Below are 230,686 nucleotides of genomic sequence, written 5' to 3'. Positions count from 1 at the left end.
GTCGGCTATTTCAAGTGGAGACCCGAGATTTTCACAGTCGGTAATATCCATATAGCCTTCGTCAATCGATACTGGCTGGATTATGTCTGTTACATCTGCTAAGATTTTGAACATTTCTTTGGAAGCCGTACGATACCTATCAAAATTCGGCCGCATGACGATCAAGTCTGGACAATGCCGTTTCGCTTCCCACAGAGGCATTGTTGTTTTTACCCCGTGTTTTCTTGCTTCATAACTGCTCGTTACGACAATGCCCTTCCGCTCTTCGGGATTACCCGCAATCGCTAACGGTTTCCCTTTCAAACCAGGGTCGAATGCCATTTCAACTGAGGCATAGAAGCTATTCATATCCACATGAAAAATGACCCTGCCATTTTTCGGGTACCATTTTGACATGGCAATCCTTCCTTTACGAACTTTTGTTCTTCCATTATATCATGGGAATGCAAATAACTTCGACTCCTACCCCAGGCCCTCCAGAATCTGGATGTCCCGGGGTATAAAACCAAAAAATCGACCATGCTGTGTTGGCATGATCGATTCATTGCATTATGCTTTTGCCGCTTCCTGAATGATTGCAGTCACAAACTCTGCGACTTTCTCGAGCTCAGCGACTGGCATGCGTTCATTGGTTGTATGGATTTCTTCATATCCTACTGCCAGGTTAACTGTCGGTATCCCGTGACCAGCGATGATATTCGCATCACTGCCGCCACCACTCTGAAGCAATTCACTGTTCCGTCCGATGTTATTGGCAGCACTTCGAGCCACTTCCACTACCCTGTCCCCTGCCTGATGTTTAAAGCCAGGATACATAACGGTCACGTCCACGTCTACTTCGCCGCCCATTTCTTTAGCTGTATCATGAAAAGCCTGTTTCATCTTTTCTACTTGAGTTTCCATTTTTTCAGGAACAAGAGAACGGGCTTCTGCTAATATTTCCACGTGGTCGCATACGATGTTCGTCTGCTTTCCGCCTTCAAAACGTCCAATATTAGCGGTTGTTTCATCATCGATTCGTCCAAGTGGCATCTTTGCGATCGCCTTAGCAGCAAGTGTAATTGCGGATACACCTTTTTCCGGCGCTACACCCGCGTGAGCTGTCTTCCCTTTTACGATGGCATTCACTTTTGCCTGTGTCGGTGCGGCTACAATAATATTACCAACCTGCCCGTCACTGTCGATCGCATAACCATATTTTGCTTTCAGCAAGGAAGCATCAAGTGCTTTTGCACCGACAAGACCGCTTTCTTCTCCTACTGTAATGACAAACTGGATGTCCCCATGTTCGATGTCATTTTCTTTCAACACACGGATAGCTTCAAGCATGGCTGCTAGTCCAGCTTTATCATCCGCCCCAAGAATTGTAGTCCCATCGGTTACGATGTAACCATCCTCAACCGATGGGGTGACACCGTTACCTGGAACGACAGTATCCATATGGGATGTGAAATAAATCGTATCGACGCCGTCCTTGGTCCCTTTAAGGTTACAGACCAGGTTGTTGGCATCGTGGTCGGTTTGGTTACGAGCATCATCCTCAAGCACTTCCAAACCAAGATCAGAAAACTTTTTTTTCAGTACCTTAGCGATTTTCGCTTCGTCTTTTGTCTCGGAATCGACCTGGACCAATTCCAGGAATTCTTCAAGCAGACGTTCTTTATTTACAGTTACCATTCGTATGTCCTCCTTTATGTACGATCCTATTAGTACGTTAGCGAAACAGCCCGAAACTGTCAACGGAAGCAGTTTCAGGCTGCCTTAACTTTACAGTGGAATATTGCCGTGTTTCTTCTTCGGCCGTTCTTCCTTTTTATTTTTGAGCATATCAAGCGCCTGGATCAAGGTAGTACGGGTTTCACGAGGATCGATCACATCATCGACCATACCAAGCGATGCAGCGACATAAGGGTTGGCGAAACGCTCCCGGTATTCACTGATTTTTTTCTGTCTTGTTTCTTCCGGATTTTCGCTTTCCTTGATTTCTTTGGCAAAAATGATATTCGCTGCACCTTCAGGTCCCATAACCGCGATTTCCGCGTTTGGCCATGCATACACTAAATCGGCACCGATCGACTTACTGTTCAAAGCAACATAAGCACCACCGTATGCTTTCCGTGTAATCACCGTAAGTTTAGGTACAGTCGCTTCTGAATAGGCGTATAAAATCTTCGCTCCGTGTCTTATTATTCCGCCATGCTCCTGTTTAATCCCCGGGAAGAATCCGGTTACATCCTCGAAAGTTATGAGTGGAATATTGAATGAGTCACAGAAACGGATGAATCGTGCCGCTTTGTCGCTGGAATCGATATCGAGCCCTCCAGCCATATACTTCGGCTGATTACATACGAGGCCTACTGTCTGTCCTTTCAATCTCGCGAAACCGACCACGATATTTTTGGCAAAATCTTTATGGATTTCAAAGAAAGAATCAGGGTCGACAACTTCATCGATTACAACACGGACATCATAGGGACGGATCGGATCGAATGGTATTTTGTCGGTGATATCCGGACGGTAATCTTCTTTTTCCTCCAATTCCAGTACAGGCGGCTTTTGTTCATTATTGGAAGGCAGGTAGCTTACCAGCTGACGCACAGCATCCAGTGCTGTTTCTTCGTCGTGCGTTTTTAAATGGGCATTACCACTTTTTGAATTATGGACATACGCTCCCCCAAGGTCTTCTGAAGATATGTTCTCTCCGGTAACGGTCTCGATTACCTTCGGTCCGGTGATGAACATTTGAGACGTTTCTTCTACCATAATGACAAAGTCAGTAATAGCTGGAGAATAGACAGCGCCACCAGCACATGGTCCCATAATGACAGAAATCTGTGGTATGACACCAGAATAAATGGAGTTTCTATAAAAAACATGTCCGTAACCATCCAAGGAAGAAACCCCTTCCTGGATACGAGCACCGCCGGAGTCATTCAATCCTATGAAAGGGGTGCCATTTTTCACTGCCAAATCCATAACTGCAGCAATCTTTTTGGCGTGCATTTCGCCAAGTGCTCCTCCGAAGACAGTGAAGTCCTGGGCAAACAAATAAACTTCCCTTCCATCAATCTTACCGAAGCCGGTCACCACTCCTTCTCCAGGTGCAGGCTGGCCATTCATCCCAAAGCTGTCACCACGATGCTCCATGAATGGGTTCAATTCGATGAAAGTACCTTCATCAAGCATATAATCTATACGCTCTCGTGCTGTCATTTTCCCCTTCGCATGCTGTTTTTCTATCCGTTCATCCCCGCCACCAAGTTCTGTCTGTCTGCGTTTATCATAAAGTTCACTGATTTTATCATAAATATCCATCGATGCTTCACTCCTTTTCGCTGTGCTGACATAACTCATATAAGACGCCGTGTCCGGCTTTCGGGTGAAGGAACGCAATTTGGCTATCATGCGCGCCTGTTTTCGGGGTATCATGTATCAATGCTACGCCGCTCTCCTTATATTGATTTAAGCGTTCGGTAATATCATCGACCTCCAGTGCCAGATGATGGATTCCTTCCCCGCGCTTTTCAATATGCTGATGGATCGGAGAATCCTCGCTTAACGGTTCAAGCAGCTCAAGTCTTGTTTCGCCAATCTTAAGAAAAGCAACTCGAACCTGTTCTGAGGTTACCTCTTCTACATTTTCCAGTTTCAAACCAAGCACATCCTGATAAAACGGAAGTGCCGCTTCTAATTGCCTGACTGCAATTCCTATGTGAGCGATTTTCTTTGGTGCAGCAACCAGGCTCGAATTCGGATCGACCATTTTTTCGATATATTTAGCGATTTCTTCTGTCGGCGTCCCACTAGTAAATATCTTAGCTACTCCCTGGTCCTCTAAATATGGGATATCCTCAGCAGGAATAACTCCGCCCCCAATGACAGGAATATCTTCCGCACCTTTATCCTTCAATGCTTGTACAACCTTTGGAAACAATGACTTATGCGCACCTGATAAGGAAGATAAACCGACAACGTCGACATCTTCCTGAATGGCTGCCTGTGCAATCTGAATTGGCGATTGCCTTAAGCCGGTATAGATAACCTCCATTCCCTGGTCTCTCAAAGCCTGGGCAATGATCAATGCACCGCGATCGTGTCCGTCTAAACCTGGTTTAGCAATTAATGCACGTATTTGTTTTTTCATGTCAGTACTCCCCCTTTTACATCCCCGTATACTCACCGAATTCTTTTCTTAGTACGTTGGCAATTTCTCCAACGGTCGCATAAGCTTTGACAGCTTCAAGAATATACGGCATCAAATTTTCCTTCTCCTGCCTGGCTGCTTCTTTAAGGTTATCCAGGCAGTCATCGACCAGCTGCTGGTTCCTTGTTTCTCTAATATTTTTAGTCTGTTTGATTTGTTGTGCTTCCAAAGCTTCATCTACCCGGAGCAAGTCAGGATTAATTTCTTCATCGATTCGGAATTCATTCATACCTACGATGATATCTTCGCCTGATTCTATCCGTTTTTGGGCTTCATATGCAGATTGGTGTATTTCCCGCTGCATATAGCCATCTTCCACAGCTTGGACTGCTCCTCCTAATTTCTCGATTCGTTCAAGGTAATCATTGACTTCTTCCTCGATTTTATCGGTCAATGACTCAACGTAATAGGAGCCTCCCAACGGGTCAATCGTATCAGCGACACCGCTTTCATTAGCAATGATCTGCTGGGTTCTTAGCGCTATACGAGCAGAATCTTCGGTTGGAAGAGCCAAAGCTTCATCACGAGAGTTGGTATGTAGACTCTGAGTTCCTCCCATGACAGCTGCAAGCGCTTGCAAGGTAACACGTACTATATTGTTATCCGGCTGTTGAGCAGTAAGTGTTGATCCGCCAGTCTGGGTGTGGAACCTAAGCTTCCAGCTCTTAGGATTTTCCGCTTGATAACGTTCTTTCATGATTTTTGCCCAGATACGCCGTGCTGCTCTGAATTTCGCCACTTCTTCGAAAAATTGGTTATGGGCATTGAAGAAGAAAGCGAGTCTTGGCGCAAACTGGTCGACTTCAAGTCCGGACTCGATGGCAGCATCAACGTATGCCATGCCATTGGCAATCGTAAATGCGACTTCCTGGACTGCTGTAGAACCAGCTTCCCTTATATGATAGCCAGAAATACTGATGGTATTGAATTTCGGCACATGCGTCTGGCAATATCCGAAAATATTCGTAATTAAACGCATGGATGGTTTTGGCGGGTAAATATATGTCCCTCTCGCAATATATTCTTTAAGGATGTCGTTCTGAATCGTCCCTGTAAGCTTTTCCATCGGTACGCCTTGCTTTTCTCCCACAGCTATGTACATACAAAGCAAAATCGAGGCAGGTGCGTTGATGGTCATAGATGTACTGACTTTATCGAGTGGAATCTGATCAAACAGCTGTTCCATGTCCTTTAAACTGTCGATGGCGACTCCGACTTTACCGACTTCCCCTTCCGCCATCGGATCATCGGAATCATATCCGATTTGAGTGGGAAGATCGAATGCGACGGATAACCCCGTCTGTCCTTGTTCTAATAAATACCTGAATCGTTTATTGGTTTCTTCAGCAGAGCCGAATCCTGCATACTGCCGCATTGTCCAGTACCTGCTTCGATACATGGTCGGTTGTATCCCGCGGGTATAGGGATATTGACCAGGGAACCCTAATTTGTCTTCATAAGTTTCGGAAGAAGCCTCCTCCGGTGTATACAGGCGATCTATAGATATTTCTGAACTTGTGACGAAATCCTCTTTTCGTTCCGGAAACCGCTTGGACGTTTTCTCCACGTCCGTTTCCCACTGCTGCTTTTGTTGCTGGTATTTTGATTGATCACTCATTAAATGACCTCCTTCTCCCTAACTACTATCTTCCATACTAGCTTATCAAATTATTAAACAATTTTTCAGCAAAAAAACAAAAAGTGCTACATAATTTTTCAAATTTTTGCAAGCATTCATAATTCTATTTTGAAATACTTTCCCGCTCTTGTCCAATTTATCATTTACATGTAAAATACAGTTAACGCATGTCCGAATTATTCCGGACATCCCCAGGACGCATAAAGGAGGTAACAACCTTGGCACGTAAGCAATCAAAGCGTGAACGACGCATGAAAATCATCATTTACATCATGATTTTATCCATGGTACTTTCATCTCTATTAGCCGGAGCAGGCATGTTTCTATAAGAAAGGGATAGGCAAAAGCCTTACCCAGACCCTAACAAAAGCGCTAAAACAAAAGCGGAGCTTTGTCGAAACGAGGCAGCTCCGCTTTTTTAATGCAAACGATCCTTGATGTTCTTCTTTACATACTTTTCATACACACTTAAAAAGTCCTGGTTATCCTTCACAATCAATATTTTTGTCCCGATCGGAACCCGTTCATAAAGCTCTTCCACTTGATTATTATAGGAACGGATACATCCTTGTGACACGTTTTTTCCAATCGAGGAAGGCTGATTGGTACCATGTATCCCATAGATACGGCCATCTGTACCTTTAGCATCAAACCCGATCCACCTGGAACCTAGTGGATTTTTCGGGTCTCCGCCGGGTATATTCTTTTTCCGGTAATATGGATCTTTCGCTTTTACAGTTATAGTGAATAAACCGGTTGGTGTAAGTTCATCCGTAGCTCCGGTTGCCACAGTATAAACTTCTTCGAGCTCACCCTCATTAAAAAATGCAAGCTGATTAGACGCTTTGTTGACAATGACAAATGGGTCGACTATTTCAGGACTATATGGAGGAGAAACAGAGAGGACAAGAAACAATAGAAAGATTTTCATTTTGATTGCTCCTTTTTGTTTAGCTTCCCCTCTCTGCTCAACCTTCTATACATCACTTTTTTTAAAGGAACGTTTAATGATTAAATATTGCTCGATCTCATTCAGTAAATTGAATAAGCTGGCTCTCACTTCAAATTCTTCACGTGATTCCGGTAGATTATCTTCCCGGAATTCTTTTCTCAATGTCTGGATCTGTCGCAAGTAAATGATGGCAGTATTTCCAGGGTGCACGGCATCTGCCAGTTCCTCAAAGAATTCAGCAATTTTAACTGCATGTTTATAAGGACCGGAAATACGGCTGACCAGCGGCAGCATCCTTTCAAGCAGCTCAAATTGTTTCAGCCGCATATTAAAGTAATGATAGTGTTGGTTATGAGAACGCAGCAAATGGTTCTCTACATCACGGAACGCCATCGTTTTGGACTCTTCCAGCAGGTCAGCGGTCTCGGTCAATTCTGTCCCTGACCAGTCATTATCACCTTCACGTAAGTAAGTGGCAAGTTCTTTTAAAATCACAGTGAAGTTATGTTCAATCTTTTCCTGGTACTCATACAATTTTTTATCCATACTTGGCATATAAAGGTTCAATAACAACGCTGTCCCAATTCCTACGACAATTAACAATAATTCATTTGTTACGACTCCTGCGTCAATTCCTTTTGAACCATATAAGTGAAGAATAATGACGGAGCTTGTTACAATACCTGGAGAAATCTTCAGCTTCACGGTAGTTGGAATAAATAAGAAAAGCATGAGTCCGATCGAGATCGGGTTATAACCCAGGGTTTCGAAAAATAGAAATGAAAAAACCATTGCCACTATACATGCGGCAAAACGGTGCCAGGCAGACAAAATAGATCGTTTTCTGGTCACCTGGATACATAAAATGGTCAGGATACCAGCAGATGCGAAATTTTCCAGACTCATCAGCTGGGCAATCCATATAGCGATTGGTGTGCCTATTGCAGTTTTTATCGTGCGATAACCGATTTTCACGATAGGTGACTCCTCTTCCTAGTTGTACTGAAATAATTTAAAATCTTAACATGTCTCCATATATCCTGAAAAGGCAGCCGCTATTTTATTTAGTTCTTCAGCTGCCTCCTTTTTCAGCTGCTTGCTTATATCTTTGATAGTAAGCAGGGACATTGTTCAAAAGCAACAATTCTGTATACAGGTAACTTTTCATATTGAAGTCATTGAAATCGATATTCGTCAATTCTAGTATTTGTTTGATTCGATAATTAAGTGTATTTGGGTGGATATATAAATCATTGGCCGTCTGCTTGCCCTTTCCGTTGTTAGCAAGGTAAACTTCCAAAGTCTTCAGCAGGTCGGTCTGGCTTTCCATATCCTTTTTCATCAAGCGCAGCAAGTCCTCACTGAAATAATCTTCTGAGCTATTCTTTTCATACAGAGCTGCCAGATAGCGATACACTCCTAATTTAGAAAATTCCCGAGGCATCGTTTCCGGGCGGGGTGTGATAAAGTTAGCAGTTTCAATAACTTCCAAAGCTTCAAGAAAACTCTTCCTCATTTGAACCAGTGAAGTATATTCCTTCCCAAGACCAATTAAAAAACGATAAAACTCCTCCCCGCCGGCAATATCTTTTACTTCATTGATAAATTCGCGTGCCAGATTTCTTGAGGAGAACTCTTTGTCTGTTTCCCCTTGTACAATCAGCAACATTTGATAATCAGATTTCAACAAATATATTTTTCTCCTGAGATAAAAGCTTTCCACTACTTTTTCTAAATAATCTAACCGATAATTTTCTCCGGGGTCAGAAATAGAAAAAACTAGTACCGAAAAGCGTTCAGGCAAGTCCAGCTTCGCTAAAGACGCTTCATTCCGCAATTGATTCTCACTGCCATACTCATGCTGAAGGAGTTTCCACAATAATTCCTCACGTCGTCCTTCTTTTGCATTGACTTTAGCATAAGTGTCATAAACAAGCTTCCCTATGTGGGCATTGATTTCTTGTAAAAAATCAAGCTCTTCGTCATTAAGCAGCGTATCCGATTCTTGCACCCATATATATCCCATCGTTTGGCCCAGATGTTTGGCAGCGATGACGATTCTTTGATAAAAACCAAGCTCTTCAATCGGGTGGACTCTGATTGGCGTCGGCTGTTTCTCCAAGCGCTGGACGATCCCTTCCTTTTTCAGACGATCGATGATAAAGATCGGACATTTTTTGGAGAGGATTGTTTTTTGCTGTGTTTGATCGAATTCATCCATGGAAGCACTATAGGAAACCAGCTCAAAATTTTTATTCTCTACGATGACTGGCTTGTTCAATTTTGAGCTGATTAGTTCGGTCACCCTATGAATATCCTCGGTACGATAAATCATTTCTTTTGCATCCATAGTATCTCAAACCTTCCCCCATGCAGCCCGGAGCCTCCAGTTTTTGGAGGACTACGGGGTACGTTAAAATAAGTTACTGCTTATTATATCGAACTTCATAGGGAAACCGAAAGAAGAACTCTTATTAAGAATTTTTCTTAAGGGAATTCTACGTAAGCATAATATGTATTTCTTTTAAAAAAGCAGCACCCCAACATTTGGAGTGCTGCCTTTAAAGCGTGCTTAATACTTTTCAGATATAGTTTTTGGATTCATATGAAGGGTCAGGTAATCCGGACCACCTGCTTTGGAATCTGTACCAGACATATTGAAGCCTCCAAATGGCTGGTAACCGACAATCGCCCCTGTACAATTACGGTTGAAGTATAGGTTTCCGACATGGAAATCTACAGCAGCTTGGTCGAGATGAGCGCGATTATTAGAAATCACTGCGCCTGTCAATCCATATTCTGTGTTATTCGCAATTTCAATCGCTTCGTCGAAGTCTTTTGCTTTTGTAAAGCAGACAACAGGACCGAAGATTTCCTCCTGCTGCATGCGGGAGTTTGGATCAAGGTCAGCAAAAACAGTAGGATCGATGAAATACCCTTTAGAATCGTCTCCTTTACCGCCAGTAACCAAACGGCCTTCCTCTTTGCCGATTTCGATGTAGCTCATGATTTTGTCATAAGCTCCTTGATCGACTACCGGTCCCATGTAAACATTTTCTTCGGAAGCATTACCGACAGTAAGTTCTTCTGTACGCTTTTTCACTCGCTCAAGAACTTCATCGTAAACATCTTCATGCACGACAGCACGGGAACCGGAAGAACATTTCTGCCCGGAAAAGCCAAATGCTGACACGATGATCGCCTCTACTGCTGTATCTAGATTTGCTTCATTGTCGACAACAACTGTATCCTTTCCGCCCATTTCTGCAATCACTTGTTTCAGATGTTGCTGGCCAGGTTGGATTTCAGCTGCCCGCTTGAAGATACGCGTACCGACTTCACGTGAACCTGTAAAAGAAATCAGTGCAGTTTTTGGATGATCGACAAGATAGTCACCAACTTCTCCGCCGCTTCCTGGAACAAAGTTCAGTACACCTTTTGGCAGTCCTGCTTCTTCCAAGACCTCAACGAATTTAGCTGCAATGACAGGACTATTGCTGGCAGGCTTCAGGACAACTGTATTACCTGTAACAATCGGTGCAATCGTAGTACCTGCCATGATGGCGAATGCTAAATTCCAAGGAGGAATGACAACGGAAACACCGGTAGGAGTGTAAACATAACGGTTATGCTCTCCATCACGGCTATTGACAGGCTTTCCATCTTTCAATTCCAGCATTTGACGGCCATAATATTCCATAAAGTCTATCGCTTCTGCTGTATCCGCATCCGCTTCTTTCCATGGCTTACCTACTTCATATACGAGATAAGCAGAAAACTCGTGTTTACGCCGGCGTACAATATTAGCAGCACGGAAAAGAATCTCAGCACGGGAAGCTGCGTCCCATTTTTTCCAACTTTTGAAAGCTTCTGAAGCTGATTGAACCGCTTGCTCCGCAATATCCTGGTTTGCTTTGGAAACATTTCCGACTACCTGTTTTGTATCGGCGGGGTTTGTAGAAACGATTTTTTCCTCGGTCTGTAGACGTTCTCCATTAACCACAAGGTCATAATCTTTTCCCAGCTCTTCTTTAACTTGCTTCAATGCAGCTTCAAATGCCTGCTTATTCTCCTCAACTGTAAAATCTGTGAATGGTTCATGACGATATGCTGTTACCATTTATAAAACCCCTTTCAATAAAATAATCGTTTTATTTACTGAAAACACCTTTGATAGCAAAGGCGATATTCGCTGGTCGTTCTGCCATCCTTCTCATAAAATATCCATACCAATCATCCCCATATGGAAGATAGACTCTTACTGTATATCCCTCTTTAGCTAAATCGAGCTGCGTTTGATTCCTCATTCCATACAGCATTTGGAATTCGAATTGGTCCTTTGGAATATTCTCTTCTTCTGCTAATTTTTTTGTATAGTCGATGATTTTATCATCGTGACTCGCGATAGCAGTGTAATTACCATTCAAAAGGTTTTTCTTAATTAAATGTTTCAGGTTGTCATCTACCATTGATTTATCGGGAAATGCCACTTTCCCAGATTCTTTATATGCACCTTTTACTAATCTCAGATAAGGATTACATTCGTTAAGATCATCCAAATCGGAATCAGAACGGTATAGGTAGGATTGAATGACAGTTCCCAAGTTATGATACTGGAATTTCAGCCGCTTATATATTTCTAAGGTCTGTTTACAACGAGATGAGTCTTCCATATCAATGGTTACCACTACATTGTGTTCTTCGGCAGTTTCAAGAATTTGTTCCATATTTTCCATTACTATATCCTCATTGATGTCAAGCCCAAGAGATGTCAATTTTAATGAAACCTCTGAATTTAAACCGGTTTCAGAAATGGTTTTAATGGTGTTCTTACATTCCTGGCCGCGTTTCCTGGCTTCTTTTTCAGAGTTAACAAATTCCCCTAAATGATCTACTGTGACTTGCAGTCCTTGTTGATTCAATTGTTGAATCAACGGGACAGCTTCTTCAAAAGTCACTCCGCCTACTATTTTGTCAGCACCGAATTTCGGCCCCCATTTTTTAGCTAAATGATCCAACAGACGATTATTTGACAAAAACAAGAAAAAGTTTTTGCTAATGGCTTCCAATATCACCACATCCCTTCAGTTACATATGCGTAATGAAGATGTTCCTTCTATTTCCTGCAGTTAAACAGAATAACTAAAAGTTTTTTATCTGTTAAGAAAATTGTAACGATTTTGACGTCATTCTGACAACGTGTGCTTTACACAAACATCTCCCTATTAAATTGTGGTTTAACCACAACCCCTAACAACAAGATAAGACAGGATATGTAGAAAATAAAAAAGTCCGTTACAGAGGGAGGCCCTCGTAACGGACTTTTTTATCTTTGCTTATATTTCTTCACAATGTTCCTCAAAGATGTTTTGAAGCTTGCCAACTACTTCCATCGGCTCAAAGCCCTCAATGTCATGACGTTCGACCATGGTTACAATCTCTCCATCTTTCATAAACGCGAAAGAAGGAGAAGAAGGCGGGTAACCAACGAAGTGTTGACGGGCACGTTCTGTCGCTTCTTTATCCTGACCGGCAAAAACTGTAACAAGGTTGTCCGGTCGTTTATCATAGTGGATAGAATGTGCAGCGGCAGGACGAGCAACTCCGCCGGCACAGCCGCATACAGAATTGATCATGACCAGGGTGGTGCCTTTTTGCTTCAATGCTTCATCTACTTCTTCTGGAGTAGTAAGTTCCTTATAGCCAGCTTGTGATATCTCATTACGTGCCTGATTGACGACATCGTTCATATAAATATTAAAATCCATGTGTATATCCCCTTTTCAACTAGAATACCTTCTTAAGTTATCTTATCAATTTTCTATTATGCTTTCAATTAAACTGGCACTAAAAGCTGCGTATCAATTTAAAATAATCTGAAAATATGGTTGACACCTGCTTCTTCCCCAACTTATAATACAGGACAATTGCATAGATAACTCTTATCCAGAGTGGCAGAGGGACTAGGCCCGAAGACGCCCGGCAACCTTTCAGATATTCATCTGAAAAAGGTGCTAATTCCTACAGATTTCTTGATCTGGCAGATAAGATGAGGATTCGTTACAAAAATCTCTCTTCTTATTGGAAGAGAGTTTTTTATTTTTCAAAAATACTTCACCTGAGAGGATGGTTACATGACAAAAAGAAGTTTAGAGGAACGTTTGCAGGATGGACCAGTCATTTGCGGAGAAGGCTACCTGTTTGAATTGGAGCGTCGAGGATATTTACAGGCTGGTTCATTCGTGCCAGAAGTGGCTTTAGACAATCCTCAAGCATTAAAACAAACGTATCGGGATTATATGTTAGCGGGATCAGACGTTGTACTGGCCTTTACCTACAATGCCCACCGTGAAAAAATGAGGGTTATCGGAAAAGAAGATCTACTTGAGCCCTTAAACCGCCAAGCTATCCGCCTGGCTAAAGAAGTAGCCAAAGAACATCCCGAAGAGGAAGCACTCGTTGCTGGAAATATATCAAATACAAACCTTTTCAATCCTGATGATCCATCCTCAAAGGAAGAGGTTCGCAGCATGTTCGCTGAAATGATCTGCTGGTGTAAAGAAGAAGGGGTAGACTTTGTAAATGGAGAGACTTTCTATTATTACGAAGAAGCCAAGATAGCTTTAGAGGAGATTCAAAAGCAAGATCTTCCTGCTGTGATCACGTTTGGACTCATGGGTGAAAATGTATTACGAGATGGATATTCTGTTGAAGAAGGCTGCCGTTTATTGAAGGAGCATGGCGCATTAGTAGTAGGAATGAACTGTTTTCGTGGACCAGCAACCATGCAGCCTCATATAGAAAAAATCCGTGAAAATGTCGATGGCTATGTAGGAGCTTTACCAATTCCATACAGAACAACCGAAGAGCACCCCACCTTTTTTAACTTGCCGGACGGCGGCTGTGCTTGTAGTATACCGACGGAGACTACATTTCCAACTTCACTCGACCCGCTTTATTGTAATCGATATGAATTGGCTTCCTGGGCAAAGGAAGCACATGAGACTGGAGTAAATTACTTTGGACTATGTTGCGGGGCATCTCCAAGTATGCTTCGTGAGGTGGCAGAAACAGTTGGAAGAGAAGCTGTTAATTCTACTTACTCTCCTAATATGGAAAAGCACTTTTTATTTGGCTCAGATGAAAACCTGCAATCCCATATCACTTCCTATAAAAATAAAGCATGAAATCCAAAACTCCCGGAACCTACATCGGTTCACGGGAGTGTTTGTTTTTGGCTAGGAAATTATAAAATTTTCTTTTTGTGGATAACTTTCGGTAGTGGGTCTCATCCAGCTCCAGCGCCTACCCCCTCGAGGTCTTAAGTCAATCCTCTCTGTGATTAGAAAAACTTGGCTTATCGCCAATTTTTTATGGCGAAAGCCTTAGTTTTACTTATACTTTAAACCTTTAAAAATTTAATTGGTCTAAAAGTACAAAGAACGTCACGCCGAGGCTTGTCTTAAGCTTGTCGGGGGTGAGCAAGGCGCTTGCGCTTTTGTTCTTAATAAATTGGTGTGTTGTCTTTGTTTACATTTTCCAAAATTTCTTTGACTCGTGCCAGGAAATTGCCAGCAACGAGCCCATCCAGTACACGGTGGTCCAGAGATAAGCATAAGTTTACCATGTCACGGGCTGCAAACATGCCATCTTTGATGACAGGCTTTTTCACAATTGATTCCACTTGGAGAATTGCTGCCTGTGGATGATTAATAACTCCCATCGACTGGACGGAACCGAAGGAACCGGTATTGTTAACGGTGAATGTACCGCCTTCCATATCAGCGGAGGTCAATTTACCGTTTCTCGCCTTCATCGCGAGGTCAGTGATATCCTTCGCAATCCCTTTGATGCTCTTATCATCTGCATCCTTGATGACCGGAACGAATAGTTGATCTTCTTTAGCAACTGCGATATTCAAGTTGATCGCCTTACGCTGAATGATTTTATCACCAGCCCATGTGCTGTTCAATTGCGGGTACTCTTTCAATGCCTGGGCTACCGCTTTGACAAAGAAAGAAAAGAAAGTCAGACTATAGCCTTCTTCAGTTTTGAATTTATCTTTCAGTGAATTTCTGTACTCGACCAAGCCTGTAACATCGACCTCAACCATCATCCAGGCATGAGGAATTTCAGTCTTAGATTTGACCATGTTTTGTGCAATAGCTTTTCTCACACCAGTGACAGGAATCTCTTTATCTCCGGCTTCCGTTTTTATATTAGAAGGTGCAGGCGTTGGTTGTGCTGGAGATGGAGCCGGTTCAGAAGTTTTCGCTGGAGCTTCTTGTACCGTTTCTTGAGGCTCTTTATCTTGCGTGCCTCCAGCAGCAATCACTTTTTCTACATCTTTCCGGGTGATACGGCCACCCTTGCCTGTCCCCTCTACCTGTTCAAGATCGATGTCATTCTCCTGCGCCAACCGCATAACCGCCGGTGAATAACGCTTCTTCATTGTGTTATCTTTATTTTCGTGCTGCTCTTGCTTCTGGCTCTTTATCTTCTGTTCGTCTTTTTCCACAGCTGCCGGTTCTTCCGCTGCAGGTTCATCTTTTGCAGGTTCTTCTGCTACACCAGCCGAACCGCCGCCTTCTACTTCGATATAACACATTAATTCACCCACGGCGATTGTGTCGCCTTCCTGAGCTACTAATTCTTTGATAACGCCCGTAAACGATGAAGGTACTTCTGCGTTTACTTTATCTGTCATCACTTCAGCAATCGGATCGTACTTATTGACTTTATCTCCCACTTGGACCAGCCATGTGCTGATTGTGCCTTCGGTGACACTTTCGCCCAATTGTGGCATGTTTATTTTTTCTACGCCCACAGAGACTCCTCCTTTGGATTAAAATTCAGCAAGCTCTCTCATGGCTTTTTCTACTTTATCCGGATTGATCATAAAATACTTTTCCATTGTCGGTGAATATGGCATCGCTGGAACATCCGGACCTGCCAGACGCTGTACTGGTGCATCAAGTTCAAATAGACAGTTTTCACTGATGATGGCAGACACCTCACTGATGATCCCGCCTTCTTTGTTATCTTCTGATACGAGCAGTACTTTCCCGGTCTTTGATGCGGCTTCGATGATTGCTTCCCGATCTAATGGATAAACAGTGCGCAAGTCGAGGATATGCACATCGATTCCCTCTTCCGCCAACTTATCTGCTGCCTGTAAGGCGAAATGCACAGCTAAACCGTATGTAATCACGGTGATGTCTGAGCCTTCACGCTTTACATCCGCTTTTCCGATCGGCAAGGTATAATCTTCCTCAGGAACTTCTCCTTTAATAAGACGATAAGCTCGTTTATGTTCAAAAAATAGTACCGGATCAGGATCACGAACTGCTGCTTTCAATAGACCTTTGACATCATATGGAGTAGACGGCATAACAATCTTCAATCCTGGCTGATTGGCAAACACAGCTTCAACAGATTGAGAATGATACAATGCGCCATGAACGCCCCCGCCGTATGGTGCCCGGATGGTTATGGGACAGCTCCAGTCATTATTGGAGCGGTAGCGGATTTTTGCAGCTTCGGAAATGATCTGGTTGACAGCTGGCATGATGAAATCTGCAAATTGCATTTCAGCTACAGGTCGCATACCGTACATTGCAGCACCGATACCTACCCCAGCGATTGCTGATTCAGCGAGAGGCGTATCTAAAACACGATCGGCTCCAAATTCATCATATAACCCGTCTGTAGCACGGAATACACCACCGCGTTTTCCGACGTCTTCTCCCAAAACAAAAACTTTTTCATCACGCTGCATTTCTTCACGCAGCGCTTGTGTTACAGCTTGTATATAAGAAATTACTGGCATTGTCATTCCCCTCCTTACTCTTCATATACGTATTTTAAAGCGGATTCCGGATCAGCATATGGAGCATTTTCTGCGTAATCAGTCGCTTCATTAACCAAATCCGTGATCTCCTCATTCATTTTCTTCTCAATATCTTCTGTTAAAATGTCTAAGCTCCGAAGGTAGTTGCCAAATGTAATGATAGAATCTTTTTTACGGGCTTCGTCAACTTCTTCTTTTTCACGGTAAGTACGATCGTCATCATCACTGGAATGTGCAGTTAAACGATAAGAAACTGCTTCAATCAGTGTTGGGCCTTCTCCGTTACGTCCTCGTTCTGCCGCTTGTTTAACAACTTCGAAGACTTCAAGAGGATCATTGCCATCGACAGTATATCCTGGCATCCCATATCCAATTGCTCGATCAGAAACTTTTTCACAAGCAAGCTGCCGTTCGACTGGAATGGATATGGCGTACTTATTGTTTTCTACCATAAAGATGACTGGCAGCTTATGGACACCTGCAAAGTTGGCGCCCTCATGAAAATCACCCTGGTTAGATGAACCTTCTCCAAATGTAACTAAGGAAACAAAGTCTTTTTTCTCCATTTTACCTGCAAGGGCAATTCCCACTGCGTGAGGCACCTGAGTCGTAACTGGAGAAGAACCTGTAACGATTCTGTTTTTCTTTTGCCCAAAGTGGCCAGGCATCTGCCGGCTCCCTGAGTTCGGGTCTTCAGCTTTAGCAAACCCAGAAAGCATCAGTTCTTTGACTGTCATACCAAAAGCAATTACAACACCCATATCCCGATAGTAAGGAAGTACATAATCCTTATCTCGATCCAGCGCAAATGCCGCTCCCACTTGTGCAGCTTCCTGTCCCTGACAGGAAATGACGAATGGAATTTTCCCTGCACGATTCAACAGCCACATTCTTTCATCAACTTTTCTCGCAGTCAGCATGATCCGGTACATCTCTAATACTTGATCATCAGTCAATCCAAGTTTTTCATGGCGATTTTCAGCCATAATAATCCCTCCTTTGCATTATCCGTGAATCTGTTTTCCATCTACAGCCATCGCCGCTTCCCCAATTGCTTCTGATAAAGTCGGATGAGGGTGAATGGATTCGGCAATTTCCCACGGTGTCGCATCGAGCACCTTGGCAAGGCCTGCTTCTGAAATCATATCCGTTACATGCGGTCCTATCATATGAACCCCTAACAAGTCGTCTGTCTGTTTGTCGGCGATTATTTTGACAAATCCGTCCGACTCTCCAAATACCAATGCCTTACCGATCGCTTTGAAAGAGAACTTGCCTTTCTTCACTTCATAACCAGCTTCTTTCGCCTGCTGTTCGGTCAAACCAACACTCGCAATCTCAGGATTGGAATAAATACATGTCGGAATGTCTTCCGCTTTCAATTTGTGCGGCTTATTATCCGCCATATGCTCAACAGCTATCATACCTTCATGGGAAGCTACATGGGCAAGCTGCAATCCTCCTATGACATCACCAATTGCATAGATATGGCTCTCTTTGGTCTGGTAATAATCATTCGTTTCAATGAAGCCATTTTCGACTTTAATGTCTGTATTTTCTAAGCCGATATTCGTTACATTAGCTGCACGACCGACGGAAACCAATAATTTATCCGCTTGATACGTCTCTTGTTTTTCTTTTACTTCCGCCTGGATTTCTACCTTGCCATCTTTTTTCAAGGTTTCTGGAAGCACTTTGGCACCAGTTACTACTTTAATACCTTTCTTTTTCATCAGACGCTGCATTTCCTTAGCTACCTCTTGATCTTCTGTTGGCAGGATTTGAGGAAGGTATTCAATGACTGTTACTTCGACCCCAAAGTCCGCAAGCATAGAAGCCCATTCGATACCAATGACCCCGCCACCGACGATAATGATTGATTGAGGCAGTTCTTTCATTTCTAATGCTTCATCCGAGGTCATGATGTATTCTCCATCAACCTCCAGACCTGGGAGTGTTTTTGGTTTGGACCCAGTGGCAATCAAAACATTTTTAGGGATAAGCATCTCATTTTCTTCCCCATTGTTCATCTCCACAGAAATGGTGCCTGGCATAGGAGAAAAAATCGAAGGACCCAGTATCCGGCCAAAACCTTCAAAGATATCGATTTTCCCTTTTTTCATCAAGCCTTCTACACCTTTATGTAAGGTATCAACAATTGACTGCTTACGTTCCTGGACACGATCGAAGTTAATTGTCGGCTGCTCCGCAGTGATTCCGTACTCATCAGCTTCTTTTGTTTGCCGATATACTTCAGCGCTTCTTAATAGCGCTTTAGAAGGGATACACCCTTTGTGAAGACAAGTACCGCCCATCTTCCCTTTCTCAACAACCGCTACATTCATACCCAGCTGAGAGGCTCGTATAGCCGCTACATATCCTCCAGTACCTCCGCCAAGCACTACTAAATCATAATCATGAGCCATGCAAGACTCTCCTTTCTATTCTGTGAAATTAGGATACTGTTTTGGCAGCTCTTCCTGGTGAAGGACACGCAATGCTCCTTCATTGAGAGCCTCCAGCTCATTTTCGCCTGGATAGACCAGAATATCAGCAATCCATTTCACACGCTCTGAAATTTGTTTAACGAACTCTTTCCCGTACGCCAGACCCCCGGTCAAGACGATAGCATCTACTTTACCTTCTAAAACCGCGCTCATTGAGCCTATTTCTTTAGCGATTTGATAAGCCATTGCGTCATAGATAAGCGCCGCTTTCCTATCGCCTTGTTCAATGCGATTTTCTATTTCTACAGCATCATTGCTCTCCAGATAAGCCATCAGGCCACCTTTTCCGACCAGCTTCTTCATGATTTCATCGCGGTAATACTGCCCGGAAAAACATAAGGATACAAGGTCACCCGCAGGTACTGTTCCTGCACGTTCAGGCGAAAAAGGTCCATCCCCGTGAAGACCGTTGTTCACATCTACCACTCGGCCATTTTTATGAGCGCCTACCGTAATCCCACCGCCCATATGGGTAACGATCAGCCTGGAAGCTTTATAAGATTGTTTAAGATCTTTTGCGGCCCTTCTTGCCACAGCCTTTTGATTTAATGCGTGGAAGATGCTTTTTCTTGGTATTTCCGGAACACCAGAAACACGTGCTATCTCCTGCAATTCATCCACCACGACCGGATCTACAATAAACGCTGGGATGTTCAATCCCTGGGCAATTTCATTGGCGATGATTCCGCCTAAGTTAGAAGCATGTTCTCCGTTATAACCTGCTTTCAAATCCTCGAGCATCGCATCATTGACTTCGTAGGTGCCCCCTTCGATCGGACGCAGCAGCCCGCCACGTCCACAAACGGCACTAAGTTTACTAATATTGATTCCTTCTTCATCCAGCTCATTCAATATGACGTGCTTACGAAACTCAAACTGATCGATGATTCGTGAATAACCCGCTACTTCTTCGGAAGTATGGCGGATCGTTTTTTCAAAAATACAATCTTCCTCATCAAAGACACCGATCTTCGTAGATGTCGAACCTGGATTGATTACTAGAATTCTGTGAGTTTGCTGCACTGACTTAAACCTCCGTTCAACCGTTGCTGTTTATCTTCTGCTAAGAATGTTTTGGCCATTTTGTAAAAACTGGCTGCGAGAATGACGCATACGCTGAATACGTTCCTCAGCCATTCTGTCAGCAGCTGCATAAGTAGGAATATTATCGCGCCTGGAAATTTCAAACACTTTTGTGACATTATCGTAAATTGTTTCTACCCGTTTCATAGCGCGCTCTTTATTATATCCGTTCAATTCATCAGCTACATTGATTACTCCCCCGGCGTTAATGACATAGTCCGGTGTATAGACAATCCCTTTTTCGTGAAGGATATCGCCATGAGTTGTATCTTTCAGCTGGTTATTAGCTGCTCCGGCAATAACTTTCGCCTTTAATTGGGGAATGGTTTCATCATTGATCGTAGCACCAAGTGCACATGGTGCATAAATATCACAATCCACACCATAAATTTCTTCCGTGTCCACTGCTTTAGCTCCGAAATCATTTACTGCCCGCTGGACTGCATCTTTATTGATATCTGTGACAATCAAATTAGCTCCTTCTTCATGCAGGTGACGACACAAGTTATAAGCCACATTACCAACACCCTGAACAGCAACTGTTTTTCCTTCCAGTGAATCGGAACCGAAGCCTTCTTTAGCAGCTGCTTTCATCCCACGATAAACGCCGTAAGCAGTTACAGGAGAAGGGTTTCCGGAAGAACCGAATGCAGGGGAAATGCCCGTCACATAGTCCGTCTCCTCATGAATTAAATCCATATCCTGAACCGTGGTTCCCACATCTTCCGCCGTAATATAACGCCCGTTTAACCCCTGTATATAACGACCGAATGCGCGGAAAAGCTCTTCATTTTTATCTTTTTTTGGATCTCCGATGATAACAGTTTTTCCACCGCCAAGATTCAAGCCGGCAGCCGCATTTTTGTAGGTCATTCCTTTAGCCAGACGCAATGCATCCTCGATAGCTTCATCTTCCGTTTCATACGTCCACATTCTTGTTCCGCCAAGGGCTGGCCCTAACGTTGTATCATGGATAGCGATGATTGCCTTTAAACCTGAAGTTTCATCCTGGCAAAAGACTAATTGCTCATAATCGTATTCCTTCATATAAGTGAAAATTTTCATCTTGTATTCCTCCTATTGTTTGTCAGATGATAATAAAGCCAGAGCGAGTGAATATATTTTACTCTCCGCTGAATCAGCGCGAGAGGTGAGAACGATCGGTGCAGCAGCCCCGCTGATGATACCGGCGACCTTCGCTTCTGCAAAGTACATGAATGACTTATACAAAGCATTAGCTACTTCGATTGCTGGAACGACCAGTATATCTGCTTCTCCTGCTACAGGTGAGTCGATTCCTTTTTGTTCTGCAGCGGTCTTACTGACAGCGTTATCAAAGGCAAGCGGACCATCCACCTGGCAATGCTTGAGCTGGCCTCTCCTATTCATCTGTGTAAGCATGGCAGCATCCATTGTAGCGGGCATCGCAGGATTGACTACTTCGACTGCAGCTAATACTGCAACTTTTGGCAGCTCTACACCTAAACTCCTCGCCACAGAGACTGTATTTTCGATAATCTCTGCTTTTTCTTCAAGAGAGGGTGCTATATTCATGGCAGCATCCGTTAAAAATATAAGCCGCTCCTGATTGGGAATTTCGAATAAAGCCGTGTGGGATAAGACATTTCCGGTTCGCAAACCGTATTCTTTATGCAGTACTGCTTTTAAAATCTCTTTGGTAGAAAGAGCCCCTTTCATAACCACATGAGCTTCACCAGACTTTACAGCTTTGACAGCATACAAAGCTGCTTCATGTTTTTCTGTAGATTTTATTTCAATGAAGGGATGGTTAAGATCCAAGCCTGCTTCATTTGAAATACGTTCTATTTCTTTTGGCTCTCCAAACAGCAGAAAACGGCAAAGGTTACGTTGAATAGCGTTTTTGACTGCTTTCAATACCTCCGGATCTGCCGCTTGAGCTACGGAAACCGTTCTAAGTTCCGACTTATCCAGTTTTTCTATTAATGCTTCTAGTGTGCGCAAAGTCTCACCTCTTCACTATTCTACATGCAAATACCATGCCAACTTATTCAGCCCGTGTAAACGCTTTTTTGCAAAGAATGCAAACCTGCAAGAATTGACATATATGCAAATTATTGCATGCTATTTTTGTCTAATTTATATTTATCCAATTTATAATAAAGATTACGAATAGATATATCCAACGCCTTTGCCGTCTGTGTTTTATTGTAATTATGCGCTTGATAAGCCTCGGCAAGCAATTTCCGTTCATAAGTATCGACTGCTACCTGGAGCGTTTCACCTAACCAGGCCTGGCCATGTTCATTCGTTTTATCTTTTTGGGGTACTACATGCTTCAAAGGAGGAATATGGTCAAGCAGAATCACTTCTTCAAAGTTTTCCATGTAAATCATCGCTCTCCCGATAATATTTTCCAGTTCTCTTACATTTCCAGGCCAGTGATAATTTTTCAGTTTTTCTAATGCAGCCTCTTCAACCCGCTTTACATTACGCCCGTAATTTTCGTTCAGCTTTTGGATAAGATGGTCGATCAACAAAGGGATATCTTCCATCCTTTCCCTTAATGGCGGAATATAAATGGGAAGACGGTTGAGCCGGTAATAAAGGTCCTCACGAAAACTTTTGTTCATGATCGCCTTCTCTAAATTGACATGGGTAGCAGCAATAATTCTGACATCGACCGGCACCGGTTTCGTTCCGCCGACACGGACAATCTCTTTTTCCTGAAGCACACGAAGAAGCTTGGCTTGCATTTGCAATGTAAGTTCTCCAATTTCATCCAGGAAAATACTGCCATTATTCGCTTCTTCAAACAGACCTTTTTTACCACCTCGCTTGGCCCCTGAAAAAGCTCCCTCTTCATAACCGAACAACTCACTTTCCAGTAAGGATTCAGCAATAGCAGCACAGTTGACCCGGATGAACTTATTATGCCGTCTTCCGCTCTCATTATGGATAGCATGCGCAAAAAGTTCTTTTCCTGTCCCCGATTCCCCTCTTAACAATACGGTTGCGGGAGTTTTTGCTCCTACTTTTGCTTGCTCCAACGCTAGTGTCATTTCTTGCGAGGTACCGATAATATCATCAAATGTGTATTTTGCCTCCAATTTCCTGATGATCTGCCTCGCCCGTTTCAATTCGCTTGTCAGCGACTTGATCTCTGTTACATCATGAAGGACACCGACACTACCTTTCAATTTACCATCAACAATGACAGGGGCGACATTGACAATGACGTCCTTTTTAGCGGGCCCGACTTTCATTCTGACACCGCGCACAGGCCTTCTTGTCTGCAACACTTTCATGTGCATACTTTCACCCTCATAAATATCTACTGTGGCTGGTTTGCCCACGATGTCTTTTTCAGTCAGGCCTGTAATTCTCGTGTAGGCCGGGTTGATCATTAGACCATTCCCATTCTCATCCACCACAGAAATCGCTTCATCAGAAGATTGGATAATCGCTTCGAGCATCGTTTTGACTTCTTTCAAATCAGTTATCTCTTCCGCTAAATTGACCACTTCGGTAATATCTTTGAAAACAGCGAACGCACCCATAACATCTCCATCAGAGTTGATGATGGGAATCCGTGTGGTGATCACTTTTTTGCCATTTTCCAGAATCAGTTTCTGGTTGACCTCCTTCCGGCGTGTTTTCATTATTTGCGGCAGTCTTGTCGAGGTGATGATTTGATTGACTTTTCGGTTTAACGCTTCTTTCTTATCCATCCCTAAAATTTTCGCTGCACTTTTGTTCATGAATGTAACTTTTTCCTGCTCATCAATGACAATCATTCCATCATGGATACTGTTCAGAATTAACTCCTGATTAATTGTTTGCGTTTTCAATTCATTCAATAACGTCTCTTTTTCTTCCAAAAGTTCAGAGGTGATATAAGCCACCGAACCTGGAATGACCACGGTTTTCCCGCTCCGAGCCGAGAGAATAGCTTCGAAAGTTTTCTCATCGCCTGTCGCTTCAATAACAATATCGATCTCTTTATGTATCCATTTTTTCCAATCCGAACCTGTTGAGATTCCAAAATCAGCAGCCAAACTTAACCCTTCTGCTTGTTCGTTAATATCAACAATGGCTACAATTTCCATTCGGTTGGTTGCTTTTAATAATTTTAATAATGCCGTACCGCCTTTACCGGCACCTACAATCAGTACTCGTTTCACTGTACCACTTCCTGCAATTTTTTGCGTATCTTTATCATAATTCAACCTGCATATATTAGCAAGTTTTAATAAGTTTTCATTAAACGGCTTGTTTGCTATACTTAATAATCATTGACAAAAATTGCGCAGCTGACTATAGTATCTCAGTTTTTTTATAAAATTTTTATATAAAGGGAGTTCGAGGGCAATGCGATTGATAGCCTTACTTATCCTGGTTATTCCCGGAATCATTGCAACATTAGGAATTAAACTGATACGTGATACGTTATTTGGAATATCACACCCAATTTTCTTTCACATTTCAATACAATTTATTTTTGGTGTCCTGTTTATATTGGGAGGTATTGCGTTTATCGGAGGATTTATCCGCCACCGGGATAAAAAGCGAAAACAGACAAATGGAAGATTCTAAAGAAGAGCCGAAGGTGCTCTTTTTTTGTTGAAAAGATATTCAAAAGCTTATCAGAGCATTGCTGCGTATTGGTTTGCTATACTAAGATTACCAACATTCGTAAGTGAGGAGTTTTGTAATGGAAAGCTATCAGAAGATGTTCAAAGAACAGTATCCATTTAACTTATTGACAGCTGAAGAATTTAACGACATCTTCGGGAATGCCACCATCAATGAATATAATAAAAATGAATTCATTATCCATGAAGATCAGCAGGAAGATTCTGTAGAAGTACAATTTCTTTTATCGGGACTTGCTAAAAATATCATGCATCGCTCTAATGGACAACAATTATCTGTCAACTTTTTCTATCCTGGCGACCTGGTAGGGGTCATGATGATGCTAACCAGTGGGGAGATGAAATTTTCTGTTCAGGCATTAGAAGCAACCAAAACATTGTGCTTTGATAAAGCAAAATTTTTTGAGGTCATGTCCAATAATACTCACTTTTCAAAAGTCGTCGTCAATGAAATAAGCAATATGATGAAATCACTTTATATTGAAATAAAATATAAAAGTTCTACGACAGACGAAAATGATGAAAAAGAGTTATTTAAAAAACGAGCGGATGCTTTTATGGAGCCACCTACGTTCATTCACCCTGAAAAATCTGTAGAACAGGCGGCAAGGATAATCCAGGAAGAGAAGGTTGAAGCATTGATTGTCAGTGAAGATCGTCAAACCATGATCGGGATGCTGGGATATTCAGAAATATTAAAAGCCTATTTTGAAAATGGACATAAGAAGCCTGTGAAAGACTATGTCACCGAAGAGTCTTTTGCAATTGCTTCCCAATCATTCATCTATGATGCCTTAAGTTATTTAAAGCACCACCCAACAGAATTGATTCCTGTACTACATCGCGATACCATCGCAGGGGTACTTAGACAATCTTCTTTCTTTACGATTCAGAACTCTGTTTACTTCGATCTTACTTATCGCATATCTAATGCAACCAATATAGATGAACTGAAAAGTCTGTCCCCTTCTCATAATAAACGTTTTCAACAATTTGTCGGCAGTTTGGTCGGAGAGAATATGTATGCTTATGACATAACCGAATTAATATCTAACTATAATGAGCGGATTCATAAGCAAATCATACAAATCGCGGAAGAAGAAATGGTCAAGGAAGGCTATGGAGCACCACCGATCAACTATTGTTTTATTGTCATGGGAAGTTTAGGAAGAAAAGAACAGGCTTTCAGCACCGATCAGGATAATGGTTTGATTCTGTCTGATTATAAACACCTGCCTGCCGCAAAAAAAATTGATGAATATTTCAAGTTGTTCGGAGAAAAAATCAACCACATGCTTGCAGATTGTGGATTCCCTTTATGTACAGGGGGGATCATGGCAAAAGAGGAAAAGTGGCGTAAATCAAAAGAAGAATGGTATGAAAACGTCAAAAATTGGATTGAAAAAATGGATGGAGAAGAAATAAGAGATTTTACGATTTTCGTTGATTTCCGCCCAATCTTCGGCGATTATTCCCTCGCTTACGAACTTAGGGAATTTGTTGTAAAACGAATCCAGCGTTCCTTAAACCTCCACCAACTGCTGATGAAAGATACATTGCGATTCAGAGTTCCCATTCAACCGTTTGGGCGGATCACAGGAGTTGGTAAAAAGCGTGGATTGAATTTAAAAAAATCAGCCATCATGCAGATTGTGAACGCCATCCGGATTTATTCAATCAAGTATGGTATTGACGATGTCAATACCATCAAAAGATTGACGGCTCTCACAGAACAGGAGCGCTTTCATCCAAGAGATGCCGAAAATGCCAAGCTCGCATTACACCGCTTACTCACATTCCGGCTGCAGGAAAATTTAAGGCAGCTGGATGAAGATTTACCTTTATCGAATGAGTTGAATTTAGCCCGTTTAAAGAAAGACGAAAAAAGAATTTTACGTGATGCATTGATTATTGCTAAACGTCTCCAGCAGGTCTTGGAATTAAGCTATAACAGGAATCGGGTGGTCTGATGCTTCCTATCGACTTACAAATCCTTAAGTATTTATTTTTTGAGAAACCGATATACGCCTATAAAATCAGACCTCATTTGAAACTGGAGGCCTATCACCAACTTTACGAAATGGTGGAGAGTTATCAATATGACCGTGATCTGCTGCATCAGCCGCTGGAAGAAGCAACCTACACTATCTTTGATTTAGAAACAACTGGTTTCCTGCCAGAAATAGGTCACGAAATCATTTCAATCGGAGCTATCCAGATGGAAGGGCTTCAAGCATGTAATATCAAAAAGTTCCACCAGATCATACGGCCTATTCGACCCGTTCACCGCTATACGTTGGAGTTAACAGGTTTGACACGCTCCCAATTGCAAAGTGGATGTTCGTTTATTGATGGTTTTGAAAGATTCTTATCTTTCAGTAAGGATTCGATCCTGGTGGCTCATCCTGCTAAGTTCGATATGCGATTCCTTCAGGCTATGTTAAAACGTTGGAAACTCCCACAGTTCGATCCACCGGTAATTGATTCCCAGTTGCTTGCACAATGGCTCTTGCCTGATATCCGTCATCAGCTGGATCCTTTATTAAGATACTTTGATATCGAACAAATGGAAAGACACCACGCTTTGAACGATGCGATTATGACAGCAGAATTATTCGAACAGCTCTTAAAAGGTGCTGTCGAAACTGGAATAAGCGATTATTCTGCTTTAAAAGAACGTTTATCGAACATATCCAAATCAAACAAGAACTCTTCCTTATTGTTAAGTCGCTAAAATAATGAGGCTGTCCCAAAAGTCTTCAAAATGACTAACTGGGACAGCCTCTTTTTTTACTCGGAAAAGAATATTTTTTGCAGTGAAATAGCCTGAGGGGGCGCCTTTTCCTACTTATTCAAAAAACTCACGATACAAGTATTGGACGACTCGTTCCATCCCCTCGGCATCCACCCCGAACATCATCGACACCTCTGAAGAACCCTGGTTAATCATTTCAATATTGACGTCGGCTTCACGAAAAGCACGGGTAGCCTGGCTGGCAAGACCGATCGTACTGTTCATTCCTTCCCCTACAAGCATGACCATCGCCATATTCCGTTCGATGTTCACCATGTCCACATCCAATTCTTCTTGGATACGCGCTAATATTCGCTCCTCTTTTTCCTCCTGCAGCTCTTCTTCCCGTAAAATTACAGACATATCGTCTATACCAGAAGGAGCATGTTCGAATGAGATGCTTTCATCTTCCAGAATTTGCAGCAAACGGCGACCAAAACCGATCTCACGGTTCATCAAGTACTTACTGACATATAAGGTCAAGAAACCTTTATCACTGGCAATTCCAGTCACTTTACCGTAGCCAGCTTCATTTTCAGCGACAATCATCGTGCCAGGTGCCTGAGGGTTATTCGTATTCTTAATACAGACGGGAATCTTCGCCTTAAACGCCGGTATTAGTGCTTCATCATGGAAAACGGAAAAGCCGGCATAAGATAATTCACGCATTTCTTTATACGTTAAAGAGGTTATTTGTTTAGGATTAGATACAATATTCGGGTTTACACAATAAACCGAATCGACATCGGTAAAGTTTTCGTATAAGTCAGCTTTTACTCCGGCTGCCACGATCGATCCTGTGATATCGGATCCGCCACGAGGAAAAGTGACCAGTCTACCTTCTTTGCTATATCCAAAAAAGCCAGGAACTACCAGGATTCCTTCCCGATCGTGCAGTTTATACAACTGCTCTAAACTCTCATCAAGCACTTGCGCCTGTCCAGGTTCATCACTGACAATGATTCCGGCTTCTTTTGGATTGACATAAGCAGCTTTTACATCTTTTGATTGTAAATACGCACTGAGAATCTGCGCAGAACCATCTTCCCCACAAGATTTTAGTGCGTCCAGTGTCCATTCTGCGGACTCATGTGAGTCAATAATATATTGGATGTTTTTTTGAATCGTTTCAGTCAAATCTTCCGGCAGCTCCAATTCCTGGATGATTTCACGGAAACGATCCATAACGGCTGATAAAGCTGTGTCATAATCTTCATTGCCGATCACTTTTCCGGCAAGCTCAATCAATAAATCGGTCATTTTGACATCATCACTGAACCTTTTCCCAGGCGCTGAAACTACGACTACTTTTCGCTCCGGATCATCCAGGACAATATCCGCAACTTTTCTTAATTGGTTTGCATTTGCTACAGAACTTCCTCCGAACTTTACTACTTTCATGATTACATCTCCCTGCTACTATGTTAAAGTGTTTAATAATTTAAAATTGTAACATAGTTGTTTGCTCTTCTCCATTATTTGGAGAAAGAATTCTGATTTTTCTTGAGTTCGGATTTCAATATTATCCGAATTCCATACTCCGTAAGTTCCAAATGTCTCACAAGAGTAATGCACGATCCTACTATACCTTACGAAACCAAAATAAAAAGCTTCTCTTCTCTCTACACATCAAGTGAGAGAAAAGAGAAGCTATTTTTTATTATTTATAGTCGTTAACTTGCTTTATGTTCCAAACGCAGGCGGTCGGCTACCATAGCAATAAACTCGGAGTTAGTTGGCTTTGCCTTTGTATTGGAAATGGTATAACCAAACAAAGAAGAAATCGATTCGACATTACCACGATTCCAGGCTACCTCGATCGCATGACGGATAGCACGTTCAACGCGAGATGCGGTTGTCTGATATTTTTTAGCGATATCCGGATACAATACTTTGGTAATAGACCCCAATAATTCAATGTCATTGTACACCATCGAAATAGCTTCACGTAAATACATGTATCCTTTAATATGTGCTGGCACGCCGATTTCATGGATAATATGAGTAATACTGGTGTTAAGGTCAGGTTTCTGCCCAGACTTGGCACTTGTACCAATAGCTTTGCTGATCGGATCATTGGAACCATGGATTTGACGAATCTGATCGGTAAGGGAATCAAGGTCGAACGGCTTCAGCATGAAGTAGGATGCACCTAAATCGACTGCTTTTTTCGTTACCTCTTCTTGTCCAAAAGCTGTAAGCATGATAACGCTTGGTTTTTTCTTAAGCTCCAACTGCTTCATTTGACTTAGTACAGCAAGGCCATCCATATGTGGCATAATGATATCTAACACGAGTACATCCGGTGTGGTCTCTTTTAACATTTCCAGGCATTCTTTCCCATTATAGGATGTCCCTACAACTTCTACATCTTTAGTGTCTTCAAAATACTCTTCCAACAACTTGATCAACTCACGATTATCGTCTGCCAAACCAATTTTAATTTTTTCCACTTTATTTGATTCCTCCTTGTATTTTCCGCCTGTGTTTCCAAGTAATGTATTCGACAATCGTGCAGATAATCCTTTTAATTTAGTGAGAAAAATTTAATTATTTTTAAAATGCTTCTATTTACTTTGATTTTCTATTGTTTTCGATTATATTCTACAATTAATGCAAGGCGAATTTTCTGTTTGTCGAAAAATCTTTATATGAAATATATTAACATAAATTTTCCATAAAAGGAATTAAGTTTTTAAATTACAAAGCTTTGTTAAATCTTTTTGTTGATTTTTCATATGAGGCTTATTCAACAATAGGGCCGAAAAGTCGAAAACTTTATTTCGAGATGCTTATCTGAATAACGGTCCGGTGGGGAACGGCTCCCTTTCCGCGGGCATGCGTTGAGCCTCCTCAGACTTCGTCTTCCGGGGTCTCACCCGACATTTTCATCCCGCAGGAGTCTCGCCGTTCCCCACCGAACCTTGCTATAGGAAGTTCTCGAAATCATACTTGTGTAAACCGCCCTATGATAATTTTGAAAGAAGACCTTTGCACCCTTTATAAATGGCTCAAGATAAAGATTTCACACACGAAGGGTCCGTTTATTACAAAACGAGCTGGATGGGAAGGGAAACGGCGAGACTCCCGCGGGAGAAGGGGCTAGGCGAGATCCCGCAGGGCTTTAGCCCGAGGAAGCTTGCCAGGTCCCCCGCAGGAAAGCGAGTTGTTTCCCGAACCATCCCATTCCGCTTATGGAAACGGACCTTACTATCTCGAAACTGAGTCTTCATGTGAAGGGAGCTTAACTGTAAAATCAACACGAAGACAATAAAAAAAAGCCGTAAATGATACGGCTTCAACTTGCTTGCTGTTTATAGATGTCAATACCTGCTTCTTGAAGCATCCATTCAATATGGACACCATAACCTGAGGTAGGATCGTTTACAAAAACGTGGGTAACTGCTCCGATGACTTTGCCATCTTGAATAATCGGACTGCCGCTCATCCCTTGCACGATGCCACCTGTTTCCTTCAATAATTCTGGATCGGTGATTTTTACTACCATTCCCTTTGTGGCAGGATGCTTTTGCGGGACGGTACTAACTACCTCTACATCGAACTCCTGTACTTTTTCACCTTCAACTACGGTTAAAATTTTTGCAGGGCCTTCTTTTACTTCATGTGATAACGCAATCGGCATCGGTTTATCACTTACACCATTGGTAATTCCATTGTCCAACTTCCCAAATATACCGAAAGGGCTGTTTTTGGTGATTTCACCAATTCGGTTACGGTCAGCAGAGAATTCGGCTTTCTTTTCTCCCGGAACTCCTTCACTTCCTTTTTGAATGGAAGTAACATTGGACCTGACGATGGTACCTTCATGAATCTCAATCGGCTTTTGGGTATCCATATCAGAAATCACATGACCTAGAGCTCCATATTTTTTTGAATTAGGGTCATAAAAGGTCATTGTCCCGATACCTGCAGCTGAATCACGGATATAAAGACCGATACGGAACTTTTGGTCTTTTACATCGTAAGTCGGAGTAAGATTTGTATCAAACGTTTCTTTTCCCCGCTTGACCGTTACTTTAAGATCTTTTTCTTTTTCTCCAGCTGCTTTCACAATCGGTGCCATTTCTGACATTTTTTCTAATTCTTTGCCATTTACCTTAAGAAGTATATCGCCAACTTCAATCCCGGCCTTTTCTCCTGGAGATACCTGATTTGACTCTGTCTTCACCTGATGATGTCCCACCACTAATACACCCTTAGTGTGGAGTTTGACACCAATCGATTGACCTCCAGGTATGACTTTATAGTCACTAAGATAATCCACGTTGATTTTTTTCAACGGCAGGCCAGCAACGTTATAGAAGAACTCATCTGTTGAGGAGTTTTCTTTACTGGATTGAAGGGCATGTATCGAAGAACCTTCTGCTTCATTTATATCTTTAATAGCTGGCACACTGGTTATGCCTTGTTCTTGAAAGGTGGTCCATTCTGTCGGAATGGATAAATACTTTTGTACAGGGCTTAGAAACGGTATTACAATCATGGTGAGCAAAAGGATTAAACCTGCTGCATATCTCATCTGTTGCTTAAATTTCAAATGTTCCAACTCCTCGCCTCTAACCCACACCATCTCAATCGAATGGTTTACTTTTAATGTGGTCTAAGCAGGCGCTTTTTAAACACAGCTCGAGTCAGAAAATAGAGGGAACAATTCCTGAAACATTTCTAATGTAAAAGGATGGATAAAAAGGGCTTTTAACGTAAAAATTAATAATAAAATCACGCTATTTTTCAGCGCGATTTTATGTGCTCGTTGGACTTATGTTTGATTGCCAGTTCCAGTAATTCTTTGGCATGTTCTCTTGTCGTATCTGTCAATTCTGCACCTGTAATCATCCTGCTGATTTCATCAATTTTGTCTTTTTGTGTCAATTCCGTCAAGGAAGTGGATGTACGATCCCCGCTAACATGCTTTTCAATCTGCAAATGGGTATCAGCCATGGAAGCAACCTGGGGTAAATGAGATATACAGAGGACTTGAGAGGACTCTGAAATTCCATATATTTTTTCAGCGATAGCTTGTGCAACACGTCCGCTGACTCCAGTATCCACTTCGTCAAAAATGACGCTGGTTACTCCCTGATGCTTTGAAAAAATCTTTTTTAGGGCTAGCATTACGCGGGATAGTTCTCCGCCTGAGGCAACTTTATGAATTTCTTTTAAAGGTTCTCCAGGGTTCGTGGTTATCAAAAATTTGACCAAGTCGAACCCGCTGGACATCAATTTGACATTCCTGCCTTCAAATACCGGGTCATCCTCCTGCCCGCTTTTGGTTTGGATATCAACCGCGAAAGATGCTTTTTCCAGGTATAAACCTTTCAATTCCTGTTGAATAGCATTTGCGAGATCCTCGGAAGCCTTCACTCTGATATCCTGGATTTGCTTTGCTTCCAAAGCGGCATCTTGTCCGATTTCTTTGATATCGCTCTCAAGCTTGGCTAGATGTGAATCTTTATTTTTAATTTCTTCGATTTCCTCTTCAATTTTTGAACTGTACTCCAGAATTTCTTCAACACTTTGCCCATATTTTTTCTTAAGTCGATTGATTTCATTCAATCTGCTCTCAATTTCATTCAACCGGTCTGGATCAAATTCCAACTGTTCAAGCTGGGAGCTAAGTTGAAATGTCATTTCTTCCATCAGGTAATAATGATTGGACATTTCTTCTGACATTTTCTTAATCTGTTCATCATAATCCTTTGCTCCTTCTAACGCAGTCAGCGCATGGGAGACCCAATCCAAACCTTTTTGTTCTCCATAAAGAGCCTGATAAGCATCCTGGATGCCAGAATATATTTTTTCATAATTGACTAAGCGATTTCGTTCTTCCGTCAATACAGTATCTTCATTAGGCTCCAGCTCTGCTGCCTGCAGTTCATTCCATTGAAACTCTAATAAATCAAGTCGCTGAGCCATTTCCTGTTCATTGTCATTCAATTCCCTAAATCTTACCCGTAAAGATTGGTACTTATCATATAACTTTAGGTATTCTTCTTTTGCCTGTGTTATTTCCTTATCTGCATATAAATCCAATAACTCAATATGCCGTTCTACATCCATTAAGGATTGTGTTTCATGCTGACTATGGATATCTATAAGCGTTTTACCGAATTCCCGGAGAATAGCGAGTGTGACGAGTTTTCCGTTTACACGGCAGATACTCTTTCCTTGAGAAGTTATCGTTCGATGAAGCACGATCATACCGTCTTCTTCGATATCAACCCCGAATTCCTCTCCTTTATCATAAACAGGATGGTATCCCTCTACGGAAAACAATCCTTCTATCTCAGCTTTCTTGCTGCCATACCGGACAAACTCTACAGAACCGCGTCCACCAGCGAGTAATTGGATGGCATCAATAATGATGGATTTTCCTGCACCAGTTTCTCCGGTCAATACAGTCAATCCATCTTTAAAGTTGACAGAAATTTGATCAATGATAGCAAAATCGCGAATAGAAAGTTCCATTAACATCGTTGAGCCACCTCGACTTCCCCATTTCTTAGACATTCCTTTCGTCCAGGATGTCGTGTTCCGCTTTACAGCATTTCCAATAATTGATTCGATATCATCTGCGTCTGTTCCTCGCTCCGGCAAATAATCAAGCAAGTATCATCACCGCAAATAGTCCCCATTATTTCTTCCCAGTCTAAATTGTCAATCAATGCACCAACTGCATTAGCATTGCCGGGTAATGTTTTTAAAATGATGAAATGCCCGGCACGGTCGATACTCACAAATGCATCCATCATAAGTCGATGAAGCTTTTCCAATGGATTAAAGCGTTGGTCGGCTGGAAGACTATATTTATATCTTCCATCAATCATCGGTACTTTTACCAAATGCAATTCCTTTATGTCCCTAGACACTGTGGCCTGGGTAACATTATAGCCAAGGCTTTTCAAACGGTCGACAAGTTCATCCTGTGTTTCAATATCATTATTGGTAATCAATTCACGAATCTTAATGTGGCGCTGACCTTTATTCACAGAAATATTCCTCCAATCTAAAACAATGCCTTTCGCATAAAAAGAGGGCTACACATCAAGGCAGCCCTCTTCTTTTCTACGCATGCTTCCGATGTATTTGATGTGCTTCTTTCACAATATCACTTATTTCGACATCGGAGATACGATCACCTTCTTTATTGGGTTTCCAGCGGAAATGTGCTAAAAATTCAATATTTCCGTCTCCCCCGGTAATAGGTGAAAACGATATATTCGCAACCGAATATTTTTGCTCCTGAGCAAAGTCAATGATTCCTTTTACGACTTCTTCATGGATTTTCGGATCGCGGACGATCCCCTTTTTACCTACTTGCTCTCTACCCGCTTCGAATTGCGGCTTGATCAATGCGACGATGTCACTTTCTTCCTGTAACAGCTGTGACAACACAGGTAAAATCAACCGCAGTGATATGAAGGAGACGTCAATCGAAGCAAAATCAGGGGCTCCATGAATTAAATCATCAGTGGTAACATAACGAAAGTTTGTCCGTTCCATCACAATTACACGAGGATCATTTCTTAATTTCCAATCCAGCTGATTATAGCCTACATCTATAGCATAACTACTTTTTACCCCATTTTGTAATGCACAATCTGTAAATCCGCCGGTGGACGACCCGACATCAATCATAATTCTATCCTTCAGGTTCAGGTCAAATTCTTTTATCGCTTTTTCAAGCTTCAGACCACCGCGACTTACATAGGGTATCAGCTTCCCTTTTACATGGATGGAGATATCTTCATCCACCTTCATACCGGGTTTATCCAGACGGGCACTTTCCGAATAAACAAGACCTGCCATTATGGTCCTTTTAGCTTTTTCTCTTGTTTCTATTATACCTCTTTCGACCAGTAATATATCCAGTCTTACTTTCTTTGCCATATCTTCAAGCCCTTTTTTGTTTACTTGGTATTAGTTCTTTCAGGTTCGCAACGACAGCTTCTTTTGTCAAATCGATTTCTTTCAACAATTCGGGTACTTTACCGTGTTCAATATAACGATCCGGGATACCCATACGCTTGATAGATTGATTTCTATATAGGTTCTCTTCAGCAAACTCAAGAATACTCGAGCCGAAGCCACCTTTCAATACAGCTTCTTCAATAGTCAGAATCGGCAGTTTTTCCTGCATGATGTCATGAAGCATTTTATCGTCTAAAGGCTTTAGGAACCTGGCATTAACCACTCTAATTGAGATTCCCTGCTTCTTTAGTTCTTGACTTGCTTCCAAAGCCATGTCAATCGTAGTACCAAAGGTCAATACCACTGCGTCAGAACCTTCCTGCAACGTTTCCCAGCTGCCTATTTCTAATTGTTTAGGTTCAGGGTCGACCTCTATCCCTTTTGCATTACCACGAGGATAGCGAATAGCCATTGGCCCGTCATCATACTTCATCGCGGTATGCACCATATGCTGTGCTTCATTTTCATCTTTAGGCATCATCAGGGTTATATTCGGCAAGTTTCTTAAAAACGCTATATCAAATACACCCTGGTGCGTTTCTCCGTCAGCTCCTACCAATCCTGCCCGATCAATGCCGAAAACGACATTCAGGTTTTGGCGGCACACATCATGAACGACCTGGTCATATGCGCGCTGCAAGAATGTAGAATAAATCGCAAGAAATGGCTTCATCTCCTGGGTAGCTAATCCAGCAGCTACTGTGGTAGCGTGCTGTTCGGCTATACCAACATCATATAACCGGTCTGGGAATTCTTCCCCGAACTTCTCTAATTTTGAGCCTAAAATCATGGCTGGAGTAATAGCAACAATTCGTTTGTCTTCACGTGCTTCCCGACGCAACGCCTCGGTTATCACTGAACTCCAGGCCGGTGGAGCTGTATCAGGCTTGATTTTTTCACCAGAATCGATTTTATAAGGTCCTACCCCATGCCATTTATCTGTTTTATCCGTTTCAGCAGGATGATATCCTTTGCCTTTTTGAGTCATCACATGAACGATGACTGGCCCTTCTGTCTTCTTCGCATAATTAAGGTTTTCCAATAAATCTTGAAAATCATGTCCATCTACAGGCCCGTAGTAAGTAAAACCTAGTTCTTCAAAAAACATTCCAGGAACGACAAAATATTTCATGCTATCTTTAAGACGCTCGGCAGCTTGCGCCAGCCTGCCGCCGACTGCAGGAATTTTTTTCAACAACCATTCCAGGTCATCTTTAGCTCGATTATATTTTCCTGCGCTCCTCATCCGTCCCAATGCATTATGAAGTGCACCGACATTTTTAGCAATCGACATTTCATTGTCATTAAGTATAACCGTAATATTTTTCTTTTCATGGCCAATATGGTTGAGTGCTTCTAAGGCCATACCGCCAGTTAATGCTCCATCACCAATCACCGGAAGGATAGAATGATCTTCACCTTTTACATCACGTGCGATAGCCATCCCCATCGCTGCCGATAGTGACGTCGAACTATGACCAGTTTCCCATAAATCATGCTCGCTTTCACAACGTTTAGGAAATCCACACAGTCCTTTATACTGTCTTAACGTCCCAAACTGGCCCGCTCGACCTGTCAATATTTTATGGATATAGGATTGGTGACCCACATCGAAAATAAATCGGTCTTTCGGGCTTTGGAATACTTTATGAAGAGCAAGGGTCAACTCCACGACCCCAAGATTGGCTCCAAGATGACCGCCTGTTTTTGAAAGGTTTTCAATTAGGAATGTTCTTATTGTTGAGGCTAGCTGTTTCAAGTCTTCGTCTGAAAGATCCCTGACAAACGAAGGATCTTGAATTTTTTTTAGATCCATAAATGGACCTCCTATCTTTAACGTGTTTTTCTAGAAGCCTCGGCTGGTTTTGATATGATATTTATCTTCAACTTATTCTCTACCCATGCGATCACTCTTGCAGCAAAAAATATGATCTTTGTAGAAGAGTGAATAGCAAAAAATTTGCCGACAGCTTTACCGCCTACAGTCAACGCAGCAACTACACTTGTCATGATGACTGATATAGTAATTTGAACCGTTGATCCTTCTGTATGCCCCAGTACATTTGACAGCTGGATAACTACAATCGCAGAAGCTGTACCACTGACGATGCCGGAGATATCTCCAATGACATCGTTACAAAAACTGGCGAAGCGATCGGCATTACGGACAATGATGATCGCCTGTTTAGCACCTGGCACTTTTTCTGCGGCCATCGCATGGAATGGAGGCTCTGAAGCAGCCGTAGCCGCAATCCCTAACATATCAAATATAACACCAATCAGCACTATAATGAAAACGATAACTAACCCTATATACCAGAATACGCCGCTTAGTACCGAAGAAGAAATTACTGAAAAAATAGCCGCTAACACGAATGTGATAACGGCGATACTTATACTGAATCGTAATGATTTTTTTAGTTGATTATTCATTCGCAACCTCATTTATATATTATGTAAGAAAGGAATGGTCACCCAATAGGTAAAAATTGCGGCTTAGGTCCAGTAGGTTTTCCCATCCAGATACCGAATGTCACCATTCTGGCGGTTCCCCTTTAAACCCGGATCGACTCCGTTTCCGAAAGCCGGACTGGATTACCACTCAGTCCGCACTATAATTCCTATTGCGTGTCTTGGCAAACAGTCTAGGAGATTTCCTCAACAGCCTTTAACCGTTCCTTAGCCTCTTTTGCAGGCTTGATTTCATATGGCGAAAAAATCCGTGAAAAGGTGGCCATCCTTCCACGCATCTTTAATTCCATAATCCCCTCAAGCCCACTCAAGGCAGGCTACGCTGCTCATACAGAATTCCTCCATATAAAGCAGGTTCATACCCCATTCCATCATGATTTCCGGCTAAGAAACCATCACAGATATGGGCCTCCGCGGAAGCAGGGTCAACGCCCACATGCCTTTGTGGATCGCCCCGCTACCTTAACTCCCAGCATCGACCCAAGGCTGGGCGCCTCAAGCCAACACAAGGAACTTCATCGATATGCCCTTTGGCGGATTTTTAGGCCCGCCTTCAGGAACGGAGGGCTGACTAGAATACTGCACCATCCCTTATGTACTTATAATATACCATAAACGTCAGACTTCCTCAATTAAACTGTGTTATCAATGATCCCGGTTGCTTAAATAGTCAATAAGTGTGAAAAGCTTGGTTTCTCCTACATCAGCTTGTTTTAATGAGGATTTAGCACGAGCTACGTATTGCTCTTTCTGAGTAATTGATCCTTCGAGGCCAAGCATACTTGGATACGTGCTTTTATGGTTTGTCGTGTCACTGCCCACTGGTTTTCCCAATTTCTCTTCATTACCGCTTACATCGAGAATGTCATCCTGAATCTGAAATATGATCCCCAGCAAGTCAGCTGTTTCTTTTATGGAATTGAGCTGATGTTCTGAAGCACCACCAATATAGGCTCCAGCCATTAAAGCAAAGCTTAACAGTCTGCCTGTTTTCAAGTGATGAATTTGTTCGAGATGTTCAAGGGAAATTTTAATCCCTTCACTTTCCATATCCATTAATTGCCCTGCTACCATCCCAAGGGCACCACTTGCAGTAGAAAGCTGGTGGACAAGGTATACTTTTTGTTCAGCGGTCAGTTGTTCCGCTTCCATGATTGTCTGAAAGCTTAATGTTAATAAGGCATCCCCAGCCAATATTGCAGTCGCTTCATCAAACTTTCGGTGATTGGTCGGCTGACCTCTCCGCATATCATCATCGTCCATTGCTGGTAAATCATCATGGATGAGGGAGTACGTATGAATCATCTCCAGGGCTGCCGCTACAGGAAGAACTTTTTTTTCATTTCCACCGAATGCTTCACAAGCGGCCATCATAAGTATAGGCCGGAGGCGTTTACCACCGGCATGAATGGAATAAAGCATAGACGTCTTAAGGGTGGCAAGAATGGGCTTTTCAGTTATATAATCATCTAAGTATTCGTTCACCAGGCTTTGGCGTTGTTTTAAATAATCGGAAAGTGCCTGATCCACTATTCTTCCTCCTGCACCGAAAACGGTTCGAATTCACCATGTTCATTCAAAATTTGCTGCATTTGCTGCTCGACGCGGTTCAGCTTTTCACTACAGGTTTTGGACAATTTCATCCCTTCCTGATAATAATTGATCGCTTTTTCGAGCGGCACATCCCCTTCTTCCAGCTTTTCCACAAGGTTTTCCAATTGCTCGATCGCTTCTTCAAAGCTTAACTCCTTATGATTTTCGCTCATTTTTATCCTCCTCTATTCCCCAAACCTGACAATCCAGGCTGCCATTTTGCAATTTTACCTGGATCGCCTCTCCTGGTTGCACAGATTCTACACTTTTAATGACGTCTCCGCTCTCATTGAAAGGAATAGCATAGCCTCTTTTCATTATTTCGAGTGGATTAAGTAATGACAACTTTTCGAGTACATTATCAAATTGCTTTTCTTTTTCCCTGATCTGGATACGGAAATCACGAGTTAAGCGCTGACCCAGTACTTCCAGACGCTCACCAGTCTGCTTGATCTGCCTTTCTGGATGTTGTTGCTGCAGCCTTGTCTGTAAGTGTTTTACTTGATCTAGTTTTTGCTTCTTATGGCTTTCTACCCGCTTATTCAATGAATCGAGCAGCCTGTCCAGTTCCTGCTCTTTTTGCCGCATTAATAGTGCTGGATACTTGAATGCATAGGATCGCTGCAGACGATCCAAGCGTTTCCAGGCTGCTGTCTGCTCTGACTGCAGTGCCCGCTGAAGCCTTTGGGTTAAAACTGTGATGCGCTGATTTAACTCGATTTGTGATGGCACAGCCAATTCCGCTGCTCCGGTCGGTGTGGCTGCCCGTACATCGGCGACAAAATCACTAATGGTGTAGTCAGTTTCATGTCCCACAGCAGAAATGACAGGGATTTTGGAAGCGGCAATCGCACGGGCTACTGTTTCTTCATTGAAACTCCATAGATCTTCAATAGAGCCGCCGCCTCTCCCTACAATCAGCACATCAAAATTCCCCACCCGGTTGGCATATTCGATTGCCTTGACAATAGAATCTTTCGCTCGTTCCCCTTGCACTAAAACAGGAAGCACCGTTCGCTTTACTAATGGGTATCGCCGTTCTATTGTAGTCATAACATCGCGGATTGCCGCTCCGGTAGGTGAAGTGATGATACCGATATGGCTTGGATAGGCTGGCAGAGGCTTTTTCTCGGCAGGTGAGAACAGCCCTTCCTTTTCAAGTTTTTCCTTCAACTGTTCGAAAGCGAGATATAAAGCACCAATTCCATCTGGCTCCATTTCATGAATGTACAATTGATACTGACCCATCGGTTCATATACGCCTACTTCGCCCCTAACCAGCACATTCATCCCATTTTCAGGGATGAATTTCAAGAATCGATTATTGCCGGCAAACATGACCGCCTGGATTCGGGCTTTATCATCCTTCAAAGACAAATACATATGCCCACGACTATGGTGTTTGAAGTTGGATATCTCTCCGCGCAGCCATACCTCTTTCAAATGTGAATCCCCAGCAAATTTACGCTTGATATATTTTGTCAGCGCGGTAACGGTTAAATAACGGTCCTCCACAATCAAAAGCTCCTTTTAATTGATATCATTGATTTTTTTAGCAGCTTTTATAGTGTTATGTAATAACATAGTTATCGTCATTGGTCCGACACCCTTAGGAACTGGAGTCAAATGAGAAGCGATCGGTTCCACGGAGGCAAAATCAACGTCACCTACAAGCTTTCCGTCAACCCGGTTCACACCGACATCAATTACAACTGCTCCCTCTTTGATATGGTCTCCTTTAACAAGACCAGCTTTCCCCGCAGCTACAATAACAATATCCCCCTGTTTTGTATGAAAGGCTAAATCAGGTGTCTTCGAATGGCAATAGGTAACCGTTGCATCCTCATTTAATAAAAGCTGGCCGACAGGTTTACCGACAAGATTACTGCGCCCTACCACCACTACATGCTTGCCTTTTATTTCAATTTCAGCTTTTTTTAGCATCACAAAAATTCCATATGGGGTACAAGGATAAAATGTATCCTGCCCTGTCATCATTCTTCCCACGTTAATTGGATGGAATCCATCCACATCTTTAGCAGGATCAATTGCTTCTATGACTTTTTGTTCGGAAATATGATCGGGGAGTGGTAATTGCACAAGGATCCCATGCACTGTCTCATCTTTATTCTGTTCCGCAATCAGGTCCAGCAAATCCTGCTCAGAAGTTGTGTCTGACATCTCAATCAGCTTCGATTCCATTCCGACCTTTTCTGATGCCTTTTGCTTTCCTCTTACATAGGAAAGTGATGCCGGATCCTCTCCGAGAATTATCACAGTAAGTCCTGGTACAACGTTTTTCGCTTTTAATTCCGACACTTCCTGTCTCATTTCTTCACGAAGCTCTGTTGCCAGTTCTTTTCCATATATAATATTTGCACCCACACGAAACAACCCCTTTATTGTTATTTAGTCATTTTTGATAACACACCGTTAACGAATTTACCGGACTTTTCATCTCCAAAAACTTTAGCTAATTCAATTGCTTCATTGATTGCCACCTGGTCAGGAACATCATCCACATTATCCATTTCATAAACTGCCATACGGAGCAAAGTTTTTTCCACTAAAGGCAGTCGTTTGACGCTCCAATTCTCCAAATGGTCGGCTATTTTATCGTCTAATTCCTGTTTTTTATCAAACACTCCATGTACTAATTGTTCCATGAATGCATCGCTATCTGTCTCTTCCAGTAAATGGTCGATTGCTTCTTCCATTTCTATATCGTTGACGTCTACTTGAAATAATACTTGAAATGCTTTTTCACGAGCAAGGTGTCGTTTCATGTTTCAATCTCCTTTAGGTACTCTTTTACGTTATATCCGTAAGAATGATAACATTTTATCAATTGAAAAGCTATCTTAAACCATACCCGGCCAGTTCTTTTGGGGAGTTTAAGGACACCATTTTCTTTTAATGTGTAAATCATCCGTTTTTTAAAAAATAATCTAATAAAAGTTTTTGTAGATAATTCATTTAGCTTTATTCAACAAAATGGCCGAAAAGTCGAAGACTTGATTTCGAGATATTGTTGGAGTTTAGGGGCTCCGGGAAACGATTCGCTTTCCAGTTCCATCGCCTAGACACTCGCGACATAAGCAGTCCATCAACGGGAAGACAAAGCACTTCCCTTTTGATGTTCTGCTTATGCGTGTCATGTCTACCAAGGCGATTACACATTAATTTCTTTCCGTGGGCGTGTGCTGAGTCTCCTCAGGCTTCGCCTTGCGGGGCCTCAGCGATCCCGCATTTCCCACAGGAGTCTCACCTTTTCCCTACACCCCTAGTCATGGGAAGTTCTCGAAATCACGCTTATGGAATCGCCCTATGATGAAAAAAGATGTTGACCTCTTTATACCTTTTATTAATGCGTCATATTGAGTTTTTAGTTGTGCATAATTTTCTTTTTGAAGGGTCCGTTTAGTACAAAACTGGCTGGATGGGAAGGGAAACGGCGAGACTCCCGCGGGAGAAGGGGCTAGGCGAGATCCCGCAGGGCTTTAGCCCGAGGAAGCTTGCCAGGTCCCCCGCAGGAAAGCGAGTCGTTTCACAGACCATCCCATTCCTCTTAAGGTAACGGGCCCCACTATCTTGAAACTGACTGTTCAAGTAAAGGGAGCTTTAACTGTAGAATTAATATTTAGTTATAACAGTGCAGCAAAAAAGGTCATAGGAGCTTATGCCCTATGACCCTTTCTTGTTATTCTTCTTCTAAGTCGTCTTCTTCTTTCAATTCCATCTGGACGCCGACCACATGGATATTGATTTCACTGATTTCAAGAGCTGTCATATTCATCAATGCCTGACGGATATTGTCTTGAATTTTCTGAGCAGCCCCAGGAATAGAGATGCCATAATCCATTACAACATACACATCAATGCTGATGCCATCTTCTTCAAGCTCTACCTTGACACCTTTGCCATGGTTTTTCTTTCCTAATCGTTCAACAACACCAGAAGCAAAGTTTCCTCGCATCGCTGCTACACCTGCCACTTCAGATGCCGCAATTCCCGCTATGACTTCAATAACTTCCGGGGCAATCTCAACATTACCAAGTGAAGAATCACTACTTACGTTTAATAAGCGTTGTTCACTCATTCCGTTCACTCCTTCCCCACTACTCTTCATCCATTATAGGATATTTCTCTAAAAACTTCGTGTTGAAGTCTCCGCCAACGAAAACAGGATGTTTCATCATTCGCTGATGAAATGGGATAGTGGTCTTAATACCATCTACCACAAATTCATCCAATGCCCGGCTCATACGGTCGACCGCTTCTTCTCTGGTACGACCATAAGTAATCAATTTGGCTATCATGGAATCGTAATATGGAGGAATCATGTACCCTTGATAAGCAGCAGAATCTATACGGACGCCTAAACCGCCTGGTGGAAGGTACATTTGAATTCTACCAGGTGAAGGCATGAAGTCTTTGAATGGATCTTCCGCGTTGATCCGGCATTCCATCGCCCATCCTTCAAATGTAATATCCTCCTGGGCATAGCTTAGTTTCTCATCAGAGGCAACTTTGATCTGTTCCTTGATCAAATCTACTCCTGTAACCATCTCCGTAACTGGATGCTCTACTTGGATACGGGTATTCATTTCCATGAAATAATAGCTGTTCTGCTGCTGATCGAAAATGAACTCTACTGTACCAGCGCCAGAATAGTCGACAGCTAATGCCGCTTTAACTGCTGCCTCTCCCATATCCGCACGCATTTCCGGACTGATGGCTGGTGATGGTGTTTCCTCGATCAATTTTTGCAGTCGACGCTGAATGGAACAATCCCGCTCACCTAAGTGAATGGCGTTGCCGAAATTATCAGCCAATACCTGGATCTCGACATGTCGGAAGTCTTCAATGAACTTCTCAATATACACACCCGGATTTCCAAAGGCTTTTTCTGCTTCATTTTGGGTGACGCGGATTCCTTTGACCAAATCCTCTTCGTCCCTAGCCACACGAATTCCTTTTCCGCCACCGCCTGCTGTAGCTTTAATAATGACAGGATAACCTATTTCCTCGGCTACTTTGATTCCTTCTTTTTCGTCAGCTATGATACCTTCAGACCCTGGCACAACAGGTACGCCTGCCTCTTTCATTGTTTCACGAGCTACGTCTTTGGTGCCCATTTTTGAGATAGCATATGCAGAAGGACCAATAAAGGTCACATTGCACTCGTTGCACATTTCCGCGAATTCAGCATTCTCAGAAAGAAAGCCATACCCTGGATGGATAGCATCTACGTCTGTCAGTTTTGCCAGACTCATGATATTTGTATAGTTCAAATAGCTGTCTTTACTTAATGTCGGGCCAATACAGTAGGCTTCATCAGCTAATTGGACATGCAGCGCTTCTTTATCCGCTTCGGAATAAATTGCTACCGTTTCAATATTCATTTCTTTACAAGCCCTGATAATACGGACAGCAATTTCTCCTCTATTAGCAATCAATATTTTTTTAATCATACAGCCACCCCCATTAAACCTTCTTTACCCGGAAAAGCGGCTGTCCATATTCAACTAATTCTCCATCCTCTACTAATATCTCTACAATCTCACCGGCTACTTCCGCTTCAATTTCATTAAATAATTTCATCGCTTCAACAATACAAACGACAGAATCAGGTTTTACTTTATCACCAACTTGTACAAATGGATCACTTTCCGGTGAGGAAGCTGCATAGAAGGTTCCCACCATTGGTGAGGTAACTTCTGAATCATAATCAGACGGCGCTGATGCTGGAGTTTCTTGTTTGCTCTCTTCCGACGCAGGTTTATCAGCTGTTTTTTCTGGCGCTTGCTCAGCTGGAGCCTGCTTCTCTACCGGCGCTGGAGCAGCAGTTTGTACTTGCTCTTCCACTTGTTGGCTGACAACTCGTCCGCCTTGTTTTTTCATGGTTACTTTCGTTCCGTTCGTTTCATAACAGAATTCATCGATTTTTGAATCATCGATCAACTTTATCAATTCTCTGATTTCTTGAACCTTTAACATAGATGGCACCCCTTGTTTTTTTATTGCGTATTTAATAACAGGTATTAATAACTCCTTCTAACATTCTACGATAAATACAGTATAAACTTCAACTTTGCTCTAAAAGCGTTTTCTAAAAAGGTACCTTGGTCCTTGTTAATGAAAAAACAAAACAAAAAAGCTGTCGAGATTTTCTCGACAGCGTAAAGGATCCCTCTATGAGAGATCCTTTTATTATCAACTGGATGGCTGGAATTTTACCCGGACTGGTTTTTCTCCGAATTCATCCACGGCCATTTTAATGATGTTGTTCGTTTCTTTCTTAGAAAGTTCATTAGCTTTGACAGTAACGTTTATGACATCGTCTTCTACTCTGACTAGTACATCATCATATTGAGCATTGGCCTGGATGGTGGTTTCTAAAATGGATTCCTTGGTCTGCAGCTCTTGCAGCTGCTGCATTTCCTGAAGTGCATCATTCTTTTCTTCCGTGCTATAGTCACTGGAAGCTACGATATCAGATAATTGCTCATGGTGCTTATCTCTCGCATCTTGTTTCTCCATTCGAATTGCTGCAAACAATTCCTCCGTAGACATCTGAGAGATGGTTGTCCCCTCACCATTTGCATCAGCCGGCATCTCTTCCCCATTTTCGTTCTCGCTCACATCTCCATCATTGATAAAGGCCATCTCATCGCCTTCTGGTGCAGTCATGTAGTATACACTTAATACAATCATCAAACTCAACATTGTCAATAACCAAACGGTTTGCTTTTTAACCATTCCTCTTCCCCCTTATTAATTTTTCGGCATAACCGATACCCTGTGGCTCGGTACATCCATTACTCGTGAAACCGCTTCTACTACCCATTGTTTGACTTGCATGTGATCCACACCCTTCGCTACCACCAACACCCCTTTAACATTTGGTTTTTTTGTTTGTATCAATAACGGAAGCTCTTGATCGCCCTGCCTAACTAGTACCAGTTGCTGCTCCCGAGAGTAATCCTCAATATTTCTTTCTCCACCATTTTTATCTGACTCTTCGGTTGTTTGTTTGCCAATGATGAGGTTTTTATCATATAGTTTTTCTTTTGTCGCCCCCAGGTTGACCATAACTTCAACCTCACTCACTCCCTTGATATTTTCTAACAAGGGCGTAAGTTCTTTTTCATAACTATCTTCCAATTCCTTGATCCCCTCATTCGTGTCAGCGTTATTAATGGAGGTTTCTGCAGCGGCTCCTGATTCAGTAGGGGCTGCCAAATCTATGGGATCCGGGGAAGGTTTCTGGAAGATGTTCCCTACCATCAAGAGCAACAGTCCAATCAAACCGATTAGCACGATATACCCTCGCTTATTCAGCTTTTTCCCATCCTCTTTTTTAAGGAAAGAAAAAATATCCTGCCATTTACTCATTTGCACCCTCCCATTGAATCGTTATTTGATTTTGCTCCAACTGCCAAAGCTGTGCTAAATAGGATGTAATGGCTTCATCCATTTGCTTGTCTCTTTTTTCCTCAGAAGCTTCTAAGTCAATCTCGACCTGGTCTATGGCATCAATCATTTCTTCTTCAGCTAATGTAACAACCACCGATTCGAGATGTTCTAAATCCTTCTGCTCCTGAGTAAAGAGAAAATTGATATCCATAATCTCCACCTGATAGTCTTGAGCCAGCGTTTCTTCAGCTTGTGATTTCATTTGGACAACCATTTGTTCTAATATATATGCATCCTGGGACGCTTGTATTTCATTTTTCTTTGATTCTACTGATTTTTTTAATGTTTCTTCTTCCATGGTCTGATTCGCGAAGGTTTGAGCCTGTGTTTGTATCAACTGGTTAATATCTGTATTGAATAACCTGAACAAGGGGTTTAAAAAAATCAAAACAAGGATTAACGAAATAGCCAGTCTGGCATACTTTTGCATTTTCCCGGAAGGGAGCAGGAAATCTATAACCATTGCCAAGAGTAGAAATATTACGATCTCCGTCACCCATTGAATAATGAACGACACTGTTTTCCCTCCTTACCGAACCATCATTGTCAAATTACTTGCTGCTACCAAAATGGCAATTAACAGGAAGAACATGAAGGTAACTGTTAGTAAACAGGCAAATATATACAGGATATGTTTACTGATGATAGAGATGCTTGTTACGACGGGACCATTTCCGATTGGCTGTAGTACAGCAGCTGCGACTTTGAAGGTAAGTGCAATTGCCAACACTTTTAGTGCGGGAAATAAAGCCAGTCCAATTACAATGATTACTCCAGCCAATCCAATTGTATTTTTTAGTAATAACGAAGCTCCAAGTACTGTATCGGTAGCATCTGTAAATAGCCTTCCGATTACAGGGACGAAGTTTCCAGTGACAAAACGTGCTGTTTTCATCGCCACCCCATCCTGTATAGCGGTAGCAGCACCTTGGACAGATATGACTCCCAGGAAAATTGTCAGGAAAGTCCCTAACAAACCGAGGCCTACATTACGCAACAGCTGCGCCAGTTGATCGACTTTATATTTATCGGTCAATGAACTAGTCATCAACAATAGAGCGGATAAATAAAATAGCGGCAGAATCACTTTGGAAATCAGAACACCGCTCACTTGAATAAGGAAAATAATAATTGGATGAAAAAATGATAAAGACACCATATGACCAAAGGTAGCCATGATACCCAGCAATAATGGAAGCAAGCCGATAATAAAAGCGCTCATCGCATCGATAGCATCACTCGTATAAGAAACGGCTAAATGAAAACTGTTGAGAGCCAGCATAATCAATACCAGGTAGACGATCATATATGCGACCTTGCTTACTGCGGTCTGCTCAAATGCACTTTGTAACGTTTGCAGCACCGTGATGAACAAAGTTAAAAAAATCAAACTTCCCAACAGTTTGCCATTTGCAATCAATTCATGAAAAAAGTATTTAAGAAAACCTGTCAGCCAATCGGTTACCGTAACCTCCGAGGTCTGCTCGGCCATCTCTTTGATATTCATCTGTTTCAATTCAGGTAAATAACCACCATATTCACGAACGATCGAACTCCAGTATTCATTTAATTCACGAAAATCGATGTTTTCCATTAAAGGTTCAGGTCCTGTCGGGTGACTTACTTCAGCGAAGGTTTGTTCTGCAGGGATTAACAAGAAGAATAAGATTAATAATAGCGAGACTAAGGAGGGCTTTATCATTTCTGCCCATCCCCCTTCTTTCATCATTATCCAGGAAAGAAACCTAAAATCGCTTCGATCAGTGCGGTGAGAATTGGTATAGATAGAAGAAGAATGAATACCTTACCTGCCAATTCGATTTTCGAAGCGATGGAAGATAACCCTGCATCTTTAGTTAAATGAGCTCCAAATTCTGCGATATAAGCTATCCCGATAATTTTTAAAATCGTTTCTACGTACATACCATGAATGTTCGCTTTTCCGGCCATATAATCAATCAATAAGAAAATATGAGAAATCTGCTGAATCAAGGTCAAAAATATAATCAAGCCTGTAAAGATAGCAAGCATGAACGCAAGTGAGGACTTCTGTTCTTTCAATAACAGAATCAATATACTGGAGACAATACTGATCGCAACGATTTGTAAGATATCCATACAAGGCTATCCCTGGAATAAAAATACCGATTTGATTTGCTGAAATAGATCAGCAAGACTATTCAGAACAATGAAGAGTACAATGATAAACCCGACCAGGGTAACCACTTGTGCAATTTCTTCTTTTCCCATCTGCTTCAATATGCTATGGATCATTGCTACGATAATTCCAATTCCTGCAATTTGAAATAATACAGTGGCATCTTGAATCACAGTCTTCGGCCTCCTCCTTAGATGAGTAACAACACGATAAGTAAACCAGTCAGGAATCCTAATCCTTTTACGGTTTTGTTGTATTGATGGTAAATGCCCAGAGCTTCTTCCAGTTCTCTATCTAAATGACTTAAAGCTAATTGGACCTGTTTTTTTTGATGCAGGAGATCCTGTTGTCCCAGTGTTTGCCCAAATTGCTTCAATATCTCTTTTTCATTTTCTCCCAGGGATGTATATCCCCAGTGACGCTCTAATTCTTTCTCCCATAATTGACTGAAGTCTAAACCGGACGCGTTTTTTGCTGAAGCCAAGTCACGAAAGAACCACGAAATCGGCTCCTGCAACTGTTTAGATAGGTATTTACATGCTTCCAAAAGTGGTGTCTGCCCAAATACCATTTCAGCTTCGAGCATCTGCAATGCATGCTTCCATTGCTTAATTTGTCTTGGGCGCTGTTTGAACTTACGAGCAACCTCAAACCCGACCCAAGTTGTGGCGGCTAGTAATAACAGGGCTCCGATCCACTTCATTCGCACTCCCTCCTGCAGTCACATCCATGATGTTTTCCATTTCATTTAAGATCACGGCTTTGCTTGCCGGTCTGTTGAATTCCTTACGCAAAATAATGAACCTCTTAAATACCCGCTGATCCAGAAGCTGTTTGATAGATGGACGTTTTCTCAATTCATCTAAACTGTTTCCATGAACGGTGCAATATAATGTCACGCCAGCATTAATCGCCTCCTGGATAGCATCCACATCTCTTTGATGGCCTATCTCATCAACCACCAGCACTTCCGGTGACATGGACCTGATCATCATCATCATGCCTTCTGATTTAGGACAGGCATCCATGATGTCCGTACGCCTCCCTAAATCCAGCTGGGGAACACCATGAATACTTGCACCAAGTTCTGACCTTTCATCAATGACAGCGACCTTTTTAGCCCCCACTCCCTTCCATCCAGTACTGATGTGGTAAGTGATATCTCTCAGGAGTGTTGTTTTTCCTGTTTGTGGTGCTCCTATTATCAACGTATTGCAGTAATTTCCTTGATGAATAAGGCGCTCCATCAATGACCGGGCTGCTCCACGACTTTCCCTTGCCACTCTTATGTTGAAAGAAGAGATATAACGGATGGCTTGGACAGTTCCATTGGTTGTATTAACTTTGCCAGCCAGTCCAATACGGTGTCCCCCTTCTATGGTAATAAACCCTTCTCGTAATTCATCCTCAAGCCGGTACAAAGAAAATTGACTAACCTGATTAAGAATATGGTTCTTTTCTGCCTCTGTAGGTATCAATCTGTCTATCCATTCATAGCGTTGATGGTAGACCAGTTCGACTGGTTGTCCAACACGAATTCTAATTTCCTGAACAGAACTCCATTCCACTGCGTTTTTAAGGACCGGCTGCATTACTTCAGGAAATAACCCTATAATTTCTCTCAACAAAACCACACCCCATCCACCAACTCTTTAATGTAAATGTATGCATTACAAAAATGTATATGACCATCAAAAGCGGAAGTGAACGTTAAGCGACGAATGGACTGGACTGAACCGCAGGAGATTATCTTAACTTGAGTTGCTGCCTATCCTGATAATGTTAATGCCCATAAAAAAACACGCCACGATTCAGAGAATCGTGACGTGCTGCGTTATTTCTATTTAATTATCCGCGGGAAACATATTTCCCATCCGATGTATTGATGATAAGTGTATCTCCTTCATTGACGAAGAAAGGAACCTGAACAACTAAACCAGTTTCAACTGTAGCAGGTTTAGTTCCGCCACTGGCAGTATCACCTTTAACACCTGGCTCTGTTTCCGTAACTTTAAGCTCTACGTTATTCGGTAATTCAACACCAATAACTTCGCCCTGATACGTTTGGATACTGACTTCCATATTTTCCTTCAAAAATTTCAATTCGTATTCAATTTGATTTGTTTGAAGTTCCAACTGTTCATACGTATTGTTATCCATAAATGTATGAGCATCTCCGGAGGAATATAAATATTGCATTTTATTTGTTTCGATATGTGCCCGTTCTACTTTTTCGCCACCACGGAATGTTTTCTCCTGGATATTACCATTTCTCAGGTTTCGCAGCTTGGATCTCACAAATGCTGCTCCTTTTCCAGGTTTAACATGCTGGAATTCTACTACAGACCAGATTTCCCCATCTACTTCGATAGTTAATCCAGTCTTAAAATCATTTACTGAAATCATTTAAATTCTCTCCTTTTCACAGGTTTAACCTATAAAGTAATTAATTCTTTCGGGGATTTGCTCAGTCGTTCATTACCCGTATCGGTAATCAATGCATCGTCTTCAATTCTGCAACCGCCAACTCCTGGAACATAAATCCCAGGTTCTACGGTTACCACCATACCTGCTTCTAATACTTTGTCGCTGCGATGTGATAATCCTGGTCCCTCGTGGACATCAAGTCCTATACCATGACCGGTAGAGTGACCGAAATATTCTCCATATCCTTTTTCCTTAATATAATCCCTCGTCAATGCATCAGCTTCTTTACCTGTAATTCCTGAAGCGAGACCATCCATTCCACGTAATTGAGCTTCTAAAACTGTGTCGTATATCTTCTTCAGTTCATCGCTAATTTCCCCTACAGCGACTGTACGTGTTATATCGGAACAATACCCCTTATATAAGGCTCCAAAATCTAATGTGACAAGCTCTCCAGTCTGAATTTCTTTTTCCGATGCTACGCCATGTGGATAAGCAGATCGTTCTCCTGAAGCTACAATAATATCAAAACTCGATGAAGTAGCTCCCTGTTTACGCATGAAGAATTCAAGCTCATTTGCCACATCGATTTCTCTTATTCCAGGTTTGATATAGGTCAAAATGTGTTCAAAAGCATCATCAGCTATTTTGACAGCATCCTTTAATATACTAATCTCTTCCTCTGTCTTTATCAACCTTAATTTCTCAACCAAGCCTGATGTAGGCACCAATTCTGCCCCGAATTTCTGTTCATATTGACGATGGTTACCGTATGTAAGAAGATCTTGTTCAAAACCTACTGTTTTTGCACCCAATCGATCTATTTGATCAGCAATCTCCTCTACCAAAGCTTTTTTATGCTCGACAATTTTATAACCTTTTGCCTGCTCTTCTGCTTGTTGAGTATAACGGAAATCAGTGATGAAAAGAGCATCCTTCGCAGTAATCAAAACAGCTCCAGCACTACCGGTGAAACCAGTAAGATAACGACGGTTCTTGTCACTCGTTACTAACAGTGCATCTATATCCATATCCTGAATGCTTTGTCTAATTCCCCTAATTTTATCCATATTATCTTCTCCTTTCAAAACTTTCCAAAAGAGCTAATGCAGCCAGACGGTACCCTATCAACCCTAGTCCCACTACCTGTCCTTTACAGACCGGCGCAACCATGGAGTGCTGCCGGAACGACTCCCGTTGATGAACATTGGAGATATGCACCTCTACTACCGGAACATCGACTGCGCTGATGGCGTCTCTAAGTGCAATACTTGTATGTGTATAAGCAGCTGGGTTAAATATGATGCCATCGTACTTCCCTTCAGCTTGTTGGATGGCATCCACTAAATCCCCTTCATGATTCGACTGGTAATCATCAGCCTCAGCGTCATGTTCCTTAGCGGTTTCTTTCACTTGATCCACTGCATCTTTCAAGGTACCTTGGCCGTAAATACCTGGCTCCCGTTTCCCTAATAAATTCAGATTGGGTCCATTCAAAACCAGTAAGCGCGTCATTACGATCTCTCCATTACCTCATAGAATATTCACACAAATCAATCTTATCATAATCATTGTGCTTTTAATAATTATTTCCCTGAGGAAGTATCACTAGAAGGCTGATTCAAATCATGGTACTCATATGAAATGGAATACCCGACAAACGTTCCGTATAAAACAAATAAACAAATAGTAGTTACAATCGTATCACTTGTCAGGTCCGGGAGCGCCGGGACTGCAGCAAATATCGGGTTCAGCAAATAAAATATGACTCCCCAAATTGCCAATCCATAGAGTATGCCAGGCATGATGCCATTTGTCTTTTTTAACACTAAATAGTAGACAAGAGCACCTATAATGGCAACCAAACTTACTCCTATAATTCCCAGCACTTCTCCAAGAAAGGCACTAGACCAGCTTGTTTGCCAGAATGAACGAATGACAAAGGATGCTGGAGAAACCTCCGTAAAACTGAAATAATAAGAAAGGGCTCCGAATATACTCCAAATCATCCCCCCTACAAATCCCGTCAACAATGATTTGTTTACAATGCTTACTGGTTTTTCTTGTTGATTTTGCTCTAATTGTTTATCTTCCATATCCATACACCTCCTTCGGTTAGTTTTTCCCGTAAGACTAAAAAAAATGCTAATCAGCTCGGTTATCAATAAAAGGGGCTAGTGATACCCTGTTATTTGCTGTAAAATATAAGTAAGAGGTAAATTCAACTTGAGGCTGGTGTATCTATGTCAGAAAAAAAATCGATAGCATACGGCGGGCAAGCTGTTGTAGAAGGAGTCATGTTTGCCGGAAAGAAAAGCTATGTTACTGCTATACGTAGAAAAGATAAAAGTATTGAATATTTTGAGCTGGAACGGACAGAATCTAAAATAGCGAATCGTCTAAAAAAGATCCCACTTTTAAGAGGTCTCGTTTCTCTCATTCAAGCTAGCGCCAATGGAACCAAACACCTGAATTTTTCAACGGAAAGATACGATGTTCATCCTGATGACGATGTCCAAATTGAAAAAGAAGAAGAAACTTCAAAACTAGCTATGATATTAGGCGTAGGAGCGATCGGTGTCTTATCCTTTTTCTTCGGGAAACTTATCTTCACGGTTACTCCCGCGTTTGTAGCTAACTTTTTTGAGCCGGTAATTTCAGGGAGATTCGGCCAAGTAGCACTAGAAAGCTTATTTAAACTCGTTTTACTATTGGCATATATTTACTTCATTTCCATGACACCGATAATTAAGCGAGTGTTTCAATATCATGGAGCTGAACATAAAGTAATTAATGCCTATGAAAACAATGTCCCATTGACAGTAGAAGAAGTTCAAAAACAATCACGTCTCCATTACCGATGTGGATCCAGTTTTATTTTGTTTACAGTTATCGTTGGTATGTTTGTTTATATGTTTGTTGCGACAGACCCATTATGGTGGAGAATTGTTAATCGCATCTTTCTAATACCTATTGTTATTGGGCTTTCCTTTGAGGTTCTACAATTAACAAACAAAGTAAGAAACATTCCAATTTTGCGAGTATTAGGGTATCCAGGATTGTGGCTGCAGCTTCTTACAACTAAAGAGCCCAAAGATGATCAAGTCGAAGTTGCATTACAATCTTTTAAAAAAGTGCTAGAAAATGATGAAAATGACCGCAAAGGTGGTATACAGAATAGTAGGGTGATCTCTTAGCGATTTGAAAATGGAAGGGAGGCACATGAAATTATGCCACGCAGTCGTATGACGCCTGTCATTTACGTCTTGATTGGGCTTGCAGTCGTCGGACTTGTAATGAAGCTGGCGACCGATGCCATGGGTCTTTTGACAAACCTTTTGATCATGGTAGGTATTGCAGCAGTCCTTTACTTCGTTCTTAATCATTTCATGATGAAACGCAGAGGCGGTTCATCGAATGAAATGAAAAAATACAAACAAGCTGTCAAACAGTCAAAAAAGAAATATAAAGGAAATGACAGTGGTACTAAGCTTAAAGGGAAATCCACTATCAACCCTTCCCCTGGCTTTAGTAAGAAGAAACGAAAAACAAGTGCTGCGCACCTGCGCGTCATTGAAGGAGCTAAAAACAAGAAAAAAAATCGAGCCTCATCTTAATGATGAGGTTCGATTTTTTTATTTTCTCCAAGTGCCTATGAACATTTCAGCATGTTCTCTTCCAAGCTCAATCAATTCATCTTTTTGGATATCACTCAACTGAAAATCGGTTGTATCTATGGTGGTCACCGGAATAAACAGAATATCTGCACTCTTAGACTTGGAAATATACCGTGCATCATGTGCTTGTTTCATTGTAGAAAATAATGCGTGGAACATTTCTATGGAGTTATTTATTTTCCTTTCAGGGAATTGACTAGGGGGATTACTTAATTTCATTCCCAGAATTGGTCGCACCCTTTTTCCATCTCGGTTTTCTAAGGACCAGATAGGAAAGTTGCTTAGCAAACCTCCATCTACAACCAATGATTTTACACTTGATTTGCCTGTTAACTTTACAGGAGTAAAATAATAAGGAAGTCCGGCGCTCATTCGAACTGCTTTTGCCACAGGGAATTGGTATGGATCTATATTATAAAATGCTTCTAAGTCATCTGGAATTACAAGGATTCTACCTAACGTCAAATCAGAACAAATAATTTTCAGTTTCCCTGCAGGGAGGTCACGGAAAGTATATACCCCTTTGGCGGCCAATCGGTCATACAACCAGCGTTCAAGCCTATCCCCTTTATATAATCCCATTCTGAAATATAAAAGCAGCCACTTCGTAAAAGGAATCAGCCTATCAATCAAAGGAGGATCTACAAAAGTTTCAAAATCGAGCTCCCTTAATACAGTTTCTAATTCATCAACACGATATCCTGCTGCTAACAGGCTGGCAGTTATCGCACCAGCTGAGGTTCCAGCCATTCGCTGAAATACATAGCCTCTTTTTTCAACCACCTGCAGTGCACCTACAAAAGCAAGAGCTTTGACTCCCCCACCCGAAAAAACACCATCAATTTTCATAGGTCCCCCCCTTAGAGGCCGTTTGTTTCATATATAAGGGGAAACAAGCTCGTATAGAACCGAAAACTCCCGAAAAAAAGACGCACCTCATCGGCACGCCTTTAAAATACAGTTTTATGTTGTTTCTTTTTCATTATTTTCCTGGACTTGTCGGAGTCCTTTAATCCTTGACTCATCCTCTTCAAAAAATTGCACTAAATCACCAATGCGATCGATGGAGTTCCAACTTAGATGATGTTCGATCCCTTCAACATCTTCATAGATGTTTTCATTATCCACACCGATGATTTCTAAAAATTGTTCCAATAATTCATGACGATAAACCAGACGTTTTCCTATTTTTTTACCTTTTGCTGTCAGCACCAGACCACGGTATTTTTCATAATTCAAATATTGGTCGCGATCCAATTTCTGTACCATTTTGGTTACAGACGAAGGGTGGACGCTTAAAGCTTCAGCGATATCAGATACACGAGCATAACCCTTCTCTTCTATCAGCATATATATTTGTTCAATATAGTCCTCCATACTCGGTGTCGGCATGTTAATCCTCCAATACTGCCTTTATGTTAACTTTTATGTATAGTAAAAATCATACACTAGTTTATAATACGTGACAAGAAAGACCCTTACGTATAAAAAACCTTGCAGAATTAAATCCTGCAAGGTTTTATGAGTTTACAATCCACACTTCAACTGTGCATTACAGTTTGTACAAGTGTTACAGCCACCAATATCTTCTATTTTCCCTTTACGACAGACCGGACATGTATTACCGACTTCTGAGCCGATGGTTACATCTGTTTTCGTCAATTCTTGTACCGTATCCATCAATACGACCCGAGGCTTTTTATCTTCTTCAAATTCAAATTCTGTTTGTTCACCCTCAAAGTCATTCTCTTCTGCTTTCAAGGTTAATACTTGCGAGTCACGGCTGCCATCTACATAAACTGTGCCGCCCTTCGCACCGCCCCTGTATAATCGTTGATACACACTTTCGACTTGTTCTACGGAATATCCTTTAGGAGCGTTCACTGTTTTTGAAATCGAACTGTCGACCCAGCGCTGAATAACACATTGTGTATCCGCATGCGCTTCAGGGGACAGACCCATAGCGGTCACAAACCAATCAGGCAGTTTGTCAGAATCCTGTTGTGGATTTGCATCAAGATATTCCTGGACGATATCCGCCTTAACCTCGATGAACTTTCCTAATCGTCCGCTTCGGAAATAAGAGAACGAGAAGTATGGCTCCAGCCCAGTAGATATCCCTACCATAGTACCTGTACTACCAGTAGGCGCAACTGTTAGCAGATGAGAGTTACGGATGCCGTGTTCAAGGATTGATTCCCTGATGTCTTCGGGCATCTGTTTCATGTAACCGGTCTCGACAAAACGGCGACGTAGTTCCTGAGTTTCTTCCTCGCTTTCCCCGACTAAATACGGAAAGCTGCCCTTTTCCTTTGCTAGTTCGACGGAAGCGCGGTAAGCTGTTGTCGCTATCGTTTCAAATATCTCATCGACTAGTCTATTACCTTCGTCAGAGCCATATTCTGTTTCACAATATATTAACAGATCATGAAGTCCCATGACCCCAAGACCGACACGACGTTCACCAAGTGCCTGTTTGCGATTTTCTTCCAAAAAGTATGGTGTGGCGTCAATGACGTTGTCCTGCATACGGACACCTGTTTCGACTGTTTTCTTTAATTTATCGTAATCTACTTTTTTATTAGCCTTATCTGCCATAGCAGCCAGGTTAACTGCTGCCAAATTACAGACAGAGTAAGGAGCGAGAGGTTGTTCTCCACATGGATTTGTTGCAACTACCTTTTGACCATAAGCTGTAGCATTGGTTTTTTCATTGGCATTATCTATGAAAAAGATGCCAGGTTCAGCTGAGTAAGTGGCACAGATATTAATAAGGTTCCAAAGCTCTTTAGCTTTGATTTTCCGGTAGGTACGAACATCATAGCCTCTATCCTGCCACTCGCGTACATCTCCTACTTTATGCCACTCTTCATTATACTCTGCCATCTCCTGCTTCGTGTAATTTTCTACATCTGGAAAACGCAGATGGTAATCCTGATCATTTTCCACAGCTTCCATGAATTCCTTCGTGATGCAGACAGAAATGTTTGCACCGGTCAAGAAGTCTGGGTTATGAACGGTATATGTTCCTCCAGTCAACAACTTTTCTTCTGCTTCTCTGATCGCTTGTTCCGTGAAGCCGCCATAACCTGGCATGTTTTTATAGTTGACGACGCTTTGATACATATCTCGTTCAGTTTCTGTCAATGGAGTGAATTTCAATTTTTCCTGGGCTAACCGCTTGATTTGCTCATCTTCTGTATTTTCAATTAAAAAGCGAAGGATTCTTGGGTTCTGCATTTTAGAAATAATGAATTCCAGTACATCCGGGTGCCAATCTGAAAGCATGATCATTTGCGCTCCTCGTCTGGAACCACCTTGCTCTACGAGATGGGTCAGCTTGGCAATATCATCCAACCATGATACAGAACCTGATGATTTACCATTCACTCCCCTGGCAAGGGCGTTGCGGGGCCGTAGTGTGGAACCATTCGTTCCTACGCCGCCTCCGCGTGACATAATCTCCATCACCTGCTTACGATGGTCTGAGATTCCTTCACGGGAATCCTGAACAAATGGCATAACATAGCAATTGAAATAAGTAACATCTGTATTGGCACCAGCCCCGTATAAAACACGGCCTGCTGGTACAAAATTCAATTCAGAAAGCTCTTTGTAAAATTCTTTATACCAGGTTTGTTTGTTTTCAGGGACAGTCTCTACCTCTGCTAAACCTGCAGCATTACGCATGGCGATTTGTTCATAGAAAATCTCCAATGGTTTGTCGATGGTATCAAGATTACGGGTAACTATCCCTGTTTCCCGCTCCTTGTCGTTATCCAGGACATGGACGAACTCCTGCTCGACTTTGACTTTTGCTTTCTTCGCTTCCCAATCGATAGATTCAATAAACCCTAACCCCCGTGCCGGAAAGTTAGGATCTTCTTTGACAGTCAGTACCACAAAGTCTCCTTCACCTAATGTAAGTCTTTCAGTATCCTTGAATGCGTAGCGATCAAGCATTACAAGACGAGAAACACCTTTATGGGTTATTTTCATGTCTGGCTCTATTTCGTGAACCTGTGGAAATTGTCGAATATCTTTATTCAACCGCTCCACATCGATGTTTGTATGAGATTCCGCAGTTGTTGGCATCAGTGAACCTCTCCTTCACTATTTATTTTATTTAGGATTGGTGGTATTCTTCTTGTTGTTGGTATTTTTTAATTTCTACAAGTAACATACCACATCGAGAGATTCTTAATCAATATATTGTGTTCTTTTTTTAAAAAAGTACCAGATATTGTGTTTAGAACGAAATAAACTGCAATTGTCAATCGTAAAAAAGGTTGAAAATAATAGAGAAATAGAGATAACAATAGCAATTGCTTATTTTTATCTCCCAGATAAACTTTTTTATCGTTTGCAAATGACCGCGACTTTCTCCTCGGTGACAAAAACGTGTCTACATAGCATTAACAGTTAGTGGAAGAGTTATTTTTAACAAAAACTCTTTGAAAATTTGTCCAATCATCCATATAATAGATAAAGGAATAGACAAATGGGGGTATCAGTAAGATGGAATTATTGATTATAACGATTATTGTTCTGCTTGGATTTTGGTTATATAGATTTTTTAAAACCCGTAAAATTCTCACTACGTTGACGGAAGAGGAATTCAGACAAGGATATCGCAAAGCACAACTGATTGATGTAAGGGAGCCGAAAGAATTCAAAGGCGGCCATATCCTGGGGGCAAGAAATATACCATTATCTCAGTTGAATCATCGTCTTATCGAAGTCAGAAAAGATCAGCCTGTATACCTTTATTGCCAAAGCGGTGCACGCTCAGCTCGTGCCGCGGCAGTACTCCATAAAAAAGGTTACAGGGATTTGAATCAGCTGAAAGGCGGATTTAAACACTGGGGCGGAAAAATCAAACAAGGGTAATAAAAAAGCATCCGATAAAGGATGCTTTTTTAGTGTCTAGTAATTTATAAAATTTAATGATCGTGGATAACATTCTGCATTGGGCTGCATCCAGCTCCGACGCATAGGACGTGCTAGTGCCGATGTCGCCACAGGACGTGGCGTTTTCATCGGCCAGCGCCTACCCCCTCGAGGTCTTAAGTCAATCCTCTCTGTGACAACAAGCGTCACGGCGAGGATTGGCTTAAGCTTGTCGGGGGTGAACAAGGCGCTTGCGCTTTTGTTATGTGCTCAGTCTTTGTTATAGCGCAAAATCGGTTTTCTGGCTGCCGTTGTTTCATCCATTCGGCTGACCACTGTCGTATGAGGAGCTTCCTGGACAATTTCCGGATTCTCTTTAGCTTCATTGGAAATTTGAATCATCGCATCAATGAAAGCATCAAGTGTTTCCTTTGATTCTGTTTCTGTCGGCTCCACCATCAAGGCTTCCTCTACATTCAATGGGAAGTAAATAGTTGGCGGATGATAGCCGAAGTCCAACAGCCGTTTCGCAATATCAAGTGTCCTTACCCCTAATTTCTTCTGGCGTTTGCCTGATAATACGAATTCATGTTTACAATGCTGGGTAAAAGGCAACTCATATTCCTTCTCTAAACGCCTCATCATATAGTTGGCGTTCAACACAGCATGCTCACTTACTTTTTTCAGTCCTTCCGCTCCCATCGTCCGAATATACGTATAAGCACGAACGTTGATACCGAAGTTACCATAATACGGTTTTACCCGTCCGATAGACTTAGGGCGATCATAGTCAAATACATAGTGATTTTCTTTTTTTGTTAACACCGGCTTTGGAAGATAAGCCGCAAATTCTTCTGTAACACCTACTGGGCCGGAACCGGGTCCCCCACCGCCATGCGGGCCAGTAAAGGTTTTATGAAGGTTCAAGTGAACGACGTCAAACCCCATGTCTCCCGGACGAGCATATCCCAGGATGGCATTCAGGTTTGCGCCATCATAATAAAGCTTTCCACCTGCTTCATGAATGATTGCTGCCATTTCTAATATATGCTCTTCGAACAAACCTAGTGTATTTGGGTTAGTCAGCATCAATGCAGCTGTATCCTCTCCAACAACACGCTTTAAGTCTTCTAAATCAACCAAGCCGCGCTCATCTGATTTGACAGTTACAGCATCAAACCCTGCAACAGTTGCAGAAGCCGGATTCGTGCCATGGGCGGAATCAGGTACAATGACTTTCGTACGTCCATAATCACCATTTGCTTCGTGGAAGGCACGGATCATCATGAGTCCAGTCCATTCCCCGTGTGCCCCTGCTGCCGGCTGTAAAGTCACTGTATGCATACCGGTAATTGCTGCAAGGGTAGTTTGTAGGTCATACATCAATTCCAATGCCCCCTGCACCGTTTCTACCGGCTGATGAGGATGAATATGACTGAAGCCTGTCAGCCTCGCTACATCTTCATTCATTTTGGGATTATACTTCATAGTACAAGAACCAAGTGGGTAAAACCCTGAATCTACTCCATGGTTCCGTGTAGACAGTGCTGTATAGTGACGCATAATTTGCAACTCACTCACTTCTGGCAGGTCCGCTTCGTTTTTGCGGATGTAACGTTCATCCAGCATTTCTGTCATGTCTACCTCTGGGACATCCATCTCCGGAAGGCTGAAGCCTGTCCGGCTCTCTTGGCTATGTTCGAATATTAGTGGAAAATCTTGATTACTCATGTAAATCCCCCAATTCTTGCGCGAATTTGTCGATCTCTTCTTTAGAACGGACCTCCGTAACGGCGATCAGCATATGCCCTGAAAGCTCTTCATAATCGGCGCTTAGATCATACCCGCCGATGAAGCCTTTCTCAAGCAGCTTCTTGGTCGCTTTCTGGACATCGGTACCGAGATTGACGACAAGTTCATTGAAAAATGGCCCTTGGTAAGTAACTGATAGCCCATTACCTTCCAATGCTTTCTTCATATAGGCTGTCTTCTGGATATTCGTCCAAGCCATTTTTTTGACCCCTTGCTTTCCTAGTGAAGACATAGCAACCGATGAGGCAAGTGCGTTCAAAGCCTGGTTCGAACAAATATTGGATGTTGCTTTATCACGACGGATATGTTGTTCCCTCGCCTGCAAAGTCAATACAAACCCTCTTCTTCCCTGCTCATCTTTCGTCTGGCCGACCAAGCGTCCTGGTACTTTCCTCATCAGCTTCTTAGTCGTTGCAAAATATCCGCAATGCGGCCCTCCAAATTGTGCAGGGATTCCAAACACCTGTGCATCTCCTACGACAATATCCGCTCCAAATTCACCGGGCGGAGTCAAATAACCTAAGGCTAACGGATTACTGGAAACAATCATCATTGCTTTTTTCTGTGTATCAAGCAATTCTCTCACTTCTGCTAACGGTTCAATTTGACCGAAGAAATTAGGATATTGAATCACTACGCCGGCTGTGTTTTCATCCAGCTCTGAAGCCAGGGCTTCCAGATCAGTAATCCCCTCTTTATGGTCAATTTCAACTATTTCTACTCCTGGGCCATTCGCATAGGACTGGATTACCGCACGAGATTCCGGATGCACGGCACGGGATACAATCACTTTTTTCTTCTTAGTAGAACCAGCACTCAAGTTAACCGCTTCTGCCAACGCGGTTCCTCCGTCATACATGGAAGAATTGGCAACATCCATTCCGGTCAATTCACTAATCATGGTTTGGAATTCAAAAATTGCCTGCAGTTCCCCTTGAGAAATCTCTGGTTGATATGGCGTGTAAGCTGTATAAAACTCAGACCTGGAAATGACATGGTCCACGATTGATGGAATGTAATGGTCATAGACGCCCGCGCCAAGAAAGGAAGTATGTGATTTCAAGTTGACGTTGGTTTCTGCCAATCTGGTCAGTTCCTTTGTCAATTCAAACTCATTAGCCGGCGGCTTTATGTCCAGCTCTCCTTTGAATCTTACTTTTCCGGGGATATCTTTGAACAACTCTTCTGAATCTTTAACCCCAATCGTATCTAACATTTCCTGTTTGTCTCTTTCAGTCATTGGTAAATAACGAAACTCCATCATAAATCCCCCTGCCTGTTTGAATTAACCACGCTTATAGAAAGGTGTTTTGACTACTTCTGCTTTCAACTTCCGCTTACGTACTTGCACTTCGACCTCAGTACCAATTTCGGTATAATCTATTTTCAATAGTGCTAAACCGACATTTTTTCCGAGAGTTGGAGACTGGGTCCCAGTCGTTACAAATCCGATTTCATTTTCTTCAGCAAAGACCTTGTATCCAGTTCTTGGAATTCCTTTTTCCAGCATCTCTAGCCCGACAAGCTTCCGTTCCAGCCCATTTTCTTTCTGTTTTAATAGTGCATCTTTTCCGATAAAATCTGCATCTTTTTTCAGTTTGACTGCAAAGGACAGTCCCGCTTCCAGAGGAGAAATTTCCGGGGATAACTCTTGTCCATATAAAGCCAGGTTAGCTTCAAAACGAAGGGTGTCTCTCGCTCCTAATCCAATCGGCTGCACTCCTTCTGCTTCCCCTGCTTCAAGGATTTTTTGCCATAGTACAGGACCTGAGGCCTTCGGAAGATAAATTTCAAAACCATCTTCACCAGTGTAGCCAGTCCGGGAAACAATTGCATCATCCGATGCACCTTCAAAAGAAACCGGGTATTCAAAGCGGAAGAATTTTATCGCTGATAAATCCGTATCAGTGAGTGTTTGTAGTACAGCTTCAGCTTTTGGTCCTTGAAGAGCAAGCTGTACATACGCATCAGATTCATTACGTAAAGAAACACCATCAATCAAGTGATCTTCCAACCATTGATAATCTTTGTCTACATTAGCAGCATTGACGACAAGCAGATATTTATCCTGTTCCAACTGATAAACGATCAAATCGTCGACAGTACCACCATTCTCATAACACATAATGGTATACTGTGCTTTTTTTGGTTCTAATTTGGAAATATCATTGGTAAGCATTTGTTGCAAAAATTGTTCGCTATTCGCACCTTCTACAAAAATTTCTCCCATATGGGAAACATCAAAAAGTCCTGCTTTGGTTCGTGTTGCTTCATGTTCATCTTTGATTCCAGAAAATTGGACAGGCAAGTCCCATCCGCCAAAATCAATCGTTTTCGCACCATGTTTTTCATATTCCGGAAACAACGGCGTCCTTTTTAAATCAGCCATACGAACACTCCTCTACTTATATTATTCTCATAAAAAAACAGACAGATATCCCACTGCTAAATTGCGGGATACTCTGTCCATTCACCAGAAAGTTTCACCTAAAGTTGAAAACGCATTCAGAGCATTTTGTATTTAAGGCTTGCTTCTTGGGTGGTTCACGGCTGTGAACACTCTCCAGAGGTGCGTCACACAAGGGTCTTTTTGCCTGAGAGATTCACATATCATATGCTTGCTCCTTCGGCGCTACTGACGTAGTCTCTCCCCCTGTAGTCATTCGCGGTAGTATTTATTTTTTCAATTGGGCATACTAACCAGTAAAAGCTGTGAAAAATCTGTCATTTTGTCACAAACAATTATATCACATGCTCAGGCATGTTTTAAAAGTTATTTTATCCCGGGTTAAATCGGATAAACAGCACAGGGAAAGGAGGCTTCAATAGTATGGATATCTTACTGGATGAAAATTACGGAGAAGAATTGGTACAGCAGACTGTAAATCCTGATGCAATTAGCAGTTGGAATCAATTCAAGCTTGCTTACCAGGCGGCTAAGGCTTCTTCTGTACCTACCTTCGAAGGGCTGGTGGCACTGAATCACCTGCCTCACATCGACTTTCTTCCCCATCAAAAAGAAGCAGCGGAAGAAATCATTCATCAAATGCAAGGAAGAGCTATTCTTGCCGATGAGGTCGGTTTAGGGAAGACAATTGAAGCTGGCTTGGTACTTAAAGAGTATTTGATTCGCGGAATGGTAAACAAGGTGTTGATACTGACTCCCGCCTCCCTTGTCAATCAGTGGGTGATGGAATTACATGAGAAGTTTTTTATCCAGGCTTATGCTCCAAGAAAAAATCCCGCTTGGAAAGATGCGGATATTATGGTGACTTCCATTGATATGGCGAAGAGAGAACCTCACCAAAGTGAAATTCTATCTATTCCTTATGACTTGATTATCATCGATGAGGCTCATAAGTTAAAAAATCCTGCTACGAAAAACTATCAATTCGTCAAAGCATTACAAAAGAAATACTGTCTTTTGTTGACTGCTACACCAATCCAGAACCGAATCACCGATATATTCAACTTAGTATCAATTTTAAAACCAGGTTACCTGGGAGACTTGTCGGCCTTTAAAAAAGAATATGGGAAGAAAATGGGAAGTATTGATAGCAACCTAAATCTAAAAAAACTGATCAGCAAAGTGATGATTCGAAATCGAAGGCAGGATACAGGGCTTGCTGATACTAAACGAATGGTAAAAACAGAGTGGATTGAATTCTCAGAAGAAGAGCAAAAGGTTTACCAAATGCTGGAATCGATTAAAGGAACTCATCCTTCCTTTACTTACTTGACCCTGGCAAAAGAATTATGTTCCTCTCGGGAGGCGTGCTATTTATCCAGTAAACTAATGTATGATAAACTCGGAGACCCTGAAGCGACCGGACCTTTACATGAATTGATTTCTGGAGTAGAACAGCTTCCTCAACATGCAAAAGCTAAACGGATGGTTGAACTGATCCAGCAAACAGATGAAAAATTCATCGTGTTTACGGAGTACCGGGCAAGCCAATATTATTTACAATGGTACCTGCAGCAGCATGGCATATCTTCCGTACCATTCCGTGGCGGTTTCAAACGAGGCAAAAAGGACTGGATGAAACAATTGTTCCGTGATCATGCACAAGTAATGATAGCGACAGAAGCAGCCGGCGAAGGAATCAACCTGCAGTTTTGCCGTAACATGATCAATTATGATCTCCCGTGGAATCCGATGCGTCTGGAACAACGGATCGGCAGGATCCATCGTTTCGGGCAGGATAAAAACGTACAGATTTATAATTTTGCCATTAAAAACACGATTGAAGAACATATCTTAAACTTGTTATACGATAAAATTAAACTATTTGAAAATGCAATTGGTGAACTTGACCACATTTTAGAAGAATTGGATATCGGAGATCTGGGAAAGGAAATTGAAGCCATTTATTCAGAATCCTCAAGTTATGGGGAAGCGAAAATTAAGCTTAATAACCTCGCTTCCGTCATTTCATCTCATTCCGAACCATACCGGAGGTCGTCATCATGAAAGAAGCAGCAGCTCACGAACAGTTTGTCAGAAGTTTCTTCAACGAATATGAGTGCCCGATAGTATCTGACGAAAATGGTCGACTTGTCATTCAATTGACCGATAAGATGGATGAAGCACTAATGAACAGACCGTTCTACTGGCATTACATTAAAAAGATGGGCAGGCAGGGTGATCCGATGTCACTCACGTTAATTACCAATCCTAATTTGACCGAAGAAAAAGGTGAATATATTCATTCTGGGTCTCCTCGCTTACGCCAACTATACCGTTATCTATTAGAACATTGCCGGTTTACCAAACTCTATGAAGCAGTCGATACTTTTGGGCAGCAAAGCTCCCTGGTTCCATGGCTAATCACTAATATCCGGGTCAGTTATTACGGTAAACAAAAAAAAGATGAACTATTATCAATCGGGCTCAACCTTATTCATGGTACGATGGTTTCCTCCATCATGGAACGGTTAGAAAACTACCAACTTGAAACAACGATCTCAGATTATACCTTTCCCATGACACCTTTGATTCGTATCCCTAGTGGTTACCAGCGGATCCTGCGTTTCATTCAAGAACATATCGAGAATACAGATCGAACCTGGGCAGTTCAGGCACTGGAAACCTTGGAGGAAGAGAAACAATTGATCCATGCTTTCTTTCAGGAAGATGATGAAGAAGAGAGAGAGTTGATGGAAAAAGAGCTAGAAGGACTAATGGGACGCTTCACACCTAAGGTAACTATAGATGTGTTGAATGGCGGATTGTTTTATCTTACCCAGGAAACGACTAAAAAAATAATCAAATAAGGTTGTCTCCAAAATGGAGACAACCTTATTTGTTACGGTTAAAAAGCATTTTCATCGCTGTCGGTAAAATGCCAAACCATTTATTTCGTTGTGGCTGCTTGATTTTTTGCCGCTTACGTTTATGTTTTTCCTCTTTCGATAAATTCATATAGCGGACAAATTCTTCCGTGACGTACTTGACGTAATCATTCCCGGACATAGCATTCACCCTTGTTGGATTTATTATCTTTAGTATGACCGGATTTATTTAACTCAATACGTGAAGGATTTCCTTTGCTAAAAGTTCAGGACTTTTTGCATCTACATTAATAATATAATCAGCAGCTTGTTCGTAAATTGGGCGTCGTTCTTCCAAAAGTTGAAACTTTTCATCTTCTTTCCCTTTCCATAACGGCCGGTTTACATCCTGGGACAACCTCTCATTAATGGTGTCAAAGCTTGCATCAAGAAAAATGACGGTACCGCGACGCATCAACTCCTGATTGACCGGATTCATGGGAACCCCTCCACCGGTTGAAACTACTGCGTTCTCCGCTGGAATTTCCTGCAGCATTGCAGTTTCCAGCTTTCGAAAATACGCTTCCCCTTTCTCTGCAAAAATTTCTTTAATCTTTCTCCCTTCGCTTTGTTCAATCAAATCATCCATTTCCATTAGGGTAAGTGATGCTTCCTGACAAAGAATTTCTGCCACTGTAGTTTTACCACTCCCCATAAAACCGATCAGGTAAATCGTTTTCATGTTTTCCCCTCCTATAAAAAATATTTTTTATCCTTGCAGGATTTTCGTAACATTTGTCGAATTATGTAATTTAAACTAAAAAGCGAGGTGATATATTGAAGTGAGCTCTACTGCAAATTTATCTCATCAACTGTTAATTTCAGCCATTCAGTCAACTGCTACAGATATACACTTTTCCCCCTACCTTCAAAAAGTGGACATTCATTTTCGTGTCCATGGAAAACGGATATTCCACTCCTCCATTTCCACTCCAGTTTACGTGAAATTACTTTCCTATTACAAATTCACCTCCGGAATGGACATTGGAGAAATTAAAAAGCCTCAAAACGGGACGATTTCTTTCCGAAATCATGATGACCTTTTTTCCTTACGTCTTTCCACACTTCCGATCCAATCAAATGAAAGTCTGGCTATCCGGATCCTTCCACAAACCGAGTCCCTTTCACTGGAAAAGCTTTTCATCTTCCCCGCACAGTATAAAAGAATCCAAGACTGGCTCCGCCATCAAAGCGGTATGATTCTATTTACAGGGCCAACAGGCAGTGGAAAGACCACTACCCTTTATGCATTACTGCAAGCTCTGATAAAAGAAAACTCTTACCAGGCCATCACATTAGAGGATCCAATTGAAAAAAACATCGAAAACATTATTCAAGTGCAAGTGAATGAACGAGCTGGTATTACCTACGATGCCGGCCTCAAGGCAGCATTACGACATGACCCTGATTTAATCATGGTAGGTGAAATTCGCGACAGGCAAACCGCTCATTTTGCCTTTCATGCTGCTCACACAGGCCACCTAGTACTATCCAGTTTACATGCTAAAGACGCGTTAGGCACCATCTTACGATTAAAGGAGATGGGCATTAAGACAGTCGACCTGGAACAAACATTGATATCAATAGCTTCCCAACGATTACTCCCGATTGAATGTGCCACCCACCTCCCTAAACGAGCAGCCATTATGGAATTAATGGACGGTGAGTTGCTCCGGCATGCCATCCATCAGCACTCTCTTCCCGCATCCCCGCCCTTTCATTCCTTTGATCACTTAAGGAGAAAAGCCTATGCATACGGTTTCCTTTCCGAAAATGAAGTTATTTAGCAGCAAATCAACAGAAACATTGCCACAAAAACTCCAGATTCAATTTCTGGATCGGATCAGCCATCTCTTGAAAAAAGGATACCCTTTGCTTGAAGCATTAACTATTTTGACCTGGGATGAGCGGTTTGATGGGCTTGCTACAGATATAACACAAGAATTAAAAAGTGGGAAGCCAATTGATGTATGTCTTCAAGCTACAGGTTTTTCAAGAAATGTCGTCTCATTTTTATACTTTGCAAGAATGCATCGGAATCTTGATGAAGTTTTTCATCAATGCAGCACCATGATCCAATTAGAAAATAAATATGTAAATAAATTTAAACAAGTCATCCGTTATCCTGCATTTTTGAGTGCATTCTTAGTAATCATGCTTTTTGTCATCGATCGTACCATTTTTCCTGCTTTTTTGACTATGTTCCAGTCTCAGGAAGCAGGAAGTATAGGATTAATCGCGGCAGTGTATATAACAGGTTTTCTTATCACCTTTGTAAAAGTGGCAGGGCTTTTAGGAGTTACCGTAGTTATTTACTGGAAAATCAGAAAAAGCACCATTTCTTTTAAAAAACAGCTTCTATTGTATGATAAAATTCCAATGCTTCGTGACTATCATAAGCTGAAAACTACGTTCCTATTTGCCACCCACTTGCACTCCATACTTTCCACAGGCGTTTCTATGAAAGAAGCGTTACATGTTATGAGTAGCCAATCCCATTATCCCCTGCTCAGCCATCAGGCTGATATCATCCTCGATCACCTGGAACAAGGAGCAACCCTCGCACAAGCGATCCATCAATGCCAGATGTTTCGCCCTGAACTAACCACCATTTTCCATAAAACATCCGACCTCACGACCTTAACCAGAGACTTAGCTATGCTTTCTGAGATGCTTACCGACATGACAAAGCAAAAATTGAATAAAGCACTGGAAATCATCCAGCCGGTTTTCTTTATCATCATAGCTGTGTTCATTTTATTTATTTACGGCTCCATCATGTTGCCTATGTATCAGTGGATGAACCAAATATAGAAAGGAAGTAACAATTATGTTTAAAAATGAAAAAGGTTTCACGTTGATAGAAATGTTAGTTGTCCTGCTTATTATTTCCGTATTGTTGATTATAACTATTCCAAACATAGCCGAGAACAATCAAATGGTTCGTGAAAAAGGTTGCGAGGCGCTGGTAAAGCTGGCAGAAGCACAAGTGCAAGCGTACTATATAAATGAAGGTGAAATGCCAACTCTGATCAGCGATTTAGAGACTAACGGATATATTACTCAGACTACGTGTCCTAATGGCGAGACCCTTACCCTGACCAGTGAAGGTAAAGTTACATCCACCCCCTAGGCGGGTGGAATATTATTATGTTAACAAAAAACGGCTATACGTTGCTTGAAACCATGATTGTGCTACTAACTTTAAGTATTTTACTAGCTATTTCTGTACCTTTGCATCACCAGATCCAGGACCATACTGCTTTTTCTAATTTCTACAGACAGTTTGAAGATGATGTTTTACTTACCCAGCAATTATCAATGAACAATCAATCATTTTACGACTTGATGATTATACCTTCGCAGAAAAAATATTATTTAATGGATGCAAAAAAAGAACAAAAAATTATTGAGCGTGACATTCCTCAGGCGTTGATAATCGATCTTCAGACTTTATTAGTGCCCATCCGCTTTTCCTCTGACGGCACCATATTCAACCCAGGCAGCTTTCGTGTAAAAACTCCCAATAAAACCTATAAAATTGTTTTTCCATTTGGTAAAAGCAGGTGTTATATGTATGAAATATAATGGCTTTACCCTGGTAGAAGTAATAGTTGCATTCGGACTATTGCTTACCCTTTTATTGAGCACTCTACCCATAATGATGAAAGTAAACATGGAGGAAGCTATTCTTACAGACCGGAGAATAGTAACAGCAATTTTGCATGATGAGCTACTTAAAAAAGTAAATGCTCCAGTGATGGGAGTTATGAGTTACTCTATTGATGATTTTACTAATATCCACGTAAACGTTGAAATCCAGGATGGCTTAGTAAAAGCCTGTGCTGATTGGAACAATAAACAAAATCATACAGAGAAGGTTTGCCTTAATGGATATCGAAAACATTAACGGATATACATTAGCAGAAACAATCATAAGTTTATTGATAGTCACCTTGATGCTCAGCTTTCTTCCTCCATTATTCCAATTATTTTCTACTGATAATCAGCAGCAGGAACTAAGTGTCCGCCAATTCTTTACGTTTACCTCAGATGAACTGGCGTTTAATGACATAATCTCCGTACAATCCACTCGCCTGGAACTGCTGTCTTATCATGGTGAACTTATCACGATCGAAAGGTATGGCTCTTCTATTAGGAGACAAGTTGGTGGACGGGGACACGAAGTATTAGTAAGGGATATTGAGACGGTTCAATTTTCTTTGCAAAATAATCAGCTGCTTGTTGTAATTACATCCTTGGGAGGAAAATCTTTTGAAAAACGACTTCAAACATACTCCAGTCCCATTCCGTAATGGCTTCATATTTCCATTTGTGTTACTTCTATCTCTTCTTTTCCTTGCTGCCACCACCACTTCTATTCACTTATATCAAAATCATCAATATATAACCGAGCTTCATTATGACAATATTGTAATGGATACATTGTTTCAGAGTGGATTAGCTAAATTCCATAAAGAAATGAGTAACATGGAAGAACTTCCGAACTCCGGCGAGGTAACGTATCTTTTCCCACAGGGGGATACTACAATCAAATATACATGGATAGAAGGCCGTACGTATGACCTGCAAATAGTCATTACTACTAATAAAGATGTCACCAATAAATTTGGACGCAAGTATACAATTGGGTGAACACGGAATAAAATTCTTTGCTTTTTATTTGAATAATTTTTGAAGTCCGGTACAAACTATAGTTACATCATAATTGATGGGCTATAGCCAAGCGGTAAGGCAGCGGATTTTGATTCCGTCATTCGTTGGTTCGAATCCAGCTAGCCCAGCTAGTGAAAGCATGCTTGGAAAAGTCGCTCACTTTTCCAAGCATGCTTTTTTTGTTTTACGGTCACATTTTAAGGTTAACAAGTTAGCCATATTAGCAATTTGTGTACGTTTTTTAACATTCTTTCCCTTTGGGTAAAATCCAGCCTGGTTTGTATTATAATGAGGTCAGACCTATTAAGAGGGGTGACTGTTAATGGAACAGACATTGAAAATTACTAACGTATTAAGTGATCCAACTCGTTTTCATATTTATGAGTTTATTGTCCAAAAGAATGCAGATGTTACGGTACAGGATATTGCTGAAGCTTTTGAAATACACCCGAACGTTGCACGCCTGCACTTATCCAAACTGGAAGATGTCAATATGTTACTTTCTCACACTAAGAAGACAGGGCGTGGGGGCAGACCAAGCAGAGTTTATAATTTATCTCACGAAGTGGTACAGCTTCACTTCCCATTCCGTGATTATCAGTTGTTAGCACAGATCGCCTTTGAAGCATTTGCTGACATGGGTGAAGCTGGAAAAACAGCACTCTATTCAACCGGTAAAAAATTCGGAAAAGAAATCATTGAACGACAGACTTCGAATACTTCAAATTTAAACCGTGTTGAAAAACTGGAACTATTAAAAAACTCCGCAGAAATGACTGGACTATTTCCGGAATTTCACCAACAAACGGATGATACAATTGTATTCACTGTAAACAATTGTCCATTTAAAGAGGTAGCCTCTCGTCAGAAACAATTAGTTTGTGATATGCATAGCTACTTTTTAAAAGGCATGTTTGAAGCGATGTTTCAGGATATCGAGTTAAAAGAGGAGCATAATATGATGGATGGTTGCGCAAACTGTCTATACAAAGCTCAATTTTAACATTTTTGTGATGATTCGTTTTACATTCTTTGTATAGTCGTTTATAATATCTATGATAGTTTCATCGAAGAAAAGGAGGGGGAAAAGCATGGATCGTATGTTCCGCGTGCTTGCCTTTTGGACTGGTATTTTTACTGTCATGTTTTACGTTGGCGACATGAATGAATCGGCTTTATTATTTTTAGTTCAAACGGCTTTTTTCCTTGCAGTAAGCTACTTAAAGCTGTCAGAACGTATGTACATGTACATATTTGGTGCTTACCTGACAGTATTTATGATCGGTTTTACGTATTACACAACATTTATCTTACAGCCAGGGTTCCATTAAAAAAATCTGTTATCCTTAATCGGATAACAGATTTTTTTTATGCCTTTCTAAAGACTCCCTGTTTATATTTTTAGCCTGAATACATACATCAAAAGCATCACTAAATCCATTGCCAGCAACCAAGGAAGAGATAGCCCGGTTTTTTTTACTTTCTTCCGAAAAAGGATCGACGTTGTTATGGGCAATCAGTTCCTGCAGGATACCAGATTGAAGGAGAAATTCTTTTTGCTTCCTTAAAAAGATGTTTTCCCAGCCCGCATCTTCCCCGAGAGCTTTCCATATATCCCAATGAACATGATGGGTAATATCCATTGAGCCTGGATTCTGCAACACATTCTTTACTAATTGATGCTGAAAATAACCCCGTAAGCTCCCTTCTCTTCTTGCTGGATGGTTCCAATCCTCCCTCTCATATCCATAGTCTACCGTCACAATCAAACCTCTATCCAGGAGAGCATCCAACTTTCGCACAGCGTCAATCATATAGAGAGGAACCTCAATGCGTTGTCCTTCTTCTAAATGAATGTTATAGGCAGTTATAAAAAGGGATGACTCTCTGTCCAATGGACAGGCCACTTCCTTGAAATTATCCTTTTCATCCAACGATACTTGAATCTCCATAATATCACCATCGCATTTCTCCACCACTTTTACTGGTTGAGCATCCAGCCATTCATTTGAGAAGATTATTCCCTCAAAAAAAGCATTTTGGCTTAAAAACCCGTCCATACTTTCATAGAGGAAAACCTCCCCTTCTGACTCTTTTACCTTTAAGGCTTCACGATGAAAAGGGCTTTTTTCTATCAGATGATATGTATAGGGTACTTGATGTTTTTTTAACCGCCTCATTACTTGATGTGCGAAGGTGCCGTCTCCTCCACCTATTTCACAAATTTGCAACGGAATATCAAGGGTTTGATTCACCTTAAAGAAATAATCAGCAAACATCTCAGCAAATATGCTGTGAATCATACTTGAAGTATAGAAATCCCCCTCCTTGCCAACTTTAATCCCATCTCTTTGGTAATATCCCGTAGCTTCATGATAAAGGGAGTATTCAATAAAAGTGTCATAACCAATGGATCTTTCCGGATGGTCCTCAATTATAGATTTCAAAATTTTCTCCATTGCTGTCCCCTTTTTAATTTACACTATTGACATAGTGATAATTTCGTTTATACTTATTTGTAGTAGCTTAACTTTTATCCCTAACCAACGAAAAAGCAGAGCACATCCCCCCTAAGATCCTTCTTGATATTTCAAGAAGGATCTTTTTTTGTACTTTTTATAAGGTTACGAAAGGGTTCTCCCGTTTTTCTTCTCTGATGGTCGTCGCTGGTCCGTGTCCTGGGTATACCCTGGTTGAATCCGGCAGCGTATATAATTCTTTACGAATACTACTTACAAGTGTATCCATGTCCCCTCCTGGAAGATCTGTTCTGCCTATGCCCCGTTGAAATAATGCATCTCCTGCTATGACAAAGTCTTCTTCTCTGAATACCAGGGAGACACTTCCAGGGGAATGTCCAGGAGTGTGTCTGACTTCAAGCTGGAAAGATCCGATACTCATTTCCCCAATATTAAAATGGTGTTCGGCCTTACGCGCTGCAATCCTCCCCATCTGGAAGAAAGCTGAGCCATTCTGATTCGAGTCTGACAGCCAATCCTCTTCCTCTTTATGTACGTAAACCGGAATATCAAAATGATCCCTGATATCATCCACCGCTCCAATATGATCAAAATGAGCATGTGTTAACAAGATAGCTGATGGTTTTAGCTTATTTTCAGTTAAATAACCAATCAACTGGTCACTATCTCCTCCAGGATCAATCACCAGACTCTCTTCTTGTCCAGAAAGAACATAGCAATTTGTACCTAGAGGCCCAAGGGGCAATTGTACAATTTTCATATGCCTATTGACTCCTTTGCAATGTTTTATTAAAATTCATATAGAATAACTCGACAAATTCTAATCCATACTATAAAATGTATGAGGAATGAAAAGGTTTTTACATAGCCATTATAACATCCAAAGTTAAGCTATGGATACTACACAGTGAAGGGTTTAGGGGGTGCTGAGTTTGGTAACAGCTATCATTCTTTTACTAGTCGCAATTCTTTGCGTACTTGCCGTATTCCGCGAATTGAAAACAAAAAATTTCTTTGCAGTACTATTTGCAGGAGCATCAGCATTGATTTTCGGCTGGTTCTCTGTAATGACGATTTACGTCCGGTTATTTGGATAAAATCACAAAACCTTGTCACCATACGGTGGCAAGGTTTTTTCGTTACATGCATTTACTTTGACTGTGTACGCAGCTCTTCTTCGCTTTCCAACAACTGGTCATTTTTATTGAAGAAATAACGGTACATGGCCATCGTGACAAACATAGCACTTAAAGAGACAGATGAGAAAATACTTAAAGAAATCACAAGTTGATATTTGATTGCCATGATTGGTTCCACTCCCCCAAGAATCAAGCCAGTCATCATACCAGGAAGCTGAACAAGACCAATTGTTTTTAAACGATCCACATTCGGGATCAAGGCAGCGTTCAGGGTCTTCGTGATTATAAGATGAGAAGCCTGATTAGGTTTTGCCCCTAACGACAATGCCGCCATCAATCTACCACTGTTCTCTGTAAATTCGTTTTTCATCCGCTCAAGCGCCAGTCCCATAGCGACCATGCTATTACCAATGATCATCCCGCTCATTGGTATGACTTCGGATGGTCTGAATTCAACCATATCAAAAGCCAGCCATAAAGCAAGCACACTACCCTCTACCGTTATTAAGCCAAGTAGGATCACTATAAAAGCATTCGGTAATTCTTTCCCTTTGTTCCTGGCATGAAAGGTTGCAATCACGATCATGATACTTACCATCAAGGGAATACCGATAAAAGGGTTCAAATCAAAAAGAAAGGTCAATATGTAACCTACCACAAAAAGCTGTACCGTCCCCCTTATAGCGGACCAGAGAATGTCTTTGCTCATTCCTAATTGATAATAATAAGATAAAGTTAATGGTACAAGTACGAATACGATCAGAAACAGTAACGACTGATTAGATACTTCCGGCTCCATCAGGTATCCCTCCTAATCTTGAATGAATTCTTTGAGTTCGTCTGTCTTTGGTTGATTCAGCATCGTTTGTATCTGATCATCCTCTTTGATCTCTCCATCCATCAGGAACAAGCCTCGTTCCCCTAATCGTTTGGCTTGTCTTAAATCATGGGTGACCATTACCATGGTCAACTGGTGTTCATCTACCAATCCTTCTAATACTTCCTCAATTTCTTCTGCTGTACGATAATCAAGCGCACTAGTTGGTTCATCTAACAATAATACCTCCGGAGAGTTAGCCAGTGTACGGCCGAGGGAAACACGCTGCTGTTCCCCTCCGGAAAGCTGGTCGACCTTTCGATTCAAATAACTTTCAGGGAGTTGTACATACTCCAACAGCTTTTTCGCGTCAGCAGGGTTCCATTCCCCACATAGTGAAGGACCGTACTTTAAATTGTCAAGAACGGTACCAGGGAACAAGTTCGGTGATTGAAGCAATAACCCTACCTTTCTACGCAAATTAGAGATATCATATTCTGTTATCGGCCTGTCCTTAAATTCAATTTTTCCCTCTTTGGGATCCCTCAATCGGTTGAATAGAAATAGCAAAGAGCTCTTACCTGCCCCCGAAGGGCCAAACAACATGACTTTCTCATTTTTGTAGAGGTTAAAACTCAAATTGTTAAGAATATCATCGGTAACATTTTTAAAAGAGAAAATGGGTTGTGTCATTTCCTTCACCAACTTTCTTTTTTTAGGATTATCTATCCTGTTAATTTTATAACAGGGTTGCAGATTCTCTTTCTATAGGAAGTTAAGATTAATTATGGCAAAAGAACATGGGGATACCAAATACTTAGCTTGGTATGAGAGAGTGAAAAGCAAGTCGTCTAATTTTTCCCAGATTCTTATCATACTGGGATAAAGGCAATGGATTAATGCCTCTTCCAACTTCTACCGTATATCCTTCCTTCTGATAACGATCGATAAACCAATCTTTCAAACCTGCGTGGCTGTCAAACGTGCATACTGGTACATATCCACTTACCTTCTGAAATTTCTTTACCACATCCACTGAAGTTCTTGGTTGTTTATTGGAATAGCCATAGTAGATGACCTCACCCTGTGAATGAAAACAAAGCAAACGGTCAGCGGGTTCGTTAATGATCAACTGTGCCATAGCTTTTGATTCTGGCTCAGTAAGCGGTTCATAGCCGGGAAAGTCTCTGAATGTCGGAGAAGCGGGCTTTCTTTTTTGTTCAATTTTCCATCCTGCTGGATACTGCTTATTTAAGTCTATACCGCGTATATTCGCTTTCCAGGAAGAGAACGTGCGGTTTGGATGATTCAATTCCTTAACAAGTTCCTGGTAACTCCCTGCTTTGTCTTCTCCATGGATCACCAGGTCCACTCCATCGGGATTGACCATCGGTACAACCTGCAGCCGTACCTGTTTAAAAAGATCCTTCAGTGAATTGCCATTCCAAGTCTCATTATTATCTAATAACTCTAATATTTCCAATACAATTCCCATAAGGATTTTGGATGTCATCCATTCGTTTCCATGAAATCCCCCATTCCAATGGACTAAAAATGGGCCGTTACCTATAGTTAATTGATGAAGCGGCTTTTTTAAGATGGACTTTCCAATTACTTCCCCATTGACAAAGGGAGATTTTAAACACTTTTCCATATCTCGATTAAGTGAGTTTGTATCATAACCCTTACCCATGATATTCCCCTCTCCTACTTCATTTATCTTATTATAAGAAAAAGACACCCGATGGGTGTCTTTTTCACTACTCATTATTGATTGTTTTGTTGTTCTTTCTTTTTTTCTTTTTCTTCGACTTCTTCTTTCGTTTGGCGTTCGCCTTCATCAAAATCATAGAAACGAAGCAAGTCGCCATAAATCAGGCTATCTGAGTACGCGAGTTCCTTATCGACTTTTTCTTTAAACGGCAGACATGGTGATTCCTGTTCAGGTGCCGTCTCGATCGGTTCTCCTGTTTCCCGATCGTAACAAACTTCACCTTTGTAAATATATTCGTCTGTCACAAAACTTCCGTCACGCATAGCGATAAAGCCTTTGCGTTTATCAGCAAACAGGTTGGTACCAAATGAAAGGTCGTTTTCCTCTTCGATTCCCAATAGATGCATCAATGTCGGTTTAACATCTACCTGACCGGCGATTTTATCGTATTGCTTACCGCCTTCATAACCAGGAATGTGGATCATAAATGGTACCCGCTGGTTCTGGATATGCTGGTAACCATCAATTTCTGTTCCCAGGAATTGACTCATCGCTTTATTGTGGAAATCACTAATACCATAGTGATCCCCCATCAAAACAATGATAGAGTCTTCATACATTCCTGCATCCTTCAACTGCTGGAAGAAACCTTTTAACGATTCATCTGTATAACGCGCAGTTGGAATATAATTATTCAGTGTTCTCGAGTTAGAATCATATTTATCAATATGCGCCTTCTCTTCAGGTAATTCAAACGGGAAATGATGCGTTAGAGTAATGAATTTACTGTAAAAAGGCTGTTCCTGTTCTTTCAAATATTTGATAGATTGTTCGAAGAACGCTTTATCTTCCAATCCCCATCCAAATGAGTTCTCCTCGTTTTCTTCAAAAGACTGTTCATCAAAAAATTTATCGTAGCCTAAATTTGCATACATGGTATCACGGTTCCAGAAACTTTTGTTATTCGCATGGTAAACAGAAGTGTAATAATCTTCTTCATTCAAAATTTCTGGTAATGAATTATATTCATTGGCCGCATGTGTGAAATATACAGCACCCCTCGGCAGTGGATACATGCTGTTTTCTACAATGAACTCCGAATCAGACGTTTTACCTTGCGCAGTCTGGTGATAGAAGTTCGGGAAGAAAATCGTGTCACTGCTTTCTTTTAAGTCATTCATGAATGGAGTAATCTCTTTCCCATTAACTTTTTCATCTAATACGAAATTTTGCATCGATTCTACAGACACAAAGATGACGTTCCTGTCTTCAGCAACACCGAATAGATCTGTTTTTTCGTTATTTGTGGTATTTTCACGCATATACGTTTCAATCTCTTGTACTTCACTGCCATCAGCTAATACACGTTGTGCTTTGGTCTTCGTTGTCATCGTCGCATCATAAACATGATAATTGAATATCCCGATATTCTTAACAAGATATTCACGGTCGAAAGCGCGGACAAACAACATTGGGCGCTCCATTTCCGCCAACACAACATTGGCAGTCAACAACAAAAACGTCACGGCTGTAGCAGCAATTTTTCCTGCTTTAGGAAAATCAACAGCCCAGCTGGCAGCACGTTTGCTTAAGAACCATACAATAGCCACATCCATGAACAGGAGTAAATCCGGTAAATGAACGAGCGAAAGGATACTGCTGCCTAAATCAGCTGCGTTATTACCCTGGAATAAAACGGGAATGGTAATAAAATCAGTGAAATTACGATAGAATACTAGATTCAAATATAAAATCATTGTACCAATTAGAGTGGTCCATCGCAGATATTTCATCTGCCTTCTAGGTTTCAGCCATACACTGATGGCGAATACAAGATAGGCACTCACGAATGGATTCAAAAAGAGAATCAGTTCCTGCATGGTATTTTCAATGCTCAGGTTGAACATATATTTATATACGATATATGTCTTCAAGCCAAATAACACGGTTGCAATTATGAACAATGGTAACTTGAACTTTGAAGCTTGCATGTCTATATCCTCCTTAACTTCCAGGGTGTTCATGTTTTACTTATTTTTAACATGAGACACACCTGTATTTAACAATATCCATTTATCATTAATATTAAACCTATCTTCTAATATGACGACTATTGTACCAGAAAAGTTTCATTTATTTTTTTACTTTTCCTTTACAAATGCTTTACATCCCAATTTGTTGCATCCGGAACCATTTCCGGCTAAGAGCAAATTATAAGTGAAATCTTTCAAAAAGGCAATTTGTATTATCTGGGAGTCTGATTAAAAAAAGGACTGCCTTTCGCAGTCCTTCATTTCCTATTCTAATCCCAGATTCTGTTTTACTAAGAAAGCTCCCCCAAGCACTCCGGCATCATTACCTAATTCAGCTATAACGAATTCACATGCCTCACTCGTGCGTGGTAAAGCGTATTGATCAAAAGCTTTTCTTAATGGATTCAATAAATCTTCGCCAGCTTTTGATACACCTCCGCCAATAACAATTTTTGAAGGATTGCAGGCTATCGCCAGGTTTGCAATCGTCATCCCTAGTACATCAGTGACGTAATCAAGAACTTCCCGTGCCTGCTTATCCCCTGCACCTGCAGCTTGAAAGACGTCTTTTGCTGTTAAACTTTTTCCATTTGAGGAGTATTCTTTGAGTAATGTTTCCGGGTTTTTGGATATGGCTTCCCCTGCTAATCGAACGATACCAGTAGCAGAAGCAATAGTTTCTAAGCAGCCTGTCTTTCCACAGTTACATGGTGCCCCACCTGAAGGAACAACCGTGATATGGCCAATTTCTCCTCCGGTACCATTGACGCCATTGATAACTTCCCCATTAGCGATGATGCCTCCACCTACTCCTGTGCCTAATGTCACGGCAATCAAGTCATTGGAGTTTTCTCCAGAACCCTTCCACTTTTCTCCTAATGCTGCCAGATTTGCATCATTATCGACAAAAACAGGAAACTCAGTTTTTTCATTGAGAATTTTTCCTAAATCAAAGTTTCTCCACCCGATATTCACTGTTTGGTATACAAATCCACTATCTGCATTTACAAAGCCTGGTGCCCCGGCTCCTATTCCTAATACCTGCTCCTTTTGAATACCTAGCTCAACCAATTTTTCACTTAAAGAAGAATCAATGTCTTCTGGAATATGATTTCCCTCATCCTTATGATTCGTAGGTATTTCCCACTTTTCCAAAATAGTGCCGTCTTCTCCTATAACAGCCATTTTGACAGTCGTACCGCCAATATCTGCTCCTATGTAATAACTTTGCATATATTTCTCTCCCTTTTATCTATCCCGTTCACGGGCAGCTTCGCTTCTTAATAATAATATTGCCATTTGGTAGTCTTCGTTTGATATACATTGGGCCTGGTGCAATTGTTTAATTTCTTCCTCCATCAGCTCCAAATCAGCCAACCGGTTCCCTATGTATATGAACGTTCCGAACTTTTTCAATAATTGTTGAATATCATAAATTGTTCTCATTATCATCACCTGTATGTATTATATCAATCAGCTTGAATAATTGAAATAAAGGAAAATGAAAAGATCCAGACAACATTACCTGTCTGGATCTTTCGGGTGCAAAAAGGCTGGGCGCCTATTCTTTAAAGGCATCGGTGAACGGACCAAAACATCCCTCATCGCTTTGGCGTTAAATGGCAGTAACGGCCAAAAATATGGGGTATGAAATGTCTTCATCCGGACAAGATTCAACATCCATATTGTTATACCAATGACGTAGCCTGCCAAGCCAAATATTGCGGTTACTATCAATAAAAATATCCGTACCAGCCGGTTGGCCAGGCTTAATTCGTAGCTTGGCGTCGTGAATGTTCCGATTGCTGCTATCGCTAAATAAAGAACAACTTCATTTGAAAACAACCCTACTTCTACCGCTACTTGCCCAATTAATATCGCAGCGACCAACCCGAGAGCTGTGGCAAGAGAGGAAGGTGTATGAATGGCTGCCATTTTCAACATATCAATTCCAATTTCAGCTAATAAAAATTGAGCAATCAAAGGAATGGCAGCTGCCTCAGCAGGACCGATAAAACTCCATGCTTCCGGCAACAACTCCTGGTTTACCGAAAATAAGTAATACAACGGTAAAATGAATATCGAAGCAAAGATAGCAAAGAAGCGGACAAAGCGAAGATACGCGCCAACCATCGGTTTTTGGCGGTATTCTTCTGCGTGCTGTAAATGATGCCAATAGGTTGCAGGTGTAATCATCACACTTGGCGATCCATCAATCATAATCAGTACATGGCCTTCGTATAAATGAGCAGCTGCTGTATCCGGTCTTTCTGTGTACCTTATCTTCGGGTAGGGATTCCAATGTTCCCCACTTAAAAACTCTTCCACCGTCTTTTCTGCCATTGGAAGAGCATCAGTATCAATTTTTCCAAGGATACTTTTTACATGTTCTACTCTTTTGTCATCTGCTATATCTTCTATATAACAGACACAAATGTCAGTTTGAGAACGACGGCCAATTTGCATATATTCCATTCGCAAAGTTCTGTCTCTTACACGTCTTCTCGTAAGAGCTGTGTTGAATACAATCGTTTCAACAAATCCATCCCTTGATCCCCTTGTAACACGTTCCAAATCAGGTTCCTCAGGTCCTCGTACCGGGTATGTACGGGCGTCAATCAAAATGACAGTATCTAATCCCTCAACAACTAATGCTGTCGGTCCTGCCAGGACTTTATCTACTGTATCGTTCAAATCATCCGTTTTGTCTAATTCAACATAAGGAATGCTGCGTTTCAGTAACTGCTCCAGTGGATCCGGCTCTAAATGTTCGGGCTCCAAATAAGCAAGAAATTCCATTAGGTAGTGAAGAATATCATCTTTTACAAACCCATCAATCATGAACAAACTCATTTTTCGTCCAGCATAATGCAGATCTAATTGAATGACGTCAAAGCTTTTATCTACACCTAGCCGCTCATGCAGATAGTCTATATTTTTCTGGTAGTCAGAAAATAATTTCTGTTTCTCTTTCATATACTCACCCTCATCAACAGCAGTTGGTATTAGTTTGTACTGTCAATGAAGATTAATGCATCAATCAATCATCGGTGCCTGGACATATTGCATTAATAATTGATACGTATGCCATAGGGAATCTGTATGGGTTCTTTCAAAAGAATGGGAGGCATCAATTCCAGGCCCCACTAGCCCGTGTTTAATATCATAACCTGCACGAATGGCTGCTGAAGCATCTGATCCGTAATAAGGATAGATATCAAGTTGGTATGGGATATCGTTCTTATCTGCCAGGCGTACCAATTGATTCTTCAGACCGAGGTGATAGGGTCCACTGGAATCTTTGGCGCAAATCGAAACATCATGCTCAGTAGATGTCTGTCCATCACCAATTGCGCCCATATCTACAGCAATGTATTCTACTGTCTCATCAGGAATACTTGCATTGGCCCCATAACCGATTTCTTCATTATTAGAAAAAAAGAAATGGGTAGTATACGGTAGTTCCAACTCATTGGCTGATATTTCTTCGATCATGTGCAATAACACAGCAGCGCTTGCCTTATCATCCAAATGGCGGGATTTAATATATCCACTATCTAAATACTGATAACGAGGATCAAATGAGATAAAATCGCCTACCTGTATTCCTAATGCCTGGACATCCTCTTTACTGTTCACTTGTTCATCAATTCGAACCACGATGTTTTGTTCATCGCGTTTCGCTTTTCCGGCATCCTGATATACATGCACGGATGCTTGATGCATCAATATTGTTCCTGGATAGGTGGAGTCGTCCATCGTATGTATCGTACAGTACTCTCCCTCCACACTATTCCATTTGAACCCTCCGATCATGGATAAACGGAGTTTGCCATCCGCCTTAATTTCCTTCACCATTGCTCCTAATGTATCTAAATGTGCTGTCAACACACGGTGCTTTTGATCATCGTTTCCTCGCACTGTAGCAAACAAAGCACCTTTATTCGTTGTTTTGATTTCTACTTTATGCATTTTTAATAAATTTTCACAGAAGCGCATGATTTCTTCCGTGTTACCTGAAGGACTTGGAATGGTAACTAATTCCTCTAAGTAATTCACCATATGATTGATATTTTTTTGCATATTTACTCCTCCGTTCATTATCATAAAAGTTTATTTCTATCATATAACATTTAAAAAGGCGTCTGATTAAAAAGGGGACGAGCACATGAAGAAATATGTATGGTCAATTTTGATGTTATTGGCAATAGCTATAGTAATGATAGCTGTATTCCAACCCTTCCAGCCCACCACAGAGAGTGTGATCAAGTATTTTCCAATTGATGAAACGAAAAAGTTTGTACAAGCAGAAACCCAATTAAGCTTTGAGTCTGAAACCGATGCCGACGAATATGAAGTGGATTGGAAAAGTATTTCTGAAAGTAACGAGCCAATGTATTTAAGACAGGATATATCACTTCTCTATGTCGATGGTCAATTAAAAGGTATTTTGAATAAATGGCGGGAAAATGGCCAGCAAATCGAACAGTCTTCTGTGCTTCACGGGGAAGATACCAGCTTGTATCAGGCTATCACCTTTCATCATGGTGAAATTCATTACCCGGAAGATGTAATAAAAAGTATCCAGACCCTTTCCTATGATCAACTTTATGTAGTCGATTCCCCTCATACACCATTAGAATCCTTTCATACTGCAGAAAATGCTGAGCATAGAGAATGGGAGAAAACGATCAACCACTCCATTCAGCAGCAACTGGACTATCAATGGGACGAACTTATCGCTCACTTTAATATTCCTCCAGAGAAGTACATTGCTGTTCCACTGACTGATCTGTACAAGTATGAAGATAAGCCCATCCCTGGGGTCTCACAAAAAGATTCAACAAGAATTCTTGGTCAGCTTTGGGAAGGTTTATATAAAAATTATGTGCTGGGGATTGCAGATAATAAATCAACAGGACACCCTATTCAAAGTTACATCCCTTTGATCCTTTTCTCAAAGGATGCAGATCACCTTCTCGTCCTGTTCGAGGATGATCAAGGTAAAAAAGAGCAATTGATTCAGTATTATTCGATTAACTGATCATAGAATTTTTTAAAATCGTCATTAGAAGGGCGTAACTCTTTCGCTTGTTTCGCGTGTGTTGTCGCTTTTTCTTTTTCTCCCTTGTTTTGATAAATCAAAGCGAGATTATAATGAGCTTCTGCCATCTTTGGATCCATCTCAATCACTTTTTCTAAATCGGATTGTGCCTTATCAATTTGTCTGGTTTCAAAATAAGCTACTGCACGATTAAAAAGTAAGTAAGCATCATAATCGCCCTCTTTTTCCAAGGCTTGGCTCGTATACGTAATCGTTTCTTCATAACGTTTATCTTCAAGCATCGATGTAGACATCTCAACATCTACAGCTGTGTGCTGTTGATTATCTACCTGATAATAACCAAAAGCCGCTAAAGCAGACACACTTGTAATGTAAAAAAACGCCGCTAAGACTTGCCATACAAACTGACGATTCTTAGGCATGTTGACGATGGCGCTGGCAATAAAACCTCCGACCAACCCGCCCATATGGGCACCATTATCAATTTGTGGTACAGACAACCCCAACACCACATTCAAACCTATAATAAACAGTAAATTCCGACCCATCGTACGGAAAAATATTTGTCTGTGCTTGACCCCAAAAAATAATAAAGCGCCAAATAATCCAAATATTGCCCCGGAAGCTCCAGCAGCTACTTGAGGGTTCAAGGCAAAGCTGGTAATTCCACCGGCAATACCTGCTAAGAAGTAAATCAGGGTAAAGCGCCCGGTGCCATATATCTTTTCAACTGCCATGCCCAAGTAATACAGCGCAAGCATATTCATGAAAAGGTGGAGCATGCCAATGTGGATAAACATGGATGTTACAATCCGCCACCATTCGCCCTCAATAATTGCCGGATTGTATTTGGCTCCATAATTGATCAAATCTAAGACTGAAGTACTTTGTCCATTCATTTCAATATAAAAGAACACAGCAATATTAATTATTAAGAGCAGACGGGTCATAAAAGGTTTACCATATTCAAACAATTCCACTTGCTCTTTTCTCTTTTTGTCCCTCTGGTATAAGATTTCTTTTTTAAGATGTTCGACTCGTTCCTCCAGTTCCATGTTATCGTACAAAGTTACGTAATGCCGATCAAGGGCAGGAACTGGAAAAAGTCCCAGGTTTTCGTATAAATCGCTCAGTTTTTGCTCCCTTTCTGTGCGATCTAAATAGTGAACCTTCAGAAAAATGTCTTTTTTCCCTTTGACTTTCAACGGTCGAACCAAACCATCCCAGTCATCTACAGGGCTATATTCCGATATATAAACAGCATGAACATTCAGTTCTTTCCCAACGAACATATGCTTGTTCTTTTGGATATGCTGATTGATGCGTGCGATATCTTTTTTAACATGGTTTGACCAATCGAATTGACTGCGATAAAGCCTTAGAATATGATTTTTGCGATTTATTTGTTTTTCCAGCCATACTTCACTGTTTACTTCATTGACATGGAGGATATCAAACCCCTGGTTGACGACCAGGTCATGGGTAAGCTTCCAAAAATAAAATTCTTCCTCAATAAACATAGCCCGGCTCCTTCCTCCTTTTATCATATCATGCTATAGAATATGGTAGAAATCGAATGATTAATATTTTCTTTACATTCCCTATTTTATGGTGGGATGGTTTCTTATCCACAGGATCTGTTAAATCTCCGTATTGATTAACAGTTAAGCTCCCTATAATGTAGAATCAGCTTTCGAGATAGTGGGATCCGATGCCAAGAGAGGAATGGGATGGTCTGGGAGACAACTCGCTTTCCAGCTTCATCGCCTAGACACTCGCGACATAAGCAGTCCACCAACGGGAAGAAAGAACACTTCCCTTTTGCTGTTCTGCTTATGCGTGTCGTGTCTCCCAAGGCGATTGCGCATTCATTTCTTTCCTGCGGGGGACCTGGCAAGCTTCCTCGGGCTAAAGCCCTGTGGGATCTTTCCTAGCCCCTTCTCCCGCGGGAGTCTCGCCGTTTCCCTTCCCACCCAGCCAGTTTATAATAAACGGATCCTTCAAAAAGAGAATAGTGCACCACTAAAAACCTCATCCTGAAGCATTTATAAAGGATATAAAGGGCCGGAAGTCTTCTTTCAAGTATTATCGAGTGTTTTCCCATAAGTTTGATTTCGAGAACATTCTACAGCAAGGTCCAAAGGGGGACGACGAGACTTCTGCGGGATGGAAATGACAGGTGAGACCCCGAAAGACGAAGTTGAGGAGGCTTGCGGGCTTCCCCACAGGAAAGAGAACCGTTTCCCAGACTCCCTTCTCCTGATTCGGCAACGGATCCAAATCATCTCGAAATCAAGTCTTCGACTTTTCGGCTTTTAATTGAATAGGGCGCTTATGAAAAAATCACCACAATGTTTAACAGAGCCTCTCCATATCATTCAAACAAAATAAAAAGAGCCTGAAGCGCAAGCAGTTGCTAGCGGCGACAGACCCTCCATGTCATAACATAAAATTTACAGGATAGAGGTACGGAATAATCGTTCTCTTACACCAGGTACATTGACGAGGAACATAGCAACGAGTTTTCTTATTAAGTGAATTGCAAGCAATTGGTTGATCAGTTTGAAACGATATTTCAACAATATCAGTAGTATCGCAAAGCCGATGATAGTAGATACGGCAGCTCTCATAAAGACACCCCTTCAGTTGAGTTAGATATCTTTATGATTTCACAATAGTGCTTATTTATTCTCGAAGAACTTTTGGACAAGTGGATCCATCGTTTCTCTCAGCACACCTGCAGATCGTTTGAACTGATCTTCTTCCACGCGATCTAAATTCAACTTTAATACCTCTCTGATTCCGCTCCGGTTTACAATTGCCGGAACACCGATATATATATCATCTTCCCCATATTCACCTTCTAAATAGGCGGACACGGTCAATACAGAATTTTCATTATGCAGAATTGCTTTCGTAAGTCGCACTAACCCCATAGCGATTCCATAATACGTAGCACCTTTTCGCTGAATGATATGGTAAGCTGCATCGCGTACATTAATGAAGATGTCATCTAAGTCTTCCACTTTATAATCATCAGGACGCTCATGGATGCGGTCGAACACAGACCTGCCACCGATATTAGCGTGACTCCATACCGGCAGCTCAGAATCACCATGTTCTCCCATGATATAAGCGTGGACATTTCTTGCATCTACGTTGAAATAATCACTTAAGAGATACCGTAGTCTTGCTGTATCCAGGATCGTACCTGAACCTATGACACGATGGGATGGAAGCCCGGAAAATTTCCAAGTCATATAAGTCAATATATCAACAGGGTTTGTTGCTACAACGAAGATTCCGTCAAAACCACTTCCCATTACAGAAGTGACTATTTCCTTGAATATTTTACTGTTTTTTTCAACTAAATCAAGTCTGGTCTCCCCCGGTTTCTGATTCGCACCAGCGGTAATGACTACAAGGTCTGCATCCTTGCAATCGCCATAATCACCAAACCAAATTCTTTGACTGCCAGGAGCAAAAGGTAATCCATGATTGAGATCCATGGCATCGCCTTCTGATTTACCCTTATTTAAATCAATCATAACCAATTCATCAGCTACACCTTGATTCAACAATGCAAAAGCATAGCTTGACCCGACAAATCCCGTACCTATTAATGCAACACGATTTACTCTTTCCATCTTTTCAGCTCCCTTCCTGTGTTAACCTTTCCCTTTAGATTGTACACTATTTCACAAACTCTTCAATCACTGAAAACGCTTGAAATCATGACAAATTTAAAAACTTACGAACCAATCAGCCGATCATAAATGGTTTTCGCACGCGTAATGTCATCAATCCCTTGTACTAATACACGTCCATCCGGAAACAAAACTAAGGTTTCTCCAGAATCTAAGGTGGCTTTTAAAAGAAAGGGGGTCTTTTTCACTTCCGCAATGGTTTGGAGTCGCTGTTGCCATGTATTTAAATCAAATTGTTCCCTTTTATGGATTTGAACAGAATCACGACCGCAAAGAACGCTATAATCTTGTTCGTTATCGGTATGAAGATACGGAAAAGCTTTGGTTTGACAGGTGGTACAATTAGATACAGGGTCTTTAAGCTTCATAGAAAATTGCTGGTTATGCCAAATATCAAAGGAATATAAGTCTCTCCTTAATGCCTTATGGTTATTTGTTAAATATTTCATTACTTCTGTAACTTGAAAAGACGACACCATGTCTACAACTGGGGCAATTACCCCAACAGTATCGCATGTTTGTCCACTTCCTGCCCCATCTGGCACCACACATCTCAGACATGGTGTTTCACCTGGTACAAAAAATGCCGTCATCCCTCTTGAACTGACAGCACCTCCATAAGCAAATGGGATTCCCAGTTTAAAGGAGGCATCGTTCAAAAGATATCGAGTAGAAAAATTATCAGTTCCATCTATCACTACATCGACGCCATCCATCAGTTTTTCAATATTTTCAGAGGTAATATCAGCGACTAGGCCTTCTACCGTAACTTCAGGGTTTATTTCCTTTAATCTGTTTTCAGCCGCCACTGCCTTTGGCAGCATATCTTTAGCATCTTGTTCAGTGTATAGCATCTGTCTCTGAAGATTGCTGTATTCAACAAAATCACGGTCCACAATACGTATATGACCGACTCCAGCTCTGACCAAATGGTTGCTTGCCACTGTTCCAAGCGCTCCTGCACCTGCTACCAACACCGTTTTTTGCTGCAACTGGGCTTGGCCCTTTTCTCCGATTGGTTGAAAGAGTATTTGTCTTGAGTAGCGGTTTTGCATCATTATCACTCCTACTTGCTTTCTAACGGATTTGGCTAAGGGAAGGAACCATTGTTATTAAAAGACATAGCCATCTTCTGTAATTAAATGGGTTACCGGTATATCGAACTTTTCGTGAGGGAGGTTTTTAACTACCTGTTCTTTAGAAGCAAGAGCTACTGTTTCCCCTTTGTAGCCAGATAAATAACGGTCATAAAAACCTCCTCCATACCCAATACGATACCCGTGGAGATCAAATACCAACCCTGGAACTATAATCAAATCTATCGTTTCCCTGTTTACATGTTCACATCGGGAAGGGTCTGGTTCTTGCAAACCGAAATAAACAGTTTCTAATTGATCGAAACTATCTAATTGATAGAAGTGGAGATGCTTCGGACCGGGATCACATTTAGGAACGGTCACTCTCTTCCCTTCCTTCCAGGCTTTTTGAATAATAGAAGTAGTCGACCACTCATTTTTTTGAGAAATTGTTATCCCGATAGTACTTGCCTGCTTGAAAATCATCGAATTGAATAAATGCTCTGCAAGTTCATGTTCAATCGTATTTTTCTCTTCAGTTGAAAAGTTAGCCATTATTTGTTTGCCTCGGGCTCTTAGTTGCACTTTGTCCATCAGAACCACTCCTCACCAGGTGCATTTTCACGTGATATGTGCAGGTTAAATTATGTATAAAAAAACAGTAGGATCAAATATCCTACTGCTTACTTAGTCTCACGGTGTAGCGTATATTTACGAAGGCGTGGGCTGTATTTTTTCAGCTCAAGACGCTCCGGATTCGTACGCTTGTTTTTAGTTGTAATATAATTGCGGTCACCAGTCTCAGTGCAAGCAAGTGTAATGTTTACACGCATGTTTATCCCTCCATATCCTATCTCGTTTCATAAGTCTCTTAGTTGATAATATCAGACTTATTTATAATAGCAGAACTACACTTTCCTTTCAAGCATGCTATTAAATTAATTCACCAAACTTCATGCGCAGTATAGAAAAATCTGGCTTATTATGATATAAATGTAATGTAATTTACATAGGAGTGAACCCATATGACCACTGCCATTATCACAACAGCCGTTATCGGTCTTCTTTTATTTATCCTGTCTTTTTTCATGAATGATCGCTTAAAGCAATTAGAAGATGAAGTAGAACAAATTTCAATCTCTTCTCTCCAGGAAACATATAAATTGAAAAGAAAATTGAATATCCTCGAAGAAGAATTATTATTCCAATTACCTGATAAGGATAACGACCAAGAGATCCCTCTTTATAAGCAAGTAGAATCAATGGTGAAACAAGGTTACACCGTAGCCCAGATTGCTGAAAAAACTACCCTGCAGGAAAATGATATCCGCTCCATTTTAGAACAAATCAATGCTAAGAGGATCAGCTTATGAAGCTATTTGTAAGAGCATTCGCATTAGGTTTGCTGGCTTGTTCGTCAGTTTTCTTCATCATCTGGAATAGCGAAAATACCCCCCACGTCCAATCGATGGAAAAAACGATAGAATCGTTAAGTCAAAAGGGCTATATCGTTTTGGAAAAGTCCGCGTATGAAAAAAAGCTCACCCAGCAGCACAAGCCTCCAAAGAAAGCGGAACACTCCAAAGATGATAAAGTTAATAAAGATGAGAAATCGAGCAATAATGGAAAGCAGAAAAAAGTGGTTATCAAAATTGAACAGGGCATGAGTTCAAATGCAATAGCCGCTATCCTTGAAAAAGAAAATATGATTATGGACCAAATCAATTTTCAACAATATTTAGATGAAGCAGATTACAGTCGTTACCTGCAAGTTGGTACGTTTGAATTAAACAATGAAATGTCTTACAAGGAAATTGCTAAAGAAATCACATCCAAATAATCGGTGTTTATTGTAAAGCAAAAAATCCTCTTGCACTCATGGTAACGGCTCCCACTATATCGAAACTAAGTCTTCCGCAAACGGGAGCTCCACTGTAAATCAAAACTGAGATTTAACATAGTCAAAATAAAAAAGAAGGGCAAAGGATGGATGACATCTCTTCGGCCCTTCTTTTTTTACTCACTCATTCAAATCATAAGTTCTGCCTTTGACAAGGAAAAAGATTTCTTCACCAATGTTCGTAATATGATCGGCAAAACGTTCAATATAGCGTGCCGAATAAGCCATTTGCATCAAATATTGGATTTGATCCGGACTGGTGGCTGTCAATTCAAGCAGTTCCCTTACAATACTTCCATACTTTTCATCAATAATATCATCCATCTCTGAAAGCTTCTGGGCAAATGAAATATCTTCAAGCTCAAATGCCTGCTGAGCGACATCTACCATATCAAAAGCAACGTTAGCCATTTCTCTTATTCCTGGGTGAATGGAAATCGGGTGATTTTCACCTAAATGCTGGGTTGCTTTAGAAATATTTTTTGCATGATCGGCCATTCTTTCCAGGTCATTCGCAATCTTGATAGCTATGATCAACCTCCGTAGATCGGTCGCTACCGGCTGTTGTTTAGCAATCAGGATCATTACTTTCTCATTGATATCTTCTTCTTTCTTATCAATAAGATGGTCATCATCCCTAATCTGTTGTGCTTTATTCACATCACGATCATACAGTGCGTCTATCGCTTTTACTAACGCCTGCTTCGTGTCTTCTGCTAATTCTCGGATGTCTGCTTTCAGGTTATTTAGTTCCTCTGAAAAATATTCCCTTGTCGGCATAAAATGACTCTCCTCCTGAAAATAATATTAACCGAATCTTCCACTGATATAATCTTCTGTCCGCTTATCTGTCGGATTAGAGAACAGCTTATCCGTATCAGCGAATTCAATCAGTTCCCCATTTAAGAAAAACGCAGTTTTATCGGAGATTCTTGCTGCCTGCTGCATATTATGAGTGACAATGATGATGCTATATTTCTTCTTCAACTCTTGAACTAACTCTTCCACTTTCAAGGTTGAAATAGGGTCCAGGGCAGATGTTGGTTCATCCATTAAAATGACATCCGGTTCAATAGCTAAAGCCCGGGCAATACAAATCCTTTGCTGCTGACCACCTGATAAGCCAAAAGCATTTTCATCGAGACGATCTTTTACCTCATCCCAAATAGCTGCATCACGAAGACTCTTCTCCACAATTTTATCTAACACCGCTTTTTTCTTAACCCCATGAATGCGCGGTCCGTAAGCGATATTGTCATAAATAGATTTCGGAAATGGGTTAGGCTTTTGAAAAACCATCCCTACTTTAGTTCTTAAGCCCTCCACACTGTGTTTATCTGAAAATATATCTTCTCCGTTATACTTGATGGAGCCTGAAGTTTTAACAATCGGGACCATTTCGACCATACGATTGAGAGTTTTCAAATAAGTCGATTTACCACAACCCGATGGACCGATGATTGCTGTCACTTTATTTTGAGGAACATTCATATTGATTTCATATAAAGCCTGGTCATTTCCATACCAAAGGTTTAAATTATTGACTTCAAATACATTTTTATCCATAGCAGCCTCACTCTTTGTTTGGTTGTTTTCTTTTAAATCCGGCTTGACTGACGTTTTATTATCTACTTTCTTTTGTTTCAATAGAGTATTCATTGATACAAATCCTCCTAACAGAGTTTAATACCGTTTTTGGAACTTGTTACGGATGAAAACCGCAATAGCATTCATGAATAATAGCACAATCAGCAATACTAGAATTCCTGCCGCAGCTACGAATTGCCATTCTTCTTGAGGACGGCCAGTCCAGTTAAAAATTTGAATCGGCATTACGGTATACTTAGAAAGCAGCGAATCAGGCAATGTGTAAAGTGCCGTAGCAGCTCCAACAATAATCAACGGAGCCGTTTCTCCAATTGCACGTGATAATGCCAGAATAGTACCAGTAAGGATACCGGGAAGTGCAGCAGGAAGAATGACACGGCGAATGGTCTGCCATTTGGATGCCCCCATACCATAGGAAGCTTCCTTAATATCTGAAGGTACAGACCTTATTGCCTCCTGTGCCGCCACAACAATTACCGGCAATACCAATAGTGCCATTGTCAGGCCGCCCGCGAGAAGTGTATAGCCAAAACGGAGCATATACACAAAGAAAGTAAGACCTAGCAGTCCATATACAATGGACGGTACACCAGCTAAATTTTGAATGTTAACTTGAATAAATTTTGTCCAACGGTTTTTATAGGCATACTCTTCCAGGAAGATAGCTGTACCTACCCCTAGTGTAATTGCTACAGGTGCAACTATCGCGATCATCATGATAGACCCGATAAGTCCTGCAAAGATACCTGCTTCTTCTGGATAAGGGGCTGGAAAGCTTGAGATAAAGCCTAAATTAAAATAACCAGTTCCTTGAGTCAATATACGATATAACAATAGTGCCAGGAAGATCAGACCGATTGTAGTTGAAACAAAAAATAAACCTTTAAGCACATTGTTCAGAAGCACTCTTCCACGTATTCTTTTTAAACTATTTCTTTCATCAATACCTGGCATCAGTATTCCTCCTTGAACTTACGCGAGATATACTGGGAAAGCATGTTCATCAGTAACGTGAACACGAACAGTGTCGCTCCTACAGCATAAATACTATAATAAATAGTTGAACCGAAGGTGGTATCCCCTGTCGCCCCCTGTACAATAAAGGCAGTCAACGTCTGAATTGAACGAGTAGGATCGAATGTCAAAGTCGGCGAAGCACCCGCCGCGATAACAACAATCATGGTTTCACCAATCGCCCGTGAGACTGCCAGGACAATAGATGCTACAATTCCAGAAAAAGCAGCAGGAAGTACTACTTTCATGGCAACTTCCAACCTGGTAGCACCTAAAGCTAGCGCACCTTCTCTCAAACTGTTTGGCACAGAGTTCATGGCATCTTCAGACAGGGATGCGATCATAGGGATGATCATAATTCCGACAACGATCCCCGCACTTAATGCATTGAAAATCCCTAATCCTGGGACGATATTTTTCAACAATGGTGTTACAAATGTCAAGGCAAAGAACCCGTATACCACAGTAGGAATACCTGCAAGTACTTCCAACGTAGGCTTGATTATTTTACGTGCACGATCACTTGCATACTCACTCAAGAAAATGGCTGACATCAACCCTAACGGGATAGCTACAATAGCAGCAATCAAGGTTATCAGCAGTGTTCCAGTGATCAACGGTAATACTCCAAAATGTCCTGTCCATGGGGACCACTGTGTACCAGTATAAAAGTCAACAATTGAAGTGGTGCTGAAAAAAGTAATCGATTCTCTAAGCAATGTGAAAAGAATTCCTGCAGTTGTCAATACACTCACTGCAGCACACAAAAACAAAAAGGCAGGAATGAGCTTTTCCAATTTACCAGAAACACTTTTCTTTTTTCTTTTATTTTCAATCATTGTTTGGACATCTATATTCATAGCTTCATTTTGTAAAGCTTTTCCCATGATAAATCCCCTTTCATCCATAAAAGGCGTTTAACGTATTCTCTTATTTTCATACAGCAAGGTGGGGCTGCTCTTAAGCCCCACCCTCCCTCATATTTCTTTTAACAACTGTTTATTCAGCTTCAGATTTTAAGGCGTCCAGCTGTTCTTGATATTTTTCTTCTGGAAGAGCTACGTAACCGACTTGCTCTGCGGCTTTACCTGCATTTTTCATGAGGTATTCAGAAAAGTCTTTTACTTGCTCTTTTTCTTTGTAAGATTTCATATTTACATAAGTGAACAATGGACGGGAGAAAGGTGTGTAAGAACCATCCTGAATTGTTTCCGGAGTCGGTTTTACCGCTTTTCCTTCCCCATCTTTGATGCCTAATACTTTCAAACTGTCTTCGTTTTCCTTGTAGTAGGCGTAACCAAAGAATCCGATTGCGTTAGGATCACTTTCAATTCCTCGTACTAAAACATTATCGTCTTCAGATAGAGTGGTATTTGATCCTTCTTTCATTGGCTGGTCTTCCAATACCACTTCGTTAAAGTAGTCGAAAGTTCCTGAATCATGACCAGGGCTGTAGATTTTAATTGTTTCATCCGGCCATTCTGGATTGATATCGGACCATTTAGTTGCATTATTACCATCTGTAAAAATCTTTTTTAAATCTTCTACTGAAAGCTCATCTACGAAATCATTTTGTTTACTAACAACTACTGAAAGTCCATCTTTTGCTACTTCTAATTCTTTGTACTCAACACCATTTTCCTCAGCTGCTTGCTTTTCTTCTTCTTTGATTGGTCTTGATGCATTACTGAAATCTGTTTCACCTTTGGTGAACTTCTTAAATCCTCCACCGGAACCAGAAGCATTTACTGATACGTTGACTTCGGGGTTTTTCTTGTTATATTCATACGTCAAAGCTTCCATGATCGGGAATACGGTAGAAGAGCCATCAATAGAGATGTTGCCTTTCATAGATTCTCCATTTTCTTCTCCGCCAGATTGGCCGCCACACGCTGCCAATGCACCTAGCATAAGAACTAGTGAAAATAGTAGTGCGAAATTCTTGAAATTCTTCATTTCTTTTCCCCCTACACTATTTGATATGTGTCGGTTGGCATGGCCAACTACAATTCCTATCATAGAGTCATAGTTTTAAATCAGAATGAATCCAGTGTAAAGATTGTGTAAATGCATTGATTGCAGAACAAAAGCGCAAGCGCCTTGCTCACCCCCGACAATCTTAAGACAAGCCTCGCCATGACGTTCTTTGTCACAGAGAGGATTGACTTAAGACCTCGAGGGGGGTAGGCGCTGGAGCTGGATGACACCCACTACCTGAAGTTATCCACAAAAAGAAAATTTTATAATTTGCTAAATAAAAAAAAGAGCAATACCCGTAAGGTATCACTCTTCTTTCTCTTCCTCATTTTCCACATCCAGTTTTTCATTTAAGTTCTTGACGCCTTCTTTGCTGCGTTCTTCTTTCAATTCAAAATACGCATCGAGAATGTCTTTTGTAATATATTTGTTGATACTAGAACCTGCACCTTTGCCGACATGAGGCACCACTACAGAGAAGGCTACTTCTGGATCATTGTGTGGTGCATATCCTACCATCGTCAAGTTCTCTGTATCAATCTTATAAGGTTTTCCGTTACTGTCTTTTAAATAGACCTCATTTTCCGCTGTACCGGTTTTTCCAGCCGGGCTGTAGTCGACATCATCGAAATACCCGTTCGCAGTTCCGCCAGTACGCTGAAAAGCATACTGGAAACCAAGCTGTACACGATCAATATACTTCTGCTCCATATCAATGCGATTTAGCACTGTCGTGTTAATATTCTGGCTGACTGGTCCTAACTCACCTGGTTCATTAGAAGGCTTGCGGATTTCTTTGACTAAATGAGGCTTGACACGGTAACCATCATTGGCAATGGTTGACACATACTGAGCCAATTGCATGGTTGTGTAAGAATTGTACTGGCCAATCATTAAGTCAAGCTGAATTCCTGGATTCGGATCTTCACCGATATAACCGACAGCTTCATAAGGCATGTCAATTCCAGTAGGTACCCCTAGACCAAACTGGTTATAATAATAAAGAAACTTTTCGTATGTTCCGCTCCTGAATCCTAATGGGTCATTCGGAATGTAGGTATCTCCTCCCATTCTGATGCCGGCTAAGAACATATAAACGTTTGAAGACTTCTGCAATGCTGTTATGTCATTTACTGGTCCTAATGTCCGCCAGGAACTTTTATCAGGTGTGCTCGCAATTTTTAATGTTCTGTCGTAAATCGTTTCACCCGGCTGCATAACCCCTTCATGTAAGGCCATCAAAACTGTAGCACCTTTGACCGCTGAACCAGGAAGATGCTGGGCCTGGATTGCTTTATAAGAATGGTCTTCTACTAAAGGTTCATCAGATTCCCTATCACGGTTATAATGCATCCCTGAAACTGCCAGTACTTCTCCGGTATTAGGATCCATCATGACCACCAACGCATCCTCTAGAAATCGGTTTTTATAAGGCTGGCGGGCTATCTCTTCTTTCAGTCTGCGTGCCACGATTTCATCGACCCGCTTCTGCAATTCGATATCGATAGAAAGTACTAAATCGTCCCCCCTGGAACCTTTCCTGACCACTTCGGAGTTGACGATATTATGTTTTTTATCTGTTTCATAACGAATTTTTTCCTTTGTTCCTCTTAATACACTTTCATACTCTTCTTCGAGGCCGCTTTTCCCGACACGGTCATTACGACTATAATCCAAGGACAGATAATAATCCTGGTTGGCCCGCGGAATACCCTGTTCGGCTGTAGTGATACTTCCGATATAATTTCGCAGCGTACCTTCAAATGGATATTTTCGATTCCAATCAGATGTTACATTGATACCAGGCAGTTGATTCAAATGTTCGGCAACTGTCGCATATTCCTCAATCGTGATGTCTTCATTCTTAATGATATGCGGAGCTAATGCAGAAGCCTGATCCAACTCTTTCTTGATTGCAATAACCTGGTACTTTTCGAATGGGATCGTTTTAATTTCTTCTTCAGTGATTCGATCGAGCATCAATTGATATACTTCTCCATTGGATAAGTTCTCTGCCTCTTCTGGTGTCACTCTTTCATTCACTTCTTTATCATGAAGCAAATAATAATATTCTTTTAAATCACGTTCCCTTACGATTTTCTCTAACTCTTTCTTATCTCCCATACTGATATACGCAGCCAGATCTTCCGCTAACTCCAGTCGATCCATCGGCTGTACCCCTTTTGGAGGCGTGTATGTAATCGAATAAAGCGGTTCGTTATCTACAAGAACCCTTCCGAAACGATCATACATTTTACCTCTTGGCACTGGTGTATGAATGGTGGTATTTTCCGTGCGGTTAATTTCTTCCTGGGCATCTTCTCCGTATAAAATCTGTACGACGCCCAATTGCAATATCAATGAAGCGAATAATAAAAAAATCACAAAGAACAAAATATTCATTCTCAAAGGAAGATGCGATTTTTTCTTTTTGCTTTTCCCCATCGTCCTCCCCCTTATATGTCAAATTCCACCCAATCATTATAACATCTTCCAAGAAATATAAATAGTTGCCAATGGGGGATATTAAGGGTTTTTACTAGTAGTCATTGTGGTATCTGTGACGTACGCACTTTCTGTTTCCTCCTGTTTACGTAAATCAATGCCTTTCACAAAAAAGTAAATCCAGAAGTGTCCGGATCCTACAATTAACAGGATGAAAGGAATAGCCTGTTCTGGAGTGAACAACGTGATGCCAATCAAGAAAATAATAATAGACAATACTCTTCCTGCATTTAAAAATAGTTCACGCACCACAATATATTCAATCCTCATTTCTGCCGCTTTCCATGACTTACCGATAACATCATAAGTCAAAGAAATGTAGGGCACATACAGTATCGGATAAGATATTCCTATCACTGCCGCATAAATCAACAAGGTTGTGAAGTTTACATTAATTAATAAGATAGAGAGCGCCAGGTATAACGAAACCCCGCCTGCGAAGATCGCCCATTTTCTAAGTCGGGGTTTGATATACTTTGTTGCAAGGAAATAAAGCACAAAGGCACTCCCGGAGTATACCAGATTGAACATACCTAAAGATAATTCACTCTGAGTAGCGATATACACCCAAATGGAAATGACAAATAAAAATGTCCCTTCCCTGAGTCCTTGAAAAATGTGGGCATTCAAGATTTTCCCCCAATTTTTATTGGTCTTACGTTCTTCAAAGATTCGCTTAAAAGAGAAATTCCCTTTCGCTTTTCTCCGCTTTAAAAAGAAGCTTGTGATTACCGCACAAATGAATAAGACGAACGAAATGGTAAAAATCACGGTATAACCTGTAAACGCAGTCATATTAGCGATGATTAAACCGGCTAATATAGGTCCGATCATACCACCGAAAGATTGCAGCAGTCCTAAAAAGCCATTAAAGAAATCACGCGTTTCTGGTTCTGTAATTTCGAATGTCAGCACATTAAAGGCGAGCCAGTAAAAGCCGTAACCAACACCTAATAAACCGCCCAGCAACATATTAAAGCTGGCGGCCTTCTCTCCTACCACCAATACCGTCAAGAAAAACAAGGATAAAAATATTACCCCTGCCCGCAGTACGACAACGCGATCCACCTTCTTCGCGAATTTTCCTGCAAAAATGAAAGTAATGGGCTGCAAAATATAGATACTCAAATTATATAACGCGATCGCTGTATACTCGCTGGATTGCTTCCACAAATAAACATTAACGAATGTATTCGATAAAAAGATGCCCAAGGAATAAAGACCGCCAATTAAAAGCAATAGCAGTAAATCCTTATTCACTTCAGTCGGCCCTAAAAGGGAGTGTAATATTTTTTTCATATCTCCAATCTCCTTTACTGTCCTTCTTTAGTTTCTTCAAATGGATTGGAGATATGCAATTTTATGGGCATGAAAAAAGCGCGGAAATTAATCCGCGCTTTTCATTACTATTATTTAGCATCTTGATAACGCTTAGAAACTTCTTCCCAGTTTACTACGTTCCAGAATGCTTTCGCATAATCCGGGCGCTTGTTCTGATACTTAAGGTAGTAAGCATGCTCCCATACGTCCAGCCCTAAGATAGGAGTTTTTCCTTCCATAATCGGTGAGTCCTGGTTAATGGTATCCATTAATTCGATGTTTCCGTTGTTTACTACTAACCAAGCCCAGCCAGAACCAAAACGACCTTTGGCTACATTTTCAAATTCTTCTTTGAATTGTTCAAAGCTGCCAAATTTTTCGTTAATAGCATTAGCCAAATCACCTGATGGCTCTCCACCACCATTTGGTGACATGATTTGCCAGAATAGAGAGTGGTTTACATGTCCTCCACCATTGTTACGGACAGCATTGCGGATATCTTCCGGTACAGCGTCAAGATTGCCGACTAGATCATCTAATGACTTGCTTTCTAAATCTGCATGGCCCTCAAGCGCATTGTTCAGCTTTGTCACATAGGTGTTATGGTGTTTTGTGTGGTGGATGTTCATTGTTTCCTTGTCAATGTGTGGTTCTAGTGCATCATAAGCGTATGGTAGTTCTGGTAGTTCAAATTTAGCCATAATGAAATTCCTCCTTTTTATAATATGTACCTTAGTGCCTGGAAGCAGTTCCCTGCTCTCAAGCCTCTAATGCAACATTACCAAAGCATCTGAAGTGTTGCAAATATTATGCATATTCTTATTTTCTTTTATTGACCCTGCTTATATAATGTTTCCCAAATAGATTTGCTTAAAACATAATTCTTTTATAGAAACAAAAAAATGCTGACTGTTAGTCAGCATCGCTAGGTATGTAAGTGGTGGCTTGGGACGGAATCGAACCGCCGACACACGGATTTTCAGTCCGTTGCTCTACCGACTGAGCTACCAAGCCGCATTAGTAAACATTAAATATTCTTAACACATGATATAAAATGGCGGAGGAGGAGGGATTCGAACCCCCGCGGGCCGTGAAGCCCCTGGCGGTTTTCAAGACCGCTCCCTTCAACCAGACTTGGGTACTCCTCCGCAAAAAAAATGGTGGACCCTGCAGGATTCGAACCTGCGACCGATCGGTTATGAGCCGATAGCTCTAACCAGCTGAGCTAAGGGTCCACATGGGGCGACCGGTGGGGATCGAACCCACGTATGCCGGAACCACAATCCGGTGCGTTAACCACTTCGCCACGACCGCCATGTTTTAAAATATAAAGTTTTTTGTATGTATGGTGTCGGCGGAGGGGATCGAACCCCCGACCTCACGGGTATGAACCGTACGCTCTCGCCAGCTGAGCTACGCCGACATTGAAGGCTCCACCGGTAGGATTCGAACCTACGACCAATCGGTTAACAGCCGATTGCTCTACCACTGAGCTACGGTGGAATAATATAAAAGTGTATATCACTGAGTTACAAGTTAAGTGCTCGTCATTCAACTCTGTAATTGGTCTTCCTTGCTGAAATAGTACTGTTGCATTCCTCGCAAAGTTTCTTCGGTGATTATTCGATGAGGTTAGCTTCGCAAAGCTTACTCCGAAGTGTTTTCGAAAAGGTTGGCTTTGTTGAAGCGACGAGATATAATATATCATGTATTTCAAAAGGTGTCAATAGCAATGAAAAATTCTTAACCAGTAAGAAAGCAACAAAAATAATATAGCATGTTCAAAAGCTGCTTTCAAGACTAATTTTTATAAATTTGCCAGGTTTTATCGATGGTTTCTTTCCACGTTGAACATAATCAAGACGCACTCAGCTTAACTGAGTGCGTCTTGTTTTTACTGCTCCTCTTCACCAAGCACTTCTTCCGCAATGTTAACCGCATGGTCTCCAATACGTTCCAAGTTACTGATTATATCTACAAATACGATACCAGCTTGACCTGTACATAACCCTTCGTTCAAGCGAAGAATATGCTTTTTACGATAAGTTCGTTCCATTTGGTCAATCTGATCTTCTTTCTGGACAACCGCGAGAGCTTCTTCACGGTCCATCGTTTCTAACGCTTTGGTCGCTTGTTTGACAGTCATAAGCGTCAAGTTGAACATATCATTTAAGTCTTCTTGAGCCTGCCCTGTCAAATCAACTTTGTTTGAAACCTTATAATCGATAAGCTCAATGATGTTTTCAAAATGATCTCCGATACGTTCATAATCTCTGACTGAATCAAGAAGGGCCGAGTGTTTTCTACTGTCTTCATCAGTCAACGGAGCAACAGATAGTTTAACAAGATAATCTGTAATTTTCCGATCTAGATTATTTAATGCATCTTCTAACTGCATTGCTACTTCCGCATGCTTCTGCTTCAGGTTATTGGAATAACTGCTGGCCTCTTCCAACCCTTTATACGCTAAATCTCCCATACGTAGAACCTCTTCTTTCGCCTGGTCTAATGCAAGCGATGGAGATTGTTCAATAAAAATCGGGTCTAAATGTTGTGGTTTAGAATCCACCGCGGAATCCTCACCAGGCACAAGCTTGACAACTACCCAAGCTAACACAGCGATAAACGGGAATTGCAAAATAGTATTAGCTATATTAAATGACCCGTGTGCAAATGCAATGGTCATTTCCGGATTAAGGTCAAGCGTATTTTTGAGCCATTCCGTATACATAGTGAATGGTTTTAATAAAATTAAAAACAGTGCAGCACCTAGCAAGTTGAAGATAACATGCGTGAAGGCCGCTCTTCTTGCACCGACACTGGCACCAATCGCAGCTAATACAGCCGTTATCGTTGTACCGATATTATCACCGAACAGTACTGGCAAAGCTGCTTGTAAGTTGACAAGGCCTTCCCCATACAGTCCCTGTAAGATACCGATAGTTGCACTGGAGCTTTGGACGATAACCGTAAATACAGTCCCTACAACTACCCCAAGAATAGGGTTTTGACTCATATTAAGCGTCAGTTCCTGGAAGGCTTCCAAAGAACGCAATGGCTTCATCCCGCCACTCATCATTTCAAGACCGAAGAATAGTGCACCAAGGCCAAAAATGGTTTGTCCAATGTAAGTAATCTTTTTATTCTTAAAGAAGAAAATCATGAATGCACCTACTGCAAGAATTGGTAAGCCATAAGCCTTGATATCAATACCAATAATAAATGCAGTCATGGTTGTACCGATATTGGCCCCCATAATAACACCGATCGCCTGTCTAAAGGTCATAAAGCCGGCATTTACAAGACCGACCGTCAATACAGTAGTGGTTGAACTACTTTGAAGTAATACTGTCGTAAATGCCCCTGCTATAACTCCCATAAAAGGATTCCTGGTAAAGCGATCCAGCAAGTCGCGCAGATTATCTCCTGCTGTCTGCTGCAAACCGTCTCCCATATACTTCAATCCAAATAAGAAAATACCCAGACCGCCGATAAATTCAAAAATCATTTGTTGAACATCAAATTCCAACGGTTGTCCACCCCTTCTGTTCATCCAAAGTTTTGTTTCTCTTTAAACACCTCTACCATTATTAATGACTTTCAAAACATTTGTAAAGGGAAACTGTCAAATTTAACACTAAATTTACATTCGGTTAATAATTAGATTTCTCTTGTCGAGCCACGTTCCCTGTTTTAATATAAAAGAGGTACATAATCAAAGGAGAATATTTTAATGAGTAAAACACAATTATTGATAAAAAGCTGTTATCATTTCAAACTTATCAGCGCTTTTCGTTTTCAATCGATCGGAAAAGCAATTGGTTATATTTTCTTCTTAAGCTTGATAGTCTTGATTCCAGTACTTTTAAGTATGATTTCCTCTACTTTATTTTCAGCAGGGGAAGAGGCTGGAGGAATAATGAAAGGAATCTCAAGCGGAGTTTTTACAATCATCTTCCTGCCCTTTATCTATTTGCTGATTTCATTGTTATTATTCTGCAGTGCCAGCTTATTGGCTAGCATCGGCCTCGTCTATGTAAAAGCTGGAAACAAGCGAGCAGATTATAAGCAATTATGGAATATGAGTACACTTTCCATCACCGCTCCCACCATCGTTTTAGTCGTGGTTGAATCCTTTCTCTGGTCAGTTTCTTCTATTATATTTGTTTATATTTTTGCAACCGCTGTCTATCTGTTTTTGAGTATGCGCTATATCCCCACAATGAAATGACCCGCCAATCCTTCTGGCGGGTCATTTTATGTCATTATTTTGTTTTTTTGCCACCAATATCTTAGTTCCGTCTACTGATTCTACAATAATAGTTGCACCCCTGGAAATCCATTGACCGTTAGTGACAGCACTATAATCTTTCCCGTTAATTTGTACTGTTCCCACCGGACGCATATCTGTCTGTGCGACACCTACCTCGTTCAACAAACTCTTGTAGGTTTCATTCATGGTATTATAACCAGCTTCTGTAGATAATTGGTCAATCAATGTAATTTTAGACCACATATCTCTTCTTTTAAATGCCTTTAAAAAGAAAAGGGAACTAGCCCCCCCGAGAATTACACCAATGACACCATACAAGCCAGCAACCCAATTAGGTGAGCTGAATCCTACTGCAATAATCATACAAACGGCACCTATCGTAGCTAAGGTACCATCATTAATCAATTTACCATCAATGATAATTAAAATGAGACCGATCAAATAAATCAACATCATAAGAATAAACATACTTGGGGAAAGAAAGGAGTAAAAGAATACAGTGATAAACCCCAACCCTAATATTCCAAATAAACCCCGTGCATTGACAAGCAGCTCCCCAACCAAAAACAACGTCCCAAAAAACGTAATTAGAAAACTTACCCAATCATTTTGTAAAATTCCCATGTTTACACGCCCTCTCCGTACTTTAATCATATATACGAATTACATATAATATTTGTTTCAAAAAAGGAAAGTTTTTAGTATAGGGCGAATAGTACACATATATCATTTAATGGGGGTGACTGTTAGTGTGAAGAAATTGGGATTATTTATTTTAATAATACTGCTTTTAGTCAGTTTATACAAAGACTTGACTGTCGGTACTACGATCAACCGAAGCGAATCAGATAATAAAGTAAATACCACAGAGGATCCTCCACCTCCACAGGCAGACATACTCGAGCCTCCGTTACGTTTCAACCAAAAGGTTCCAGTTAAAGTGAAAGCTGGAGATACGGTACTTTCTATCATGGAACAACTCCACAATGGTGTGTATTACCATCCTATGGATGATATGCTTGAAGATTTTCAACAATTGAACCCTGGTATAGACCCCTCCAGTCTTACAATTGATAAGGTTTATTATTTTCCATTATATGAAAAAGCTCACTTAGAATAGATAATCTAAGTAATCTTACTTCTCATTTAAACATTTAGGCATTATAATAAGGGATGGTATAAAAAAATACCCTTCAATGTGAACAAACAAAGGAGCGTTTCACTTATGGCAATTACGCATAGAAAAGATACCCGGCCAGTCAGAGTCGGCGATTTGATAATTGGTGGTTCGGACCAGGTTGTTGTTCAATCCATGACTACAACAAAAACTCATGATGTAGAAGCTACAGTAAACGAAATTCACCGTTTAGAAGAAGCCGGATGCCAAGTTGTGAGGGTAGCATGCCCAGACGATCGTGCTGCGGATGCCATCCCTGAAATTAAAAAACGTATTAATATTCCACTAGTAGTTGATATACACTTTGATTATAAAATGGCATTGAAAGCAATCGAAGGCGGAGCAGATAAAATTCGTATCAACCCTGGAAATATCGGCCGCCGTGAGAAAGTAGAGGCAGTGGTAAATGCCGCTAAAAAAAGAGGCATTCCTATACGTATCGGAGTAAACGCTGGATCGTTAGAAAAGCATATCCTTAAAAAGTATGGCTATCCAACAGCAGATGGTATGGTAGAGAGTGCCTTACATCATATCAAAATTCTTGAAGACCTTGATTTTCATGATATTATTGTTTCCTTAAAAGCCTCAGATGTCCAGCTTGCCATTGAAGCTTATACAAAAGCGGCTGAAGCAATTAAGTATCCATTGCACCTTGGTATTACCGAATCCGGCACACAATTCGCTGGAACTGTAAAAAGTGCGGCGGGGCTTGGTGCTATCTTAAGTAAAGGCATCGGCAGTACACTGCGTATTTCTTTAAGTGCCGACCCGGTGGAAGAAGTCAAAGTCGGGCGGGAATTACTGAAATCATTTGGGCTGGCTGCCAATGCTGCTACCTTGATTTCCTGCCCTACATGCGGTCGTATAGAAATCGATTTGATTTCCATTGCAAATGAAGTGGAAGAATATATATCAACAATAAAAGCACCTATAAAAGTAGCTGTACTTGGCTGTGCAGTAAATGGCCCAGGAGAAGCTCGTGAAGCAGACATCGGAATCGCAGGGGCCCGGGGCGAAGGTTTATTATTCCGTCACGGTGAAATCATTCGTAAGGTACCTGAGGACATCATGGTGGAAGAATTGAAAAAAGAAGTAGATAAACTTGCTGAAGAGCATTATAAGAAACAAAAACAGGAAGCATAAAAAAATGAGCCCATTGGGCTCACTTTTTTTATTGACAGGAAACCAGCTTACCATCGCTTGTTTACACCTAAAACGGGTTGAAGAAGAGTGATAAGAGAATCGAAGCCACACCAATGAATATAGCTGTGTTACCCAAGGTTTCGGCCCCTCTTCTCCTTGAGATGAATCCAAGTACAATCCCTGCTCCGCCCATAAGGATAGGAGCGAAGAATAAAGACAACCCCGCAAGTATCAGAGCCAACCAGCCCATGCCGGTTTTCACTTCTGTTTGCATTTCTGTCTCTTGTTCTTCAGTTTTTATGGTTTCATTGGGACTCATCGCAAGTTCTTGCGCAAACTCTTCTTGATGCTCCTGTGCTCGATAAGGCTCGTCATGATAAACCAGCCCCTGTTTTTCTTCCTGCTTGTTGTCATCTCCATAATGAGGTCCATGTTCTACCTCATCATAGGTTGAGCGCTTGTTGGAATCATCCATTTTGACACCCTCGCTTTCTTTATGGAGATTCCTTCATATTGTCTGCAGGTTCCCTTTAAACTTACAAGGTAATAATTACATGACTAAGAAGTAAAACAAAAAACGTTATTGAACAGGCTGTATCCTGTCCAATAACGTTTTTAGTCAATTGGCTGAAGCGAATGTTGGATGCGTTTCTGCGTTTTCTTGTATTTCAACCGCATACCAGCTTCTCGCGTGTCCGTTTTTTTCCTTATAATTTTCTAAACCGCCCATTCCACGATGATAAGCTGTCAAGGCTTCATTCCAGTTACCATATTTCCCGTGCAGGTAATCCAGGTATATCATCGATAACTGCATAGAATAATACGGGTCGAATAATAATTCATCTTTATATGGAAGTCCTCCCATGTCAGCAATCCATGGAGCGGTGTTTTTCATGAATTGTGCCATGCCATAGGCTCGCCCATATTTCGTAGCCGGCCCAACCAATTCAGGGTTAAATGTGTCACCTGTCTCCACTTTTAATAACTCATAAACCAGAAATGGGTCTATTTCATACCGTTCTGCTTCTCTGACAAGATACATGGCCCAGGATTTCTTGAATCTTCCCTGGCTCTCTTTTACTAAGCGATCTGCTGTCAATTCCATCTCGTGCCATTCATAATATCCTTCTTCAAGCTTTTGTGATTGTTTTGGCGTGGCTGACAGCGCACTGTCTGCTGCGATTTTTTCATTTGTTTCCTCTTCTACAGAATCATTACCTTCTGCAGTAGTTTTTGAATCATCTTTTAAAATATGGGTAACAAAAAAGAATAAGCCGACAAGGAACACGGTTGCTCCAATTTGGATCATTTTCTTTAATGATTTCATTCCTTCACTCCTTATAATGAGTACAAATTCCGCTTCTTTACGAATACACTAGAGAAATGGACTCATCAACCGATACTAACGGACTAGTTGTTAGAAAGCAATTGATAAACGTTATATTCCTTAACTTACCATTCACGTTTCCATTATGTAGGAATAAGTTGTAAAGAGTATTCGTGTCGAGGAGGTTCAGCTATGAAAGATATGGCACAACATATAATTACCCAAAAGTTGAAGCAGTTAACCACAAAAGATATATTAAAATATAGCGACAAATTCAATATACAGATTACCAAGCAGGAAGCAAACCAGATTATCAAAGAATTAAAACAGAATAATTTTAATCCGTTAAATGCCAGCGAACGCATGGCCATGTTAAAGAAGTTAGCTGCGATCACTAGTCCTGAGACAGCAAAAAAAGTGAATCGTATTCTTCATCAAATGGCTAAAGAATACGGTGTGAGTCACTTACTTAAATGAAAAAGCGCACCACCTCTCCAATTTCGAGGTGGTGCGCTTTTTATTATTGTTGCGTGATTTTATCTTTTAGGTCTTCATCAAAAGTTTTAGCTTTCAACATTTCGATTTCAAATTTATATGGAGGTTTCTTATTTTTCTTATCTTCTCCCACATAAGGAGTTTCAAGAATTTTAGGCAAATCCTTCAATTGAGGATGATGAACAACGTAACTAAGTGCATCAAAACCAATATGACCAAACCCGATGTTTTCATGACGGTCTTTGGCTGCGCCGCGTTCATTTTTACTATCGTTAACATGAATAACTTTCAGGCGATCCAATCCGATAATCTTATCAAACTCTTCAAGGACACCATCGAAATCATTGACGACATCATAACCGGCATCATGAATGTGACAAGTATCGAGACAAATGGATAATTTGTCATTCATTTCTACGCCATCGATGATCTTAGCTAATTCTTCAAAGGTCCGGCCGCATTCCGAGCCTTTACCTGCCATTGTTTCTAAAGCAATCTGGGCTTTTTGGTCTTTATGCAGCACTTCATTTAAACCAGAAATGATCTTGTCTATCCCCTGGTCTGCTCCTGCACCCACATGAGAGCCCGGGTGCAATACAATCTGTTCAGCACCGATGGCTTCTGTCCTGAGGATTTCATTTCTTAAAAAGTCGACACCTAGTTGAAACGTTTCCGGCTTTGTCGTATTGCCTACATTGATAATGTATGGAGCGTGAACAACAATGTCGCCAATTTCATGTGCTTCCATATGTTCCAGGCCAGCTTCGATATTTAATTCTTCTATCGGTCTTCTGCGTGTATTTTGTGGAGCACCGGTATAAATCATAAAAGTGTTTGAACCGTAGGATGCTGCCTCTTCACTTGCTCCTAACAACATCTTTTTCCCCTTCATTGAAACGTGTGAACCAATCTTCACCATAACACTACACCTCTGTCATCGATATTATTTCTTCTTAAAATTATTTCTCTTTAATTTTTTCATGTTCTTTTCCGCTTGTTGCTTCATTTTCTTTTTATATCCAGGCTTTACTTTTTTCGGTTTTTTCACCATATTCCATGCCTGCTTTTCAACGGTTGATTCTTTTGTTTTTTCACGTTTTTGCCGTTCGTTGTAAGGTTTTACTTCTTTCCATTCTCCATTACGGATATCATAATAATCGAATGAAATACCTTTCTTCTCTAAACGCTGGACCAATGGAAGGTCGTAATCGTTAAATAGGTTGATTGCCGTACCCTCCAGACCGGCACGAGCCGTTCGACCAACACGGTGGATATAAAACTCTTCTTCCTTTGGCATCTGCGCATTAATGACATGGCTGACCCCTTGAATATCTATTCCACGCGAAGCAAGGTCAGTTGCAACAATATATTGGTAGCGTAAGCTTTGTAATTCTTTCAACATCCGTTTTCGTTCCCGGGGAGATAGTCCCCCGTGAATGACCCCGACTTCCAACCCTTTTTCTTGCAATTCTCCTGCAAGACTATCTGCATGCTCTTTTCCATTGGTGAAAATAATTGCCAAATACGGCTGAATCACTTTAGAAATATTTATGATCATTTCGGAAGGAGAGCGATGACGTAACGGAATCAGTCGATGCTCCATTAAAGCAGGTGAAGGTGTTTCATCCTGAATATGAATATAAGTCGGATTAGCGAGATATTTTTTCAAAAATGGCTGAAGTCGTTCAGGTATAGTTGCTGAAAATACCAATAGTTGTACTTCAGGTTTCATTCGAATAAGTATTTGATCGACATCGTCGATAAAACCTAAATCAAGCATCAAATCAGCTTCATCCAATACAAAAGCGTTCGCCTGGTGCAAATCAAGCGCTTCGTCCTTCACTAAATCCAGGATACGTCCGGGAGTTCCCACAACAATATGTGGCGGTTCTTTCAATTTTTCCACTGTTTTCTGCTTATCTGTCCCTCCGATAAGCAGCTTCGCTCTCCAGCGATGGTCTTTTTCAGCAAAATGGATGCTTTTACGCACTTCATCATATATTTGGATAGCAAGCTCCCGTGTTGGAGCTGTTATGACAAATTGAACATGATTTTTTGTTTCGTCTAAATCATTTATCAACGGCAGCAAATAAGAATGTGTTTTTCCCGATCCCGTATGGGACTGGCCGATTATGCTCTCTCCTCTTAAAGCCGCTGGTATAACCTGTTGCTGAATGGGAGTCGGCTCGATAAATCCATATTTAGAAATAATATCACTGACTACTGGATGGATAGCGAACTGATTGAACTCATGATTTTTCATATAATTACTCCTTTTTATAGACAAGTTCAGAGTGACCCTGAACTTTGCAGGTAAAAAAACTTCCTTCCTCATTATAGTAGACACAAGCAACAATTGCACGCTTATAAACAGCTCTTCTTTGTCATCTTCCACTTTTCCCTTTATAATGAAATTGATGCATGCAAGAAAGATGATTTATTTTTATTTTCAGAGGGGGAACCAACAAGCATGGAAGTAATTAAAATAGCACCGCGCGGTTATTGCTATGGGGTGGTCGATGCCATGGTAATCGCCCAAAACGCGTCTAAGGACCCCAATTTACCACGTCCGATATATATTCTAGGTATGATTGTGCATAACACACATGTAACCGAAGCTTTTAAAGATCAAGGAATCATTACACTGGATGGTAAAAATCGTTTAGATATATTAGAAGGCATTAATGATGGTACAGTGATTTTCACTGCCCATGGCGTTTCACCAGAAGTGAAAGAACGCGCCAAAGAAAAAGGATTGACCGTCCTGGATGCCACCTGCCCTGACGTAACTAACACACACAATTTGATCAGAGATCGTGTGGCTGAAGGATATGAAGTCATTTATATTGGTAAAAAAGGCCACCCTGAGCCTGAGGGCGCAGTAGGTGTAGCACCAGGAAAAGTACACCTCGTCCAGACCGAAGAGGATGTCGAGCAATTGGATGTTGAACATGATAAATTATTGGTTACTAATCAAACTACCATGAGTCAGTGGGATGTTTATGATGTCATGGAAAAAATTAAAGAAAAATATCCGCACGTTGAGCTTCATCAGGAAATATGCATGGCGACTCAGGTTCGCCAGGAAGCAGTATCCGAACAGGCAAAAGATGCTGACCTAACCCTGGTGGTCGGTGACCCACGGAGCAACAACTCCAATCGTTTGGCACAAGTTTCTAAAGAAATTGCAGGTACTGAGGCTTATCGTATTGCTGATGTTACCGAAATTCAATTAGAATGGCTGCAAGGAGTCGAAAAAGTAGCTGTAACTGCGGGTGCTTCTACTCCAACACCAATCACAAAAGAAGTAATAAAGTTCATTGAGCAATATGACGAGTCTGATGAAAACACTTGGATCAGAGAATCTAAGGTAGAACAAAAGAAGATTTTACCCAAAGTCAAAACTAAGAAAAAAGCGTAAGTGATGCCCAAAAGCACAAGCGCCTAACTAGTTTTTAAAAAAGCGGTCTGTGTGGAATTTAATTTCCATACAGACCGCTTTTCGTCTAATTTCAAGTGGTTTGTACCCTCTATTCCTTCATTAGTTTAACGATTCGTTTCACATTAACCGTGAAAATCGCCATCGCACTGACTCAAATGCATGGATAATTGACGGTCTAACATCGAATCCTCACTTTTATGTATTGCTTTCATTGTACAAGAAAAAAGAGTGACTTTCTTTTATAAATCAAAGAAAATCACTCTTTTTCGTTTTACCTCTGTTGCTTACACGATGAGCGTTCGGTGGAGACGCCTGCGGGAACAGCGCGAGCCGAAGATCCACTTGGTCAAGTGATCTTCTTGACCAAGTTAGCTGAGTCCGTGCCCGCGGCAAGCATCCACCGACAAGCGATTCGTGAGAATCAACAACAAACTTTAATAGCTCTTTTAGATTAGAAAGGATTTTTTCAGTGGCCTCCAATAAGGGCAGCCTTTTCCTTATATAAATTTGAATGGTTCGGTATTCGCTTCAGAAATATATACGTTCAACTTGTCTTCTTTTTGATTGAGCTTTTCATCTAAATAAGTTTTCACAGCTATTTTCATCACTTTTTCTACATGGTGGCCTGGATCTACTACCTTTAATCCAATCTCCTCGGCCTCTTGAGCGGGATGAAAGGTCATATCTCCTGTCAGATATACATCTGCTCCTTGACGCTTAGCATCATAAATATACTTTTCCCCGCTTCCCCCTAAAATGGCAACCGTTTGTACCGACTCTTCTAAGTCCCCAATTACCCGAAGGTTTGGTACATCCAAGTTCTTCTTAATATGCCCACAGAAGCTCCTTAACGTCATTTCCTCATTTAATGTACCGATTCTGCCAATACCATAGGAGTCGCCTTCGTTTTGCAATGTATAGACATCGTATGCTACTTCTTCATAAGGATGGGCTTCCTGCATGGCTTTTAACACATTTGATAGTTTGGAGTGTGGCAATAGGAACTCGACTCTTTGTTCATCAACGATTTCCATCTCTCCACTTTTACCTAAGAATGGATCTGCGTCTTCTGTCGGCATAAACCTTCCTTTTCCTGGCATGCTGAACGAAACATTACTGTAATCACCTATATGTCCGGCTCCTGCATCATGCATCGCATGTCTCAATTGCTCAGCATGATCTTCAGGTACGAATACAATGAGCTTGACTAACTTATCCTTCCCGGTTTCAAGAAGCGGTTTTGTTTCCGACAACTCTAAAGCCTGTGCTAACGCATCGTTGACACCGCCCTCTGCTATATCAAGGTTGGTGTGTGCCGCATATACGGTAATTTCATGCTTGATCAGCTTTTGGATGACACGGCCTTTTGGTGTGTCTGGATTTATTTGGTTCAACGGCTTAAAAATGACGGGATGGTGAGAAATAATCAAGTCTACTTGTTTCTCCACAGCCTCATCTACTACATTTTCCAATACATCTAATGTAACCATGATATTTTTTACCGGCTTATTCAACGTTCCTATTTGTAAACCTACCTTATCCCAATCGAAAGCTAAATGCTTCGGTGACATTTGTTCAAAAACTCGAATAACTTCATTTCCAGTTATTGTCTCAGTCATCCTTCAAAACCTCCTCGATCCATAAAATTTCTAATTCCAGTGCAGCGATCTTATCGTTATCAGTATTGGCTGCCTTTTGTATTTCTTTTTTCACATACTCTCTTTTTGTTTTTTCCTCGATCCATTTCTTCTTAAATACGGGAGATTTTTCATTCATTAAATATGGACCGAATAAAATTTCTCTTTCTGAATAATGCAATTTCTTTCCAGTATCATTTTTTTCAGCTACAATGACTTCATAAATGTGCCCTGCTTCTTCGATTATTTCTTCAGCTGTTATTTTATAATTGTAGTTAAAGAACCATTTACGCAGTGATTTGGCATCTACATTCGGCTGAACGATAATTCGTGAAGTACGACCTAATTTCTCTTTTCCTTCCTCCAGGATATTTGTGATCAACGTGCCACCCATTCCTGCTATGACTATCTGGTCCACTTCATCATTAGAGAGTACTGAAAGACCATCTCCTTTGCGGACTTCAATCCGGGCAGACAAATCATTGCTTTCCACTTCCTTTCGAGCACTTTGAAATGGGCCTTCATTCAGTTCTCCTGCTATTGCCGTCGCGGTTGGATCCTGAAGGCAAACATAACAAGGAAGGTAAGCATGATCTGAGCCGATATCTGCAAAATTCGCTCCACGAGGGAGATAGGAAGCTACCACCTGCAGACGTCTGGATAATACCTTTTCATTCATTTGACTTCCTCTTTTCTCTCAAACTAAACATATTTTTTAGAAAAACTTGGCTTATCATCAAGTAATTATGGCGACACACTTAGTGTTATTTATAATTTTATCATTAACAAAGTTATGATCTCTTAGAGTACAAAAAGAAAAGCCTTCTGAAATTTCCAGAAAGCTCTCTTTTTATCACATTATTTCTTTTCTGCCAGCCATTCTGCCACAACCGACGCTTCCTCAGCTGGGATAAGACCTGCCGGCATAGCTTGTCCTTTACCATTTTTGATGATATCTTGTATCTCTTCTTTAGAATACTTGCTGCCTACCGTCTGCAATGATGGACCATTTCCACCAGAAAGATCAGCTCCATGACAGCTGGCACAGTTGTTTTGGAAAATATCTTCAGGGTTTGCGCTTGCCTCTTCCTGCTTCTCCCCTCCATTTTCCCCTTCATTCTTAATTGCTTCATTTTGGCCGACCCCGACCCAAGAAATGATGAACATTGTTAAGATCCCTATAACAGCAATCATTGCGAATGGGATAACTGGATTTCTTTTCATGTGTTCATTTCCTCCTTATGTAGTCCCATATATATCTTTCTCTAAAATACAAACTATATTTATTTTACTTGAAAATTCTTCTTTAGGAAAGAGCTATCCAATTAAAAGTTTAAAAACATGGTTAAAAGGGCAAAAACTGACCCTAGTAAGCCTGTAAATTTCAATAAACGGACCTCCCACCGCTTCCCCAGCCAATACCAGAAAAGACAATGAATAACCACAACGGAAACCACTGCCCAAACTGCAGTCTGCCAGAGCGATAACAAATGAAGGTTCCATAGTAATAAAAATAACAAATGAACTATTGAAGTAATGTAAAAATCAATCGACTGTTTATTATGTAGGAATACTGCGCTTAAACCAGCGCCAATTACAAATATCGACAAAATGACTGTTTGCATTATGAAAGCCGTTTCAGTAAAATAAATGACAAGAAATGAGATTGGAAGCAACAAAGATATTACTGCCAATCTTAAATATAAAAACATCTGTTTCCAAATAGATATGGGATTTTTAACCCCATCGCCTTTCGTATAAAGAGCAAGCAAATAATCACAATAGGATTCAGGCAGCAAGCGATTAGTTTTCCAATACTGGATTTCTTGAATGATGATTTCTGTGCGATTTTTCGTCATCATAACCACCCCGGAGCACCATTAACAGTAAAATAGACCAGGAACAAAATGGTTAGCTCCTGGTCATAAGAGTCACATTCTATTCTAAGAAATCTTTTAATCGTTTACTTCTACTAGGGTGACGCAGTTTTCTTAAAGCTTTCGCTTCAATCTGACGAATCCGTTCGCGGGTGACGCCAAACACTTTACCTACCTCTTCGAGGGTACGTGTACGTCCGTCATCTAAACCGAACCGTAAGCGAAGAACGTTTTCTTCCCGATCTGTTAACGTATCGAGTACATCTTCTAATTGTTCTTTCAATAGCTCATAAGCTGCATGATCAGAAGGAGAGGTTGCTTCCTGATCTTCAATGAAATCGCCAAGATGGGAATCATCCTCTTCCCCGATTGGTGTTTCTAAAGAGACTGGCTCCTGCGCTATTTTCAATATCTCTCTTACTTTGTCAGGGGAAAGCTCCATTTCCTCGCCGATTTCTTCTGGAGTAGGTTCACGTCCAAAGTCTTGCAGCAACTGTCGCTGTACGCGGATTAATTTATTGATCGTTTCGACCATGTGGACAGGTATACGAATCGTACGTGCCTGGTCAGCAATCGCTCGTGTGATCGCCTGTCTGATCCACCATGTCGCATAGGTGCTGAATTTGTATCCTTTACGGTAATCAAACTTTTCAACGGCTTTGATTAGACCCATATTACCTTCCTGAATCAAGTCGAGGAATAACATGCCTCTGCCGACATAACGTTTAGCGATACTTACCACCAGACGTAAGTTGGCCTCTGCCAGTTCACGCTTAGCTTCTTCATCGCCTTCTTCAATCCGTTGAGCAAGATCAATTTCATCTTTTGCTGCCAAAAGATTTACTCGCCCAATTTCTTTCAAGTACATACGAACTGGATCATTAATTTTGACACCAGGAGGTACGCTTAAATCGTTCAGGTCGAATTCTTCTTCCTTGTTTAACTGCTGCATGTTCGGATCCTCTTCCGAGTTACCGATCACCTCAACACCCTGTTCATTCAGGTACTCATAAAATTCGTCCATTTGTTCAGACTCCAGTTCAAAACTGGATAGACGTTCTGCAACTTCTTCGTATGCTAAAACTCCACGCTTTTTCCCTATTTCGAGCAATTGTTCTTTTGCCTGGTCCAGCGTAAGTTCATTTTCAGCTTCTTTAGAACGTAATGGCTTATCTGCCATAAGTCCCCCTCCTTCCAACAAATCACAAATCTTTTACTGCGAACTTCTCAGTTGTCTTCTCATCTGTATTATTTTCATGGCAATTTCAGCTGCCTTGATCGGATCATTTTGCTGCTCTGCCTGTTTTTGTTGTTCTTCCAATGATTTGATATCCATTTTGTCACTTTGTTCCGCGCGTATCAAACGAATATAATCATTGATTTCCCGTTCGGAAATTTCACTATGAACAGGCATCATCGCAAGCTTAACCACTAAATTTTTCAGGTCGGGTTCTGGTAATCTTTCAACAAAATGACTAACATCCGGTTCATTGCCTTCTTCAAAATATGCATAAAGATAAGTAACAATAACCTGATGTTCACTGATATTGAACCCTCCCCCTAATTCGGCCTGTACTTTATCAGCGACCTGGGGGTTTTTTAACATATATGCAATCAGTGCCCTTTCTGCATTATGGAAAGCAGGCAACAGTCTGTTTTCCATAATGCGTTCAGAACTGACATTGGATTGTCTTTTTCTTTTTGTCTCTTTTGCAGGGGATCCGCTTCTTCTCCGGTACTCTGATACTTCCTGCTTAAGCGTCTCTAAGGACAATTCAAATTCATTGGCAAGTTCCTTCAGATAGTGTTCTCTCTCAATTGCATGATCGAGTGTGGCAACTTCCTTAACTACTCTTTCTACATAAGCAATGCGATCCCCTTCTAAATTGAGATTATATTCTTTCCTGAGATGTCTCATAATAAAGGCCAAATAGGTATCGCTTGCTCCTAGAACTTCTCTTTGGAACTTTTCAGCCCCGTTAACTTTTATATAATCATCCGGATCCATTCCATCCGGAAGACGGGCAAGTTTAACAGTACAGCCGGCTTTTCTTAGTAGGCGGGCAGCTTTCAGAGATGCCTCTATACCCGGCCGATCGCCATCGTAACAAATGATAGCTTCTTCTACATATCTTCGAATCAGGTTTGCCTGATGTTCCGTAATGGAAGTTCCTAATGTGCCCACTCCATTATGAACACCTGCCTGATAAGCAGAGATAACGTCTACGTATCCTTCAAACAGTATGATGGAACCTTGTTTGCGGATAGCGCTTCTTGCCAAGTCAAAGTTGTATAGCAGTCTTCCTTTATGAAAAAGCTCTGTTTCAGGGCTGTTAAGATACTTAGGTTCCTGGTCGTGTATAGCTCGACCGCCAAAAGCCACCGTCTTTCCCAGATGGTTGCGTATTGGAAAAATAACCCTGCCTCTGAAACGATCGCTGTAGTCACCTGATTCATTCGAACTTAATAACCCAGCTTTCACCATTAATTGAGGATGATACCCTTTCTTTTCAAGAAAACGAACGACAAAGTCTTTTGAATTCGGGGCATAACCCAAATGGAAATGATCAATCATCTCCTCTGTAAATCCCCTGCTCAGCAGATACTCAAGTCCTTCTTTACCTTCTTTGGTATGTTTCAACAGGTGATGATAAAGTTTACTCAACCATTGATGCGCTTCGAGGATTTTTTGAGCTTCCTCGTTTCTGGGTGAGCTCACTTCCTGATTAAGAGTTACCTCGTCAGGAAGTTGATAACCACCTTTATCAGCGAGGTGTTTGACAGCTTGTAGAAATTCATACCCTTCAAGCTCCATCAAGAATGTGATAGCATTGCCGCCTTTACCACATCCGAAACAGTGGAAAATCTGTTTATCTGGAGAAACAGAAAAAGATGGGGTGTTTTCCCCATGGAAAGGACAAAGCCCAAAATAATTCCTTCCCTGCTTCTTCAGTTGTACATATTCACCAACGACATCAACGATATCATTGGATTTTCGTATTTCATCTATGGTTTCTTCTGGAAGATGTCCAGCCATCACTATCACCGTATTTTATGATTTATTCGATATTCATTAAAGAATACCTTCATGTTTCGACAAAAAATCATCCAGTTTATCCTGGAAGTTTAGGCGGTCCTGCTCAAGTAGAGGCGGTGGGCCTTTAATGCGATTGCCCCTCTTTTGAGTCTTCTGTCTTAAATGTTTCCGTAACATGATTTCATCTGCATCCGCCTCTTCAATCAGTTTACCTCGTGGGGTTATTGTGTAAACACCTCTTGAGGTCAACAACACTGCAAATGACAAATCTTGAGTTATCACTATATCTCCTTTTTTCACCCTGTTAAGAATAAAAAGATCTACAGCCTGATCCGCGTCATCGATGATTTTCCAGTCACCGTATTCCGAGTTAGGGCTATAATGGTTTATAGTGGCAACATATCGAGGTACAATAGAATGTTTTATGCAAACTCGATCTATCTCCTCTTTGACAGGACAGCTATCGGCATCAACATATAAAGCAGGTCTATTTTGCAACATTATCATAGATTCTACAGTGGCTCGCAAAATCCTCCTATTTCTTCAATGTTTTATTTTTCAGAATTGTTTCTATAACAACGATAGTTTAGCTACCATACATTTTTACACAAAAACACATTATAATACATACATTTGGTAATTGCTATAGTTTTTTTTTATTTTTTTATCTTTTTTTTATTTTTTCACGGAAAAATCGCGCCCTCTACCAATTTGGCGCGATTTTTCTTTGTTCATTACTAAGTTATTACTAAGATTGACGTTCATTCCTTAATTTGTTCATAATGACATTTGCAGTTTCTTCTACGGCTTTATGGGAAACATCAATCACATCACAGCCGATACGATCTACAACTTCATTAAAATGATTAAGCTCTTGTTTGATTCTCTCCATATTGGCATAACTCGCCTGGTCTCCTAATCCTAAAGCTTTCAAACGTTCCTTACGGATATCGTTCAGTTTTTCAGGACTTATCTTCAACCCGATGCACTTCTTCTTGTCTACATGAAACAACTCTTCAGGAGGCTCAACTTCCGGAACAATCGGCACATTCGCCACCTTCAGCCTTTTATGAGCCAGGTACTGGGACAATGGAGTTTTCGACGTGCGTGATACTCCGATGAGAACGATGTCTGCACGGGAAATGCCTCTTGGATCTCTGCCATCATCATACCTAACGGCAAATTCGATTGCTTCCACCCTTTTGAAATAATCCTCGTCAAGCTTATGAACAAGTCCAGGCTCCATTCGTGGTTTTGTTTTGAAGAAACGTTGCATACTGTCCATCATCGGTCCCATGATATCGATACATTCTAATTCGTATTCTTTAGCCTTTTTCAAAAGGTGCTCTCTTAGTTCAGGGATTACCAGCGTAAAACCGATCATTGCATTTTTTCCTTTTGCCTGCAATACCGCTTCATTTATAGTGCCCTCATCCTCAACATAAGGAATACGCTGAATTTCATAAGGGCCGTCATCAAACTGACTTAGTGCTGCCTTTACAACCAATTCTGCTGTTTCACCTACAGAATCAGATATTACAAATATCAATGGCTTCTCCATCCCAATCCCTCCTATTAGTCAGAGCGGAATGCTTATAAATGTTCGTCGCGCCCTAGTTCAACTAATGCTTTCGTCATATTTGTTTTTGTAATTCGTCCTGTCACTTCAAGCCCTTCATCAACATCTTTAACGATTGGCAATCCATCAATCTGCTTATCAATAAGCTTTTGTGCAGCGTCGAGTAATAAGTCATCTTTCCTGCACACCGTTATGTTCGGCATCCGTGTCATAATGATATGGACAGGAATAGAGTTCAAATCCTGGTTCCCTATACTTGCTCGCAATAAGTCTTTACGAGACAAAACTCCTAATAGCAAGGATTTATTATCGACGACAAACAACGTGCCGACATCCTCAAGAAACATTGTACAGATAGCATCATAAACAGATACATCTTCCTCTACAACAATCGGTATTGACTGATATTCCTGCACCTTGAATTTTTTCAGCTTCTCCGTCAATAACTCTGAACCGGTTTTTCCTGTGAAGAAATAACCCACTCTTGGACGTGCATCCAAAAATCCGGCCATTGTCAGAATAGCGAGATCCGGTCTTAGTGTTGCTCTCGTCAATTGCAATTGGTCTGCTATATTTTCACCTGTTATCGGTCCGTTCTCTTTCACGATTTCGATAATCTGTTCTTGTCTGCTGGAAAGTTCCATACTTTCACCACCCTGATCACTGACTGTGACATACTATTTAACTATTATAGCTCATTTTTATAAGCGGGTAAAAGAAGGAGGCTTAATACTGCTGTTTCCATTGCACTGCATTCAAGTCTGCAAAGGCATATACTTCTCTCGCTATCAGGTTTAATAAACCTAAGCGGTTTTCTTTCAGCCGTTCATCTTCTGCCATAACCATGGTATTGTCAAAGAAAGCATGGATTGGCTCTGCAAGGTCACCTAATGCTTCCAAAGCCTTGACAGCATCGTGTTTACTCAACGCATCCTTATACACTCTGCTTATTTTTTGGTACGTATTATATAAATCATGTTCCGTGTCATTTTCAAAGAGATTTTTGTCTACTTCTTCTGCATTTGTCTTTTTTGCCAAATTCAAGACACGGCCTAAGGCTTCGTGTGTTGATTTGAAGCTTTCGTCATTACGTTTTGATGCCAACAGCTTTGCTTTTTCCTTTGTAAATGGTACATGCTGAATTCCGTTCGCCAACACAGCTTCGACTATATCAGGTGCTACACCTTCTTCCCGCAACAGGTAACTTGCTCTAATATGGAAGAATTCCGTTAGAGCCTCAGCTACTTCTTCTTCTGACCGGTTTGTCAAACCAAGTTCGACATACATGCTGAGCGCTGTATCTACTAAAGTTTCCAGGCGAATATTCCAGGCTTGCTTGTCAAGCATTTGGAGAATACCGATTGCTGATCTTCTTAATCCATAGGGATCTTGAGAGCCAGATGGAATGATACCGATGGAAAAACAGCCAACAATTGTATCCAGCTTATCTGCTATACTTACAATTGTCCCAGCAACTGTTTCAGGCAGGGTTCCGTTAGCTTGACGTGGCATATAATGTTCATTAATCGCCTGAGCGACTGCATCATCTTCTCCGAAGATCCTGGCATACTTCTCCCCCATGATTCCCTGGAGTTCTGGAAACTCATCCACCATATGAGTGACCAAATCAAATTTACATATTTCTGCAGTACGGGTTACCTGTTGCTTTGAATTCTTATCCAGCTGTAGATGGTCACTGACAGCATCGGACAGTTTCACCGTGCGCTTCACCTTATCTGCAATAGTACCTAAGTCTTCCTGAAAGACCATTCGTGATAACTTTTCCAGACTCTCCTCGATAGTGATTTTCTGATCCTCTTCATAAAAGAAGCGGGCATCAGCCAGCCTTGCCTTCAACACCTTTTCATTACCTCGGGCCACATTGTCCAAATGGTTTTCATTCCCGTTTCTAACTGCTACGAAATAAGGAAGCAGCTCCCCTTCCTGGGAACGGACAGGGAAATAACGTTGGTGTTCTTTCATAGAGGTGATCAATGCTTCTTCTGGAACCACAAGAAAGTCTTCACTATAAGCCCCGTAAAAAACGGTCGGGTATTCCACAAGGTGCGTAACCTCGTTTAATAACTCTTCATCCACTAGGATATTCCATTCTTTATCTTGAGCTAACTTTTCAATTTGTGCCGCAATCATTTCCTTACGAAGCATGACGTCAGCTATGACAAACTGATCTTTCATAATATTTTCATAGTTCTCTGCATCGTCAATGACAACCTGTTTTCCTAAAAACCGATGTCCGAACGTAGTATTGCCTGTTTGTACACCTTCAATGGAAAACGGTATTACTTCGTTACCATAAAGAGCAACGAGCCAACGAATCGGTCGGGCATATCGAAGCTGCTTGTCTCCCCACCGCATGTTTTTAGGAAAATTCAGAGAAAGGATTACATCTTTGAATTGATCAATCAGATTTTTTGTCGCTTCCCCTTCAATGAACTTGTTGATATGCACATATTCAGTCCCTTTGATTTCTTTGAAATAAATGTCTTCGACGCTTTTACCTTGCCCTTTTGTAAACCCGATAGCGGCCTTCGTCCAATTCCCCTCTTCGTCCAGAGCGATTTTTTTTGCTGGACCTTTTGCTACTTCTTCGATATCTGGCTGTTTTTCGTCAAGACCTTCGATTTTAACGGTCAGGCGGCGTGGTGTAGCCATGGTAGCAATGGTTTCGTAAGGAAGACGCAAATCGTCCAGCCATTGTTTCGCTTTTTCTTCTAACTGTACAAGAGCATCGTCGATAAACCGAGCTGGAAGTTCTTCTAATCCGATTTCAAATAAAACTGTTTTACTCATTGGACGCTTCCTCCCTATCTTTCAGCATTGGGAATCCTAAACGTTCCCGTTCATCTACATAGGTTTTTGCAATTTTTCGAGCTAAATTTCTGACTCGCGATATATAACCAGTCCGCTCTGTCACAGAAATCACACCCTTTGCATCTAGTAAGTTGAAGGTGTGAGAACATTTCAATACATAATCATACGCTGGAAATACAAGGCCAAGTTCCATCGCTCGGCCAGCTTCTTTTTCATAAATACTGAATAAATCAAACAGCATATCGCTGTCAGAGGATTCAAATGTATATTTAGAATGCTCATATTCAGGCTGAGAGAAAATATCTCCTACTGTGACACCATCGGTCCATTCCAGTTCAAAAACATTTTCTTTATCCTGGATATAAGAAGCTAAACGCTCCAGCCCGTAAGTGATTTCTGCAGCCACCGGCTTCGCTTCAAGCCCGCCAATCTGCTGGAAGTAGGTGAACTGGGTAATCTCCATCCCGTCGAGCCATACTTCCCATCCTAATCCCGCAGCACCCAGGGTAGGGTTCTCCCAGTTATCTTCCACAAACCGTATGTCATGCTTCAATGGATCAATCCCTAGTGCTTTCAATGATTCTAAGTATAATTCCTGAATATTGTCAGGCGACGGCTTCATAATCACCTGGAATTGATGGTGCTGATAGAGACGATTAGGGTTTTCCCCATATCTTCCGTCTGCTGGCCTTCTTGAAGGCTCTACATAAGCAACATTCCACGGCTCCGGTCCAAGACTGCGGAGCAGCGTCATTGGTGACATGGTTCCGGCACCCTTCTCTACATCATAAGCTTGCATTAATAAACAGCCTTGATCCGACCAATGTTTTTGTAATGTCAGTATCATATTTTGAATATCCATGTTATCATCCCTCCACGATTGAAAGTATTTAATTTGTCCATAAAAAAACCTCGTCGCTATGCCACTTTCATGACATAGGGACGAGGTTTTCCCGCGGTTCCACCCTATTTGCTTTCTACTGTTAAGAAAGCCGCTTTGAAGAAGCTGCTCCGGAATGCCTTCCCTATTTCTTCAACACCTGTCTCCCACTATCACAGGTTCGCTTCAGTCGAGGGGAATAGGTACTACTTTCCTTCTACGCACAAGTTTAATTGGTATTAGCATCATACTTGAAAGTTAGATGATTTGTCAATCTTCAGGCCTGAAAAGGTCCAGCTGATTTAAAAACTTTTTTGATTTAATGAAATATCCACCGTAATAGTCATAGTAAGCATCCATTAACTGCCTTAATTTCTTTTTGTTTTCTTCTTTTATTGATATATTTCCAAGGCGGGCGGCATCCATATGGAGAAACAACCGGAGCAACTTAGCCATATTTTCAGTCAAACCATAGGCTTCTGGATCCAAATGCTTGCAACGGAAACATAAAAAGCCCCCTTCTTTTATAGAAAAGGAGAAGGGGCCATTTTCATTGCCGCAATTCACACAAGCATCCAGTTGTGGAGCAAAACCTGCTTTCTTATATAACTTCAGTTCATACATCAATGTTAGAATTTCCGGATCTTTGTCTTCTGTTATCCAAACCAATGTTTGAAGGAATTGTTGAAATAAAAATGGATCGGGCTGTTTTTCTTCCAACATTTTATCTGTCATTTCTGCTACATAAGCAGCATAAGCTGTTTTGATAATATCTTCACGAACTCCTCTTAGCGAGGAAATTACTTCTCCCTGGCTAAGAGAACCAAGGTTTCGCCCCGTTTGTACCAAATAATGGCCGTGAATAAACGGTTGGGTAATTGAACTCATTCTGCTTTTTGGCTTTTTTGCGCCTTTGGCCATGACAGCGAATTTTCCTTTTTCCCGCGAAAAAATTGTTACAATTTTATGCGTTTCGCCATAGTCTTTTGTTCGGAGAACAATTCCTTCAATTTTTTCAAGCAAAGCTTTCACCTTTTCTGGTTCTAAAAATTAGTTTCATGCCCAGAAACTGTCTCTTGTTCCTGTGATTCCTCTTCCTGAGGTGCTTGTTTTTCCATCTCTTTCATGAGCAAGTAGGTTTCTATGTTTCCTGTTTGACTGAAAACTTTCCATGGTAAGTCAAGCACAAGAAACACCGCCTTTCAAGTTAGTTATTCAAACAAAATAACATGACATTCTTAGGATGCTACAAGCAGCTTAAAGCATGAATATTAAAATTTACCATGAATTAATATTCATCGTCCCGATAGCCATACTCATTCAACTGAAGCTGACGATTTCGCCAATCTTTTTGGACCTTCACCCACAAATCAAGAAAAACTTTCGTGCCTAACAATGCCTCAATATCCTCTCTCGCGCGCTGCCCGATTTCTTTGAGCATTTTTCCTTGTTTACCAATTATGATTCCTTTTTGAGAGGGCCGTTCAATGATAATAGTAGCTTGAATATATACGGTTTCTGATTGCTCCCGATGTTCGATTCCATCAATCACTACCGCAATAGAATGAGGGACTTCCTCCCTTGTCAAATGTAATGCTTTTTCCCGAATCATTTCACTTATGATGAACCTTTCCGGGTGGTCTGTGATTTGATCTTCCGGATAATATTGTGGTCCTTCAGGAAGCTGGGCTTTCAACACTTCTAATAAGTGGCTGACGTTATTCCCTTCTAAAGCTGAAATAGGGATAATTTCTTCAAAATCATACATTTCTCTGTACTGGTCGATCAATGGAAGCAAATCATCAGGGTGGACCTTATCAATCTTATTGATGATGAGAAACACAGGTTTATCTACTTTTTCAAGTCGATCAATGATGAATTGATCGCCGCGGCCATAACCTTCTTCCGCATTGATCATAAACATGATAGCGTCCACTTCATTTAAGGATTGCTCGGCAACTTTCACCATGAAATCCCCTAACTTATGTTTTGGCTTATGGATTCCAGGTGTATCAATAAAAACAATTTGAGCATCATCTTCTGTCCAGACACCTTGTATTTTATTTCTAGTCGTTTGAGGTTTATCGCTCATGATAGCAATCTTCTGTCCTATCACACGATTCATAAAAGTCGATTTCCCTACATTAGGACGTCCTATGATCGCAATAAACCCTGATTTGAATGTATTGTCCATGTGGTATCCTCCGTTTGTGAATGAGGTCTGTGTGTATTTACTATTTTACTATAGAAAAGTTGTAAATTCATGCACTCGACAAAAGCTTTCAATCTTTTTACCCTGGCCTGAAACAGTTCTAATAAAATGGCCTGCCTATAGAAATGCCATTATTTTTGGAAGGAAAATAATCAAACCAATGATGACTGAAAAAAATGCAGCCACCAGAACTGCACCAGCTGCGATGTCTTTAATGGCACCTACAGCTGGATGGATATCAGGGGCTAAATGATCCATCGCTTTTTCGATACTTGTATTTACCATCTCCAGGGTCAATACTAACGCTATAATCAGCAATATAACTGTCCATTCTACTGGAGAAAGATGCAATAGCCATGATAATATCAACACAATTACGGCTGCTGTTATGTGGATTTTTATATTTCTTTCTGTCTTTGCAACTATAATTATCCCACGCCATGCATACCGAAACCCGATTCCCCGTTTTTTATTTCCGTTCCAATCCGAAGTCATTTAAAATATCCTCTTGTTTTTGGAACATTTTCTTCTCATCTTCTTCCTCCAAATGATCATATCCTAATAAATGAAGAAAACCATGAAGAGCTAAGAAGCCTAATTCCCGTTCTAGGGAATGCTGATATTCTTCCGCCTGCTCTTTTGCTTTATCAACAGAAATCACAATGTCTCCGAGTACTACCGGTATTTCTTCCCCGATAACCCGGATTTCTCCTTCGCCTTCTTCTTGCATAGCAAACGAAATGACATCCGTAGGCGTATCCTTCTGCCGGTAATTCCGGTTCAAAATTTGTATTTCTTTATTATCCACAAAATTCACAGATATTTCCGCTTCATTTTGTACCTCTTCTTTTTCCGCTGCAAACTTCAATAACCGCTGAATCATATCGATATAACCTTCATCTACTGTATTCGTTTCGTCGTGGAAATCGATTTGTATCACTGGTACAGCCTCCTTGATGAGCTTTTTCATCTCTTACTGCATATTCTGTCCGATTGACTTGTTCTTATCGGTCTGTTCCTTAACATGTTCCGCTTTGCCATGCGAATTAAACCTCTATTGAAATGGTTGTAAGATATAAATCATTCTCATCTACCCTTGGTAAAAACAGTTTACCATCGTCACTTCCCTGAGCTGTTTTCTTTTAAAGGATTGGATCCCAATAATAGCACTAGGATCTAGCCGCTTATTTAAAAATAAGACCCTTTGGACCGGGTCTTATTTTTCTTCACTCTTATCCTTTTCATATGCGTCTATTATCCGTTGCACTAATGGATGACGAATGACATCAGTCTGATCAAGATGGATGAACGACGAACCTTTAATATCCCTTAAGCGCAGCTCAGCCTCACGCAGACCGGATCTTACACCCTTCGGCAAATCCACTTGAGTGATATCACCAGTAATGACCATTTTGGATCCAAAACCAAGCCGGGTCAAGAACATTTTCATTTGCTCTGGAGTTGTATTTTGGGCTTCATCCAATATGGCAAAAGCATCATCCAATGTTCTTCCCCGCATATACGCCAGTGGTGCAATCTCGATGGTGCCCCGCTCGATCAGACGTGCGGTATGTTCTGTTCCTAATACATCATGAAGAGAGTCGTAAAGAGGACGAAGATATGGATCTACCTTCTCTTTCAAATCACCTGGTAAAAAGCCAAGACTTTCTCCAGCTTCCACAGCAGGGCGAGTCAGGATGATCCGTTTCACTTGCCCGTTTTTCAGGGCATTCACGGCCATGACAACCGCTAAATAAGTTTTCCCGGTACCTGCCGGGCCAATGCCAAACACTAGATCATTATTACGGATAGCTGACACATATCCGCGCTGTCCCAAGGTTTTGACACGGATGGACTTACCTTTGGCGTTCCGGGTGATTTCATCTTCAAATAAAGCCTCGAATTGATTGATCTTGCCTTTTTTGGCTAATTCGACAGCATATACGACATCTCGTTCTGTTATCGTCAGGCCTTTACGAATTAAAGCCAGCAAGGAAAGCAATATTTCTTCTACAAGCCTGGCCTTGTCTCCTTGACCAGAAGCACTGACATGTTCTCCACGGGATATGATGGAAACTTGCAGCTGCTCTTCAATTTGTTTCAGGTTTCTATCTTCCGTACCAAATAAAGCTAACGCTTCAGATGGATTATCTAGTTGTATGTCAATCGTTTTTAAGTCTTCCTGCATACTCAATCTCCTTGATTCACATTCTTTATCACTGCAATATCTTCATGTACTTTTACAAATAGAATTAATTTTACTTTACCATTGTCAACACTTTGGTGCAAAATATTTTCTTCCAAAATTTTTGAACCCTCTGGGATTTTTTTCAATAGGTCCCTTTTTCCTTGCTCTATTGCTATCGCTGCAGCTTCTTTTTCCGAGCGTTTATGCTGTAATTGATTCAATTCAAAGATGGTGGTTTTTTTCCAATATAACGGAAGCGATTTAGAAAAAAGGCTCAGCTGGTGATAATCTTCTTCTTTTTTCTTGACCTCATAGTCTATTTTACCCCATCCCCATACGGGGAATTCAAAACCAGCTATGTTGATATGGTATTTATTTTCAAATTCCCCTGTGGCAGTTTGTATCTTTTCTGTTTGACTCGCTGATACTTCGACTCGATACCAGGTTTCTGCAATTACTTCACCTTCCGCACGGATAAGTTTCTCATCGTTTTCATCCAGCTGGGCAGAAGCTAATAATTCACCTTTTTCCACGAAATCATTAACTTCTACCATCGGTTTTCCTTTTGCGATATATATATAATGGATCATCCCTTTCTTTGCGGCAACTAGATGAGCAGGCTGCATTGCATTTTCTTTTTCTACTAATGTTTTTTCGACACCCTGAAAGATATAGGCTGTCCCCTTCTTTTCCACACCGATCCATAACAACTCTGGAACATCATCCAGCAGTTTTTGCTGGAGCTTACCATTATCTTCTAATCGAAAAGATATCGCCCCAGGCTGGACACCATATTCGCGCAATTGTTTTTCAACTTTCTTCTCTAATTCTTTTGGCAGCCCTTCAATATGCACAGACCAAACCAAATTGGATACAAACACCAGCAGGAGCACGGTCAGTATCAGAGCAAACCATAATGGTTTTTGAGCAAGAAAGCTTTTCCATATATACGGGAGTCCTTGTCCACGCTTCAAGCGTACTTTAAACCTTGTCCGCTTTCTGATTCGTTTGACCTCGGGTAAGTCAGCAAGGTAGATATTAGCTTGAAGCTGGTGGTCAGATAGCTTTTTTGCATTCCAAATGACCACCCCTTCCTTTGCGCATAGATTTATGAATTGTTCAGGATATGTACCTTGGATAATCAATGTGACGTATCCTTTTATGAATTTTCCTTGTAAGGGTTTCATAATAGAGGTCCTCCTTCGAACGGGCTGGTTACTGATCCATAAAGAGGATCGAATGCATTTTACCTTCGACTAGAATCTCTTCCGACAACATCATCTTTAATACAAATCCCTCACCCACCAGACGTATATAGCCTTTTCTTGACTTCAGCCTGATCTCCTGTTCTGAAAAATGCACTAAACCCTGGTGGTTTTCAATATATACATGAAAGTCTCCAATTGTAGTGACCCTTGGCAAATCCAACATGACATCAGAAGGAAGTTCCAAGTAGTTGGCCATCCAGCCACGGATCTGTTGTTGCCACTTTTTCATGTAACGACCTCCCCCTCCTCTATATATACGAAAAACGCACGGATTGTATCACTACAATCCGTGCGTTCTTGTTAATAATTATTTCGTTTTGAGAATGTCCGGTGTGGTTTATGAGCACGAGGCGGACCTAAAATCTCAGCCATCATCACACTTTCAGCAATTTTCTTTCGATTCAGGTTACTCTTAATCGAAAGGGACGGGGCTGTTTCATTTTTACTGTACTGCGTCGGTTTGGTCCTTTCCATCTGCCCAGGCAAGGCGTCATGTATGTTCCTGTTCGGAGTTTCATACGTAAAGGAACCTGAGCCTTTATCACCAATATCCCGTGCTGAGATATCCTTGATATGCTTTTGTTTCTCTTGATAATATCGTTCCATTTTGCTTTCGCCTGCAGCCTTACCTGGTGTTCGCTCGGCTTGTTCTGCTCGCTCAGTCTTGGGACGTACTGGCCCTGAAGGAGTACGTGGTGCAGGCGAGGAGGGCTGCCTTGCAGGACGCTCCTCCTCTTGTTCCCCGTTCATGCGATTTAACCAGCTGATAATACCTCCAATAAAAACGGCTACAAGGAAAATATTATTCAGTATGAAATCAATGAAGTTTCCCATGGACTCATCCTCCTTATACCACGAAGATGATTATTTCTCTTCGTCTTCTCCATGGTCTTCTTTAGAAAGTTTGCCTAACGTATCACGCATGTCTGTATCCGCATTGATGTTACGGTAATTCATGTAGTCCATGACACCCATCTTCCCGGATCGCAATGCTTCAGCAAGTGCCTGAGGTACTTCAGCTTCTGCCTCAACAACTTTTGCCTGCATTTCTTGTACTCTGGCACGCATCTCTTGTTCTTGAGCAATTGCCATAGCACGACGTTCTTCCGCTTTCGCCTGCGCAATATTCTTATCTGCTTCCGCCTGGTCTGTTTGCAGAATCGCTCCGATATTTTTACCAATATCAATGTCAGCAATATCTATGGATAATATTTCAAATGCAGTACCGGCATCCAATCCTTTTGATAACACATTTTGAGAAATACGATCCGGATTTTCCAGTACTTTATTATGGTTTTCAGAGCTACCGATTGTGGAGACGATTCCTTCCCCAACACGTGCAATGACCGTGTCTTCACCGGCACCACCGACCAAACGGTCAATGTTGGCCCGAACGGTAATACGAGCCTTGGCTTTAACTTCGATACCATCCATAGCCACACCAGCAATGAATGGTGTTTCAATTACTTTCGGATTGACACTCATTTGTACAGCTTCTAATACATCACGGCCTGCTAAATCAATAGCGGCACATCTTTCAAAGCTTAGTTCAATGTTAGCACGCTGTGCAGCAATCAAGGCATTGACTACACGGTCTACGTTTCCGCCAGCTAAATAGTGACTCTCTAATTGATTGGTGTCTACATTCACACCTGCTTTATGAGCCTTGATCAATGGATTAATGACACGAGATGGAATTACCCTTCTCAAACGCATTCCTACAAGTGTGAAAATACTGATACGTACACCTGCCGCCAATGCACTGATCCAGAGCATGACTGGAATGAAAGTGAATAAGATAGCAAGCACAATGATGATGAGCCCAATAATTATGATTGGCATTAGTTCATTTAACGTCATCTTTTTTCCTCCTTAGTTATCTTTATTTAATTCACGCACAACAATGCGGGAACCTTCTGTTTTAATGATCTTTACTGGCTGCCCTGCCTGTAAAAACCTCCCTTCCGATACGACATCCAACCTTTCATCGTCAAACACAGCAGTGCCGGAAGGACGCAGCGGTGTCAACGTTTCTCCCTCTAAACCGATTAATTCTAACCGGCTGACAGAGGAGACGAATCCTTTGTCTGTGGTCGTAGCTTCCTGAAGTATGATGTGCCGGAAAAAACCCCTTTCCAATCCAAGATATTTGAATAAGATTACAGAGGCGACTATCGCTACCAGGATTGCAATGCCGATGCTCATAGCCATATGACCTGTATCTGCTCCGGATAACATCAATGAGGACACGATAGCCACTGCCCCCGCCACACCTGCAATACCTCCAGGTAAAAAGAATTCAGCAACCACTAGTACGATTCCCAGTACAAGCAGAATGATCGCCTCATATCCTGCCAGTCCGGCAATGATATGCCCATAGAAAAATAATACCAGAGAGAGCAACCCCATTGTACCAGGTATTCCAAATCCAGGAGAGTATAATTCAACAATCAATCCCAGACTTGCAACTGAAAGAAGAATCGGAACAACCACCGGATTGGTCAAGAAGCTGGCGATGTTTTCGGCTAAAGAAGGTTTCGTTTCCACTATTTCCGCCTTTGACAGCCCTAGTTCGCTAAGCAGTTCTGTACGGTGGCTGACTACATCTTTCGCGTAGCCTACCTCTACAGCTGCACGTGGTCCCAATGTAAGAAATTCCCCTTCTGGAGCGTTATACTCTGGGAGATCTACTGATGGATCCGCCATTGCTTCTGCGTAAATGGGGTCCCTCCCATTGGATTCGGCTGCTGCAGTCATTGCAGCAATCCAGGCAGATTGAGCTTTTTTATCCGCTGCCTTCCCATCTGAGGTAATCACTCCCGAAGCCCCCATTGTGGCAGAGGGCTTCATGTATATCTGATCAGAGTTAAGGGCTATGTAGGAGCCGGCTGACAGTGCCTGAGTGGTAACAAAAGCAGTATTGGGAATTTTTAAATCCTGGAATAGCTCTCCGATAGCATTAGCTGAATCAACCCTGCCACCAGGGGTAGCAATTTCAAAGATAACATGATCCGCTTCAGCTTCCTTAGCTTCTGTAATGGCTCGCTTTAAAAATGCTTCCATCCCTCTTTCCACCGTATTCTCTACGGGAATAATGTAGACAAGCTTCCCTTTCCCGTCTTCTGCATTTATCTCATGTCCCGTCATACCAATAATCGGCAAAAGGGCCACCAGCAGTACCATCAAAATAAAATAACGAGCAATTCGTCTCATTTAGGTACTCCTTTCCTGACACAGTCATGGTATATATACGTTTCACCTTTGAATTAAGTTTCATTCAAATAAAAAATATATAAAAAAATCTCCCTGTTTTAAGGGAGATTTTTTTATCATGCACGTACGATCATGACAAATGTTTAAGTACGAGCTTGTTCACCTGTGAACCATCCGCCTTACCTTTAACTTTAGGCATGATAGCACTCATAACTTTCCCCATATCTTGTTTAGAGGAAGCTCCTACTTCTGTAATCGTATCTTGAACAACTTGTTCAAGTTCTTCTTCTGAAAGCTGTTTCGGCATATATGCTTGTAAAATCTCTATTTCACGATTAAGTTTTTCTACAAGGTCTTCGCGTCCAGCTTCTTTAAATTCATGGAGGGAATCTTTCCTTTGTTTTACCTCTCGGGATAAAACAGTAAGTTCTTCTTCTTCAGATAATTCGCCTCTACCAAGCTTGATGGCTTCATTTTGTAAGGAAGCCTTCACCATACGGATGACAGTCAATTTTTCTTTGTCCTTATTCCGCATCGCTTGTTTCATGTCTTCATTGAGACGTTCAACTAATGACATAGCTCTCTACACCCTCTTTTACCACTTACGCTTTCTAGCGGCCTCAGACTTTTTCTTACGGCGTACGCTAGGCTTTTCGTAATGTTCACGTTTACGATATTCAGATAGCGTTCCAGATTTGGATACACTCTTTTTGAAGCGACGAAGAGCATCTTCAAGAGACTCGTTTTTACGAACGCGAGTTGTTTTTGACATGCTATTTCCCTCCCTCCGAAGCATAAAGCAAGTATCTTCTCTGCATGCATCTCTACCTTGCATGCCTTTGATAATTATATTATAACCCCTAAGTTGGGTCAACTTATTTCGTTGAATTTGTTCCATTCTTGCCATTTTAAGTGAATAGAACATTAGATTTTTGCACATTATTCTGCGTCCTTGTCCATATAGTGTTATGAGGTGTGGTCAAATGCTTATGGAATTGATTTCAAAACTAACCGTGTTATTATTAATGTTTTTATTCGGGCTTCAATGCTTGAAAATCGGCCTATTTCAACTATCCTATCATCGGACCAAGCAATGGATTCAACATTTTTCAAATAATCCATTCACTGCAATATTAACAGGATTTGCAGCAACAGGGGTGCTTCAAAGCAGTTCGGTAGTCATCGTGTTAGCAATGGGGCTTGTTACCACTAAGTATATGAAAGTGACACAGGCTATTGGTATCATGCTCGGGGCGAATCTTGGTACGACGATTACCGGAGAGATTCTTAGTTTATCCCTCCACCTTCCTTATGCTGCCTTACTTATAGCAGGCGTTTTAATGATCATCATTCAGCACCAGAAGACTTTCGCATGGGGTACTATTCTTTTTGGACTAGCAGTCATCTTTCTTGCATTAGAAAACTTGGGCGGCTCTATTTCAGATATGATGGTGCTTCCTGGAGCGGAAGATTGGGTTTCTTCCCTAAATAGTTCTACGATATCAGCACTATTTTTTGGAATTATCGGATCAGGGTTAATTCAATCCTCTTCTGCAATGTTTGGGGTTACACTTTCCTTGCTGGATCAGGGAGCTATTTCTATGTCTTCTGCTATCGCTGTCATCCTCGGAACAAATATCGGCACATGCATTACTGCCTCGATAGCAGGCGTGGCTTTAGATAAACAGGCCAGAGTAGTAGCATCCAGTCATATTTGGTACAATCTGATCAGTGTCATGCTTTTTCTGCCGTTTCTCAGCTTATTAGATACAGTGTCGCAATGGTTAACACCAGACCCTGGCAGACAATTAGCTCATTTGGCCGTTCTATTCAATACCTTGACCATTTTCTTTTTCTATCCATTTCTGAAACCATTTGAAAAGTGGCTTACACGTTTGCACAACAAATAAACCAGCCTGCTTATGCATGGCTGGTTTTAATTTCTATTTTAATAATCAGAAGTTCCTTGCTCGCCTTTGATAATTTGAATACCAGAGCTCGCACCAATACGTGTTGCACCAGCATCAATCATTGCTTTTGTAGATTCGAAATCACGTACTCCGCCAGAAGCTTTTACGCCAAGCTCCGGTCCTACAGTGGTACGCATTAATTTAATGTCTTCTACAGTGGCTCCTCCCCCGGAAAAACCAGTAGAAGTCTTCACATAGTCAGCTCCAGCTTTAACAGCCAGCTCACAAGCCTGGACTTTTTCTTCTTTAGTAAGTAAAGAAGTTTCAATAATCACTTTTACTAGAGCTTTGTCTTCTGCTTCTCTTACAACAGCTTCGATATCAGCTTGTACAGTGTCATAGTCTTTTGATTTAAGGGCACCGACATTGATGACCATATCCACTTCCGCAGCACCATTCTCGATAGCTTGCTTTGTTTCAAAAGCTTTTATCTCTTTCGTGTTTGCTCCGAGAGGGAAACCGATTACCGTACATACCTTGACAGAAGTTTCTTTTAACTGTTCATAACAGTAGTTGACCCAGTATGGGTTGACACAAACAGAAGCAAATTCATATTCTTTAGCTTCCTGACATACTTGATCTATCTTTTCTTTTGATGTTTCAGGCTTTAATTGGGTATGATCAATATATTTTGCTAAGTTTTCCATAACGCTCTTCCTTTCTGGATATCGTTTGGTTGTCCGTACCTCTTCATCATAGCACGAAGCAAAAGTAAATTCTATGTCTAGTCTCTTCCTGTTAGAAAAACTTGACTTGTCGCCAAGTACTTATGGCGAAAAATTTCTTATACATTAATCCTTTAACAAAGTTAAACTTGCTTAAAGTGTAAAAAAAGCCACACGAATCTCTCGCATGGCTGCCTTCTTCTTATTTAAATTGCAGTGACATGACTACTCAAATCAGGTTCATCCATGACACGTACAAACTGTCCTTCATTATAAGGATAACCTGCTTTAGTGATTTTAACCTTCACTATTTCTCCGATTAATTCTTTGGAGCCTTCAAATTTCACTTTCAGGTAGTTATCCGTGTAACCGATTAATACACCTTCCTCATTGCCTTCTTTATCTTCCTCTTCCGGGATGACCTCCAGCACTTCATTTTCAAACATAGACGCATATTCCTTCGCCTGTTGATTAGACAACTCGATAAGCCGGTGAACACGGTCGTTTTTCACTTCCTCATCGACTTGGTCGGTCATACGGGCAGCTGGGGTTCCTGTCCGTTTTGAAAAAGGAAAGACATGCAGTTCGGAGTAACCAATATCCTGGATGGCCTGGTAGGTTTCCATGAACTCTTCATCGGTTTCCCCTGGAAAACCAACAATGACATCTGAAGTGATTGCCAAGTTAGGCAGCGCTTCTTTGATACGTTCGATGCGCTCCTTATAAAATTCCATCGTATACTTCCTTCTCATCCGTTTTAAGACAGAATCCGAACCGGATTGTAAAGGAATGTGTAAGTGTCGTACAATCTTATCAGAGTCATTTAACACTTTGATAACATCATCAGTGATTTGACTTGCTTCAATGGATGAAATACGAATGCGTTTTAACCCGGTCACCTGCTCATCCAGTTCTCTAAGGAGCATGGCGAGGTTGTAATCTTTCATATCTTCTCCATAACCGCCGGTATGAATCCCTGTCAACACAATTTCCTTGTAGCCCGCATCGACAAGCTGTTGTGCTTGTTTAATGACATCCTCAGGCTTTCTTGACCGCATTAGACCACGAGCCCATGGAATGATGCAGAAGGTACAAAAGTTGTTGCAGCCTTCCTGGATTTTCAAAGAAGCGCGCGTACGGTCTGTAAAGTACGGAACGTCCAATTCTTCGTAAACACGGTTCTTCATGATATTAGTTACGCCATTAATTGGCTGTCGTTCTTTTTTATATTGCTCAATATAATCAAGCATTTTCACCCGGTTCTGTGTCCCTACTACAATATCCACTCCAGGGATGTCCATGATTTCACCTGGAGAAGTCTGGGCATAACAGCCTGTGACACAAATGACACCGTCCGGATTTTTTCTTATTGCTCTGCGGATGACCTGCCGGCTTTTCTTATCACCGGTATTCGTAACCGTACAAGTATTAATGACATAGACATCTGATTCACGATCAAAATCGACACGCTCATAGCCCTGGTCTTTGAATAATTGCCAGACTGCTTCTGTCTCATAATGATTTACTTTACACCCTAATGTATGAAATGCCACTGTAGGCATTTTCATCACCTCAATTCTTCAAGATGATACGAAATACTTGCTAGCAAATAAAGCGGTGCTGTTTCCATCCGTAAAATCCTTGGACCTAGTCGCACCGAATGAAAACCGGCTTCTGAAAGCTTCATTGCTTCTGATTCGGAAAAACCACCCTCCGGACCGATGACCGCCAAGAGAGTTTCACCAGGCTCCATCCTTCCGACTAAATTCGACAGTGACTTATATTCATCCCGCTTTGCCTCATCCTCATAAGCAAACAGTTTCCACGTATACTGTTCACTGGTCTGAATCAGTTTGTCCAAACCATGAAGGGGTTCAATTACCGGCACCTTGTTACGGTGGCATTGTTCGCTAGCTTCTTTCGCAATTTTTTCCAGGCGCGAAATTTTTTTATCCGCCTTTTTTTTATCCCATTTTACTACAGATCGTTCTGCTTGATAAGGGATGAACCGTGAAGCACCTAATTCTGACCCTTTTTGTACAACAGTTTCTAACTTATCACCCTTGCCAAGTGATTGGACTATGGTGATTTCAATAGGAAGTTCAACATTTTCTTCCATCCATTCTACCAACCTGCAGTACACAGCCTCTTTCTCAACACTGACAATTTGACATCGTGCAGCTTTGCCACTTGGATGATTACAGATAATTTCATCATCGGGGGACATACGCATAACCCGTCCGATATGATGAACATCTTCCCCATGGATGATTACCTTATCGCCATGCCAGTTATCTGCTTCTACAAAATATCGCTGCATATCAAGCACCTGCTTTACCCGCTATTTCTTTGCAATTATACAAATCCAATCTTCCATTTGGTTCACTTCGATTATTTCAAACCCGGCCTGAGTCAAATTCTGCTTTACGTCTTCTTTCTTGCCTTGAATAATCCCCGAGGTTATGAAATAGCCGCCTTTTTTCAATAGATGATAGGCATCCTCTGTGAACCCGACAATAATCTCAGCGAGAATATTCGAGACAATCAAATCTGCAGTTTCATCGACACCTTTTAATAAATCATTCTGGCGTGAGGTTATGCGATCGTCCACCCTGTTCAACTTGGCGTTATTCTCTGTGCTTGTAACAGCAATGTCATCCAGATCAAATGCAGACACCCTGGAGGCGCCAAGCAACACCGAGGCTACACTTAGAATTCCTGAACCCGAACCAACATCCAATACATGATCATCTTTCTTAATAAAACGTTCGATTGCCTGGATACTTAGTACGGTTGTTGGATGGGTACCTGTACCAAACGCCATACCGGGGTCCATCTCAATGATGACTTCGTCACTGGATACCGGTTGATAGTCCTCCCAAGTAGGAATAATCGTGACTTTATCTGAAATTTTCACAGGCTTATAATATTTTTTCCACTCATTCGCCCAATCTTCTTCATTCACTTCAGAAAGCGTAACTTCATTATTGCCCAGCTGGATATCATAAGCAGCCAAATTGTTAACTGACTGTTTAATTTCATCAATGGTTTCACTTAGAAAACTGTTAACAGGAAGATAAGCTTTTACATATACACCTTCGGATGGATAATCCTCAGGGTCTAAATCATACAGCTCGCCAAACCCGGCTCGGCGTTCTTTCTCCATATCCTGTGGATCTTCGATGACTACCCCACTGGCTCCTGCCTCATGCAGAATATTGGAAACTGGTTCCACTGCTTCATTTGTAGTATGGATACAAATTTCTGACCATTTCATCCCAATCAACTCTTTTCCAGTCGTTTTAAATATAATATTGTAATCCTACACATATTTAGAGGCTGAATCAAAATAGATGTCTCTGATTTTGACCAGCCTCTCCCCTTACTCGCCCTTGAACGCTCGCTTCATTTTTTGAAAAAAGTTGCCATGCTGTTCATCTGTTGCTTCATTACCGCTTATATCATTAAACTCCCTGAGCAGCTCTTTCTGTCTCTCGGTCAGGTTCTGCGGAGTCACAACACGGATCTTGACATGTTGGTCTCCATGGCCGCCTCCTCTGACATTAGGAGCACCTTTCCCTTTCAGACGGAATGTCTTGCCTGTCTGTGTGCCTGCTGGTACTTTCAGCTTCACTTTACCATGCACAGTCGGCACTTCCAATTCGTCCCCAAGAGCAGCTTGTGCGAAAGTAACAGGCATTTCACAGAAGATATGGTCGCCATCACGTTCGAAGAACTCATGTGACTGGACACGTACGACAACAAAAAGATCACCTGCAGGTCCTCCGTTGGCGCCCGCTTCCCCTTGTCCTGCAATCCGAATTTGCATCCCTTCGTCAATTCCCGCTGGAATGCTGACGTGGATTTTCTTACGTTTTGTCACTTTACCGGATCCGCCACAAGTATTACATTTGTCTTTGACAATCTTGCCGCTCCCCTGGCAATAATGACATACACGACGGTTGACCACTCGACCGAATGGTGTATTCTGCTCTTCGTTCAGCTGACCGCTCCCCTGACAGTGATGACAAGTCTCAGGGGTAGTCCCTGGCTTGGCACCTGAACCATCACAAGTTTCACATTCTTCCTCTTTCGGGATTTCAATATCTGTTTCTTTACCGAAGATGGCTTCTTCGAATCCAAGCGTCATTGTATATTGTAAATCGGCACCTTTACGCGGCGCGTTTGGATCACGTCTTCTACCGCCGCCACCGCCGAAGAACATATCGAATATATCGCCGAATCCACCGAAGTCTTCAGCGCCTCCACCGAAACCGCCAAAGCCTCCTTGACCTTGGGCACCGGCATGACCAAATTGGTCGTATTGTGCACGTTTTTGCTGATCACTTAATACTTCATAAGCTTCTTTTACTTCTTTGAACTTATCCGCAGCATCCGGTTCCTCACTTACGTCCGGATGGTACTTGCGGGCAAGTTTTCTGTAACTTTTTTTGATTTCGTCCTTGGAAGCCCCTTTGTCGACTCCAAGCACGTCATAGTAGTCTCGTTTACTCACTTGACGATCACTCTCCCGGCACTATTGCATAAAGTTAATAATAACATTGGTACAAAGCTATTTTCAAATCTTCTTCCTTAACTTTCGCTTACGTGAAAAAAGTCAAAGCCAAGGGATTCCTGACTTTGACTTTTAACTTGACTTACTTACTTTTTGTCGTCTTCTTCATTGACTTCTTCATAATCAGCATCGACTACATCGTCTTCGCTGCCTTCACCTTGTGCTTCCTGCTGAGCTTGAGCTTGCTGTGCTGCTTGCTCATACACTTTTGCTGAAAGATTTTGAACGTGTTCCTGAAGCGCTTCTTTCTTTTCTTTGATTTTCTCAAGATCTTCGCCTTCCAGCGCTTCTTTTAATTCATCTTTAGCAGTTTCTGCTTGTTGCTTTTCATCCTCAGAAACTTGTTCGCCTAAATCTTTTAAGGTCTTTTCAGTAGTAAAGATCATTTGATCCGCCTCATTGCGAAGCTCTACTTCTTCACGGCGTTTCTTATCTGCTTCCGCATTTTCTTCTGCTTCCTGGACCATCTTTTCTACTTCTTCGTCAGAAAGGCCAGAAGAAGATTTAATAGTAATGGACTGCTCTTTATTTGTACCCATATCTTTCGCACGGACATTAACGATACCATTAGCATCGATATCAAAAGATACTTCGATTTGAGGTACGCCACGTGGTGCTGGCGGGATGTCCGTCAATTGGAAACGACCAAGCGTCTTGTTGTCCTGGGCCATTTCACGCTCCCCTTGCAGTACATGGATATCAACGGCAGTCTGGTTGTCTGCTGCAGTTGAGAATACTTGGGAGTGGCTTGTTGGAATTGTTGTGTTCCGTTCAATAAGTTTAGTAGTTACGCCACCCATTGTTTCGATGCCAAGTGATAGTGGAGTAACATCCAGAAGGACAACATCTTTAACGTCCCCTTGCAGGACTCCACCTTGAATAGAAGCACCAAGAGCTACAACTTCATCAGGGTTAACTCCTTTAGATGGTTCTTTTCCAACCTCTTTTTTCAATGCTTCCTGTACAGCTGGAATACGCGTGGAACCACCGACTAAGATAACTTTATCAATTTCGCTGGAAGAAAGACCAGCGTCTTTTAGCGCTTGACGAGTCGGTTTCATAGAGCGCTCAATTAGATCAGAAGAAAGCTCTTCGAATTTAGCACGTGTCAATGTCATTTCCAGGTGCAATGGACCAGCTTCACCTGCTGTGATAAACGGCAGGGAAATCTGAGTTTGAGCAACACCAGAAAGATCCTTCTTCGCTTTTTCAGCAGCATCTTTCAAACGTTGTTTAGCCATTTTATCCTGGGAAAGGTCAATACCATTTTCTTTCTTGAATTCTGCTACCATATGATCGATGATTACCTGGTCAAAGTCGTCACCACCAAGACGGTTGTCACCAGCAGTAGATACAACTTCAAATGTACCGTCGCCAATATCGAGGATAGAAACGTCGAAAGTACCGCCACCAAGGTCGTAAACAAGGATTGTCTGGTCCTGGTCTTCTTTATCGATACCATAGGCAAGTGCTGCAGCAGTCGGCTCGTTGATGATACGTTCTACTTCGATGCCAGCGATTTTACCTGCATCTTTAGTAGCCTGACGTTCTGCATCGTTGAAATATGCCGGTACGGTAATGACAGCTTTGTCTACCGTTTCACCAAGGTAATCTTCTGCATATCCTTTAATATATTGCAGGATGATTGCAGAGATTTCTTGTGGTGTATATTCTTTCCCTTCCACTTCAACTTTATGGTCAGTACCCATATAACGTTTAATGGAAAGAATTGTGTTCGGGTTAGTAATCGCCTGACGCTTAGCAACTTCACCCACTTGACGCTCACCATTTTTAAAAGCGACAGCAGAAGGTGTTGTACGGTTACCTTCCGGATTTGGAATTACTTTTGATTCGCCGCCTTCCATTACAGCGACACAAGAGTTTGTTGTACCTAAGTCAATACCAATGATTTTACCCATTGCAAAATTCCTCCTTATAGCTCTACTATGTTGGATATATTAGTGGAACTCCCTGGTATACGGAGTTTGTTTATCCTGCTTTTCAAATCACCCGGGCTATTGATTCACTTTGACCATCGCCGGACGGATGACACGATCTTTCAACTTGTAACCCTTTTGCATTTCTTCAATAACTACATTGGATTCATAGTTTTCATCATTATCCTGCATCACTGCTTGATGGAGGTGAGGATCAAACTCTTCACCCTCAGCTTTTATTTCTTCTACTCCCTCTTTTTCCAGTGCTGCTTTGAATTGCTGGTAGACCATTTTCATACCATCTATGAAACCTTTAGCAGCATCACCTTCGACGTCCACTTTCAACGCGCGGTCAAAGTTATCCAGCACCGGTACCAGTTCGGTGACCAAGTCCTGGGATTTATATTTACGATCCGCTTCCCGTTCTTTCATCGTACGTCTGCGGAAATTATCATAATCTGCTTGTAGTCGAAGCAAACGATTATTAAGTTCATCATATTCTTGCTTTAAATTTTCCAGCTCATTATCTTCGGACTGTTCTTCCTCGAGAACTTCCTGTTCCAATTCTTCTTCTGTCGCTGTTTCTTCAGCATCTGTAATGATTTCTTGTTCTTGCTGGTTGTCTTTTGACATTCCGACACCCCCTCTAGTTCTATTCACCGTTAAGACTATAACACTTTTATAGCCTGGACAAAAGTAAAAGGACAAAAATAAGGGATGGGAAGAGAAGCTGCCCATCTTCATCCATTCTTACCCTTATTTATTCACCTTGATACCAGGAGTTAAAGGTATCTGTCATTTCAGATGATAATACATTCATCAGCTTGATGACACGGTTATATTCCATCCTGGTGGGACCCAGTAAAGCAATGGTCCCAATTTGATCATCACCCAAGGCATAACTTGCTGTAATTAAACTGCAGTCCTGCATGGCGTCTACCTCATTCTCATGGCCTATTTTCACGTGTATACCCGGATGCTCGCTGCGAAGCAAGTGTACAATCTCACTTTCCTTCTCCATCATGGCATACAAAGATCTAACTTTTTCTAAATCTTTGAACTCTGGCTGCATGAGAATATTGGTTTTTCCACCAACATATAATTTCGCAGGCTGTTCATTAAGCAAAGCCGCTTGCAGGTACTGGAATGCCTGTTCATAATTCCTCGTGTGGGTTTTCAGCAAGTCTCCCACTTCATTAAAAATCTTTTCATGCAGCTGTACTAACGGCACTCCGTACAAACGGTCATTTAATATATTCACCATCTTTTCCAGGTCATTTGCCTCAATTTCCTGAGGAATATTGAATGCCCGGTGCTCGACATGGCCAGTATTCGTCACTAGGATCGCTACAGCTGTCTGAGGAGTCAATGGTACTATCTGAAGCTGTTTCAACTTCGTTTCGAACACCTCAGGTCCGAGGATGATTGATGTGTAATTCGTCAAATCGGAAAGTATCCCTGCCGACTTTTGAACCACTCTTTCAAACTCAAGCATCTGATCCCGAAAAGTTTCCTGAATAGAACGTATTTCTTTATTTGAAAGACGGAAAGGAGATAACAGATGATCTACATAGAAGCGATACCCTTTTTCAGAAGGAACCCTGCCTGAAGAAGAGTGTGTCTTTTCAATCAGCCCCATCTCTTCCAGATCCGCCATCTCGTTTCGGATTGTTGCGGAACTGAATGTGACTTCGCCTTTCTTAGAAATGGAACGGGAACCCACGGGTTGTGCCGTTTGGATGAATTCATCAATAATCACTTGCAGTACCAGTAATTGCCTCTCTGTCAACATGATGATCACCTCTGTTAGCACTCTTGTCTGTTGAGTGCTAAATCTAATATTAAATTATCAAATGCGTTTTCCAATGTCAACGACTTTACCTTGATTTTTTCATATATCTTTATCTTCTAATAAAAACTCCTGAAATACCTCATTACCAAGGATGCGGCCTTTTTCCGTCAAAGCGATTTTATCCGTTGTTTTTGTGAGCAGATCGCGTTCCTGCAAATTAGGTATTGCATCTCCGAATATCTGCTCGATTTTTTTTCCGAATTTAAATTCGAACCTGTGCATGTCCACTCCCTCTGTCTTCCGAAGCCCCAGAAACATTTCTTCTTCCATTCGTTCTTTTATGCCGATAGGCTCCTCATGAAGCACAGGCCTGCCATTGTCTGTTGCTTGCCTGATATAAGCAGGAAGAGGACGAAGGTTCACAATCCGCCTTCCAGGCAAATATCCATGAGCACCTGCACCGAATCCGTAATAAAATTCATTATTCCAATAAGTAAGGTTGTGCCTGCTCTCATATCCCGGTTCAGCAAAGTTGCTAATTTCGTACTGATGCTTGCCGTTCGCAGTCATTTTATCTTGCAGCAACTCATACATCGCTGCTTCTGATTCCTCTGGAGGCTTGCTTAATTTGCCCTTTTTATAGCGTTGATAAAACACTGTCTTCGGCTCGATTTGTAATGAATAGGAAGAATAATGCGGAAGGTCGAACTCCAGTGCCTCATCTACAGTCTGTTCAAATTGTTTTACAGTTTGTCCCGGGAGTGCATAGATCAAATCGATGCTAATGTTAGTCAAACCTATGCTCAAAAGACGTTCGATATTAGTATAGACATCTTTCACTTTATGAAGACGCCCAATCTTTTCAAGCATGTCATCATCGAATACCTGCACACCTAAAGAGATCCGGTTGACACCGAAGGCTTTCAACATTTTGACTTTTTCTTCGTCAAGGTCACCCGGATTCGCCTCAAATGTGTATTCTCTGCACGATTCTATATCATGGTAGCGATCGATGATAAAAAGAAGCTTTTTCAACTGGGCCTGCGAGAGAGCTGTCGGCGTGCCGCCTCCAACAAAAATAGTATCTGGTGTGATTTTTTCCTTTAAAACATAATGTTGCATTTCCTTCTCTAATGCATTCAGATAATCATCTGCCAGCTTTTCATTATAGAAAAACTTTGTGAAGTCACAGTAATGACAGATTTGCTGACAAAAGGGAATATGAATATATACAGATGGTATCTGCATCGGTTTACCGCCTTTCATAACGAAAACCGCAAGAAAAGCTTCCTGCGGTTTTTCGGCTTATTAATTATCGTCGTCATCCATTTCCAGCACGGACATGAAGGCTTCCTGTGGCACTTCTACAGAACCGACCATCTTCATCCGTTTCTTACCTTCTTTTTGCTTTTCTAACAGCTTACGTTTACGGGATATATCTCCCCCATAACATTTCGATAATACGTTCTTTCTCATGGCTTTGATGGTAGAACGAGCCACTACTTTGTTGCCGATCGTCGCCTGTACTGGTACCTCAAATTGCTGTCTTGGAATGAGATTCTTCAGCTTTTCAACGATTTGCTTTCCTCGCTCGTACGCAAAGTCCTTATGGACAATGAAGGAAAGTGCATCAATGGTATCTCCATTTAATAGGATATCCATTTTTACAAGGTTGGATTCCTTGTACCCGATTAACTCATAATCAAAGGAAGCATACCCTTTAGTTTTGGACTTAAGCGCGTCGAAGAAATCATAAACGATTTCTGATAAAGGAATTTCATAGACGACATTGACCCGATTTTCATCCAGGTATTGCATGTCTTTGAAATCACCACGTTTCTTCTGACAAATCTCCATAACCGGCCCGACATAATCATTCGGCACCATAATTGTCGCTTTAACGAACGGTTCCCGTACTTCCTGAATTTTTTGGTTATCTGGCATCATTGAAGGGTTATCGACTTGTATCTCACTTCCATCTGTCAATGCTACCTGGTAAATAACACTTGGAGCAGTGGTGATCAGGTCAATACCGAATTCCCTTTCGATTCGCTCCTGGATGATTTCCATATGAAGCATACCCAGGAACCCAGTCCGGAACCCGAACCCTAGTGCTTGTGAGGTTTCTGCTTCATATTGTAAAGAGGAATCATTCAATTCCAGACGCTCCAGCGCTTCACGAAGATCATTGTACCGATTGGCATCCACAGGATACATCCCACAGAAAACCATTGGATTGAGCCGTTTATATCCAGGCAGAGGTTCAGCAGCCTGCTTGTTGGCAAGTGTGATCGTATCACCTACCTGACTGTCTCCTACATTTTTAATCGAAGCGGTCAAATAACCGACATCCCCGACTGTCAATTCATCTAGTGGAGCTGGTTTCGGCTTAAAAACACCTACTTCATTCACTTCAAACTCTTTTCCTGTAGCCATCATTTTGATTTTATCGCCGACTTTGACAGACCCTTCCTTTATACATACATAGGCGATGACACCACGGTACGGGTCATATAAGGAATCGAATATTAGTGCTTTCAGCGGCTCTTCGACATTACCTTCAGGCGCTGGAATATCACTCACGATTCTTTGTAAAATCTCATCTATACCTTTTCCATCCTTAGCAGAAGCAAGGATAGCATCAGAGGCATCAATACCTATCACATCTTCGATTTCCTGTTTAACCCGCTCAGGGTCTGCACTAGGCAGATCGATTTTGTTAATGACAGGAATGATTTCGAGATCGTTCTCCAATGCTAAATAAACATTCGCCAATGTCTGGGCTTCTATGCCCTGGGCAGCATCCACGACCAGGATGGCACCTTCACAGGCGGCTAGACTACGCGAGACTTCATAAGTGAAGTCGACGTGCCCTGGTGTATCTATTAAATGAAAGATATAGTCTTCATCGTCTTGTTTATAATTCAGTTGTACAGCATTCAATTTTATCGTAATTCCCCGTTCCCGCTCCAAATCCATGGCATCAAGGAATTGCTCTTTCATTTCACGCTGCGTCAACGCTTTAGTTTTTTCTAATATCCGATCAGCTAAAGTCGATTTTCCATGATCAATGTGAGCAATGATCGAAAAATTCCTCACACGCTGTTGTCTTTGATTACTTGCCAATTACAATCCACTCCTACTATTTTTACGAACGATAACTAGCATAGATTATAGCAATAGCCAAGCGATTATTCAATCATCAAAAGCGGAAGTCCACGGTAAGTGGCATGGTAACCGGAATAATTAAGAAGAGATATTGGAAACACGTAGGCGTAACGATTTTCCACTTCGCCACCTTTAGAATAATTTATAATTTCTCAAATAATAAAGCAGCCCATCAAATGGACTGCTTTATGTATGCATTCAGAATAATGGCTCCACAATATTGGCTGCTGCGGTTATTACCACATCGTATATTTTGGAAACACCCCCACCCAACAATTCTGCCAGTTGAACACTGGAATGGGCAGCTTGATCTTTATAAAGATTAATCTTCGCTTCCACATTTTGCTGTTCAACCGGTATTCCCATTACAGTTACATCATATTTATCCTGGCCTGTCTGTTCCACGGACAACGCTTCTTTTAGGTGGTCAGTCGTATAACCCCTTGTCTGAATGACGCCTTCACTAGCCTGGTTGATGCCAAATAGAGCACCACCTAAAAACAGTACGATCATCATACAAATGAAAAGAAGATATTTTAACACTACGACCACCTCCTGTTATTTAGTCGCCTGAAACTTTTTCTGCATTCCAGTAATAATCACTGAAAATTTCCGCTACTGCATCCGCAGTCCGATAAACTTCTTCCAGGCTATTTTCATGTCCCCCAAATTCAACGAGTATCGCATTTTCAGAGAGATCCTGATTGTATTTACCATCTACTCCATTCCCTTTCTTTTTGATGACACCTCGACTTAAACCAGGATATTTTTCTTGAAGCATGTCATGGAGATCAGCTGCCAGCCTTGCATTCTTTTCAAAGGAGGGATGTTCCGCCCCAATAACAAAAATCGTTTTCGCATATGTTTCTCCATTGATATCCGTAGTGGTAATATCTCTTGGTACTGCGTCACGATGAAGATCGAATATATACTGAACATCCTGACTTGACCCCATCACTTCCGATACTAGCGCTCGAGAGGCATCGTAGGGTGCCATGTCTTTATCCCTGGCATATTGAGTGACATCTTGTGTAAGTACTTCAGCACCAATTCCATTTGCTTCCAAAGACTTTGCCAGTCGGTCACTAACTTTCGTGATATTTACTTCATCATGGTATGCATGCTCTGTCCCTTTTGCTAAATGAGGAAGAAAAGATTCACGGTTATGGGTGTTGTAAATAAGTACTACATCTCGCCCGCCAGTTGATGGGGCATCTCCTTCTCTGGATGGATCTTCCATGGGTTCTTCATCTTCCGTATCGACTGCTTCTCTATCTTCAAGAACGACATCAAGTGGTGGATGCGACTCTACCGGTAAATTGGTATAATCTGTACCTTCACCCGCCACAAGAATTTCTCCATGATAGGTATCAAGCCCGGGTAATTCCCTTCCCAACAGACTTCGCGGGTCGTTCGGTGTCAAACTTGTAGCCAGATGAAAACCCATAGTCGACAAGTTTGGGGGAGTTATATTTTCAGGATATGCTGCTTCGAATAATCTGTTTTCCATGCTGAATAAGTAGAGAAAAGAAGGTCCTTCGATTTGACTGGTCCAACCTTGGATTGTCTCAGAATAGATGCGATAAGTAGGCTTCACACTGGTCAATGCCCCGATAATCAACAATAATGCAAGCATTGCTCCTACCAGGGATCCAGCCCGTTTTGATAGCCTATTGAATTTATAATACTGGAATGGCGGCTGTCGTCTTATTTTTTTCATCGTCCCAATCCCTTCATGACCTTAAGGCTGTTTACTAAAGTCTATGAAGAGACAACCAAAATAGAACATTACTCTATCAACTTTCTATCAACACTACCTCGTAAAGGATTGTGCTTCATCTCCTTTAACTCTTTCATGAAGAGCTGCATTGATTCCCGAGGCTATCACATGCGCCATATCTTTCATGAATCCATCTACTTCCTTAGGGGTTACCATCAGGTTGTGACCGATCGGAGATAATACTTCCTCTATCAATTGGCGTTTCTCATGCGTTTCCAGGCCGCCTACCATCCCAAGAATAGCTTTCCGTTGATCCAGGTCAGGCAAATCCTCTTCACGTAATGTCTTCTCGCCAAAAGTCATCCGCGCGGGCGTGAGAGATTTAGATGGGTCATCTTTCTCGCGCCACTCCCTGCCCATATGCTTCAACAGGTAATCAATGGTATCATTCGTAATCGTAACAGCATCCACAACGGTCGGAACCCCAACTGCTATTACCGGGATGTTCAACGTCGATTTACTCAATTCTTTTCTTTTGTTCCCTACTCCTGATCCTGGATGGATACCTGTATCTGATAATTGGATGGTAGCATTGATACGGTCAATGGACCTTGAGGCCAACGCATCGATTGCAATCACAAAGTCTGGCTTTGTTTTTTCCAGTACTCCCAAAATGATATCGCTCGTTTCGACTCCAGTAACCCCCATTACCCCTGGAGTGATTGCTGCCACAGGTCGATAGCCTTCCGCAACTGTTTCCGGATGTAATTTAAATAAGTGGGTGGTTACCATAACTTTCTCCATAGCCATTGGTCCTAACGCATCAGGAGTGACATTATGATTCCCGAGTCCGACCACCATACACGTCTGTCCTGCTTTTATATCATTCAGTTTAAACAATTCTCCAAGCTGCTCTGCCAGTACGACCGAGAGCCGCTTTTGCATATCAGTATCCTGGTTTCGTATGGCTTTGGATTCAAGGGTAATGTAGTTTCCCGCCTTTTTACCGAGTCTTTCTTCCGCAGCTTCATCGATGGTGACATATGTAACCTTTATGTCATCAACGGTTTTCTCTTCTACCTCTACGCCTTTAGGAGATTGCTCTTGCTGTTCATCCTCGACATACATATCTCTAGCTTCGATTGCAAGGTCCGTACGTACGGTGAATTTGATATTGTTATCACCCATAAACCTGCCTCCTTTTTGCTATCTAGCTTGAAGCAGGTTCAAGAATTTTATACCTTTTCTTTTCCTACAATGATAAACCTATTGAAAACTAGTGATGGCTTTGGTAAAATGACTCTTGTTCGATATGAATGAGTCTTATGTTTTTACCTAGGAGGTGAAATCATGCCAAACATTAAATCCGCAGTTAAACGTGTTCGTACAACTAATGACCGTCGCGCTCAAAACCTTGTATACAAAGGGGACATGCGTACAGCAGTTAAGCGTGTGGAAAAATTAGTAGCAAACAATGATGCAGAAGGTGCGAAGAGCGCTTTACAAACTGCAACGAAAAACATTGATAAAGCCGTTCAAAAAGGGATTGTCCACCAAAATAACGGTAACCGTCAAAAATCTCGCCTAGCTAAAAAAGTAAACAGCCTGTAGGCTTGCTTTTTTTATGACCAACAAGCGACTCTTGCCAGGGTCGTTTTCATTTTGCAAGAAAATAATGGCTTAGCTCAAAAAAAGAGCTGCATGAAACGATATGATTATCGTCCATGCAGCTCTTTTTTTACACTTCATCCAATTTTGCTATCCATCCGTTTAATATGGATCATTCGATATAGCAGTAATTCAAACGCCAGACTTTTCTCTACTTTTCCTTGTTTTATCTGCTGGTCTGTTTCTGTAAGCTGATCCATGATCTGTTCAAGTTCATGCAAGCTGAAGTATTGTTCTCTTTTCATTGCCATCTTGATTACATAAGGGTGCGCTTGTATGTATTGCCTCATCTGATTTTGAGCATAGCCTTTCTGTTTTAAAATCTTTGCTTGAAAAATAATCCGGAATTGCGAAGCAAGCAAAGCAGTCAAAGCTATCGGATCTTCATTCATACGAATCAGATCCTTATATAAATGAATGGCTTTGGAAAGATCCCTTTCCATTACAGCATCAACTAATTTCAATCCGGAAGCTTCAGCACTATGAGAAAGTAACGATTCTGCCATTTCTCTCGTTACCACCCCATCTTCTTCAGCGTTCAGCGCTAATTTTTCCATTTCACTTCTAAGTACCATTAAGTTCGTTCCAATTTCTTGTATAAATAATTCATGAAGTTCTTTAGGAACCTGAATGCCCATTTCTTTTGCAAGTGATTGAATCCATTCATCCATGTTCCATTCCCTTACCGGCTGGCAGGGTACAACTTCTCCATATTTTTTAAATTGTTTAAATATTTTTTTACGTTCATCCAATTTTTCATATGGGGCTGTAATTACCAAAATAGAATAATCGACTGGATTTTCAAGGTACTTTTGAAACACATCTGTATCATGTTCGAATGGCAGCTTGTCCGGTTTTGCTTTCATAAAAACGGGATTATCTGCAATAATGACTTTCCGGTCTCCAAAAAAAGGATAGGTCTCTGCATCAGTAACCACGTCTTCTATCGGCACTTCTTCTAAATCATAATAAGATACATTTACATCCTGATCTTCCTCTGAAAGTGCATGTTTAAGTATTTTTTGTTTAATATCCTGGATTAAGTATGATTCTGTTCCATATAATAAATATATCGAAGAAAATTGTTTTTTGTTAATTTTTTTCAGTGTATCCATATAGTTCATTGTTTTGTTACACCCCAGCTTACTTGATAAATGTGACAGGCACCTCGTCCATCCCTACCCATAAATGGAACTCAATGTTCTTATTTTATGCCGGTTAGGAAGCCTTGTCAAAAATCTTTAAGAACGAGGTGCCTGAACAATCTATATGAACGCCGTCCGATCCATACCCGGGTGAAAGACCGGGCGGCGATGTTGTCCCTTGGTTTTAGATTGACCAAAAGGACGCAAACTATAGATGACAACTCTTGCTAACACAGGCAAACAAAAAAATGGATAGTTTTTTTATTTAATTGGTATTGAATCTGGATTTTTACGTGTGTATCACTTATACTAAAACACAGGTATATAGGAGGGGTAAAAGTGAACGAATTCAAAAAAAATATTCAATCAAAAAATAATGACGTCATTGACTCAGGTAAAGGGTTCATTTTCTCGTTCTTGTTCTTTTTCATTATATTCTTCGTCGGTGTCGTCGTGAGTGTAATCGGATCATAATTTCCATTACGTAAGTAGGCTGCTGGTAAAGCGGCCTTTTTTATTTTGGTGAAGTTATTGATTCTGTTCCTCATTGTCGTACGGATAATAGGCATAAAATGTACCATCATCCTCTGTGTATTTGTATTGGATGGCTCCTTGCAGGTCTGTTCTTAATATGCTTATATCCTGCTGTCCCAACGTCTCAATTATTGTCTGATGAGGATGACCATAACGATTATTTCTTCCGGATGATATAAGTGCCATCTTCACATTAAGACTTTTCAGAAATTTTTGCGACGATGAAGTATTGCTACCATGGTGGGCAACTTTCAACACATCGATCTGAAGACCGGGAAAAACATCGAGAAGTTCGTCTTCCACCTCAACTGAGATGTCCCCAGTAAACAGCCACGTATTAGCACCAAATGAAGCTTGCATCACTAAAGAATTATCATTTGTATCTGCAAAGTCCTTCACAGGATTTAAAACACCGAAGCTTTGGCCGTTTAAAATAAGTTTCTCCCCACCTTTTACTTGGACGACAGGAAGCTCTGCTTCTGAAACTTTTGCTTGTAATTCATCAGAGAACTGAAAATATATACTGGTTACCAGCTTCTTTACATGAAATTGTTCAATTACATATGGGGCGCTTCCAATATGATCGGAATCTTCATGGCTTAAAAAAATGGCATCTATCTCACTAATTCCTTTTGCATGAAGAAACGGTCCAATAATATTCTCAGCAATTCTCTTTTGATTTTTAGAAAAAGAAGAAGGTCCGGCTGCATCAATCAGGAACACACCTTTACGATAAGGCAGTTCAACGACAATACTGTCCCCTTGCCCTATATCCAGCATGGTTATGGTACCCTCTTTACTTAAATAGGGTTTCAGCGAATATAACATTAACACGGATACAACCAGGATAGCTGCATAAAAAGCTTTCCTTTCCTCTCCTTTTTCAAGCCTTGCCATCATAAACCCTAATAACATATAATACCCGATTCCGAACAATGGTGTTATTTTACCAATTACCCAGGGATAATATAAATAAGCATCTACATGCCGCAGGACTGCCAGGGAAAAGCCATGAATAACAAGAAAAATTTCGGCTCCTATAAAAGCTAAACCAGGAACGAAAAGTGTAAAGAGACTTAAGAAAACCATAAACGGAATGACAAAGAAGGAAAAATAGGGCACGTAAACTAAATTGATGAAGACAGAAAGAGGATTAAATTGGTAGAAGTTGAAAAGTTGCAAAGGCAAAATGATCAATTGACTCAAAAGACTGACCTGTAAAAGCAAAAACAATTTTGAAGCTGTTCGCTTAAACCAGGTATTAGAAAGAACGATAGCGAACGTTACAAGGAAAGAAAATTGAAAGCCAAGGTGATAGAAATAAAAAGGATTTACGATCAGAAAACTTATCATCAATAAGCTTAACACATCCAAAATACGTATCTGGAGCTTTAGTTTTATTATTAGCATACCCAGCAATGCCATTGTGACAGCCCTCAATACAGAAGGAGCCCCACCTGCAAACAGTGCATATAATGGCAAAAAGAGTAATAGGACCCAGAAGCTTTTTTCAACCGTTATTATCCCTGAGCGATAAAAAACAAAGAGAAATAACCCAATCATCAATCCGATATGCAAACCTGAAATGGCAAGTAAGTGAGAAAGGTTCCACCTTCGGAATAAGTCAATATTCATTTTATCTAAATCATCCGTATCTCCAAACACTAACCCCTTCAACCAGGCAAAAGCATCATCCGGTAGGTTTTCTTCATATTCCGTAAGCAGCTTCTTTCTTTGTTCGTACAAAGAGGCTAGCCACGAGCTGCCACGACAAGTCATTTGTGTCGTTTCATTAATGATGATTTGGGAGGTAATTCCTTTGTTTCTCAGGTAGTCACGATAATCAAATTCACCGGGGTTTGTTGCTGATGGAGGGAGTGAAACAGGGGACTGGACCTGGCATACAGCACCATGTTGCCAGTCATCAGTAATAGAAGTGATAGGAATGGAGGGATTTTCAAGGAAGGCAGTCAATAAAATTTTTTGATCTGAATCTGCTACTTTCATTACAACTTCAATCGAATTATCTGTTTCTTTTGGTATCGTCACCAATTTTCCTGTTATGACAGCACCAGTATTTTCAGGTAAAGGAGGATCTTTGGCAACAATCAAACTTCCAAGCAGGTAGAAGCTGCCTATCATTATCATCATATACTTAGACGGCTTCATTTTAAAAAGTGATACCACTAGCAGCGTTATATAAATAATCGCGGTGCCTTCCTGCCAGGAAGAAAAAGTTAGGCCTCCCAACACGAAAGCAACCGCAAGGATGTGCCAGTATCCCCGCATCTTTATACCTCTTTTTTATCTGCCAACGGATCAAGTGGCCATTCTTTCAATTCAACTTTCTCCGTTTTCACGCCTGCCTCACGGAATAACTCAATGGCATAGGGATGGTTGCGATAATCAGCATGATAATAGACAGCTGTAATACCCGCCTGGATAATTGCTTTGCAGCAATGAAGACAAGGAAAGTGTGTCACATATATCTCAGCACCTTCTGTAGCTACTCCGAATTTAGCACATTGTAATAGGGCGTTCATTTCAGCGTGGATGGTCCGGACACAATGCCCATCGATGACATAACACCCTTCATCGATACAATGCACGCCACCTGATACGCTTCCGTTATAACCGCCTGCAATCATCCGCTTATCTCTTACAATTGTAGCGCCGACAGCGAGACGTTCACACGTACTCCTCATTTTCAGCAAATGACTTTGAGCCATAAAATATTGGTCCCATGATATACGCTCCATTATGTATAGGTCCCCTTTTCTAGGTTTTAAAATAAGTTTACATTGGTGGGATTTTTTCGTCAATAAACTACGGAATCTGAATCGAATCCCCTATATTCTCCAAGGTCTTTTCGCCTATCCCACTAACATCCAACAAATCATCCATGGTTTGGAACAGGCCATTTTCTTCACGATGCTGAACAATGGCTTTTGCTTTTGACTCTCCAATTCCATTCAATTGTTGAATCTCATTTACATCTGCATAATTGATTCTGATTTTGTCATCTGTAACGCTCTCACTTCCTTCTTCTTTTAAATTTCCGTAACTATTTACGATGATCATCATTTCATCAATCAATCGCTGAGCAAGGTTTACCGAGGTTGGATCGGCCTCTTTTCTCATTCCTCCAGCCATCTGTATCGCATCTGCGACACGGCTGCCTGCCGACAGTTCATATACCCCAGGTTTTACAACTGCCCCCTTGACATCAACGACTATATTTTCATGTTCTATAGAGGTTTTACTGTCGGGTGTTTGTGGAGAGGATTCTTCAAGTGAATGGGAGACTGCGAAATCATCTTCCTTTTTTTCTTCTCCCACCAACATCCAGATAACGACTGCAACAGCCACAGCCATCCAGGCATATTTTTTAATCCAATACATATAATCAAACACATCCTTTCCTATAATCCGAGCTAAGTTCATATAGATGAAATAATAGATAATACAAAGGAGGTATAACATGATTTGGGGAGTTATTGGGACCGGAAACATGGGAACGATTGTCATTGAATCATTGATTGAAAGCGGATCACTGGAAGCAAACGAAATGATCGTGACAAACCGTTCATTAGAGAAAGCTTATGAACTCAAACAAAGACATCCTCGTCTTGGAATAAAAAAAGAATTAGGTGACTTAATCGTTGAATCGGACATCATCATGCTGTGTGTGAAGCCGCACGATATGAAAGAATTATTTGCAGAAATAAAACCTCATATTAGAAATAGTCAGTGTGTAATTTCTATTACCAGTCCCGTGGGAGTAGATGAATTAGAAAAAGCCCTGCCGTGCCAGGTAGCCAGAATTGTCCCTTCGATAACAAATCGATCTTTCTCAGGGACGACGTTGATGAGTTTTGGAGAGTCTGTCCAGCCTGAAATGAAAGCTTTATTAAAGCAAACATTTAAATTCATTTCACGACCAATAGAAATTGAGGAACCATACATCAGAGTTTGTTCAGATATTGTTTCGTGTGGTCCTGCTTTTATAAGCTTTTTGATGGAGCGGTGGATTAAAGCTGCCAGGGAGGTAGCTGGATTGCCTGAGGAAATAGCGACAGAATTAACTACAGAAATGCTGATTGGGTATGGAAGTTTACTTGCAAAAAATCATTATACACTGGAGACGTTAAGGAAAAAGGTAAGTGTTAAAGGTGGGGTGACCGGAGAAGGCTTGGTCGCGTTAGAACAAAATATCGGCGATTTATTTGAGGAAATGTTCCAGGCTACTCAGAAGAAGCATAAAGCGGATAAATTAATGTTGAAGCAGGATTGAAATCTATGTATATTATATTACCTCAAGCATTACCAGATGCATAGTGGAAATTTAAAAATCACAGGAGACAGCTGCCATCTCCTGTGATTCATTTTCTTTTACATATAAAAAACAAACGATTTCCCTCTTCATCATTATGTACCGGTTCCCGCTTTAGATCAGCATAAACCGCCGTGATAACAAAACCTGCAGAATTCAACTCTTTTTTCAAAAGATCTATCCTATATCCACGCTGGGTATGATATTCATCAAACCGATTGTAAGAACCATCGGGTTTTTGTACAAAAAAGGTCAAGTCATGCACAAAGGTTTCTGTTTGTTCCCCAGGTTCGCAAAACCAAATATAGGTCGTTTCATCGTAAACCTCTGCAAAGGTTTCTCCAGCCATATTGTCTTGTAAATGAACGAGCGAGTGCACATCAAAAATAAAAGTGCCGCCCGGTTTTAGAACATCGAAGGTTTGCTTGAAGACGCCCTTTAAATCATCCAGAGATGTAATGTAGTTAAGGACGTCAAAATAACTGATAACGGTATCAAAGTCTGTTAAACCGGCTAAATTTCGGATATCTTGTTGAAGCCAGTGAATACTTACATGAGGAGGTGTCTTGTCGTTAGCTATAGAAAGCATATCCTCTGAAAAGTCGACACCAGTCATTTGATACCCCTTTTCAGCGAGACGAATAGTAATTTCTCCAGTGCCGCATCCCATATCTAAAATATTTTTTCCTGAGGAGTGGTCTTCTGTAAAAGAAACCCACTCCTCATATGGCACGTCCTGCATCAAAAGATCATAAACGAATGCCATCTCTCCATAAGTCATGGGCACTCAGACACTTTCAACCGCTAAGGTAGGAGCGTCTCCCCATAACCGTTCCAGATTATAATAATTTCGCTCGTCTTTATGGAAAATATGGCAGATAACCCCGTTTAAGTCCACAAGGATCCAACGCGCTTGTTCAAATCCTTCAATTCTTGTAACAGATAACCCTGCTTCTTCCGCCTTTTCTTTTACTTCACGCGCGATAGCTTGAACCTGGCGTTCATTGGATCCTTCACAAATCAAAAAGTAATCGGCGATAAGAGATACCTCTGCCATATCCAATACCACAATATCTTCCGCACGTTTATCATCACATGCTTGTGCAGCAAGTTTCATCAATTCTTTACTATCCATTCAAATCCCTCCATTTCATTTACGGGTGATTGTATTTATTAAATGATTATAGTTGTGCAGTGTATCCGGATAAACTTTTTGTCCTTTGGACATTAAGAAGAAAATCGTATTATGTGCAGCCTGAAGACATGCTTTATCAAGATCTTCATTTGCAGTGTCACGTACCTCGTCAATACCTGGAAACTTTCTTCCCGGCTCAATATAATCCGCGAGAAAAATAACTTTCTCTAATACGTTCATATTTGCTTTACCAGTTGTATGGCAAGCAATGGCAGCAGCGACTTCTGTATCATCAAGACCTGCTTCTTTTTCAAGTATCACTGCCCCAACGGGTCCATGCCACAATTCATGATGGTAGTGTAATAAATCCTTCGGCAGACGAGGATCGGATTTGATCCACCGCTTCATTTCTTCTCTATTTCGATACTTGGCATAATCGTGTAAAATTGCAGCTCGCTCGGCTTTCTCCACATCAGCACCATACATTTCCGCAAGTTTTACTGCAGTATCTGTCACCCGGATGGTATGCTCAAAACGTTCTTTCTTTAGTTTAGCTTTTACAAGTTCTAGTGCCGTATCACGGTCAAGCTTCATATAATCGATGCTCCTTTATATATTCAATCACAGCATCGGGCGCTAAATACTTGATTTCCTGCCCCTGTCCTAAACGTTCCCTTATCATGGTTGAAGATATTTCGATCACTGGAATCTCGACTTCTTTAATGGGATAAGGGCTGATTAATGGATATCCGCTACGCTTCACTCCCACAAACTGAACAAGTTCTACCAGTTTATCGATAGCATGCCACTTTGGCAAATATTCTACCATGTCTCCTCCGATAATAAAATAAAACGATATATCCGGGTGCCTTTGTTTCAGTTGGCTAATGGTCTCATGGGTATAGGATTTACCAGTTCTACGTAATTCAATATCATTAATAGAAAAATGGTCATTGCCAGCCACGGCAGCTTTCACCATCTCCAGCCGATCTTGATTGTCTGCATTGGCATTTGCTTTATGGGGCGGCTGGTTCGATGGGATGAACCAAATCTCATCCAGGTTCAAGTTTTGATAAACCTCTTCGGCAATGATCAAATGACCGAGATGAGGAGGATCAAAGGTTCCGCCTAAAATTCCAACACGCTTCATATAACTCTCCCCTTATTAAGGAAGCTCAATTTGTTTGTTTTCTTCTGATTCCTTATATAACACAATCGTATTACCGATGACTTGCACAAGTTCCGAACCAGTGCCTTGCACTAATTCTTCTGCCACTTCATTTTTATCCTCCATACAATTTTGAAGGACGCTGACTTTAAGCAGTTCTCTTTTTTCGAGAGCGTCGTCAATTTGAGCAATCATATTTTCATTGACACCGGTTTTCCCGACTTGAAAAATCGGATTCATGTGATGAGCTTGAGCGCGTAAATAACGCTTTTGTTTTCCTGTAAGCATGGATTTATGCTCCTTTCAATTGTGCTTCAAGTGCTTCTAGTAGTCCGTGTTCATCCAGAGAGGTCCCTGTCCATATTTCAAAGGCATACACCGCTTGATAAAGAAGCATTTCATGGCCTTGATGAATTCTTGCCCCGTTTTCAGCTGCTTGCTGCAAAAAGGCTGTCATTAATGGCTGATAAACAATGTCACTGACCACTGTACCTTCCCGGATATTGTTAAGAGAAATGATTTGCTGTTCTACATGAGGTTTCATTCCTACAGTGGTGGTTTGAATAATTAAATCATAATCAGCAACCCGCTGTTCCGCCTCTGCAAGCGTAATAATTCCAGCTCCATTAGATGTATCATTATTTTTCGTCATTTCTTTCACACGATCTGTTGTACGATTCGCAATGTCAATATTTTCGAAACCTGCATGTACCAAGGTGTGAAAAATACCTTTTGCGGCACCACCTGCCCCAAGTATTAATACCTTACAGTCAGCGTTGCAAATATCCGGGTATTTGACACGTAAAGAATTCAGAAATCCTTTTCCATCAGTATTAAATCCTGTCCACTGACCATCCTCGATTTTGACAGTGTTTACTGCACCAATTAATTCTGCTTGTTCATCCACGGCGTCCAGTTCCTTCATGATCTTTTGCTTGAAAGGTACCGTTACATTGAACCCTGCCAGGCTTTCTTTTCTCAAGAGTTCCATCTGTTCGGCAAAGCTGCCAGGTTCCATCTCATACAAATTATACTCCCCTGAAATATTTGCTTGGTTCAATAATTGATTATGGATCCAGGGTGATAATGAGTGCTTGATAGGGTTTCCGATCAAACCTAGTTTCATTATTCCACATCCCTTATTATATTAAAGATTCTCTCAAGGATACTTTTACCCCTTGAGGGGCATGTATCGTCACTGATACAGAACCCTCTGGCACAGTAATCCATCCCAGTCCGGAAATTACGATATCCGTTTTATCATTCCCTATTCTAAATGAAGTGGTCTTCCATTCAGGTAATCGCTCGAGAGTTGTTTCATCGGGAGGTGACAAAAGTTCTCCTATGTGATTTTTATATAATTCATCCGCGTTTTCCAACTTAGTTCGATGGATAGGCAAGTCATTAGACACATAGCAAATGAACGAGCTCCGTTCTCCTTCTTCAAAGTCCATCCGTGCCAGCCCACCTAAGAAAAGTGTTTGTTTATTATTAAGCTGAAAGACCATGGGCTTGATTTCTTTTTTTGGTGTAATCAGTTTCAAATCTTTATCAGAAACATAATGAGCGATCTGGTGACGGTGAATTACTCCCGGGGTATCGAATAGTGATGACTCATCATCAAGGGGAATATCGATAAAACCCAGAGTCGTTCCAGGGAAATAAGAAGTAGTAATTGCATCACTCACTCCATACGTACGACTGATCAAACGATTGATAAAGGTAGACTTTCCTACATTAGTCGTGCCTACAATATAGACATCCCTTCCTTTTCTCATTCGATCGATGACTGCTGACAGCTCTTCTATCCCCTGGCCTTTAGCAGCTGAAATCAATTGAACATCTTCTACTTTCATCCCTAATTCTTTACAAGACCTACGAAGCCATTGTCTCACTTTATTATGATTGACTGACTTTGGAAGCACGTCCATTTTATTACCAACTAATAAAATAGGGTTGTTCCCTGTTAAACGTGCCAGCCCGGGTATGAAACTTCCGTTGAAATCAAAAATATCAATCAAATTGACAATTAGGCTGTCAGTTTCGGATATTTGGTGCAACATCTGTAAGAAATCGTCATCCTGGTATGGTACATCCTGTACCTCGTTATAATTTTTCAATCGAAAGCACCGCTTGCAAATCACTTCTTCCCTTTCTAAAGCGGAAGCGGGAGCATATCCTGGCTGATCAGGTTGTTCCGTCTGGATTTTCACGCCGCATCCCTGGCATACGATATCAATAGTCAATCTTTATTCCTCCCAAGTCAGTTTCCCTTTTTTTCTCATCCATTTCAGAATCCTGCGCTCAATTTTTCGATTAAAACGTGTAAAGAAGCCATCCGTTTCTACAATCGGAACAACCAGGATGGTATGGAAACCGGCAAAGTTTCCTCCGAGAACATCAGTCAGCAACTGGTCACCAATGACCACAATTTCTTCTTTGCTCATTTCCATTTGCTTTTGAGCTTTTTTAAAAGCATAAGATAAAGGCTTTCTCGCACTGTAAATGAAACTTGTATCCAATGGTTGTGAAAAAACCCGGACACGTTCTTGCTTATTATTTGAAGTAATCGTTACCTTGATTCCATGTTCATCCATTATTTTGAACCACTGCAGGATGTCTGGTGTCGCTTCAGGAACGTCCCAGGCTACTAAAGTGTTATCCAAATCCGTAATGATGCCTTTAATTCCACGTTCTTTCAAATCTTCAGGTCTAATTTCAAAAATACTATCTACATGTTCATTCGGTAAGAATTTATTGAACAACTCATTCACCTCATTCACTATTTACCCGTGCCTTTTTTACTCCTTACCCATCATATACAAATTCAACGCATGTTTCAAAGTAAATAGTATAATTCCAAAAATCGTTCGACAAATTACGTCAAAATTTCATCTGTGGATAAGTTTATACACATTTTCCACACATCTTTGACAAGATTCCTATGAATAAATTCACAATTATACACAAGTTATCTACATATTTATGTAGATAACTGCTCTGTTGTATGGGTGCAACTTTCATGGTAAAGTTGGGTTACAAATGAAGTAAGGATACGTTTTGGAAATTGATCACACCTGATTGGAGGTGAACGTCACGCTATTTTGTGACGCTATATGGAGCATTTAACTGATAAGTTGTTGATTGAATCCTACCACAAAGCATTAGAACTTAACCTAAGTAAAGAATTTATAGAATTAATTGAAGAAGAGTTACATAGACGATCCATACACCCTTCAATAAAAAAAACCAGCTGACACAGGTAAATTTCCCCAATAACGCACTTTTGGCAATCAAAAGTGCGTTATTTTTATTTTAAAATTTATGCCATGTTTCTTCTTATTTAATAAGACTATGGGACACACTAAAAGAAGCTTATGATTTAGTTACATTTAGTTGAATAATCGTGTAATTTTTGATTACAATTGAGTGACTAAGTTTCTATGACCAGTCCGTGTAAGACTTTTCTTATACATTATTCAGAGGAGGATCAGCTTGATGTTGTTTGCCGTTTTATTACCCTTCATAGCATCCATCTTCATCCCTTTTTTAGCTAAGATGAAGAATAGGATACATACTGGTATATTTGTTACCCTTGTACCTCTAATTGTGTTTCTTTACTTTATCCAATTCATAGGTACAGGATTCCAACCTGTAACAAGGAGTTATACTTGGATCCCATCCTTGAATATGAATATGAACTTCTATTTGGATGGCTTAAGTCTATTATTCGTTTTATTGATTAGTGGAATTGGTACACTAGTCGCTTTTTATTCTATTTACTATTTGCATAAATCAGAGCAGCTGGGCAACTTTTATGTCTATTTTTTAATATTCATGGGGTCAATGCTCGGGGTAGTACTATCGGATAATGTCTTTGTACTATACAGCTTTTGGGAATTCACCTCCTTATCTTCCTTCTTGTTGATCGGTTATTGGAACCATCGCCGGGGCTCGCGATACGGAGCGTTGAAATCGATGCTTATTACTGTGTTTGGGGGACTTAGTATGTTAGGGTCCCTTGTATTCATGTCTGTAATAACTAACACATCCAGCATTCAACAGATGATTTCCCAAAAGAGCATCATTTTGAATCATGAATTCTTCCCGCTAATATTGGGACTCCTGTTACTGGGAGCATTTACAAAATCAGCTCAGTTTCCATTCCATATCTGGCTCCCAGATGCCATGGAAGCCCCTACGCCAGTCAGTGCCTATCTCCATTCAGCTACCATGGTAAAAGCAGGTATCTATTTGGTAGCCCGTTATATTCCTATTTTCGCTGAGTCCGAATGGTTCTTCGTCGTAGTCAGTGGTTTTGGAATTATAACTTTAATGTGGGCTTCTTATATGGCTGTTCGCCAAACTGACCTGAAAGGGATCCTTGCATTCTCTACAATCAGTCAGCTTGGTATGATCATGGCCATGCTCGGATTTGGTACGAAAGCCGCTATCTTTGGAGCGGTATTCCATATTTTGAACCACGCAACCTTTAAAGGAAGTCTATTTATGGTCGCAGGTATCGTCGATCATGAAACAGGGTCCCGTGATATCCGTAAACTTGGTGGTTTGATGACCTTCATGCCGATTTCAGCCACATTGGCTGTCCTGGCTACTTTCTCAATGGCAGGCTTTCCACTGCCGTTTTTAAATGGATTCTATAGTAAGGAAATGTTCTTTGGAGCTACCCTGGAATTCGAGGCGACAAGCAATGCACTGGCAGCCTTTTTGCAGCAAGTATTACCTTACCTTGCTGTGTTCGGCAGTATATTCACGTTTGTCTATTCCATGTACTTTTTCTTTGGAACTTTCCGGGGCAAAGCAAATGTTTCTGAATTACCGAAAAAGCCACACGAGGCTCCTATCGGAATGCTTATATCACCGGCAGTCCTGGTACTTGGAGTAATTGTAATTGGTGTCTTTCCAGAATTGATCAATAAACCCTTCATCAGTCATGCTGCCGCTTCTATTTATGGTGGAGAGGTCGACAAACATATCTATTTCTGGCACGGAATCAATTTGCCTTTAATCATGTCTATGGCTGTTCTTGCATTCGGTACCATCCTTGTGCTCACTCGAACAAAATGGGAGCCTATCTACCGGTTTATACCTGGGCCGTTAAGTATGAATAAAGTGTATGATGGACTGGTTAAACGTGCGGAAACCTATTCTGAAAAGATTACTAAAGGGTATATGAATGGGTCACTAGGCAGATATTTCCGTTTAATCTTATCTGCCATTCTGATTGTTACATTCAGCTTTATGATTTCCACTGGAGGCTTCACTTTCAGTATGGAAAATACAGCTGAGTTTACTGCCATTGAATTGTTGGTTGCTATCATGATGGTGGTTGCGGCAGTAGGTACTATTGTTGCCAATAACCGTGTAGCAGCTATCATTATCTTAGGTGTGGTCGGTTACGGACTTTCCATTCTCTTTGTCATTTACCGTGCACCTGACCTTGCCTTAACACAGTTGATTGTAGAAACTGTCACTGTCGCTTTATTCCTGATGGCATTCAATCATTTGCCTAAACTTGAAGTCAGACAACAAGCCTGGAGTACAAAAGCGCTGAACTTGATTATTTCCGTAGGATTTGGAGCATTGATGACATTAGTAGCCATCTCTTCTCATAGCAGTAAATGGTTTGAATCCATCTCCACCTACTTTATCGAGAATTCATATAAGCTCGGTGGTGGGGATAATATTGTCAACGTAATCCTCGTTGACATGCGTGGATTGGATACACTATTTGAAATCACCGTGCTCGGTATTGCTGCAGTAGGGATTTTCGGAATGATTAAACTACGTAAAAATAAGAAGGGGGATGTATAATGGAGATCATCATGTCTATCGTCGCAGGTTTGTTGTTTACAACAGGTGTGTATAACCTTCTTCAAAAACAACTGCTGCGTATTGCGATCGGAACAGCTCTCATCTCCCATGGTGCCCATTTGTTTATTTTGACAATGGGAGGTCTAAAAGGCGGCGCTCCTCCTATTTTAGTGGAGGGAATCGAACACTATACAGATCCCCTGCCACAAGCGTTGATTTTAACATCCATCGTTATTAGCTTTGGAGTAACCAGCTTTCTCCTGGTATTAGCTTATAGAGCCTCCGAAGCGAACGGGACGGATAATATTGAACAATTAAGGGGCAACGATTATGAGTAACTTAGCTATACTACCAATCATCATACCTTTATTAGCAGGAATACTTTTAGCTTTCTTTCCAAAGAAACTTCCACTAGTCAGATCGTTGGCTAAGCTGCTTACTATCCTGAATCTGGCAGTGGTAACATACATGTTTTCTTATGTCAGACAAAACGGGACGTTGGTATTAGAAACAGGGGCATGGGAAGCCCCTTTCGGCATTATCATTGTCGCTGATTTGCTTGCTGTAACACTGGTGCTTACTACTAATATCATTGCTGTAGCAGCGGCTTTTTACGCACCAAAATCCTTGTCTGATCAACAGGAATCTTTCTATTTCTACGCCTTCTTTTTCCTGTTGATTTCCGGGGTGAGTGGTGCTTTTCTTACGGGAGACTTGTTCAACCTTTTCGTTTTCTTTGAAGTATTACTAATGGCATCTTATGCATTGATTGTCTTAGGTGGCGGGAAAGCACAACTGAGAGAATCGATTAAATACTTATTATTGAACTTATTTTCTTCCATGTTGTTTGTCACAGCAATTTCTTTTGTTTATTCGGTTGTAGGTACGGTTAACATGGCACAAATCGCTGAACGGGTGAAAGATGTTGACCAACAAGGCATCCTGACAACTGTCGCCGTCTTACTTTTTTTCGTATTTGCAACCAAAGCGGCAGTTTTTCCTTTGTATTATTGGCTCCCGAACTCCTATTCCGTACCTAACCCAGTCGTATCAGCGTTGTTTGGAGCTTTGCTTACAAAAGTAGGTATTTATTCGATTTTACGGGTATTTACGTTAATATTCACGCATGACCAGGGTCTTACGCATAACCTGTTCTTGTGGCTGGCAGGCTTGACGATGATTTTCGGGGTCATCGGGGCACTATCTACTAATAATGTAAAACTTATCATCGCGTATAACATCATACCTGCAGTTGGTTTTATGCTGATGGGAATTGGTGTTTTTACGGAGACTGCGTTAAGCGGAACCGTCTATTACCTTGTTCATGACATGGTAATCAAAGGAGCCTTATTCTTATTGATAGGTGCTCTGGTATATTTAGCCGGGACCTCCGACTTACGTAAAATGGGAGGCTTGATTCATCACTACCCTTTACTTGGATGGCTTTTTTTCCTAGCCTCTCTAGTGCTGGCAGGTATTCCTCCTTTTAGTGGTTTCATTGGGAAGTTGCTGCTCCTTCAAGGCAGTTTAGCAGAAGAAGAAATATCCATTGTCATTGTTGCTTTATTGAGCAGTCTATTGATCTTGTTTTCCATGATCCGCATTTTTATTGGAGCATTCTGGGGAGAAAAGGATGAAAGCTTCCCGGTAGATAAACGAGCGGCTAAAGCATTCACAGGACCAATAGCTGGCTTACTGGCCTTATCTGTTATACTAGGGGTTGGAGCAGAATGGTTCTATCCTGCGATTCAATCCATTGCTGAGTACCTGATGGCGCCAGAACTCTATATTGATTCTGTGCTTAAGGAGTAGTGATTTATGAATTTACAAATAGTCATTAATATAGTTATTGCGCTTATGTGGATGTTTTTAAGTGAAAGCTACACATTCTCCACCTTTTTAATCGGTTACTTACTCGGTATTTTACTGCTCTTTGTGTTACAGCGTTTCATACCAGACTCCTTCTATATGGATCGTGTAATCAAAGTAATTAAGCTTATCGTACTATTCATCAAAGAGCTGACCCTTTCCAATATTGAAATTGTCAAATTGGTTTATAAGCCTAAATTAGATTTTGAACCGGGAATTTTCGCTTTGCCGACCGAGTTGAAAAGCAACTGGGAAATCACATTATTAGCGAACTTGATTTCCTTGACTCCGGGGACATTATCTATCGATGTAAGTGAAGATAATTCCAAAATCTATATCCATGCTATAGATATGCCTGATGTTGTGGAGTCCATCAATGATATTAAAGAAACTTTCGAAAAGGCGATCATGGAGGTGACTAGATAATGGAACAAGCATTAGAATATACACAATCAATGATTTCAGTAGTTGCATTGATTTGTATTGTCGTCATTGCCATTTCTGTCATCATGCTCATGTACCGGGCCATCGTCGGCCCTACCAATCCAGATCGTGCTGTTGCATTGGATAATATCGGGGTGAATTTAATGGCTTTAGCAGGTTTGATGTCTATTGTATTGGTAACCACCCAATTGAACGATGTTATTCTCTTGATCGGGATCTTACTGTTCATCGGTACAATTGCTGTAGCCAAATTTTTAGAAAAGGGTGTTATCATTGAGCGGGACTTGGATTAATTTACTGATTGATATAATCATCAGCCTTTCTCTGTTAATCGGCACCTTCTTTATATTTTCTGCTTCCATCGGGATGTTGCGCTTTCCTGATCTCTTTATCAGGCTGCATGCTGTTACAAAAGGTTCTACGCTCGGAATAGCAGGTATAATGATAGGAGCGTTTTTATTCCTGTATGTGGAACATGGGATCGTGAGTGGGAAGTTGATCTTAGGAATGATTTTTGTAATGATGACTGCCCCAATCTCTGGACATATGATCTCTCGGGCTGGATATCATAATGGCGTAAAGCTCTGGGATAAAAGTGTCAGAGATGATTATGCTGAGGTTGTTAAGGAAAAAAGGAAATCAATCGACAATTAAATACAGAGCAAGTTACCTGTCATACCAACGTATGACAGGTTTTTTATTTTTTTCACCATTATTTCTTCAGATGGACAGACACGATAACCGTTATTGCCACATAAGGTAATTTATAGGTTAAAAGCCCACTACCTGGAGGAGGTCTGTTATCGTGTCTAGCATCCTGGGGTCTCTTATCTATTTGGTCAAGGAAACTTTCCTCTTCGTCTCTTATGTGAAAAACCAGGCATTTCCTAATCCTCTTTCTCCAGAAGAAGAAGCAAAACAACTGAAGCTGTTGCAAGAAGGTGATCCAGAAGCTAGGGATTTATTAATTGAACATAACTTGAGACTGGTCGCTCATATTGTAAAAAAATTCGAAAATACCAAAGAAGATACAGAAGACTTAATCTCTATCGGAACGATTGGTTTGATCAAAGGAATTGAAAGCTACTCTCCGAACAAGGGGACAAAACTGGCTACTTATGCAGCACGCTGTATCGAGAATGAAATACTTATGCATCTTAGAGCATTGAAAAAAACGAAAAAAGATGTTTCCCTCCATGATCCTATCGGCCAAGATAAAGAAGGCAATGAAATAAGCCTCATCGATATTTTGAAAGCAGAACATGTCGATGTAGTCGAACAAATACAATTAGGGATGGAACTGGAAAAAATAAAAGAATTCATTACTATTCTGGATGAACGGGAGAAGGAAGTGTTGATTGCCCGTTATGGCTTGAATGCAGAAGAAGAAAAAACACAAAGAGAGATTGCTAAAGAGTTAGGGATATCACGAAGCTACGTTTCACGTATCGAAAAAAGAGCATTGATGAAGATCTTCCATGAATTTTATAAACATGAACGTGCAAAAATGGGTATTTCTCCTATATCAAACGACTGACCCAAGCATAGGATAGGGTAAGAACCTAATACAGGAGGCGATTGACCAATGTATAGCTCTTATGGTCCTTACCCGCCTTATCCTTATGGCAACTATTACAATCCAGGTGGACAATGGTATTCCGTTGTCATTGTCCTCTTATTATTATTGCTCATCATTGGCGGCGGTTATTGGCTTTATTTCCATCGTTGAAAGTAAAAGATAAGACAAAAAAGCAGGTGACACGTCGATGACGTCACCTGCCTTTACTCTTCTTCCATTAATTTTTGTTGGAACTCACTCAACTTCAGTATAAAGTAGAATGCTGTAGCGAGACCCGTAAGTGTCAATGTCACCATAAGGCCTTCTAACTGATTATGATAAACATACATACTGATGATTGTCCCTATAAAGAAATAGCTGCTAACTATGATTAACGTAATGACAAAGCGTTTATAATCTTCAATTTTATTTTCTAATTGTTTCATAGAATTCATCGATAACCACCCCCGATATCTTCCATTTTATCATGGAATCCTTTCAAACTCGGTGGTAATTGTTGTTAGATGGGTATTATTGTGGCAGGTCTTGTAACATATTCATAATGATAGTAGCCGCATTTGCTGCAGCTGTTTCCAGGAACTTATCAAATGAGATATTAGATTCTTTACCAGCAATATCAGATAATGCCCGAATAATTACAAAAGGCGTGCCATATTTAAAGCATACTTGAGCGATCGCTGCCGCTTCCATTTCTGCCGCAATCATCTCCGGGAACTTCCCACGGACAAAATCTACACGTTCGGCCTCCTGCATAAAGGCATCCCCGGTAGCGATAATGCCCTTAGCTGATGAGACTTTCAGCTGCTCAACTGCACGTTCAGCTTTTTCAATTAAATCATCATCAGCCGAATACATTGCAGGCATACCTGGTACTTGACCATATTCGTATTGGAAGACAGTCACATCTACATCATGATGTGTTACTAAGGAAGAAATGACAATATCCCCTACTTCCAGCTGTTTCGCGAAACCTCCGGCAGATCCTGTGTTGATCACATAGTCAGGCTGGTAACGCTCCTGCAGAATCGTTGCAGCCATTGCGGCATTAACTTTCCCAATACCTGATTTCAGTACGGTTACTTTTTGACCGCGCAGCTTACCTTCCACAAATTGGACTCCGGCCACCTCTTCTTCGTTTATATCATCCATATTATTCTTTAATAATTCAACTTCTTCGTCCATTGCTCCGATTATTCCTATAGTCATTGACAATTCCCCCTATGGCTTAAGCTTCATGAAACGCGGCGACTTATCCTCAACGCTTCTGATCGTTTTTATGCAGCACTTCAACTTTGGTAGGCTTATAGCCCGCGCCGTCTACCCATGAAACATAAACACGATAGTTTTTTGTCTGATCTTTATTAGTTACTGTTGCAATGACACTGTTCGGACCGTTTCCATCTGCCCACCAGAGAATCATATCACTTTTTGATAAACCGGCTCCCTTTGCAACTGCACTCGTCATTTCTTTCCAATCTTGTGTGCCTTCTTCAAAAGTCACCCTTGTGTGATTTTCCTGCTCTGTAGGTACAGGAGACCAATTCTTTGTAATGACTTTATCGACATTCGGTTTATCACTTTCTTGTACGTTTGCTTCTTCTTTATCTTTTTCCTTGTCTTCATCTTCTTTTTCTGCTTTCTCTTTCTCTTTTTCTGCTTTCTCTTTTTCTTTCTCTTTATCACTTACAGTGTTTTCTTCAGATTCTTCTTGATCACTCCTGTCGGACTTATCAGCGTTATTGTCACTATCTTTATCCTGCTCTTCTTCTGCTTTTTGCTCGCTGGAATCTTGAGCCTCTTCCTTCTCATCCTTTTTATACTGTTCTTTTAAGGTGATGGAATTATCTTCTTCCACTGAGGCCTGGTCATCCCCCAGATTGACCATAACCGTAAAAAATACGATTAATAATAAAATCATTGTACCCGCTACCCCGACTAGCCAGGTGATCATTCGGTTGCCTTTCTTCTTTTTTTGACGCCTTGTGGCACGTGTATATTTATCATTATTATTTGCCATGCATATAGCCCTCCTTTATCCTTGTTATATTATACAAGATTCCAATAAAGGAACCAATTAATACGACACCCTAAAATCCTGGCTATTTTTGTCGATTCGAAACTATTTTTGGAATAAAGGAAGGAAGTTGCTCATAGGTATCTAATAGAATTAAGTACTAGAGAAAATAACGAGGTGATGATATGAAATACACAGATTTCGATCCGAATATCTGGGGAAACCAAAGCTTCGTAAAAATAGGCTACGATAAAAATGCTAAACAACTTTGTATATTCTTTCATAATCAAAGGGTTGTATACTTTGACCAGGTTGAAGAGAAGACTGTCTTTCAATTTATCATATCAACAGATAAAGAAGCTTTCCTGAAGGATATCTTTTGGCGGGAATACGAACATAGATGGCTGACTTCGTCTTTATTGGCACAAACCCCCTAGTTATCACATAAAAATTCAATCTTTCATCTTATGTCTTAACACTTCCTGTGCCAAGTGTGCATACAGCGTGTAGATTTGCTGCTCGTCTCTTCTTTGATTCAACTCCACTACTGCCATGGCGTATTCCGGCTCTTCCCGTGGAAAATAACCCGCAAACCAATAATGATTGACCCCTTCTTTCCCTGTTTCTGCAGTGCCCGATTTACCGGCAATAGGTAACGCGCTTAACTGTCTGCCCGTGCCTTCATCTACAACTTTTTCCAGTAATTCCTGGAGCTTCAATGCAGTTACCCCAGATAATGCCTGACTACTATCTGATTCAAATGAATGAAGCTCCGTGTTATTTTCATAGGTAATACGCTGAACTGCCCTTACTTGTTTTATTACGCCGTCATCTGCGATGGTTGCCATCATATTTGCTATAGACAATGGTGTTACCTTTACATTTTTCTGTCCAATTGCAGTTTGACTTATTGCTCTTGGGACACTTCTGTCACTATCAGCTCCCCAGACGTTACCGCGCTCTTCTTCTGGAATTTGTCTGAAATTTTTATAGTGATAAACTTTCCCTTCCCAGCCTACAGGATTGATCAAACCCAGCTTATTGGCATAATTTTCAATGACTTCGTTATCCAATTTTATCAGCTTACGTGCTGTTTCAGCGAATGTATAATTACAGCTTTGTGCAAAACTATCTTCAAAAGAAAGCAATCCCAACTTTCTTGCATCTTCACCAGTGCCATACAAACTTTTATTGCAATCAAACTTTGTTTTTAGTAGACCAGGATAATTTTCTATAGCTGCAGCGGCTATTACTGTTTTAAATATGGAGCCTGGTGGATAGCTGGTAAGCATCCTGTTTTTTATACTTTTTTGCTCTTCATATAGTTCAGTCACTGATATGTCAGGCCTTGAAATCATGGCTAATACTTCCCTTGATTTCACATCCAATAGCACTACTCCACCTTCTATAATGCCCATATCCTGTAAAATAGCGTGTAATTTCTGCTGTAATTTCATATCGATTGTAGTTGTAATAGATAAAGGATAAAAGGGATTGCCTATGTCGGTAAGTCGCATACCTAATCCTAGTAAAGGGTTACCCATCGCATCGATATGGTATTGAGCCGTTTGTGTTTCTTCACTAGCTAAAAAACGATCGAACGCTGCCTCTAAACCGGAAATTCCGTGGAGTTCTGTTTCATTGGAGGAAAGAAACGATTCCTCCCCCTCACCGGTCATTCCAATTAAGTGCGGGATACTTTCTCGATCAGGTAATGACTCTTTTTTAACCACCATAACCCCAGGAAAACTTGCCTTATCTATTCTGTCTAATTGTTCTTCTGTTAGGTTATAGCCTTTATCCGTAAGAAAAAATGCTTCCTCTTCTTTAGAGAACCAATCATTCCATACCGATTGGTCAACACCGATAATTTCCTTTAGCACATTTTTTATTTCTTCCACTTCATTGATAAAAGGAAACATCACCACGTCTTTTTCCACTTTCTTATTCATCGGGTTACCATATCTATCGACAATAAGACCTCTGCCATCAGATAATTCGATTTTCGAAGTCCGCTGTAAAGTACTTTCCTGCAGCAAATTTACATTTGCCTCGCCAAAGTGTTCCGTGTTGAAAAGCTGGATATCCATCAACCGGTAAATCAAGATTGAAAAAACAACCAGCAAACTAATCATATATAGTATTAAACGGTTAGAATTCATGTCCACACCTCTATCTCCAGTATGGACTGCGGTTATCGTTCTAAAACAAAAAAAATGACGGGAAGCCCCGTCATTTTTTTATACAAGTTATTCAACACTTACGATTTTCACTTCAATTTCGCCACCAGGGGTCATTACAGTAACCTGCTCTCCCACCTCATGACCGATAAGACTTTTAGCCATCGGAGAGTCGTTGGAAATCTTCCCTTCGAATGGATCTGCTTCCGCACTTCCGACAATCGTATATTTTTCTTCGTCTCCTTCAGGAAGCTCCTGGAAAGTAACAGATTTACCTAAAGAGACCATATCAGGATTCTGATTATCATTTTCGATGATTACAGCATTGCGAATCATATTTTCTACTTGAGAAATACGCGCTTCCACAAATGCCTGCTCATCTTTAGCGGAATCATATTCAGAGTTCTCAGAAAGGTCACCAAAATCACGGGCAACTTTAATTCTTTCTACTACTTCCTGTCGACGCTCTGTCTTCAAGTAATGCAGCTCATTCTCTAATTTTTCTTTACCTTCTTGTGTCATATAGTAGCTTTTTTCTTCAGCCATATCACAAACACTCCTTTTATCCCAACTATATTCCTATCCCCAATATAACTATTAATATGAGTTGCACATAACTCATGTGCGCTCTTGCTTGAGTATACTTCATTTTATCGAGGAACATGTCTATCTAGAACTACTAAACAAAACTATGCCAGATTTCATATGACATTTCAACTCTTTTTACCAATTATTTCTCGCTGCGTTCTTCCAGAATGGTTTTTATTTTAGTAGCCATCAAATCAATAGCAACATGGTTTTGACCGCCTTCCGGAATGATGATGTCTGCATATCTTTTCGTCGGCTCTACAAATTGAAGATGCATTGGACGTACCACGTTGATATACTGCTCAATCACGGAATCAATCGATCGGCCTCGTTCTTTGATATCTCTCATCAAACGGCGAATGATACGGACATCAGCATCGGTATCGACAAACACTTTGATATCCATCAGGTCACGGAGACGTTCATCTTCCAGTACAAGAATCCCCTCAACAATAATAACTTCTCTCGGTTCTACATGTATCGTTTCATTAGATCTTGTGTGCATTTTATAATCATAGACTGGCTTTTCAATCGGTTTCTCCTGGATCAGCTGCTTTAAGTGCTCGATCAGTAAGTCATTGTCAAATGCCAATGGGTGGTCATAATTGGTTTTTAAACGTTCTTCCATAGGCAGATGATATTGGTCTTTATAATAATAATCCTGTTCAATCATTAATAATGGTTTATCTGCAAAACGCTGGATCACAGAGCGGGTCACACTTGTCTTTCCCGATCCTGTACCACCAGCGACTCCGATTACAACTGGTCTTTCTGACATGCTTAGTGGTTCTCCCTTCGCATCATGTTATATGGATATACGGGTCGATCAACTTTTATTTTTACTATTTGAAGCGGGTGGTTAGCTTTATCAATCGGACGTTCATTTTCATCCCAAATTGCTACAACTCTTTGAGAGAACCCACTAATTTCAGGACCGAAAAATTCAATCTTATCCCCTGCTTTAAACAAGTTGCGCTGCTGTATGGTTGCGATATTTGTTTCCATATCGAAATCAATTACCATTCCTGAAAATACATAATTAGTTTTACGTATTCCATTATCTTTCCCATACATTTGCTCTTCAAAGCTTGGCACCCCTTCATAAAAGGCGGAAGCGGTGTCTCGATTGGCACACTTAGCAAGCTCTCTTACCCATTCTTCTCTGATCGTAAAATTATCAGGGTCTTCACAGTAGGCGTCGATGACCTTTCGATAGACACTGACTACGGTTGCAACATAGTGAATTGACTTCATCCTGCCTTCGATCTTCAAACTATCGATACCAATATCACACATTTTAGGGATTGAGTGAAGTAAGTTCAAGTCTTTAGGACTCATAGCAAATGGTGCAGATTGTTTAGGAAATACATGTTTATCCGCTTCACTATCTCCTTGCTTCATCAAATCATAATCCCAACGGCATGACTGACAACAGCCACCACGATTGGAATCCCGTGCTGTCATATGATTGCTTAATACACATTTGCCAGAATAAGCGATACACATTGCACCATGAATGAATGTCTCGATTTCAATGTCTACATTGTCTTTCATTTCTTTGATTTCTTCATGGCTCGTTTCTCTGGCCAGCACTACCCGTTCCAGACCTTCTTCTTTCCAAAACTGGACCGCTTTCCAATTGGAAAGGGATTGTTGTGTACTCAGATGGATTTCAAGTTTAGGGGCTGCTTGTTTGCATGTCTCAATGATTAAAGGATCAGCGACGATGATCCCATGAACGCCTGCAGCTTCAATCCCCTTTAAATATTCTTCCAACCCTTCCATATTTTCATTATGAGCAATAATATTAGTAGTTACATAAATACGAGCTTCATATCTTTCAGCAAACTGAACACCTTCCCGCATCTCCTCTAAGGAAAAGTTATCTGCATTAGAACGGAGACCAAACTCTTGTCCTCCGATAAAGACTGCATCAGCCCCATATCGGACAGCTATTTTCAACTTCTCCAAATTTCCTGCTGGTGCAAGCAGTTCAGGTTTTTTAGTGATTTTTCTTTTTCCATTGATAACAGTTGATATTTCTCCGATTGCCATCATGGTACCCCCTTAACTCTAGTAAACCGTCTCTTTGAAGAAGAAGCCTGTATCCAATTTCCGATTCTTCGGTTGAATATTTTCTATCTTAGCTTGCCATTCTCCTGCTTGTTTATTATACTCGCTTTCGTCCTTCAAGTAAGTATCTATCGCCATCCGGTACAAAGCAGTGACTTCTTTCTTGTAAGAAGCAGATTTAAAAATGAAATCAATCTTTAAAGCATCAATGCCTGAATCGATCAGTTCGTACAATTCATCGATCATACAAACGTCATTAGGGCTCATGATATGGGTGCCATTTTCGTCTTCAAAGATTGGATAACGATTATCACGTTCATGGTCATATAAGTATAAATTTTCTCCTTTTCCCTTTCGCTCTATTTCCATGGCTTTCCCTTGATAACGGAAATAATTCCCTACCAAAAGTCGTTTTGATTGGAACATAGCGGTCATCCCATGAACCTGTACTTCAATCTCGACTTCAGCATTTTCCTTAATTTCTATCACCTGGTCCAGGTTCAACTCTTTAGCAAGCACAGCTCGTTTTGATCCTTTTCTACCCCAATAATTGGCAGTATACCAATTAGTACCGGTAGTTTCTGTGCTCCAGTGCAGCTTCATATTTGGTGCTACTTCTCTAACTGTCATCAGCACAGCTGGATCCCCGAAAATGATGGCATCTGCATTTATACTTTCAACAAAGCTGACGTAATCTTTCATTGCCTCTAACTTTTCATTATGGAAAATCCCATTGACAGCAACATAAGCTTTTTTATCATATTGATGAATAAGTTGTACCGCCTCACGCAGCTGCTCTTTTTTAAATTCACCAGGCAGACGAAGTCCAAAAGCTTGCTCTCCAATAATGAAAGCATCAGCACCTGCCTCGGCTAGTATATCAATCTCCCCTAAATTACCAGGTGTAACTACTAATTCTGGTTTCTTCATCGTCGCATCACCTCTTCACAGTCACTGCTATGCCATCACCAATTGGCACAATCGTAGTATGATATTGCGGATGGTTGATCAACCACTCATTGTAGGAACGGATTTTATCACCAATCTTTTGCATGCGTTTATTATCATCATCTTTTCCTGCGGGGTATCCTTTAAACAAAACATTATCAGAAACAATGATTCCTTTATCTGTAACCACCTGACTATAATACTCAAAGAATTTTTGGTATTGACCTTTAGCAGCATCTATAAATAGCAGATCAAAAGGCCCTTTTTTAGAGATTTCATCTTGAAATTCAAGAGCATCTCCAAAGACGAGATCGATTTGGCGGTGCTTATCTAATTTTTCAAGGTTGGCTTTAGCTTGTTGATGACGTTCAGGGTCCCGCTCGATTGTAACTATGGAAGATTCCGGGGAAGCTTCCAGCATTCGCAGGGCAGAATAACCGATAGCAGCACCTATTTCTAAAATTCTTTCCGGTCGACTGACTCGTACTAGCTGCATTAAATAATGAATACCTAAAGGTTCCATAATTGGAACATGATTCTCTTTGGCAAACTGTTCTAATTCCTCAGCCCATATCGGGGTAGATGGCAAAAGCGAGGCCAAATATTTCTCCGTCCGATCCATTATAAACACTCCTTTACCAACCTTTCATTCATTTTACAACCCTAATATTTTAACATAAAGCTTACATTTCTTCACTAAAATATCTCACACAAAAAAGACTGCCTCCTCAGGATGCTGTCTTTATAGTTTTAATCTATTCAGACGTTACAAACCTGCTGAGACAGCCCCTTCTCTACCTTTGGCTATCGATATGCTTCTTTTTCTTTTTTAGATGGTCATCATAATTCGTCGAATAAAATACGTTACCGTCGCCATCAGCTACAAAATATAGATAATCAGACTCTGATGGACGCACTGCAGCTTCCAATGAGTTTTTGTTGAAATTTGATATGGGTCCTATTGGCAGCCCTTTTATTTGGTAAGTATTGTAAGGAGATTTTACTTCCAAATCTTCATGAAGGACTCTGTCTTTGTGTTTTCCAAGAGCATATAGGACTGTGGGATCTGTTTGAAGTGGCATTTCTTCTTCCAATCGATTATAAAAAACACCAGCTATTTTCTTTCGATCTTCGGCTGTAGGGGCTTCGTTTTCTAAAAGTGAAGCCATGGTAATTACTTCATGCACAGTGGAAATACCCAGATTTTCCAGTTCAGGCAGGTAAGGCATAATATTTTCCTGTGTTCTGGTCAACATGCCTTCGATAATCGTTTCTATGCTTGGGTTTTCTTCATAAAAATCGTAAGTAGAAGCGAATAAATACCCTTCTAAAGGGTGACGGATTTCAGGTGATTGAATTTCCTCCGTTAATAATTGAGGATATTGCTCCATTAGTTTTTCTATATATTCAGGGTCATCCGCTTTCTTCATAAATTCCTCGGCCGTGAAATCTGTCTGTTTAGATTTTGCAAAGGTCTTTGCTATTTGCGTAATTTTTCTGCCTTCAGGGACAGTTACCCGAAATAATGGCTCCCTGATTACTTTTCCTGTCTTCAATGACTCTATCAATTGGTCGATAGACATTGCCTGGGTAAATTGATATTCCCCAGCTTGAAAGTCAGATTCATTTTTGAATTTGGTATAAAACCGAAAAATTACATCATTTTTAATGAGATCGTTCTCTTCTAATATACTTGCGATAGAAGAAGTGGAAGAACCGAGTGGTATTTCAACTGTAATTTCTTCTTCTGCATTTGGGTCAACCGGCTCTAAAGATGCTTTAATATATAAATAACCGGCGATTCCGCCGCCAATAAAAACAACTAATAATGTTGTCAATACAATAGCTACTACTTTACGTACCGTGCTAGCTTCTTCCCCTCTTCTTTTCAGTCGCTTCTGATATAAATCCTTAAAGTTCGAATCAGACATTGCCCCATCCTCCTTAAATCCATCCGGTACATTATACTACAAAAAGCACCAAATTTTCTACGGTGAAATGAACAAAGGGGCAACGGGCCGGACATGAAGGCAAAAAAACACGCTTCCCGTTCAGGAAGCGTGCTAACAACTTACTCTTTTTCTTCAGTCAATGTGTTCAAAGTTTCTTCTACCATATTCCACTCTTCATCGGTCTCGATTTGGTATAACGCCAAATCATCATCGTCCCCTTCTTTTTCCTCGTAACGGAAAGCAAATACTTCCACTTCTTCTTCGTCTTTCTGTTCAGCTGGAACGACTGCGATATAAGAATGGTTGGTCTCGTCTACATCAAAGGTGAACAACACTTCAAATAAATGTTCTTCCCCATTCTCATCAGGGATGATAATTCGCTCTTGTTCTTCTAAAGCCATGAAAATCCACTCCTTTTATTGATTGGCATCTAGGTAGCTCTGTAAAATAATGCTGGCTGCCATTTTATCAATTACTTTTTTCCTTTTTTTCCTGCTGACATCCGCATTCAATAACACACGTTCAGCAGCCATTGTTGTCAATCTTTCGTCCCAGAAAACAACAGGGATTTCAAAAGCTTCTTCGATTTTTATACCAAAATCCTTGCTGGCCTCTCCTCTGGGACCCACCGTGCCATTCATATTTTTCGGAAGGCCGATGACCATCTTAGAAACGTCATGTTCCTCAATGAGTTTCTTCAAGGCCTCATGTGCTGTGTCAAAATCAGGCTCTGTCCACTTGAGCGTGGTTATCCCTTGTGCAGTCCAGCCTAATCCGTCGGAGACCGCTACTCCGATTGTTTTCTCTCCGACATCTAATCCCATCGTTTTCATTTATTTATCTTTATTTCCCTCCAAATAGTATTTCACCAGCTCTTCAATTAATTCGTCCCGTTCCATTTTCCTGATTAAGTTTCTGGCATCTTTGTGGCGAGGAATATAGGCTGGATCCCCGGAAAGCAGGTAGCCGACTATTTGGTTGATCGGGTTATAGCCTTTTTCTTTCAGTGCTTCGTGCACCGAAAGAAGAACGGATTGTACATCCTGATCGAACGGCTCCTCTGAAAAATTAAACTTCATGGTCTTGTCCATTGAACTCATCTTAACACCTCGCACTTTTTATGATTTACTCCATTATATACTTAATTCAGGAGTTTGAAAAACATAGGAGCTTATTGGACGTATTCTTTTGCATACTGAAGGGCGTCACCAATTTTTGAAGGGTCTTTACCTCCAGCTTGCGCCATATCTGGACGTCCACCACCGCCGCCGCCGCAGCGAGCCGCAGCTTCTTTGATCAATTTTCCTGCATGATAACCCTCTTCTATAAGATCTTTGGAAACTCCTGCAATTAATTGAACCTTTTCTCCATTTGTAGCTGCTAACAGGATAATTCCTGTGTTTAATTTCTGCTTTAGCTCATCCATCATGTTTCGCAGACTGTTGGCATCTTTGACATCTACCTGCTTCGCAAGCACAGGGATACCATTTACTTCTTCCACCTCATCCAGAATTGAGCTTGCTTCCATATTGGAAAGCTTACCAGCCAGGGATTCTTTCTCTCTTTGTTCGGCTTTCAGTTCCTGATAAAGTGCATCGATTCGTTCAGGCACTTGCTCCGGTTTTGTTTTCAGACGTTCAGCAGCATCGTTAAGGAGTGTCTCTTTCCCATTCATATATTGATAAGCGCCTTTTGCTGTGACTGCTTCAATACGTCGGGTCCCTGCCCCAATTCCTGTCTCGGAGACAATTTTAAACAGACCGATTTCGGCTGTATTAATTACATGACAGCCACCGCAAAGCTCAAGACTGTAATCACCTACTTGAACGACACGGACTTCATCTCCGTATTTTTCACCGAATAATGCCATGGCACCTTTTTCCTTCGCTTCTTGCAAGGAATTATATTCTATTTTTACAGGAATAGAATCCCAGACTTTCTCATTTACAATTTTTTCAATTTGATGCAATTCAGACTCCGATACAGACCCGAAATGTGAAAAGTCAAAGCGGAGACGGTCCGGCGCTACAAGTGAACCAGCTTGATTAACATGATCACCGAGTACATCTTTCAATGCTTGATGCAGCAAGTGAGTCGCCGTATGGTTTTTTACAACAAATGAACGAGAAGATTGATCTACAGTTGCTTCCACTACTGCACCTTTTGTCAGCGTACCTTCCTTGACTACTATTTCATGCATATGTTGTCCATTAGGTGCCTTTTGTACATTATGGACTTCAATGGCAGTCACATTGTTTTGCATCGTACCTTTATCAGCGATTTGCCCACCGCTTTCTGCATAAAAAGGAGTTTTATCCAGAAAAATATAAGCCCTTTCACCTGACTCTACAGTGTCTGCAAATGTTTTCCCCTTAATCAGTTCAACCACTGTTGCTTTCACATGTAAGTTTTCATATCCGACAAATTCACTGTCAACCTGCACATCTCCAAGCACGCCTTCCTGAATTTGCATGGAACCCGACTTCTGGCGAGCACTTCTGGCGCGTTCACGCTGCTTTTCCATTTCTGCCTGGAAGCCTTCTTCGTCAATGGTAAACCCGGCTTCTTCAACATATTCCTCTGTCAATTCCTTCGGAAATCCGTAGGTATCATACAAACGGAAAACTTCTGTCCCAGGGAACACATTATTCCCCTTTTTCGTTTCATCCTTGATGATGTCTGATAGAATAACCAGGCCATCATTCAGTGTTTCATGAAAACGTTCTTCTTCTGTTTTAATAACATTTTGGATGAATGATTGCTTTTCGTTCACTTCCGGGTAGAAATCGATCATGATTCCAGCAACCTGAGGAACCAGCTTATACATGAATGGTTCATGGATACCGATTTGCTTTGCAAATCTTACTGCGCGGCGCAAAAGACGACGTAAAACATATCCTCGCCCTTCATTGGAAGGCAGTGCTCCATCTCCTACCGCAAATGCCACCGTACGGATGTGATCGGCAATTACTTTAAATGCTACATCATAGTCGCTGTCTTGCCCATATTTTACATTAGCAAGCTTCTCTGTTTCTTTAATAATAGGCAGGAATAGATCCGTTTCAAAGTTTGTCGGAGTATCCTGTATGACGCATACCATACGTTCCAAGCCCATCCCTGTATCAATATTTTTCTTTGGTAAAGGTGTGTAGGTATCATCCGGGTTATGATTGAATTGGGAAAATACGAGATTCCATATTTCTAAGTAACGTTCATTTTCCCCACCAGGATATAGTTCAGGATCGTTGGGATCATTACCATATTTTTCTCCACGGTCAAAGAAAATTTCCGTGTTTGGCCCACTCGGCCCTTCCCCGATATCCCAGAAATTCTCTTCCAGACGAATGATACGCTCTTCAGGAATGCCAACCTTGTCTTTCCAGATGCTGTATGCTTCATCATCTTCGGGATGGACAGTAACAGATAAGCGTTCTTCCTCAAATCCAATCCAGTCAGGACTTGTTAGGAATTCCCATCCCCATTCAATTGCTTCTTCCTTAAAGTAATCCCCGATGGAGAAATTTCCTAGCATCTCAAAGAACGTGTGGTGGCGTGCAGTTTTTCCAACATTCTCAATGTCATTAGTTCTAATTGATTTTTGAGCATTGACAATCCGTGGGTTCTCAGGAATGACCCGGCCGTCAAAGTACTTTTTTAAAGTAGCTACACCGCTGTTGATCCAAAGTAAAGACGGATCTTCATGGGGTACAAGGGAAGCACTCGGTTCAGTCCGGTGCCCTTTTTCATTGAAAAAATCCAGATACATTTGACGTACTTGTGCTGATGTCAGTTTTTTCATCATTAATTCCTCCTTATCGTATAAGAAAAACTTGGCTTGTCGCCAAGTACTTATGGCGAAAGCCTTTGTATTTTCTTATACTTTAATACTTTATCAAAGTTAAACTTTCTTAAAGCGTAAAAAAACCCGTCCCTGCTCGAATTGAGCAGGGACGGGATATGATTTCCGCGGTACCACCCTGATTATGGAATACTATTCCATCACCTTGGACGCTTGATAACGGTGCGCTGCCGGCGGGGATTAACCGCACTCAGGAATAGCTTCTGCAGCCCTTCATCCAGGATTTCTTTCAGCCAGGGAAATCCCTCTCTTAAAGATGGTCTGCTGCATACTCATTTCCGTCTACATATTTCGATAACATTAGATTCAGATATGCGTTATTATAGATAACTATCCAGGAGATGTCAATGGGCAGTCCTTGCTCTCCATATATGCTCTGCTATCACCTTGATACAAGTAAGAAGCGGGACTGCAAGAATCATTCCTAAAATTCCTGCCGCTTCTTCCCCTACAAGCAATGCAAGGATGATTAATATTGGGTGGATATGGATACTCTTCCCTACTATATAAGGTGATAACAAATTCCCTTCGATCACCTGTACCACAATGATTGTAATAAGAACATACACTACCATTTTTACAGAAGTAGTCAGTGCGATAATAACAGCCGGAAAGGCGCCGATCAGGGGACCGAAATACGGTATGATATTCGTTGCTCCGACAATTACCCCTAAAAGTAGCGGATACTTAATACCAATCAGCCAAAAACCAAGAAATGACAGACACCCTACGAATAAACAAACAATAAATTGACCACGAATATAGCCCCCTAAAGAGACACTGATATCCTGTACCAGCGACTTACCTTCAAAATGGAAACGTTTTGGTGTCAGCTTTTTGCAAGCGTCCTTAATGCGTTCAATATCCTTTAAAAAGTAAAACGTCAAGACAGGAATGACAGCTGCAACAACTATTACTTCCATGATTCCACTGAAACTTGCAATCAGCATGGTGATACGCTCATTCGTCCAGGTTTCAATTTGATAAAGAATTTCGGTCAATTGATCATGAAAGCTTTCGGGCAAGTCTGATGTTTGCTGATAGATTTGTAATATTAAATTCCGGTAACCCTCCGCGAATTCTGGGATTTGTGCATTTAAATCTTTCAATTGATGGATTAACCTTGGTATTCCTTTATATAATCCAAACCCAACTCCAGCAAAAAATATAAAGAAGATTACCAGTATTGCCATCCAGCGAGGCAGGCGGCGTTCATGTAACTTTTCAACGATAGGATGAAGTAGAAAAGCGATAAAGCCTGCAATCAAAAAAGGGATGAGTACTTTCCAGATTCCCACTAACAACCCGTTGTAGTAAGGAAACAGCTTCGCAAGCAGGAATAGACTTAATAGTATAAAGATCAGCAGCACAAAACGATACAATGCGCGTCTGATTTTCTCTTCCATCTTTACTCTGCTTCCTGGAAGAAAAGGTCATTAAGGGAACTGAGGCTGCCGTCTTCTTCAATCTGATGGACATTCATTCTGCCATTTTCATAGGATAATTCAATATAGCAATTCCAGCAATAGTACTGGTTTGTACCAACTTTTCCGATATCTTTTCGCTGACAGTTAGGGCAAATCAAGAGAAAAACTCCTTTTTAGCCCCTATCATGTCCCGGAAAAGCTTCAATTATACATAAAATACTCTACAGTACCCTGAATTTCACTTACCAGGTTCCATTCCTATATTCTATGAAAGCCACCTCTTTCTTGCGCTTAATGGGGCCGTGGGAATGAGATTAATTCCTGCACCATCAACCTACGTGTTTCACATAAAGTCATAAGGGGAAATCTCTTCCTCCTCCTCCTCTGAAATTGGTGTGGCGTTGTTCTCCATTAGTTTTTCTTTCAAATGTGTGTATCGAAGATTTGTATCCTCGGTTTTGACTCCTTCTAAAAATGCTTGTTTGTCTCCACAAATAATCAACGATTGCTTGCTCCTTGTGATAGCAGTATATAAAAGATTTTTACGCAGCATCCGACGGTAGCTGCGTACCACTGGCAGAATGACAATCGAAAATTCAGATCCCTGCGATTTGTGGATAGAAGTGCAATAGGCATGCGTAATATTAGTCAGGTCTTTCTTAGGGTAGACAACTTCTTTTCCGTCAAAATCAATTACTACCTGTTCTACTTGATCAACATTCTCATCTTCTCTGAAAATAGCAACAATTTCTCCAATATCCCCATTATAGACACCGTCCTCTGGCTGGTTGACTAGTTGAATCACTTTATCACCCGTCCTGTAGACAAGCTCTTTGAACTTTATATCACGTTTTTGTTTACTAGGGGGATTTACTAACAATTGAATCTCTTCGTTCAGTTTGTTGATACCCACCTGCGTCCGATACATGGGAGCAAGCACTTGTACTTCACGCCGTTCAATCCCTTTATCGATAGCACGTTTTACTATATGTGTCACTACATCCACTAACTGATGTTCTCTGGCGTCAATAAAGGTGAAGTCTCGCTCTTTTTTCAAGGATTGTGAGGTACAATTGTCATTTTTAATTTCGTGAGCCAGTTGAATAATACGTGACCCCTCTTTTTGGCGGTAAACCTCCTGCAGCTGAACATAAGGCAACTGCTCTGAAGCGAGCATATCTGTCAAGACCTGCCCAGGTCCGACAGAAGGGAGCTGGTCTTCATCACCTACGACCAATACTTGCATATCTGTCGGTATTGCTCGGAATAACTGGTTGGCCAGCCAAATATCCACCATGGAAAATTCATCAACGATAAGAACTTTGCCTTCCAACTGATTATTCTGGTTCTTTTCAAAAGAATTTTTACCATCCCATCCAAGTAAGCGGTGAACCGTTCTAGCCGGTAACCCGGTTGATTCTGTCATCCGTTTGGCAGCTCTGCCGGTAGGCGCAGTCAATATAAATGGAAAAGGTTCATCCTGATCATAATCATCCGGTTTGAGCGATAACTCATTCAATTCTGCATACGCCCGGATGATTCCTTTGATGACCGTCGTCTTCCCAGTACCTGGCCCCCCAGTCAAAATCATCACTTTTGATTGTAACGATTTTTCAATGGCCTGGAATTGATCCTGACCATAACTAAGTGATTCTTCCTCTTCTACAGAGCCGATAATCTTCAATAACTCCGCTTGTGTATAATCAGCGTTCATTTTATCCGAAGTTATTCGCTCTAACTGATGACAAAAGCCATTTTCTGCATGAAACAAGGAAGGAAGATATATACGATCCGTTTCGATCCTCACAATCCCTTCTTCACCCATTTGGATCAGTTGTTGGGAGAGATGATCAAAAGTGATTGCCTGCTGGCTGCCATTCAAAAGCCGGTCAAGGCTTTCCAATACCTCACGGGTTGGCAGGTAAACATGACCAGTCTGATAACTTTGTTGAAGGATATAAAGACATGCAGCCCTGATTCGTGTCGGATGATCAAAAGGTACCTGATTTACTCGTGCTACTTCATCGGCCCGGTGAAAACCAAACCCCTCCACATGGAATACAAGCTGATAAGGATCTTCCTGAAGGATAGAGAGGCTTTCATCTTTAAACACCTCATAAATCTTTTGAGCCATTTTCAATCCGAATCCATATTGCGACACATGAATAACCACATGTTCAAACCCCTGGTGTTCCTTCAATGCATGATATAAACGGTCACCCTGTTCTTTCTTCAAGCCTGGGACATTATCCAATACATTTTTATCGTTCAAGATGGAGCTAACCGCTTGATTGCCAAGGGTCTGATGAATTTTTTCTGCTGTTTTTTTACCGATGCCCTGGAACAAATCACTGGATAAGTAAGCGATCAATCCATCTTTCGACTCAGGCAGCACCCTGCGGTAAAAATCAATTTGATATTGTTTGCCAAACTTAGGATGCTGCTCTATTTTTCCTTGAAATATATAATTTTCCCCTTCTTCTAAAGGCGAAAAATGTCCTTTGATTACGACGTCCTTTTCTTCTATTGGTTCATTCGTATCTTTGATACGGACGGAAGCAATGGAAAAATGTTCGGACTCATTATGAAAGATCATCCGGTTCAGCGTACCTTTAATATAACCTGCTTCAAGCTGCTGCTTATCGTCAATCGTTTCCATTGCTATCCGTTTTCTCCTTTCCTTACTAGCTTTGGCTGTCTAACATATTTTCTATCTGTTTTTTACCATTAGCTGCGAGCATGTGTTCCGGCTGGATTTCCAATGCCTGATTGAACCTGGCAAGCGCTTTGTCCACGTCTTCCTGATACAATGCAATCACACCAAGATTATAATAGGCATCACTATGATTTGGTTCTAATTGTAGCACATGATTCATCTGTTGTTCTGCGTGCTCGATATCTTCATTTTGTGCCAGACACAGTCCATATTGGAATTGTATATCAATATCGTTTTCATCAATTTCAGCTGCTGTCATCAAATAAGGCAATGCAAGACGGTTATGCTCCTGATGGATGAACGTCATTCCCATCATGAAATGGACATCCGCTTCATTCAAACCCTCTTCAATTGCGTGTAAAAATTGCTCCTGAGCCCTGCTATAGTCCTCTTGTTCGTAAAAGGTGTTTCCTAAACCATAATAGGCGGTAGCCGCATGACTGTCTTTTTCTATCGCGCGTTCAAAAAAGCGCTGTGCTCGTTCATAATCTTTCATATGCAACAATAAATTACCGAAATTGATATAACCTAATGGTTCCTCCGGATTTTCTTCAATCGCTTCTGTAAACCATTTAGCAGCCTGCTCTAAATTCTGTTGTTTCATCTCTTCGATACCTTTAGCTAACTTATCCATATCTATCCCTTCCTTTCTTTACATGAGAAAAGACCATGCGCGCATCCGGCCCTGCATGGTCTTAGTTGAACATTTCCTGCTCTTACCCTACATAGGTCAGAGCTTGATCGTTCTTAAGCACTTCATCAATCGTTGCTCCCCCAAGACAAACTTCTCCATCATAAAAGACAACTGCCTGACCAGGTGTAATCGCCCGTTGGGCCTCGTGAAAAATCACTTTCACTTTATCGTCGTCTAACACCTGCACAGTCACCGGACTGTCATCCTGGCGATAACGGAATTTGGCGGTATATTCCATCTTTTCTGCAGGCATTTTACCACTGATCCAATTAATTTGACTGGCAATCAGCGCGTCTGAATATAAAGCGTCATGATGGAACCCCTGCCCGACATAAAGGATATTCTCTTTCAGATTTTTCCCAACGACAAACCAGGGTTCACCAGCTCCACCGATCCCCAAACCTTGTCGCTGGCCAAGCGTATAATACATCAACCCATCATGCTTACCCTTCACTTCACCATCAAGGGTCTGCATTTCTCCCGGTTGTGCAGGTAGATATTCACTCAAGAATTCCTTGAAATTACGTTCACCTATAAAACAGATGCCAGTGCTGTCTTTCTTTGTTGCTGTAGCTAAATCATGCTCTTTGGCAATTTCCCGTACTCTCTTTTTCTCCAGATGGCCAAGCGGGAACATTACTTTAGCCAGTACATCCTGGGAAAGCTGATTCAAGAAATACGTTTGATCTTTGTTATTATCTATCCCGCGCAACATTTCAAATTGTCCGTCTTTTTCTCTCACCTGTGCATAATGACCGGTAGCCAAATAATCTGCACCCAGAGAAACAGCGTGGTCCAGAAATGCTTTGAACTTGATTTCCTTATTACACATGACATCCGGGTTTGGAGTTCTACCTGCCTTATATTCATCTAAAAAGTAGCTGAACACTTTATCCCAGTATTGTTTTTCAAAATTGACTGCATAGTAAGGGATATCCAGCTGATTACACACCCGTATAACATCTTCAAAATCTTCTGTTGCAGTACATACGCCATTTTCATCCGTGTCATCCCAATTTTTCATAAAGATGCCGACCACATCATACCCTTGCTCTTTTAAAAGCAAAGCAGCTACAGAGGAATCCACTCCCCCGCTCATTCCAATAACGACTCGAGTATCTTTCGGATCTTTCATATTTCTCACCATCTTTCATCCTTCTATCATTCACTCAGCCGTTTAATCACCTGGCTGATTTTTTTGGCTGCTTCGACAACATTTTCTTCGTTGTTTGCCATACCAAAACTGAAACGTATTGAATTAACAGTTCTTGTGTTTTCTTTCCCATACATCGCTGAAAGCACATGAGAGGGCTCTACAGATCCGGCTGTACAAGCACTGCCACTCGAAGCAGCTACGCCTGCCAAATCAAAATTAGTCAACATGGTTTCCACATTCATCCCTGGAAAACTCAGGTTAATGATAGTCGGAGCCATTTTTTCCAGCTCTCCATTGATTGTGAATTCAATCTTTTCTTCTTCTAAGGTTTCCAAAAACAGCTTTTTATATCGATGATAGATTTCCATCCTGGACTCTTTTTCTTCCATCATTACTTGTACTGCGGTTTGCAAACCTTTGACACCAGGGAGATTTTCAGTACCAGGGCGTCGTTTTCGCTCTTGTTCACCGCCATAGTGCAAGGTTTGCATTTGGGTACCCTCTTTTGCATAAAGGAACCCGATTCCTTTAGGACCGTTGATTTTGTGCCCTGACACAGTGAGCATGTCCACTTTCATGGCTGCCACGCTAACATCCAGAACTCCATAAGCCTGCACCGCATCTGTATGGAAATAAGCCTGATGTTTTTCTAAAAGCTCGCCGATTTCCTTGATCGGCTGGATCATACCCGTTTCATTATTGACTGTCATCACTGAAACGATCGTCGTATCCTCGGTCAAAGCAGCTTCCAATTCTTCTATCCGAATGAGGCCAGATTTATCCGGGTTTAGATAGGTGACGCGGAATCCTTCTTTCTCCAGTTGCTCTGCAGCATGGAGAGTTGCATGATGTTCCATCGCCGTTGTGATGATATGAGCCCCTTTCCCCCTGTTCGCGCGGGCTGTTCCGATTAAGGCAAGGTTATCCGCTTCCGTGCCACTGCTTGTAAAAATGATTTCTTTCTCATTGGCTCCAATGCTTTCCGCTATGGTTCGACGCGCCTCATCAAGGATTCTCCGCGCCTTTCGGCCAAACTGGTGGACACTTGAAGGATTTCCGAACACATCCTGATAGACAGGCAGCATACTTTCAATCACTTTAGGGTGCATGGGAGTAGTGGCTGCATGGTCTAAATATATTGCTTTCATTCCAATCACTTCCATTTAAATTAAATATAAAACATATAGGCGTCCTGGGTTTGATCCTCGACATGATCTTTCAAATCTTCGAGAGTCGTAGTATCCAACACTTCCTTTACTGCATCCCTGACTCTTTTCCACAATGCCTGCTTGGCTGGCTCCTCATCCTCGATTCCTTCTACTGGAGTGATAGGACCTTCTAACACACGAATAACATCCCCTGCAGTAATCTCATGTGGCGCTTTTGTCAGCATATAGCCACCATACGCTCCACGGACACTTTTTACTAAACGTGCATTTCGAAGAGGAGCAACCAACTGCTCCAGATAATGCTCAGACAAATCTTTTTCTCTAGCTATTTGTTTCAGCGATATCGGTCCCTCACCGTACCTTTTCGCCAGTTCGATCATGATTGTCAGCCCGTAACGGCCTTTTGTAGATATTTTCATTTCTTTCACCTTTCTTCAAGAAAAAGTTAAGTAATTTTTTTGCCTGGGGAAGGGAGTATCCAACCATCGTTCCGAGGAACAACGCGATAAATACCGTCCCTATTCCGACTGGTCCACCTAGCAGCCAGCCAAGAACCGCTACAATGATTTCATTCCAATTCCTTACTGTTGATACTTTCCAACCGGTCACATCTGTCAGAACCAGCATCAAACTGTCCCGGGGCCCAGCTCCCATCCCAGGTGAAACATAAATCCCGATACCATAAGCCATTACTGCCGTTCCTGCCACGAATACTAATACTTCTGTCCATAAGTGATCGGGTGCTGGTAAAATCCAATTAAAAAAGTCAATAAACACACCGATTAACACCATATTTAATATCGTACCGATTTGTGGCCATTGTTTCATCGCTATTGATGTAACAGCTACTATTGCCAGTCCCGCAATAATGGACCAGGACCCTACGGTTAAACCTAGTTGAACAAATAATCCATAATGAAAGACATCCCATGGACCGATACCAAGACCTTTTGCTTGCATGGTTAGTGAGATGCCCAAAGCTAATATGATTAAACCAATCACAAAAAATGACCAGCGTACCACTTGGTTATGTGAATTCTGCTGATGTTGAGGCATGTATTTCCTCCTAACTTCCAAACAGCGGCAGAACGACCGCTTCCGTTTTGAACTAAACGCTATTATAGCATGAAAGTGCGGCTCTTGCATTCTATCTGAAATATGACTACGCTTATCAAAAGAAAGATAAAGAATAAAGGGGATAATAAAATGAAACAAAAGCCGCTTGCTTTTCGGATGCGACCTACCAATATAGATGAAATAATCGGTCAGAAGCATCTCGTTTCTGAAGGGAAAACGATACGGAGGATGGTGCAAGCCAACCGATTGGCTTCCATGATCCTTTTCGGCCCGCCAGGAACCGGTAAAACATCAATGGCTATGGCCCTGGCAAAAAGTCTGAACCTGCCTTACAAATTATTGAATGCCGTAACTGATAAGAAAAAAGATATGGAAATTGCAGTAGAAGAGGCAAAAATGCATGGTCAGATGGTGTTGATTCTGGATGAGGTACATCGTTTAGATAAAGGAAAGCAGGATTTCCTGCTCCCCCACTTAGAGACCAATTTGTTGACATTGATTGGCTGTACCACCAGTAATCCTTATCATTCCATCAACCCGGCAATCCGAAGCCGCTGTCACTTATTCGAACTTTACAGACTAAACAAAAATGATATCAAAGAAGCTTTATCACGTGCTATAGCAGATAAAAAAGAGGGGTTGGGTGAGCTTGAACTCGATGTCTCGCAAGAAGCGATGGATCACTTTGCTCAGGCAGCTAACGGCGACCTTCGAGCAGCCTTAAACGGGTTAGAGCTAGCCGCCTTTTCTACCCCAGCGGACCAGTACGGAATGGTTCATATCAACCTTGAATCTGCAGAAGAGTGTATGCAGAAGAAGAGTTTTACCCACGACAAAGATGGGGATGCTCACTATGACGTCTTGTCAGCCTTTCAAAAGTCCATACGCGGAAGTGATGTTAATGCCTCCCTCCACTATTTAGGGAGACTAATCGAAGCTGGAGACCTTGATAGTATTGCCCGGAGGTTAGTGGTAATCGCCTATGAAGATATTGGGCTTGCTAACCCACAAGCAGGGCCGCGAGCAATTGCAGCTGTAGAAGCCGCTGAACGCCTTGGTTTTCCCGAAGCCCGCATCCCACTCGCTGTAGCCGTATCAGAATTAGCCTTGTCTCCAAAATCCAATACTGCCTATAAAGCGCTGGACGAAGCATTGAGTGATATAAGGAATGGCCACAGCGGGGAGGTCCCCATACATTTGAAAGATTCCCATTACAAGGGTGCCAAAGAACTAGGCAGGGGGACAGAATATAAATACCCTCATAATTATGACAATGCCTGGGTAAATCAACAATACCTGCCTGATACAATCAAGGATAAGAAGTATTATAAACCTAAAAATACAGGCAAGTTCGAGCAAGCCATGAAACAAATCTATGATAAAATCAATCAGCAAAAAAATAACTAATTCTCGCTATATTGGTATAAATCCTTTTCTTAGTGGTCACAATAGTCATAAAAATAACAAACTAGTTTTTTAATAATACTAGAAAGACCATTAAGAAGAGGAGTGATTGTTATGACAAAAGTTAGACAGGATGCTTGGTCTCATGAAGATGATTTATTGTTAGCTGAAACGGTCCTGAGGCATATTCGGGAAGGTAGTACTCAATTGAAAGCTTTTGACGAAGTGGGAGATGCATTGAACCGTACTTCTGCAGCTTGTGGATTCCGCTGGAACGCAGAAGTTCGCCAAAAGTATGACCAGGCAGTTGAAATTGCTAAAAAGCAACGAAAAGAAAAGAAACGGGCAGAAGCCATGGACCAGCCAAAACGAGCTGTGAAAACACCAGCGCCTTATGCCGGAGAAGAAACTACTCCTACAGAGGAGACAGATACGCACATTACTAAACAATCTTCCGAAACATCTGTTCCTCAGATAAACCTGGGGACCGTCATTAACTATTTGCGTAACTTACAGACTGATATGAACAATTCTACCAATCATCGTAACAAGCTGGATAAAGTAACAGCGGAAAACCAGCAACTCAAAGAAGAAAAAGAAAAATTAGAAAAACAATATGCCCAGCTGCAAGGTCAGCTAGTAACAATGCAAGACGACTATCAGGCGCTGATTCAAATTATGGACCGTGCAAGAAAGATGATTGTATTCGACGAAGAAGGCGATTTCGCTAAACCACAATTCCGAATGGAAAGAAATGGTAACCTGGAACAAGTTGCAAAATAAGAACAAAAGCGCAAGCGCCTTGCTAGTAATGACGTTCGACTAAAAACGGCACGTCCTGTGCCAACGTCGAACTGACCTGCATCCTGCAGGCCTCCGACAAGCTTAAGACAAGCCTCGGCGTGACGTTTTTTGTCACAAAGAGGATTGACTTAAGACCTCAAGGGGGTAGGCGCTGGAGCTGGATGTGACCCTACACGTAAAGTTATCCACACAAAGAAAATTTTATAATTTCCTAGACAATCTAAAAGCAGGAAGCGAGTATATCGCTTCCTGCTTTTTAATTACGCTCTATTTCAATTGGTTTTAAGATTTCATTAACAACATGGCTTGCCATGATCAGACCAGCAACAGACGGTACAAAAGCATTGGAAGAAGGAGGCATTTCCGCTTTTCTCGTTCCAGGATTCTCCGGTGCAACTTCTTTTCGCACTTCTTCTTTGATCTTAATCGGTTTTTCCTGAGAGTAAACGACCGGAATTCCTTTTTTAATACCAGCTTCGCGCAATTTTTTTCGAATCACTTTTGCGATAGGGTCATAGCTTGTTTTGAAAATATCATCAATCTGAAACTTAGTAGGGTTTGTCTTGTTGGCTGCCCCCATACTAGAGATAATCTTTATATCACGAGCAATACATTCTTTAATAAGATGTACTTTATAAATAATCGTATCACTGGCATCTACCACAAAATCAGGTTTATATTCAAACAGCGTTTCATAAGTCTCTTCCGTATAAAACATGTTCAACGTCACTACTTCACAGTCTGGATTGATATCCTTTATACGTTCTTTCATCAATTCTGCTTTTGGCTGGCCAATTGTAGAAAGAAGTGCTGGCAATTGACGATTTATATTTGTAATATCAACCACATCTTTATCAATCAATATCAATTTACCTATTCCTGTCCGTGCTAATGCCTCGACGCTGAAGGAGCCGACTCCTCCTATGCCTAAGACAGCTACTGTGGAGTTTTTGAGTAAATCTAAACCTTCTTTTCCAATTGCCAGTTCATTTCGTGAAAATTGATGCAACATGAGATGAGCCGCTCCTTTTAACTCTATTAGAAACACTTGGCTTTTCGCCAAGTCCTTATCGCGAAAGCCTACGTATTTCTTATACTTTACACCTATCATTAAATTCATCTTTCTTAGCGTATAAAAAAACCTTAAGGTTTCCCTTAAGGTGTGTGGCTATGTAAGTTCCAATCCCAATTGTGCCGTTGTTTCATGAGTTTTGAACCCGCTCCTAGCAGGTGGGTGCCCTGTTCCATGCTTCATGCGTCCTCATCGTAACGAGGCCTGCACTCCACATGGAAACACCAGGCTCCCTGTACATAAATGTTCGGTCAAAACGTACATTCGAACAACGTACACATCAGGATTGGTTCCTTTACTTTGTAATCAAATAATAGCATACGAACTCTCAAATATCAATAAGTTTACTATAACGATTCCGTAATTATTTATTACAAAATCATTTCAGTTTCCTTATTGGTTACTGTCTTTTTTAGCAGTGGTCTGCAAATGCAATTCCTCTAATTGTGCTTCACTGACATCCCCAGGTGCTTCTGTCAACAAGCAAGATGCAGAAGCTGTTTTAGGGAATAGAATCGTATCTCTCAAGTTATTCCGTCCTGCCAAAAGCATTACAATCCGGTCCAGACCTAAAGCGATTCCGCCATGTGGCGGCGTTCCATATTCAAGCGCCTCAAGCAAAAATCCGAATTGTTCCTGGGCTTCCACTTTGGAAAAGCCAAGTACTTCAAACATCCGGTCCTGCAATTCTTTATTATAAATACGCAAGGATCCTCCGCCCAATTCATACCCATTCAACACCAAATCATAAGCCTGGGCGTGAACTTTGCCAGGATCAGTTTCCAATAGCTTCACTTCATCCGGCTCTGGCATCGTGAAGGGATGGTGGGCTGCAAAATAACGTCCAGCTTCCTCGTCATATTCAAGTAATGGCCAGTCTGTCACCCATAAGAAATTAAATTTTGTTTCATCGATAAGTTCAAGCTGCTTGCCCAGTTTCAGACGTAAAGCACCCAGTCCCTCCTGCACCACCGACACTTTGTCAGCAACAAACAGGATCAAGTCACCTGGTTCTGCTTCTACAGCATTACCAAGGCCTATCAGTTCATCTTCACCGAAGAATTTAGCTATTGGACCGTTCCATTGTGCTTCGTCCACCTTCATCCAGGCTAATCCTTTGGCGCCATATCCTTTGACGAACTCTGTCAACTTATCAATATCTTTCCGGGAGAATGCATCCGCTTGCCCTTTGACATTAATAGCACTGACCTGACCTCCATCGGATACTGCTCCACTGAAGACTTTGAACCCAGAATCTTTTACCAACTCGGAAACATTCACAAGTTCCATTCCAAAACGAGTATCTGGTTTGTCTGAACCAAATCGTTCCATCGCTTCCTCATAACGCATTTTTGGAAGTGGAGTCTCCAGCTCAATACCCTTAACCTCTTTCATGACTTTCGCCATCATCCGTTCGGTCATATCCATGATTTCTTCTTTAGACATGAAAGACGTCTCGATATCAATTTGGGTGAATTCCGGCTGACGATCTGCTCTCAAATCTTCATCACGGAAACAACGGGCAATCTGGTAGTATTTTTCAAAACCGGACATCATCAGCAATTGTTTGAATAATTGCGGCGATTGCGGCAAGGCATAAAACTCACCTGGATGGACACGGCTTGGAACAAGATAATCCCGCGCGCCTTCCGGAGTACTTTTTGTAAGCATCGGCGTTTCCATTTCCAGGTACCCATCCTCATTCAAGAAATTCCGTACCACCTGGTTGGTTTTATGACGCAAGAAGAATGTCTCTTGCATTGGTTTCCTTCTCAAATCCAAATAACGATATTTCAGACGAAGGTCCTCTGCCACATCCGATTCCTCTTCTATCATGAATGGCGGGTTCTTTGCTTTATTAAGAATTTCTAATTTTTCTGCCTGGACCTCGATAGCCCCGGTTTCGAGATTTTCATTGATGGTATTTTCACTTCTGCCAAGTACTTCACCGTGAATTTCTAATACATACTCATTCCTGACAGTTTCCGCAATCTTCAAAGCCTCGCTGGAAACCTCAGGATTAAATACAACCTGTACAATACCGGATCGGTCCCTTAAATCGATAAAGATCAATCCGCCTAAGTCCCGTCGCTTTTGCACCCAGCCTTTTAACATGACTTTACTGCCGATGTCTGATTCACGCAGTTTGCCGCAATGATGTCGTTCCATCCTTATTTCCCTCCTGCTATTTCGTTCTTTAAATAAGTGACTAACTCAGTTAGTGGTATTTCTTTTTGTTCACCGGTTTCCATTAGTTTAACGTTCGCTCGGCCCGCTTCCAGTTCATTTTCACCTAATACAATCACATATTTTGCTTTCAGCCGGTCAGCAGATTTGAACTGACTCTTGATTTTCCTTCCGAGGTAATCTTTATCTACCTGAACGCCGGCTTTCCGTAGCTGATAGGTGAGACGGACCGCTTCTTTTTCAGCTTGATTGCCAAGAGCCACAAAATAACAATCGATCCCTTCATCGACCGGCAATTCAACTCCTTCTGCCTCCAGTGCCATTAACAGACGTTCAATACTCAACGCAAATCCGATACCAGGAGTCTCCGGTCCTCCCATTTCTTCAACCAGACCATTATAACGGCCACCACCGCTTAATGTAGTGATAGCCCCGAAGCCTTCAGCGTCACTCATGATTTCAAAAGCGGTATGGTTATAATAATCCAACCCTCGGACAAGGTTTTTATCAACCACGTAAGGAATTTCCATGGCATCTAAATAGGATTTGACTTGCTCAAAGTACTCTCTTGATTCCTCGTTCAAATATTCCAATACAGACGGTGCTGTTGCCATTGCCGGATGTTCTCTATCCTTTTTGCAGTCAAGCACGCGAAGTGGATTCTTATCCAGACGCACCTGACAGTCCTGGCATAGTTCCTCCCGATGTGGATCAAAGTGGTTGATCAAGGCTTCACGGTGCTGCTTACGACTTTCTGTGTCACCTAAGCTGTTGATGACCAGCTTTAATGATTTCAGCCCAAGCTCCTGGTAGGCCGCCATTGCCAAAGCCATCACTTCCGCATCGATAGCTGGATCGGCACTTCCCAAAGCTTCGATACCAAATTGGTAAAACTGTCGCATCCTGCCTTGTTGAGGCCGCTCATAACGGAACATCGGTCCGATGTAAAACAATTTAGTCGGCTGCATTGGCAGTCCAAAAACCTTATGTTCCACAAAAGAGCGTACGACAGAAGCTGTGCCTTCTGGTCTCAGGGTCAAACTCCTTCCTCCACGGTCTTCAAATGTATACATTTCTTTTTGAACGATATCGGTGGTGTCCCCTACTCCCCGTTGGAACAATTCCGTATGTTCAAATACAGGTGTACGAATCTCCTGATAATTATATTTTCTGCAAAGCTCGATCAGAGCGCTTTCTACGTATTGCCATTTTTCAGACGTCCCAGGTAAAATATCCTGCGTCCCTCTTGGTGCCTTCATCCCAACATCCTCCTTTATATAATTGTCAGTGACTGACAATAAAACATAAAAAACTCCCGTCCCTAATAAAAGGGACGGGAGTTACCCGCGTTGCCACCCTGGTTGAAACATACCATTTCATGTTTCCTCTCCATACAGTTAACGCCTGTGTACGGCTGAGCCTACTTATGGTTCGACACAGCACCTAAAGAATGTCTTTCATCAGGCTATTACACAGAAATGCTTCCAGCCATAAGGCATTTCCTCTCTGTCTGCATGTTTCCTGATTACTCTTTCCCTCATCGGTTTTGACGACTCTAATTAAGAATTGATTATTATCATATGATTCCCGAAAGGCAATGTCAAGCTTTTAAAATGTTTTTTCATTATATTTTTTAAAAAAATCATGGAAAAAAAGGGATTTAAAAGAAATTGTCGAAATGATACTATTGAACTCGAATAACTAACAAAAGGAGGTATGACGTTTGGTAAAACAATTGAATAAAGTATTTGGTTTGCTTTTTTTGCTTTTGTTAAGTGTTGCCGCATTCACTGCCTTGCCAGTAAAAGCGGATAATGCAATCGTTAATATCGATACACTTAACGTGAGAGAAGCTCCTAGTTCATATACAAAGAAACTGGGTCAAATACATAGAGGCGATTCCTACCCTATCCTCGATGAAAAGTATGGATGGCTCCAAATCCAATATAATGGCGGAAAAGCCTGGGTAGCGAAGTACCTTGTTAAAGTCCAGGAAAATACATCCGTCCGCTCGGATGCAGACTACTTACGAGTACGAGCAGAGCCTAATACGAACTCCAAAATTCTGACCCATCTGATGAAGGGACAGACAGTAAAACAGCTTGGCAAAAAGGGCGACTGGTACAAAATTAACAGTAAGTATGGTAAAGGCTGGATTCACAGTGATTATGCGAGTCCAGACAAGACAGGTCAAAACTCCAGTCAACCGGTTCAGACAAGCACCGGGGAGGAAAGCTCCCAAACCTTAACCCTCCTGTATGATGGTACGAATATCCGCAGTGGTCCATCGACGAATCATAAGATTCTTGGAAGAGCTCATAAAGGCGACGACTTTCAAGTGGTCAGGAAAGAAGGCAAATGGTATAAAATAAAATATGGCTCGGGTACTGCGTATGTTGCCGGCTGGATTGTAACACTAAATAACGGGAGCCAGAACAACAGCTCTAGCGGAGGTCTCCAGGGGAAAGTCATTGTGATTGATTCCGGACACGGGGGACGTGATCCAGGAGCAATCGGACTAAGTGGTACTTATGAAAAAAATGTCACCCTTGCAACAGCTTTGCATGTTAAGGAAAAGCTTCAGGCTGCAGGAGCAAAAGTAATTATGACTCGCAGCAATGATCGCTATATTTCTCTAGTAAACAGGGTAAATGTTTCTCATTCATCTAATGCAGATGTTTTCCTCAGTCTGCACTACAATAGTTTCCCTACTTATTCGGGCGCCAAAGGTATAGAAACCTTTTATCATAGCAGCCAGGATAGGAATCTTGCTAAACTGGTCCAGCAAGGATTGGTCCGTTCTACAGGAGCAGTCAATCGCGGTGCAAAAGCCAATAGCTTCCATGTAATCCGTGAGAACCACACCCCTTCCCTGTTGCTGGAGCTTGGATATTTATCAAATGTAACAGAAGAAAAGATGGTAAAAACCTCTAATTATCAACGTAAACTAAGTACTGGTATTGTAAATGGACTAATGGATTATTTTAATTAATAGTAAAAAGGATGGCCTTTATGCTGGCCATCCTTTTTGTTATTTATCTTTACTATCTATGATTAGTGTAACCGGTCCTATGTTATTCAATTGGACGTCCATCATTTCGCCAAAGGCTCCTGTTTCAACAGGTACACCTTCTTCTTCTACCAGACTGTTGAAAACCTGGTACAGTTCACTTGCCACATCGGGTTTAGCAGCGGACATAAAGTTAGGCCTGCGCCCTTTACGACAATCACCGTATAGAGTGAACTGGGAAATGGACAACACTTTTCCTTGTACATCCTTCAAACTTAAGTTCATTTTTTCCTGCTCATCTTCAAAGATACGTAGATTGGTGATTTTATTAGCCAGGTATTTAGCATCGTCCACTGTATCTTCGTGGGTGACTCCTAGTAACACCACCAGGCCGGAATCAATCGCACCTGTAGTCTCACCTTCTACAGTGACTGAGGCATTTTTGGCACGTTGGATAACTGCTTTCATTGTATCTGTTCCCCTTATTGCATCATTCTTCTTACGGTATATACTTCTGGTATTTGTTTAATACGATCTACTATTTTTCTTAAATGGTTAATATTCTGGATTAAAATCGTGATATTGATGGTAGCCATTTTATTACGATCCGACTTACCTGACACGGCTGTAATGTTTGTTTTCGTTTCATTAACGGCCTGCAAAACTTCATTGACCAGGCCCCGCCTATCATATCCAGATATCTCCAAGTCTACATGATACTGTTTCGAATCCGAGCCACTGCCTTCCCATTCCACTGGAAGTAAACGGCTTTGAGCATCTTCTGTTTGGACATTCGGACAATCGGAACGATGCACGGAAACGCCTCGGCCTTTTGTAATATATCCAACAATATCATCACCAGGGACAGGGTTGCAGCACTTAGACAGTCGTACAAGCAGGTTGTCGACACCTTTCACCCTGACACCGGAATCCCGTTTACCAGAAGGTTTTGCTTTCACTTCATTCTTTACTTCTTCCAGTGTCTCTTCCAGATTCTGTTCCTGTTCTTTCTGCTTTCTTATTTTTTCAGTCAAACGGGTGGCGATTTGAGCAGCCGTAATTCCCTGATAGCCGACTGCCGCGAACATATCGTCTTCGTTACTGAAATTGAATTTTTCAGCAACACGATCGAGATTTTCCTGGGATAGAACCTCCTTAGGAGACAAATCCATGTTCTTGATCTCTTTTTCGACAAGTTCTTTCCCTTTCAGGATATTCTCTTCGCGTCGCTGCTTTTTGAAGAATTGTTTAATTTTACTCTTAGCCTGGGATGTTTGGGCTAACTTTATCCAATCCTTCGAAGGTCCATACGAATGCTTGGAGGTCATCATTTCTACAATGTCGCCCGTCTTCAACTCATAATCAAGCGGCTCCATTTTTCCATTTATTTTTGCACCAATCGTATGATTTCCTACTTCGGTATGGATACGGTAGGCGAAATCTACCGGGACGGAACCTGACGGAAGTTCAATGACATCTCCCTTTGGCGTAAAAACGTATACCATGTCAGAAAATAGATCGACCTTTAAGGATTCCATGAATTCCTCTGCATCGTGGGTTTCATTTTGCCATTCCAAAATTTCACGGAACCAGGTCAGTTTTTCTTCGAATGATTGTTTTGTCTGGTTGAATTGCCCGCCTTCTTTATAGGCCCAATGAGCTGCAATCCCATATTCTGCTATATCATGCATGTCTTGCGTACGAATCTGCACTTCAAGTGGATCACCTTTTGGACCAATGACCGTTGTATGGAGAGATTGATATAAGTTCGGCTTCGGCATGGCAATATAATCTTTAAACCTTCCTGGCATAGGTTTCCAGCAGGTGTGGATAATGCCGAGCACAGCATAACAGTCTTTGATGCTATCGACTATTACCCTGACAGCAAGAAGGTCATAAATTTCATTGAACTGTTTGTTTTGCAGCACCATTTTACGATAAATACTGTATAAATGCTTCGGACGCCCGGAAATATCCGCCTTAATGTTTACTTCTTCCATCCGGTCTTCTATCTCTTTCATGACATCTTCTATATAGAATTCACGTTCGTTCCGTTTTTGTTTCATTAGGTGCACAATGCGATAATACTGCTGAGGGTTTAAGTAACGCAGTGCGGTATCCTCTAACTCCCACTTGATTGTCGAAATACCAAGCCTGTGAGCCAGCGGCGCGAAAATCTCCAGCGTTTCATTAGAAATTCTCCGCTGTTTTTCTGGAGGAAGGTGCTTCAACGTCCGCATATTATGGAGCCGATCAGCCAGCTTTATCAGGATCACTCGGATATCTTTCGCCATAGCGACAAACATTTTTCGGTGATTTTCTGCTTGTTGTGCCTCTTTGGATTTATACTTAATTTTACCCAGCTTAGTGACGCCATCCACCAGCATGGCTACTTCCTTGTTGAACGTCTCCTCTATTTCTTCAATAGAAACATCGGTATCTTCTACGACGTCATGTAGAAAACCACCAGCGATGGTCTCTGGATCCATTTCCAAGTTGACAAGAATCCCTGCAACCTGGATGGGATGGATGATATATGGTTCTCCAGACTTACGAAATTGATCCTTATGTGCCTGCTCCGCAAATTCATAAGCGCGTCGAATAAAACCGGTATCTTCTTTCGTCAAATACCGGCTTGCTTCTTCAATCACTTCTTCTGCGCTTAAAATTTTGTCTTTCGACATCTAATCACCTTGGTTTCTATACATACTTGTAAAATATAATTATTGGTTGTAATTCATTATCAAAAAAAGACAGGTAAATGTAAAGAAAAAAATATAATTATAAACAAAGAGTACCCATGGGAGGGCACTCCAATAACTTTAGTATTGCATCAATGTCAACACATCGTGTCCTTCAAGCTTATCTCTTCCGTGTAAATAGGTCAACTCAATCAGGAAAGCACAGCCTGCAACGACACCACCCAGTTCTTCAACCAGTTTGATGGTTGCTTCAATTGTTCCACCGGTAGCTAATAAGTCGTCAGTAATTAGCACCCTCTGACCAGGCTTAATTGCATCTTTGTGCAGTGTAAGTACATTTTTGCCGTATTCTAAACCGTAATCAACTTTAATTGTTTCTCTTGGTAATTTCCCTTCTTTACGAACAGGGGCAAAACCTACCTCCAACGCGTAAGAAACAGGACAGCCGACAATGAAGCCGCGGGCTTCAGGACCTACAATGAGATCGATATCCAGTGATTTAGCATACTCTACAATTTCATCGACAGCAGATTTGAAGGCCTTGCCATTATCCATCAAAGGCGTGATGTCCTTGAATCGTACTCCCTCTTTTGGCCAATCTTCTACTATAGCGATATGTTGTTTATAATCCATGTGTTACTTCCTCCTTAACGGCCAAGTCCAATTGCTCCATATATTGATCGAACCATGATTTCAGTTCTTGATAATTGGAATAATAAAGTTTCTTTTCGACTTGTAATCTCCGTTGTTTTAACTGATACGTATCCGAATCATTCAAATCCTTCTTTGATGGGGAAGGATGAAGTGAAATCAGTCCATTCTCTATTTTAACAAAATCCAACTCAAAAAACACCTGCGAGATGAATTCCAGTGTATCCTTGTCCCATCCTTTATAAGAGGCGAGCTTGGATGCTCCGCGATTCATATCCAATGTCTTATGTTTCATGAGCATTCCATAAAACCATTTGAAATCTTCTCGCGTCGGGAGTTTATCGAAGAATGCGCTGTCGTCAATCCGATAACAGGCATATATTTTCCGCGGCTGGACAGCTTCTATTATTTCACCTAAATCCTCTAGTTTGGATGGCAAGTCCAAAAGTACAAGACCTGAAATCTGTCCTTCTTCGTAGTACATAATCGAATGTTTATCCACTACGTTCAAATGTAATGGTGCTTGGCTGATCCCATCAAAAGAAAGGGCGACATGATCATCCAGATTGCTTCCGGAGAGTTTTTTTTCGATGTATTTAGAGCCCCTGTAGTCAAACAACTGCCATTCAGCAATACGGAGGTCTTTGATCATGATTTGCATTTTTTTTCGGCCATTCCATTCATTTATGCCCAATTCCCCAATTGCTTCCACATTAGAATAAGGGGAAATATCACTATATAAATCCCCCATTCCAAAGGCAATACCATCGAGCTGGGTACCAGATTTGTGAAATTGGAATTTCAAATGATTCTGCTTGCTGCCAATTTGCCGAATTTCCTTTGGAGCATGATCAATATGAAAAAGCGGCTTAGGGTTTCCCATTCCAAACGGACTCAACTTTGCAATTTCTTTAATTTGTTGTAACGAGAGCTCAGCAATATCAATAGTATTTTCCACATCGACACTTTGAGTAAAATCCTCCGGTGTCAACTGTTCATCTGCTAATCGATTCAATTCATACCGTAGTTCATTAATGTTTTCTATTTTCAAGGTCATTCCGGCAGCCTGAGCATGTCCTCCAAAATGTTTGAATAATGGTCTCACCTTCATGCAATTGACAAATAAATCGAAAGCATCAATACTCCTGGCTGAGCCTTTAGCTTCGCCTGTTTCTTCATCAATTCCAAGTACAATTGCCGGGCGGTCGAAACGCCGAACCAGTTTGGAAGCAACTATCCCTAACACTCCCGGATTCCAGCCGGGTTTACCCACGACAATTACAGAATCATTATCCCCTGATTCTTCGCCTTCGAGCAATTTCTCAGCTTCATCTGCTATATCTGAAACAATCTTCTGGCGTTCTTTATTCAATTGATCAATTAATGTTGCTAAATCTTCCGCTTGCTTATAATCTTCGGTCAACAACAATTCCACAGCCGGAGATGCATCTTGCAGACGTCCTACCGCATTGATTCTCGGTCCGATCATGAAACCTATCGTTTCTTCGTTAAGGTCACCTTCGATTCCGCACATATTTTTTAATGCCTGAATGCCAGGTCGCTTCGATTGGGAGATAGCCTGCAGCCCAAAGAAAGCAAGCACCCGGTTTTCATCCTGAAGCGGAACAAGGTCAGCAATGGTTCCAATGACCACAAGATCCAATAGTTCTTTTGGCAGTCTGCCCAGGAGAGCCTGTGCAAATTTAAAAGCTACCCCTACACCCGCAAGCTCTTGAAAAGGATAAGAAGCGGAGGCTTTAGGGTGAATGATTGCATAGGCATCTGGTAATTGTTCCTGGACCTCGTGATGATCGGTTATGATGAGGTCGATTCCAAGCTCTTTTGCAACAGTCGCTTCATGTACTGCAGCAATGCCGGTATCGACAGTAATGATGACATTAATCCCGTTTTCCTTCGCTTTGCGGAATGCTGCTTCATTTGGTCCATATCCCTCGGTGAACCGGTTAGGAATATAAAAATCACATACCGCCCCAGCTTCACGCAAGGCTTCTACCATAACAGTCGTCGCGCTGACTCCATCAGCATCATAATCCCCGAACACTAAAATATTTTCTTTTCGCTCGATAGCAAGCCTAACACGCTCCGTAGCTTCTATCATTCCTTCCATCAAAAATGGATCATGTAAGTGATCCAACGAAGGGAACAAAAAGCGTTCGGCCATTTCGGGCTCCGTGATATTTCTTTGCCACAATAATTTTCTTGTAAGCGGTGAGATTCCCAAATCTTCTAAAAATACTTCTGTATCTACATTATCGTTATATGTAAAGTTCCATTTCATTTTACTTTTTAACATACGTTCACCCCTGACCCACTTATTATACTAGAGGGAATCAGGGGTAGCAAATAACTGAAAGATATTTTATTCAGAGGAATGGTCTGAGGGATCGGCGGTGTCTGTGCGGATACGTTCAGCCCGTTTATCTCTGTCTTTTTTAATATCGGATACGTTTCGTGATTCCTTATTTCCCTGTTTGCTCCGAAGCTTTTTAACTTCGCGCTGCAGCCGGTAAACTCGAACTGCGCCTAGAGCCGCGGTTACAATCCCGCCCATAAGCACGGAAATTAAAATAACAAGAATTAATGGTGCTTCCCCAGTACCGAATAAATAATTAACTTCTACTGGGTCTACATTAATTACTGCAAACACCGCAATCAATAACGCAAATATAAGTGCTAAAATCCAATAATATTGTCCTTTCATACTTCTCCCTCCTATCCATATAAAAAAGTACTTTACTCTATTTATTACCTTAAACTATTTCCCACAAACGTACACGATATAAAAACATGTTTATTTTAAATCATTGTATTATAGAACTAAAGCGCAAGCGCCTTGCTCACTCCCGACAAGCTTAAGTCAATTCTCGCCGTGACGTTTTTTGTACTTTCATTCCAATTAAGTTTAATAAAGATTTAAAGTATAAGTAAAACTAAGGCTTTCGCCATTGGCAATAAGCCAAGTTTTTCTAATCACAGAGAGAATTGACTTAAGACCTCGAGGGGGTAGGCGCTGGAGCTGGATGAGACCCACCATCTAAAGTTAGCCAAAAAAGAAAATTTTATAATTTCCTAGACCATATAAAAAAAGACTGACCCATCGATTTAGGCCAGTCTCTCTTATTGATTTGTTCCTCTTTATTATACTTGTGGTCCGCCAGTATTTTTCTTTTTAACGAAGCTAAGCGGTTTTTCTTTGATATTTCTTCCACGTAATACCAGCCATAATTGAGCGGCAATGAATAAGGAAGAGTACGTACCAGCGATCAACCCGACCACTAATGCAAACGCAAAGTTAGTGATGGATGTTGCTCCGAATAACAATAACATAAGCGCTGCGAATACTACTGTGATGACAGTATTGATACTTCTTGCCATTGTTTGCATTAAACTCTTATTAACGATTTTCGCAAGCTGGGAGAAGGATTTAACCCGTTTTTCCCGTTTGACATTTTCACGGATCCGGTCAAATGTGACGATTGTGTCATTGACGGAATAACCGACAATGGTCAATATCGCTGCAATAATCGTAATATCAAATTCTAATCTGGTGATACTGAACATTGCAAGAATGAAAAAGGCATCGTGCAGCAAGGCTATGATTGCTGTTAAAGCAAAATAAATCTCAAAGCGTATCGTTACATAGATAATAATTCCGATAGATGCATATAACACAGCTAGTGCTGCATTCTTAGCAAGCTCCTGACCTACTATCGGCGATACTGTACTTACATTCGGTTCATTACCAAATTCCTCATTATAGTAGGATTTGATTTCAGCGATTTTATCTTTTCCTAAAACAGTGTCAAACCGGACATCAGCGATTTCACTATTATCGCCGGAAAGCACCACTTTTTTAGGTGTTACATCAAATTCCTGCTCAAAAGTTTCTTCCACTTGCTCAGATGTAATATTACCATCAGATAAAATAGACACTCGAGAACCACTGGTAAAATCGATACCTAAATTCAAGCGCATGATTGCCAGAGATAGAATTCCCGCAACTACCAATATAATAGAAAGTGTAAAGAAACGCTTGCGCATACCGACAAAATCAAATTTTCGTTTAAGGAATGTCGCTTCTACTTCTTCCCCATCTTCGATATTGACGATCTCTTCATTTTTCACACCGAACCAGCCTGGACGTTTATCAAGAAGTCGGCTTTTCACCCATAGGCCCAGGAAGAGACGACTGCCATAGACAGCAGTTACAAAGCTGACCAGGATACTGACAATCAACATTGTTGCGAATCCCTTGACCGAACTTGTACCAAAGGTAAATAACACAATTGCAGCAATTAACGTCGTAATATTCGCATCAAATATCGTAGATAAGGAATGCTGATTACCTGCCCGGAAAGAAGCTAATATTGTCTTACCAGATTTCAGCTCTTCCTTGATTCGTTCGTAAGTAATGATATTGGCATCGACCGCCATACCAACCCCTAGAATCAAGGCGGCTATTCCCGGTAAGGTCAAGACACCGTTCATCCATTCAAAAACTAAAAGAATAAGGTAAATATACACACTCAGCGTAAGTGTGGCAATAACCCCAGGAAAACGATAATAAATCATCATGTATAAAAAGATGATTGCAATTCCGATAAACCCAGCATAAATGGTCTTACTCATGGCCTGCTCCCCGAATTGGGCACCTACAGATGTTGAGTACATTTCCTCTAAGTTAACTGGTAGAGAACCAGCATTTAGAATATCAGCCAGGCGTTTGGCTTCTTCAACCGTAAAATCTCCAGTAATTTGAATGTTTTTGCTACGGATCGGTCCGTTAGAGAAACCAGGTGCTGAAATATACTTTGGATCTTCTTTTCCAAACTCTTCGGCAAAAGATGTTTCTTTATCATAGTCCATCCAAATTACCATGACATCGTCAGGATAAGGTGTGCTTGGGTCTTCTGGAATACTACTGATTTCTTTAGAAACCTCATAAAATTTATTCGGATCCTTCACTTGAAGTGTGACGATCGGAGAATTGGTTTGGGAGAAGGATTGAGCTGCGCTTCCCTCAACCAGGTCGGATCCATTCATGTATTCGTTATCCTCTGCATCCCTAAAGGACAATTGGGCAGTCGTTGACAGCAACTCACGAGCTTCTGACTGATCTTCTACACCGGCAAGCTGGACCCGAATACGATTGGGCTCCTCAATGTCTATGTTCGTTTCACTTATCCCAAGGACATTGACTCGCTCTTCCAGGGAGCGCACTGTTGACTCTAATACCTTCTCGTTCACTTCCTGACCCTCATTCAAGGGTTCTACTTCATATAAGATTTCAAATCCGCCTTGCAAATCCAATCCAAGTTTGATGTCTTTCGTTATTCCTGTGATCGTGGTACCAATTGTTCCTGCTAGTAACAAAATAACAAGAAAAAAGGCTACGATACGGCCTCTTTTAACCATATTCAATTGCTCCTCCTTTATCTTACCGACGCACTCTGATATCCATTTTAAAACAAAATTTCCTAAATACTTTTATGTAAACAGACGTAAATAGGGTACCAGGACAGCCTTGTCACTTAGATGGAAAGTCGTGTCAGTTGTCAGGCCTTTCCTCGTACCAATTAAGTAGATTACTGAAATTTTCCAATAGAACTATTATAAAAACCTTTTCAGGTGTATGTCAATAAAAGGTCTGTCCTTCACTCGCTGACTTGGGAAGACTTTTCGTGATTGACCAGTTCTGAAATAGACATATCCAAGTCATCATCCTGGTAAGCCTGAACGGTTAGATAACTTATGTATAAGGCAGTATTCAAATGAAATATGTCCTGGACGACTTCATATAGGCGCTTCTCCGGGTTGCCTTTCCAAACTTTCTTCGTCAGACATTTCCAAATATCTTCTGGGGTTGAGCCAGAATAACCCATCAACTGAAATTCTATTGCTTTACTTTCCAGTACAGCAAATATTTCAGGTTTCCACATGCTGGTTGACTTTAACGTACCCATATACTCGCCTCCTCCCAGCTTATGGGGCTCTTCCATATAAATAATGTCATGCTTGGACACCTCTTTCGCATATACATTCATTGTATATGAATTTAATCACTTTGAGAAGGCAGGTCGTTATTCTATGACCAAGCAAACATTTCTACAGGGGACCCTGATTTTAATAGCTGCGGGAATGATTACCCGTTTTTTAGGTTTTATTAATCGCATTGTAGTGGCACGGGTGATGGGGGAAGAAGGGGTCGGCTTATATATGATGGCTTTGCCCACTCTATTTCTGGCGATAACGCTGACCCAATTCGGTCTGCCTGTAGCTATCTCTAAACGTGTAGCAGAGGCTGAAGCGGCCGGTGATTTGAATAAAATCAAACGTATTCTTGTTGTGTCCCTTTCTATCACTGGGGTATTAAGTATTATTTTTACTGCTATGATGATTCTCTTAGCCCCTTGGGTCGCTAATCATTTACTTACTGACTCCCGTACTGTTGTACCATTACTTGTCATCAGTCCCATCGTACCTATCATTGCTATTTCCTCAGTCCTTCGCGGCTATTTTCAGGGAAGACAAAATATGAAACCACAAGCTTATTCCATGGTCATTGAACAGATTGTCAGAATACTGTCTGTGGCTTTCTTCACCAACCTCTTGCTGCCGTATGGGATTGAGTATGCCGCAGCGGGCGCAATGGCATCCGTCATCCTTGGAGAATTGGCTTCTCTGTTATTCATGCTTCGGATGTTTTCTATAAAAAAACGTTTCAAAGTAAGAAAAAAATTCTTATCTTATCTCCAATCCGGGGGTAAAACATTGCAGGAATTGTTATCTATCGCGATACCGACCACGGGAAGCAGACTGATTGGTTCATTTTCATTTTTCCTGGAACCTATCTTAGTAGCGCAAAGCCTGGCTTTAGCAGGAGTGCAGACTGCACTTGCTACTAAACAATATGGGGAACTGGCTGGTTATGTTCTTCCACTCTTAATGTTACCTACATTCATTACTCATTCTTTATCAGTTGCTTTAGTCCCTTCTATCAGTGAAGCAGGTGCGAAGAATAAAACGAAACTGATTCACTACCGCATTCATCAATCTATTCGTCTTTCATTCGCCTCAGGAGGGCTTGCTACCATCTTATTGACCAGTTTCGCTGCGACGATCCTCGAGCTGATGTATGGGACGAGCAATGCAGCTTATATGCTTGCATTGATGGCCCCATTTTTCTTGCTGCTTTATATACAGGCACCTCTGCAGGCTGCTTTACAGGCATTGGACTTAGCAAAGCCTGCCATGTGGAATAGTTTGATCGGAGCAGTAGTAAAATTCGGAGTGATGGTCGGACTAGCCTCCCAACAAGCCTTTGGCATTCGCGGAGTGGCTATTTCTATAGTGGTGGGTGTATTAGTAGTAACTTTTTTACATCTGGCTGCTCTTATGCAGTCCATCAATTTTCGAATCCCCTTTGGCGACCTTGCCAAAATGGTAGTATTAATTGGGGTTACCTGGTGGATCGGTTCTGAATTAAAAACTTTGTTAGCATACAATGTCGGTGAAATTTCACAATTCGCCATCATCAGTATAACTTTGACCTGCCTGTATATCATTCTTTTATTTCTATTAAGATTTCTTACCAAAGATGAACTGAAACAGATTCCTTTCCTTCAAAAACTGATAAAATAAGAACCGAAAGCCCCTTGGCACTTATGCCATAGGGGCTTTCCGATCCTTTTTTATGGCGCTCTGCAGTCGTCATCGCTATTGTTATTCATACTCGTTTTTTTGGTCGATGAACAGTTCTCCTTGTTCGTCAAGGGAGCAAAAGGAGATGTTTTTTTCGGACTCATAACCTTTTTTCTTCAGTTCGTTCAGAAGCCAGCTTTTATTTTTTTTCACTCGTTTGAGGGAATCATATTGTATTTTTCCATCTGCAATCAAAATAGCAGAATATCCTGAGGAATGGTCGGAGTCATTTTCATCCTTTTGAAGCACTGAAAGTTTACCATTAGGCTCCAAAATAGCATAATCCACATCCTGGATGCTAAATATGTCCTTTTCTCGAAGTTGAATGAGTAAATCATTGAAGTTATAGCGCTGCTTTTTCATCTCATACTCATCTACTTTTCCATGTTTAATAATGAAAGTGGGGGTTCCATCAAACCATTCCCGAAAGTTCTGGCTTTTTAATGAAAGAAAAGCGGATAAACGTTGAATGAGTAAAAGAAGCGTCATCGGAATCAGGGCATGAACTAAAGATTTATCAGGTTCTTCAATCGAGAAAACCGCAATTTCAGCAAGCATGACAAAAACCACTAAATCTAATACACTCAACTCCCCAATTTCCCTTTTTCCCATGATTCTTAGAATCACTAAGATTAATAAATATGTAAGCAGCGTTCGAAATATTATTGTCCACACTTGAATATCCACTTCTATTCCACTCCCGCTATCCATCTAGATGTCCTTTGTTACTTTAACCAAAAAGCCCTTTCTTTATCCTAAATCTAACCGCAAAACAAACACCCGCGTAAATTTACACGCGGGTGAGACTTTCTCTATGATCAAACAGTTTTTTTATGATAAAAACGGTACTAGATAACGGAAGTAGATATATATCGTAGCCGCAACCAATGAAAACAATAACACAGGGATTCCATACACAATAAACTTCACAAAAGAAATTTTATGATTGGCGCTGGCAGCGAGTCCAGCTACCACCACATTAGCTGATGCTCCAAGCAAAGTTCCATTCCCTCCAAGACATGCTCCAAGAGCTAATGCCCACCAAATTGGATCAATATTCATCATCCCGTAACCTTGGAGTTCCTGTACAACAGGGATCATAGCTGCTACAAAAGGAATATTGTCAACCACCCCGGACAGTAATCCCGCACTCCATAATACGATTAATGATGTCATCGGTAAATCCCCGCCGGACATCCACATCATCGCCCTTGCTATTTCATCGATCACCCCTACTTTCTCCAATCCACCAACGAGCATGAATAAACCGATAAAAAAGAACAGGGTAACCCATTCCACTTCCTGAAAAACCTTTTCGCTGGAAGCTTCCGCATCGGTCAAAAGCAATAACAAGACAGCTGCACAAACAGCCACCGTAGTAAGCTCCACATGAATGATCGGGTGCATCAAAAATCCTGCCATTGTCATGGCCATTACGGTTAACGATTGATAGAGCATCGGTGTTTTTTTCAAATAACTTGAGGGATTCAAGTTCATCAATTCAATCGCTTTCTCTTTTTCATATACTAATTGTTTACGAAAAATTAATACCAGTCCTCCCAGCGTAAAGGCGAATATGACGATAACAATCGGTCCAAGGTTAACGAGGAATGATACAAAGGTAAAATGTTCGACCGCTTGTCCAATCATTATATTGGGAGGGTCCCCAATCAAGGTAGCTGTGCCTCCGATATTTGCGCTGAATATGGTAGTAAGCAGAAAAGGAAACGCTGGTAAGTTGAGCTGGCTCGTAAGCGTCAACAAAATGGGAACAAATAATAGAACGGTAGTGACGTTATCTAAAAAAGCAGAGCCAACGGCCGTCAAAATGGCAGTTCCTATAAGTAAAGGTACAGGTTTTCCTCTCACCATTTGCGCGAAACTTATGGCAATGTATTCAAACACCCCGGTTTTCTTTGTAATGGCTACCAGAACCATCATCGAAAATAGCAGAGCGATTGTTTCCCAGTCGATATAATGCGTGAAAGCATCCTGCCATTCATAGACATTAGTCAGTAGTAACAGTACTCCTCCGGAGATTGCTACGAGGGCACGATTTATTTTTTCTGACATGATCAAACCATAACTGATGATAAAAATAAGAATGGCCATCCACGTTATCATAACCTGTCTCCTTTTCAGCCTTTTCTATGATATCTATTCAAAAGGCAGGAGAAATATATACTTCTATTTACAATTTATAAGTCATATAGTGTATGGACAAAGTAGACAAGGAGGGGAATCATGAGAAAAGAAGTTTGGAAGGCTCTGGGATATGGTCTTGCCATCATCCTTATTCTTATGTTGACGTGCAGTTTTATATTGGCGCTATTGCTCCGCTTTACAACGATTGACACAAATATCATCAACTTACTCACAATGATTTTGGCCATGCTCATCCTATTTACAGGAGGAGCAACAGCCGGGCATCGGGGCCAGGAAAAAGGCTGGATGTATGGGCTTTTGACTGGTGGGGCATTTTTATTATTCATTATTCTTTATCAATATCTTGGACTAGAACAGGGGTTGTCACTAGCGCAGCTTCCGTACCTGGCAGGGATGGTCGGTTCCGCTTTGATCGGTGGGATGTTGGGCGTCAATATCCGTTCTACTCCCGCAGCCAGTAAAAAATGACTCCGGCTATTTTGCCAGAGTCATTTTTTTAGTCTTGATTCAATACCTCTCGAACTGCTGAACGATCGAAAGTCATTTTAGTTCCATCATTTACTGTTAATACTACGGTACCTTCATCAAGGGCGTGAATGGTGCCATGAAGCCCCCCGATAGTAATGATTCTATTTCCCTTTTGTAAATCCGCTTGCATTTGTTGCACCTTCTTCTGTTTCTTTTGCTGCGGACGGATCAACAAGAAATAGAAAATGACGAACATAAGGATAATCGGTAACAACCCTAATATGCCATCCATTTTCATTCCCCCTTTCTAGAAATTCTTAGCATTCGGCTTATTAAAACCATATTGTTCAAAGAATTCTTCTCTGAAATCGCCAAGGCGGTCTTCTCTAATAGCCTGGCGCACATGCTCCATTAATTTTAACAGAAAATATAAGTTATGGTAAGTAGTTAATCGAAAGCCAAATGTTTCATTATTTTTTACCAGGTGTCTGATATAAGCACGTGAATAATTACGGCATGTATAACAGTCACAATTTTCATCAATCGGACGGAAATCCCTGGAAAATTTAGCATTTCTAACCACTAACCTCCCATTGGAAGTCATGCATGTACCATTTCTTGCAATACGAGTCGGCAGTACACAATCGAACATATCAATTCCTCTGATGGAACCATCAATCAAGGAATCTGGTGAACCTACTCCCATCAGATACCTCGGCTTATTTTCAGGAAGCATCGGGGTAGTGAATTCCAACACACGGTTCATGACATCTTTCGGTTCTCCGACAGATAAGCCTCCAATCGCATAGCCAGGGAAATCCAAAGATATCAAGTCTTCCGCACTTTGACGCCGTAGTTCTTCGTACTCACCACCTTGCACGATGCCGAACAATCCCTGTTCATCCGGCTTCTTATGTGCAGTTAAACAGCGTTCTGCCCAGCGGCTAGTCCGTTCTACTGATTTCTTCAAATAATCGTACTCAGCCGGATATGGTGGGCATTCATCGAAGGCCATCATGATATCCGATCCTAAAGCGTTCTGAATATGCATTGCCTTTTCCGGAGATAAAAATAGCTTTTCACCGTTGATATGGTTTCGAAAATGAACGCCTTCTTCTTCAATCTGCCTCAGGTCACTTAAACTGAATACTTGAAAGCCGCCGGAATCAGTAAGAATCGCACCATCCCAGTTCATAAACTTGTGCAGGCCACCGGCCTCTTCGATGATATCTTCTCCTGGTCTTAGCCAGAGGTGATACGTATTGGATAAGATGATGTTAGCATTCATTTCCTGCAATTCTTCCGGACTCATCGTTTTTACGGTAGCAAGTGTTCCAACCGGCATGAACGTTGGCGTGTCAAATGAACCATGTGGAGTGTGCACCCTGCCCAATCGGGCTCCAGTTTGTTTACAGGTTTTTATAAATTCATAGGTGATTGCCATCAGTAATAAAACCCTTTCCTTATAAAATCAACATTGCGTCACCGAAACTGAAGAAACGGTAACGTTCTTCTACAGCTTGATGATAAGCGTCTAAAATAAACGCTCGTCCTGCCAGAGCACTGACTAGCATAATCAGTGTTGATTGCGGAAGATGGAAATTGGTAATCAATCCATCAATCGCTTGCAGTTTGTATGGAGGATAAATGAATATATCCGTCCAGCCAGATGCTGCGGTAAATTTCCCATAGTCACGCATAATTGTCTCTAATGTTCTCGTGGAGGTAGTACCTACTGAAATGATACGTCCGCCGTTTTCTCGTACATGGTTTAGTTTATCTGCTGTTTCCTGTGATACTTGATAGAACTCAGCATGCATATCGTGATCTTCAATATTATCGACACTTACCGGCCGGAAGGTACCTAAACCGACGTGGAGTGTAATATAAGCGAGTTCAACCCCGGACTGTTCTATTTCTTTCAATAGCTCTTTTGTGAAGTGCAATCCTGCTGTGGGTGCAGCGGCAGATCCTTCTTCTTTAGCATAAACAGTCTGGTATCTTTCATTATCTGAAAGTTGTTCTTTGATATAAGGTGGTAACGGCATTTCTCCGAGCGTTTCTAATACTTCTAAAAATATTCCCTCATATTCGAAACGAAGCATTCGGCCACCATGTTCCTGGGCTGCCGTACATTGTGCAATCAATTTGCCTTCACCAAATATTATTCTGGTTCCCACTTTGATTTTCTTCGCTGGTTTTACCAATACTTCCCATTCATCCTGTTCTGTCTGATGGAGAAGAAGTACTTCTACTTTAGCTCCAGTATCTTCTTTAACTCCATACAACCGCGCAGGCAGTACCCTGGTATCGTTCAAAACAAGGCAATCACCGGGACGCAGATATTCCCTGATATCTGAAAATCGCCGGTGATCGATTGTTTTATTTTCTTTATCAAGAACCATCAGTCTTGATGCAGCACGATCCGATAAAGGTGTTTGAGCGATCAACTCCTCAGGAAGGTCAAAGTCATATTGCTTGATGTCCATAATTATCTCCTATCTTTATTCATTTTATTTTACCTATGAAGTAAAAAATCAATGAAAGTATGATGCTTACTACAATGGAAGTGACGATCGGAAAATAAAAAGTAACATTCCCTTTTTTAAAGCTGATATCACCTGGGAGCTTGCCGATAAAACTCCAAAGCAAGCCGATGATGATGAATACAACCCCTATTACAATAAATACTTTTCCAAATCCGGTCAAGCTTCAGGCACCTCCCGGTGAAAGTGAAGATAAGCTTTAGGTGTCACTACTCTGCCCCTTGGGGTGCGCTGGATAAATCCGGTTTGCAGCAAGTACGGTTCGTAAACATCTTCAATCGTCTGGGATTCTTCACCGATGGTAGCCGCAATCGTATCAAGTCCTACAGGTCCGCCCTGGAAGCCGTCCATGATTCCCAATAATAACTTATGATCAATATGGTCAAGTCCTACCGGGTCCACTTGAAGCATCTCCAGTGCTTCCTGTGTAATCTCCAAATCTATTTCTTCCTTGCCTTTTACTTGAGCTATATCACGTACCCGCTTCAATAAACGGTTAGCAATCCGCGGCGTCCCTCTTGAACGTCTCGCTATCTCTATTGCTGCATCACGTGTAATGCCAACTTGAAAAATATCTCCTGTCCGCTCTACAATGTCGCATAAATCTTTCGTATCGTAATATTCTAAACGACTGAGCACGCCGAATCTGTCACGGAGTGGTGCTGATAGTAATCCGGCTCGTGTAGTTGCTCCGACCAGAGTAAACGGTGGCAGATCAAGACGTACAGACCTTGCACTTGGTCCATTCCCGATTACAATATCCAGACAAAAATCCTCCATCGCAGGATACAACACTTCTTCTACTGATCGAGGCAGCCTGTGGATCTCATCGATAAATAGTACGTCTCCTGCTTCCAGCGAAGACAAAATAGCAGCCAAGTCTCCTGCACGTTCGATTGCAGGTCCGGCAGTAGTCCGGAACTGAACTCCCATTTCATTAGCAATAATGGAAGCCAATGTTGTTTTACCAAGCCCCGGTGGTCCATATAATAAAGCATGGTCCAAAGGTTCATTCCTCATTCTTGCTGCTTCAATAAAAATCTGTAAATTCTGTTTCGTTTTCGTTTGACCAATATACTGCCTCAAACTGCTGGGCCGTAGGCTTAATTCAATTGATGCATCTTCTTCCTGCATTTCATTCGATATCATTCGTTCTTCCATACCGAGTCACCCCCACTCGTTTAGCTTTTCATCATCAATTGCAAGCCTTTACGTACATAGTCATCTACATTGGCATGCTCTTGTTTAGACAGCTCAGGGCGAAGAGCTTTGAGTTCCCGTTCAGAATACCCAAGAGCTTTCATGGCTTCCAGTGCTTCCTCCACTGCCTGGTTACGTTCTTTGGAAGTATGCGCATAAAAAATAGATGCCTCGTTCTCTTCATCTGGAATCCATGCTGTCAATTTCCCTTTCAGATCAAGAATCATCTGCCTTGCAGTCTTTTTCCCGACCCCTGGAAAACGCGTCAAAAACTTCTCATCCTCCTGCTCAATAGCAGCTACGAAATCCCCGACACTTGTAGAAGCCAAAATAGCCAGTGCCCCTTTCGGTCCAATTCCTGATACATTCAACAGTTTAGAGAATAATGCTTTATCTTCTTTCTTCTTAAATCCGTATAAGGCTTGCAAATCTTCTCTGACATAATGGTATGTATATATTTTCACTTCATTATCCATATTTTCCTGGAATAAATAAGGATTGGCACATATCAATTCGTAGCCTACCCCGTTCGTTTCTACAATGACACTGTCATCGTCTAAATCTGTCAATAATCCCCGTACATATGCTATCATGATGTTTCCCCTCTAATCTTACTAAGTATTCATCTATTGTAACATACAAGCACATGTTCGCCCATTCTAAGTAAACAAAAGTAAAACTCTCCTGATAATACAGGAGAGCCGGTGTCTATTGTTTTCCAGTCATATTATTTCCGGAATAGGTTTTGATCACTTTATGAAAATGCTCTTTATCTTTGATTTTAATCCCTTTTTCAAGCTCTTCCATACGCTTGCTTTCCAATGTTTCTACAGGGATAGGGAAAAAAGACTCCATGACTTGACCTTCAGCCGGTTTCCCCAAAAAGATGGTCAATTGCTCGTTTAAATCAATTCCAAAATAACCGTTTGCTTTCACCTCTGGTGAAAGGTCATCAATCTTTTTCTCAAATTCAACAAAACCATCCCCCTGATCCACTAAAGTCCAGCCTGTATAGCTGGCCCAAAAATCTTCCATCGCCCAAATAGTTTCCATTTTTTCATCAGTTTCACGAACACCATCCAGGTACTCCTTCGTCATAGTAACTTTCACTTCTAATGGCTGACTTGCAACTAAGGAAGTCCGCTTTTCAGATTCAGCTGAAGTTTTTTTCTCTGTACTTCCCTTAATTGTAGAATCTGCATCTGGTGCAAGTATGATAGTACCAAGCAAAAAAATGCTGATCGTTATCGATTTGATTATCGTCCTCATCTGATCACCCCTAAAAGAAAATAGCTTCTATTTCCAGTTTGCCCAGAAATGGAAGCTATTATAATCAGGGTGTTAACTCAATTTTTCTAATACCTCTTCGTCGGCTTCGAGATTGTGATAGATATCCTGCACATCATCATTATCTTCCAATGTATCAATTAGTTTCAGCATCTTTTCGGTTTCTTCTTCGCCCACAGGCGTATAAGTTTGCGGAAACATAGTTATTTCTGCAGTTTCGAACGTATAGCCGCTTTGCTCTAATGCAGCTTTGACTTCTGTGAAGCTTTCAGGTTCGGTATAAACTTCAAAGGTTTCTTCGTTCGTTTCCATTTCCTCTGCCCCAGCTTCAATCGCCTCAAGCATGACATCATCTTCCTCAACATCATGGGCTGAACGCTCAATTACAAGATATCCTTTACGATCGAACATATAAGAAACACAACCATTTTCACCAAGATTGCCATCGTTTTTGTTAAAAGCATGCCGGACATCGGCAGCTGTCCTGTTTTTATTATCAGTCAGTACTTTAACCATCACTGCTACGCCACCAGGGCCATAACCCTCATATGTGATTTCTTCATAGCTGACACCGTCCAGGTCACCTGTGGCTTTTTTAATGGCGCGATCAATATTTTCATTAGGCATGTTGCTGGCTTTTGCTTTATCAACCGCTAAACGAAGTGCTGGATTCATCTCCGGATCTCCGCCGCCCTCTTTAGCTGCTACGAAGATTTCACGGGCCATTTTCATAAATACCTTGCCCCGCTTAGCATCCTGAGCGTTTTTACGTCTTTGTATATTCTTCCATTTAGAATGACCAGCCATGGTGCATTCTCCTCTCCAACTTACATATAGTTATCTGATTTCTTTTATTACTATATCATATTGGAGGGTATCGTTGAAGAAGGGTAAGTTACATTATTTGTCATTATCAGGCTGGAACCGTCTTAGGAATTTATTGATTTCTTCTTTCACTCTATCTGGAGCTTTTTCAGCTCTCACTCTTGCATTCAGGTCTTTCAATTCTTCCCAGTCGCTGTGGTTCATATAAATCACTACATCTTGTTCATCGGTGACTTCCGCTACTTTTTCTCTGACTAAATTTTTAAGGTTATGGTTTTTCCGGCCATACGGGGTAGGAATGACTCCGACAAGTACGTGATCTTTAGTAGCAATTACATTCGAAGTAGTTACCTGAGGCAATTCATTGATGGATCGAGTGATTTTCATTGACTTCTCGTTAAAATACTCGTTATCATGTGCCCGATCAGTTATATTATAAGTGGTGTTCTGCATATCTTCTTCTGCTTCACGCTTCAGTCTATTAGGGGCTCCCCGGCGTAATTCATTACTGTCTGTATCGTTATTCTTTTCTGTTGTTTCCAATGGATCATAAACATTATTCTGTTTAGAATTTTCCTGTGCTTCTTCGGTATTACATCCAGCCATCAAGATTCCGATTGCGAAGAGACCAGTTATTGGTTTTTTCCACATTATAAAAAAACCTCCTTTTCCTTTATGTTGGATTAAGGAGGCTTTTTTAATCTGTCAAATTAACCCACTAATTAATTTAGCCATTGAATTTTGGTGGTGCTGCAGCGAGCTGACGTTTGTGGGTCGAACGCCGATGTAAGGATTCAATGATCTCACGGTCTTCATCGGGAATCGCTTCCCCTCTTAGATGCCTATCAATCATGTTGTAAGTAGTACCCATTTCATTTTCGTCCGTCTGGCCTTCCCAAAGTCCGGCACTCGGTTTTTTATCAATGATCTCTGCCGGTACTTCAAGGTGACGAGCCATTTCACTCACTTCACTTTTGGTGTAATTTACCAGCGGGACCAGGTCGACTCCACCATCCCCGTATTTGGTAAAATACCCTGTGTACCATTCGGCTGCATTGTCGGTACCTACAACCAGGTAACGGTAATTAGTCGCTAACGTATAAAGGGTACTCATTCGAAGGCGAGCTCGTAAATTTGCGTCTGCAAGTTGTTCCTGAGAGGGATCGAATGTCTGGTGAGTTTGCAGCTGATTTTTAATGGTAGAAAACATCACTTCATGCGTCTCCGTCAAGTCGACAGTCAGATGATCGATACCACAGGCATCAATCACTGAAAGCGCATGGTTCTGATCGTTCGGGTTGCTCTTACAAGGCATAATGACACCAAGAGAGTTTTCTGGACAGGCTCGTTTGATCAAATTAGCGACTACCGCCGAATCGATTCCGCCGCTCACGCCTACCAGCAGGCCATCCACATTCGCTTCCTTCACTTTTTGTTGAAGCCATCCTACAATTGCATCTACTTGTTCATGCATAGCTATGTTCCCCTTTTCACAAATATATAATTATTTATGTTAGCATATGTTGGACTTTTTCAACAAACTCCTTTCTTTCTTTCCAAGATGACTCTAACCAGTCCAGGTGTCCGGCCAGTTTCTGTTTTTGCCTTTTGTAGCGTCGATGCACATACAGCCATTCCCGCAAAAGATCACTTGGAACAAGTACCCCTTTCATCCATGCTGTTTTCCATTTTGTTGCTTGAAAATGATTGGTGATTTCCGTCAGAGAATGATTCGTATATGGGAGAAAACGTTGCCCCAGTTGTATATCATCATAAAGTTCCGGACCCATCTGCAATAAATCAAAATCGATCAATTTAATCTTTCCATCCTGACAACGTATAAAGTTGTGATGCGCCACATCTCCATGCAGCCAGCTTTTTCTCTCCCATGCATCCTGTTCAATTCTTCCCCAGTCCAATTGCTTGAAATCCTCTAATGTCTTCCTTGAGAAATGGTGAATTTCATTGAATAATGTGCGGTTTCCACCGAATATAAAGTCTTTATAAGTGTCTTCAAACTGTTCGATTCTTCTCTCCCACTTAATATACAGCGGATTTCGAAGGAGGAGTGGTCCGGTAATTCCCTCCGCACTGGAATGAAATGCATGAACAAGCTTGCTTGCCCCCGTTCTATCCTGCTTATTATCAAAGCGTAAATGGGACCCTTTCAGCCATTCAAATAACCCCCAGGTTCCATCTTCATTTACTGCCATCCATGTATTTCCACTGAAAGCGATTGGTGTTGCAGCATAAAGACCAGCTTCCTTCCACTTCTTAAAAAAAAGATGCTGTTTTTCAAGTTTTTCCTGATCTTTATAGCATTTTAGTGCATATTCCTTTTTTCCTGACCTCACCCAATATACGTCTTCTTTAATCTTTCGATAATCATTTATATAAAAATCATTTTGTTCCAAAATAGGAAGAAGGCGATTCAATTTAGAATCGCCCTGGTAATTATTCGTCATCATCATCGTCAAAATCATAAGAGTATGGCATTTGACCCGGCATGCCACCCTGGAATGATTGACCAGGTTGAGCATATCCCATTTGTCCCATTTGCTGACCACCCCAAGGCATCATTTGTTGAGGCATACCTTGCCCTTGTGGCATCATCGGCATTCCTGATTGTTGATATGGCATTCCCTGGCCCTGCGGCATCATTTGTGCACCCTGGTACGGCATGCCCTGCCCCTGCGGCATCATTTGTGCTTGCTGTCCCTGGTACGGCATCTGCTGTGCCATTCCGTAGTGAGGCGGTGCATGGTGTCCTGGCATCATCTGTGGCTGCATATGGTGACCCCACATAGGCATGGCACCTGACCCGCATCCACAGTCGTCAGCCATCGGCATTTGCTGCGGCATTGCTGCTGATTCGTCATCATCCATCCACATGCCTTGCACTTGAGGCATTGGTCCACCGTGATAAGCTCCCGCTTGCTGCTGGCTCTCCATGTCATCTTCACAATAGAAATCGCTATGGACTAATTGCCCTTGTGGCATTGGAGGACATGGCATCGGCGGACAAAAGACCGGGTAGTATCCGGGTGGGCATAATGGCATTGGTTGCTGCATCATCGGCTGAACTTGCGGCATTTCTTTTACTGATTCAGGCGACTCCTCTACTTCCTTCACTTTTTCCTTCTTAGGAGGCGCTGGTGGTGTATAAGGCATTTGCGGCAAGTGGAAGGTCGTATAATAATTCTGTAATTGCTGCTCCATCATCGGCATTTGGATGGGCTGCATTTGCTGCATCGGTGGCATCATCGGCATTTCTTTCTCATCTTCTTTTACTTGCGGGATCGGCTTTGGCATTTCCTTTTTATAAGGTACTTGTGGAGCTGCTTTAGGCTGCTCTTTTTTCATTGGTGCTGCTTTAGGCTGCTCCTTTTTCATCGGTGCTTCTTTTTTTACCTGTTTTGATCCTGTCGGGACTTTTATTTTCATCCCTGGCATAATCATATCTGGGTTAGATAGCTGAGTGTTCATTTGTTTCAATTGCTCAAAATCAACTCCATACTTTTGAGCGATTTTCCACAACGTATCACCTTTTTGTACGATATGAATTCTCACTTTTGTAGCTCCCTTCTTTAAACAAATCAATCGATTTGGTCAAGAAATCTTCATAACAACTTATGCATCGAATGGGAAAAGTTGATGAAAAAGCCTAAACTTTTTTTAGAACAAGTTTTATTTATGTATATTCAACTAGGCATCTATCCGTGTCCATCAATATAAAACGGCATTCCCGGCAAATAATATGCAATTTGCAGAGAAACCACTTTGATGATATCAACAATGACAAGAAAAGGGCTGCCCCGATAAGTCTATTACAGACTTAAGGGACAGCCCCATTATTTTATTATTTGGTTGTTTGCATATTCGGTAATGGCACACTTAATTCATAACTTGGATACGTCCCCAACAGCTTCAAAGAGCAGCCGAGGGCTTCCAGTTCTGCTTCTACACCAGGAAATAATACTTGATCATATGCTTGATCGATATCAATTAAAAAGAAATAATTACCAAGCCCTGTTTTCATTGGTCGTGATTCGATTTTCGATAAATTCATTTTCCTCCAGGCAAATGCAGCCAGAACCTGGTGCAAGGCACCCGCATAATCTTTCGGCAAGGTCACCATTACGGTCGTTTTATGTTTAGCAGGAATATGATCCCGAATCTTCATGGTTTTCGGCTTTTTCTGTACTACAGCAAACCGTGTATGATTATTATCATAATCATGAATATCATGCTTCAAGATGACCAGCCCATTTTCCTCAGCTGCCAGGTGATTTCCTATTGCAGCTATCGGCTCATCAGAGTCAGCAACAACTTCCGCCGCTCGTCCTGTTGAGGAAGTATACCTGAGCTCAGCGTTCGGATATTGCTTATGCAAATATTGATGACATTGAGCGATTGCATGGCTATGGGAATAAACTTGGGTGATTTCTTCCGCTTCAGGGTCAAAGTCTTTCCGGACAAGGAGATGCTGCTTGATAGGGACTGTCATTTCAGCAACAATCGGCACATCGACGTGGTGGGTCATGTAATCGATTGTCAAGTGCACAGACCCTTCGATTGCATTTTCCATCGGAACTACCCCTGTATCAATCTCTCCTGCTTCTACAGCATCCAGGCATGCCGGAATCGTTTCATAGCTGGTGAAGTCTCCCCCATGAAATAATGCATCTACAGCCATTTTTGTAAAAGTTCCTTTTGGTCCTAAATATCCTATTTTCTGGTTGTATTCTGATTCTGGCATGACTTAATGTCCTCCTTGCAGTTTATGCTCCTGTACTTAACAAATCTACACGGTTGATAAAATCTACTTTCTTCAATCGCTGAATCAATTCGTCAATAGTAATCGTCATAGCGGCGGTGTTTAAAGACAAGGTAACGTTCGCTTTTCCTTGGAGAGGTATCGTCTGGTGAATCGTCAGAACATTACACCCTGCTTTGGCTACTGCTGCCAACAATTTGGATAAGGATCCTTTCCTGTCTTCCAAATGGAAAAAGAGGGTGATCATTTGTTCTTTCACCATCTCCTGAAATGGATAGACAGCATCACGATATTTATAAAAAGCACTTCTGGAAAGGTCCACTTTCTGGACAGCTTCGTATATGGAGTCAACGCTGCCTTTTTCCAGCAATGTTTTAGCTTCAATCGTTTTTTTCATCGCTTCTGGCAATACGTCGCTTCGTACAAGATAGAAGTGCTCTTTTCTATCTCCCATCTAAAACCCCCCTTTTTCCAAAGGATATTTACATTTATTGCTAAAGATCAGGTTTTGTCTATTCAACAAATTCGAATTCATAATCAAGCAGGCGTACAGTATCTCCATCCTTAGCTCCACGTTTACGCAAAGCGTCATCGACACCCATCCCTCTCATTTGGCGGGCAAAACGGCGAATCGATTCATCTCGATTAAAATCAGTCATTTTGAATAATTTCTCTATTTGAGCACCGTAGAGTACATAAGCTCCGTCCGGATCACGTGTAACCTTGAATGGAACATCTTCTCTCTCATATTTATAGAGAACGCGCTCCTCTTTTTCTTCAATCGGCGTACTATCTTTTGGAATTCGCTCGAGTGTATCCGCTACAGCAAACAATAAATCTTGCAAGCCATTTTTAGTGAGCGTTGAGATAGGATAAACCGGATATTCCTCTTCAAGCTTCTGCTTGAATAATTCCAATTGCTCATCCGCCCCCGGCATATCCATTTTGTTGGCTGCAATAATTTGTGGTCTTTCCTTTAATCGTTCATCATATTCAAAGAGTTCCTGATTGATTGTTTGATAGTCCTGGTATGGATCCCTTCCCTCGGTTGCCGCCATATCAATCACGTGGACAATAACTCTTGTCCGTTCAACGTGACGCAGGAATTGATAACCGAGTCCGACTCCCTCATGAGCCCCTTCAATCAACCCGGGAAGGTCTGCCATAACAAAGCTTCTCTGATCGCCGGTTTCTACTACTCCGAGGTTCGGCGCAAGCGTTGTAAAATGATAATCGGCAATCTTAGGCTTTGCTGCTGAAATCACAGAAAGTAAAGTAGATTTTCCGACGCTTGGGAAACCGACCAATCCGACATCCGCAATCAGTTTCAATTCTACTTGAATATCCCGTTCTTGAGCAGGCTCTCCATTCTCAGCCAGTTCTGGTGCAGGGTTCCGGGCGGTAGCGAAACGGATATTTCCTCGTCCGCCTCTGCCTCCTTTTGCGATAACCGCTCGTTGTTTATGATCCACAAGATCAGCGATTACTTCACCGGTATCGGCATCTTTTACCGTGGTACCAGGGGGCACCGGGACGACTAAAGGCTCGGCATTTTTCCCATGCTGGCCTTTACTCATTCCATTTTCTCCTCGCTTTGCTTTAAAGTGACGCTGATAGCGGAAATCCATCAAGGTATTAAGCCCTTCGTCTACCTCAAAAACGACGTCGCCGCCATTTCCGCCGTCTCCACCGGCAGGGCCACCATTCGGTACATATTTTTCGCGGCGGAAAGCCACTAAACCGTTTCCGCCGTCTCCACCTTTAACATAAACTTTCACTTGATCGACAAACATGCCCATCACCTCTTTACTTCTACATTCATTTTAGCTGTTACTTGATGATACTGTTCTGACTTATCAATTTCAACTGTCTCAATAAAATCTTTTCTTTGGAGCGTTTCTTTTAACAGAGAAGGATCATTGAAATTTCCTTTCAACACAATCTCAATCGCTGTCCGGCCCTCGTTGTAATTTTCAATGGTTAAGACACCATAATAAAGAGTCGAGGAATCACTGAAGCTTTCCATTACATGGATGACCTCTTCACATTGAGCATACAGCGTAATATCTTTATGGCGTAGATCATGCTTGTCCCCTTTAACCTGATATGTAAGCCTGTAATAAGTATGATACCAGTTGAAAGACATCAACCATAAAGACAAATAGGGCGCATTCAAGTTCATTAACCGGCGTTCTTCATCAGCATGAGCCAATACGTCTGAAAGTTTTTCTTTTACCCGATCCATTTTCCCCATAGAAGCATACCCTTGAATCAGCTGCATTTCGTTCATCCAGTCATGACGCGCATGACGCATCAAATCCATTACTTCATCCGCTCGCATCCAGGACCCTCCCCTTTCCTAATTACGTAATAAAAGAATTATAGCAAATATCAAAATCGAAGGCGACTTTATAACAAACAAGGCCTGAACTGATCCAGATGAGATAAACCGTATCAGGCTTTCCAGTGATCAATCGGTTCCTGACTACCATTAATCTGTGTAACCCATCTACGCCATTAAAAAAACCGCGCTGATGCAAATGCATAGCGCGGCTTTTCGCTTTGTATTTATCTAGATACCAGCGGTTTACGCTTCTTGAGCAGCTGGATAAACACTTACTTTCTTACGGTTACGTCCGTAGCGTTCGAACTTGACAACACCATCAACTTTCGCAAATAGTGTGTCGTCGCCGCCACGACCTACGTTTGTACCTGGATAGATCTTTGTACCGCGTTGACGGTAAAGAATAGATCCGCCAGAAACAAATTGTCCATCAGCACGTTTGGCTCCAAGACGTTTCGCCTCGGAATCACGGCCGTTCTTTGTACTACCTACACCCTTCTTTTGGGCGAAGAATTGCAAATCTAGACGTAGCATGGGTTGCACCTCCTTATCGTTCCGATATCGTTATATATTGATTATAATCTCGTTCAATGGTCTGTAGCGATACCAGCATTCCTTCAAGCAGCAGCTGTGCCTTCCTTGTTGTTTCTGCTTCCAGATTGTCCGGGAGCATGACTCGCAGGAATCCACCTTCACCGCCTTGATCGATGGCTGGCTCTACTCCGCATAACTCCATGACGGCATTGACTGCTCCAAAGGAGACAGCTGATACAGCGGCGCATACAAGGTCATGTCCATAAGGACCGCTCTCTGCATGGCCTGATATCTCAAATCCAGTCACTTCATTGTCGTTGCGGTCTATCAGCACTCTAATCATAATACACAAGCCTTACGCATTGATTTTATCAATAGTTAGCTTTGTGTACGGCTGACGATGACCTTGCTTACGCTTGTAGTTTTTCTTTGGCTTGTATTTGAAGACAGTGATTTTCTTCTGACGGCCTTGTTTCTCAACTTTAGCTGTAACAGAAGCACCATCTACGAATGGAGCACCGACTTTAACGTCATCTCCTCCACCAATGAAAAGTACTTTGTCAAAAGTGACAGAATCCCCATTTTCTCCGTTGACTTTTTCAACGTAGATGGATTGACCTTCTTCCACTTTGAATTGTTTACCACCAGTTTCAATAATTGCGTACATTACTGCACCTCCTCGTAGAACTAAGACTCGCCATCCCAGGTACCACTTGGGTTTAAAAACCTGTTCTGAGCGGTTGTAGCAGTCGGGTGCTACTAGAATAACATAACGATGTTACCATGATTCAAAAGCTTTTGTCAACATGATAGCCGCGACTTGCCACATATTCCTTTACCGTTTCGTCAGATCCAGCCATTTCAATCCGATAATCTCTGATAGCAGGATCGATCCGGAAAAAGACTTCCTGTGGAATTTTACTAGATACCGAAGTAGAAAGCAATTGTTTTTTCAAGTCGGCCACATCTGGAGAAATAGCCACAAGAACTGATTCATGAGAGGAATCTTCGTATGCTAATAATTCTCTTTCCAGCTCATACACTTTGGTGACCAGATTCTTACGCGCCGTTGTTTCTTCTATTAATTTACTTCGCCAGGAGGGCAGTTCACGTTTCCGGGTCAATTCAAAAAGGCCAAGGGCTGTAAAACCATGACACCGGGATGGGATCGGATCCTCTTTTAATGCGTTTGACAGAGCCTTCATAATTTCCCCATCGAGATCCTTTGAATCTGTATTAATGAAATCAATGATGATGATGCCAGAAAGGTTTCTCAGCCTTATTTGACGAGCAATCTCCTTAATAGCTGACAGGTTGACCTGGTAAGCAGTATGTTGTTTATTGGACTTTCCAGTAAACCCCTGGCTGTTGACATCGATCACAACCATTGCTTCCGTTTCTTCTATTGTCAGGCTGATTCCTTGCCCAACTTCTACAACTGAATGAACCATTTGTTCTTGCACTGCCTGGATAGAATGGCGGCTTTCCTTGTGCCAAAGTTTCTTCCAGGTGATACGATCTTTATATGCTGGATACCGGCTTTGCAATTGCTTGGACAAATCTACATCATCCACGACATATTCGTCAATCAAATGGACAGGGTATTTCCTGAAAAGATGATCCGGAACAAGCTTGGCCGTTAAGAGAACCCCAGGACTTTTCTTAGCAGGGACACCGGCACTTTCATTCCACCTCTTTTTCAGAGCTTCCAATTCTCCTTTGATGACTTCTTCATCTTTATATTGGCTACTGGTTCTAATGATTGCCCCTTCCCCATCGTCAAGCCATTCAGTTACAGATTGCTTCCACTTAATCTGTTCTTCTTTAGAAATCTTATTAGAAACAGATATCTGGGCTCTAAGTGGTAAATAAATGATATAAGCGCCTGGAATCGTAATGTCAGTAGTAAGCACAGGCCCCTTATCACCGATCCCATCTTTTTTTACTTGGACATAAAGATACTGTCCTTCGGTAAGTAACGACTCTATCCTGCCATTTCCGGCTTTCACATCCTGCTGACGTAAGAAGCCATTGTTTTTCATGCCGATATTTACGAAAGCTGCTTGCAACCCTTGCTCGATTCTAACAACCTTACCGAGATAGATATCATCCACTTGCGACCGGCTGAAGTCCCGGTCGAAATAGACCTCCATTAAGCGGTTGTTTTCATAAAGCATCGCGACCTTCTCGGTTGTTCTATTGGAAATAAATAACTGTCTCATCTCGTACCTCTTTCTATCTACAATACTGGTTCAATTCACGTACAGGAAGGTGAGGGTTTCCATAAGTGAAAAAATGTTTCAAACAATCACTTTCCTTTACCATTAACTTTTCTCTTTGCTCTTTCCATACATACAGATGCTGTCTATCATTCCGCATCCGAATCAGGACATTCCAAATCGTCTCCTGGGGATCAATCGGCTGTGTCACCACTTTAGATGGCGATGCCGGTTTTCGGTAGCGATGCATCAAATAACGGATAAATAAATAATAACGTCGTTTCCATTCTAGCCGATTTTCTAACAACAGGAAAGCTGCCAATAGGCATCCATGTAATGTAAAATAAGAAGATACTGTCAGAACAAAGATAGCCACAATCAATAATACACAGGATAAAATGATGGCAAGGTGATGGGATTTCCGGTAAGGAAAGAAGCAATTAAGAAGGTAAAACAATAATTTCCCACCATCCAACGGCCAGATTGGCAAGAGGTTGAAGGCAAGAATCAACCAATTGTATGAAATCGCGATATCCAGCAAATTCGATTGGGCTGGTAATAAAATCATCAACGCATAGAGAATACTTAACATCCAAATATGTTGAAAAGGCCCCGCTAATGTGACATAGAGCTGTTCACGTAAAGGACGGCTTCCATGCTCCTCCGCTTCCATTGTTCCCCCGAAAAGCCATAAGGTCACCTTCTTGATACGCCAGTCGAAAGATTTGGCCATCCGGTAATGGCCCCATTCATGAACAGTCACAATGAAAAATAAAATCAGGAGCTCGATAAAAGCCCCTGTAATAATAGAAGTAACAACAAATAAAATCAAAATTGGATGCAGATGAATATTAGAAATAAAGTCACGGAGTTTCATCGACTTTTATCGCCTCAACAGGATCTATATATTTATTATCCTTTTCAACTGCAAAAAAGAAGTTGCCTGCCTGTCCTTGTTCAGGATTAACGCTCCCAATGACATCGTTTGGCTTCACATGTTCATAAAGGTGTACATCAATCGATGATAAGTACCCATAAGTACTTTTACTTCCATCAACATGCTGGATGATAATCGTTTGCTCCGTTTGTGAATCTTTGCCAGCAAACACCACTGTACCTTCATCCATCGCGACTACTTCGGAAGGTTCCTCCGAGGTCATGACGATGCCTTTCCCATGCGTTTGAAAAGTTTCGCTCACGACTCCGCTGACAGGTAATGCAGCTTGATTGGGCTCTATACCTTGATGTGGTTCAACCAATTGTAATGGACTCCCGAACTTATCCTGATACCATGAGGTTACTGCGGCAAACGGGAAATCTTCGTTCATATTATGCACCACCCACGCTTTGGGCTTTTGTAACCATCCTGCTTCCATTTGTACTAAGCTGGCAACAGCAAAAAATAAACAGGCTGCAATAATCAGCTTGAGTAAGAAATAACCTGTTTTTTGCTCCTGCCTTTGTCCCGCTTGTCCAGGTGAAGAATGAGCAAACGGAAGATATCCATGCTTCTCCTCTTCCTGTACCGGATAATACATAGACTTTGGCATGTCCAAATTCTTCTTTTTATTTAAGTTTTTTTCACGCTTACGTGATGCGATATTCTTACGCACTTTTTCAATATCTTTTCCCATAGCAGCCCCGTCCCTTAAATGAGATTTGTACAAGTCTATGTGTAAGATCCCATGAGTATGAACACCCGACAGAAAATCCTCCCAAGTAAGCCACTCAAAACAACTAAATAAAAGGAATTATAGGGCCGAAAAGTCGAAGACTTGATTTCGAGATATTTTTGGAGTAAGGGACTCCGGGAAACGATTCGCTTTCCGTGGGCGTGTGCTGAGTCTCCTCAGGCTTCGCCTGCGGGGCCTCACCTATCACTCCACTCCCACAGGACTTTGAATTTTCACCTTGAGTTAACCCACGCACGAAGGAAATGCGTAGCATTTTCGAGGAGCCTCACCGCTTCCCCATAGCCGTCAAGCTAAGCTCTAAAATTTTTGTATCTCCCCTTATATACGTTATCCTTCCTTCAAGAATTTTCTAAGGAAGGATGATTTTATGAAACTAATGAAACACATTCGGTCCATGGCTCAAGCTATTCATGAAACATTTAACTACAACTTTGTTAGACAAACAGCTAAAGAAACAGGCTTTTTAAAGCGTTCCGGTAAACTTAAGCCGGAGATGTTCTTGAGTCTTTGTACTTTATTAAAAGACTCCGTTGGAAAACATAGCTTACAACATTTATGTAGCGCCATATCCTAT

Annotated in this window: 237 protein-coding genes, 7 tRNA genes, 1 other RNA gene, 1 pseudogene, 2 riboswitches and 4 other annotated features (1 of these 252 cut by a window edge); of the genes and pseudogenes, 49 read left to right on the top strand and 197 right to left on the bottom strand. The window is 41.3% G+C overall.

Features of this window, described 5'->3' with window-relative positions; all coding sequences use genetic code 11:
• The 5 genes from ACGTN9_RS04495 to ACGTN9_RS04475 all read right to left on the bottom strand — a co-directional run.
• Nucleotides 1–396, bottom strand: the 5' portion of a protein-coding gene (locus ACGTN9_RS04495) for a DNA polymerase IV (RefSeq protein WP_499590940.1). Its footprint begins 855 nt before the window's first position; the window shows 396 of its 1,251 coding nt (coding positions 1–396); the start codon lies at nt 394–396; the stop codon falls past the left edge of the window.
• Nucleotides 397–549: 153 nt separating this feature from the next.
• Nucleotides 550–1,677, bottom strand: a complete 1,128-nt coding sequence (locus ACGTN9_RS04490) for a M20/M25/M40 family metallo-hydrolase (RefSeq protein ID WP_499590938.1) — start codon at nt 1,675–1,677, stop codon at nt 550–552.
• A 90-nt stretch (nt 1,678–1,767) separates the two neighbouring features.
• Nucleotides 1,768–3,315 carry an acyl-CoA carboxylase subunit beta gene (locus tag ACGTN9_RS04485; protein WP_499590936.1) on the bottom strand — a complete coding sequence of 516 codons (1,548 nt, stop codon included), beginning with the start codon at nt 3,313–3,315 and terminating at the stop codon, nt 1,768–1,770.
• A gap of 7 nt (nt 3,316–3,322) precedes the next feature.
• Nucleotides 3,323–4,144: a methylmalonyl-CoA epimerase gene (mce, locus tag ACGTN9_RS04480; RefSeq protein WP_499590934.1), complete on the bottom strand. Its 822-nt coding sequence runs from the start codon at nt 4,142–4,144 to the stop codon at nt 3,323–3,325.
• Nucleotides 4,145–4,160: 16 nt separating this feature from the next.
• Nucleotides 4,161–5,822: an acyl-CoA mutase large subunit family protein gene (locus ACGTN9_RS04475; protein WP_499590932.1), complete on the bottom strand. Its 1,662-nt coding sequence runs from the start codon at nt 5,820–5,822 to the stop codon at nt 4,161–4,163.
• A 239-nt stretch (nt 5,823–6,061) separates the two neighbouring features.
• Here ACGTN9_RS04475 and prli42 point away from each other — a divergent pair, with 239 nt between their 5' ends.
• Nucleotides 6,062–6,172: a stressosome-associated protein Prli42 gene (gene prli42 / locus ACGTN9_RS04470; RefSeq protein WP_235062620.1), complete on the top strand. Its 111-nt coding sequence runs from the start codon at nt 6,062–6,064 to the stop codon at nt 6,170–6,172.
• A gap of 89 nt (nt 6,173–6,261) precedes the next feature.
• Here prli42 and ACGTN9_RS04465 read toward each other — a convergent pair whose 3' ends face one another.
• From ACGTN9_RS04465 to ACGTN9_RS04440, 6 genes are all read right to left on the bottom strand, one after another.
• Nucleotides 6,262–6,774: a L,D-transpeptidase gene (locus ACGTN9_RS04465; protein ID WP_499590930.1), complete on the bottom strand. Its 513-nt coding sequence runs from the start codon at nt 6,772–6,774 to the stop codon at nt 6,262–6,264.
• A gap of 45 nt (nt 6,775–6,819) precedes the next feature.
• Nucleotides 6,820–7,773 (bottom strand): aromatic acid exporter family protein, encoded by a 954-nt coding sequence (locus tag ACGTN9_RS04460; RefSeq protein WP_499591291.1) that lies wholly within the window; start codon nt 7,771–7,773, stop codon nt 6,820–6,822.
• 94 nt (nt 7,774–7,867) lie between these two features.
• Nucleotides 7,868–9,145 (bottom strand): PucR family transcriptional regulator, encoded by a 1,278-nt coding sequence (locus ACGTN9_RS04455; RefSeq protein WP_499590928.1) that lies wholly within the window; start codon nt 9,143–9,145, stop codon nt 7,868–7,870.
• A 222-nt stretch (nt 9,146–9,367) separates the two neighbouring features.
• Nucleotides 9,368–10,915, bottom strand: a complete 1,548-nt coding sequence (gene pruA, locus ACGTN9_RS04450; RefSeq protein WP_499590926.1) for an L-glutamate gamma-semialdehyde dehydrogenase — start codon at nt 10,913–10,915, stop codon at nt 9,368–9,370.
• A gap of 31 nt (nt 10,916–10,946) precedes the next feature.
• Complete coding sequence (locus ACGTN9_RS04445) at nt 10,947–11,864, bottom strand: proline dehydrogenase family protein (RefSeq protein WP_499590924.1); 918 nt, start codon at nt 11,862–11,864, stop codon at nt 10,947–10,949.
• 267 nt (nt 11,865–12,131) lie between these two features.
• Nucleotides 12,132–12,569: a BrxA/BrxB family bacilliredoxin gene (locus ACGTN9_RS04440; RefSeq protein ID WP_499591289.1), complete on the bottom strand. Its 438-nt coding sequence runs from the start codon at nt 12,567–12,569 to the stop codon at nt 12,132–12,134.
• Between the two features lie 165 nt (nt 12,570–12,734).
• Nucleotides 12,735–12,846: riboswitch (SAM riboswitch) on the top strand.
• A gap of 83 nt (nt 12,847–12,929) precedes the next feature.
• On the opposite strand from ACGTN9_RS04440, the gene ACGTN9_RS04435 reads away from it, so the two are divergent.
• On the top strand, nt 12,930–13,982 hold the full coding sequence (locus ACGTN9_RS04435) for a homocysteine S-methyltransferase family protein (protein WP_499590922.1): 1,053 nt from the start codon (nt 12,930–12,932) through the stop codon (nt 13,980–13,982).
• 317 nt (nt 13,983–14,299) lie between these two features.
• On the opposite strand, the gene ACGTN9_RS04430 is transcribed toward ACGTN9_RS04435, so the two are convergent.
• From ACGTN9_RS04430 to ACGTN9_RS04395, 8 genes are all read right to left on the bottom strand, one after another.
• The gene (locus tag ACGTN9_RS04430) at nt 14,300–15,622 is read right to left on the bottom strand and encodes a dihydrolipoamide acetyltransferase family protein (protein ID WP_499590920.1); all 1,323 of its coding nucleotides are present in this window, start codon (nt 15,620–15,622) and stop codon (nt 14,300–14,302) included.
• 18 nt (nt 15,623–15,640) lie between these two features.
• On the bottom strand, nt 15,641–16,624 hold the full coding sequence (locus ACGTN9_RS04425; protein ID WP_499590918.1) for an alpha-ketoacid dehydrogenase subunit beta: 984 nt from the start codon (nt 16,622–16,624) through the stop codon (nt 15,641–15,643).
• 14 nt (nt 16,625–16,638) lie between these two features.
• A complete protein-coding gene (locus ACGTN9_RS04420; RefSeq protein WP_499590916.1) occupies nt 16,639–17,631 on the bottom strand; it encodes a thiamine pyrophosphate-dependent dehydrogenase E1 component subunit alpha in 993 nt (330 codons plus the stop codon).
• Nucleotides 17,632–17,649: 18 nt separating this feature from the next.
• On the bottom strand, nt 17,650–19,071 hold the full coding sequence (lpdA, locus tag ACGTN9_RS04415) for a dihydrolipoyl dehydrogenase (protein ID WP_499590914.1): 1,422 nt from the start codon (nt 19,069–19,071) through the stop codon (nt 17,650–17,652).
• 15 nt (nt 19,072–19,086) lie between these two features.
• Entirely contained in the window at nt 19,087–20,175 is a 1,089-nt protein-coding gene (gene buk, locus ACGTN9_RS04410; protein WP_499590912.1) for a butyrate kinase, read from the bottom strand.
• Nucleotides 20,176–20,205: 30 nt separating this feature from the next.
• Nucleotides 20,206–21,300, bottom strand: a complete 1,095-nt coding sequence (gene bcd / locus ACGTN9_RS04405; protein ID WP_499590910.1) for a branched-chain amino acid dehydrogenase — start codon at nt 21,298–21,300, stop codon at nt 20,206–20,208.
• A gap of 12 nt (nt 21,301–21,312) precedes the next feature.
• A complete protein-coding gene (gene yqiS, locus ACGTN9_RS04400) occupies nt 21,313–22,218 on the bottom strand; it encodes a phosphate butyryltransferase (RefSeq protein ID WP_499590908.1) in 906 nt (301 codons plus the stop codon).
• A 110-nt stretch (nt 22,219–22,328) separates the two neighbouring features.
• Nucleotides 22,329–24,398 carry a sigma-54 interaction domain-containing protein gene (locus ACGTN9_RS04395; RefSeq protein WP_499591287.1) on the bottom strand — a complete coding sequence of 690 codons (2,070 nt, stop codon included), beginning with the start codon at nt 24,396–24,398 and terminating at the stop codon, nt 22,329–22,331.
• A 187-nt stretch (nt 24,399–24,585) separates the two neighbouring features.
• On the opposite strand from ACGTN9_RS04395, the gene ACGTN9_RS04390 reads away from it, so the two are divergent.
• From ACGTN9_RS04390 to ACGTN9_RS04380, 3 genes are all read left to right on the top strand, one after another.
• Complete coding sequence (locus tag ACGTN9_RS04390; RefSeq protein ID WP_499590906.1) at nt 24,586–24,810, top strand: DUF2627 domain-containing protein; 225 nt, start codon at nt 24,586–24,588, stop codon at nt 24,808–24,810.
• Between the two features lie 118 nt (nt 24,811–24,928).
• Entirely contained in the window at nt 24,929–26,839 is a 1,911-nt protein-coding gene (locus ACGTN9_RS04385) for a DUF294 nucleotidyltransferase-like domain-containing protein (RefSeq protein ID WP_499590904.1), read from the top strand.
• Between the two features lie 110 nt (nt 26,840–26,949).
• On the top strand, nt 26,950–27,603 hold the full coding sequence (locus ACGTN9_RS04380) for a 3'-5' exonuclease (protein ID WP_499590902.1): 654 nt from the start codon (nt 26,950–26,952) through the stop codon (nt 27,601–27,603).
• 114 nt (nt 27,604–27,717) lie between these two features.
• Here the strand turns inward: ACGTN9_RS04380 and ACGTN9_RS04375 are convergent, their stop codons facing one another.
• From ACGTN9_RS04375 to ACGTN9_RS04240, 28 genes are all read right to left on the bottom strand, one after another.
• On the bottom strand, nt 27,718–29,064 hold the full coding sequence (locus ACGTN9_RS04375; RefSeq protein WP_499590900.1) for an aspartate kinase: 1,347 nt from the start codon (nt 29,062–29,064) through the stop codon (nt 27,718–27,720).
• Nucleotides 29,065–29,336: 272 nt separating this feature from the next.
• Nucleotides 29,337–30,116, bottom strand: a complete 780-nt coding sequence (spo0A, locus tag ACGTN9_RS04370) for a sporulation transcription factor Spo0A (protein ID WP_499590898.1) — start codon at nt 30,114–30,116, stop codon at nt 29,337–29,339.
• Between the two features lie 845 nt (nt 30,117–30,961).
• Nucleotides 30,962–32,203, bottom strand: a complete 1,242-nt coding sequence (gene spoIVB / locus ACGTN9_RS04365) for a SpoIVB peptidase (protein ID WP_499591285.1) — start codon at nt 32,201–32,203, stop codon at nt 30,962–30,964.
• Between the two features lie 212 nt (nt 32,204–32,415).
• The gene (recN, locus tag ACGTN9_RS04360; protein WP_499591283.1) at nt 32,416–34,158 is read right to left on the bottom strand and encodes a DNA repair protein RecN; all 1,743 of its coding nucleotides are present in this window, start codon (nt 34,156–34,158) and stop codon (nt 32,416–32,418) included.
• A gap of 65 nt (nt 34,159–34,223) precedes the next feature.
• The gene (gene ahrC, locus ACGTN9_RS04355; protein ID WP_499590896.1) at nt 34,224–34,673 is read right to left on the bottom strand and encodes a transcriptional regulator AhrC/ArgR; all 450 of its coding nucleotides are present in this window, start codon (nt 34,671–34,673) and stop codon (nt 34,224–34,226) included.
• Between the two features lie 76 nt (nt 34,674–34,749).
• Complete coding sequence (locus tag ACGTN9_RS04350; protein WP_499590894.1) at nt 34,750–35,574, bottom strand: TlyA family RNA methyltransferase; 825 nt, start codon at nt 35,572–35,574, stop codon at nt 34,750–34,752.
• A 4-nt stretch (nt 35,575–35,578) separates the two neighbouring features.
• Nucleotides 35,579–37,471 (bottom strand): 1-deoxy-D-xylulose-5-phosphate synthase, encoded by a 1,893-nt coding sequence (gene dxs, locus ACGTN9_RS04345; protein ID WP_499590892.1) that lies wholly within the window; start codon nt 37,469–37,471, stop codon nt 35,579–35,581.
• Nucleotides 37,472–37,488: 17 nt separating this feature from the next.
• The gene (locus ACGTN9_RS04340; RefSeq protein WP_499590890.1) at nt 37,489–38,088 is read right to left on the bottom strand and encodes a hypothetical protein; all 600 of its coding nucleotides are present in this window, start codon (nt 38,086–38,088) and stop codon (nt 37,489–37,491) included.
• Nucleotides 38,089–38,772: 684 nt separating this feature from the next.
• Entirely contained in the window at nt 38,773–39,657 is an 885-nt protein-coding gene (locus ACGTN9_RS04335) for a polyprenyl synthetase family protein (RefSeq protein ID WP_499590888.1), read from the bottom strand.
• Nucleotides 39,657–39,893: an exodeoxyribonuclease VII small subunit gene (locus ACGTN9_RS04330; RefSeq protein ID WP_499590886.1), complete on the bottom strand. Its 237-nt coding sequence runs from the start codon at nt 39,891–39,893 to the stop codon at nt 39,657–39,659. Before ACGTN9_RS04330 ends, ACGTN9_RS04335 begins: the two co-directional genes overlap by 1 nt.
• The gene (gene xseA, locus ACGTN9_RS04325; protein WP_499590884.1) at nt 39,877–41,235 is read right to left on the bottom strand and encodes an exodeoxyribonuclease VII large subunit; all 1,359 of its coding nucleotides are present in this window, start codon (nt 41,233–41,235) and stop codon (nt 39,877–39,879) included. The genes ACGTN9_RS04330 and xseA overlap by 17 nt, the downstream gene beginning before the upstream one ends.
• Nucleotides 41,236–41,250: 15 nt before the next feature.
• On the bottom strand, nt 41,251–42,105 hold the full coding sequence (gene folD / locus ACGTN9_RS04320) for a bifunctional methylenetetrahydrofolate dehydrogenase/methenyltetrahydrofolate cyclohydrolase FolD (protein ID WP_499590882.1): 855 nt from the start codon (nt 42,103–42,105) through the stop codon (nt 41,251–41,253).
• Nucleotides 42,106–42,125: 20 nt separating this feature from the next.
• Entirely contained in the window at nt 42,126–42,506 is a 381-nt protein-coding gene (gene nusB, locus ACGTN9_RS04315) for a transcription antitermination factor NusB (protein WP_499590880.1), read from the bottom strand.
• A gap of 914 nt (nt 42,507–43,420) precedes the next feature.
• Nucleotides 43,421–43,819 carry an Asp23/Gls24 family envelope stress response protein gene (locus ACGTN9_RS04310; protein ID WP_499590878.1) on the bottom strand — a complete coding sequence of 133 codons (399 nt, stop codon included), beginning with the start codon at nt 43,817–43,819 and terminating at the stop codon, nt 43,421–43,423.
• Between the two features lie 19 nt (nt 43,820–43,838).
• Nucleotides 43,839–45,194, bottom strand: a complete 1,356-nt coding sequence (accC, locus tag ACGTN9_RS04305) for an acetyl-CoA carboxylase biotin carboxylase subunit (protein WP_499590876.1) — start codon at nt 45,192–45,194, stop codon at nt 43,839–43,841.
• 13 nt (nt 45,195–45,207) lie between these two features.
• Nucleotides 45,208–45,720 carry an acetyl-CoA carboxylase biotin carboxyl carrier protein gene (gene accB / locus ACGTN9_RS04300; RefSeq protein ID WP_499590874.1) on the bottom strand — a complete coding sequence of 171 codons (513 nt, stop codon included), beginning with the start codon at nt 45,718–45,720 and terminating at the stop codon, nt 45,208–45,210.
• 216 nt (nt 45,721–45,936) lie between these two features.
• Entirely contained in the window at nt 45,937–46,482 is a 546-nt protein-coding gene (locus tag ACGTN9_RS04295; protein WP_499590872.1) for a SpoIIIAH-like family protein, read from the bottom strand.
• A gap of 15 nt (nt 46,483–46,497) precedes the next feature.
• Nucleotides 46,498–47,118, bottom strand: a complete 621-nt coding sequence (gene spoIIIAG, locus ACGTN9_RS04290) for a stage III sporulation protein AG (RefSeq protein WP_499590871.1) — start codon at nt 47,116–47,118, stop codon at nt 46,498–46,500.
• Nucleotides 47,111–47,716 (bottom strand): stage III sporulation protein AF, encoded by a 606-nt coding sequence (gene spoIIIAF, locus ACGTN9_RS04285; RefSeq protein ID WP_499590869.1) that lies wholly within the window; start codon nt 47,714–47,716, stop codon nt 47,111–47,113. The genes spoIIIAG and spoIIIAF overlap by 8 nt, the downstream gene beginning before the upstream one ends.
• A 12-nt stretch (nt 47,717–47,728) precedes the next feature.
• Entirely contained in the window at nt 47,729–48,928 is a 1,200-nt protein-coding gene (gene spoIIIAE / locus ACGTN9_RS04280) for a stage III sporulation protein AE (RefSeq protein ID WP_499590867.1), read from the bottom strand.
• A complete protein-coding gene (gene spoIIIAD, locus ACGTN9_RS04275) occupies nt 48,928–49,317 on the bottom strand; it encodes a stage III sporulation protein AD (protein ID WP_028783176.1) in 390 nt (129 codons plus the stop codon). The genes spoIIIAE and spoIIIAD overlap by 1 nt, the downstream gene beginning before the upstream one ends.
• 6 nt (nt 49,318–49,323) lie before the next feature.
• On the bottom strand, nt 49,324–49,530 hold the full coding sequence (gene spoIIIAC, locus ACGTN9_RS04270) for a stage III sporulation protein AC (protein ID WP_499590865.1): 207 nt from the start codon (nt 49,528–49,530) through the stop codon (nt 49,324–49,326).
• A gap of 17 nt (nt 49,531–49,547) precedes the next feature.
• Nucleotides 49,548–50,060 carry a stage III sporulation protein SpoIIIAB gene (gene spoIIIAB, locus ACGTN9_RS04265; RefSeq protein WP_499590863.1) on the bottom strand — a complete coding sequence of 171 codons (513 nt, stop codon included), beginning with the start codon at nt 50,058–50,060 and terminating at the stop codon, nt 49,548–49,550.
• Entirely contained in the window at nt 50,005–50,991 is a 987-nt protein-coding gene (gene spoIIIAA / locus ACGTN9_RS04260) for a stage III sporulation protein AA (protein WP_499590861.1), read from the bottom strand. Before spoIIIAA ends, spoIIIAB begins: the two co-directional genes overlap by 56 nt.
• A gap of 214 nt (nt 50,992–51,205) precedes the next feature.
• Entirely contained in the window at nt 51,206–51,763 is a 558-nt protein-coding gene (gene efp / locus ACGTN9_RS04255; protein WP_028783180.1) for an elongation factor P, read from the bottom strand.
• Nucleotides 51,764–51,792: 29 nt separating this feature from the next.
• The gene (locus ACGTN9_RS04250; protein WP_499590858.1) at nt 51,793–52,854 is read right to left on the bottom strand and encodes a M24 family metallopeptidase; all 1,062 of its coding nucleotides are present in this window, start codon (nt 52,852–52,854) and stop codon (nt 51,793–51,795) included.
• Between the two features lies 1 nt (nt 52,855).
• Nucleotides 52,856–53,299: a type II 3-dehydroquinate dehydratase gene (gene aroQ, locus ACGTN9_RS04245; protein WP_499590857.1), complete on the bottom strand. Its 444-nt coding sequence runs from the start codon at nt 53,297–53,299 to the stop codon at nt 52,856–52,858.
• Nucleotides 53,300–53,370: 71 nt separating this feature from the next.
• Nucleotides 53,371–53,880 carry a YqhR family membrane protein gene (locus tag ACGTN9_RS04240; RefSeq protein ID WP_499590855.1) on the bottom strand — a complete coding sequence of 170 codons (510 nt, stop codon included), beginning with the start codon at nt 53,878–53,880 and terminating at the stop codon, nt 53,371–53,373.
• 147 nt (nt 53,881–54,027) lie between these two features.
• On the opposite strand from ACGTN9_RS04240, the gene ACGTN9_RS04235 reads away from it, so the two are divergent.
• Both ACGTN9_RS04235 and ACGTN9_RS04230 read left to right on the top strand, forming a co-directional pair.
• The gene (locus ACGTN9_RS04235) at nt 54,028–54,981 is read left to right on the top strand and encodes a DUF1385 domain-containing protein (protein ID WP_499590853.1); all 954 of its coding nucleotides are present in this window, start codon (nt 54,028–54,030) and stop codon (nt 54,979–54,981) included.
• 33 nt (nt 54,982–55,014) lie between these two features.
• Nucleotides 55,015–55,401, top strand: a complete 387-nt coding sequence (locus ACGTN9_RS04230) for an SA1362 family protein (RefSeq protein ID WP_499590851.1) — start codon at nt 55,015–55,017, stop codon at nt 55,399–55,401.
• An 18-nt stretch (nt 55,402–55,419) separates the two neighbouring features.
• On the opposite strand, the gene ACGTN9_RS04225 is transcribed toward ACGTN9_RS04230, so the two are convergent.
• From ACGTN9_RS04225 to ACGTN9_RS04215, 3 genes are all read right to left on the bottom strand, one after another.
• A complete protein-coding gene (locus ACGTN9_RS04225; RefSeq protein ID WP_499590849.1) occupies nt 55,420–56,310 on the bottom strand; it encodes a patatin-like phospholipase family protein in 891 nt (296 codons plus the stop codon).
• A gap of 114 nt (nt 56,311–56,424) precedes the next feature.
• On the bottom strand, nt 56,425–56,853 hold the full coding sequence (gene mntR / locus ACGTN9_RS04220; protein WP_499590847.1) for a transcriptional regulator MntR: 429 nt from the start codon (nt 56,851–56,853) through the stop codon (nt 56,425–56,427).
• A 135-nt stretch (nt 56,854–56,988) separates the two neighbouring features.
• A complete protein-coding gene (locus ACGTN9_RS04215; RefSeq protein WP_499590845.1) occupies nt 56,989–59,556 on the bottom strand; it encodes a vitamin B12-dependent ribonucleotide reductase in 2,568 nt (855 codons plus the stop codon).
• Nucleotides 59,557–59,979: 423 nt separating this feature from the next.
• Between ACGTN9_RS04215 and ACGTN9_RS04210 the strand changes: the two genes are divergently transcribed.
• Complete coding sequence (locus ACGTN9_RS04210; RefSeq protein WP_093046252.1) at nt 59,980–60,351, top strand: rhodanese-like domain-containing protein; 372 nt, start codon at nt 59,980–59,982, stop codon at nt 60,349–60,351.
• A 270-nt stretch (nt 60,352–60,621) separates the two neighbouring features.
• Here the strand turns inward: ACGTN9_RS04210 and gcvPB are convergent, their stop codons facing one another.
• Genes gcvPB through gcvT form a run of 3 tightly spaced genes read right to left on the bottom strand, consistent with a single transcriptional unit; the run spans nt 60,622 to nt 64,552 of the window.
• Nucleotides 60,622–62,082: an aminomethyl-transferring glycine dehydrogenase subunit GcvPB gene (gene gcvPB / locus ACGTN9_RS04205; protein ID WP_499590843.1), complete on the bottom strand. Its 1,461-nt coding sequence runs from the start codon at nt 62,080–62,082 to the stop codon at nt 60,622–60,624.
• Nucleotides 62,075–63,424, bottom strand: a complete 1,350-nt coding sequence (gene gcvPA / locus ACGTN9_RS04200; RefSeq protein WP_499590841.1) for an aminomethyl-transferring glycine dehydrogenase subunit GcvPA — start codon at nt 63,422–63,424, stop codon at nt 62,075–62,077. The genes gcvPB and gcvPA overlap by 8 nt, the downstream gene beginning before the upstream one ends.
• Before the next feature lie 24 nt (nt 63,425–63,448).
• The gene (gene gcvT, locus ACGTN9_RS04195; RefSeq protein ID WP_499590839.1) at nt 63,449–64,552 is read right to left on the bottom strand and encodes a glycine cleavage system aminomethyltransferase GcvT; all 1,104 of its coding nucleotides are present in this window, start codon (nt 64,550–64,552) and stop codon (nt 63,449–63,451) included.
• 183 nt (nt 64,553–64,735) lie between these two features.
• Nucleotides 64,736–64,826, bottom strand: a riboswitch (glycine riboswitch).
• 167 nt (nt 64,827–64,993) lie between these two features.
• Here gcvT and ACGTN9_RS04190 point away from each other — a divergent pair.
• Both ACGTN9_RS04190 and ACGTN9_RS04185 read left to right on the top strand, forming a co-directional pair.
• Nucleotides 64,994–66,637, top strand: coding sequence for a DEAD/DEAH box helicase (locus tag ACGTN9_RS04190; protein WP_499590837.1), 1,644 nt, complete (start codon nt 64,994–64,996; stop codon nt 66,635–66,637).
• On the top strand, nt 66,634–67,440 hold the full coding sequence (locus ACGTN9_RS04185; protein WP_499590835.1) for a YqhG family protein: 807 nt from the start codon (nt 66,634–66,636) through the stop codon (nt 67,438–67,440). The genes ACGTN9_RS04190 and ACGTN9_RS04185 overlap by 4 nt, the downstream gene beginning before the upstream one ends.
• A gap of 25 nt (nt 67,441–67,465) precedes the next feature.
• Here ACGTN9_RS04185 and ACGTN9_RS04180 read toward each other — a convergent pair whose 3' ends face one another.
• Complete coding sequence (locus ACGTN9_RS04180; RefSeq protein ID WP_499590833.1) at nt 67,466–67,639, bottom strand: YqzE family protein; 174 nt, start codon at nt 67,637–67,639, stop codon at nt 67,466–67,468.
• 48 nt (nt 67,640–67,687) lie between these two features.
• A complete protein-coding gene (locus ACGTN9_RS04175; RefSeq protein WP_499590831.1) occupies nt 67,688–68,179 on the bottom strand; it encodes a shikimate kinase in 492 nt (163 codons plus the stop codon).
• 100 nt (nt 68,180–68,279) lie between these two features.
• Here ACGTN9_RS04175 and comGA point away from each other — a divergent pair, with 100 nt between their 5' ends.
• From comGA to ACGTN9_RS04125, 10 genes are all read left to right on the top strand, one after another.
• On the top strand, nt 68,280–69,284 hold the full coding sequence (comGA, locus tag ACGTN9_RS04170) for a competence type IV pilus ATPase ComGA (RefSeq protein ID WP_499590829.1): 1,005 nt from the start codon (nt 68,280–68,282) through the stop codon (nt 69,282–69,284).
• Nucleotides 69,247–70,311: a competence type IV pilus assembly protein ComGB gene (gene comGB / locus ACGTN9_RS04165; RefSeq protein ID WP_499590827.1), complete on the top strand. Its 1,065-nt coding sequence runs from the start codon at nt 69,247–69,249 to the stop codon at nt 70,309–70,311. The genes comGA and comGB overlap by 38 nt, the downstream gene beginning before the upstream one ends.
• Nucleotides 70,312–70,327: 16 nt before the next feature.
• A complete protein-coding gene (comGC, locus tag ACGTN9_RS04160; protein ID WP_499590825.1) occupies nt 70,328–70,630 on the top strand; it encodes a competence type IV pilus major pilin ComGC in 303 nt (100 codons plus the stop codon).
• Nucleotides 70,631–70,647: 17 nt separating this feature from the next.
• The gene (gene comGD / locus ACGTN9_RS04155; protein ID WP_499590823.1) at nt 70,648–71,085 is read left to right on the top strand and encodes a competence type IV pilus minor pilin ComGD; all 438 of its coding nucleotides are present in this window, start codon (nt 70,648–70,650) and stop codon (nt 71,083–71,085) included.
• Nucleotides 71,075–71,407, top strand: coding sequence for a prepilin-type N-terminal cleavage/methylation domain-containing protein (locus ACGTN9_RS04150; protein ID WP_499590821.1), 333 nt, complete (start codon nt 71,075–71,077; stop codon nt 71,405–71,407). Before comGD ends, ACGTN9_RS04150 begins: the two co-directional genes overlap by 11 nt.
• Entirely contained in the window at nt 71,388–71,813 is a 426-nt protein-coding gene (locus ACGTN9_RS04145; RefSeq protein WP_499590819.1) for a competence type IV pilus minor pilin ComGF, read from the top strand. The genes ACGTN9_RS04150 and ACGTN9_RS04145 overlap by 20 nt, the downstream gene beginning before the upstream one ends.
• The gene (locus ACGTN9_RS04140) at nt 71,773–72,153 is read left to right on the top strand and encodes a hypothetical protein (protein ID WP_499590817.1); all 381 of its coding nucleotides are present in this window, start codon (nt 71,773–71,775) and stop codon (nt 72,151–72,153) included. The genes ACGTN9_RS04145 and ACGTN9_RS04140 overlap by 41 nt, the downstream gene beginning before the upstream one ends.
• Before the next feature lie 77 nt (nt 72,154–72,230).
• Nucleotides 72,231–72,302: transfer RNA gene (locus ACGTN9_RS04135), tRNA-Gln, on the top strand.
• A gap of 194 nt (nt 72,303–72,496) precedes the next feature.
• Nucleotides 72,497–73,177 carry a helix-turn-helix transcriptional regulator gene (locus ACGTN9_RS04130; RefSeq protein WP_499590815.1) on the top strand — a complete coding sequence of 227 codons (681 nt, stop codon included), beginning with the start codon at nt 72,497–72,499 and terminating at the stop codon, nt 73,175–73,177.
• An 88-nt stretch (nt 73,178–73,265) separates the two neighbouring features.
• Nucleotides 73,266–73,505: a DUF2626 domain-containing protein gene (locus ACGTN9_RS04125; RefSeq protein ID WP_093046236.1), complete on the top strand. Its 240-nt coding sequence runs from the start codon at nt 73,266–73,268 to the stop codon at nt 73,503–73,505.
• A 15-nt stretch (nt 73,506–73,520) separates the two neighbouring features.
• Here ACGTN9_RS04125 and ACGTN9_RS04120 read toward each other — a convergent pair whose 3' ends face one another.
• Together ACGTN9_RS04120 and ACGTN9_RS04115 are read right to left on the bottom strand one after the other, a co-directional pair.
• Nucleotides 73,521–74,633 carry an SAM-dependent methyltransferase gene (locus ACGTN9_RS04120; protein ID WP_499590813.1) on the bottom strand — a complete coding sequence of 371 codons (1,113 nt, stop codon included), beginning with the start codon at nt 74,631–74,633 and terminating at the stop codon, nt 73,521–73,523.
• Between the two features lie 157 nt (nt 74,634–74,790).
• Nucleotides 74,791–75,414, bottom strand: a complete 624-nt coding sequence (locus ACGTN9_RS04115; RefSeq protein ID WP_499590811.1) for an MBL fold metallo-hydrolase — start codon at nt 75,412–75,414, stop codon at nt 74,791–74,793.
• Nucleotides 75,415–75,586: 172 nt separating this feature from the next.
• Between ACGTN9_RS04115 and ACGTN9_RS04110 the strand changes: the two genes are divergently transcribed.
• The gene (locus ACGTN9_RS04110) at nt 75,587–75,751 is read left to right on the top strand and encodes a DUF2759 domain-containing protein (RefSeq protein ID WP_085508862.1); all 165 of its coding nucleotides are present in this window, start codon (nt 75,587–75,589) and stop codon (nt 75,749–75,751) included.
• 52 nt (nt 75,752–75,803) lie between these two features.
• Here the strand turns inward: ACGTN9_RS04110 and ACGTN9_RS04105 are convergent, their stop codons facing one another.
• The 8 genes from ACGTN9_RS04105 to ACGTN9_RS04070 form a co-directional block, all read right to left on the bottom strand.
• Nucleotides 75,804–76,592, bottom strand: a complete 789-nt coding sequence (locus ACGTN9_RS04105) for an ABC transporter permease (RefSeq protein WP_499590809.1) — start codon at nt 76,590–76,592, stop codon at nt 75,804–75,806.
• A 12-nt stretch (nt 76,593–76,604) separates the two neighbouring features.
• Nucleotides 76,605–77,303 carry an ABC transporter ATP-binding protein gene (locus ACGTN9_RS04100; protein WP_499590807.1) on the bottom strand — a complete coding sequence of 233 codons (699 nt, stop codon included), beginning with the start codon at nt 77,301–77,303 and terminating at the stop codon, nt 76,605–76,607.
• A gap of 124 nt (nt 77,304–77,427) precedes the next feature.
• Nucleotides 77,428–78,303: a M14 family metallopeptidase gene (locus ACGTN9_RS04095; protein ID WP_499590805.1), complete on the bottom strand. Its 876-nt coding sequence runs from the start codon at nt 78,301–78,303 to the stop codon at nt 77,428–77,430.
• 74 nt (nt 78,304–78,377) lie between these two features.
• Nucleotides 78,378–80,315 carry an LTA synthase family protein gene (locus ACGTN9_RS04090; RefSeq protein ID WP_499590803.1) on the bottom strand — a complete coding sequence of 646 codons (1,938 nt, stop codon included), beginning with the start codon at nt 80,313–80,315 and terminating at the stop codon, nt 78,378–78,380.
• 306 nt (nt 80,316–80,621) lie between these two features.
• Nucleotides 80,622–81,590 carry an ROK family glucokinase gene (locus tag ACGTN9_RS04085; protein WP_499590801.1) on the bottom strand — a complete coding sequence of 323 codons (969 nt, stop codon included), beginning with the start codon at nt 81,588–81,590 and terminating at the stop codon, nt 80,622–80,624.
• A gap of 15 nt (nt 81,591–81,605) precedes the next feature.
• On the bottom strand, nt 81,606–81,803 hold the full coding sequence (locus tag ACGTN9_RS04080) for a YqgQ family protein (protein WP_093046228.1): 198 nt from the start codon (nt 81,801–81,803) through the stop codon (nt 81,606–81,608).
• Nucleotides 81,804–81,878: 75 nt separating this feature from the next.
• Nucleotides 81,879–83,333, bottom strand: coding sequence for a spore germination protein (locus ACGTN9_RS04075; protein WP_499590799.1), 1,455 nt, complete (start codon nt 83,331–83,333; stop codon nt 81,879–81,881).
• A 60-nt stretch (nt 83,334–83,393) separates the two neighbouring features.
• Entirely contained in the window at nt 83,394–84,440 is a 1,047-nt protein-coding gene (locus ACGTN9_RS04070; RefSeq protein ID WP_499590797.1) for a M42 family metallopeptidase, read from the bottom strand.
• Between the two features lie 85 nt (nt 84,441–84,525).
• Here ACGTN9_RS04070 and ACGTN9_RS04065 point away from each other — a divergent pair, with 85 nt between their 5' ends.
• The gene (locus ACGTN9_RS04065) at nt 84,526–85,401 is read left to right on the top strand and encodes a hypothetical protein (RefSeq protein WP_499590795.1); all 876 of its coding nucleotides are present in this window, start codon (nt 84,526–84,528) and stop codon (nt 85,399–85,401) included.
• On the opposite strand, the gene ACGTN9_RS04060 is transcribed toward ACGTN9_RS04065, so the two are convergent.
• The 6 genes from ACGTN9_RS04060 to rpmG form a co-directional block, all read right to left on the bottom strand.
• Entirely contained in the window at nt 85,386–86,942 is a 1,557-nt protein-coding gene (locus tag ACGTN9_RS04060; protein ID WP_499590793.1) for a rhomboid family intramembrane serine protease, read from the bottom strand. The genes ACGTN9_RS04065 and ACGTN9_RS04060 overlap by 16 nt on opposite strands.
• A gap of 933 nt (nt 86,943–87,875) precedes the next feature.
• Nucleotides 87,876–88,052: a protein YqgO gene (gene yqgO / locus ACGTN9_RS04055; protein ID WP_499590791.1), complete on the bottom strand. Its 177-nt coding sequence runs from the start codon at nt 88,050–88,052 to the stop codon at nt 87,876–87,878.
• Between the two features lie 51 nt (nt 88,053–88,103).
• Nucleotides 88,104–89,069: an L-lactate dehydrogenase gene (locus ACGTN9_RS04050; protein ID WP_499590789.1), complete on the bottom strand. Its 966-nt coding sequence runs from the start codon at nt 89,067–89,069 to the stop codon at nt 88,104–88,106.
• 104 nt (nt 89,070–89,173) lie between these two features.
• Nucleotides 89,174–90,184: a ThiF family adenylyltransferase gene (locus tag ACGTN9_RS04045; RefSeq protein WP_499590787.1), complete on the bottom strand. Its 1,011-nt coding sequence runs from the start codon at nt 90,182–90,184 to the stop codon at nt 89,174–89,176.
• A 57-nt stretch (nt 90,185–90,241) separates the two neighbouring features.
• The gene (locus ACGTN9_RS04040; protein ID WP_499590785.1) at nt 90,242–90,799 is read right to left on the bottom strand and encodes a 5-formyltetrahydrofolate cyclo-ligase; all 558 of its coding nucleotides are present in this window, start codon (nt 90,797–90,799) and stop codon (nt 90,242–90,244) included.
• Nucleotides 90,800–90,888: 89 nt separating this feature from the next.
• On the bottom strand, nt 90,889–91,038 hold the full coding sequence (gene rpmG / locus ACGTN9_RS04035; protein WP_028783218.1) for a 50S ribosomal protein L33: 150 nt from the start codon (nt 91,036–91,038) through the stop codon (nt 90,889–90,891).
• A 192-nt stretch (nt 91,039–91,230) separates the two neighbouring features.
• Between rpmG and ACGTN9_RS04030 the strand changes: the two genes are divergently transcribed.
• Together ACGTN9_RS04030 and ACGTN9_RS04025 are read left to right on the top strand one after the other, a co-directional pair.
• Complete coding sequence (locus tag ACGTN9_RS04030) at nt 91,231–91,578, top strand: hypothetical protein (protein WP_499590783.1); 348 nt, start codon at nt 91,231–91,233, stop codon at nt 91,576–91,578.
• A complete protein-coding gene (locus tag ACGTN9_RS04025; protein ID WP_499590781.1) occupies nt 91,575–92,045 on the top strand; it encodes a hypothetical protein in 471 nt (156 codons plus the stop codon). Before ACGTN9_RS04030 ends, ACGTN9_RS04025 begins: the two co-directional genes overlap by 4 nt.
• Before the next feature lie 180 nt (nt 92,046–92,225).
• Here ACGTN9_RS04025 and phoU read toward each other — a convergent pair whose 3' ends face one another.
• The 15 genes from phoU to ACGTN9_RS03950 all read right to left on the bottom strand — a co-directional run bounded on the left by phoU (nt 92,226) and on the right by ACGTN9_RS03950 (nt 104,058).
• Nucleotides 92,226–92,885, bottom strand: coding sequence for a phosphate signaling complex protein PhoU (gene phoU, locus ACGTN9_RS04020; RefSeq protein ID WP_499590779.1), 660 nt, complete (start codon nt 92,883–92,885; stop codon nt 92,226–92,228).
• A gap of 27 nt (nt 92,886–92,912) precedes the next feature.
• A complete protein-coding gene (gene pstB / locus ACGTN9_RS04015) occupies nt 92,913–93,671 on the bottom strand; it encodes a phosphate ABC transporter ATP-binding protein PstB (protein WP_499591281.1) in 759 nt (252 codons plus the stop codon).
• Between the two features lie 117 nt (nt 93,672–93,788).
• Complete coding sequence (gene pstA / locus ACGTN9_RS04010) at nt 93,789–94,667, bottom strand: phosphate ABC transporter permease PstA (RefSeq protein WP_499590777.1); 879 nt, start codon at nt 94,665–94,667, stop codon at nt 93,789–93,791.
• Nucleotides 94,667–95,614 (bottom strand): phosphate ABC transporter permease subunit PstC, encoded by a 948-nt coding sequence (pstC, locus tag ACGTN9_RS04005; protein ID WP_499590775.1) that lies wholly within the window; start codon nt 95,612–95,614, stop codon nt 94,667–94,669. The genes pstA and pstC overlap by 1 nt, the downstream gene beginning before the upstream one ends.
• 112 nt (nt 95,615–95,726) lie before the next feature.
• A complete protein-coding gene (locus ACGTN9_RS04000; RefSeq protein ID WP_499590773.1) occupies nt 95,727–96,683 on the bottom strand; it encodes a PstS family phosphate ABC transporter substrate-binding protein in 957 nt (318 codons plus the stop codon).
• A 327-nt stretch (nt 96,684–97,010) separates the two neighbouring features.
• Nucleotides 97,011–99,149, bottom strand: a complete 2,139-nt coding sequence (locus ACGTN9_RS03995; RefSeq protein ID WP_499590771.1) for a peptidoglycan D,D-transpeptidase FtsI family protein — start codon at nt 99,147–99,149, stop codon at nt 97,011–97,013.
• Nucleotides 99,150–99,230: 81 nt separating this feature from the next.
• Nucleotides 99,231–100,508, bottom strand: a complete 1,278-nt coding sequence (locus ACGTN9_RS03990) for an MFS transporter (protein WP_499590769.1) — start codon at nt 100,506–100,508, stop codon at nt 99,231–99,233.
• Between the two features lie 110 nt (nt 100,509–100,618).
• Nucleotides 100,619–101,230: a superoxide dismutase gene (locus tag ACGTN9_RS03985; protein WP_093045580.1), complete on the bottom strand. Its 612-nt coding sequence runs from the start codon at nt 101,228–101,230 to the stop codon at nt 100,619–100,621.
• 237 nt (nt 101,231–101,467) lie between these two features.
• Nucleotides 101,468–101,543 (bottom strand) — tRNA-Phe (locus ACGTN9_RS03980).
• Nucleotides 101,544–101,584: 41 nt separating this feature from the next.
• A tRNA-Ser gene (locus ACGTN9_RS03975) sits at nt 101,585–101,677 on the bottom strand.
• Between the two features lie 10 nt (nt 101,678–101,687).
• Nucleotides 101,688–101,764 (bottom strand) — tRNA-Ile (locus tag ACGTN9_RS03970).
• 3 nt (nt 101,765–101,767) lie between these two features.
• Nucleotides 101,768–101,843 (bottom strand) — tRNA-His (locus ACGTN9_RS03965).
• Between the two features lie 32 nt (nt 101,844–101,875).
• Nucleotides 101,876–101,952, bottom strand: a tRNA-Met gene (locus ACGTN9_RS03960).
• Nucleotides 101,953–101,960: 8 nt separating this feature from the next.
• Nucleotides 101,961–102,032 (bottom strand) — tRNA-Asn (locus ACGTN9_RS03955).
• Between the two features lie 391 nt (nt 102,033–102,423).
• On the bottom strand, nt 102,424–104,058 hold the full coding sequence (locus ACGTN9_RS03950; RefSeq protein WP_499590767.1) for a Na/Pi cotransporter family protein: 1,635 nt from the start codon (nt 104,056–104,058) through the stop codon (nt 102,424–102,426).
• A gap of 204 nt (nt 104,059–104,262) precedes the next feature.
• Here ACGTN9_RS03950 and ACGTN9_RS03945 point away from each other — a divergent pair, with 204 nt between their 5' ends.
• Nucleotides 104,263–104,760: a DUF1189 family protein gene (locus ACGTN9_RS03945; RefSeq protein WP_499590765.1), complete on the top strand. Its 498-nt coding sequence runs from the start codon at nt 104,263–104,265 to the stop codon at nt 104,758–104,760.
• 21 nt (nt 104,761–104,781) lie between these two features.
• Here the strand turns inward: ACGTN9_RS03945 and ACGTN9_RS03940 are convergent, their stop codons facing one another.
• Nucleotides 104,782–105,426, bottom strand: coding sequence for an NfeD family protein (locus tag ACGTN9_RS03940; RefSeq protein ID WP_499590763.1), 645 nt, complete (start codon nt 105,424–105,426; stop codon nt 104,782–104,784).
• A 127-nt stretch (nt 105,427–105,553) separates the two neighbouring features.
• On the opposite strand from ACGTN9_RS03940, the gene yqfZ reads away from it, so the two are divergent.
• Nucleotides 105,554–105,922, top strand: a complete 369-nt coding sequence (gene yqfZ, locus ACGTN9_RS03935) for a protein YqfZ (RefSeq protein ID WP_499590761.1) — start codon at nt 105,554–105,556, stop codon at nt 105,920–105,922.
• 105 nt (nt 105,923–106,027) lie between these two features.
• Nucleotides 106,028–107,122, top strand: coding sequence for a flavodoxin-dependent (E)-4-hydroxy-3-methylbut-2-enyl-diphosphate synthase (gene ispG / locus ACGTN9_RS03930; protein ID WP_499590759.1), 1,095 nt, complete (start codon nt 106,028–106,030; stop codon nt 107,120–107,122).
• Between the two features lie 67 nt (nt 107,123–107,189).
• On the opposite strand, the gene ACGTN9_RS03925 is transcribed toward ispG, so the two are convergent.
• Together ACGTN9_RS03925 and ACGTN9_RS03920 are read right to left on the bottom strand one after the other, a co-directional pair.
• A complete protein-coding gene (locus ACGTN9_RS03925; protein ID WP_499590757.1) occupies nt 107,190–107,597 on the bottom strand; it encodes a hypothetical protein in 408 nt (135 codons plus the stop codon).
• A gap of 144 nt (nt 107,598–107,741) precedes the next feature.
• On the bottom strand, nt 107,742–108,449 hold the full coding sequence (locus ACGTN9_RS03920; RefSeq protein WP_499590755.1) for a lytic transglycosylase domain-containing protein: 708 nt from the start codon (nt 108,447–108,449) through the stop codon (nt 107,742–107,744).
• A gap of 192 nt (nt 108,450–108,641) precedes the next feature.
• Between ACGTN9_RS03920 and ACGTN9_RS03915 the strand changes: the two genes are divergently transcribed.
• Nucleotides 108,642–108,926, top strand: coding sequence for a DUF2624 family protein (locus ACGTN9_RS03915; RefSeq protein ID WP_499590753.1), 285 nt, complete (start codon nt 108,642–108,644; stop codon nt 108,924–108,926).
• Between the two features lie 43 nt (nt 108,927–108,969).
• On the opposite strand, the gene ACGTN9_RS03910 is transcribed toward ACGTN9_RS03915, so the two are convergent.
• Nucleotides 108,970–109,863: a deoxyribonuclease IV gene (locus tag ACGTN9_RS03910; protein WP_499590751.1), complete on the bottom strand. Its 894-nt coding sequence runs from the start codon at nt 109,861–109,863 to the stop codon at nt 108,970–108,972.
• Nucleotides 109,864–109,887: 24 nt separating this feature from the next.
• On the bottom strand, nt 109,888–111,207 hold the full coding sequence (locus tag ACGTN9_RS03905) for a DEAD/DEAH box helicase (protein ID WP_499590749.1): 1,320 nt from the start codon (nt 111,205–111,207) through the stop codon (nt 109,888–109,890).
• A gap of 207 nt (nt 111,208–111,414) precedes the next feature.
• Between ACGTN9_RS03905 and ACGTN9_RS03900 the strand changes: the two genes are divergently transcribed.
• Nucleotides 111,415–112,365 carry a 4-hydroxy-3-methylbut-2-enyl diphosphate reductase gene (locus ACGTN9_RS03900; protein ID WP_499590747.1) on the top strand — a complete coding sequence of 317 codons (951 nt, stop codon included), beginning with the start codon at nt 111,415–111,417 and terminating at the stop codon, nt 112,363–112,365.
• A 518-nt stretch (nt 112,366–112,883) separates the two neighbouring features.
• Here ACGTN9_RS03900 and ACGTN9_RS03895 read toward each other — a convergent pair.
• From ACGTN9_RS03895 to rpsU, 24 genes are all read right to left on the bottom strand, one after another.
• On the bottom strand, nt 112,884–114,005 hold the full coding sequence (locus ACGTN9_RS03895) for a Nif3-like dinuclear metal center hexameric protein (protein WP_499590745.1): 1,122 nt from the start codon (nt 114,003–114,005) through the stop codon (nt 112,884–112,886).
• The gene (locus tag ACGTN9_RS03890) at nt 113,998–114,702 is read right to left on the bottom strand and encodes a tRNA (adenine(22)-N(1))-methyltransferase (protein ID WP_499590743.1); all 705 of its coding nucleotides are present in this window, start codon (nt 114,700–114,702) and stop codon (nt 113,998–114,000) included. The genes ACGTN9_RS03895 and ACGTN9_RS03890 overlap by 8 nt, the downstream gene beginning before the upstream one ends.
• Before the next feature lie 179 nt (nt 114,703–114,881).
• The gene (gene cccA, locus ACGTN9_RS03885) at nt 114,882–115,247 is read right to left on the bottom strand and encodes a cytochrome c550 (RefSeq protein ID WP_499590741.1); all 366 of its coding nucleotides are present in this window, start codon (nt 115,245–115,247) and stop codon (nt 114,882–114,884) included.
• Nucleotides 115,248–115,348: 101 nt separating this feature from the next.
• Nucleotides 115,349–115,882 carry a hypothetical protein gene (locus ACGTN9_RS03880; RefSeq protein ID WP_499590739.1) on the bottom strand — a complete coding sequence of 178 codons (534 nt, stop codon included), beginning with the start codon at nt 115,880–115,882 and terminating at the stop codon, nt 115,349–115,351.
• 79 nt (nt 115,883–115,961) lie between these two features.
• Nucleotides 115,962–117,080 carry an RNA polymerase sigma factor RpoD gene (gene rpoD / locus ACGTN9_RS03875; protein ID WP_499590737.1) on the bottom strand — a complete coding sequence of 373 codons (1,119 nt, stop codon included), beginning with the start codon at nt 117,078–117,080 and terminating at the stop codon, nt 115,962–115,964.
• Between the two features lie 33 nt (nt 117,081–117,113).
• Nucleotides 117,114–118,937 carry a DNA primase gene (gene dnaG, locus ACGTN9_RS03870; protein ID WP_499590735.1) on the bottom strand — a complete coding sequence of 608 codons (1,824 nt, stop codon included), beginning with the start codon at nt 118,935–118,937 and terminating at the stop codon, nt 117,114–117,116.
• Nucleotides 118,938–118,973: 36 nt separating this feature from the next.
• Nucleotides 118,974–119,444 (bottom strand): YaiI/YqxD family protein, encoded by a 471-nt coding sequence (locus ACGTN9_RS03865; RefSeq protein WP_499590733.1) that lies wholly within the window; start codon nt 119,442–119,444, stop codon nt 118,974–118,976.
• A gap of 241 nt (nt 119,445–119,685) precedes the next feature.
• Nucleotides 119,686–120,498, bottom strand: a complete 813-nt coding sequence (locus ACGTN9_RS03860; protein ID WP_499590731.1) for a pyruvate, water dikinase regulatory protein — start codon at nt 120,496–120,498, stop codon at nt 119,686–119,688.
• Nucleotides 120,499–120,530: 32 nt separating this feature from the next.
• On the bottom strand, nt 120,531–121,160 hold the full coding sequence (gene ccpN, locus ACGTN9_RS03855; protein WP_028783245.1) for a transcriptional regulator CcpN: 630 nt from the start codon (nt 121,158–121,160) through the stop codon (nt 120,531–120,533).
• Nucleotides 121,161–121,242: 82 nt separating this feature from the next.
• Nucleotides 121,243–123,327: a glycine--tRNA ligase subunit beta gene (glyS, locus tag ACGTN9_RS03850; RefSeq protein ID WP_499590729.1), complete on the bottom strand. Its 2,085-nt coding sequence runs from the start codon at nt 123,325–123,327 to the stop codon at nt 121,243–121,245.
• A complete protein-coding gene (glyQ, locus tag ACGTN9_RS03845) occupies nt 123,320–124,210 on the bottom strand; it encodes a glycine--tRNA ligase subunit alpha (protein WP_499590727.1) in 891 nt (296 codons plus the stop codon). Before glyQ ends, glyS begins: the two co-directional genes overlap by 8 nt.
• Before the next feature lie 73 nt (nt 124,211–124,283).
• Nucleotides 124,284–124,457: a binding site (T-box leader), on the bottom strand.
• Between the two features lie 41 nt (nt 124,458–124,498).
• A complete protein-coding gene (gene recO / locus ACGTN9_RS03840) occupies nt 124,499–125,251 on the bottom strand; it encodes a DNA repair protein RecO (protein WP_499591279.1) in 753 nt (250 codons plus the stop codon).
• A 20-nt stretch (nt 125,252–125,271) separates the two neighbouring features.
• Nucleotides 125,272–125,415: a YqzL family protein gene (locus ACGTN9_RS03835; RefSeq protein ID WP_499590725.1), complete on the bottom strand. Its 144-nt coding sequence runs from the start codon at nt 125,413–125,415 to the stop codon at nt 125,272–125,274.
• Nucleotides 125,416–125,516: 101 nt separating this feature from the next.
• Nucleotides 125,517–126,422, bottom strand: coding sequence for a GTPase Era (gene era, locus ACGTN9_RS03830; protein WP_499590723.1), 906 nt, complete (start codon nt 126,420–126,422; stop codon nt 125,517–125,519).
• Between the two features lie 135 nt (nt 126,423–126,557).
• A complete protein-coding gene (locus ACGTN9_RS03825) occupies nt 126,558–126,935 on the bottom strand; it encodes a diacylglycerol kinase family protein (protein ID WP_499590721.1) in 378 nt (125 codons plus the stop codon).
• Nucleotides 126,910–127,377, bottom strand: coding sequence for an rRNA maturation RNase YbeY (ybeY, locus tag ACGTN9_RS03820; protein WP_499591277.1), 468 nt, complete (start codon nt 127,375–127,377; stop codon nt 126,910–126,912). The genes ACGTN9_RS03825 and ybeY overlap by 26 nt, the downstream gene beginning before the upstream one ends.
• 279 nt (nt 127,378–127,656) lie before the next feature.
• Nucleotides 127,657–128,628, bottom strand: a complete 972-nt coding sequence (locus ACGTN9_RS03815; RefSeq protein WP_499590719.1) for a PhoH family protein — start codon at nt 128,626–128,628, stop codon at nt 127,657–127,659.
• Between the two features lie 2 nt (nt 128,629–128,630).
• Nucleotides 128,631–129,815: a sporulation protein YqfD gene (gene yqfD / locus ACGTN9_RS03810; RefSeq protein WP_499590716.1), complete on the bottom strand. Its 1,185-nt coding sequence runs from the start codon at nt 129,813–129,815 to the stop codon at nt 128,631–128,633.
• Between the two features lie 28 nt (nt 129,816–129,843).
• Entirely contained in the window at nt 129,844–130,125 is a 282-nt protein-coding gene (gene yqfC, locus ACGTN9_RS03805) for a sporulation protein YqfC (RefSeq protein ID WP_499590714.1), read from the bottom strand.
• Between the two features lie 71 nt (nt 130,126–130,196).
• The gene (locus ACGTN9_RS03800) at nt 130,197–130,730 is read right to left on the bottom strand and encodes a YqfB family membrane protein (protein WP_499590712.1); all 534 of its coding nucleotides are present in this window, start codon (nt 130,728–130,730) and stop codon (nt 130,197–130,199) included.
• Between the two features lie 30 nt (nt 130,731–130,760).
• Complete coding sequence (gene floA, locus ACGTN9_RS03795; protein ID WP_093045551.1) at nt 130,761–131,756, bottom strand: flotillin-like protein FloA; 996 nt, start codon at nt 131,754–131,756, stop codon at nt 130,761–130,763.
• Between the two features lie 12 nt (nt 131,757–131,768).
• Complete coding sequence (locus tag ACGTN9_RS03790) at nt 131,769–133,109, bottom strand: NfeD family protein (protein WP_499590710.1); 1,341 nt, start codon at nt 133,107–133,109, stop codon at nt 131,769–131,771.
• Between the two features lie 130 nt (nt 133,110–133,239).
• Nucleotides 133,240–133,686, bottom strand: coding sequence for a GatB/YqeY domain-containing protein (locus ACGTN9_RS03785; protein WP_499590708.1), 447 nt, complete (start codon nt 133,684–133,686; stop codon nt 133,240–133,242).
• Between the two features lie 18 nt (nt 133,687–133,704).
• Complete coding sequence (rpsU, locus tag ACGTN9_RS03780) at nt 133,705–133,881, bottom strand: 30S ribosomal protein S21 (RefSeq protein ID WP_028783259.1); 177 nt, start codon at nt 133,879–133,881, stop codon at nt 133,705–133,707.
• 211 nt (nt 133,882–134,092) lie between these two features.
• Between rpsU and ACGTN9_RS03775 the strand changes: the two genes are divergently transcribed.
• Nucleotides 134,093–135,019, top strand: coding sequence for a Na/Pi symporter (locus ACGTN9_RS03775; RefSeq protein WP_499590705.1), 927 nt, complete (start codon nt 134,093–134,095; stop codon nt 135,017–135,019).
• A gap of 38 nt (nt 135,020–135,057) precedes the next feature.
• Here ACGTN9_RS03775 and deoC read toward each other — a convergent pair whose 3' ends face one another.
• The 13 genes from deoC to gpr form a co-directional block, all read right to left on the bottom strand.
• Complete coding sequence (gene deoC, locus ACGTN9_RS03770; protein ID WP_499590703.1) at nt 135,058–135,726, bottom strand: deoxyribose-phosphate aldolase; 669 nt, start codon at nt 135,724–135,726, stop codon at nt 135,058–135,060.
• A gap of 224 nt (nt 135,727–135,950) precedes the next feature.
• On the bottom strand, nt 135,951–137,306 hold the full coding sequence (mtaB, locus tag ACGTN9_RS03765) for a tRNA (N(6)-L-threonylcarbamoyladenosine(37)-C(2))-methylthiotransferase MtaB (protein ID WP_499590701.1): 1,356 nt from the start codon (nt 137,304–137,306) through the stop codon (nt 135,951–135,953).
• A 5-nt stretch (nt 137,307–137,311) separates the two neighbouring features.
• Nucleotides 137,312–138,064: a 16S rRNA (uracil(1498)-N(3))-methyltransferase gene (locus ACGTN9_RS03760; RefSeq protein ID WP_499590699.1), complete on the bottom strand. Its 753-nt coding sequence runs from the start codon at nt 138,062–138,064 to the stop codon at nt 137,312–137,314.
• A 21-nt stretch (nt 138,065–138,085) separates the two neighbouring features.
• The gene (gene prmA / locus ACGTN9_RS03755) at nt 138,086–139,021 is read right to left on the bottom strand and encodes a 50S ribosomal protein L11 methyltransferase (protein WP_499590697.1); all 936 of its coding nucleotides are present in this window, start codon (nt 139,019–139,021) and stop codon (nt 138,086–138,088) included.
• A gap of 105 nt (nt 139,022–139,126) precedes the next feature.
• On the bottom strand, nt 139,127–140,260 hold the full coding sequence (gene dnaJ, locus ACGTN9_RS03750; RefSeq protein WP_499590695.1) for a molecular chaperone DnaJ: 1,134 nt from the start codon (nt 140,258–140,260) through the stop codon (nt 139,127–139,129).
• A 146-nt stretch (nt 140,261–140,406) separates the two neighbouring features.
• A complete protein-coding gene (dnaK, locus tag ACGTN9_RS03745) occupies nt 140,407–142,239 on the bottom strand; it encodes a molecular chaperone DnaK (protein ID WP_499590693.1) in 1,833 nt (610 codons plus the stop codon).
• Between the two features lie 96 nt (nt 142,240–142,335).
• Nucleotides 142,336–142,890, bottom strand: a complete 555-nt coding sequence (gene grpE / locus ACGTN9_RS03740) for a nucleotide exchange factor GrpE (RefSeq protein ID WP_499590691.1) — start codon at nt 142,888–142,890, stop codon at nt 142,336–142,338.
• Nucleotides 142,891–143,017: 127 nt separating this feature from the next.
• Entirely contained in the window at nt 143,018–144,049 is a 1,032-nt protein-coding gene (gene hrcA, locus ACGTN9_RS03735; RefSeq protein ID WP_499590689.1) for a heat-inducible transcriptional repressor HrcA, read from the bottom strand.
• Between the two features lie 99 nt (nt 144,050–144,148).
• Nucleotides 144,149–145,297 carry a radical SAM family heme chaperone HemW gene (hemW, locus tag ACGTN9_RS03730; RefSeq protein WP_499591275.1) on the bottom strand — a complete coding sequence of 383 codons (1,149 nt, stop codon included), beginning with the start codon at nt 145,295–145,297 and terminating at the stop codon, nt 144,149–144,151.
• A 60-nt stretch (nt 145,298–145,357) separates the two neighbouring features.
• A complete protein-coding gene (gene lepA / locus ACGTN9_RS03725; RefSeq protein ID WP_499590687.1) occupies nt 145,358–147,175 on the bottom strand; it encodes a translation elongation factor 4 in 1,818 nt (605 codons plus the stop codon).
• Between the two features lie 240 nt (nt 147,176–147,415).
• Entirely contained in the window at nt 147,416–147,760 is a 345-nt protein-coding gene (locus ACGTN9_RS03720; RefSeq protein ID WP_499590685.1) for a DUF3679 domain-containing protein, read from the bottom strand.
• A 19-nt stretch (nt 147,761–147,779) separates the two neighbouring features.
• Entirely contained in the window at nt 147,780–148,937 is a 1,158-nt protein-coding gene (spoIIP, locus tag ACGTN9_RS03715) for a stage II sporulation protein P (RefSeq protein ID WP_499590683.1), read from the bottom strand.
• 93 nt (nt 148,938–149,030) lie between these two features.
• Nucleotides 149,031–150,125, bottom strand: coding sequence for a GPR endopeptidase (gpr, locus tag ACGTN9_RS03710; RefSeq protein WP_499590681.1), 1,095 nt, complete (start codon nt 150,123–150,125; stop codon nt 149,031–149,033).
• 162 nt (nt 150,126–150,287) lie between these two features.
• Between gpr and rpsT the strand changes: the two genes are divergently transcribed.
• Complete coding sequence (gene rpsT, locus ACGTN9_RS03705) at nt 150,288–150,548, top strand: 30S ribosomal protein S20 (protein WP_028783274.1); 261 nt, start codon at nt 150,288–150,290, stop codon at nt 150,546–150,548.
• Nucleotides 150,549–150,682: 134 nt separating this feature from the next.
• Here rpsT and holA read toward each other — a convergent pair whose 3' ends face one another.
• Entirely contained in the window at nt 150,683–151,729 is a 1,047-nt protein-coding gene (gene holA / locus ACGTN9_RS03700) for a DNA polymerase III subunit delta (RefSeq protein WP_499590679.1), read from the bottom strand.
• A 360-nt stretch (nt 151,730–152,089) separates the two neighbouring features.
• On the opposite strand from holA, the gene ACGTN9_RS03695 reads away from it, so the two are divergent.
• On the top strand, nt 152,090–152,224 hold the full coding sequence (locus ACGTN9_RS03695; RefSeq protein ID WP_028783276.1) for a YqzM family protein: 135 nt from the start codon (nt 152,090–152,092) through the stop codon (nt 152,222–152,224).
• A gap of 54 nt (nt 152,225–152,278) precedes the next feature.
• On the opposite strand, the gene ACGTN9_RS03690 is transcribed toward ACGTN9_RS03695, so the two are convergent.
• The 3 genes from ACGTN9_RS03690 to ACGTN9_RS03680 all read right to left on the bottom strand — a co-directional run bounded on the left by ACGTN9_RS03690 (nt 152,279) and on the right by ACGTN9_RS03680 (nt 155,686).
• Nucleotides 152,279–154,573: a DNA internalization-related competence protein ComEC/Rec2 gene (locus ACGTN9_RS03690; protein ID WP_499590677.1), complete on the bottom strand. Its 2,295-nt coding sequence runs from the start codon at nt 154,571–154,573 to the stop codon at nt 152,279–152,281.
• Nucleotides 154,574–154,575: 2 nt separating this feature from the next.
• Nucleotides 154,576–155,043 (bottom strand): ComE operon protein 2, encoded by a 468-nt coding sequence (locus ACGTN9_RS03685; protein WP_499590675.1) that lies wholly within the window; start codon nt 155,041–155,043, stop codon nt 154,576–154,578.
• A 67-nt stretch (nt 155,044–155,110) separates the two neighbouring features.
• Complete coding sequence (locus tag ACGTN9_RS03680) at nt 155,111–155,686, bottom strand: helix-hairpin-helix domain-containing protein (protein WP_499590673.1); 576 nt, start codon at nt 155,684–155,686, stop codon at nt 155,111–155,113.
• Between the two features lie 79 nt (nt 155,687–155,765).
• On the opposite strand from ACGTN9_RS03680, the gene comER reads away from it, so the two are divergent.
• On the top strand, nt 155,766–156,578 hold the full coding sequence (comER, locus tag ACGTN9_RS03675; protein WP_499590671.1) for a late competence protein ComER: 813 nt from the start codon (nt 155,766–155,768) through the stop codon (nt 156,576–156,578).
• An 88-nt stretch (nt 156,579–156,666) separates the two neighbouring features.
• On the opposite strand, the gene ACGTN9_RS03670 is transcribed toward comER, so the two are convergent.
• From ACGTN9_RS03670 to ACGTN9_RS03635, 8 genes are read right to left on the bottom strand one after another with little or no spacing between them, the layout of a single operon-like run.
• The gene (locus tag ACGTN9_RS03670) at nt 156,667–157,359 is read right to left on the bottom strand and encodes a class I SAM-dependent DNA methyltransferase (RefSeq protein WP_499591273.1); all 693 of its coding nucleotides are present in this window, start codon (nt 157,357–157,359) and stop codon (nt 156,667–156,669) included.
• 45 nt (nt 157,360–157,404) lie between these two features.
• On the bottom strand, nt 157,405–157,752 hold the full coding sequence (gene rsfS, locus ACGTN9_RS03665; protein WP_499590669.1) for a ribosome silencing factor: 348 nt from the start codon (nt 157,750–157,752) through the stop codon (nt 157,405–157,407).
• Between the two features lie 15 nt (nt 157,753–157,767).
• Complete coding sequence (gene yqeK / locus ACGTN9_RS03660) at nt 157,768–158,346, bottom strand: bis(5'-nucleosyl)-tetraphosphatase (symmetrical) YqeK (RefSeq protein WP_499590667.1); 579 nt, start codon at nt 158,344–158,346, stop codon at nt 157,768–157,770.
• On the bottom strand, nt 158,336–158,902 hold the full coding sequence (locus ACGTN9_RS03655; protein WP_499590665.1) for a nicotinate-nucleotide adenylyltransferase: 567 nt from the start codon (nt 158,900–158,902) through the stop codon (nt 158,336–158,338). Before ACGTN9_RS03655 ends, yqeK begins: the two co-directional genes overlap by 11 nt.
• 15 nt (nt 158,903–158,917) lie before the next feature.
• Nucleotides 158,918–159,208 (bottom strand): ribosome assembly RNA-binding protein YhbY, encoded by a 291-nt coding sequence (gene yhbY, locus ACGTN9_RS03650; protein WP_499590663.1) that lies wholly within the window; start codon nt 159,206–159,208, stop codon nt 158,918–158,920.
• Between the two features lie 4 nt (nt 159,209–159,212).
• Complete coding sequence (aroE, locus tag ACGTN9_RS03645; protein WP_499590661.1) at nt 159,213–160,046, bottom strand: shikimate dehydrogenase; 834 nt, start codon at nt 160,044–160,046, stop codon at nt 159,213–159,215.
• 16 nt (nt 160,047–160,062) lie between these two features.
• A complete protein-coding gene (gene yqeH / locus ACGTN9_RS03640) occupies nt 160,063–161,166 on the bottom strand; it encodes a ribosome biogenesis GTPase YqeH (RefSeq protein WP_499590659.1) in 1,104 nt (367 codons plus the stop codon).
• A gap of 3 nt (nt 161,167–161,169) precedes the next feature.
• Nucleotides 161,170–161,685 carry a YqeG family HAD IIIA-type phosphatase gene (locus tag ACGTN9_RS03635; protein ID WP_499590657.1) on the bottom strand — a complete coding sequence of 172 codons (516 nt, stop codon included), beginning with the start codon at nt 161,683–161,685 and terminating at the stop codon, nt 161,170–161,172.
• A 351-nt stretch (nt 161,686–162,036) separates the two neighbouring features.
• On the opposite strand from ACGTN9_RS03635, the gene sda reads away from it, so the two are divergent.
• From sda to ACGTN9_RS03590, 9 genes are all read left to right on the top strand, one after another.
• Nucleotides 162,037–162,177, top strand: coding sequence for a sporulation histidine kinase inhibitor Sda (sda, locus tag ACGTN9_RS03630; RefSeq protein WP_499590655.1), 141 nt, complete (start codon nt 162,037–162,039; stop codon nt 162,175–162,177).
• A gap of 241 nt (nt 162,178–162,418) precedes the next feature.
• Nucleotides 162,419–164,755 (top strand): Na+/H+ antiporter subunit A, encoded by a 2,337-nt coding sequence (locus ACGTN9_RS03625; RefSeq protein ID WP_499590653.1) that lies wholly within the window; start codon nt 162,419–162,421, stop codon nt 164,753–164,755.
• A complete protein-coding gene (locus tag ACGTN9_RS03620) occupies nt 164,755–165,093 on the top strand; it encodes a Na(+)/H(+) antiporter subunit C (RefSeq protein WP_093045522.1) in 339 nt (112 codons plus the stop codon). The genes ACGTN9_RS03625 and ACGTN9_RS03620 overlap by 1 nt, the downstream gene beginning before the upstream one ends.
• Entirely contained in the window at nt 165,086–166,567 is a 1,482-nt protein-coding gene (locus tag ACGTN9_RS03615) for a Na+/H+ antiporter subunit D (protein ID WP_499590651.1), read from the top strand. The genes ACGTN9_RS03620 and ACGTN9_RS03615 overlap by 8 nt, the downstream gene beginning before the upstream one ends.
• 6 nt (nt 166,568–166,573) lie before the next feature.
• Nucleotides 166,574–167,050, top strand: a complete 477-nt coding sequence (locus ACGTN9_RS03610) for a Na+/H+ antiporter subunit E (RefSeq protein WP_499590649.1) — start codon at nt 166,574–166,576, stop codon at nt 167,048–167,050.
• Entirely contained in the window at nt 167,050–167,361 is a 312-nt protein-coding gene (locus tag ACGTN9_RS03605; RefSeq protein WP_499590647.1) for a Na(+)/H(+) antiporter subunit F1, read from the top strand. Before ACGTN9_RS03610 ends, ACGTN9_RS03605 begins: the two co-directional genes overlap by 1 nt.
• Nucleotides 167,342–167,722, top strand: coding sequence for a monovalent cation/H(+) antiporter subunit G (gene mnhG / locus ACGTN9_RS03600; RefSeq protein ID WP_499590645.1), 381 nt, complete (start codon nt 167,342–167,344; stop codon nt 167,720–167,722). The genes ACGTN9_RS03605 and mnhG overlap by 20 nt, the downstream gene beginning before the upstream one ends.
• Nucleotides 167,723–167,873: 151 nt before the next feature.
• The gene (sigK, locus tag ACGTN9_RS03595; protein ID WP_093045518.1) at nt 167,874–168,605 is read left to right on the top strand and encodes an RNA polymerase sporulation sigma factor SigK; all 732 of its coding nucleotides are present in this window, start codon (nt 167,874–167,876) and stop codon (nt 168,603–168,605) included.
• A gap of 48 nt (nt 168,606–168,653) precedes the next feature.
• Entirely contained in the window at nt 168,654–168,797 is a 144-nt protein-coding gene (locus tag ACGTN9_RS03590) for a hypothetical protein (protein ID WP_499590643.1), read from the top strand.
• A 53-nt stretch (nt 168,798–168,850) separates the two neighbouring features.
• Here the strand turns inward: ACGTN9_RS03590 and ACGTN9_RS03585 are convergent, their stop codons facing one another.
• The 3 genes from ACGTN9_RS03585 to ACGTN9_RS03575 all read right to left on the bottom strand — a co-directional run bounded on the left by ACGTN9_RS03585 (nt 168,851) and on the right by ACGTN9_RS03575 (nt 170,664).
• A complete protein-coding gene (locus tag ACGTN9_RS03585; RefSeq protein ID WP_499590641.1) occupies nt 168,851–169,081 on the bottom strand; it encodes a YrhC family protein in 231 nt (76 codons plus the stop codon).
• Nucleotides 169,082–169,157: 76 nt separating this feature from the next.
• The gene (gene mtnN / locus ACGTN9_RS03580) at nt 169,158–169,853 is read right to left on the bottom strand and encodes a 5'-methylthioadenosine/S-adenosylhomocysteine nucleosidase (protein WP_499590639.1); all 696 of its coding nucleotides are present in this window, start codon (nt 169,851–169,853) and stop codon (nt 169,158–169,160) included.
• Nucleotides 169,854–169,902: 49 nt separating this feature from the next.
• On the bottom strand, nt 169,903–170,664 hold the full coding sequence (locus ACGTN9_RS03575; protein ID WP_499590637.1) for a YrrS family protein: 762 nt from the start codon (nt 170,662–170,664) through the stop codon (nt 169,903–169,905).
• Between the two features lie 182 nt (nt 170,665–170,846).
• Here ACGTN9_RS03575 and ACGTN9_RS03570 point away from each other — a divergent pair, with 182 nt between their 5' ends.
• Nucleotides 170,847–171,098, top strand: a complete 252-nt coding sequence (locus ACGTN9_RS03570) for a KTSC domain-containing protein (RefSeq protein WP_499590635.1) — start codon at nt 170,847–170,849, stop codon at nt 171,096–171,098.
• A gap of 15 nt (nt 171,099–171,113) precedes the next feature.
• On the opposite strand, the gene ACGTN9_RS03565 is transcribed toward ACGTN9_RS03570, so the two are convergent.
• The 19 genes from ACGTN9_RS03565 to ACGTN9_RS03475 form a co-directional block, all read right to left on the bottom strand.
• Nucleotides 171,114–172,823, bottom strand: coding sequence for a peptidoglycan D,D-transpeptidase FtsI family protein (locus tag ACGTN9_RS03565; protein ID WP_499590633.1), 1,710 nt, complete (start codon nt 172,821–172,823; stop codon nt 171,114–171,116).
• Nucleotides 172,824–172,910: 87 nt separating this feature from the next.
• Nucleotides 172,911–173,387, bottom strand: a complete 477-nt coding sequence (gene greA / locus ACGTN9_RS03560) for a transcription elongation factor GreA (protein WP_093045512.1) — start codon at nt 173,385–173,387, stop codon at nt 172,911–172,913.
• 184 nt (nt 173,388–173,571) lie between these two features.
• The gene (gene udk, locus ACGTN9_RS03555; protein WP_499590631.1) at nt 173,572–174,207 is read right to left on the bottom strand and encodes a uridine kinase; all 636 of its coding nucleotides are present in this window, start codon (nt 174,205–174,207) and stop codon (nt 173,572–173,574) included.
• Nucleotides 174,208–174,209: 2 nt separating this feature from the next.
• The gene (locus ACGTN9_RS03550; RefSeq protein WP_499590629.1) at nt 174,210–175,484 is read right to left on the bottom strand and encodes a peptidase U32 family protein; all 1,275 of its coding nucleotides are present in this window, start codon (nt 175,482–175,484) and stop codon (nt 174,210–174,212) included.
• Between the two features lie 18 nt (nt 175,485–175,502).
• Entirely contained in the window at nt 175,503–176,432 is a 930-nt protein-coding gene (locus ACGTN9_RS03545) for a peptidase U32 family protein (protein ID WP_499590627.1), read from the bottom strand.
• A 7-nt stretch (nt 176,433–176,439) separates the two neighbouring features.
• Complete coding sequence (locus ACGTN9_RS03540; RefSeq protein WP_499590625.1) at nt 176,440–177,072, bottom strand: O-methyltransferase; 633 nt, start codon at nt 177,070–177,072, stop codon at nt 176,440–176,442.
• Nucleotides 177,073–177,244: 172 nt separating this feature from the next.
• Nucleotides 177,245–178,381, bottom strand: coding sequence for an endolytic transglycosylase MltG (mltG, locus tag ACGTN9_RS03535; protein ID WP_499590623.1), 1,137 nt, complete (start codon nt 178,379–178,381; stop codon nt 177,245–177,247).
• A 140-nt stretch (nt 178,382–178,521) separates the two neighbouring features.
• Nucleotides 178,522–178,803, bottom strand: coding sequence for a DUF1292 domain-containing protein (locus ACGTN9_RS03530; RefSeq protein WP_499590621.1), 282 nt, complete (start codon nt 178,801–178,803; stop codon nt 178,522–178,524).
• Between the two features lie 15 nt (nt 178,804–178,818).
• A complete protein-coding gene (gene ruvX, locus ACGTN9_RS03525) occupies nt 178,819–179,235 on the bottom strand; it encodes a Holliday junction resolvase RuvX (protein ID WP_499590619.1) in 417 nt (138 codons plus the stop codon).
• Nucleotides 179,236–179,502 carry an IreB family regulatory phosphoprotein gene (locus ACGTN9_RS03520; protein ID WP_093045504.1) on the bottom strand — a complete coding sequence of 89 codons (267 nt, stop codon included), beginning with the start codon at nt 179,500–179,502 and terminating at the stop codon, nt 179,236–179,238.
• Between the two features lie 71 nt (nt 179,503–179,573).
• Entirely contained in the window at nt 179,574–182,201 is a 2,628-nt protein-coding gene (gene alaS, locus ACGTN9_RS03515; protein WP_499590617.1) for an alanine--tRNA ligase, read from the bottom strand.
• Between the two features lie 144 nt (nt 182,202–182,345).
• Nucleotides 182,346–182,555 (bottom strand) — a binding site (T-box leader).
• Nucleotides 182,556–182,605: 50 nt separating this feature from the next.
• Nucleotides 182,606–183,667: an AI-2E family transporter gene (locus ACGTN9_RS03510; RefSeq protein WP_499590615.1), complete on the bottom strand. Its 1,062-nt coding sequence runs from the start codon at nt 183,665–183,667 to the stop codon at nt 182,606–182,608.
• Nucleotides 183,668–183,669: 2 nt separating this feature from the next.
• On the bottom strand, nt 183,670–183,846 hold the full coding sequence (locus ACGTN9_RS03505; RefSeq protein WP_093045502.1) for a YrzR-like zinc ribbon domain: 177 nt from the start codon (nt 183,844–183,846) through the stop codon (nt 183,670–183,672).
• Nucleotides 183,847–184,031: 185 nt separating this feature from the next.
• Nucleotides 184,032–186,347 carry an SF1B family DNA helicase RecD2 gene (gene recD2, locus ACGTN9_RS03500; RefSeq protein ID WP_499590613.1) on the bottom strand — a complete coding sequence of 772 codons (2,316 nt, stop codon included), beginning with the start codon at nt 186,345–186,347 and terminating at the stop codon, nt 184,032–184,034.
• A gap of 25 nt (nt 186,348–186,372) precedes the next feature.
• Nucleotides 186,373–187,038, bottom strand: coding sequence for a tetratricopeptide repeat protein (locus tag ACGTN9_RS03495; RefSeq protein ID WP_499590611.1), 666 nt, complete (start codon nt 187,036–187,038; stop codon nt 186,373–186,375).
• Nucleotides 187,039–187,120: 82 nt separating this feature from the next.
• A complete protein-coding gene (mnmA, locus tag ACGTN9_RS03490) occupies nt 187,121–188,233 on the bottom strand; it encodes a tRNA 2-thiouridine(34) synthase MnmA (protein WP_499591271.1) in 1,113 nt (370 codons plus the stop codon).
• Between the two features lie 26 nt (nt 188,234–188,259).
• Nucleotides 188,260–189,402 carry a cysteine desulfurase family protein gene (locus tag ACGTN9_RS03485; RefSeq protein ID WP_499590609.1) on the bottom strand — a complete coding sequence of 381 codons (1,143 nt, stop codon included), beginning with the start codon at nt 189,400–189,402 and terminating at the stop codon, nt 188,260–188,262.
• A gap of 20 nt (nt 189,403–189,422) precedes the next feature.
• Nucleotides 189,423–189,842 carry a cysteine metabolism transcriptional regulator CymR gene (cymR, locus tag ACGTN9_RS03480; RefSeq protein ID WP_028783311.1) on the bottom strand — a complete coding sequence of 140 codons (420 nt, stop codon included), beginning with the start codon at nt 189,840–189,842 and terminating at the stop codon, nt 189,423–189,425.
• Nucleotides 189,775–190,479 (bottom strand): YczE/YyaS/YitT family protein, encoded by a 705-nt coding sequence (locus tag ACGTN9_RS03475; RefSeq protein WP_499590607.1) that lies wholly within the window; start codon nt 190,477–190,479, stop codon nt 189,775–189,777. Before ACGTN9_RS03475 ends, cymR begins: the two co-directional genes overlap by 68 nt.
• Before the next feature lie 150 nt (nt 190,480–190,629).
• On the opposite strand from ACGTN9_RS03475, the gene ACGTN9_RS03470 reads away from it, so the two are divergent.
• Nucleotides 190,630–191,907, top strand: coding sequence for a replication-associated recombination protein A (locus tag ACGTN9_RS03470; RefSeq protein WP_499590605.1), 1,278 nt, complete (start codon nt 190,630–190,632; stop codon nt 191,905–191,907).
• A 111-nt stretch (nt 191,908–192,018) separates the two neighbouring features.
• Entirely contained in the window at nt 192,019–192,687 is a 669-nt protein-coding gene (locus ACGTN9_RS03465; protein ID WP_499590603.1) for an RsfA family transcriptional regulator, read from the top strand.
• A gap of 277 nt (nt 192,688–192,964) precedes the next feature.
• Here ACGTN9_RS03465 and ACGTN9_RS03460 read toward each other — a convergent pair whose 3' ends face one another.
• From ACGTN9_RS03460 to hisS, 4 genes are all read right to left on the bottom strand, one after another.
• Nucleotides 192,965–193,720 carry a tRNA threonylcarbamoyladenosine dehydratase gene (locus ACGTN9_RS03460; protein WP_499591269.1) on the bottom strand — a complete coding sequence of 252 codons (756 nt, stop codon included), beginning with the start codon at nt 193,718–193,720 and terminating at the stop codon, nt 192,965–192,967.
• 166 nt (nt 193,721–193,886) lie between these two features.
• Nucleotides 193,887–194,070: non-coding RNA, 6S RNA (ssrS, locus tag ACGTN9_RS03455), on the bottom strand.
• A gap of 103 nt (nt 194,071–194,173) precedes the next feature.
• Nucleotides 194,174–195,949, bottom strand: coding sequence for an aspartate--tRNA ligase (aspS, locus tag ACGTN9_RS03450; protein ID WP_499590601.1), 1,776 nt, complete (start codon nt 195,947–195,949; stop codon nt 194,174–194,176).
• Between the two features lie 2 nt (nt 195,950–195,951).
• Complete coding sequence (gene hisS / locus ACGTN9_RS03445; protein WP_499590599.1) at nt 195,952–197,226, bottom strand: histidine--tRNA ligase; 1,275 nt, start codon at nt 197,224–197,226, stop codon at nt 195,952–195,954.
• Between the two features lie 67 nt (nt 197,227–197,293).
• Nucleotides 197,294–197,517, bottom strand: a binding site (T-box leader).
• Nucleotides 197,518–197,690: 173 nt separating this feature from the next.
• Between hisS and ACGTN9_RS03440 the strand changes: the two genes are divergently transcribed.
• The gene (locus ACGTN9_RS03440) at nt 197,691–198,959 is read left to right on the top strand and encodes an N-acetylmuramoyl-L-alanine amidase family protein (RefSeq protein ID WP_499590597.1); all 1,269 of its coding nucleotides are present in this window, start codon (nt 197,691–197,693) and stop codon (nt 198,957–198,959) included.
• A 39-nt stretch (nt 198,960–198,998) separates the two neighbouring features.
• Here the strand turns inward: ACGTN9_RS03440 and dtd are convergent, their stop codons facing one another.
• The 7 genes from dtd to ACGTN9_RS03405 form a co-directional block, all read right to left on the bottom strand.
• A complete protein-coding gene (dtd, locus tag ACGTN9_RS03435) occupies nt 198,999–199,445 on the bottom strand; it encodes a D-aminoacyl-tRNA deacylase (RefSeq protein WP_499590595.1) in 447 nt (148 codons plus the stop codon).
• A gap of 14 nt (nt 199,446–199,459) precedes the next feature.
• Nucleotides 199,460–201,661 carry a RelA/SpoT family protein gene (locus ACGTN9_RS03430; RefSeq protein ID WP_499590593.1) on the bottom strand — a complete coding sequence of 734 codons (2,202 nt, stop codon included), beginning with the start codon at nt 201,659–201,661 and terminating at the stop codon, nt 199,460–199,462.
• A gap of 138 nt (nt 201,662–201,799) precedes the next feature.
• The gene (locus ACGTN9_RS03425) at nt 201,800–202,312 is read right to left on the bottom strand and encodes an adenine phosphoribosyltransferase (RefSeq protein ID WP_499590591.1); all 513 of its coding nucleotides are present in this window, start codon (nt 202,310–202,312) and stop codon (nt 201,800–201,802) included.
• Nucleotides 202,302–204,644: a single-stranded-DNA-specific exonuclease RecJ gene (recJ, locus tag ACGTN9_RS03420; RefSeq protein WP_499590589.1), complete on the bottom strand. Its 2,343-nt coding sequence runs from the start codon at nt 204,642–204,644 to the stop codon at nt 202,302–202,304. The genes ACGTN9_RS03425 and recJ overlap by 11 nt, the downstream gene beginning before the upstream one ends.
• Nucleotides 204,645–204,710: 66 nt before the next feature.
• Nucleotides 204,711–205,052, bottom strand: coding sequence for a LapA family protein (locus ACGTN9_RS03415; RefSeq protein ID WP_499590587.1), 342 nt, complete (start codon nt 205,050–205,052; stop codon nt 204,711–204,713).
• Nucleotides 205,053–205,489: 437 nt separating this feature from the next.
• Complete coding sequence (secDF, locus tag ACGTN9_RS03410) at nt 205,490–207,766, bottom strand: protein translocase subunit SecDF (RefSeq protein WP_499590585.1); 2,277 nt, start codon at nt 207,764–207,766, stop codon at nt 205,490–205,492.
• Between the two features lie 239 nt (nt 207,767–208,005).
• On the bottom strand, nt 208,006–208,314 hold the full coding sequence (locus tag ACGTN9_RS03405; RefSeq protein WP_499590583.1) for a post-transcriptional regulator: 309 nt from the start codon (nt 208,312–208,314) through the stop codon (nt 208,006–208,008).
• Between the two features lie 124 nt (nt 208,315–208,438).
• On the opposite strand from ACGTN9_RS03405, the gene spoVB reads away from it, so the two are divergent.
• Nucleotides 208,439–209,992: a stage V sporulation protein B gene (gene spoVB / locus ACGTN9_RS03400; protein ID WP_499590581.1), complete on the top strand. Its 1,554-nt coding sequence runs from the start codon at nt 208,439–208,441 to the stop codon at nt 209,990–209,992.
• Between the two features lie 81 nt (nt 209,993–210,073).
• Here the strand turns inward: spoVB and ACGTN9_RS03395 are convergent, their stop codons facing one another.
• Together ACGTN9_RS03395 and ACGTN9_RS03390 are read right to left on the bottom strand one after the other, a co-directional pair.
• Nucleotides 210,074–210,763 (bottom strand): YetF domain-containing protein, encoded by a 690-nt coding sequence (locus tag ACGTN9_RS03395; protein WP_499590579.1) that lies wholly within the window; start codon nt 210,761–210,763, stop codon nt 210,074–210,076.
• Between the two features lie 120 nt (nt 210,764–210,883).
• On the bottom strand, nt 210,884–212,176 hold the full coding sequence (locus ACGTN9_RS03390; protein WP_499590577.1) for an ArsB/NhaD family transporter: 1,293 nt from the start codon (nt 212,174–212,176) through the stop codon (nt 210,884–210,886).
• A gap of 120 nt (nt 212,177–212,296) precedes the next feature.
• Between ACGTN9_RS03390 and ACGTN9_RS03385 the strand changes: the two genes are divergently transcribed.
• Entirely contained in the window at nt 212,297–212,686 is a 390-nt protein-coding gene (locus ACGTN9_RS03385; RefSeq protein WP_499590575.1) for a TIGR04086 family membrane protein, read from the top strand.
• A 28-nt stretch (nt 212,687–212,714) separates the two neighbouring features.
• Here ACGTN9_RS03385 and yajC read toward each other — a convergent pair whose 3' ends face one another.
• The 22 genes from yajC to ACGTN9_RS03275 all read right to left on the bottom strand — a co-directional run bounded on the left by yajC (nt 212,715) and on the right by ACGTN9_RS03275 (nt 230,052).
• Nucleotides 212,715–212,978, bottom strand: coding sequence for a preprotein translocase subunit YajC (yajC, locus tag ACGTN9_RS03380; protein WP_499590573.1), 264 nt, complete (start codon nt 212,976–212,978; stop codon nt 212,715–212,717).
• A 15-nt stretch (nt 212,979–212,993) separates the two neighbouring features.
• The gene (tgt, locus tag ACGTN9_RS03375; RefSeq protein WP_499590571.1) at nt 212,994–214,130 is read right to left on the bottom strand and encodes a tRNA guanosine(34) transglycosylase Tgt; all 1,137 of its coding nucleotides are present in this window, start codon (nt 214,128–214,130) and stop codon (nt 212,994–212,996) included.
• Between the two features lie 19 nt (nt 214,131–214,149).
• Nucleotides 214,150–215,175: a tRNA preQ1(34) S-adenosylmethionine ribosyltransferase-isomerase QueA gene (gene queA, locus ACGTN9_RS03370; protein ID WP_499590570.1), complete on the bottom strand. Its 1,026-nt coding sequence runs from the start codon at nt 215,173–215,175 to the stop codon at nt 214,150–214,152.
• A gap of 19 nt (nt 215,176–215,194) precedes the next feature.
• Entirely contained in the window at nt 215,195–215,395 is a 201-nt protein-coding gene (locus tag ACGTN9_RS03365) for a DUF2905 domain-containing protein (RefSeq protein ID WP_499590568.1), read from the bottom strand.
• Complete coding sequence (ruvB, locus tag ACGTN9_RS03360) at nt 215,392–216,393, bottom strand: Holliday junction branch migration DNA helicase RuvB (RefSeq protein WP_499590566.1); 1,002 nt, start codon at nt 216,391–216,393, stop codon at nt 215,392–215,394. The genes ACGTN9_RS03365 and ruvB overlap by 4 nt, the downstream gene beginning before the upstream one ends.
• Nucleotides 216,394–216,413: 20 nt before the next feature.
• A complete protein-coding gene (ruvA, locus tag ACGTN9_RS03355; RefSeq protein ID WP_499590564.1) occupies nt 216,414–217,025 on the bottom strand; it encodes a Holliday junction branch migration protein RuvA in 612 nt (203 codons plus the stop codon).
• 115 nt (nt 217,026–217,140) lie between these two features.
• Complete coding sequence (locus ACGTN9_RS03350) at nt 217,141–217,701, bottom strand: BofC C-terminal domain-containing protein (RefSeq protein WP_499590562.1); 561 nt, start codon at nt 217,699–217,701, stop codon at nt 217,141–217,143.
• Nucleotides 217,702–217,773: 72 nt separating this feature from the next.
• Entirely contained in the window at nt 217,774–218,526 is a 753-nt protein-coding gene (locus tag ACGTN9_RS03345; protein WP_499590560.1) for a YebC/PmpR family DNA-binding transcriptional regulator, read from the bottom strand.
• A gap of 93 nt (nt 218,527–218,619) precedes the next feature.
• Nucleotides 218,620–219,195 carry a YhcN/YlaJ family sporulation lipoprotein gene (locus ACGTN9_RS03340; RefSeq protein WP_499590558.1) on the bottom strand — a complete coding sequence of 192 codons (576 nt, stop codon included), beginning with the start codon at nt 219,193–219,195 and terminating at the stop codon, nt 218,620–218,622.
• A gap of 76 nt (nt 219,196–219,271) precedes the next feature.
• The gene (gene nadE, locus ACGTN9_RS03335) at nt 219,272–220,018 is read right to left on the bottom strand and encodes an NAD(+) synthase (protein WP_499590556.1); all 747 of its coding nucleotides are present in this window, start codon (nt 220,016–220,018) and stop codon (nt 219,272–219,274) included.
• 34 nt (nt 220,019–220,052) lie between these two features.
• Nucleotides 220,053–221,015 carry a phosphotransferase gene (locus tag ACGTN9_RS03330; RefSeq protein ID WP_499590554.1) on the bottom strand — a complete coding sequence of 321 codons (963 nt, stop codon included), beginning with the start codon at nt 221,013–221,015 and terminating at the stop codon, nt 220,053–220,055.
• Nucleotides 220,999–222,114, bottom strand: coding sequence for a SafA/ExsA family spore coat assembly protein (gene safA / locus ACGTN9_RS03325; protein ID WP_499590552.1), 1,116 nt, complete (start codon nt 222,112–222,114; stop codon nt 220,999–221,001). The genes ACGTN9_RS03330 and safA overlap by 17 nt, the downstream gene beginning before the upstream one ends.
• Nucleotides 222,115–222,403: 289 nt before the next feature.
• Nucleotides 222,404–223,303 carry a prephenate dehydratase gene (gene pheA, locus ACGTN9_RS03320; RefSeq protein WP_499590550.1) on the bottom strand — a complete coding sequence of 300 codons (900 nt, stop codon included), beginning with the start codon at nt 223,301–223,303 and terminating at the stop codon, nt 222,404–222,406.
• Between the two features lie 22 nt (nt 223,304–223,325).
• Entirely contained in the window at nt 223,326–223,775 is a 450-nt protein-coding gene (locus ACGTN9_RS03315; protein ID WP_028783339.1) for a transcriptional regulator ThrR, read from the bottom strand.
• 58 nt (nt 223,776–223,833) lie between these two features.
• On the bottom strand, nt 223,834–225,114 hold the full coding sequence (gene obgE, locus ACGTN9_RS03310) for a GTPase ObgE (protein WP_499590548.1): 1,281 nt from the start codon (nt 225,112–225,114) through the stop codon (nt 223,834–223,836).
• Between the two features lie 5 nt (nt 225,115–225,119).
• Nucleotides 225,120–225,662, bottom strand: coding sequence for a Spo0B domain-containing protein (locus tag ACGTN9_RS03305; protein WP_499590546.1), 543 nt, complete (start codon nt 225,660–225,662; stop codon nt 225,120–225,122).
• 246 nt (nt 225,663–225,908) lie between these two features.
• Nucleotides 225,909–226,199, bottom strand: coding sequence for a 50S ribosomal protein L27 (rpmA, locus tag ACGTN9_RS03300; protein ID WP_028783342.1), 291 nt, complete (start codon nt 226,197–226,199; stop codon nt 225,909–225,911).
• A 13-nt stretch (nt 226,200–226,212) separates the two neighbouring features.
• A complete protein-coding gene (locus tag ACGTN9_RS03295) occupies nt 226,213–226,542 on the bottom strand; it encodes a ribosomal-processing cysteine protease Prp (protein WP_499590544.1) in 330 nt (109 codons plus the stop codon).
• Between the two features lie 12 nt (nt 226,543–226,554).
• Nucleotides 226,555–226,866 carry a 50S ribosomal protein L21 gene (gene rplU / locus ACGTN9_RS03290; protein WP_028783344.1) on the bottom strand — a complete coding sequence of 104 codons (312 nt, stop codon included), beginning with the start codon at nt 226,864–226,866 and terminating at the stop codon, nt 226,555–226,557.
• Between the two features lie 13 nt (nt 226,867–226,879).
• Nucleotides 226,880–226,951: a sequence feature (ribosomal protein L21 leader region), on the bottom strand.
• A gap of 36 nt (nt 226,952–226,987) precedes the next feature.
• Nucleotides 226,988–228,421, bottom strand: coding sequence for a ribonuclease E/G (locus tag ACGTN9_RS03285; RefSeq protein WP_499590542.1), 1,434 nt, complete (start codon nt 228,419–228,421; stop codon nt 226,988–226,990).
• A 13-nt stretch (nt 228,422–228,434) separates the two neighbouring features.
• Nucleotides 228,435–229,295, bottom strand: a complete 861-nt coding sequence (locus ACGTN9_RS03280; protein ID WP_499590540.1) for a site-2 protease family protein — start codon at nt 229,293–229,295, stop codon at nt 228,435–228,437.
• Nucleotides 229,282–230,052, bottom strand: a complete 771-nt coding sequence (locus ACGTN9_RS03275) for a peptidoglycan DD-metalloendopeptidase family protein (protein ID WP_499590538.1) — start codon at nt 230,050–230,052, stop codon at nt 229,282–229,284. The genes ACGTN9_RS03280 and ACGTN9_RS03275 overlap by 14 nt, the downstream gene beginning before the upstream one ends.
• Before the next feature lie 427 nt (nt 230,053–230,479).
• Between ACGTN9_RS03275 and ACGTN9_RS03270 the strand changes: the two are divergent.
• Nucleotides 230,480–230,686 (top strand): annotated as a pseudogene (locus ACGTN9_RS03270) (IS4-like element ISHaha1 family transposase); the annotation flags it as partial.

Origin of the sequence: Halobacillus sp. B23F22_5 (genome assembly GCF_043497085.1) — a bacterium.
GTDB lineage: Bacteria > Bacillota > Bacilli > Bacillales > Halobacillaceae > Thalassobacillus.
The sequence above is the reverse complement of the archived record's forward strand: the minus strand, read 5'-3'. Positions and strand labels throughout refer to the sequence as shown.

Excerpts from the sequence above, each read along its gene's own strand:
- ACGTN9_RS04490 (WP_499590938.1), bottom strand. The coding sequence starts at position 1,677 with ATGGTAACTGTAAATAAAGAACGTCTGCTTGAAGAATTCCTGGAATTG.
- ACGTN9_RS04485 (WP_499590936.1), bottom strand. The coding sequence starts at position 3,315 with ATGGATATTTATGATAAAATCAGTGAACTTTATGATAAACGCAGACAG.
- mce (WP_499590934.1), bottom strand. The coding sequence starts at position 4,144 with ATGAAAAAACAAATACGTGCATTAATTGCTAAACCAGGTTTAGACGGA.
- ACGTN9_RS04475 (WP_499590932.1), bottom strand. The coding sequence starts at position 5,822 with ATGAGTGATCAATCAAAATACCAGCAACAAAAGCAGCAGTGGGAAACG.
- ACGTN9_RS04465 (WP_499590930.1), bottom strand. The coding sequence starts at position 6,774 with ATGAAAATCTTTCTATTGTTTCTTGTCCTCTCTGTTTCTCCTCCATAT.
- ACGTN9_RS04455 (WP_499590928.1), bottom strand. The coding sequence starts at position 9,145 with ATGGATGCAAAAGAAATGATTTATCGTACCGAGGATATTCATAGGGTG.
- pruA (WP_499590926.1), bottom strand. The coding sequence starts at position 10,915 with ATGGTAACAGCATATCGTCATGAACCATTCACAGATTTTACAGTTGAG.
- ACGTN9_RS04435 (WP_499590922.1), top strand. The coding sequence starts at position 12,930 with ATGACAAAAAGAAGTTTAGAGGAACGTTTGCAGGATGGACCAGTCATT.
- ACGTN9_RS04425 (WP_499590918.1), bottom strand. The coding sequence starts at position 16,624 with ATGCCAGTAATTTCTTATATACAAGCTGTAACACAAGCGCTGCGTGAA.
- ACGTN9_RS04420 (WP_499590916.1), bottom strand. The coding sequence starts at position 17,631 with ATGGCTGAAAATCGCCATGAAAAACTTGGATTGACTGATGATCAAGTA.
- lpdA (WP_499590914.1), bottom strand. The coding sequence starts at position 19,071 with ATGGCTCATGATTATGATTTAGTAGTGCTTGGCGGAGGTACTGGAGGA.
- bcd (WP_499590910.1), bottom strand. The coding sequence starts at position 21,300 with ATGAAAATTTTCACTTATATGAAGGAATACGATTATGAGCAATTAGTC.
- ACGTN9_RS04390 (WP_499590906.1), top strand. The coding sequence starts at position 24,586 with ATGCGATTGATAGCCTTACTTATCCTGGTTATTCCCGGAATCATTGCA.
- ACGTN9_RS04385 (WP_499590904.1), top strand. The coding sequence starts at position 24,929 with ATGGAAAGCTATCAGAAGATGTTCAAAGAACAGTATCCATTTAACTTA.
- ACGTN9_RS04380 (WP_499590902.1), top strand. The coding sequence starts at position 26,950 with ATGGTGGAGAGTTATCAATATGACCGTGATCTGCTGCATCAGCCGCTG.
- ACGTN9_RS04375 (WP_499590900.1), bottom strand. The coding sequence starts at position 29,064 with ATGAAAGTAGTAAAGTTCGGAGGAAGTTCTGTAGCAAATGCAAACCAA.
- spoIVB (WP_499591285.1), bottom strand. The coding sequence starts at position 32,203 with ATGAGATATGCAGCAGGTTTAATCCTTTTGCTCACCATGATTGTAATA.
- recN (WP_499591283.1), bottom strand. The coding sequence starts at position 34,158 with ATGTTAATGGAACTTTCTATTCGCGATTTTGCTATCATTGATCAAATT.
- ACGTN9_RS04350 (WP_499590894.1), bottom strand. The coding sequence starts at position 35,574 with ATGGCAAAGAAAGTAAGACTGGATATATTACTGGTCGAAAGAGGTATA.
- dxs (WP_499590892.1), bottom strand. The coding sequence starts at position 37,471 with ATGGATCTAAAAAAAATTCAAGATCCTTCGTTTGTCAGGGATCTTTCA.
- ACGTN9_RS04340 (WP_499590890.1), bottom strand. The coding sequence starts at position 38,088 with ATGAATAATCAACTAAAAAAATCATTACGATTCAGTATAAGTATCGCC.
- ACGTN9_RS04330 (WP_499590886.1), bottom strand. The coding sequence starts at position 39,893 with ATGAGCGAAAATCATAAGGAGTTAAGCTTTGAAGAAGCGATCGAGCAA.
- nusB (WP_499590880.1), bottom strand. The coding sequence starts at position 42,506 with ATGAAACGACACCTTGCTCGTGAAAAAGCATTTCAAGTATTATTTCAA.
- ACGTN9_RS04310 (WP_499590878.1), bottom strand. The coding sequence starts at position 43,819 with ATGAGTGAACAACGCTTATTAAACGTAAGTAGTGATTCTTCACTTGGT.
- accC (WP_499590876.1), bottom strand. The coding sequence starts at position 45,194 with ATGATTAAAAAAATATTGATTGCTAATAGAGGAGAAATTGCTGTCCGT.
- accB (WP_499590874.1), bottom strand. The coding sequence starts at position 45,720 with ATGTTAAAGGTTCAAGAAATCAGAGAATTGATAAAGTTGATCGATGAT.
- ACGTN9_RS04295 (WP_499590872.1), bottom strand. The coding sequence starts at position 46,482 with ATGGTTAAAAAGCAAACCGTTTGGTTATTGACAATGTTGAGTTTGATG.
- spoIIIAG (WP_499590871.1), bottom strand. The coding sequence starts at position 47,118 with ATGAGTAAATGGCAGGATATTTTTTCTTTCCTTAAAAAAGAGGATGGG.
- spoIIIAE (WP_499590867.1), bottom strand. The coding sequence starts at position 48,928 with ATGATGAAAGAAGGGGGATGGGCAGAAATGATAAAGCCCTCCTTAGTC.
- spoIIIAD (WP_028783176.1), bottom strand. The coding sequence starts at position 49,317 with ATGGATATCTTACAAATCGTTGCGATCAGTATTGTCTCCAGTATATTG.
- spoIIIAB (WP_499590863.1), bottom strand. The coding sequence starts at position 50,060 with ATGAAGTGGATCGGAGCCCTGTTATTACTAGCCGCCACAACTTGGGTC.
- efp (WP_028783180.1), bottom strand. The coding sequence starts at position 51,763 with ATGATTTCAGTAAATGATTTTAAGACTGGATTAACTATCGAAGTAGAT.
- ACGTN9_RS04250 (WP_499590858.1), bottom strand. The coding sequence starts at position 52,854 with ATGGATAAAATTAGGGGAATTAGACAAAGCATTCAGGATATGGATATA.
- aroQ (WP_499590857.1), bottom strand. The coding sequence starts at position 53,299 with ATGACGCGCTTACTGGTTTTGAATGGACCCAATCTGAATTTATTAGGG.
- ACGTN9_RS04240 (WP_499590855.1), bottom strand. The coding sequence starts at position 53,880 with ATGGAAGATAAACAATTAGAGCAAAATCAACAAGAAAAACCAGTAAGC.
- ACGTN9_RS04235 (WP_499590853.1), top strand. The coding sequence starts at position 54,028 with ATGTCAGAAAAAAAATCGATAGCATACGGCGGGCAAGCTGTTGTAGAA.
- ACGTN9_RS04230 (WP_499590851.1), top strand. The coding sequence starts at position 55,015 with ATGCCACGCAGTCGTATGACGCCTGTCATTTACGTCTTGATTGGGCTT.
- ACGTN9_RS04225 (WP_499590849.1), bottom strand. The coding sequence starts at position 56,310 with ATGAAAATTGATGGTGTTTTTTCGGGTGGGGGAGTCAAAGCTCTTGCT.
- mntR (WP_499590847.1), bottom strand. The coding sequence starts at position 56,853 with ATGCCGACACCGAGTATGGAGGACTATATTGAACAAATATATATGCTG.
- ACGTN9_RS04215 (WP_499590845.1), bottom strand. The coding sequence starts at position 59,556 with ATGCCAACAACTGCGGAATCTCATACAAACATCGATGTGGAGCGGTTG.
- ACGTN9_RS04210 (WP_093046252.1), top strand. The coding sequence starts at position 59,980 with ATGGAATTATTGATTATAACGATTATTGTTCTGCTTGGATTTTGGTTA.
- gcvPB (WP_499590843.1), bottom strand. The coding sequence starts at position 62,082 with ATGAGTAATCAAGATTTTCCACTAATATTCGAACATAGCCAAGAGAGC.
- gcvPA (WP_499590841.1), bottom strand. The coding sequence starts at position 63,424 with ATGGAGTTTCGTTATTTACCAATGACTGAAAGAGACAAACAGGAAATG.
- gcvT (WP_499590839.1), bottom strand. The coding sequence starts at position 64,552 with ATGGCTGATTTAAAAAGGACGCCGTTGTTTCCGGAATATGAAAAACAT.
- ACGTN9_RS04190 (WP_499590837.1), top strand. The coding sequence starts at position 64,994 with ATGGATATCTTACTGGATGAAAATTACGGAGAAGAATTGGTACAGCAG.
- ACGTN9_RS04185 (WP_499590835.1), top strand. The coding sequence starts at position 66,634 with ATGAAAGAAGCAGCAGCTCACGAACAGTTTGTCAGAAGTTTCTTCAAC.
- ACGTN9_RS04180 (WP_499590833.1), bottom strand. The coding sequence starts at position 67,639 with ATGTCCGGGAATGATTACGTCAAGTACGTCACGGAAGAATTTGTCCGC.
- ACGTN9_RS04175 (WP_499590831.1), bottom strand. The coding sequence starts at position 68,179 with ATGAAAACGATTTACCTGATCGGTTTTATGGGGAGTGGTAAAACTACA.
- comGB (WP_499590827.1), top strand. The coding sequence starts at position 69,247 with ATGCATACGGTTTCCTTTCCGAAAATGAAGTTATTTAGCAGCAAATCA.
- comGC (WP_499590825.1), top strand. The coding sequence starts at position 70,328 with ATGTTTAAAAATGAAAAAGGTTTCACGTTGATAGAAATGTTAGTTGTC.
- comGD (WP_499590823.1), top strand. The coding sequence starts at position 70,648 with ATGTTAACAAAAAACGGCTATACGTTGCTTGAAACCATGATTGTGCTA.
- ACGTN9_RS04150 (WP_499590821.1), top strand. The coding sequence starts at position 71,075 with ATGAAATATAATGGCTTTACCCTGGTAGAAGTAATAGTTGCATTCGGA.
- ACGTN9_RS04145 (WP_499590819.1), top strand. The coding sequence starts at position 71,388 with ATGGATATCGAAAACATTAACGGATATACATTAGCAGAAACAATCATA.
- ACGTN9_RS04130 (WP_499590815.1), top strand. The coding sequence starts at position 72,497 with ATGGAACAGACATTGAAAATTACTAACGTATTAAGTGATCCAACTCGT.
- ACGTN9_RS04125 (WP_093046236.1), top strand. The coding sequence starts at position 73,266 with ATGGATCGTATGTTCCGCGTGCTTGCCTTTTGGACTGGTATTTTTACT.
- ACGTN9_RS04120 (WP_499590813.1), bottom strand. The coding sequence starts at position 74,633 with ATGGAGAAAATTTTGAAATCTATAATTGAGGACCATCCGGAAAGATCC.
- ACGTN9_RS04115 (WP_499590811.1), bottom strand. The coding sequence starts at position 75,414 with ATGAAAATTGTACAATTGCCCCTTGGGCCTCTAGGTACAAATTGCTAT.
- ACGTN9_RS04105 (WP_499590809.1), bottom strand. The coding sequence starts at position 76,592 with ATGGAGCCGGAAGTATCTAATCAGTCGTTACTGTTTCTGATCGTATTC.
- ACGTN9_RS04100 (WP_499590807.1), bottom strand. The coding sequence starts at position 77,303 with ATGACACAACCCATTTTCTCTTTTAAAAATGTTACCGATGATATTCTT.
- ACGTN9_RS04095 (WP_499590805.1), bottom strand. The coding sequence starts at position 78,303 with ATGGGTAAGGGTTATGATACAAACTCACTTAATCGAGATATGGAAAAG.
- ACGTN9_RS04090 (WP_499590803.1), bottom strand. The coding sequence starts at position 80,315 with ATGCAAGCTTCAAAGTTCAAGTTACCATTGTTCATAATTGCAACCGTG.
- ACGTN9_RS04085 (WP_499590801.1), bottom strand. The coding sequence starts at position 81,590 with ATGCAAAGTTATTACATAGGAGCAGATATTGGCGGTACGACTGTCAAA.
- ACGTN9_RS04080 (WP_093046228.1), bottom strand. The coding sequence starts at position 81,803 with ATGAGAACAATTTATGATATTCAACAATTATTGAAAAAGTTCGGAACG.
- ACGTN9_RS04075 (WP_499590799.1), bottom strand. The coding sequence starts at position 83,333 with ATGAAAGAGAAACAGAAATTATTTTCTGACTACCAGAAAAATATAGAC.
- ACGTN9_RS04070 (WP_499590797.1), bottom strand. The coding sequence starts at position 84,440 with ATGCAAAAAAATATCAATCATATGGTGAATTACTTAGAGGAATTAGTT.
- ACGTN9_RS04065 (WP_499590795.1), top strand. The coding sequence starts at position 84,526 with ATGAAGAAATATGTATGGTCAATTTTGATGTTATTGGCAATAGCTATA.
- ACGTN9_RS04060 (WP_499590793.1), bottom strand. The coding sequence starts at position 86,942 with ATGTTTATTGAGGAAGAATTTTATTTTTGGAAGCTTACCCATGACCTG.
- yqgO (WP_499590791.1), bottom strand. The coding sequence starts at position 88,052 with ATGAGAGCTGCCGTATCTACTATCATCGGCTTTGCGATACTACTGATA.
- ACGTN9_RS04050 (WP_499590789.1), bottom strand. The coding sequence starts at position 89,069 with ATGGAAAGAGTAAATCGTGTTGCATTAATAGGTACGGGATTTGTCGGG.
- ACGTN9_RS04045 (WP_499590787.1), bottom strand. The coding sequence starts at position 90,184 with ATGCAAAACCGCTACTCAAGACAAATACTCTTTCAACCAATCGGAGAA.
- ACGTN9_RS04040 (WP_499590785.1), bottom strand. The coding sequence starts at position 90,799 with ATGGACAAAGTGCAACTAAGAGCCCGAGGCAAACAAATAATGGCTAAC.
- rpmG (WP_028783218.1), bottom strand. The coding sequence starts at position 91,038 with ATGCGTGTAAACATTACACTTGCTTGCACTGAGACTGGTGACCGCAAT.
- ACGTN9_RS04030 (WP_499590783.1), top strand. The coding sequence starts at position 91,231 with ATGACCACTGCCATTATCACAACAGCCGTTATCGGTCTTCTTTTATTT.
- ACGTN9_RS04025 (WP_499590781.1), top strand. The coding sequence starts at position 91,575 with ATGAAGCTATTTGTAAGAGCATTCGCATTAGGTTTGCTGGCTTGTTCG.
- phoU (WP_499590779.1), bottom strand. The coding sequence starts at position 92,885 with ATGCCGACAAGGGAATATTTTTCAGAGGAACTAAATAACCTGAAAGCA.
- pstB (WP_499591281.1), bottom strand. The coding sequence starts at position 93,671 with ATGGATAAAAATGTATTTGAAGTCAATAATTTAAACCTTTGGTATGGA.
- pstA (WP_499590777.1), bottom strand. The coding sequence starts at position 94,667 with ATGCCAGGTATTGATGAAAGAAATAGTTTAAAAAGAATACGTGGAAGA.
- pstC (WP_499590775.1), bottom strand. The coding sequence starts at position 95,614 with ATGGGAAAAGCTTTACAAAATGAAGCTATGAATATAGATGTCCAAACA.
- ACGTN9_RS04000 (WP_499590773.1), bottom strand. The coding sequence starts at position 96,683 with ATGAAGAATTTCAAGAATTTCGCACTACTATTTTCACTAGTTCTTATG.
- ACGTN9_RS03995 (WP_499590771.1), bottom strand. The coding sequence starts at position 99,149 with ATGGGGAAAAGCAAAAAGAAAAAATCGCATCTTCCTTTGAGAATGAAT.
- ACGTN9_RS03990 (WP_499590769.1), bottom strand. The coding sequence starts at position 100,508 with ATGAAAAAAATATTACACTCCCTTTTAGGGCCGACTGAAGTGAATAAG.
- ACGTN9_RS03985 (WP_093045580.1), bottom strand. The coding sequence starts at position 101,230 with ATGGCTAAATTTGAACTACCAGAACTACCATACGCTTATGATGCACTA.
- ACGTN9_RS03945 (WP_499590765.1), top strand. The coding sequence starts at position 104,263 with ATGAGTAAAACACAATTATTGATAAAAAGCTGTTATCATTTCAAACTT.
- ACGTN9_RS03940 (WP_499590763.1), bottom strand. The coding sequence starts at position 105,426 with ATGGGAATTTTACAAAATGATTGGGTAAGTTTTCTAATTACGTTTTTT.
- ispG (WP_499590759.1), top strand. The coding sequence starts at position 106,028 with ATGGCAATTACGCATAGAAAAGATACCCGGCCAGTCAGAGTCGGCGAT.
- ACGTN9_RS03925 (WP_499590757.1), bottom strand. The coding sequence starts at position 107,597 with ATGGATGATTCCAACAAGCGCTCAACCTATGATGAGGTAGAACATGGA.
- ACGTN9_RS03920 (WP_499590755.1), bottom strand. The coding sequence starts at position 108,449 with ATGAAATCATTAAAGAAAATGATCCAAATTGGAGCAACCGTGTTCCTT.
- ACGTN9_RS03915 (WP_499590753.1), top strand. The coding sequence starts at position 108,642 with ATGAAAGATATGGCACAACATATAATTACCCAAAAGTTGAAGCAGTTA.
- ACGTN9_RS03910 (WP_499590751.1), bottom strand. The coding sequence starts at position 109,863 with ATGGTGAAGATTGGTTCACACGTTTCAATGAAGGGGAAAAAGATGTTG.
- ACGTN9_RS03905 (WP_499590749.1), bottom strand. The coding sequence starts at position 111,207 with ATGAAAAATCATGAGTTCAATCAGTTCGCTATCCATCCAGTAGTCAGT.
- ACGTN9_RS03900 (WP_499590747.1), top strand. The coding sequence starts at position 111,415 with ATGGAAGTAATTAAAATAGCACCGCGCGGTTATTGCTATGGGGTGGTC.
- ACGTN9_RS03895 (WP_499590745.1), bottom strand. The coding sequence starts at position 114,005 with ATGACTGAGACAATAACTGGAAATGAAGTTATTCGAGTTTTTGAACAA.
- ACGTN9_RS03890 (WP_499590743.1), bottom strand. The coding sequence starts at position 114,702 with ATGAATGAAAAGGTATTATCCAGACGTCTGCAGGTGGTAGCTTCCTAT.
- cccA (WP_499590741.1), bottom strand. The coding sequence starts at position 115,247 with ATGAAAAGAAATCCAGTTATCCCATTCGCAATGATTGCTGTTATAGGG.
- ACGTN9_RS03880 (WP_499590739.1), bottom strand. The coding sequence starts at position 115,882 with ATGACGAAAAATCGCACAGAAATCATCATTCAAGAAATCCAGTATTGG.
- rpoD (WP_499590737.1), bottom strand. The coding sequence starts at position 117,080 with ATGGCAGATAAGCCATTACGTTCTAAAGAAGCTGAAAATGAACTTACG.
- dnaG (WP_499590735.1), bottom strand. The coding sequence starts at position 118,937 with ATGGCTGGACATCTTCCAGAAGAAACCATAGATGAAATACGAAAATCC.
- ACGTN9_RS03865 (WP_499590733.1), bottom strand. The coding sequence starts at position 119,444 with ATGATAATGTTGCAAAATAGACCTGCTTTATATGTTGATGCCGATAGC.
- ACGTN9_RS03860 (WP_499590731.1), bottom strand. The coding sequence starts at position 120,498 with ATGGAGAAGCCATTGATATTTGTAATATCTGATTCTGTAGGTGAAACA.
- ccpN (WP_028783245.1), bottom strand. The coding sequence starts at position 121,160 with ATGGAACTTTCCAGCAGACAAGAACAGATTATCGAAATCGTGAAAGAG.
- glyS (WP_499590729.1), bottom strand. The coding sequence starts at position 123,327 with ATGAGTAAAACAGTTTTATTTGAAATCGGATTAGAAGAACTTCCAGCT.
- glyQ (WP_499590727.1), bottom strand. The coding sequence starts at position 124,210 with ATGGATATTCAAAATATGATACTGACATTACAAAAACATTGGTCGGAT.
- era (WP_499590723.1), bottom strand. The coding sequence starts at position 126,422 with ATGGACAATACATTCAAATCAGGGTTTATTGCGATCATAGGACGTCCT.
- ACGTN9_RS03825 (WP_499590721.1), bottom strand. The coding sequence starts at position 126,935 with ATGACTTCGGATTGGAACGGAAATAAAAAACGGGGAATCGGGTTTCGG.
- ACGTN9_RS03815 (WP_499590719.1), bottom strand. The coding sequence starts at position 128,628 with ATGCAGGAAGACTTAAAAACGATTGACATACAACTAGATAATCCATCT.
- yqfD (WP_499590716.1), bottom strand. The coding sequence starts at position 129,815 with ATGAAACCCTTACAAGGAAAATTCATAAAAGGATACGTCACATTGATT.
- yqfC (WP_499590714.1), bottom strand. The coding sequence starts at position 130,125 with ATGAAAAAGTGGCAACAACAGATCCGTGGCTGGATGGCCAACTACTTG.
- ACGTN9_RS03800 (WP_499590712.1), bottom strand. The coding sequence starts at position 130,730 with ATGGGAAACTTCATTGATTTCATACTGAATAATATTTTCCTTGTAGCC.
- floA (WP_093045551.1), bottom strand. The coding sequence starts at position 131,756 with ATGACGTTAAATGAACTAATGCCAATCATAATTATTGGGCTCATCATC.
- ACGTN9_RS03790 (WP_499590710.1), bottom strand. The coding sequence starts at position 133,109 with ATGAGACGAATTGCTCGTTATTTTATTTTGATGGTACTGCTGGTGGCC.
- ACGTN9_RS03785 (WP_499590708.1), bottom strand. The coding sequence starts at position 133,686 with ATGTCATTAGTTGAACGTCTCAATGAAGACATGAAACAAGCGATGCGG.
- rpsU (WP_028783259.1), bottom strand. The coding sequence starts at position 133,881 with ATGTCAAAAACAACTCGCGTTCGTAAAAACGAGTCTCTTGAAGATGCT.
- ACGTN9_RS03775 (WP_499590705.1), top strand. The coding sequence starts at position 134,093 with ATGCTTATGGAATTGATTTCAAAACTAACCGTGTTATTATTAATGTTT.
- deoC (WP_499590703.1), bottom strand. The coding sequence starts at position 135,726 with ATGGAAAACTTAGCAAAATATATTGATCATACCCAATTAAAGCCTGAA.
- mtaB (WP_499590701.1), bottom strand. The coding sequence starts at position 137,306 with ATGCCTACAGTGGCATTTCATACATTAGGGTGTAAAGTAAATCATTAT.
- ACGTN9_RS03760 (WP_499590699.1), bottom strand. The coding sequence starts at position 138,064 with ATGCAGCGATATTTTGTAGAAGCAGATAACTGGCATGGCGATAAGGTA.
- prmA (WP_499590697.1), bottom strand. The coding sequence starts at position 139,021 with ATGAAATGGTCAGAAATTTGTATCCATACTACAAATGAAGCAGTGGAA.
- dnaK (WP_499590693.1), bottom strand. The coding sequence starts at position 142,239 with ATGGGTAAAATCATTGGTATTGACTTAGGTACAACAAACTCTTGTGTC.
- grpE (WP_499590691.1), bottom strand. The coding sequence starts at position 142,890 with ATGTCAAAAGACAACCAGCAAGAACAAGAAATCATTACAGATGCTGAA.
- hrcA (WP_499590689.1), bottom strand. The coding sequence starts at position 144,049 with ATGTTGACAGAGAGGCAATTACTGGTACTGCAAGTGATTATTGATGAA.
- hemW (WP_499591275.1), bottom strand. The coding sequence starts at position 145,297 with ATGCAGATACCATCTGTATATATTCATATTCCCTTTTGTCAGCAAATC.
- spoIIP (WP_499590683.1), bottom strand. The coding sequence starts at position 148,937 with ATGAAAAAAATAAGACGACAGCCGCCATTCCAGTATTATAAATTCAAT.
- gpr (WP_499590681.1), bottom strand. The coding sequence starts at position 150,125 with ATGGGTGATAACAATATCAAATTCACCGTACGTACGGACCTTGCAATC.
- rpsT (WP_028783274.1), top strand. The coding sequence starts at position 150,288 with ATGCCAAACATTAAATCCGCAGTTAAACGTGTTCGTACAACTAATGAC.
- holA (WP_499590679.1), bottom strand. The coding sequence starts at position 151,729 with ATGAACTATATGGATACACTGAAAAAAATTAACAAAAAACAATTTTCT.
- ACGTN9_RS03690 (WP_499590677.1), bottom strand. The coding sequence starts at position 154,573 with ATGCGGGGATACTGGCACATCCTTGCGGTTGCTTTCGTGTTGGGAGGC.
- ACGTN9_RS03685 (WP_499590675.1), bottom strand. The coding sequence starts at position 155,043 with ATGGAGCGTATATCATGGGACCAATATTTTATGGCTCAAAGTCATTTG.
- ACGTN9_RS03680 (WP_499590673.1), bottom strand. The coding sequence starts at position 155,686 with ATGTATTGGATTAAAAAATATGCCTGGATGGCTGTGGCTGTTGCAGTC.
- comER (WP_499590671.1), top strand. The coding sequence starts at position 155,766 with ATGATTTGGGGAGTTATTGGGACCGGAAACATGGGAACGATTGTCATT.
- ACGTN9_RS03670 (WP_499591273.1), bottom strand. The coding sequence starts at position 157,359 with ATGCAGGACGTGCCATATGAGGAGTGGGTTTCTTTTACAGAAGACCAC.
- rsfS (WP_499590669.1), bottom strand. The coding sequence starts at position 157,752 with ATGGATAGTAAAGAATTGATGAAACTTGCTGCACAAGCATGTGATGAT.
- yqeK (WP_499590667.1), bottom strand. The coding sequence starts at position 158,346 with ATGAAGCTTGACCGTGATACGGCACTAGAACTTGTAAAAGCTAAACTA.
- ACGTN9_RS03655 (WP_499590665.1), bottom strand. The coding sequence starts at position 158,902 with ATGAAGCGTGTTGGAATTTTAGGCGGAACCTTTGATCCTCCTCATCTC.
- yhbY (WP_499590663.1), bottom strand. The coding sequence starts at position 159,208 with ATGCTTACAGGAAAACAAAAGCGTTATTTACGCGCTCAAGCTCATCAC.
- aroE (WP_499590661.1), bottom strand. The coding sequence starts at position 160,046 with ATGAAACTAGGTTTGATCGGAAACCCTATCAAGCACTCATTATCACCC.
- sda (WP_499590655.1), top strand. The coding sequence starts at position 162,037 with ATGGAGCATTTAACTGATAAGTTGTTGATTGAATCCTACCACAAAGCA.
- ACGTN9_RS03625 (WP_499590653.1), top strand. The coding sequence starts at position 162,419 with ATGTTGTTTGCCGTTTTATTACCCTTCATAGCATCCATCTTCATCCCT.
- ACGTN9_RS03620 (WP_093045522.1), top strand. The coding sequence starts at position 164,755 with ATGGAGATCATCATGTCTATCGTCGCAGGTTTGTTGTTTACAACAGGT.
- ACGTN9_RS03615 (WP_499590651.1), top strand. The coding sequence starts at position 165,086 with ATGAGTAACTTAGCTATACTACCAATCATCATACCTTTATTAGCAGGA.
- ACGTN9_RS03610 (WP_499590649.1), top strand. The coding sequence starts at position 166,574 with ATGAATTTACAAATAGTCATTAATATAGTTATTGCGCTTATGTGGATG.
- ACGTN9_RS03605 (WP_499590647.1), top strand. The coding sequence starts at position 167,050 with ATGGAACAAGCATTAGAATATACACAATCAATGATTTCAGTAGTTGCA.
- ACGTN9_RS03590 (WP_499590643.1), top strand. The coding sequence starts at position 168,654 with ATGTATAGCTCTTATGGTCCTTACCCGCCTTATCCTTATGGCAACTAT.
- ACGTN9_RS03585 (WP_499590641.1), bottom strand. The coding sequence starts at position 169,081 with ATGAATTCTATGAAACAATTAGAAAATAAAATTGAAGATTATAAACGC.
- mtnN (WP_499590639.1), bottom strand. The coding sequence starts at position 169,853 with ATGACTATAGGAATAATCGGAGCAATGGACGAAGAAGTTGAATTATTA.
- ACGTN9_RS03575 (WP_499590637.1), bottom strand. The coding sequence starts at position 170,664 with ATGGCAAATAATAATGATAAATATACACGTGCCACAAGGCGTCAAAAA.
- ACGTN9_RS03570 (WP_499590635.1), top strand. The coding sequence starts at position 170,847 with ATGAAATACACAGATTTCGATCCGAATATCTGGGGAAACCAAAGCTTC.
- ACGTN9_RS03565 (WP_499590633.1), bottom strand. The coding sequence starts at position 172,823 with ATGAATTCTAACCGTTTAATACTATATATGATTAGTTTGCTGGTTGTT.
- greA (WP_093045512.1), bottom strand. The coding sequence starts at position 173,387 with ATGGCTGAAGAAAAAAGCTACTATATGACACAAGAAGGTAAAGAAAAA.
- udk (WP_499590631.1), bottom strand. The coding sequence starts at position 174,207 with ATGTCAGAAAGACCAGTTGTAATCGGAGTCGCTGGTGGTACAGGATCG.
- ACGTN9_RS03550 (WP_499590629.1), bottom strand. The coding sequence starts at position 175,484 with ATGGCAATCGGAGAAATATCAACTGTTATCAATGGAAAAAGAAAAATC.
- ACGTN9_RS03545 (WP_499590627.1), bottom strand. The coding sequence starts at position 176,432 with ATGAAGAAACCAGAATTAGTAGTTACACCTGGTAATTTAGGGGAGATT.
- ACGTN9_RS03540 (WP_499590625.1), bottom strand. The coding sequence starts at position 177,072 with ATGGATCGGACGGAGAAATATTTGGCCTCGCTTTTGCCATCTACCCCG.
- mltG (WP_499590623.1), bottom strand. The coding sequence starts at position 178,381 with ATGTCTGATTCGAACTTTAAGGATTTATATCAGAAGCGACTGAAAAGA.
- ACGTN9_RS03530 (WP_499590621.1), bottom strand. The coding sequence starts at position 178,803 with ATGGCTTTAGAAGAACAAGAGCGAATTATCATCCCTGATGAGAATGGG.
- ruvX (WP_499590619.1), bottom strand. The coding sequence starts at position 179,235 with ATGAAAACGATGGGATTAGATGTCGGAGAGAAAACAATCGGAGTAGCG.
- ACGTN9_RS03520 (WP_093045504.1), bottom strand. The coding sequence starts at position 179,502 with ATGAGTTCAATGGACAAGACCATGAAGTTTAATTTTTCAGAGGAGCCG.
- alaS (WP_499590617.1), bottom strand. The coding sequence starts at position 182,201 with ATGAAAAAACTGACATCAGCACAAGTACGTCAAATGTATCTGGATTTT.
- ACGTN9_RS03510 (WP_499590615.1), bottom strand. The coding sequence starts at position 183,667 with ATGGAAGAGAAAATCAGACGCGCATTGTATCGTTTTGTGCTGCTGATC.
- recD2 (WP_499590613.1), bottom strand. The coding sequence starts at position 186,347 with ATGGAAACGATTGACGATAAGCAGCAGCTTGAAGCAGGTTATATTAAA.
- ACGTN9_RS03495 (WP_499590611.1), bottom strand. The coding sequence starts at position 187,038 with ATGGATAAGTTAGCTAAAGGTATCGAAGAGATGAAACAACAGAATTTA.
- mnmA (WP_499591271.1), bottom strand. The coding sequence starts at position 188,233 with ATGAAAGATCCGAAAGATACTCGAGTCGTTATTGGAATGAGCGGGGGA.
- ACGTN9_RS03485 (WP_499590609.1), bottom strand. The coding sequence starts at position 189,402 with ATGAAAGCAATATATTTAGACCATGCAGCCACTACTCCCATGCACCCT.
- cymR (WP_028783311.1), bottom strand. The coding sequence starts at position 189,842 with ATGAAAATATCTACAAAAGGCCGTTACGGGCTGACAATCATGATCGAA.
- ACGTN9_RS03475 (WP_499590607.1), bottom strand. The coding sequence starts at position 190,479 with ATGCCTCAACATCAGCAGAATTCACATAACCAAGTGGTACGCTGGTCA.
- ACGTN9_RS03470 (WP_499590605.1), top strand. The coding sequence starts at position 190,630 with ATGAAACAAAAGCCGCTTGCTTTTCGGATGCGACCTACCAATATAGAT.
- ACGTN9_RS03465 (WP_499590603.1), top strand. The coding sequence starts at position 192,019 with ATGACAAAAGTTAGACAGGATGCTTGGTCTCATGAAGATGATTTATTG.
- ACGTN9_RS03460 (WP_499591269.1), bottom strand. The coding sequence starts at position 193,720 with ATGTTGCATCAATTTTCACGAAATGAACTGGCAATTGGAAAAGAAGGT.
- aspS (WP_499590601.1), bottom strand. The coding sequence starts at position 195,949 with ATGGAACGACATCATTGCGGCAAACTGCGTGAATCAGACATCGGCAGT.
- hisS (WP_499590599.1), bottom strand. The coding sequence starts at position 197,226 with ATGAAGGCACCAAGAGGGACGCAGGATATTTTACCTGGGACGTCTGAA.
- dtd (WP_499590595.1), bottom strand. The coding sequence starts at position 199,445 with ATGAAAGCAGTTATCCAACGTGCCAAAAATGCCTCAGTCACTGTAGAA.
- ACGTN9_RS03430 (WP_499590593.1), bottom strand. The coding sequence starts at position 201,661 with ATGTCGAAAGACAAAATTTTAAGCGCAGAAGAAGTGATTGAAGAAGCA.
- ACGTN9_RS03425 (WP_499590591.1), bottom strand. The coding sequence starts at position 202,312 with ATGGATTATAAACAACATATCGCTATAGTAGAAGATTGGCCAAAAGAG.
- recJ (WP_499590589.1), bottom strand. The coding sequence starts at position 204,644 with ATGTTAAAAAGTAAAATGAAATGGAACTTTACATATAACGATAATGTA.
- ACGTN9_RS03415 (WP_499590587.1), bottom strand. The coding sequence starts at position 205,052 with ATGAAAGGACAATATTATTGGATTTTAGCACTTATATTTGCGTTATTG.
- secDF (WP_499590585.1), bottom strand. The coding sequence starts at position 207,766 with ATGGTTAAAAGAGGCCGTATCGTAGCCTTTTTTCTTGTTATTTTGTTA.
- ACGTN9_RS03405 (WP_499590583.1), bottom strand. The coding sequence starts at position 208,314 with ATGGGTACGTTAAAGTCAACCAGCATGTGGAAACCTGAAATATTTGCT.
- spoVB (WP_499590581.1), top strand. The coding sequence starts at position 208,439 with ATGACCAAGCAAACATTTCTACAGGGGACCCTGATTTTAATAGCTGCG.
- ACGTN9_RS03395 (WP_499590579.1), bottom strand. The coding sequence starts at position 210,763 with ATGGATAGCGGGAGTGGAATAGAAGTGGATATTCAAGTGTGGACAATA.
- ACGTN9_RS03390 (WP_499590577.1), bottom strand. The coding sequence starts at position 212,176 with ATGATAACGTGGATGGCCATTCTTATTTTTATCATCAGTTATGGTTTG.
- ACGTN9_RS03385 (WP_499590575.1), top strand. The coding sequence starts at position 212,297 with ATGAGAAAAGAAGTTTGGAAGGCTCTGGGATATGGTCTTGCCATCATC.
- yajC (WP_499590573.1), bottom strand. The coding sequence starts at position 212,978 with ATGGATGGCATATTAGGGTTGTTACCGATTATCCTTATGTTCGTCATT.
- tgt (WP_499590571.1), bottom strand. The coding sequence starts at position 214,130 with ATGGCAATCACCTATGAATTTATAAAAACCTGTAAACAAACTGGAGCC.
- queA (WP_499590570.1), bottom strand. The coding sequence starts at position 215,175 with ATGGACATCAAGCAATATGACTTTGACCTTCCTGAGGAGTTGATCGCT.
- ruvB (WP_499590566.1), bottom strand. The coding sequence starts at position 216,393 with ATGGAAGAACGAATGATATCGAATGAAATGCAGGAAGAAGATGCATCA.
- ruvA (WP_499590564.1), bottom strand. The coding sequence starts at position 217,025 with ATGATAGCATATGTACGGGGATTATTGACAGATTTAGACGATGACAGT.
- ACGTN9_RS03350 (WP_499590562.1), bottom strand. The coding sequence starts at position 217,701 with ATGAGGACGATAATCAAATCGATAACGATCAGCATTTTTTTGCTTGGT.
- ACGTN9_RS03345 (WP_499590560.1), bottom strand. The coding sequence starts at position 218,526 with ATGGCTGGTCATTCTAAATGGAAGAATATACAAAGACGTAAAAACGCT.
- ACGTN9_RS03340 (WP_499590558.1), bottom strand. The coding sequence starts at position 219,195 with ATGTGGAAAAAACCAATAACTGGTCTCTTCGCAATCGGAATCTTGATG.
- nadE (WP_499590556.1), bottom strand. The coding sequence starts at position 220,018 with ATGCATGAACAAGTAGATGCAATTGTAGGATGGCTTCAACAAAAAGTG.
- ACGTN9_RS03330 (WP_499590554.1), bottom strand. The coding sequence starts at position 221,015 with ATGATGATGACGAATAATTACCAGGGCGATTCTAAATTGAATCGCCTT.
- pheA (WP_499590550.1), bottom strand. The coding sequence starts at position 223,303 with ATGCCAGAATCAGAATACAACCAGAAAATAGGATATTTAGGACCAAAA.
- ACGTN9_RS03315 (WP_028783339.1), bottom strand. The coding sequence starts at position 223,775 with ATGGGAGATAGAAAAGAGCACTTCTATCTTGTACGAAGCGACGTATTG.
- obgE (WP_499590548.1), bottom strand. The coding sequence starts at position 225,114 with ATGTTTGTCGATCAAGTGAAAGTTTATGTTAAAGGTGGAGACGGCGGA.
- ACGTN9_RS03305 (WP_499590546.1), bottom strand. The coding sequence starts at position 225,662 with ATGCGAGCGGATGAAGTAATGGATTTGATGCGTCATGCGCGTCATGAC.
- rpmA (WP_028783342.1), bottom strand. The coding sequence starts at position 226,199 with ATGCTACGTCTAGATTTGCAATTCTTCGCCCAAAAGAAGGGTGTAGGT.
- ACGTN9_RS03295 (WP_499590544.1), bottom strand. The coding sequence starts at position 226,542 with ATGATTAGAGTGCTGATAGACCGCAACGACAATGAAGTGACTGGATTT.
- rplU (WP_028783344.1), bottom strand. The coding sequence starts at position 226,866 with ATGTACGCAATTATTGAAACTGGTGGTAAACAATTCAAAGTGGAAGAA.
- ACGTN9_RS03285 (WP_499590542.1), bottom strand. The coding sequence starts at position 228,421 with ATGAGACAGTTATTTATTTCCAATAGAACAACCGAGAAGGTCGCGATG.
- ACGTN9_RS03280 (WP_499590540.1), bottom strand. The coding sequence starts at position 229,295 with ATGAAACTCCGTGACTTTATTTCTAATATTCATCTGCATCCAATTTTG.
- ACGTN9_RS03275 (WP_499590538.1), bottom strand. The coding sequence starts at position 230,052 with ATGGGAAAAGATATTGAAAAAGTGCGTAAGAATATCGCATCACGTAAG.